General features: G+C 66.8%; 200 protein-coding genes, 2 tRNA genes and 1 pseudogene (2 of these 203 running past the window's edge). 99 read left to right on the forward strand and 104 right to left on the reverse strand.

The features are described from left to right. The 4 genes from RAH39_RS07705 to RAH39_RS07720 form a co-directional block, all read right to left on the reverse strand. A protein-coding gene (locus tag RAH39_RS07705; protein ID WP_306589503.1) for a phospholipid carrier-dependent glycosyltransferase crosses the window boundary here: on the reverse strand, nt 1-1,466 show its 5' portion. 199 nt of this gene lie to the left of the window's left edge; only the first 1,466 of its 1,665 coding nucleotides appear in the window; it begins with the start codon at nt 1,464-1,466; its stop codon lies off the left edge, out of view. A 110-nt stretch (nt 1,467-1,576) separates the two neighbouring features. Further along, complete coding sequence (locus tag RAH39_RS07710) at nt 1,577-2,629, reverse strand: bifunctional UDP-4-keto-pentose/UDP-xylose synthase (protein WP_306589504.1); 1,053 nt, start codon at nt 2,627-2,629, stop codon at nt 1,577-1,579. A 60-nt stretch (nt 2,630-2,689) separates the two neighbouring features. Beyond that, a complete protein-coding gene (locus tag RAH39_RS07715) occupies nt 2,690-3,592 on the reverse strand; it encodes a CorA family divalent cation transporter (RefSeq protein WP_306589505.1) in 903 nt (300 codons plus the stop codon). Next, on the reverse strand, nt 3,592-4,656 hold the full coding sequence (locus tag RAH39_RS07720) for a zinc-binding dehydrogenase (protein WP_306589506.1): 1,065 nt from the start codon (nt 4,654-4,656) through the stop codon (nt 3,592-3,594). The genes RAH39_RS07715 and RAH39_RS07720 overlap by 1 nt, the downstream gene beginning before the upstream one ends. 536 nt (nt 4,657-5,192) lie before the next feature. Here RAH39_RS07720 and RAH39_RS07725 point away from each other — a divergent pair. From RAH39_RS07725 to feoB, 6 genes are all read left to right on the forward strand, one after another. After that, nucleotides 5,193-6,719, forward strand: a complete 1,527-nt coding sequence (locus tag RAH39_RS07725) for a carbohydrate porin (protein WP_373467320.1) — start codon at nt 5,193-5,195, stop codon at nt 6,717-6,719. An 11-nt stretch (nt 6,720-6,730) separates the two neighbouring features. Next, nucleotides 6,731-7,921 carry an NHL repeat-containing protein gene (locus tag RAH39_RS07730; RefSeq protein ID WP_306589508.1) on the forward strand — a complete coding sequence of 397 codons (1,191 nt, stop codon included), beginning with the start codon at nt 6,731-6,733 and terminating at the stop codon, nt 7,919-7,921. A gap of 223 nt (nt 7,922-8,144) precedes the next feature. After that, the gene (locus tag RAH39_RS07735) at nt 8,145-9,290 is read left to right on the forward strand and encodes a Dyp-type peroxidase (RefSeq protein WP_306589509.1); all 1,146 of its coding nucleotides are present in this window, start codon (nt 8,145-8,147) and stop codon (nt 9,288-9,290) included. A 59-nt stretch (nt 9,291-9,349) separates the two neighbouring features. Further along, nucleotides 9,350-10,450, forward strand: coding sequence for a RidA family protein (locus RAH39_RS07740; protein ID WP_306589510.1), 1,101 nt, complete (start codon nt 9,350-9,352; stop codon nt 10,448-10,450). A gap of 163 nt (nt 10,451-10,613) precedes the next feature. Beyond that, the gene (locus RAH39_RS07745) at nt 10,614-11,666 is read left to right on the forward strand and encodes a 3-deoxy-7-phosphoheptulonate synthase (RefSeq protein ID WP_306589511.1); all 1,053 of its coding nucleotides are present in this window, start codon (nt 10,614-10,616) and stop codon (nt 11,664-11,666) included. 89 nt (nt 11,667-11,755) lie between these two features. Next, complete coding sequence (gene feoB / locus RAH39_RS07750; RefSeq protein ID WP_306589512.1) at nt 11,756-13,942, forward strand: ferrous iron transport protein B; 2,187 nt, start codon at nt 11,756-11,758, stop codon at nt 13,940-13,942. Between the two features lie 330 nt (nt 13,943-14,272). Here feoB and RAH39_RS07755 read toward each other — a convergent pair whose 3' ends face one another. From RAH39_RS07755 to RAH39_RS07770, 4 genes are read right to left on the reverse strand one after another with little or no spacing between them, the layout of a single operon-like run. Continuing rightward, on the reverse strand, nt 14,273-15,271 hold the full coding sequence (locus RAH39_RS07755) for an NAD(P)H-dependent glycerol-3-phosphate dehydrogenase (protein ID WP_306589513.1): 999 nt from the start codon (nt 15,269-15,271) through the stop codon (nt 14,273-14,275). Then, complete coding sequence (plsY, locus tag RAH39_RS07760) at nt 15,258-15,908, reverse strand: glycerol-3-phosphate 1-O-acyltransferase PlsY (protein WP_306589514.1); 651 nt, start codon at nt 15,906-15,908, stop codon at nt 15,258-15,260. Before plsY ends, RAH39_RS07755 begins: the two co-directional genes overlap by 14 nt. A gap of 12 nt (nt 15,909-15,920) precedes the next feature. Further along, complete coding sequence (locus tag RAH39_RS07765; protein WP_306589515.1) at nt 15,921-17,147, reverse strand: CinA family nicotinamide mononucleotide deamidase-related protein; 1,227 nt, start codon at nt 17,145-17,147, stop codon at nt 15,921-15,923. 40 nt (nt 17,148-17,187) lie between these two features. Continuing rightward, the gene (locus RAH39_RS07770) at nt 17,188-17,352 is read right to left on the reverse strand and encodes a hypothetical protein (protein WP_306589516.1); all 165 of its coding nucleotides are present in this window, start codon (nt 17,350-17,352) and stop codon (nt 17,188-17,190) included. A gap of 43 nt (nt 17,353-17,395) precedes the next feature. On the opposite strand from RAH39_RS07770, the gene RAH39_RS07775 reads away from it, so the two are divergent. Continuing rightward, entirely contained in the window at nt 17,396-17,692 is a 297-nt protein-coding gene (locus RAH39_RS07775; protein ID WP_306589517.1) for a hypothetical protein, read from the forward strand. Here the strand turns inward: RAH39_RS07775 and RAH39_RS07780 are convergent. Both RAH39_RS07780 and pyk read right to left on the reverse strand, forming a co-directional pair. After that, nucleotides 17,671-18,198, reverse strand: coding sequence for a DinB family protein (locus RAH39_RS07780; RefSeq protein WP_306589518.1), 528 nt, complete (start codon nt 18,196-18,198; stop codon nt 17,671-17,673). The genes RAH39_RS07775 and RAH39_RS07780 overlap by 22 nt on opposite strands. An 8-nt stretch (nt 18,199-18,206) precedes the next feature. Then, nucleotides 18,207-19,628 (reverse strand): pyruvate kinase, encoded by a 1,422-nt coding sequence (gene pyk, locus RAH39_RS07785; protein ID WP_306589519.1) that lies wholly within the window; start codon nt 19,626-19,628, stop codon nt 18,207-18,209. A gap of 140 nt (nt 19,629-19,768) precedes the next feature. Here pyk and RAH39_RS07790 point away from each other — a divergent pair, with 140 nt between their 5' ends. From RAH39_RS07790 to RAH39_RS07800, 3 genes are all read left to right on the forward strand, one after another. Further along, complete coding sequence (locus tag RAH39_RS07790) at nt 19,769-19,993, forward strand: helix-turn-helix domain-containing protein (protein ID WP_306589520.1); 225 nt, start codon at nt 19,769-19,771, stop codon at nt 19,991-19,993. Nucleotides 19,994-20,114: 121 nt separating this feature from the next. After that, nucleotides 20,115-21,119, forward strand: coding sequence for a type I glyceraldehyde-3-phosphate dehydrogenase (gene gap, locus RAH39_RS07795; protein WP_306589521.1), 1,005 nt, complete (start codon nt 20,115-20,117; stop codon nt 21,117-21,119). A gap of 3 nt (nt 21,120-21,122) precedes the next feature. Beyond that, complete coding sequence (locus RAH39_RS07800; RefSeq protein ID WP_306589522.1) at nt 21,123-22,133, forward strand: type I glyceraldehyde-3-phosphate dehydrogenase; 1,011 nt, start codon at nt 21,123-21,125, stop codon at nt 22,131-22,133. Here RAH39_RS07800 and RAH39_RS07805 read toward each other — a convergent pair. Continuing rightward, the gene (locus RAH39_RS07805; protein ID WP_306589523.1) at nt 22,130-23,362 is read right to left on the reverse strand and encodes a BaiN/RdsA family NAD(P)/FAD-dependent oxidoreductase; all 1,233 of its coding nucleotides are present in this window, start codon (nt 23,360-23,362) and stop codon (nt 22,130-22,132) included. The two genes, RAH39_RS07800 and RAH39_RS07805, sit on opposite strands and share 4 nt — an antisense overlap. Nucleotides 23,363-23,664: 302 nt before the next feature. Here RAH39_RS07805 and purE point away from each other — a divergent pair, with 302 nt between their 5' ends. From purE to RAH39_RS07825, 4 genes are all read left to right on the forward strand, one after another. Continuing rightward, nucleotides 23,665-24,156: a 5-(carboxyamino)imidazole ribonucleotide mutase gene (gene purE, locus RAH39_RS07810; protein ID WP_306589524.1), complete on the forward strand. Its 492-nt coding sequence runs from the start codon at nt 23,665-23,667 to the stop codon at nt 24,154-24,156. 29 nt (nt 24,157-24,185) lie between these two features. Continuing rightward, nucleotides 24,186-25,325 carry a lipoyl(octanoyl) transferase LipB gene (gene lipB, locus RAH39_RS07815; RefSeq protein WP_306589525.1) on the forward strand — a complete coding sequence of 380 codons (1,140 nt, stop codon included), beginning with the start codon at nt 24,186-24,188 and terminating at the stop codon, nt 25,323-25,325. Between the two features lie 28 nt (nt 25,326-25,353). Beyond that, entirely contained in the window at nt 25,354-26,493 is a 1,140-nt protein-coding gene (locus tag RAH39_RS07820; RefSeq protein WP_306589526.1) for an acyl-CoA dehydrogenase family protein, read from the forward strand. Nucleotides 26,494-26,638: 145 nt separating this feature from the next. Continuing rightward, nucleotides 26,639-28,177, forward strand: a complete 1,539-nt coding sequence (locus RAH39_RS07825) for a TolC family protein (RefSeq protein WP_306589527.1) — start codon at nt 26,639-26,641, stop codon at nt 28,175-28,177. Between the two features lie 50 nt (nt 28,178-28,227). Here the strand turns inward: RAH39_RS07825 and nadC are convergent, their stop codons facing one another. Next, nucleotides 28,228-29,079 (reverse strand): carboxylating nicotinate-nucleotide diphosphorylase, encoded by an 852-nt coding sequence (gene nadC / locus RAH39_RS07830; RefSeq protein WP_306589528.1) that lies wholly within the window; start codon nt 29,077-29,079, stop codon nt 28,228-28,230. Nucleotides 29,080-29,136: 57 nt separating this feature from the next. Here nadC and RAH39_RS07835 point away from each other — a divergent pair, with 57 nt between their 5' ends. Continuing rightward, nucleotides 29,137-29,913, forward strand: a complete 777-nt coding sequence (locus tag RAH39_RS07835; protein WP_306589529.1) for an enoyl-CoA hydratase-related protein — start codon at nt 29,137-29,139, stop codon at nt 29,911-29,913. A gap of 168 nt (nt 29,914-30,081) precedes the next feature. On the opposite strand, the gene RAH39_RS07840 is transcribed toward RAH39_RS07835, so the two are convergent. Both RAH39_RS07840 and RAH39_RS07845 read right to left on the reverse strand, forming a co-directional pair. After that, nucleotides 30,082-32,187, reverse strand: a complete 2,106-nt coding sequence (locus RAH39_RS07840) for a hypothetical protein (RefSeq protein ID WP_306589530.1) — start codon at nt 32,185-32,187, stop codon at nt 30,082-30,084. 20 nt (nt 32,188-32,207) lie between these two features. Further along, on the reverse strand, nt 32,208-33,947 hold the full coding sequence (locus RAH39_RS07845; RefSeq protein WP_306589531.1) for a SpoIVB peptidase S55 domain-containing protein: 1,740 nt from the start codon (nt 33,945-33,947) through the stop codon (nt 32,208-32,210). 192 nt (nt 33,948-34,139) lie between these two features. Between RAH39_RS07845 and RAH39_RS07850 the strand changes: the two genes are divergently transcribed. Both RAH39_RS07850 and RAH39_RS07855 read left to right on the forward strand, forming a co-directional pair. Further along, nucleotides 34,140-37,079, forward strand: coding sequence for a TonB-dependent receptor (locus tag RAH39_RS07850; protein ID WP_306589532.1), 2,940 nt, complete (start codon nt 34,140-34,142; stop codon nt 37,077-37,079). Nucleotides 37,080-37,140: 61 nt separating this feature from the next. Beyond that, on the forward strand, nt 37,141-37,911 hold the full coding sequence (locus tag RAH39_RS07855; RefSeq protein WP_306589533.1) for a TIGR00282 family metallophosphoesterase: 771 nt from the start codon (nt 37,141-37,143) through the stop codon (nt 37,909-37,911). 370 nt (nt 37,912-38,281) lie between these two features. On the opposite strand, the gene RAH39_RS07860 is transcribed toward RAH39_RS07855, so the two are convergent. Both RAH39_RS07860 and RAH39_RS07865 read right to left on the reverse strand, forming a co-directional pair. Continuing rightward, the gene (locus RAH39_RS07860) at nt 38,282-38,584 is read right to left on the reverse strand and encodes a hypothetical protein (protein WP_306589534.1); all 303 of its coding nucleotides are present in this window, start codon (nt 38,582-38,584) and stop codon (nt 38,282-38,284) included. A 101-nt stretch (nt 38,585-38,685) separates the two neighbouring features. Then, entirely contained in the window at nt 38,686-39,501 is an 816-nt protein-coding gene (locus RAH39_RS07865; protein ID WP_306589536.1) for a hypothetical protein, read from the reverse strand. 66 nt (nt 39,502-39,567) lie between these two features. Here RAH39_RS07865 and RAH39_RS07870 point away from each other — a divergent pair, with 66 nt between their 5' ends. Genes RAH39_RS07870 through RAH39_RS07885 form a run of 4 tightly spaced genes read left to right on the forward strand, consistent with a single transcriptional unit; the run spans nt 39,568 to nt 43,197 of the window. After that, nucleotides 39,568-40,254, forward strand: a complete 687-nt coding sequence (locus RAH39_RS07870; RefSeq protein ID WP_306589537.1) for an HAD family hydrolase — start codon at nt 39,568-39,570, stop codon at nt 40,252-40,254. A 52-nt stretch (nt 40,255-40,306) separates the two neighbouring features. Beyond that, the gene (locus tag RAH39_RS07875) at nt 40,307-41,170 is read left to right on the forward strand and encodes a 3-hydroxybutyryl-CoA dehydrogenase (protein ID WP_306589538.1); all 864 of its coding nucleotides are present in this window, start codon (nt 40,307-40,309) and stop codon (nt 41,168-41,170) included. Next, entirely contained in the window at nt 41,167-42,240 is a 1,074-nt protein-coding gene (locus RAH39_RS07880) for a DUF3187 family protein (RefSeq protein ID WP_306589539.1), read from the forward strand. Before RAH39_RS07875 ends, RAH39_RS07880 begins: the two co-directional genes overlap by 4 nt. Nucleotides 42,241-42,276: 36 nt before the next feature. Then, nucleotides 42,277-43,197, forward strand: a complete 921-nt coding sequence (locus tag RAH39_RS07885; RefSeq protein WP_306589540.1) for a class I fructose-bisphosphate aldolase — start codon at nt 42,277-42,279, stop codon at nt 43,195-43,197. Between the two features lie 132 nt (nt 43,198-43,329). Here RAH39_RS07885 and RAH39_RS07890 read toward each other — a convergent pair whose 3' ends face one another. The 4 genes from RAH39_RS07890 to RAH39_RS07905 form a co-directional block, all read right to left on the reverse strand. Beyond that, the gene (locus RAH39_RS07890) at nt 43,330-44,898 is read right to left on the reverse strand and encodes a peptide chain release factor 3 (RefSeq protein ID WP_306589541.1); all 1,569 of its coding nucleotides are present in this window, start codon (nt 44,896-44,898) and stop codon (nt 43,330-43,332) included. Nucleotides 44,899-44,968: 70 nt separating this feature from the next. Then, the gene (locus tag RAH39_RS07895; protein WP_306589542.1) at nt 44,969-45,400 is read right to left on the reverse strand and encodes a VOC family protein; all 432 of its coding nucleotides are present in this window, start codon (nt 45,398-45,400) and stop codon (nt 44,969-44,971) included. Between the two features lie 35 nt (nt 45,401-45,435). Beyond that, nucleotides 45,436-47,571 carry a S9 family peptidase gene (locus tag RAH39_RS07900; protein WP_306589543.1) on the reverse strand — a complete coding sequence of 712 codons (2,136 nt, stop codon included), beginning with the start codon at nt 47,569-47,571 and terminating at the stop codon, nt 45,436-45,438. A 116-nt stretch (nt 47,572-47,687) separates the two neighbouring features. Then, complete coding sequence (locus RAH39_RS07905) at nt 47,688-50,114, reverse strand: sodium-translocating pyrophosphatase (RefSeq protein ID WP_306589545.1); 2,427 nt, start codon at nt 50,112-50,114, stop codon at nt 47,688-47,690. Between the two features lie 402 nt (nt 50,115-50,516). Between RAH39_RS07905 and RAH39_RS07910 the strand changes: the two genes are divergently transcribed. From RAH39_RS07910 to RAH39_RS07920, 3 genes are read left to right on the forward strand one after another with little or no spacing between them, the layout of a single operon-like run. Next, on the forward strand, nt 50,517-51,212 hold the full coding sequence (locus RAH39_RS07910; RefSeq protein ID WP_306589546.1) for a succinate dehydrogenase cytochrome b subunit: 696 nt from the start codon (nt 50,517-50,519) through the stop codon (nt 51,210-51,212). 16 nt (nt 51,213-51,228) lie between these two features. Further along, nucleotides 51,229-53,148: a fumarate reductase/succinate dehydrogenase flavoprotein subunit gene (locus RAH39_RS07915; protein WP_306589547.1), complete on the forward strand. Its 1,920-nt coding sequence runs from the start codon at nt 51,229-51,231 to the stop codon at nt 53,146-53,148. 11 nt (nt 53,149-53,159) lie between these two features. Then, nucleotides 53,160-53,948, forward strand: coding sequence for a succinate dehydrogenase/fumarate reductase iron-sulfur subunit (locus RAH39_RS07920; RefSeq protein WP_306589548.1), 789 nt, complete (start codon nt 53,160-53,162; stop codon nt 53,946-53,948). 67 nt (nt 53,949-54,015) lie between these two features. Here the strand turns inward: RAH39_RS07920 and RAH39_RS07925 are convergent, their stop codons facing one another. After that, nucleotides 54,016-54,906, reverse strand: coding sequence for a LysR family transcriptional regulator (locus tag RAH39_RS07925; RefSeq protein ID WP_306589549.1), 891 nt, complete (start codon nt 54,904-54,906; stop codon nt 54,016-54,018). A 160-nt stretch (nt 54,907-55,066) separates the two neighbouring features. Here RAH39_RS07925 and RAH39_RS07930 point away from each other — a divergent pair, with 160 nt between their 5' ends. Continuing rightward, the gene (locus RAH39_RS07930; protein ID WP_306589550.1) at nt 55,067-56,275 is read left to right on the forward strand and encodes an MFS transporter; all 1,209 of its coding nucleotides are present in this window, start codon (nt 55,067-55,069) and stop codon (nt 56,273-56,275) included. A 310-nt stretch (nt 56,276-56,585) separates the two neighbouring features. Here the strand turns inward: RAH39_RS07930 and RAH39_RS07935 are convergent, their stop codons facing one another. Continuing rightward, a complete protein-coding gene (locus tag RAH39_RS07935) occupies nt 56,586-59,621 on the reverse strand; it encodes a hypothetical protein (RefSeq protein WP_306589551.1) in 3,036 nt (1,011 codons plus the stop codon). 285 nt (nt 59,622-59,906) lie between these two features. Here RAH39_RS07935 and RAH39_RS07940 point away from each other — a divergent pair, with 285 nt between their 5' ends. From RAH39_RS07940 to RAH39_RS07950, 3 genes are read left to right on the forward strand one after another with little or no spacing between them, the layout of a single operon-like run. After that, complete coding sequence (locus RAH39_RS07940) at nt 59,907-60,797, forward strand: UbiA-like polyprenyltransferase (protein ID WP_306589552.1); 891 nt, start codon at nt 59,907-59,909, stop codon at nt 60,795-60,797. Nucleotides 60,798-60,857: 60 nt separating this feature from the next. After that, the gene (locus RAH39_RS07945) at nt 60,858-61,829 is read left to right on the forward strand and encodes a M23 family metallopeptidase (protein WP_306589553.1); all 972 of its coding nucleotides are present in this window, start codon (nt 60,858-60,860) and stop codon (nt 61,827-61,829) included. 10 nt (nt 61,830-61,839) lie between these two features. Then, nucleotides 61,840-62,343 (forward strand): bactofilin family protein, encoded by a 504-nt coding sequence (locus tag RAH39_RS07950; protein WP_306589554.1) that lies wholly within the window; start codon nt 61,840-61,842, stop codon nt 62,341-62,343. Nucleotides 62,344-62,359: 16 nt separating this feature from the next. Here RAH39_RS07950 and ruvB read toward each other — a convergent pair whose 3' ends face one another. After that, the gene (gene ruvB / locus RAH39_RS07955) at nt 62,360-63,373 is read right to left on the reverse strand and encodes a Holliday junction branch migration DNA helicase RuvB (RefSeq protein ID WP_306589555.1); all 1,014 of its coding nucleotides are present in this window, start codon (nt 63,371-63,373) and stop codon (nt 62,360-62,362) included. A 115-nt stretch (nt 63,374-63,488) separates the two neighbouring features. Between ruvB and RAH39_RS07960 the strand changes: the two genes are divergently transcribed. Beyond that, entirely contained in the window at nt 63,489-65,006 is a 1,518-nt protein-coding gene (locus RAH39_RS07960) for a sensor histidine kinase (RefSeq protein ID WP_306589556.1), read from the forward strand. Continuing rightward, a complete protein-coding gene (gene ispF, locus RAH39_RS07965; protein WP_306589557.1) occupies nt 65,003-65,494 on the forward strand; it encodes a 2-C-methyl-D-erythritol 2,4-cyclodiphosphate synthase in 492 nt (163 codons plus the stop codon). Before RAH39_RS07960 ends, ispF begins: the two co-directional genes overlap by 4 nt. Nucleotides 65,495-65,655: 161 nt before the next feature. Here the strand turns inward: ispF and RAH39_RS07970 are convergent, their stop codons facing one another. Both RAH39_RS07970 and RAH39_RS07975 read right to left on the reverse strand, forming a co-directional pair. Continuing rightward, nucleotides 65,656-67,011 (reverse strand): CCA tRNA nucleotidyltransferase, encoded by a 1,356-nt coding sequence (locus tag RAH39_RS07970; protein WP_306589558.1) that lies wholly within the window; start codon nt 67,009-67,011, stop codon nt 65,656-65,658. Continuing rightward, nucleotides 67,011-67,493 (reverse strand): GNAT family N-acetyltransferase, encoded by a 483-nt coding sequence (locus tag RAH39_RS07975; protein WP_306589559.1) that lies wholly within the window; start codon nt 67,491-67,493, stop codon nt 67,011-67,013. The genes RAH39_RS07970 and RAH39_RS07975 overlap by 1 nt, the downstream gene beginning before the upstream one ends. 17 nt (nt 67,494-67,510) lie before the next feature. Here RAH39_RS07975 and RAH39_RS07980 point away from each other — a divergent pair, with 17 nt between their 5' ends. The 3 genes from RAH39_RS07980 (at nt 67,511) to RAH39_RS07990 (ending at nt 71,363) form a co-directional block, all read left to right on the forward strand. After that, entirely contained in the window at nt 67,511-68,449 is a 939-nt protein-coding gene (locus RAH39_RS07980; RefSeq protein ID WP_306589560.1) for a thiamine pyrophosphate-dependent dehydrogenase E1 component subunit alpha, read from the forward strand. Between the two features lie 72 nt (nt 68,450-68,521). After that, a complete protein-coding gene (locus RAH39_RS07985) occupies nt 68,522-70,120 on the forward strand; it encodes a methyl-accepting chemotaxis protein (protein ID WP_306589561.1) in 1,599 nt (532 codons plus the stop codon). Nucleotides 70,121-70,193: 73 nt separating this feature from the next. Continuing rightward, a complete protein-coding gene (locus tag RAH39_RS07990; protein ID WP_306589562.1) occupies nt 70,194-71,363 on the forward strand; it encodes an acetate/propionate family kinase in 1,170 nt (389 codons plus the stop codon). Nucleotides 71,364-71,426: 63 nt separating this feature from the next. Here the strand turns inward: RAH39_RS07990 and RAH39_RS07995 are convergent, their stop codons facing one another. Next, nucleotides 71,427-71,843 carry a hypothetical protein gene (locus RAH39_RS07995; RefSeq protein WP_306589563.1) on the reverse strand — a complete coding sequence of 139 codons (417 nt, stop codon included), beginning with the start codon at nt 71,841-71,843 and terminating at the stop codon, nt 71,427-71,429. Nucleotides 71,844-72,156: 313 nt separating this feature from the next. Between RAH39_RS07995 and RAH39_RS08000 the strand changes: the two genes are divergently transcribed. The 6 genes from RAH39_RS08000 to RAH39_RS08025 all read left to right on the forward strand — a co-directional run bounded on the left by RAH39_RS08000 (nt 72,157) and on the right by RAH39_RS08025 (nt 77,593). Further along, complete coding sequence (locus RAH39_RS08000) at nt 72,157-73,374, forward strand: efflux RND transporter periplasmic adaptor subunit (RefSeq protein ID WP_373467321.1); 1,218 nt, start codon at nt 72,157-72,159, stop codon at nt 73,372-73,374. Between the two features lie 88 nt (nt 73,375-73,462). After that, on the forward strand, nt 73,463-74,149 hold the full coding sequence (locus tag RAH39_RS08005) for an ABC transporter ATP-binding protein (RefSeq protein ID WP_306589565.1): 687 nt from the start codon (nt 73,463-73,465) through the stop codon (nt 74,147-74,149). Beyond that, nucleotides 74,150-75,400 (forward strand): ABC transporter permease, encoded by a 1,251-nt coding sequence (locus RAH39_RS08010; protein WP_306589566.1) that lies wholly within the window; start codon nt 74,150-74,152, stop codon nt 75,398-75,400. Next, nucleotides 75,393-76,706, forward strand: a complete 1,314-nt coding sequence (locus RAH39_RS08015) for an ABC transporter permease (protein ID WP_306589567.1) — start codon at nt 75,393-75,395, stop codon at nt 76,704-76,706. Before RAH39_RS08010 ends, RAH39_RS08015 begins: the two co-directional genes overlap by 8 nt. 10 nt (nt 76,707-76,716) lie before the next feature. After that, nucleotides 76,717-77,142 carry an alternative ribosome rescue aminoacyl-tRNA hydrolase ArfB gene (arfB, locus tag RAH39_RS08020; protein WP_306589568.1) on the forward strand — a complete coding sequence of 142 codons (426 nt, stop codon included), beginning with the start codon at nt 76,717-76,719 and terminating at the stop codon, nt 77,140-77,142. Nucleotides 77,143-77,167: 25 nt separating this feature from the next. After that, the gene (locus tag RAH39_RS08025) at nt 77,168-77,593 is read left to right on the forward strand and encodes a DUF6526 family protein (RefSeq protein ID WP_306589569.1); all 426 of its coding nucleotides are present in this window, start codon (nt 77,168-77,170) and stop codon (nt 77,591-77,593) included. Between the two features lie 115 nt (nt 77,594-77,708). Here the strand turns inward: RAH39_RS08025 and tnpA are convergent, their stop codons facing one another. Further along, complete coding sequence (gene tnpA, locus RAH39_RS08030) at nt 77,709-78,137, reverse strand: IS200/IS605 family transposase (RefSeq protein ID WP_306592105.1); 429 nt, start codon at nt 78,135-78,137, stop codon at nt 77,709-77,711. Between the two features lie 190 nt (nt 78,138-78,327). Between tnpA and RAH39_RS08035 the strand changes: the two genes are divergently transcribed. From RAH39_RS08035 to RAH39_RS08045, 3 genes are all read left to right on the forward strand, one after another. Further along, nucleotides 78,328-78,403: transfer RNA gene (locus RAH39_RS08035), tRNA-Thr, on the forward strand. Nucleotides 78,404-78,934: 531 nt separating this feature from the next. Continuing rightward, nucleotides 78,935-79,189, forward strand: a complete 255-nt coding sequence (locus tag RAH39_RS08040) for a helix-turn-helix transcriptional regulator (RefSeq protein ID WP_306589570.1) — start codon at nt 78,935-78,937, stop codon at nt 79,187-79,189. A gap of 357 nt (nt 79,190-79,546) precedes the next feature. Then, nucleotides 79,547-80,233: a protein rep gene (locus RAH39_RS08045; protein WP_306592112.1), complete on the forward strand. Its 687-nt coding sequence runs from the start codon at nt 79,547-79,549 to the stop codon at nt 80,231-80,233. Nucleotides 80,234-81,271: 1,038 nt separating this feature from the next. On the opposite strand, the gene RAH39_RS08050 is transcribed toward RAH39_RS08045, so the two are convergent. The 4 genes from RAH39_RS08050 to RAH39_RS08065 all read right to left on the reverse strand — a co-directional run bounded on the left by RAH39_RS08050 (nt 81,272) and on the right by RAH39_RS08065 (nt 85,057). Beyond that, nucleotides 81,272-81,694, reverse strand: a complete 423-nt coding sequence (locus tag RAH39_RS08050) for a response regulator (RefSeq protein ID WP_306589571.1) — start codon at nt 81,692-81,694, stop codon at nt 81,272-81,274. Then, nucleotides 81,675-82,667: a sensor histidine kinase gene (locus RAH39_RS08055; RefSeq protein ID WP_306589572.1), complete on the reverse strand. Its 993-nt coding sequence runs from the start codon at nt 82,665-82,667 to the stop codon at nt 81,675-81,677. The genes RAH39_RS08050 and RAH39_RS08055 overlap by 20 nt, the downstream gene beginning before the upstream one ends. A 9-nt stretch (nt 82,668-82,676) precedes the next feature. Continuing rightward, nucleotides 82,677-83,627: a restriction endonuclease gene (locus RAH39_RS08060; protein ID WP_306589573.1), complete on the reverse strand. Its 951-nt coding sequence runs from the start codon at nt 83,625-83,627 to the stop codon at nt 82,677-82,679. A gap of 239 nt (nt 83,628-83,866) precedes the next feature. After that, a complete protein-coding gene (locus RAH39_RS08065) occupies nt 83,867-85,057 on the reverse strand; it encodes a tyrosine-type recombinase/integrase (protein WP_306589574.1) in 1,191 nt (396 codons plus the stop codon). 452 nt (nt 85,058-85,509) lie between these two features. Between RAH39_RS08065 and RAH39_RS08070 the strand changes: the two genes are divergently transcribed. Continuing rightward, the gene (locus RAH39_RS08070) at nt 85,510-86,085 is read left to right on the forward strand and encodes a KwaA family protein (RefSeq protein WP_306589575.1); all 576 of its coding nucleotides are present in this window, start codon (nt 85,510-85,512) and stop codon (nt 86,083-86,085) included. 2 nt (nt 86,086-86,087) lie between these two features. Beyond that, nucleotides 86,088-86,999, forward strand: coding sequence for a Kiwa anti-phage protein KwaB-like domain-containing protein (locus RAH39_RS08075; protein WP_306589576.1), 912 nt, complete (start codon nt 86,088-86,090; stop codon nt 86,997-86,999). Nucleotides 87,000-87,085: 86 nt separating this feature from the next. Here RAH39_RS08075 and RAH39_RS08080 read toward each other — a convergent pair whose 3' ends face one another. Both RAH39_RS08080 and RAH39_RS08085 read right to left on the reverse strand, forming a co-directional pair. Then, entirely contained in the window at nt 87,086-89,227 is a 2,142-nt protein-coding gene (locus tag RAH39_RS08080) for a prolyl oligopeptidase family serine peptidase (RefSeq protein WP_306589577.1), read from the reverse strand. A 65-nt stretch (nt 89,228-89,292) separates the two neighbouring features. After that, nucleotides 89,293-91,401 carry a prolyl oligopeptidase family serine peptidase gene (locus RAH39_RS08085; protein WP_306589578.1) on the reverse strand — a complete coding sequence of 703 codons (2,109 nt, stop codon included), beginning with the start codon at nt 91,399-91,401 and terminating at the stop codon, nt 89,293-89,295. A 105-nt stretch (nt 91,402-91,506) separates the two neighbouring features. Here RAH39_RS08085 and RAH39_RS08090 point away from each other — a divergent pair, with 105 nt between their 5' ends. The 17 genes from RAH39_RS08090 (at nt 91,507) to hisG (ending at nt 107,616) form a co-directional block, all read left to right on the forward strand. Continuing rightward, nucleotides 91,507-92,838, forward strand: a complete 1,332-nt coding sequence (locus RAH39_RS08090; protein WP_306589579.1) for a PhoH family protein — start codon at nt 91,507-91,509, stop codon at nt 92,836-92,838. A 9-nt stretch (nt 92,839-92,847) separates the two neighbouring features. Then, entirely contained in the window at nt 92,848-93,399 is a 552-nt protein-coding gene (locus RAH39_RS08095) for a hypothetical protein (RefSeq protein ID WP_306589580.1), read from the forward strand. Between the two features lie 45 nt (nt 93,400-93,444). After that, on the forward strand, nt 93,445-94,644 hold the full coding sequence (gene tyrS, locus RAH39_RS08100) for a tyrosine--tRNA ligase (RefSeq protein ID WP_306589581.1): 1,200 nt from the start codon (nt 93,445-93,447) through the stop codon (nt 94,642-94,644). Beyond that, nucleotides 94,641-96,296, forward strand: a complete 1,656-nt coding sequence (locus tag RAH39_RS08105) for a DUF4388 domain-containing protein (protein ID WP_306589582.1) — start codon at nt 94,641-94,643, stop codon at nt 96,294-96,296. The genes tyrS and RAH39_RS08105 overlap by 4 nt, the downstream gene beginning before the upstream one ends. Before the next feature lie 142 nt (nt 96,297-96,438). Beyond that, nucleotides 96,439-96,765, forward strand: a complete 327-nt coding sequence (locus tag RAH39_RS08110; protein ID WP_306589583.1) for a hypothetical protein — start codon at nt 96,439-96,441, stop codon at nt 96,763-96,765. 136 nt (nt 96,766-96,901) lie between these two features. Next, entirely contained in the window at nt 96,902-97,741 is an 840-nt protein-coding gene (locus RAH39_RS08115; RefSeq protein WP_306589584.1) for a septal ring lytic transglycosylase RlpA family protein, read from the forward strand. Then, nucleotides 97,710-98,414, forward strand: a complete 705-nt coding sequence (locus RAH39_RS08120) for an IspD/TarI family cytidylyltransferase (RefSeq protein ID WP_306589585.1) — start codon at nt 97,710-97,712, stop codon at nt 98,412-98,414. Before RAH39_RS08115 ends, RAH39_RS08120 begins: the two co-directional genes overlap by 32 nt. Before the next feature lie 123 nt (nt 98,415-98,537). Next, the gene (lpxC, locus tag RAH39_RS08125; RefSeq protein WP_306589586.1) at nt 98,538-99,458 is read left to right on the forward strand and encodes a UDP-3-O-acyl-N-acetylglucosamine deacetylase; all 921 of its coding nucleotides are present in this window, start codon (nt 98,538-98,540) and stop codon (nt 99,456-99,458) included. A gap of 138 nt (nt 99,459-99,596) precedes the next feature. Then, entirely contained in the window at nt 99,597-100,874 is a 1,278-nt protein-coding gene (gene hisD / locus RAH39_RS08130) for a histidinol dehydrogenase (RefSeq protein WP_306592113.1), read from the forward strand. A gap of 75 nt (nt 100,875-100,949) precedes the next feature. Beyond that, the gene (locus RAH39_RS08135) at nt 100,950-102,713 is read left to right on the forward strand and encodes an aminotransferase class I/II-fold pyridoxal phosphate-dependent enzyme (RefSeq protein WP_306589587.1); all 1,764 of its coding nucleotides are present in this window, start codon (nt 100,950-100,952) and stop codon (nt 102,711-102,713) included. Continuing rightward, a complete protein-coding gene (gene hisB / locus RAH39_RS08140) occupies nt 102,710-103,294 on the forward strand; it encodes an imidazoleglycerol-phosphate dehydratase HisB (RefSeq protein WP_306589588.1) in 585 nt (194 codons plus the stop codon). Before RAH39_RS08135 ends, hisB begins: the two co-directional genes overlap by 4 nt. After that, the gene (gene hisH, locus RAH39_RS08145) at nt 103,291-103,926 is read left to right on the forward strand and encodes an imidazole glycerol phosphate synthase subunit HisH (RefSeq protein ID WP_306589589.1); all 636 of its coding nucleotides are present in this window, start codon (nt 103,291-103,293) and stop codon (nt 103,924-103,926) included. The genes hisB and hisH overlap by 4 nt, the downstream gene beginning before the upstream one ends. After that, nucleotides 103,917-104,630, forward strand: a complete 714-nt coding sequence (locus RAH39_RS08150) for a 1-(5-phosphoribosyl)-5-[(5-phosphoribosylamino)methylideneamino]imidazole-4-carboxamide isomerase (RefSeq protein ID WP_306589590.1) — start codon at nt 103,917-103,919, stop codon at nt 104,628-104,630. The genes hisH and RAH39_RS08150 overlap by 10 nt, the downstream gene beginning before the upstream one ends. Beyond that, on the forward strand, nt 104,630-105,382 hold the full coding sequence (gene hisF / locus RAH39_RS08155) for an imidazole glycerol phosphate synthase subunit HisF (protein WP_306589591.1): 753 nt from the start codon (nt 104,630-104,632) through the stop codon (nt 105,380-105,382). The genes RAH39_RS08150 and hisF overlap by 1 nt, the downstream gene beginning before the upstream one ends. Before the next feature lies 1 nt (nt 105,383). After that, on the forward strand, nt 105,384-106,007 hold the full coding sequence (gene hisIE / locus RAH39_RS08160; RefSeq protein ID WP_306589592.1) for a bifunctional phosphoribosyl-AMP cyclohydrolase/phosphoribosyl-ATP diphosphatase HisIE: 624 nt from the start codon (nt 105,384-105,386) through the stop codon (nt 106,005-106,007). Next, entirely contained in the window at nt 106,007-106,972 is a 966-nt protein-coding gene (locus RAH39_RS08165) for an ATP phosphoribosyltransferase regulatory subunit (protein ID WP_306589593.1), read from the forward strand. The genes hisIE and RAH39_RS08165 overlap by 1 nt, the downstream gene beginning before the upstream one ends. Then, complete coding sequence (gene hisG, locus RAH39_RS08170) at nt 106,969-107,616, forward strand: ATP phosphoribosyltransferase (protein WP_306589594.1); 648 nt, start codon at nt 106,969-106,971, stop codon at nt 107,614-107,616. The genes RAH39_RS08165 and hisG overlap by 4 nt, the downstream gene beginning before the upstream one ends. A 188-nt stretch (nt 107,617-107,804) precedes the next feature. Here hisG and RAH39_RS08175 read toward each other — a convergent pair whose 3' ends face one another. From RAH39_RS08175 to RAH39_RS08190, 4 genes are read right to left on the reverse strand one after another with little or no spacing between them, the layout of a single operon-like run. Continuing rightward, entirely contained in the window at nt 107,805-109,475 is a 1,671-nt protein-coding gene (locus tag RAH39_RS08175; RefSeq protein ID WP_306589595.1) for an N-acetylmuramoyl-L-alanine amidase family protein, read from the reverse strand. After that, the gene (locus RAH39_RS08180; RefSeq protein ID WP_306589596.1) at nt 109,463-110,011 is read right to left on the reverse strand and encodes a hypothetical protein; all 549 of its coding nucleotides are present in this window, start codon (nt 110,009-110,011) and stop codon (nt 109,463-109,465) included. Before RAH39_RS08180 ends, RAH39_RS08175 begins: the two co-directional genes overlap by 13 nt. 1 nt (nt 110,012) lies before the next feature. Next, nucleotides 110,013-110,624, reverse strand: coding sequence for a recombination-associated protein RdgC (rdgC, locus tag RAH39_RS08185; RefSeq protein WP_306589597.1), 612 nt, complete (start codon nt 110,622-110,624; stop codon nt 110,013-110,015). Next, a complete protein-coding gene (locus RAH39_RS08190; protein WP_306589598.1) occupies nt 110,621-111,532 on the reverse strand; it encodes a PP2C family protein-serine/threonine phosphatase in 912 nt (303 codons plus the stop codon). Before RAH39_RS08190 ends, rdgC begins: the two co-directional genes overlap by 4 nt. Before the next feature lie 89 nt (nt 111,533-111,621). On the opposite strand from RAH39_RS08190, the gene RAH39_RS08195 reads away from it, so the two are divergent. Together RAH39_RS08195 and RAH39_RS08200 are read left to right on the forward strand one after the other, a co-directional pair. Beyond that, nucleotides 111,622-112,644 (forward strand): NAD(P)-binding domain-containing protein, encoded by a 1,023-nt coding sequence (locus RAH39_RS08195; protein ID WP_306589599.1) that lies wholly within the window; start codon nt 111,622-111,624, stop codon nt 112,642-112,644. After that, a complete protein-coding gene (locus RAH39_RS08200; RefSeq protein ID WP_306589600.1) occupies nt 112,644-113,510 on the forward strand; it encodes a 3-hydroxyacyl-CoA dehydrogenase family protein in 867 nt (288 codons plus the stop codon). Before RAH39_RS08195 ends, RAH39_RS08200 begins: the two co-directional genes overlap by 1 nt. A 443-nt stretch (nt 113,511-113,953) precedes the next feature. Here RAH39_RS08200 and RAH39_RS14085 read toward each other — a convergent pair whose 3' ends face one another. From RAH39_RS14085 to RAH39_RS08235, 8 genes and pseudogenes are all read right to left on the reverse strand, one after another. Beyond that, on the reverse strand, nt 113,954-114,130 hold the full coding sequence (locus tag RAH39_RS14085) for a secretin GspD/PilQ domain-containing protein (protein ID WP_373467355.1): 177 nt from the start codon (nt 114,128-114,130) through the stop codon (nt 113,954-113,956). Beyond that, nucleotides 114,096-115,994, reverse strand: a pseudogene (pilQ, locus tag RAH39_RS08205) (type IV pilus secretin PilQ); the annotation flags it as partial. The pseudogene pilQ and the gene RAH39_RS14085, both read right to left, overlap by 35 nt. After that, nucleotides 115,991-116,446, reverse strand: a complete 456-nt coding sequence (locus RAH39_RS08210) for a hypothetical protein (protein WP_306589602.1) — start codon at nt 116,444-116,446, stop codon at nt 115,991-115,993. The gene RAH39_RS08210 and the pseudogene pilQ, both read right to left, overlap by 4 nt. 7 nt (nt 116,447-116,453) lie before the next feature. Then, nucleotides 116,454-117,071, reverse strand: a complete 618-nt coding sequence (locus RAH39_RS08215; protein WP_306589603.1) for a type IV pilus inner membrane component PilO — start codon at nt 117,069-117,071, stop codon at nt 116,454-116,456. An 8-nt stretch (nt 117,072-117,079) separates the two neighbouring features. After that, on the reverse strand, nt 117,080-117,679 hold the full coding sequence (locus RAH39_RS08220) for a PilN domain-containing protein (RefSeq protein ID WP_306589605.1): 600 nt from the start codon (nt 117,677-117,679) through the stop codon (nt 117,080-117,082). Continuing rightward, nucleotides 117,676-118,758: a type IV pilus assembly protein PilM gene (gene pilM / locus RAH39_RS08225; RefSeq protein WP_306589606.1), complete on the reverse strand. Its 1,083-nt coding sequence runs from the start codon at nt 118,756-118,758 to the stop codon at nt 117,676-117,678. The genes RAH39_RS08220 and pilM overlap by 4 nt, the downstream gene beginning before the upstream one ends. A gap of 80 nt (nt 118,759-118,838) precedes the next feature. Next, nucleotides 118,839-119,609: a Stp1/IreP family PP2C-type Ser/Thr phosphatase gene (locus RAH39_RS08230; protein ID WP_306589607.1), complete on the reverse strand. Its 771-nt coding sequence runs from the start codon at nt 119,607-119,609 to the stop codon at nt 118,839-118,841. Beyond that, nucleotides 119,606-120,313 (reverse strand): DnaJ domain-containing protein, encoded by a 708-nt coding sequence (locus RAH39_RS08235; RefSeq protein ID WP_306589608.1) that lies wholly within the window; start codon nt 120,311-120,313, stop codon nt 119,606-119,608. Before RAH39_RS08235 ends, RAH39_RS08230 begins: the two co-directional genes overlap by 4 nt. A 197-nt stretch (nt 120,314-120,510) precedes the next feature. Here RAH39_RS08235 and gatA point away from each other — a divergent pair, with 197 nt between their 5' ends. Together gatA and RAH39_RS08245 are read left to right on the forward strand one after the other, a co-directional pair. Next, on the forward strand, nt 120,511-121,968 hold the full coding sequence (gene gatA, locus RAH39_RS08240) for an Asp-tRNA(Asn)/Glu-tRNA(Gln) amidotransferase subunit GatA (RefSeq protein WP_306589609.1): 1,458 nt from the start codon (nt 120,511-120,513) through the stop codon (nt 121,966-121,968). Nucleotides 121,969-121,977: 9 nt separating this feature from the next. Beyond that, nucleotides 121,978-123,354: a dihydrolipoamide acetyltransferase family protein gene (locus RAH39_RS08245; RefSeq protein ID WP_306589610.1), complete on the forward strand. Its 1,377-nt coding sequence runs from the start codon at nt 121,978-121,980 to the stop codon at nt 123,352-123,354. Nucleotides 123,355-123,692: 338 nt separating this feature from the next. Here the strand turns inward: RAH39_RS08245 and RAH39_RS08250 are convergent, their stop codons facing one another. Then, nucleotides 123,693-125,057 carry a replicative DNA helicase gene (locus tag RAH39_RS08250; RefSeq protein WP_306589611.1) on the reverse strand — a complete coding sequence of 455 codons (1,365 nt, stop codon included), beginning with the start codon at nt 125,055-125,057 and terminating at the stop codon, nt 123,693-123,695. Between the two features lie 17 nt (nt 125,058-125,074). Further along, nucleotides 125,075-128,227 carry a CehA/McbA family metallohydrolase domain-containing protein gene (locus tag RAH39_RS08255; protein WP_306589612.1) on the reverse strand — a complete coding sequence of 1,051 codons (3,153 nt, stop codon included), beginning with the start codon at nt 128,225-128,227 and terminating at the stop codon, nt 125,075-125,077. A 140-nt stretch (nt 128,228-128,367) separates the two neighbouring features. Here RAH39_RS08255 and RAH39_RS08260 point away from each other — a divergent pair, with 140 nt between their 5' ends. Both RAH39_RS08260 and RAH39_RS08265 read left to right on the forward strand, forming a co-directional pair. Next, nucleotides 128,368-128,997 (forward strand): SanA/YdcF family protein, encoded by a 630-nt coding sequence (locus RAH39_RS08260; RefSeq protein ID WP_306589613.1) that lies wholly within the window; start codon nt 128,368-128,370, stop codon nt 128,995-128,997. Beyond that, nucleotides 128,994-130,148 carry a thiolase family protein gene (locus tag RAH39_RS08265; protein ID WP_306589614.1) on the forward strand — a complete coding sequence of 385 codons (1,155 nt, stop codon included), beginning with the start codon at nt 128,994-128,996 and terminating at the stop codon, nt 130,146-130,148. The genes RAH39_RS08260 and RAH39_RS08265 overlap by 4 nt, the downstream gene beginning before the upstream one ends. On the opposite strand, the gene RAH39_RS08270 is transcribed toward RAH39_RS08265, so the two are convergent. Then, nucleotides 130,145-132,775, reverse strand: coding sequence for an AMP-binding protein (locus tag RAH39_RS08270; RefSeq protein WP_306589615.1), 2,631 nt, complete (start codon nt 132,773-132,775; stop codon nt 130,145-130,147). The two genes, RAH39_RS08265 and RAH39_RS08270, sit on opposite strands and share 4 nt — an antisense overlap. Nucleotides 132,776-132,906: 131 nt before the next feature. On the opposite strand from RAH39_RS08270, the gene RAH39_RS08275 reads away from it, so the two are divergent. Together RAH39_RS08275 and RAH39_RS08280 are read left to right on the forward strand one after the other, a co-directional pair. After that, nucleotides 132,907-133,638: an ABC transporter ATP-binding protein gene (locus tag RAH39_RS08275; RefSeq protein ID WP_306589616.1), complete on the forward strand. Its 732-nt coding sequence runs from the start codon at nt 132,907-132,909 to the stop codon at nt 133,636-133,638. 31 nt (nt 133,639-133,669) lie between these two features. Beyond that, the gene (locus RAH39_RS08280; RefSeq protein ID WP_306589617.1) at nt 133,670-134,338 is read left to right on the forward strand and encodes a carbonic anhydrase; all 669 of its coding nucleotides are present in this window, start codon (nt 133,670-133,672) and stop codon (nt 134,336-134,338) included. Between the two features lie 49 nt (nt 134,339-134,387). On the opposite strand, the gene RAH39_RS08285 is transcribed toward RAH39_RS08280, so the two are convergent. From RAH39_RS08285 to RAH39_RS08295, 3 genes are all read right to left on the reverse strand, one after another. Continuing rightward, a complete protein-coding gene (locus RAH39_RS08285) occupies nt 134,388-134,756 on the reverse strand; it encodes a hypothetical protein (RefSeq protein WP_306589618.1) in 369 nt (122 codons plus the stop codon). 112 nt (nt 134,757-134,868) lie between these two features. Next, nucleotides 134,869-135,255 (reverse strand): hypothetical protein, encoded by a 387-nt coding sequence (locus RAH39_RS08290; RefSeq protein ID WP_306589619.1) that lies wholly within the window; start codon nt 135,253-135,255, stop codon nt 134,869-134,871. Next, nucleotides 135,252-135,809 carry an RNA polymerase sigma factor gene (locus RAH39_RS08295; RefSeq protein ID WP_306589620.1) on the reverse strand — a complete coding sequence of 186 codons (558 nt, stop codon included), beginning with the start codon at nt 135,807-135,809 and terminating at the stop codon, nt 135,252-135,254. The genes RAH39_RS08290 and RAH39_RS08295 overlap by 4 nt, the downstream gene beginning before the upstream one ends. Nucleotides 135,810-136,096: 287 nt before the next feature. Here RAH39_RS08295 and RAH39_RS08300 point away from each other — a divergent pair, with 287 nt between their 5' ends. The 4 genes from RAH39_RS08300 to RAH39_RS08315 all read left to right on the forward strand — a co-directional run bounded on the left by RAH39_RS08300 (nt 136,097) and on the right by RAH39_RS08315 (nt 141,305). After that, nucleotides 136,097-137,281 (forward strand): polysaccharide biosynthesis/export family protein, encoded by a 1,185-nt coding sequence (locus RAH39_RS08300; protein WP_306589621.1) that lies wholly within the window; start codon nt 136,097-136,099, stop codon nt 137,279-137,281. A gap of 37 nt (nt 137,282-137,318) precedes the next feature. After that, nucleotides 137,319-137,792: a low molecular weight protein-tyrosine-phosphatase gene (locus RAH39_RS08305; protein WP_306589622.1), complete on the forward strand. Its 474-nt coding sequence runs from the start codon at nt 137,319-137,321 to the stop codon at nt 137,790-137,792. Between the two features lie 65 nt (nt 137,793-137,857). Beyond that, on the forward strand, nt 137,858-140,080 hold the full coding sequence (locus RAH39_RS08310) for a polysaccharide biosynthesis tyrosine autokinase (protein ID WP_306589623.1): 2,223 nt from the start codon (nt 137,858-137,860) through the stop codon (nt 140,078-140,080). Nucleotides 140,081-140,090: 10 nt separating this feature from the next. Beyond that, entirely contained in the window at nt 140,091-141,305 is a 1,215-nt protein-coding gene (locus RAH39_RS08315) for a glycosyltransferase (protein ID WP_306589624.1), read from the forward strand. 121 nt (nt 141,306-141,426) lie between these two features. Here RAH39_RS08315 and RAH39_RS08320 read toward each other — a convergent pair whose 3' ends face one another. The 7 genes from RAH39_RS08320 to RAH39_RS08350 form a co-directional block, all read right to left on the reverse strand. Then, nucleotides 141,427-142,455: a hypothetical protein gene (locus tag RAH39_RS08320; protein ID WP_306589625.1), complete on the reverse strand. Its 1,029-nt coding sequence runs from the start codon at nt 142,453-142,455 to the stop codon at nt 141,427-141,429. A 16-nt stretch (nt 142,456-142,471) separates the two neighbouring features. After that, nucleotides 142,472-143,176, reverse strand: coding sequence for a CatB-related O-acetyltransferase (locus tag RAH39_RS08325; protein ID WP_306589626.1), 705 nt, complete (start codon nt 143,174-143,176; stop codon nt 142,472-142,474). 4 nt (nt 143,177-143,180) lie between these two features. Continuing rightward, nucleotides 143,181-144,335, reverse strand: a complete 1,155-nt coding sequence (locus tag RAH39_RS08330) for a glycosyltransferase family protein (protein ID WP_306589627.1) — start codon at nt 144,333-144,335, stop codon at nt 143,181-143,183. Between the two features lie 22 nt (nt 144,336-144,357). Beyond that, nucleotides 144,358-145,845: an O-antigen ligase family protein gene (locus RAH39_RS08335; RefSeq protein WP_306589628.1), complete on the reverse strand. Its 1,488-nt coding sequence runs from the start codon at nt 145,843-145,845 to the stop codon at nt 144,358-144,360. After that, on the reverse strand, nt 145,842-147,131 hold the full coding sequence (locus tag RAH39_RS08340; RefSeq protein ID WP_306589629.1) for a lipopolysaccharide biosynthesis protein: 1,290 nt from the start codon (nt 147,129-147,131) through the stop codon (nt 145,842-145,844). The genes RAH39_RS08335 and RAH39_RS08340 overlap by 4 nt, the downstream gene beginning before the upstream one ends. A gap of 35 nt (nt 147,132-147,166) precedes the next feature. After that, entirely contained in the window at nt 147,167-148,282 is a 1,116-nt protein-coding gene (locus RAH39_RS08345; protein ID WP_306589630.1) for a capsular polysaccharide biosynthesis protein CapF, read from the reverse strand. Between the two features lie 187 nt (nt 148,283-148,469). After that, on the reverse strand, nt 148,470-151,004 hold the full coding sequence (locus RAH39_RS08350) for a right-handed parallel beta-helix repeat-containing protein (protein ID WP_306589631.1): 2,535 nt from the start codon (nt 151,002-151,004) through the stop codon (nt 148,470-148,472). A 215-nt stretch (nt 151,005-151,219) separates the two neighbouring features. Between RAH39_RS08350 and RAH39_RS08355 the strand changes: the two genes are divergently transcribed. The 4 genes from RAH39_RS08355 to wecB all read left to right on the forward strand — a co-directional run bounded on the left by RAH39_RS08355 (nt 151,220) and on the right by wecB (nt 155,994). Then, nucleotides 151,220-152,515, forward strand: a complete 1,296-nt coding sequence (locus RAH39_RS08355) for a phenylacetate--CoA ligase family protein (protein WP_306589632.1) — start codon at nt 151,220-151,222, stop codon at nt 152,513-152,515. Between the two features lie 67 nt (nt 152,516-152,582). After that, nucleotides 152,583-153,836 (forward strand): glycosyltransferase family 4 protein, encoded by a 1,254-nt coding sequence (locus RAH39_RS08360; RefSeq protein WP_306589633.1) that lies wholly within the window; start codon nt 152,583-152,585, stop codon nt 153,834-153,836. After that, nucleotides 153,815-154,867 carry a polysaccharide biosynthesis protein gene (locus tag RAH39_RS08365; RefSeq protein WP_306589634.1) on the forward strand — a complete coding sequence of 351 codons (1,053 nt, stop codon included), beginning with the start codon at nt 153,815-153,817 and terminating at the stop codon, nt 154,865-154,867. Before RAH39_RS08360 ends, RAH39_RS08365 begins: the two co-directional genes overlap by 22 nt. Beyond that, complete coding sequence (wecB, locus tag RAH39_RS08370) at nt 154,864-155,994, forward strand: non-hydrolyzing UDP-N-acetylglucosamine 2-epimerase (protein ID WP_306589635.1); 1,131 nt, start codon at nt 154,864-154,866, stop codon at nt 155,992-155,994. Before RAH39_RS08365 ends, wecB begins: the two co-directional genes overlap by 4 nt. Nucleotides 155,995-156,093: 99 nt before the next feature. Here wecB and RAH39_RS08375 read toward each other — a convergent pair whose 3' ends face one another. Genes RAH39_RS08375 through RAH39_RS08390 form a run of 4 tightly spaced genes read right to left on the reverse strand, consistent with a single transcriptional unit; the run spans nt 156,094 to nt 160,896 of the window. Next, a complete protein-coding gene (locus RAH39_RS08375; protein ID WP_306589636.1) occupies nt 156,094-156,708 on the reverse strand; it encodes a sugar transferase in 615 nt (204 codons plus the stop codon). A gap of 2 nt (nt 156,709-156,710) precedes the next feature. Further along, nucleotides 156,711-157,925 carry a DegT/DnrJ/EryC1/StrS family aminotransferase gene (locus RAH39_RS08380; protein ID WP_306589637.1) on the reverse strand — a complete coding sequence of 405 codons (1,215 nt, stop codon included), beginning with the start codon at nt 157,923-157,925 and terminating at the stop codon, nt 156,711-156,713. After that, nucleotides 157,925-159,184: a glycosyltransferase family 4 protein gene (locus RAH39_RS08385; protein ID WP_306589638.1), complete on the reverse strand. Its 1,260-nt coding sequence runs from the start codon at nt 159,182-159,184 to the stop codon at nt 157,925-157,927. Before RAH39_RS08385 ends, RAH39_RS08380 begins: the two co-directional genes overlap by 1 nt. Beyond that, on the reverse strand, nt 159,181-160,896 hold the full coding sequence (locus RAH39_RS08390) for a GNAT family N-acetyltransferase (protein WP_306589639.1): 1,716 nt from the start codon (nt 160,894-160,896) through the stop codon (nt 159,181-159,183). Before RAH39_RS08390 ends, RAH39_RS08385 begins: the two co-directional genes overlap by 4 nt. Nucleotides 160,897-161,505: 609 nt before the next feature. On the opposite strand from RAH39_RS08390, the gene RAH39_RS08395 reads away from it, so the two are divergent. Genes RAH39_RS08395 through RAH39_RS08405 form a run of 3 tightly spaced genes read left to right on the forward strand, consistent with a single transcriptional unit; the run spans nt 161,506 to nt 164,440 of the window. Then, nucleotides 161,506-162,420: a proline dehydrogenase family protein gene (locus RAH39_RS08395; protein ID WP_306589640.1), complete on the forward strand. Its 915-nt coding sequence runs from the start codon at nt 161,506-161,508 to the stop codon at nt 162,418-162,420. Further along, nucleotides 162,417-163,397 carry a hypothetical protein gene (locus RAH39_RS08400; protein ID WP_306589641.1) on the forward strand — a complete coding sequence of 327 codons (981 nt, stop codon included), beginning with the start codon at nt 162,417-162,419 and terminating at the stop codon, nt 163,395-163,397. Before RAH39_RS08395 ends, RAH39_RS08400 begins: the two co-directional genes overlap by 4 nt. Further along, entirely contained in the window at nt 163,394-164,440 is a 1,047-nt protein-coding gene (locus tag RAH39_RS08405; protein ID WP_306589642.1) for a beta propeller repeat protein, read from the forward strand. The genes RAH39_RS08400 and RAH39_RS08405 overlap by 4 nt, the downstream gene beginning before the upstream one ends. A 67-nt stretch (nt 164,441-164,507) precedes the next feature. Here the strand turns inward: RAH39_RS08405 and RAH39_RS08410 are convergent, their stop codons facing one another. Beyond that, nucleotides 164,508-169,454, reverse strand: a complete 4,947-nt coding sequence (locus RAH39_RS08410) for a right-handed parallel beta-helix repeat-containing protein (RefSeq protein WP_306589643.1) — start codon at nt 169,452-169,454, stop codon at nt 164,508-164,510. A gap of 141 nt (nt 169,455-169,595) precedes the next feature. Between RAH39_RS08410 and RAH39_RS08415 the strand changes: the two genes are divergently transcribed. Further along, nucleotides 169,596-170,228 carry a PilZ domain-containing protein gene (locus RAH39_RS08415; RefSeq protein WP_306589644.1) on the forward strand — a complete coding sequence of 211 codons (633 nt, stop codon included), beginning with the start codon at nt 169,596-169,598 and terminating at the stop codon, nt 170,226-170,228. A gap of 59 nt (nt 170,229-170,287) precedes the next feature. Here the strand turns inward: RAH39_RS08415 and RAH39_RS08420 are convergent, their stop codons facing one another. The 6 genes from RAH39_RS08420 to RAH39_RS08445 all read right to left on the reverse strand — a co-directional run bounded on the left by RAH39_RS08420 (nt 170,288) and on the right by RAH39_RS08445 (nt 177,489). Further along, complete coding sequence (locus tag RAH39_RS08420; protein WP_306589645.1) at nt 170,288-172,297, reverse strand: polysaccharide biosynthesis protein; 2,010 nt, start codon at nt 172,295-172,297, stop codon at nt 170,288-170,290. A 192-nt stretch (nt 172,298-172,489) separates the two neighbouring features. After that, a complete protein-coding gene (locus RAH39_RS08425) occupies nt 172,490-173,563 on the reverse strand; it encodes a metallophosphoesterase (RefSeq protein WP_306589646.1) in 1,074 nt (357 codons plus the stop codon). Nucleotides 173,564-173,614: 51 nt separating this feature from the next. Beyond that, on the reverse strand, nt 173,615-174,547 hold the full coding sequence (gene era, locus RAH39_RS08430; RefSeq protein WP_306589647.1) for a GTPase Era: 933 nt from the start codon (nt 174,545-174,547) through the stop codon (nt 173,615-173,617). Further along, on the reverse strand, nt 174,540-175,325 hold the full coding sequence (gene lpxA, locus RAH39_RS08435; protein WP_306589648.1) for an acyl-ACP--UDP-N-acetylglucosamine O-acyltransferase: 786 nt from the start codon (nt 175,323-175,325) through the stop codon (nt 174,540-174,542). The genes era and lpxA overlap by 8 nt, the downstream gene beginning before the upstream one ends. Next, nucleotides 175,322-175,792 (reverse strand): 3-hydroxyacyl-ACP dehydratase FabZ, encoded by a 471-nt coding sequence (fabZ, locus tag RAH39_RS08440; protein WP_306589649.1) that lies wholly within the window; start codon nt 175,790-175,792, stop codon nt 175,322-175,324. The genes lpxA and fabZ overlap by 4 nt, the downstream gene beginning before the upstream one ends. A gap of 62 nt (nt 175,793-175,854) precedes the next feature. After that, nucleotides 175,855-177,489, reverse strand: a complete 1,635-nt coding sequence (locus RAH39_RS08445) for an HD domain-containing phosphohydrolase (protein WP_306589650.1) — start codon at nt 177,487-177,489, stop codon at nt 175,855-175,857. A 178-nt stretch (nt 177,490-177,667) separates the two neighbouring features. Here RAH39_RS08445 and RAH39_RS08450 point away from each other — a divergent pair, with 178 nt between their 5' ends. Genes RAH39_RS08450 through RAH39_RS08460 form a run of 3 tightly spaced genes read left to right on the forward strand, consistent with a single transcriptional unit; the run spans nt 177,668 to nt 179,570 of the window. Next, complete coding sequence (locus RAH39_RS08450) at nt 177,668-178,810, forward strand: class I SAM-dependent RNA methyltransferase (protein ID WP_306589651.1); 1,143 nt, start codon at nt 177,668-177,670, stop codon at nt 178,808-178,810. Then, nucleotides 178,807-179,178 carry an adenosylmethionine decarboxylase gene (speD, locus tag RAH39_RS08455; protein ID WP_306589652.1) on the forward strand — a complete coding sequence of 124 codons (372 nt, stop codon included), beginning with the start codon at nt 178,807-178,809 and terminating at the stop codon, nt 179,176-179,178. The genes RAH39_RS08450 and speD overlap by 4 nt, the downstream gene beginning before the upstream one ends. After that, entirely contained in the window at nt 179,175-179,570 is a 396-nt protein-coding gene (locus RAH39_RS08460; protein WP_306589653.1) for a YbaN family protein, read from the forward strand. Before speD ends, RAH39_RS08460 begins: the two co-directional genes overlap by 4 nt. On the opposite strand, the gene RAH39_RS08465 is transcribed toward RAH39_RS08460, so the two are convergent. From RAH39_RS08465 to RAH39_RS08490, 6 genes are all read right to left on the reverse strand, one after another. Next, the gene (locus tag RAH39_RS08465) at nt 179,551-180,063 is read right to left on the reverse strand and encodes a methylated-DNA--[protein]-cysteine S-methyltransferase (protein WP_306589654.1); all 513 of its coding nucleotides are present in this window, start codon (nt 180,061-180,063) and stop codon (nt 179,551-179,553) included. The genes RAH39_RS08460 and RAH39_RS08465 overlap by 20 nt on opposite strands. Next, the gene (locus RAH39_RS08470; protein WP_306589655.1) at nt 180,060-181,475 is read right to left on the reverse strand and encodes a DNA-3-methyladenine glycosylase 2; all 1,416 of its coding nucleotides are present in this window, start codon (nt 181,473-181,475) and stop codon (nt 180,060-180,062) included. Before RAH39_RS08470 ends, RAH39_RS08465 begins: the two co-directional genes overlap by 4 nt. A gap of 60 nt (nt 181,476-181,535) precedes the next feature. Beyond that, the gene (locus RAH39_RS08475) at nt 181,536-182,081 is read right to left on the reverse strand and encodes a metal-dependent hydrolase (RefSeq protein WP_306589656.1); all 546 of its coding nucleotides are present in this window, start codon (nt 182,079-182,081) and stop codon (nt 181,536-181,538) included. Between the two features lie 81 nt (nt 182,082-182,162). After that, nucleotides 182,163-183,281, reverse strand: coding sequence for a hypothetical protein (locus RAH39_RS08480; protein WP_306589657.1), 1,119 nt, complete (start codon nt 183,279-183,281; stop codon nt 182,163-182,165). A 51-nt stretch (nt 183,282-183,332) separates the two neighbouring features. Then, nucleotides 183,333-183,845, reverse strand: coding sequence for a methylated-DNA--[protein]-cysteine S-methyltransferase (locus RAH39_RS08485; RefSeq protein WP_306589658.1), 513 nt, complete (start codon nt 183,843-183,845; stop codon nt 183,333-183,335). A 61-nt stretch (nt 183,846-183,906) separates the two neighbouring features. Further along, nucleotides 183,907-184,407, reverse strand: coding sequence for a methylated-DNA--[protein]-cysteine S-methyltransferase (locus RAH39_RS08490; RefSeq protein WP_306589659.1), 501 nt, complete (start codon nt 184,405-184,407; stop codon nt 183,907-183,909). Here RAH39_RS08490 and RAH39_RS08495 point away from each other — a divergent pair. From RAH39_RS08495 to RAH39_RS08515, 5 genes are all read left to right on the forward strand, one after another. Beyond that, nucleotides 184,406-185,215, forward strand: coding sequence for a menaquinone biosynthetic enzyme MqnA/MqnD family protein (locus RAH39_RS08495; protein ID WP_306589660.1), 810 nt, complete (start codon nt 184,406-184,408; stop codon nt 185,213-185,215). The two genes, RAH39_RS08490 and RAH39_RS08495, sit on opposite strands and share 2 nt — an antisense overlap. Before the next feature lie 40 nt (nt 185,216-185,255). Beyond that, entirely contained in the window at nt 185,256-186,569 is a 1,314-nt protein-coding gene (gene pepQ / locus RAH39_RS08500) for a Xaa-Pro dipeptidase (RefSeq protein ID WP_306589661.1), read from the forward strand. Nucleotides 186,570-186,672: 103 nt separating this feature from the next. Then, nucleotides 186,673-186,996 (forward strand): hypothetical protein, encoded by a 324-nt coding sequence (locus RAH39_RS08505; RefSeq protein ID WP_306589662.1) that lies wholly within the window; start codon nt 186,673-186,675, stop codon nt 186,994-186,996. A 17-nt stretch (nt 186,997-187,013) separates the two neighbouring features. Next, the gene (locus RAH39_RS08510; RefSeq protein WP_306589663.1) at nt 187,014-187,673 is read left to right on the forward strand and encodes a hypothetical protein; all 660 of its coding nucleotides are present in this window, start codon (nt 187,014-187,016) and stop codon (nt 187,671-187,673) included. Further along, nucleotides 187,655-188,494 (forward strand): sensor histidine kinase, encoded by an 840-nt coding sequence (locus tag RAH39_RS08515; RefSeq protein WP_306589664.1) that lies wholly within the window; start codon nt 187,655-187,657, stop codon nt 188,492-188,494. Before RAH39_RS08510 ends, RAH39_RS08515 begins: the two co-directional genes overlap by 19 nt. Here the strand turns inward: RAH39_RS08515 and RAH39_RS08520 are convergent. Continuing rightward, nucleotides 188,491-190,080: a methyl-accepting chemotaxis protein gene (locus RAH39_RS08520; RefSeq protein ID WP_306589665.1), complete on the reverse strand. Its 1,590-nt coding sequence runs from the start codon at nt 190,078-190,080 to the stop codon at nt 188,491-188,493. The two genes, RAH39_RS08515 and RAH39_RS08520, sit on opposite strands and share 4 nt — an antisense overlap. A gap of 125 nt (nt 190,081-190,205) precedes the next feature. On the opposite strand from RAH39_RS08520, the gene RAH39_RS08525 reads away from it, so the two are divergent. Further along, nucleotides 190,206-192,392 (forward strand): S9 family peptidase, encoded by a 2,187-nt coding sequence (locus RAH39_RS08525; protein WP_306589666.1) that lies wholly within the window; start codon nt 190,206-190,208, stop codon nt 192,390-192,392. Here RAH39_RS08525 and RAH39_RS08530 read toward each other — a convergent pair whose 3' ends face one another. The 11 genes from RAH39_RS08530 to RAH39_RS08580 all read right to left on the reverse strand — a co-directional run bounded on the left by RAH39_RS08530 (nt 192,393) and on the right by RAH39_RS08580 (nt 202,660). Further along, the gene (locus RAH39_RS08530; RefSeq protein ID WP_306589667.1) at nt 192,393-193,649 is read right to left on the reverse strand and encodes an MFS transporter; all 1,257 of its coding nucleotides are present in this window, start codon (nt 193,647-193,649) and stop codon (nt 192,393-192,395) included. It lies immediately after the preceding gene. A gap of 115 nt (nt 193,650-193,764) precedes the next feature. Then, complete coding sequence (locus RAH39_RS08535; protein WP_306589668.1) at nt 193,765-194,184, reverse strand: CBS domain-containing protein; 420 nt, start codon at nt 194,182-194,184, stop codon at nt 193,765-193,767. A 9-nt stretch (nt 194,185-194,193) separates the two neighbouring features. Then, nucleotides 194,194-194,898, reverse strand: a complete 705-nt coding sequence (locus RAH39_RS08540) for an ABC transporter ATP-binding protein (protein WP_306589669.1) — start codon at nt 194,896-194,898, stop codon at nt 194,194-194,196. After that, the gene (locus tag RAH39_RS08545; RefSeq protein ID WP_306589670.1) at nt 194,891-195,610 is read right to left on the reverse strand and encodes an ABC transporter ATP-binding protein; all 720 of its coding nucleotides are present in this window, start codon (nt 195,608-195,610) and stop codon (nt 194,891-194,893) included. The genes RAH39_RS08540 and RAH39_RS08545 overlap by 8 nt, the downstream gene beginning before the upstream one ends. Beyond that, nucleotides 195,610-196,659: a branched-chain amino acid ABC transporter permease gene (locus RAH39_RS08550; protein WP_306589671.1), complete on the reverse strand. Its 1,050-nt coding sequence runs from the start codon at nt 196,657-196,659 to the stop codon at nt 195,610-195,612. Before RAH39_RS08550 ends, RAH39_RS08545 begins: the two co-directional genes overlap by 1 nt. A gap of 10 nt (nt 196,660-196,669) precedes the next feature. After that, complete coding sequence (locus RAH39_RS08555) at nt 196,670-197,539, reverse strand: branched-chain amino acid ABC transporter permease (RefSeq protein WP_306589673.1); 870 nt, start codon at nt 197,537-197,539, stop codon at nt 196,670-196,672. A gap of 106 nt (nt 197,540-197,645) precedes the next feature. Then, nucleotides 197,646-198,791, reverse strand: coding sequence for an ABC transporter substrate-binding protein (locus RAH39_RS08560; RefSeq protein ID WP_306589674.1), 1,146 nt, complete (start codon nt 198,789-198,791; stop codon nt 197,646-197,648). Between the two features lie 142 nt (nt 198,792-198,933). Then, entirely contained in the window at nt 198,934-200,205 is a 1,272-nt protein-coding gene (locus tag RAH39_RS08565) for a porin (protein ID WP_306589675.1), read from the reverse strand. 576 nt (nt 200,206-200,781) lie between these two features. Beyond that, entirely contained in the window at nt 200,782-201,030 is a 249-nt protein-coding gene (locus tag RAH39_RS08570; RefSeq protein ID WP_306589676.1) for a DUF1801 domain-containing protein, read from the reverse strand. A gap of 303 nt (nt 201,031-201,333) precedes the next feature. Further along, nucleotides 201,334-201,410: transfer RNA gene (locus tag RAH39_RS08575), tRNA-Arg, on the reverse strand. A 17-nt stretch (nt 201,411-201,427) separates the two neighbouring features. Next, nucleotides 201,428-202,660: an FAD-dependent oxidoreductase gene (locus RAH39_RS08580; protein WP_306589677.1), complete on the reverse strand. Its 1,233-nt coding sequence runs from the start codon at nt 202,658-202,660 to the stop codon at nt 201,428-201,430. A 41-nt stretch (nt 202,661-202,701) separates the two neighbouring features. On the opposite strand from RAH39_RS08580, the gene RAH39_RS08585 reads away from it, so the two are divergent. After that, entirely contained in the window at nt 202,702-203,922 is a 1,221-nt protein-coding gene (locus RAH39_RS08585) for an MFS transporter (protein WP_306589678.1), read from the forward strand. Nucleotides 203,923-203,925: 3 nt separating this feature from the next. Here the strand turns inward: RAH39_RS08585 and RAH39_RS08590 are convergent, their stop codons facing one another. The 4 genes from RAH39_RS08590 to RAH39_RS08605 are packed head-to-tail and all read right to left on the reverse strand — an operon-like array spanning nt 203,926 to nt 206,542. Beyond that, nucleotides 203,926-204,654, reverse strand: a complete 729-nt coding sequence (locus RAH39_RS08590; protein WP_306589679.1) for an SDR family NAD(P)-dependent oxidoreductase — start codon at nt 204,652-204,654, stop codon at nt 203,926-203,928. Beyond that, nucleotides 204,651-205,265, reverse strand: coding sequence for a DUF502 domain-containing protein (locus RAH39_RS08595; protein ID WP_306589680.1), 615 nt, complete (start codon nt 205,263-205,265; stop codon nt 204,651-204,653). Before RAH39_RS08595 ends, RAH39_RS08590 begins: the two co-directional genes overlap by 4 nt. Beyond that, nucleotides 205,262-205,909 carry a CDP-diacylglycerol--glycerol-3-phosphate 3-phosphatidyltransferase gene (gene pgsA / locus RAH39_RS08600; protein WP_306589681.1) on the reverse strand — a complete coding sequence of 216 codons (648 nt, stop codon included), beginning with the start codon at nt 205,907-205,909 and terminating at the stop codon, nt 205,262-205,264. The genes RAH39_RS08595 and pgsA overlap by 4 nt, the downstream gene beginning before the upstream one ends. Nucleotides 205,910-205,954: 45 nt before the next feature. Then, entirely contained in the window at nt 205,955-206,542 is a 588-nt protein-coding gene (locus RAH39_RS08605; protein ID WP_306589682.1) for a hypothetical protein, read from the reverse strand. 15 nt (nt 206,543-206,557) lie between these two features. Here RAH39_RS08605 and queG point away from each other — a divergent pair, with 15 nt between their 5' ends. Together queG and speA are read left to right on the forward strand one after the other, a co-directional pair. Next, nucleotides 206,558-207,502, forward strand: a complete 945-nt coding sequence (gene queG, locus RAH39_RS08610; protein ID WP_306589683.1) for a tRNA epoxyqueuosine(34) reductase QueG — start codon at nt 206,558-206,560, stop codon at nt 207,500-207,502. A gap of 92 nt (nt 207,503-207,594) precedes the next feature. Beyond that, nucleotides 207,595-209,484 (forward strand): biosynthetic arginine decarboxylase, encoded by a 1,890-nt coding sequence (gene speA / locus RAH39_RS08615; RefSeq protein ID WP_306589684.1) that lies wholly within the window; start codon nt 207,595-207,597, stop codon nt 209,482-209,484. Nucleotides 209,485-209,497: 13 nt separating this feature from the next. Here the strand turns inward: speA and RAH39_RS08620 are convergent, their stop codons facing one another. Beyond that, complete coding sequence (locus RAH39_RS08620) at nt 209,498-209,980, reverse strand: DinB family protein (RefSeq protein WP_306589685.1); 483 nt, start codon at nt 209,978-209,980, stop codon at nt 209,498-209,500. Between the two features lie 111 nt (nt 209,981-210,091). Between RAH39_RS08620 and RAH39_RS08625 the strand changes: the two genes are divergently transcribed. Both RAH39_RS08625 and RAH39_RS08630 read left to right on the forward strand, forming a co-directional pair. Beyond that, entirely contained in the window at nt 210,092-210,979 is an 888-nt protein-coding gene (locus RAH39_RS08625) for a 3-hydroxyacyl-CoA dehydrogenase family protein (protein ID WP_306589686.1), read from the forward strand. 12 nt (nt 210,980-210,991) lie between these two features. Then, on the forward strand, nt 210,992-211,342 hold the full coding sequence (locus RAH39_RS08630) for a hypothetical protein (RefSeq protein WP_306589687.1): 351 nt from the start codon (nt 210,992-210,994) through the stop codon (nt 211,340-211,342). On the opposite strand, the gene RAH39_RS08635 is transcribed toward RAH39_RS08630, so the two are convergent. The 3 genes from RAH39_RS08635 to purD form a co-directional block, all read right to left on the reverse strand. Next, nucleotides 211,343-212,026 (reverse strand): LytR/AlgR family response regulator transcription factor, encoded by a 684-nt coding sequence (locus RAH39_RS08635; RefSeq protein ID WP_306589688.1) that lies wholly within the window; start codon nt 212,024-212,026, stop codon nt 211,343-211,345. After that, a complete protein-coding gene (locus tag RAH39_RS08640) occupies nt 212,023-213,024 on the reverse strand; it encodes a sensor histidine kinase (RefSeq protein ID WP_306589689.1) in 1,002 nt (333 codons plus the stop codon). The genes RAH39_RS08635 and RAH39_RS08640 overlap by 4 nt, the downstream gene beginning before the upstream one ends. 90 nt (nt 213,025-213,114) lie before the next feature. After that, nucleotides 213,115-214,419: a phosphoribosylamine--glycine ligase gene (gene purD, locus RAH39_RS08645; protein WP_306589690.1), complete on the reverse strand. Its 1,305-nt coding sequence runs from the start codon at nt 214,417-214,419 to the stop codon at nt 213,115-213,117. A gap of 172 nt (nt 214,420-214,591) precedes the next feature. Between purD and RAH39_RS08650 the strand changes: the two genes are divergently transcribed. Beyond that, nucleotides 214,592-215,404, forward strand: coding sequence for an energy transducer TonB (locus tag RAH39_RS08650; RefSeq protein WP_306589691.1), 813 nt, complete (start codon nt 214,592-214,594; stop codon nt 215,402-215,404). 268 nt (nt 215,405-215,672) lie between these two features. Then, nucleotides 215,673-216,248: a hypothetical protein gene (locus tag RAH39_RS08655; RefSeq protein ID WP_306589692.1), complete on the forward strand. Its 576-nt coding sequence runs from the start codon at nt 215,673-215,675 to the stop codon at nt 216,246-216,248. Nucleotides 216,249-216,296: 48 nt separating this feature from the next. Here the strand turns inward: RAH39_RS08655 and RAH39_RS08660 are convergent, their stop codons facing one another. Both RAH39_RS08660 and RAH39_RS08665 read right to left on the reverse strand, forming a co-directional pair. Beyond that, entirely contained in the window at nt 216,297-217,049 is a 753-nt protein-coding gene (locus RAH39_RS08660; RefSeq protein WP_306589693.1) for a LytR/AlgR family response regulator transcription factor, read from the reverse strand. Beyond that, nucleotides 217,046-218,116 carry a sensor histidine kinase gene (locus RAH39_RS08665; RefSeq protein ID WP_306589694.1) on the reverse strand — a complete coding sequence of 357 codons (1,071 nt, stop codon included), beginning with the start codon at nt 218,114-218,116 and terminating at the stop codon, nt 217,046-217,048. Before RAH39_RS08665 ends, RAH39_RS08660 begins: the two co-directional genes overlap by 4 nt. Before the next feature lie 166 nt (nt 218,117-218,282). Here RAH39_RS08665 and tpx point away from each other — a divergent pair, with 166 nt between their 5' ends. Continuing rightward, nucleotides 218,283-218,828 (forward strand): thiol peroxidase, encoded by a 546-nt coding sequence (gene tpx / locus RAH39_RS08670; protein ID WP_306589695.1) that lies wholly within the window; start codon nt 218,283-218,285, stop codon nt 218,826-218,828. A gap of 74 nt (nt 218,829-218,902) precedes the next feature. Here tpx and RAH39_RS08675 read toward each other — a convergent pair whose 3' ends face one another. The 6 genes from RAH39_RS08675 to polA form a co-directional block, all read right to left on the reverse strand. Then, nucleotides 218,903-219,394: a 3-isopropylmalate dehydratase small subunit gene (locus tag RAH39_RS08675; protein WP_306589696.1), complete on the reverse strand. Its 492-nt coding sequence runs from the start codon at nt 219,392-219,394 to the stop codon at nt 218,903-218,905. 1 nt (nt 219,395) lies between these two features. Further along, on the reverse strand, nt 219,396-220,685 hold the full coding sequence (locus RAH39_RS08680; protein ID WP_306589697.1) for a 3-isopropylmalate dehydratase large subunit: 1,290 nt from the start codon (nt 220,683-220,685) through the stop codon (nt 219,396-219,398). 10 nt (nt 220,686-220,695) lie between these two features. Continuing rightward, on the reverse strand, nt 220,696-221,892 hold the full coding sequence (locus tag RAH39_RS08685; protein WP_306589699.1) for a CaiB/BaiF CoA transferase family protein: 1,197 nt from the start codon (nt 221,890-221,892) through the stop codon (nt 220,696-220,698). Between the two features lie 73 nt (nt 221,893-221,965). Next, nucleotides 221,966-222,895, reverse strand: coding sequence for a hydroxymethylglutaryl-CoA lyase (locus RAH39_RS08690; protein WP_306589700.1), 930 nt, complete (start codon nt 222,893-222,895; stop codon nt 221,966-221,968). A gap of 93 nt (nt 222,896-222,988) precedes the next feature. Then, nucleotides 222,989-224,107, reverse strand: coding sequence for an isocitrate/isopropylmalate dehydrogenase family protein (locus RAH39_RS08695; protein WP_306589701.1), 1,119 nt, complete (start codon nt 224,105-224,107; stop codon nt 222,989-222,991). 160 nt (nt 224,108-224,267) lie between these two features. Then, nucleotides 224,268-227,066, reverse strand: a complete 2,799-nt coding sequence (polA, locus tag RAH39_RS08700) for a DNA polymerase I (RefSeq protein ID WP_306589702.1) — start codon at nt 227,064-227,066, stop codon at nt 224,268-224,270. 196 nt (nt 227,067-227,262) lie between these two features. Between polA and RAH39_RS08705 the strand changes: the two genes are divergently transcribed. Beyond that, a complete protein-coding gene (locus RAH39_RS08705) occupies nt 227,263-227,715 on the forward strand; it encodes a cache domain-containing protein (protein WP_306589703.1) in 453 nt (150 codons plus the stop codon). A gap of 200 nt (nt 227,716-227,915) precedes the next feature. Here RAH39_RS08705 and RAH39_RS08710 read toward each other — a convergent pair whose 3' ends face one another. Beyond that, nucleotides 227,916-228,379, reverse strand: partial view of an SDR family NAD(P)-dependent oxidoreductase gene (locus RAH39_RS08710; RefSeq protein WP_306589704.1) — the 3' portion only. Its footprint extends 361 nt past the window's final position; the window shows 464 of its 825 coding nt (coding positions 362-825); its start codon lies off the right edge, out of view; it ends in the stop codon at nt 227,916-227,918.

Below are 228,379 nucleotides of genomic sequence, written 5' to 3' on the forward strand. Positions count from 1 at the left end.
AGGCGGTCCCGGCCGTAGGCCAGTTCCCCTGTGCCCGCCACCACCACGGTCCGCGTGCGGGCGTAGAAGGGGAGGCCCTGGAAATAGGTCCCGTAGCTGATCCACCGGGCCTGCGGCGGCGCCTGGCGCACGAGGGTTGCGACGGACTTGCCCGGTCCCGCGGCGGCCTGCGCCCCCACGACGAGGAGCCACAGCCCCGCTCCCAGCGCCGCCATCAGGCGCGGCCCCGTGAGGCCCTTGGGACGGTGCGCCCAGGCGCCGAGGCCGATGAACGCGGCGGCCAGCGCCAGCATCCAGCCGCTTCCCGCCAGGTCCTTGCGGAAGACGACGGCGGCCAGGAGGAAGACGCCTCCCAGCAGCGCCAGTTCCTTTCCGGTGCGGCGGAGCGCGCGCAGTTCTTCGCCGTCCCGCTCGAACACGCAGGCCAGGGCGGCCAGGGGCACGAGGACCGGAAGGATGTAGGGCGGCAGTTTGGAGCCCGACAGGCTGAAGAAGGCGAGGGGCCACAGGAAGGCGACCACGAGGATCCCCACCGTCCACCGGGCCACGTGATTCTGCCCCCGCGGGCCGCGTCCGCGGAGGAACGCCCAGGACCGCTGAAGCCCCACCACCGTCGCCGACAGCCACGGCAGCAGGCCCACGCCGAGGATTCCCACGAAGTAGAGCTTGTCCAGCAGCCAGTTGTTGGAGCCCTGCCGGGAATGCTCGTGGGTGAGGAAGCGGGTGAAGTGCTCGTGGATGAAGAAGAACTGCGCATGGCCGGGATTGGCGCGATCCACCAGCCAGAACCAGGGCACTGTCGCCACCAGGTAGAGCAGCCATCCCAGCGGATCGAAGGCCGTGCGGAGGACGGCCCGGCGCAGGCCGGCGTCCTTCCACGCGAAGGGAAGCGAGAAGACCAGGATTCCGCCCATGAGGATCACCTGGGCGAGGCCCTTGGTGAGCATGGCGCCCGCCAGGAAAGTGAAGGCCGCGAGGGTCCAGGCGAGCCCGTCCCGCCCTTCCCGGCGCTGGACCACCGCTTCCACGAAGGCGGCCAGGGCGGCCACCAGGAAGGCGCTGAACAGGGCGTCCAGGGTCAGGGTCTGGCCCACCAGGAAGGCGAGCAGCCCCGTGGCCGCCATGAAGGACGCCCACAGAGGCTGGCGCGCGCCCAGGCGCTTCGCCAGCCGCCAGGCGGCCCACAGGATGAGGGCGGACGCCAGGGCCAGCGGAAGCCGGGCGGCGGCGCCGTTCACCCCGAACAGCTTCATGCTGATGGCGGACAGCCAGTACTGGAGCGGCGGCTTCTCGAAGTAGAGCACCCCGTTGAGGCGGGGCGTCAGCCAGTCGCCGGTGGCGAGCATCTCCCGGGGGATCTCGGCGTACCGCCCCTCGTCAGGCTCCCACAGGGGCCGCACCAGCAGGGGCAGCAGGCCGAGGCAGAACCACAGGGCGAGGAGCGTGTACCGTTCGCGGCGCGTCATGGCTGGAATCCCACCCGATGGATCAAAAGAACAAATCCCACCACCGAGGCACCAAGAACTCTTTTGCTTTTCTTGGTGCCTCGGTGGTGATCGGTTGAAGTCTGGAAAACCTAGTTCTCGGTCTCGACGACCTTCTCCAGAGCCTTGTGCTCCTCGACGAAGAAGTCGATGGCCTTCTTGAGGGAATCCTTCATGGAGACCGTGGGCTGGAAGCCGAAGGTGCTCTGCATCCGCTTGATGCTGGGGGTGCGGCGGGCCACGTCCTGGTAGCCCTTCCCGTAGAACTCGCCGCTGCCGGTCTCGACGGTGCGGCCCTCAGGAATGCCCCGCTCCTTGCGGAAAGGATGCTCCTTCCAGATGTCGATCATCATCTCGGCGATCTCGCGGACGCTGTAGTCGTTGACGGGATTTCCGATGTTGAAGATCTGGCCGTCGGCCTTCCCGCCCTCGTTCCGCAGGATGGCCATCAGGCCGTCCATGGCGTCGCTCACGTCGCAGAAGCAGCGGTGGGCATGGCCGCCGTCCACCAGGTTCAGGGGCTCGCCGTTGAACAGGTTCCAGCTGAACTGGGTCACCAGGCGGCTGCTTCCCTCCTTGGCGGTGTTCAGGCTGTCGAGCTTGGGGCCCATCCAGTTGAAGGGGCGGAACAGGGTGAACTTCAGGCCCTGCTGGAACCCGTAGGCCCAGATCACGCGGTCGAGGAGCTGCTTGCTGGTGCTGTAGATCCAGCGGTTCATGGGGATGGGGCCGGTGACGAGGGGCGACTCGTGCTCGTCGAACTCCGCGTCGGGGCACATGCCGTAGACTTCCGAGGTGCTGGGGAAGACCACGCGCTTCTTGTACTTCACGCACTGGCGGATGACGCGGAGGTTCTCCTCGAAATCCAGCTCGAACACGCGCAGGGGATCGGTGACATAGACCTTGGGCGTGGCGATGGCGACCAGCGGGAGCACCACGTCGCACTTCTTGATGTGGTACTCAATCCATTCCTTGGAGATCGTCACGTCGCCCTCCACGAAGTGGAAGCGGGGATTGGCCAGGTGGTCGGAGACCTTGTGGGTGCCGAGATCGAGGCCGTAGACCTCCCAGTCGGTGTCCCGCATGATGCGGTCCACCAGATGGGACCCGATGAAGCCATTAACGCCCAGAATCAGGACTTTCACGGAAGCACCTCGCACAAACGAACCAGTCTACCCGTTCCGGAGGCTCGGGTCCCTTGAAGATTAACGAAGCCAGCCCTTCCGCCGGAACCAGATCCAGATCCCCAGCGCCGTGACGGCCATGAGCCCCATCACCAGGGGATAGCCGAAGCGGTGCTCCAGCTCGGGCATCCGCCGGAAATTCATCCCGTAGATCCCGGCGATGAAGGTCAGGGGCAGGAAGAAGGCGCTGAAGATCGTGAGCACGCGCATGACTTCGTTGGTGCGCTGGCTGGCGAGGTTGATCTCCAGGTTCATCAGGTGGGTGGCGCTCTCCAGCAGCTCGTCCGCCCAGGTGTGCAGCCGGTCGGCCTCCTCCACCACGTCCGCGAGAAGGCCGTGGTCGTCGCGGGCCTGCTCCTTCAGGTTGCCCAGGGCCGCGCGGGTGCGCCACAGCGTGCGCTTGACGACGGCGCAGCGGCGCTTGATGCCGTAGACCTGCTTGATGCCCAGGTGGGGCGCTTTCCGGCTGAACAGGGCCGTCTCGATCCGGTCCAGCTTCTCCTCGCTCTCCCGCATGGGTTCGTCGAAGGATTTCACCGCGGCGGCGCACAGGGCGAGGACCACCTGCTCGGGACGGAGAGGGGGGCCCCCCGCGGCGTGCCGGGCCGCCTCTGCGAAGAAGGGCTGCTCCCGCCGGTGGACGGTGATGAGGGCGCCTTCCATCAAGAGGAGCACCAGGCGCCGCGTCATGGCCTGGATGGTGTCGCCCCGCTTGGCCACTTCATCGTAGGCGCGGAGGATCAGGAGCTGCTGCCCCGGGAGGCGCTCGTACTTGGGCAGGTGGGGCTGGTTGAGCAGGTCGCGCACGGCGGCGGGATGAAGTCCGTAGCGCGCGGCGACTTCCGCCATCTCGGCGGCGGTGGGATCCACCAGATCCACCCAGGTGAAGGTCGAACCCTCGGGAAGGGGCAGGTTCCGCAGCATCAGGGCACCCGGCAGACCACCTTGCCGAAGCCCTGTCCGGCCTCGAGGTGGCATTGGGCCGCGGGATAGTCGGCCAGGTCGAACACGCGGTCCAGGACCGGCCGGAACGGCGGATTGGCGGGCCGCTGGGCCAGCAGGGAGATCAGGGTCCACAGGTGCTCGCGCCGCCCCATGTACGAGCCGCGGATCTGGATCTGCTTGGCGAACAGAGCGCGGAGGTCGAAGGAGGTCTCCCGACCCGTGGTGGCGCCGCAGGTGACGATGCGGCCGCCCCGCGCGCAGGCGGACAGGCTGGCGCCCCAGGTGGCGGCCCCGGTGTGCTCGAAGACCACGTCCACGCCCCGCTTGCCCGTGAGGTCGCGCACCTTCCCGGCCAGGGCTTTCATCTCCCCCCGCACCAGGACGTGTTCCGCCCCCAGTTCCCAGCAGCGGATCGCCTTGGCTTCGCTCCCCACCACGGCGATCGCGGTGCCCCCGAGCGCCTTCACCAACTGGAGGGCGGCGCTGCCGACGCCGCTGCCGCCGCCCCACACCAGCACGGTCTCGCCGGGGCGGAGCGCCGCCTTGGGGACGAGCATCTCCCAGGCGGTGAGGAAGACCAGGGGAAAGGCCGCCGCCTGCTCGAAGCTCCAGTTCCCGGGGATGGGCAGGAGGTTCGCCGCGGGCACCAACACGTGGGTCGCGGCGGTGCCGTCGCAGGCGTGGCCCAGGATGCCGTAGGAGGGGCACAGCATGTCGTCGCCGCGGAGGCAGGCCGGACACAGCCCGCAACTCAGGCCCGGCGCGATCATCGCGCTGCCGCCCAGTTCCACGCCCTGCGGGAGGCGCGTCCCCTGCCCCACCGCCTCCACGAAACCCGCACCGTCGCAGCCCGGCGTGAGGGGCAGAGGCAGCGCGAAGCCGGGAATCCCCTCCGTCGTCCACAGGTCGAGGCGGTTGAGGGCCATCGCTTTCACCGCGATCCGCGCCCACCCCGGTTCGGGATCGGCGGGGACGAAGGCCTCCCGCGTGGGCGTTCCGACGGCGCCGTGCTGGGTCACGCGGAAACGGAAGGCTTCGCTCACGGGGCTCCTCTCGGGAGGGGTCGGCGGGATAAGGGTGCGGGGCGTCCAGTGTAGGCCGCGCGAAAGCGAATGCGTGAACCCCGCCTGGAAGAACCCGCGAGCGCTCGGCGCCATCTCGGACATGGCGTTCCCGGATCAGGGGCAAGCGGAGGGACTCGGAAGGTATCGGAGCCTTCCAGGCGATCAGAGGTCCCGCGACGCTGAGGACGTGGATCGATCCCATGCCGCAAATGTGGTCGGGCCGGGCTTTCGCCTGATTTCAGAGGTCCTCCCGAAGCGCTTTCTTTCACCCCTCAATTGAGACTGAGTCGCCCTTGTGACACCAATCACAGGCTCCTACCCCCGAATAGTGAGGAAGATCATTCATGACCTTTTGGACGGTAAAGGTCGCCGGAAGTGGATGATGCGATTTCACCCCTCCGCCGCATCGCCTCGACCGTCCGTCACCCGCGCGCAGGACCCCATTCGAAGTGTTCCAGCCCGCCGCGGCCGGAACGATTTTCACGAGACAGTCGCCCTTCAATTTTGGAGAAATCATGGTGCTACCTCTGACAAAGCCGTTTCGGCGGAAGGGTCCCCTCGCCCTTCTCCCTCTTGGGGGAACCCGCGGTGCCGGCGTGAAAACGGCTGTCGCCACGCTTCTGCTGTGCGCGGGGGCGAGCCCGGTTTTCGCGGCGCCTCCTTCCATCTCCGTGCCCATCACCTCCCAGCCGGACGGCCAGAAGGATTCCTTTTCCTTCCTGAGCAACCTCGAGCGCAGCAACTTCTTCCTGGGGGACATGTTCGGCCTGCGCCCGACGCTCGGGACCTACGGCATGACCGTGGTCGTCCAGGAGACCAGTGAGGTGCTCGGGAACGTCAGCGGCGGGATGAAGAAAGGGGCGGCCTACGACGGCCTGACCCAGCTCATTCTCCAGATGGATACGCAGCGCGCCTTCGGCTACTACGGCGGCCTGTTCAACATGAGCGTGCTGAACCTCCACGGGACCAACTTCAGCGCCGAGAACCTGGGCTCGCTGCAGACGTCCAGCGGCATCGCGTCGAACCGGGCGACCCGCCTGTGGGAACTCTGGTACGAACAGAAGTTCCTGGAAGAGGACCGCCTCAGCGTCCGCGTGGGACAGCAGAGCGCCGACCAGGAATTCATCGTCAGCTCCAATGCCCTGTTCTTCGTCAACACGATGATGGGCTGGCCCGCGGTGCCCTCCTACGATCTGCCGGGCGGCGGACCCGCCTACCCGCTTTCGGCGCCGGCGATCCGCGCGCGCTACCGGTTCGGCAACGCGTGGAATCTCCTCGTGGGCGTCTTCAACGGCAGCCCCGCCAAGACCAACGAGGGCGACGCGCAGGAGGAGAACAACCACGGCACCAGTTTCCCGATGCACAACGGGACTTTGACGTTCATGGAACTGCAGTACGTCTATCCCTCCGTCGGAAGCCTGGTCTACCCCGGCGAGAAGGCGCCCCTGTCCCGGACCTACAAGCTGGGCGCCTGGTACAACTCCCAGCCCTTCGACCACCTCCGGTACGACCAGAACGGCCTCTCCCTGGCCAATCCCGCCAGCAACGGTACGCCCGCCACGGCGCACGGCAACCTGTCCATCTACGCCGTCGCGGACCAGATGCTGTGGCGCAACGACAACGATCCCAACAACACCATCAGCGCCTTCACCCGGATCATGGGAACCCCGAAGACGGATCGCAATCCCATCAGCTTCAGCATGAACGCGGGCCTCGTCTGCCGCGGGCCCATCAAGAACCGGGCGAACGACACCCTCGCCGTGGGAATGGGCTTCGTGCGCGTCAGCAGCCAGGCGGCGGGCCTCGACCGGGACACCGCCCAGTTCGCGCAGGCCGCGGGCGACGGCGGCTACTACCCCGTCCGCAGTTCCGAAACCTTCATCGAGGCCACCTACCAGTGCCAGGTGACGCCCTGGCTGCAGATCCAGCCCGACATCCAGTACGTCTGGAACCCCGGAGGCGGGATCGCCAATCCCAACGCGCCGACCCAGCGCATCGGCAATGAACTCGTGCTGGGCGTCCGCGCCAACATCCTTTTCTGAACGGAACGATCATGAGCACCTTTCTCGCGACCCTCCCCCCCGCATCCAACGTTCAAAAGCGTCGCCGCACCTTCGGAGCCCTCAGCCTGCTGGCGCTCCTGATGGCGACGGGAACCGTTTCCATGCGCGCCGCAGAATCCGGCTGCTTTCTTGAAACCGTCCGCAAGCGCCGCAACCTGACGTCCACGGTCCCCGACAACGGCGACGTGAACCCCTACGCGATCGTGGTGGCGCCCGTGGCCGCCGGGAAGATCGCCAAGGGCGACGTGCTGGTGTCCAACTTCAACAACGTCTCCAATCTCCAGGGGACGGGCACCACGATCGTCCAGTACAACCCCGCCTCCAAGGCCACTACCCTGTTCGCGAAAATCCCCCAGAAGCTCCCGGAATGCCCCGGCGGCGTGGGCCTGAGCACCGCCATGACCATGCTGAAGTCCGGCTGGGTCATCGTGGGAAGCACGCCGAGCACCGATGGAACCACGGGGACCCTCGGACAGGGCGGCCTGCTGGTGATCGATCCCAACGGCAAGACCGTCGCCGTGTGGACCGGTCCCGCCATCAACGGCCCCTGGGGCAACATGGCGGTGGTGGACAAGGGCGACTCCGCCACGCTGTTCATCAGCATGGCCGGCTTCGACGTGCCGAGCCCCAAAGTGCTCGATCCCAAGACCGGCTTCCCGGTGGTGATCCACAAGGCCACGGTCCTGCGCGTGGAAGTGGCCATTCCCGAGGGCCAGCCCCCCGTCCTGAAGAGCCAGACCGTGATCGCCGACGGGTTCGCCCAGCGGGCCGACCGCGGGAACTTCCTGTTGGGCCCCACCGGCCTGGGCTTGAGCGAGGACGGCACCCTGTACGTCACCAACGGCCTCGACAACGTCATCACCGCGATTCCCGAAGCTCTGACACGGACGACCAGCGCCGGCACCGGCCGGGTCGTCACCCAGGGCGGCCTGCTCAGCTGGCCTCTGGCCATGACCATCACCCCTTCGGGCCATCTTCTGGTCTGCAACGGAAAGGACGGCCGGGTCGTGGAAGTCGATCCCATCGCCGGCAAGCAGCTCTGCGCGCAGTGGCTCAACTCCAACCAGGCCCAGACCCCTCCGGGCAATGGGAACCTGTTCGGAATCGCCATGACGCCCAATGGGGAAGGCTTCTACTACGTCCAGGACGACACCAACACCTTGACGTATGCTGGCAAATGAGCGCGTTCAGGTGACGCGCCAGGGAGTCGATTCGATGAATTCAGCCAATACGAAGAAGGCTCAGCCACGACAGCGTCTATCGCTGCTCGTGGCTGGGTTGCTATTGCTTTCCGGTTCCATCCTGGGCGCGGGAAAGCCCACGAAGGCAGTACCCGCGAAGGTCTCGCCGAGCGCGCAACCAAATCAGGTGGAGCCTTTTTGGGGAGAGCACCAGGGCGGCATTTTGACCTGGCCCATCCAACACCAGAATTACTTCGCCGCTTTCGACCTCGCGACGACCAAGCGGGAAGACGTCATCAAGCTGCTGAAGGCCTGGACCGAGGCGGCCGCGCGAATGACCGCGGGCGAAACGGCCCAGCCGCTTGAGGGCGGATTGAAGCTGGCCGTGCCGCCTGCCACGCCCGTGGAAGTCTTCGACACGCCCGATTCGGGCATCATCGCAGCCGATACCGGCGAGACGATCGGAATGTCCCCCTCCCGCCTGACCATCACCTTCGGATTCGGCGCGACCCTGTTCACCAAGGACGGCAAGGACCGCTTCGGCCTCGCTTCGCAACGGCCCGAAGCCCTGGTCGACATGCCCAAGTTCATCGGCGACCAATTGGCGGAGAACCGCACGGGCGGCGACATTTCCGTCCAGGCCTGTGCCGAGGATCCGCAAGTCGCGTTCCACGCCGTGCGCCAGCTCGCCCGGATCGCCGAGGGCGTGGCCCACATCCGCTGGGTCCAAATCGGTTTCCGGCCCAACACGGGATCCCGTCACCTCTTCGGATTCTCGGTGGAAGGAATGGAAAATCCCTCCGTGGAAGATCCCAAGGTGATGGCCAAGGTGGTCTGGAGCGGCAACGAAGGGCCGGAATGGATGCGCGGGGGCAGCTACATCGTGGCCCGCCGCATGCGCTTCGCGCTCGAGCACTGGGACCAGATGCCCACGAAGTACCAGGAGAAGGCCGTCGGCGGCGGGAAATACCACGGCAGCCCCATGATGAACCCCCATCAATCCGCGGAGCCCTCTCCCGCGGCCCTGGAAGACGACGATCCGGCCGCGCATCCTCCCAGCCACCTCGACATCGTGGGACCCCATGCGGCCACGATGTTCCGGCGCTCCTACTCCTACAACGACGGCGTGAACTTCACCACCGAGCGCTGGCCGCCCTGGCGCCAGGGCCTGGAATACGACGCGGGCATGTTCTTCATCTGCTACCAGCGGGATCCCCGCACCGGGTTCATCAAGCTGTTCGACATGATCGCCAAGCAGGATTTCCGCCTGAACCAGTTCTGGACCCACGAAGGCAGCGGACTATTCGCCTGCCCGCCGGGGGTCGAAAAGGGCGGCTACATCGGACAGGGCCTTTTCGAGCCCAAGTAAACCGGGTCGCCGCTCCGGCGGATCTGATCAGCGTCAACGAAATTGAGGAGCAGCAGCCCATGACCAGCACGCAACAGCCCCTGAAGCCCACCGATGTGATCACCCTCGACCAAGGCGGATCGCGGAAACAGTTCATCAGCGCGCGACGCGAGGGGTCGGACGAGCTGGCCATCTTCGATGCCTTCAAGCCCGGGTCGTCCACCGTGGTCGCCCAGATGGCCTTCGGCGGACTCGGATTCCACGATGCGGCGTGCGCCCGCATGGGCGGCGTGGAATGGCCCATGTTCTGGCTGCAGGGCGATGTCTGCCCCGGGGTTCACGTGGCCGGCGTTCAGTCCTTCGCCATGGAGGGCCGTCCCGTCCGCCGCGTGATGCTTTCCAATCGCGTCGTCGGCAGTTTCTGGTCGGACGAGGACGCGGACTATTGCCTGTTGGCCGGGCTCCTGCCGGCGGATCCCACCGCCGACCGCAGCGCCCAGACCCTCAGCAGTTTCGAGCAGATGGAAGCCGGCCTGAAAGAAGTCGGCATGGACTTCTCCCATGTGGTGCGGACCTGGTTCTACCTCGATGAACTGCTGGACTGGTACGACGAATTCAACGTGGCGCGGACCGCGTTCTTCGAAGCCCGGGGCGTTTTCGACCGCCTCATTCCGGCCAGCACCGGGATCGGCGCCAGCAACCCCGCCGGCGCCGCGGTGGCCTCTGGAGCGCTGGCCATCCGGCCCCGCCATGACCGCGTCCACATCCAGGAAGTGGAATCCCCGCTGCAGAACCCGGCCACCGAGTACCGCAGCTCCTTCAGCCGCGCGGTGGAGATGGCCTTCCCCGACCGCCGGGTGCTGACCATTTCAGGTACGGCCAGCATCGCGCCCGACGGGAAAACGGTGCATCAGGATGACGTCGTCAAGCAGATCCAGCTCACGCTCGACGTGATCGAAGGCATCCTGAAATCCCGCGGAATGGACTGGCAGAACACGACCCGCGCTGTGGCCTACTTCCACGACATCGCCGAACTGCCCACCTTCGATGCCATCTGCCGCGAGCGGGGCATTCCGCCCCTTCCGGTCGCCCCCGCCCACGCCACGGTCTGCCGGGCCGATCTCCTGTTCGAGATGGAACTCGACGCGGTTCTCGCTGTGCCGGCTTCCGGGAAGGCCTGAGCTCTTTCCAACCCAGCGGCTCCTCAGCCGTTGATGTACCACCCCAACCATGGAGTACACGACCTGCCCTCGGCGCGGCCCGCGCGATATCACGACGTCCCCTCCGGACGGAATCTCCAGGCCGCTCCAAGTGCATCCCCCACTCCCCTCTTTCCTGGTCCCCGTGGATATCGTCGAAACTCGCGCCCTGCCCTCGCCCGCCCAATTGCTGGCGGAATTCCCGAGGACCGAAAGCCAGGCCGGGTTCGTGGCGCGCGCGCGACGCGAAATCCACCAGGTGCTTTTCGGGGGCGATAGCCGGTTCCTGCTGATCATCGGTCCCTGCTCCATCCACGACCTGGATGCGGGCAGGGACTATGCCCAGCGCCTGGCCAAGCTCGCAAAGGAGGTTTCGGACCGGATCCAGGTGGTGATGCGGGTTTATTTCGAGAAGCCGCGCACCACGGTGGGCTGGAAGGGCCTGATCATGGACCCGCATCTCGACGGTTCCAATGACATCGCTACCGGCCTGCGCCTGGCCCGCACCTTCCTGCAGGACGTCCTCGATCTGGGCCTTCCGACCGCCACCGAACTGCTCGACCCCATCACGCCCCAATACATCGCGGATCTCATCTGCTGGTCCGCCATCGGCGCCCGCACGGTGGAATCGCAGACCCACCGGCAGATGGCCTCCGGCCTCTCCATGCCCCTGGGCTTCAAGAACGGCACCGACGGCAGCATCGCCACGGCGATCAATGCCATCCGGGCGGCCGCACAGCCCCATACCTTCCTGGGCGTCGACCTCGCCGGCTGCGCCTCCGCCGTCGTCACCCGGGGGAACCCCGACTGCCACGTGGTCCTCCGCGGCAGCCGCAGCGGTCCCAACTACTCCCCCGCCCACGTCGCCCAGGCCGAGCAACTGCTCGCCCAGGCGGGATTGAACCCCTCGATTCTCGTCGACTGCTCGCACGGCAACTCCGCGAAGCAGCCCGAGCGGCAACTCGACGTGATGGAGGACCTGCTCACGCAGATCTCCGCGGGCAATACCTCCATCAGCGGCGCGATGATGGAAAGCAATCTGGGGGCCGGAAACCAGCCATTCCCCCAACCGTGGGACAAGCTCCGCTACGGGGTTTCCATCACCGACGCGTGCATCGACTGGCAGACAACGGCGGCGCTGATCCGGCGGGTCCATGCTGCGCTCGCCCCCCGGTTTGCGCAGGCGGCCGGCCAATAGCCCCCTTCGAAGCACCTGAACTCCGCAAATGGGAAGAGGTGGCCGCCCACCGCCGCTGTCCTGCATCTTCGTCGAACGGGAGAACTCACATGCCGACCGTGGCCCTTGCGGGCAATCCCAACTGCGGAAAGACGTCTCTCTTCAACGGGCTGACTGGCGCGCGCCACCACGTGGGCAACTGGCCGGGCGTCACGGTGGAAAAGCGCTCGGGCATGGTGGAGGTGGACGGGGTCTCCGTCGAGATCGTGGATCTCCCCGGAACCTACTCCCTGTCCGCCCAGAGCGAGGACGAGCGCATCGCCTCCTCCTTCCTGTCCCAGCCGGGCGTGGACGTCATCGTGAACGTCCTGGACGCCTCCAACCTCGAGCGGAACCTGTACCTCACCACCCAGCTCCTCGAGCTGCGGAAGCCCATGGTCTTCGCGCTGAACATGATGGACGACGCGGTGCGCCAGGGCCTCGAAGTGGACATGGAGGCCCTTTCCCGGCTCCTCGGCGGACGCGTGGTGGCGACCGTGGGCAACCGGAAGGAGGGCCTCGACGACCTGAAGGCGGCCATCCTCCAGGCCGCCCAGAACTCGGATCCCGCGCGGGATCCGACCCAGGGATCGCCGCGCGTGGCCTACGGCGACGACATCGAGGGCGAGGTCCGGAAGCTGGCGGAAGAGGTGCGCCGCGACGAGAAGCTCACCGAGCACCTCTCCGGCCGCTGGTGGGCCCTCCGCCTCCTCGAAGGGGCCCGCGACGCCGTCGAGCAGGCCGAGGCCAGCCACGCCGGCAAGGCCATCCGGCAGCAGGTGGAAGCCAGCCGCGCCTTCCTGGAGGGCCACCTCGGCGACGACTGCCCCACCCTGCTCGCGGAGCGCCGCTACGGGTTCGCCCGGGGCCTCGTCGCGGAAGTGGCCACGCGCCGCAACGCGAAGGCCGAGCGGGACCTCACCGACCGCCTGGATTCCGTCCTGACCAACCGCGTGCTGGGCATCCCGATCTTCCTGGTGATCATGGTGGCGGTCTACACCCTGACCTTCGTGATCGGAAAGTATCCCCAGGACGCCATCGGCGCCGGGATGGGCTGGCTGCACGACACCGCCGCGGCGCACCTGCCGCCGGGGGAACTCACCAGCCTGTTCGTGGACGGCGTCATCCCCGGCGTCGGCTCCGTGGTGGTGTTCCTGCCCTCGATCATGATCCTGATGGGCTGCGTCTCCTTTCTGGAGGACACGGGCTACATGGCGCGGGCCGCCTTCATCATGGACCGGCTGATGCACCTGATGGGCCTGCATGGGAAGAGCTTCATCCCCCTCGTGATGGGCATGGGCTGCAACACGCCCGCCATCCAGGCCACGCGCACCATCGAGGCCAAGAGCGACCGCTTCATCACCATCCTGGTCGCCCCGTTCGTCTCCTGCTCCGCCCGCCTGCCCGTCTACATCCTGCTGGCCGGGGCCTTCTTCAAGCCGTTCCAGGGCGCCCTCGCCGTGGTCGCCATGCACGTCCTCGGGTTCGTCGTGGCCATCGCCGCGGGCAAGTTCCTGCGCGTGAGTTTCTTCCGGGGCGAGAACACGCCCTTCGTGATGGAACTGCCTCCCTACCGCCTGCCCGTGCTGCGGACCACCGCCCTCCACATGTGGGAGAAGGGGTCGGTCTTCCTCCGCAAGGCCGGCACCGTGATCTTCGCGGGCGCCACGCTGGTGTGGTTCCTCAGCAACTATCCCGGCCTGGCCGACCGCGCCCTGACGGCCGAGCGGCAGACGCAGAAGGAGGCCATCCAGGCTCAGAAGCTCCCCGAAGCCGAAGAGAAGGAGAAGCTCGACGACCTCGATTTCGCCTACCGGGGCCGGATCATGAACTCCAGCCTGGCCGCCCGCTTCGGCAAGGTCCTCCAGCCGGTGTTCCGTCCCTTCCTCGATCCCGACCGCCGGCGGCCCGAGGCGTGGAAGGATGGCGTGGCCCTCACGGCCGGATTCGTCGCCAAGGAGATCGTGGTGGGCACCATGGCGGTGGTCCACCAGGCGAAGGCCGAAGCTCCGGAAGGCGCCGAAACGACGCCCCTCCAGCAGAGCCTCCGCGAGAATTCGGGGATGACGCCCCTGACGGCGCTCGCCTTCATGGTGTTCACGCTGATCTACACGCCCTGCCTGGGCACCGTGGGCATGATCCTGAAGGAGACCCGCAGTTGGGCCTGGACTGGGTTCTCCGTGGGCTACGGCATCGGCCTGGGCTGGACGCTCGCCTGGCTCACCGTGGTCGCCGGCCGCGCCCTGGGGTTCGCGTGAGCGTCCAGGGCTGGCTTGCCCTCCTGGTTGTCGCGGCCACCGCCGCCGGGCTCATCTGGCGTCTCCTTCCGCGATCCGGCGCGCCGGGCTGCGGGTGCGGCGGAGATTCCTGCGCTTCCGAGAAGAAGAAGCGCTGACTTCTTGAAGGATCACGACCCGCGCACCAGGAATGGGAGGCCCTGTTCCTGCTCCTTCTTGGTGCCCTTGGCGTCTTGGCGGTGATTCCTTTCCGCGCCGAAACGAAGGACGACCACTCCAAGTTGCCTGATCGGGCAGTTCTTGGTGTCTTCGTGCCTGGGTGGTGGATTTTATCTTTTCGAGGGGAAGCGCCTACTCCGACTTCAGCGACCGGGTCATCAGACGGTGGACGGCTTCTTCGGGGGGCTCGCCGTTCAGCAGGCGCTGGACCTCGGCGGCGATGGGCAGGTCGAGGCCGTGTTCCCCGGCCAATTCCAGGGCGGCCTCAGTGGTGAACATCCCCTCGATGACCTGGCCTCCGAGGGCGTCCCGGGCGGCTTCCACGGTATGGCCCTTCCCCACCAGTTCTCCGAAGGTCCGGTTGCGGCTCTGGGGACCCGTGGCGGTGAGCAGGAGGTCGCCCATCCCGGCGAGGCCCATCACGGTGGCCGGCTGGCCTCCCAAAACCTCCACCAGCCGCGCCATCTCGGCCAGCCCGCGGGTGATGAGGGCGGCCCGGGGGTTGTAGCCCAGCTTCAGCCCGTCCACCAGTCCCGCCGCGATGGCGAGCACGTTCTTGAGGGCGCCGCACAGCTCCGTCCCCACCACGTCGCGGCTGAGGTAGATCCGGAGCCTGTCGCAGGCCAGCTGCGCCTGCAGGGCCCGCGCCCGCTCGTCCGAAACCTCGGGCGGCAGCGCCATGGTGATGGCCGAGGGGACGCCCCGGCTCACTTCGTCCGCGAAGGTGGGGCCCGACAGGGCGCCCACGGGCACGTCCAGGACGCCGGTCAGGGCCTGGGAGAGCGTCTGGTGGCTGCCGCGGAGGATGCCCTTGCTGACGTGGATCACCAGTTCGGGCGTCTTCGGCGCCTGGGGGCGCAGCCCGCGCCAGGCCTCCGGCGTCACCTGGGTGGGCATGGCCGAGATCCACAGGGGCGCTTCGAAGGCCGCCGCGGGATCGTTTGAGGTCTCCAGCCCGTCGGGAAACACCACGTCCTTCAGCCGCAGGTGGCGCCGCGTGGCGGCCATCTGCGCCATTTCCTCCTCGAAGGGCCCCCACAGGGCCACCTTGGCGCCCGCCCGGGCCCAGGTGATGGCCAGGGCCGTGCCCCAGGCACCGGATCCGAAAACGCCGATGTCAGCCCTGGACATGGACATCCTCCTTGGCCGCGCCCCACAGCTTGGATTCCGTCCCCGCCTGGAGGCGCAGGATGTTCTCGCGGTGCTTCCAGATCACCAGGAGGGCCAGGGCCGCCCAGGGGAGGAGCGGCGACACGGCGGACGGGAGGGGATGTTCGCCCAGGCCCCGGAGGAGCTGGACGGGCACCATGGCCGCCGCGAGGATGCTCCCCAGGCTCACGTGCCGGGTCAGCCACAGGACGAAGACGAACATCCCCAGGGGCAGAAGGACCATCGCCGGATCCGCCGCCACGATCACGCCCAGGGCCGTGGCGACGCCCTTCCCCCCCTGGAACTTCAGCCACGGCGTGAAGACGTGGCCCAGGACCGCCGCCAGCGCGAACAGGGCCAGGGCGTCGGCGCCGAAGCCCACCTTCTTCGCCAGGAAGACCGGCAGGAATCCCTTCAGGACGTCGAGCAGAAGCGTGACGACGCCCAGGGCCTTCCCGCCCACGCGGCTGACGTTGGTGGCGCCGATGTTCCCGCTGCCGTGCGTCCGGACATCCCCCTTCCCGGCCAGCTTCACCAGCAGCAGGCCGAAGGGGATGCTGCCGCTCAGGAAGGCCGCGAGGCACCACAGGACCGGGGAAGACGGGAGCGTCAAGGGCATGGACGCAGTGTATCAGCCGTTCCGCAGGGCCCGGCGCAGCAGGTCCAGGGCCCATCCCACGCTGCGGAGCCGCACGTCGGCGCGGTCCCCGGGCACGTTGAAGTGCTGCGCCACGGTCCCTTCCGGACCCGCCAGCGCGATGAACACGCTGCCCACCGGCTCGCCGCTTTCGGCGGTGGGACCGGCGTTGCCCGTGAGCCCCAGCCCCCACGTGGCGCCCAGCTTGACGCGGATCCCTTCGGCCAGGGCGCGCGTGGTGGCCTCCGACACGGTGCCCTGGGCGGCGAGCGAAGCCGGTTCGAGCCCGGCCAAGGCGGCCTTGGCGGGGGAGGTGTAGACCGTCGCCCCTCCCGCAAACACCTCGCTCGCCCCCGGGATGGCGGTGATCCGCGCGGCGAGGAGGCCGCCGGTTACGCTCTCCGCCGCCGCCAGCGTCTCTCCCCGCGCCCTCAGGTCATCCAGAACCGCATCCTCCAGATCGCCTTCTCCTGCGCAGGCCAGATCCTCGCCGAGGACGGCTTCCAGGTCGGCCCTGGCCACGTCGAGGGCCGCCGCGTCGGGGCCGCGGACCAGCAGCTCTACCTGGGTGAGGCTGGCGAGGATGGTCCATTCCAGGTGGGCGTGGCGCTCGCGGACGGGGCGGATCCGCTCGTCCAGGGTGCTCTCGGGCACGCCCGCCACCACCAGCCGGAGGGTGTGGACGGGCCGCCCCGCGAGGGCGCGGAGCCGAGGTTCCACCTGGGTCTCCCACATCCGCTTCATCTCCCGGGGCACGCCGGGCAGCATGACGATGCGGACGCCCGGATGCCCCGAGGGGCCCTCCCACCACACGCCGGGCGCCGTGCCCACGGGGTTCGGCAGGGCCTCCGCCCCGACGGGAATCAGGGCCTGCTTGAAATTGGAGGCCGCCGGCACGCGCTTGCGCGCCGCGTAGAAGGCCAGCATGTCCTCCCGGCTGCGGGCGTCCTCCCGCAGCTCCGCGCCGAGGATCTGCGCGAAGCACTCCTTGGTGAAATCATCGAAAGTCGGGCCCAATCCCCCCGTGATGACGATGAGCTCGGACCGCGTCAGGGCCTCCCGGAAGAGTGCCTCCAGATCCTGCCGGTCATCGCCCACCGCGGTCTTGCGGTGGAAGCCCAGTCCCAGGGCGGCGAGCCGTTCTCCCAGCCACACGGAGTTGGTGTCCAGGCGGCGCGTGGTGAGCAGCTCGGTGCCGACGGCGATGCATTCGATGCGCATGACTGGAATGGAACCACGGGAGCGGCGGCCCTCCAAGGGCTCAGGAGTCCAGCCATTCCCGCGCGGCCCAGCGCCCCACCCACAGGCCGACCCCGCTGCCCACCATGCTGAGGACGACGCCGGTGGTGAAGCCCACCAGGGCGCCGAGGTACCAGCCCACCAGGCTGACAACGGTGGCGCCGACGAATCCCATGAGCTTTTCCATCGGGCGTCTCCAGGGGATGCTGGTGCCTCAACGAGGTGTGCCCATGATCATCCCCGATCTCGACGACCTGGTGCTGGAATCCGACGAGGAATCCGGCCTGCGGGAACTGGGCCGCAGGTTCCTGGCCCGGGGTCCCTGGACCACGGTGGCCTTCCTGGTGAAGACCAAGACGGATCCGGAGGGCGAGTGGGAAGGCCCCTTCCTGTGGCTGCACCGCTACCAGAAGGTGGCCCAGGGCTGGAAACTGGTCAGCCGCTTCCGCACCACGGAGACGGCCCAGTTGGCGGCGCTGGCGGACGCGATCGAGGGGTGGAAGGGCTACTTCAGCGACGGGAGGTAGCGTTCCCGCACCACGGCGAGGTGGTGGGCGGTGTGCCCGGCGCAGATGAAGGGAAAGCACCGCGCGATGATGGACCGGCCGTTGGTGGTGCCCTGGCGCTCCCACGCCCCGTCGGAGAGCCCCCGGAACAGGGTGAGGCTGGCGCTCCGCGCCGCCCACCAGTCCGCCAGGAGATCCGCCATGGAGCGATCGTCGGCCGCCGCCGCGGCGGCGTAGGCGTCCTCGTCGAAGCCCGGAAGCGGCGTGGTGTCGCCCCGCCCGATGCGCAGGCAGCGGTACGCGAAGATCCGCTCGGCGTCGGCGCAATGCTGGAGCAGGTCCTTCAGGCTCCATTTGCCTTCGGCGTAGCGGAACGCGCCTTGGACCTCCGTCAGGTTGCCGAAGAGCAGTGCGACTTCGCTCCCCTGGTCCTGGAGGCGCAGGAGCACGTCGCCCTCTCCGGCGGCGGCGATGTAGGGCGCGTAGGCTTCGGGGTACTCGCTGGGAGAGGGAAAGGTCAGGCCCATGGCGACTCCTAGAACGTCATCACTTTCATGGTGTTGGTGCTGCCCGTCTTCCACAGGGGGAGGCCCATGGTCATCACCACTCGGTCCAGCCCGCCCAGCTCGTGCTTGGCCACCAGCAGCTCCCGCACCACGGCCACCATCTCGTCCGTGTTGGTGAGGCGGGGGATGAGCAGGGACGTGACGCCGCGGAGCAGGCCCATCCGGCGGGCCGTGATCTCGTCCACCGTGGCGCCGAGAACCGGCGTCCGCCCGGCCAAGCGGCTCACCATCCGCGCCGTGCCGCCGCCCTCGGTGAAGGCCACGATCCACCGGGCGTTGATTTCGTCCGCGGTGCGGCACGCGGCGAAGGCCACGGAGATCTCCGTCCGAGCGAGCACCTTCTCCGCCAGTTCGTCGGGAAGGGTGGGCGTGCGCTGCTTGACGTTGGCGTCGGCCTCGGCGGCGATCCGGGCCAGCCACTGCACGGCCTCCACGGGATAGGCGCCGGTGGCGCTCTCCGCGCTGAGCATCACCGCGTCCGTCCCGTCCCAAATGGCGTTGGCCACGTCGCTGGCCTCGGCCCGGGTGGGCTGCGCGTGCTCGATCATGCTCTCCAGCATCTGGGTGGCGGTGATCACCGGCTTCAGCGCGCGCCGCGCCGCCTTGATGATCTGCTTCTGGAGCCCCGGGACGCGCTCCACGCCCAGTTCCACGCCCAGGTCGCCGCGGGCCACCATCACGCCCCAGGACACGTCGAGGATCTCGCCGAGGTGCGCCAGCGCGGTGGGGTGCTCGATCTTGGCGATGATGGGCTGGTTTCCGCCCAAGTGCTGGATGATGGCCTGGAGCTGCTGGATGTCGGAGGCCCGCCGCACGAAGCTCTGGGCGAACAGGTCCACGCCGTGCTCCACGCCCCAGCGGATGTCCGCGTGGTCCTTCTCCGTGAGGGGATCGGTGTTGATGTCCATCCCGATGGGGTGGACGCCCTTCCGCGCCTTGAGCAGCCCGCCCACGACGACCTCGGCCTGGAGCAGGTCGCCGCTGACCGCCAGGATCTTCACCGTCAGGGCGCCGTCGTCCAGGAGCCAGTGCTGGCCGGGCTCGGCACCCTCGAACAGCTCGGGATGCGGGAGGGGCGCGGCCCAGGCGGCATCGGCGGGCACCGGCCTTCCCGGCGCGTAGAAGCAGCCCGCGCTGCCCACGGGCAGGTCGATGGGCGCCTCCAGCAGACCCACGCGCCACTTGGGCCCCTGCAGATCGAGGAAGACCGGAATCGAGCGGCCCAGTTCATGGGCGATCTCGCGGACCTGGCGGAGGGCTTCGGCCCGGCTTCCGGGCTCCCCGTGGCTGGCGTTCAATCGCACCGCGTCGGCTTCGCGGAGGGATTCCCGCAGGCGATCCCCCTGCATGAGAGCCGGTCCCAACGTCATCACCAGTTTGGTCTTGCGCACGTTTTCCCCCGTCGCCTGCACAGGCATTCCACACACTTTTCCACAGTCTGCGCCTGCGTTTGGCCCTTGTCACGGGGCTTTCCATCACGTCTTCCCGGTGCTACCTTTTGGATCCCGATACGGCTGATGGAGATGGCGGAATGCGTGAGAAGCTGCGAGTCCTCGTAGCCGAGATGGTGCGTGGCGGCGTCCCCCTGGAGATGGCCCGCCGGGAGTTCGAGCGCCTCTACCTGGAGGAAGTGCTGACGGCCCATTCGGGCAACCACAGCGCGGCCGCGCGGGAGTTGGGCATCCACCGCAACACCCTCGCCAAGAAGCTGGAGGCGCCCCTCAGCCGCCTGCGCCAGGTGAGCCTGGCGAGCTGAGCTTTCGCCCTTCCGTTTCCGAGCCCGGCTCCGGCCGGGCTTTTCATTTCGTCAGGTCCTGGTCGCTTTTCCTTCGACAGGAGGGGATGGGACCGCTACAACAAGGGACTCGGAGGACGTCATGAAGAAGGTGGCCATCAACGGACTCGGACGCATCGGGAGGCTGGTCCTGCGCCACCTCATGAAGGTTCCCCACGTCCAGGTGGTGGCCGTGAACGACCTCACCGACGCCGCCACCCTGGCCCACCTGATGAAGTACGACTCCGTCCACGGGCGGGCGGATTTCCCCGTGGCCTCGGACGGGAACCACCTCGTGCTGGACGGCCGCCGCATCCGGGTCTACGCCGAGAAGGATCCCCAGCTCATTCCCTTCGGCGCCCTCGGCGCGCAGGTGGTGCTGGAATGCACGGGCAAGTTCGTCAAGCGCGCCCAGGCCGCCACCCACCTCCAGGGGAGCGTCAGCCACGTCCTGATCAGCGCCCCAGCGGGGGACGCGGACCGGACCGTGGTCATGGGCGTGAACGACACGGCCCTGGATCCCGAGAAGGACCGCGTGATCTCCAACGCCAGCTGCACCACCAACTGCCTAGCGCCGATCGTGAAGGTCCTCGACGACGCCTTCGGCCTCGATTACGGATTCATGACGACGGTCCACAGCTACACCAACGACCAGCGCATCCTCGACCTGCCGCACAAGGACCTGCGCCGCGCCCGGGCCGCCGCCGTGAGCATGATCCCCACCAGCACCGGCGCGGCCAAGGCCATCGGGCTGGTGATGCCCCACCTGAAGGGCCGCCTGGACGGGATCGCCGTGCGCGTCCCCACCCCCGACGTGAGCATCGTGGATCTCACCGCCACCCTCAAGGCGGACGCCTCGATGGAAGCCGTGCAGGAGGCCTTTTCCCGCGCCGCCGCTTCCGGCCCCCTGGCGCCGTACCTCGAAGTTCTCGACGCCGAACTGGTGAGCGCGGATCTGGTGGGCAATCCCGCCAGCGCCCTCTACGATCCCTTCCTCACGAAGGCCCTGGGGCCGCGCCTGGTCAAGGTCTTCGCCTGGTACGACAACGAGTTCGGCTACGCCGCGCGCCTGAAGGACCTCTGCATCCACGTCCTGGACCGCATCTAATCCATGACGGGCATCGCCCTCAACGGCCTCGGCCGCATCGGCCGGCTGGTGGTCCGCATGCTGGGCGCCGCCCGGCCCGGCCTGCTGTGCGCCGTCAACGACCCCGCGCCCCTGGACCAGATCCTCCACCTGCTGCGCCACGATTCCATCCACGGCATCAGCCCGCGCCCCATCGAGGGGTTCACCGAGGATGGCCGGGATTTCCTGCTGTTCGGCGACCGGCGCGTACCGTTGTTCCACGTGTCGAATCCTGCGGAAATTCCATTCCCCAACGCGGCACGGCTGGTAGTGGAGGCCAGCGGCCGGTTCACCCGGCGGGCGGACGCGGCCCAACACCTCAAGGGGCCGGTCTCCCACGTGGTGATCAGCGCGCCCAGTCCCGACGCGGACTTCACCGTCATCGCGCCCGTGAACGGGGCCGAGCTGGATCTGGACCGCCACCGCGTCATCTCCAACGCCAGCTGCACCGCCCACGCCACCGCGCCCATGCTGCGGATCCTCGACGACGCCTTCGGCATCGAACACACGGGCATGAGCACGGTCCACGTGGTCACCAACGATCAGCGGCTGCTGGATCTGCCCCACAAGGACCGCCGCCGGGCGCGCGCGGCCTTCCTGAGCATCATCCCCACCACGTCGAGCGCCTTCGGCGCCCTGCACCGGGCCATGCCGGCCCTTCCGCCGGACTTCGACGGCGTGGCGCTCCGCGTGCCCACCCTCAGCGTGAACCTGGTGGACCTGACCGCGACCCTCCGGCGGGACGCCGATCCCGCCGCGGTCCAAACCGCCTACGAGGCCGCCGCCGCGGGACGCTGGAAGGGCCTGGTGGGCTTGGCGGATCCCCACGCCGTGAGTTGCGACATCACCGGCCGAACGGAAAGCGTGTTGATGGACCTGGAGCTCACCCGGATGCTGGGCTCGCGCTTCGTGAAGGTGTTCGGCTGGCACGACAACGAGACGGGCTATGCCGCGCGGCTGGGCGACCTGGTGATGGATCTGGCCGGCAGGCTCTAGAACGATCCCGCCGCGTAGCCGGTGCTGAAGGCCGCCTGGAGGTTGTAGCCCCCCACGGGACCGTCCACGTCCAGCAGTTCGCCGCAGATCCGGAGGTTCTCCCATCCGCGGAGCGCCATGGTCCGGGGATCGACGGCGGCCAAGTCCACGCCGCCCGCGGCCACTTCCCCCCGGGCCAGGGGAACGGGCTGGGGCTCGCCCAAGGGCAGCGCCGTCGCGAGTCCCACCAGGGCCTTCCGCGCCGCTCGGGGCAGCTCCTTCAGGGCGAGGGAAGGGCTCACGTCCTCCTCCGCCAGCAGAGGTTCCACGACCCGCTCCGGCAGATGGCGCCCCAGCCACGTCGCCGCCTGGAGGCGGGGATTCGCGCGGGTCTCGGTGAGCAGCGCCGCGTCCACGGCTTCGGGCGGTTCCCGGAGCACGGCGTAGGACAGCCACGCAGCACCTTCCCGCCGGGCACGCTCCACGGCCTGGCTCAACTCCAGGGCCGCCGGGCCGCTGATCCCGGCCTTCGTGAAGAGCACGTCGCCGGCGAAGGCCCCGAGGCGCGCGCCTTGGGAGCCGGCCGTCAGCCGCAGTTCGCCGCCACGCACGGCTACGCCTTCCCAGGCCGGGCGGGGACGCTGGAGCGGGATGGGCGCCAGCGCAGGAAACCAGGGCTTCACGGGGGCGCCCAGCCCCTTCAGCCAGCCCAGGACCTCGCCCCGGGTCCCCGTCTCCGGATAGCTGGCGCCCCCGGTGGCAAGGATGAAAGTCTCGGCTTCGATCCGCTCCTCTCCCAACCACAGCCCTTCCAGGCGGGGGGCGCGACCCAGGAGTCCCGTCACGCGGGTGCTCGTCCGCACCGTCACGCCCGCCCGGCGGGCCAGGGTTTCGAATGCTTCCACCACCGCGGCGGCGCTTCCGGGTCGGTCCAGCGGAAATATCCGCCCGTTCTCCCGAACGTAGGTCTCCACGCCCTCCCGGCGCAACAGGTCCATCACGGCCGCGTTTCCGAAAGCGTGGACGGAAGGCCGGAGGAAGCGCGCCTGGTCCCGCGCGAAAGCCGCCAGAAGGGCCTTGGGCGGACCGTCGTGGGTGATGTTGCACTTTCCGCCCCCGCTGATCCGCAGCTTCACGCCCAGCCGACCGTTGGCCTCCAGCAGGAGCACCCGCCGCCCGAGGCTGGCCGCCCGCCACGCCGCCACGAGCCCCGCCGCGCCTCCGCCCACCACCACCACCACGTCCGCCATGGATCCATCATGGCCGAGGCGCAGATACACTGGGAGCTCGCGCGTGGAGGCAGCATGACGGGAGCGCCGCCCGCAGGCCTCATCATCTTCGCCGACTGCGCTGGCTCATACCCAGGGGCGATCAAGACCCAAGATTTTCTTTTCACCACCAAGACACCAAGGCACCAAGAAAAGCTCTACCTACTGGGAATGCGGTTCTTGGTGTCCTTGGCGTCTTGGTGGTGATCCTTATCTTTTGAATGCAAAGTGGTATCAGGCCTCGGATCCGAGGGTCGTTCGAACGCCATTGGGAGAGAAACGCTATGACGGGAGCACCGCTGGTCGGCCTCATCATGGGAAGCCGCTCCGACTGGGAAACCATGGAGCACGCGGCGGAGACCCTGCGGGAGCTGGGCGTGCCCTTCGACGCGGAGGTGGTGAGCGCCCACCGCACGCCGGACAAGCTGTTCAAGTACTGCGAGCGGGCCGAGGGGCGCGGGTTGCGCGTGATCATCGCCGGAGCCGGCGGCGCGGCCCACCTGCCGGGGATGGCCGCGGCCAAGACCGCCCTGCCCGTCCTGGGCGTGCCGGTCCAGAGCAAGGCCCTCAACGGAATGGATTCGCTGCTGTCCATCGTCCAGATGCCCGCGGGGATCCCCGTGGGCACCCTGGCGATCGGGAAGGCCGGTGCGATCAACGCCGCGCTGCTGGCCGCGGCCATCCTGGCGGGCGGCGACGAGGCGCTCCGCACGCGCCTCCGCGCCTACCGCGAGGCCCAGACCCAGAAGGTGCTGCTCAACGACCGGCTGCCGTGAAGATGCGCCGCCAGCGGTAGACTCGGAGCATGTCCGACATCGGCTTCTCCGTTCCCCGCCCCGCCCAGCTCCGCCGCTTCGGCCGCGTGTTCTACGCCGCCGGCCTGGGGATGCAGAAGACCCTGGCGGAGCATGTCAGCCAGGACGGAAATCCCGACCAGCTGGTGATCCTGGAGCACGACCCGGTGTTCACGCTGGGGCGCAACGCCACGCCAGCCGACATCCACGTGAGCGACGATTTCCTGGCCGCCCAGGGGGTGGGCGTCCACCGCACGGACCGCGGAGGCGAAGTCACCTACCACGGCCCCGGCCAGATCGTGGCCTACCCCATCTGCAACCTCCGCGGGGGGCGGGAGGACGTGGGGCGGCTGGTGCGGGGCCTGGAAGAGGCCATGATCCGCACGGCGGCGGACTTCGGCGTGACGGCCGACCGCCTCAAGGGCGCGCCCGGGATCTGGGTGGACACGCCGCGCGGGCCCGAGAAGCTGGGCGCCATCGGCCTCCACCTCAGCCGGTGGATCACCACCCACGGGATCGCGTTCAACGTGCGGCCCAACCTCGATCATTTCCGGTGGATCACCCCCTGCGGGTTCACCGACAAGGGCGTGTGCAGCCTGGCCTCCCTCCTGGGCGAGGACGCGCCCACCTGGACGGAAGCCGCCGACCGCCTCCAGGCTCACCTGCTGACCTACCTCGCGCTCGACCTCCAACCCACTCCCCCGGCGAGCCGCAGCGTGTCCGTCCTCACGTGGCGGCGCGGCCCAGAGGGGCCGGAGCTCCTGATGATGCTCCGCGTGCCCGAGCGCGGTCTCTGGTGGCAGAGCGTCACGGGGATGCTGGAGCCCGGCGAGACCGCCGAGGCGTCCGCCCACCGCGAGCTGCAGGAGGAGACGGGCCTGGCGGGCCGCCTGGAGCCGCTGGACCTGTCCCACAGCTTCTGGATCGATCCCGCTTTCGGCCGGTTCCCGGACGCGCATCTCCTGTTCAACACCGAGACCTGCTTCGCCGCGGAAACCGAGCCGGGCACCGCTGTCCGGCTGGAACCCGCAGAGCACAGCGAGTTCCGGTGGTGCGGCTTCGAGGAGGCCCGCGCGCTAATGCCCTGGGACGGCTCGAAAGCGGCGCTGAGGCTGCTGGAGGAGCGCCTTCGGGTTTCCTGCGGGGCTTGATAATCTGGACGACTCCCCCGGAGTGCCCATGTTTCCCGCCGTCACCGAGGATCAGTCCGCCATCCGCGCCGCCGCGCGCGAATTCGCCATGTCCGAGATCGATCCCGGCGCGGCGGCCCGGGACGCCAGCGGCGAATTTCCGGCCGCCATCGTCAAGCAGCTCGGCGAGATGGGCTTCCTAGGAATGACGGTGCCGGAGGCCTACGGGGGCGCGGGGGTCGATTTTCCCGGCTACATCCTCGCCCTGGAGCAGATCGCCTACGCGGACGCATCCGTGGCCGTGACCATGAGCGTCAACAACTCCGTGGCCTGCGGGCCCATCCTGGCCTTCGGCACGGAAGCCCAGAAGCGGAAATACCTGGCGCCCCTCGCCAGCGGCGCGGTCCTCGGCGGGTTCATGCTCACGGAGCCGGACGCGGGGTCGGACGCCTCGGCCCTCAAGACCCGCGCCACCCGCGTGGAGGGCGGCTGGCGGCTCAACGGCGCCAAGGCCTGGATCACCAACGGGGGCGTCGGGCGCTACTTCATCACCATGGCCCGCACCGATCCCGACCAGGGCAAGCGGGGGATCAGCGCGTTCATCCTGGACGCCGATCAGCCGGGCGTCGTGATGGGCCGCCCCGAGGACAAGATGGGGCTGCGCTCCAGCAAGACCGTGATGGTGGCGCTGGAGGACGCGTTCGTGCCGGAGGACGCGCTGCTTGGCCGGCCCGGCGACGGGCTCAAGGTCGCCTTCGGCGGGCTCGACGGGGGCCGCATCGGAATCGCCGCCCAGGCTCTGGGCATCGCCCAGCGGGCCCTGGACGAGAGCGTGGCCTACGCCAAGGCACGCCGGTCCTTCGGCCGGGTCCTGGGGGACCACCAGATGATCCAGACCTACCTCGCGGAGATGGAATCCCGCATCCAGGCCGCGCGCCTGCTCGTCTACCACGCCGCGGCGCTGAAGGAGGAAGGGCGCCCCTGCACCAAGGAGGCCGCCACCGCCAAGCTGTTCACCACGGAAAACGCGGTGTGGATCTGCGACCGCGCCGTCCAGATCCACGGGGGCTACGGCTATTCCCGCGAATACCTCGTCGAACGCCTCTACCGCGACGTGCGAGTCACCACCATCTACGAGGGCACCAGCGAGATCCAGCGCATGGTGATCGCCCGGGAACTGCTCAAGTAGACATTTTCAACATATGATGAAATCCCCTTGCCCTCATCATGCGAGGCCGGCATCCTGCTTAGCGGGGCCCATCTAAACCGGCCCCGGGGCCCGTCCGTAGGCAGCCTGTCCCCTGGCGGCTCTTTTCGACTCTCAAGGAGTGGTGATGACGCGTCTCCCCATTTTCCCGGCCCTGCTCGCGGCCGTCTCCCTGGTCGGCCAGGAGGCCCCGAAGCCCGCCGGTGCGCCGAGCGCCGCCGTTCCCACCAAGCTGACCCTCACCCTCCAGGGCGCCATCGAGACCTCGCTGAAGAACAACCTCCAGGTGGAGATCGCCACCCAGGCCCGCGATTTCACCCGCGCCGGGGTCCTGATTGAATCGGGCGTCTTCGACTGGAAGCTCAACAGCGGCCTGAGCGTCACCAAAGTCCGCGACGGCGAGCGCTATCAGAACCTCGACGGCAGCTACAGCCTCGTGGACGCGACGATCTTCAGCCGCGCCCTCACGGTGGGCACCACCAAGAACTTCGGATGGGGCGGCAACCTCAACCTGAGCTACGCCCCCAGCTACTCCTCTTCCCGGACGAACAACTTCACGTCCTCTAACCTTTCCAATCCCTATCCCTACGACGGCAGCTTCACCGCCACTTACACCCAGAGCCTTCTGAACGGCTTCGGCCGCGCCACCACCGAGAGCCTCCTCCTCGTGGCCCGCAAGAACGCCCAGGTGGCGGATCTGACCTTCCGGAAGTCGATCATCGACCTGGTGGCCAGCACCGAGTCCCTCTACTGGGATCTGGTCTTCGCGCAGCGGAACCTGGAGAACAAGCGGCAGGCCCTCGACCTCGCCCAGAAGCAGCTCAACGAGAATCAGATCCGCGTCCAGGTGGGCACGCTCGCGCCCATCGAAGTGACGTCGTCGGAAGCCTCGGTGGCCCAGCGCGAGCAGGACATCATCGCCGCCGACGCCCAGCTCCTGAACGCCCGGGACGCCCTGGTCCGCGCGCTCTATCCGTCCACGGAACGGCCCGCCACCATCGAGTTGGCGGACGCCCCCAGCGTCAAGCCCCTGGAGATGAACGAGGCCACGGCCGAGCAGCAGGCCCTGGCCAACCGCATCGAACTGAAGAGCGCCCACCTGGACGTGGAATCCAAGCAGGTCTTGGAGCGGGCGGCCAACAACCGCATCCTGCCCCAGCTGGACGCCTTCGCCTCCTACAACGGGAACGCCGCCCCCCAGACGCCGTCGGAGGGCCTGACCGCCGTCAACCGCGATCTCACCAAGGGCAACTACCCTGGCTACACCGTGGGCCTGCAGTTCTCCCTGCCCATCCAGAATCGCTCCGCCCGCGGCTACCAGGCCCAGGCCCGCGCCAATCGGCGATCCAGCGAGCTGAGCCTCCACGACCTCGAACTGGGCATCACCCTGGAAGTCCGCCAGGCCTTCCGCAACGTAGATGCCTCCGCCAAGGGGGTGTTCGCCGCCGAGAAGACGCGCATCTTCCGCGAGAAGGACCTCGAAGCCGAGCAGAAGAAGTTCGAGAACGGGATGAGCACCAACTTCCTCGTCCTCTCCAAGCAGAACGACCTGGACACCGCCAAGAGCAGCGAGCTCCAGGCGCAGATCACCTACGCCAAGGCCGTCACGTCCCTGGAAAAGGCCCTCGGCCATCTGCTGGAAGCCCGCCACCTCGAAGTGCGGTAAGGGATTCCCAATTCACGAAACGGGCCCGCAAGGGCCCGTTTCCATGTCCGTCAGTCCATCCGCAGGCTGAGGTCCGCCGCGGGCGCGCTGTGGGTGAGGGCGCCCACGCTGAGGAAATCCACGCCCGTCTCGGCCACCGCCCGCGCCCGGTCCAGGGTCAGGTTGCCGCTGGCCTCCAGGAAGAGTCGGCGCCCGCTGCGGTCGCGCCGCGCCACGGCCTCCCGCATCGTGTCGAGGTCCATGTGGTCCAGGAGGATGCCGTCGACTTCCGGCAGGGTCAGGCACACGTCGAACTGGTCCAGGCTCTCCACCTCCACCTCTATCTTCACCAGGATCGGCGCGGCGCAGCGGGCAGATTCCACGGCGGCCTGGATGCCTCCGGCCGCCGCGAGGTGGTTCTCCTTGAGAAGCACGCCGTCGCCCAGGGTCAGCCGGTGGTTCACGCCGCCGCCGCAGCGGACCGCGTACTTTTCCAGGAGCTTCAGCCCCGGGGTGGTCTTCCGGGTGTCGAGGATGCGGGCGCGGGTTCCCTCCACCGCGTCCGCGAACCGCCGCGTCAGGGTGGCCGTGCCGGAGAGGCGCTGGAGCAGGTTGAGCATCACCCGCTCCGCCAGCAGGATCCCGTGACTCGAGCCCTCGATCCGCATCACTTCGGCACCCTTGGACACCCGCTGTCCATCGGATGCTCCCAGCGTCACCACCAGCTCCGGATCCGCCAGAAGGAACACCTCGCGGGCAACGGGGAGGCCCGCCAGCACGAGATCGGCGGCCTTGGCCACCACGCGCGCCGACATCGGCCGGTCCGGCACTGCGGCGGTGGTCCAGTCCTGAGTGCCCCAGTCCTCCCGCAGGAAGGCGCGCAGCTGGTCTCGGTAGGTCTCGGGGTGCGGGGGATGGTGCATTAGAGGCTCCGCGCCCAGCGTACAATGATCCCCACACTTCCCAAACCAGGAGTCCCCATGCCCTTCGTTCTCGTCGAGAAAGCCGACCGCATCGCCTGGGTCACGCTCAACCGGCCCGAAAAGCTCAACGCCTTGAACAATGAAGTTCTGCATGAGCTGGAGCGGGTCTTCGCGGACCTGGAGCACGACGCCGAGGTGGGCGCCGTGGTGGTCACCGGCGCCGGCGAGAAGGCCTTCGTGGCGGGTGCCGACATTTCCGAACTGAGAAGCCTCGACACCGCCGGCGCGCGGGTCCAGGCCCTCCGCGGCCAGGCGGTGTTCCAGCGCATCGAATCCCTGCCCAAGCCCGTGATCGCCGCGGTGAACGGCTTCGCCCTGGGCGGCGGATGCGAACTGGCCCTCGCCTGCCACGTCCGCATCGCCAGCGAGAACGCCCGCTTCGGACTGCCGGAAGTGAGCCTGGGGATCATCCCCGGCTACGGTGGCACACAGCGGCTTCCCCGGCTCGTGGGCAAGGGCGTGGCTCTAGACCTCATCCTCAGCGGCGAAATGGCCTCCGCCCCCGACGCCCTGCGCATGGGGCTGGTCAGCCGGGTGGTGCCCCAGGCGGATCTCAAGGCCACGGCCGAAAAACTGGCGAAGACCATCCTCTCCCGCGGTCCCCTGGCGCTGCGCAGCGCTCTGGCTGCGGTGAACGAGGGCATCGAGATGCCCCAGGAACAGGGACTCCAGTACGAGGCCGCCCTTTTCGGCCTGTTGGCCGCGACCCAGGACATGCAGGAAGGCATGGGCGCGTTCCTGGAGAAGCGGCAGGCGCAGTTCAAGGGCCTGTAGCCAAGCTCTTGAACCCCGCGCGGTAGAGGTCTCCTACCGCTTTGCATTCAAAAGAGAAGGATCACCACCAAGGCACGAAGACACCAAGAAAAGCTCTGTCCACGGTGGACGCGGTTCGTGGCGCCTTGGTGATGAGAAGAAATCCTGGGTCTTGATCGCTTATGGGTCTCAGCGCTTGGCGGGCGCGCCGAGGCTCACTGCGGCGGTCTGCTCGTTCTGGTGCTGATCCATCACCTTGATGAGGATCCGGTCCCCGCGCATCGCGTCGCGCGGGACCACCACGTCGAACCGCTCCTCCTTCTGGTCGAACACCCGGTCCTCGGGCACGACCTGGAGCCAGTGCTCGCCGTCGGCGCTGACCGCGGCCTCCCGCAGGATCGACGTCTCGTCCCGGGCCACGAAGCGCAGGCGCACGCCTTCGCCTTCCGGCACCGCCGACAGCTCGGACAGGGCCGGCGGCGTGTGGTCGACGGTGAAGGGCGCCGTCCGCCAGACGCTGGTGAGCGCGGTGTTGAAGGGCACCGCGGGGGCGTCCGTGGCGGTCACTTCCAACCGATACCGGCCGTCGGGAACCGGCAGAGTATCGAAGCTGAAGAAGCGCTCCTTCCAGGCCTTTTCCAGCAGCAGCGGCGACCCCCGCTCGGGAATCAGCCGGATGGCGAACTGGAGCGCGTCGCCGTTGGGATCGTTGATCCGGAACACGAAGCTCTGGCCCGCGCGGCGGAAGCTGCGCTTTTCGGCACCCATGTAGCCGAGCACGGGAATGAGCTTCTGGGTCTCCAGGGGAATCCGCTCGATGCCAATGTCGTCCGGCGGCGCATTGCGGGTGATGATCAGGCCCGGCGGCATGATGTCCACGCCTTCCCACACGGGGGCGAGGTTGCGAGGCGCCCAGTGGAGGCTCACCGTCTCCACCACCGGCGACGCGCCGCCCCGCGTGCTGCTCAGGCGGAGGCGGAACTGGGCGAAACGGGAAGCGGGAAGCGCCGGGCGCTCGCCGCTGCGGAGGGGCGGCGTCCAGGGGCTCCAGGTCGCGTCGGGCGTCTCGGTGCTGCCCGTCCGGAACTGGAGCTCCACGCCGGTACCCGAGGGAAGATCGCTCTCCAGGTAGGCGCGGCCCCAATCCGCGAGGGGCGTGCCCTTCAGGATCCGCGATTCCAGGGTTCCTTCCGTGGCCTGGGCCTCGGACAGGAGATGGAGTTCGGCGGGATTGGAGCCCACCACCAGCAGGTCACCGCCGGATGGCAGGAAGGCCGTGGCCTGGGCCGTGCCCAGTTCCTGGACCGCGGCGAAGGGATCGGTATCGCGGGTCTTGCCGAGGGGCACGGAGAACAACCGCGAGCGGTTGCCGGTGCCCACCAGCAGCTGGCCCTTCCATGGCGCGAGGGCGTAGACCTGGCTCTGGGCGCTCTGCCACAACACTTCAGGCACGCGGTCGCGGTCCATGCGGATCACCGCGGAGCGGGTGGCGGTCGAAGTGTCCGCCTGGAGGTAGCCCTCCCGGCGCTCCAGTTGCCCCGTGCTGAACTTGGGGGTGAGGCCGTTGTCGGCGCCGATGTAGAGCTGCCCGTCCGCCACGGCGAGGGCGCGCACTTCCTCGAAGGGCGTGTCCATGAGCGTCTCCAGGCGGTCGCCCTGGCGGCTGTACCGCAGGACCAGGCCGCGGCCGTGGCTGCCCAGGTACCACCCGCCCTGCCCGTCCGACGTCAGGGCGGTGAACGCGGTCTCGTCGCCCAGTTCCGCCAGGCGGCGGCTGGAGCCCTCCCGGGCCTGGATCAGGACGGCGCCCTTTTCGCTGCCGCCGGCCACGATCACGGCGTCACCCTCGATTCCCAGCGCCCACACGATCCGCGCCTCGATGTCCGCGAAGGGCTTCACGTCGCCCGCCGGGTTCACCCGAAACAGCTTCCCTTCACCGGTGGGCGCCACGATGAGGTCCTGGCCCAGCCGGGCCATGGCGAACACGATTCCGCCCTTCACCTGCCCCAGGGGCCTCACCTGGCCACCGGCGTAGTGGAACAGCTTCCCTTCGGTGCCCGCGGACAGGAAGGCGCCGCCGGAACCATCGGATACGGCTGCCCAGATGACGCCCTCGGGTACCTGAGCCACGCGCCGGAGCCCCGGCGCCAGCCGAAGGCGGCCGTCGGCGCCGATGCGCACACCGCGGGCCTCCGAACCCAGCCAGTCATTGAAGGACGAGAACACCGCGGTGGGCTGCTCCGCCAAGGCGGACGCGCCCAGGACGGCGGAGAGCAGCAAAGTCAGGCAGCGCATAGAACCCCTTCCCGGACGCACTATTCGATCTCCACTTCCAATTGGCTGATGCCCCGGACTTCACGATCCAGGGGCAGCAGGGCGCGGCCCACGATCCGGCGCTGGAGCCGGTTGTCGCTGCTGGCCCCATCCGCGCCCACGAGACTCGCCACCGTGGGGGGAATCCCCTCGATCCGGCTCCCGCGAAGGCCCGCTCCCGGCTGCGCCTGGACGAGCAGAGCATAGGCGTGGTTGTTGCGCAGGGCACCGTTCAGGATCCTCACAACGTCGCCGAGGCTCGCCACCTCAATGGCCCGTTCGTCCGGATCCGCCGCCATGAGGCTGAAGCCGTCGCCCACCATCAGCACGGCCTTTCCCTTGGCGGCCGAGGAGGGCACCTGGATGTTGAAGGTGGCCGTCTCCCGCACGCCCTGGATGTTCTGGAGGGTCACCAGGACCGGCAGGACCTCGCCCCGCTTGGCCCGCGCCTTCAGCAGCCGCACGCCGGCGATCCCGGTGAGGTCGAGCCGCTCCTCCGCCTTGATGGTCAAGGAGACGCCCTCGAACACCGGCCGCTCGAAGGGATTGAGGCAGACCGCCTGGAGCATTCCGCCCACGTACTGGGCCATCCGGCTGGGATTGAGGTCGGCAATGACGCTTTCGATCTGGATGGTGGGGTGGCCGGCAAGCTTGATGTTTCCCTGCATGGACAGGCTCTGGAAGCCGAGCGCCCGCACGTGCGCGTCGAGGGTCTGCGCCACGGCGGTGGCGGCGAGGGCCGGGGTCGCCACGGGGTGATCCATCAGGTCGAAGCGGAAATTGAGGGTGCGCTTGCCGCCGAGGTTCAGCCCGATGCGGAGGGGAACCAGCCGCGCTTCGGCGCCCAGCAGGCCCGCCACTCCGGAACTGCGGTCCAGGCGAAGGGCGCCGACGGGCGCCACGGGCATCGCGAGTTTGAAGGAACTCTGATAGGTGGCCACGGTGCTCGCCACCGTCGCCGACCATAGGGGCAGGTCCACGGGGCCCAGGTTGAACAACTGGTGTCCGAACAGAAGGACCCGCTTGCCGGAGACGTAGGTGATCGTTCCCGCGGCGGCGAGATCGAGGTCTCCCTGCATCAGCGTGATGGCGACCATTCCGCCGGGCTCCAGGGGACTGGCCTCCTCCCGGCCTCCCGCCAGGACCGGGGCGGCCGCGAAGGTCACGGGCAACCCGGACCAGATCCGCTGCGCCTCGCTTCCGAGGGCACTGCCCGTGAGCGCCATGGGGAGCGCCTGGGGATCCGGTTCGCCCATCAGCGTCCGGAAATCCAGCATCTGGCCCACCAGGGCGGACTTCAGCACCTTCGGTGGCTCGAGCTTGGGAAGGATCAGGGGCGTCCGGCTGGCCGGAGCCTCGGGAATGTCCCGGAGCTGGTCCAGCATCTCGGCAATGGGTGTGATGCCGCCGATGGGTTCCTTTTCGAAGGCGATGCCGGTGCTGAGGGCGCCGATGAGCTTGCCGTCGATGTAGCACGGGCTGCCGCTCATCCCCGCCAGGATGCCGGTATCCGCCAAGGGCCCTCCCGAAGCCCGAACCATGATCCGGCTGCGCCCGGGGGCCGCGTTTTTCTGGATGCCCAGCACCTCGAACTCGAACCGGTCGATCCGCCCGCCCTGGAAGACAGTCCGGCCGTAGCCCTTCATGCCCGCGCGGATCTCGGCCACGCCCATGGTGGCGGGCCCTTGAGCGTAGAGAGAGGCCCCGAGGAGGAGGGCGGAGGCGGAGAGGGCCAGTTTCATCGAGCGTCTCAAGGAAAGAATGAAGCCTAACAGGCCGGTCCCGGCGAGCGGGACCATCCCGACCAAGCGCCTCCTGTGACCATCTGGTGCGTCAGGTGACATTTTCGTTCCTTGACCGTCTGGTCCCTTTAATACGAGGTGCTCCGAGGCTACCCTGGGAGCACGGAGGAATTTCTCATGCGTTCAAGGCACTTGAGCACTTCAACGTTGGCGGCCCTGCTCGTCGCGGCGGCCCCCCTCATGTCCCAGGGCGTCTCGGCTCAGCTGGGCGGCCGGGTTCTCGATACCAAGGGCGCTGGTCTGGCCGGTGCCACGGTGACCATCCGCAACACCGAGACGGGCCTGACTCGCACCACCCAGACCAACGCCGACGGCCGCTATCTGGCCACCCTGCTGCCCGTGGGGCCCTACAGCGTGACCGTCACCAAGGCCGGCTTCCAGACCGCCAGCAACGTCAAGGTGAACCTCAACCTGGGTGACGCCGCTCCCCTCACCATCAAGCTCGCCTCCGAGACCGGCGCCGTGGTCGAAGTGATCGCCGCCGCCTCCCAGGTCGACTCCGAGCGCGCCAGTGCCGCCGCCATCGTCTCCCCCGACAACCTGACCAATCTGCCCGTTCTCAACCGTAACTTCACCAACCTCGCCACCCTGGCCCCCCAGGTGGTCGTGGACAGCAGCCGCGGCAACCTCGCCATCGCCGGCCAGCGCGGCGTCAACACCTCCATCAACATCGACGGCGGGGACAATAACGAGCCCTTCTTCGGTGGCGCCACCGGTGCGGCCGAAGGCAAGACCCCCTTCACGATCTCCATCGAAGCCATCCGCGAGTACCAGGTGGTGACCGACGGCGCCAGCGCCGAATTCGGCCGCATGGGCGGCGGCTACGTGAACGCCATCACCAAGAACGGCACCAACGATTTCAGCGGCAGCGTCTTCTACTACCAGCGCCCCAAGGGCTGGGTGGAAGCCGGCCCGACCCTGCGCCAGCCCACCGGTTCGTTCACCACCAATCCCGTGGGTGACTTCCAGCAGGAGCAGTTCGGGTTCAGCATCGGCGGCCCCATCGTCAAGGACAAGCTGTTCTTCTTCGCGGCCTACGACGCCCAGCGCCGCAAGGACCCCATCAACATGGTGTGGGGCGGCAATAGCCCGGTGACCCTCGATCCCGTCGCCAACCCCAATGATGCGGTGCTCGTCTCCAAGCTCGGCTCCTACGCGCCCAAGTCGGATTCCGACGTGTACTTCCTCCGGTTCGACTGGAATCCCACCATCGACCACAACATCCAATTCCGCATCAACCACTCGGACTTCAAGGGCGCGACCGGCGCCAGCACCATGGCCGCCTACGAGAACCTGGCCACGGACAACGTGAAGACGGACTCCTATGTTCTCCAGTGGAACTGGGTGATCAGCGCGAACTGGATGAGTGAGTTCCGGGCGACCCAGACCAAGGACGACATGCCCCGGTCGACCTACTCGAACATCCCCGAAGTGAGCATTTCCAACGTCGGCTACTACGGCGCGTATCCCTTCGACCGCACCTACAATACCAAGCGCACCGAGTACCAGGAGAACGTCAGCTACGTCACGCCCACCTTCCAGCTGAAGGCCGGCCTCGACTACAACGCCATCGACGTCTCCGAGTTCTTCGCCGGCAACTGGCAGGGCGTCTACAGCTTCAGCAACCTGGCCAATTTCCGCGCCGGCAACTGGAGCTACTACCGCCAGAACTTCAGCCTCATGCCCGGCCAGAGCATCCAGCAGGCCGGCCTCTTCGACACCAGCTACAAGCAGATGGCCGCCTTCATCCAGACGAGCTGGCGCCTGACCGACACCTTCAAGCTCGACGTCGGCGTCCGCTGGGACCGCCAGGAGAACCCCGACTACCCGATCCTGGACATGAGTAACCGGCTGGCGACCTCCATGCCCGTGACGGCGAAGATTCCCAGCGACAGCCAGTACTCGCCGCGCCTCTCCTTCACCTGGACTCCCGGCTTCGACCAGGGCAAGACCGTCGTCCGCGGCAGCGTGGGTCGCTACGTCAGCACCACCCCCGCCGTGTTCTTCTATCAGGTCTATGCGGCCAACGGCGTCCGCACCGGCTCCAAGGACTTCCAGCCGACTGAAGCCGCCACCTACGGCATCCCCCGCGGCACGGCCTTCAATGCGGCGAATCCCCTGTGGCTCTCCAGCACCCCCACGGGCTTCTCCACGTTCAACATCTGGACCTTCGACAAGAACTTCAAGAACCCTTACACGGACCGCGTGAATCTGGGCGCCGAGCGCTCCTTCTTCAACGACCTAGTTCTGGGCCTGTCCGCCACCTACGCGAAGGGCAACCAGCTGGAGCGCACCGCCGACGTCAACCTCGGCACGCCCGTTCCGAACGCTTCTGGGCGCCTGATCTATCCCAGCACGATCAGCGCTGCGGGAGCCTACACGGCGGTTCGTCCCAACGCCGCCTACGGCACCATGGGCGTCTACTACTCCGACGCCACCAGCCTCTACCACGCCTACACGGCCAGCCTGAAGTACCACAAGGATGGCAGCGCCTTCGACGCCCAGCTGTTCTACACCTACGCCATCAACAAGGACAGTGACTCCAACGAGCGCAACTATTCTGGTGTCACCATCCAGGATCCCGCTTCCCTGGGCAACCAGTGGGGCTACGCCGACACGGACCGCCGCCAGGTGTTGACCGGCTACTTCAGCTTCCTGGACAAGAACGTGACCGGAATCCTGACGTCGGTCTCCGTCCGCTATCAGACCGGCACGCCCTACACGCTGACCTACACCGCCGACGTGAACGGCGACGGCAACAGCACCAACGACCGCTACTTCCAGAACGGCGTGGACACTGGCCGGAATACCCAGCGGATCGGTTCCACCCTGACCTTGGACCTCGGTCTCCGCCGGGACATTCCCCTCTCCAAGGGAACCAAGCTGACCCTGTCCGCGGACGTGTTCAATCTCCTCAACCGGCAGGACACCTACTTCTCCCGGCGCGTCTCCTACACCAGTCCTGTCACGCCCGCGACGGTGGACGCGAACTCTGCCAGCAACCTCCAGCCCCAGCAGAACTGGATCGGCTCGGCCCGTCAGGTCCAGGTCGGTGCCCGCTTCTCCTTCTAGTTCCACCCGCACCACGAAAGGGCGGCGCTCCGGCGCCGCCCTTTTCCTTTAGGCTGGAGGGATGAGGATCCTGGCGCTGGGCGACGTGGTGGGGGAGCCGGGACGGCGGCTGGTGGAGGCTTTCGTGCCCGAACTGCGGCGGGAGACCGGCGCGGATCTGGTGATGGTGAACGGGGAGAACGCGGCCCATGGTCACGGCATCACGGAGGGCATCGCCCGCGAATGGCTCGACCGCTGCGACGTGGACGTGATCACCACGGGCAATCACGCCTTCGACGTGAAAGGGATCGACGCCTACTTCCGGCAGGAGCCGCGGCTGATCCGCCCCGCCAACCATCCGGCGGATACGGCGGGAAGCGGGTGGATCAAGCTCCATACGCCCTCGGGAGCGGAGGTCCTGGTCGTCAACCTGATGGGCCGCGTCCACATGCCGCCCTGCGACTGTCCCTTCCGGTGCGTGGACGCCCTTCTTCAGAAGGAACGCGCCGACCTCGTCGTGGTGGACATGCATGCCGAGGCCACCAGTGAGGCCCAGGCCATGGGCCACCATCTGGACGGACGGGCCGCGGCGGTGTTGGGAACCCACACCCACGTCCCCACCCTCGACGCGAAGGTCCTCCCCGGCGGCACGGCGTACGTCACGGACATCGGAATGACGGGCCCCTACGGCGGCGTCATCGGAATGAAGAAGGAAGCCAGCCTCGGGCGCTTCCTGAAGGTCCAGCGTCCGCGGTACGAGGTCGCCGAGACCGACTTTCAGCTCCACGCCATCCTGGTCACCACCGAAGGCCGGAAGGCCACCGCCATCGAGCGGATCCTGCGCAGGCTTTGAGGGAAAGAAGAAAGCGGAGGCGCGCGGAAGGGCGGAGAAAAGCGGAGAAGGCTCTGCGGCTCAACCTCAAACAGCGCCTATTCTCCGCGGCTCGGCCTTCCTCAGCTTTTCCTTCTTGTGAATCCGCATTCCACCGCCATCAGCGGCTGCTACCAATAGGCGATCGAGACCCAAGATTTTCTTTTCACCACCAAGACACCAAGGCACCCAGAAAAGCTCTACCTACTGGGGATGCGGTTCTTGGTGCCCTTCGCATCTTGGTGATGATCCTTATATTTTGAATGCAAAGCGGTATGAAGCGCATTCTCGGCGCACAGGGCCCCGCTCCGCGCGGCATTCCGTCGCGTGCTCCGCGACCCGTCAGCCGCCTTCAGCGGCTGAAGCGCCTCAACATCCGCATGTTCCGGCGGTAGGCGATACCGCGGGTGAAGTTGATGGCGACTTGGCGGGGGAAGCGCGTGATGGAGCTGGCCAGGGTGATGAAGGTCCGGACGATCTGGGCCGGCTCGCGGCCCTGCCGGCTGGCGTTGTCGTAGTAGACCATCAGGGCCTGGCGCATGGTCGCCCGCGGAAGGTTGAAGAGGCCGTAGCTTTCGATCACATCGTGGTTGATGCGGCGGGTGCCGTCCTGTTCGGTGACGATGAGGTCTTCCGGGCGGATGTCCTGGCTCATGCGGCTCCTCGGATCTTGAGTGTATCGGCCAAGATACGGTGCGGCTGAAGGGGAAATGCCCGATTCTTCCTAACGCCATCCCAAGAAGGCCCCGCGAGGCCTCATCCGAGCCGGTCCCAGCCCGCGAGATAGGCGCCGAAGGCAGGATCGCCAATGGCCTTCTCCTGGGCCAGGGCGCGGATCTGGTGTTCCTCCGCCTCCATCTGCTGGGGCGTCAGGTGGCCGGATAGCGTCATCGCCCGCAACCACACGAGGAAGGTGGTGAGGGCGTCGAACTGGTTGTAGCGGACGATGCCCTGGACGTCGCCCGCCTTCCAGAGGTCGATCACGCTCTTGCCGTCGGTGCCCAGCTTTCCGGGAATGCCGCAGGCCGTGGCCAGCTCGTGAAGCGTGGAAGAGGCCTTCCCCCACGCTCCGGTGATCTCCCGCAGGTCCACGTGCTGGTTCCCGTAGCGGTCGAAGAAATCTCCCGCCGCCCACTTCTCCGCGCTGCGGCCCAGTCCGGGGATGGACAGCCGGTGGACCATGGCCCGCTGCACCAGGATCGGCAGGTCCGCGTCCCGGGAATTGAACCCCACGAGCTGGGGCTTCCGGTCCCCCAGGGCCAGGAGGAAGCGGCGCAGCAGCTCGTCCTCGGGCAGCGCCTCTCCCCCTTCCGGAAGGGCGAACAGCTTGTGGTGGACCTCGCCGTGCTTGACCGTGCGGATCACGGCGGCGATGGACACCACGCGGCACAGGATGGTCTTCAGGTAGGGCCGGGGCTCCGCCTCCGTCGCCCCACCGTACGCCCACATCCGCGCGAGGACCTCCTCGTCCGGCATGTCGGCGGGAAGGTCCAACACGCGCCGCCCCGTCGGGGGATCCGGCACCCACTCGGCATCGAAGGCGAAGAGATGGGGATGGGGCGGTCTCAGCATGGGCGGTCCCAGGATGGAGGAGAAGGCGATGCCCCATTGTAGGCTGGAGGTTTTCGCGGAAACCCCATGCTCCGGACCCTCGCCTTCGACGCCGACGACACGCTCTGGCACAACGAGACCCACTACGCGGAAGCCCAGGGGGCCTTCCGCGACCTGCTGCGGGCCTACCACGACGACGCGTGGATCGACGCCCGGCTCCACGACACGGAGATGCGGAACCTCCGCCGCTACGGGTATGGGATCAAGGGCTTCACCCTCTCCATGATCGAGACGGCCCTGGAGCTGACGGACCATCGCCTGGATGGCGCGGGCCTCCGGAAGGTGCTCGCGGTGGGCCAAGCCATGCTGGACAAGCCCGTGGAGCCTCTTCCCGGCGTGGTCGAAGTCCTGGAGGCCCTTCAGGCGGAGTTCACCCTGATGGTGGTCACCAAGGGCGACCTCTTCGATCAGGAGGCCAAGCTCGCGAAATCCGGGCTGGCTTCGCAATTCGAGCGGATCGAGATCCTGTCGGAGAAGGACGAGGCCGCCTACGCCGCCCTGCTGCGGCGGCACCGGCTCGCGCCCGGCGAGTTCACGATGGTGGGCAACTCCGTGAAGTCCGACATCCTGCCCGTCCTGGCCGTGGGCGCCCGGGCCATCCACATCCCCTACCACCTCACCTGGGCCCATGAGGTGGTGGCCCCTCCACCGGATTCGGCCTTTCCCGTCCTCGCGTCCATCCGCGAGCTGCCCGCCCTCCTGGCCGCCTGGTGACGAACCGAGGGGTCGGGAGGTTAAGCTGTGGGAACATTTGGAGGAATCCCGCATGAGCATCCAGACCATCGGCGTCATCGGCGCGGGTCAGATGGGCAACGGCATCGCCCACGTCTTCGCCCAGGCGGGCTTTTCGGTCCTGATGCAGGACGTGGCCGAGGTATTCGCGGCGAAGGGCCTGGCCACCATCGACAAGAACCTCCAGCGGGGCGTGGACAAGGGCAAGCTGACCGCCGAAGAGAAGGCCGCGGTGCTGGGCCGCGTCAAGCTGACCACCCGGCTGGAGGATCTCGCGGACTGCGACCTGGTGGTGGAAGCCGCCACGGAGAAGTGGGACGTCAAAAAGCAGGTGTTCGAGACCCTCGACAAGGTCTGCAAGCCGGGCACCATCCTCGCCAGCAACACCAGCAGCATCTCCATCACGAAGCTGGCCGCCATCACGAAGCGGCCCGAGGCCTTCATCGGGATGCACTTCATGAACCCCGTTCCGGTCATGCAGCTCATCGAGGTGATCCGGGGCCTGGCCACCAGCGAGGCCACCTTTGAAGCGGTGATGGACCTGTCGAAGCAGCTCGGCAAGACCCCCATCGCCTGCAACGATTTCCCAGGCTTCGTGAGCAACCGCGTCCTGCTCCCGATGATCAACGAGGCCATCTACGCGCTGTACGAGGGCGTCGCCACGGTGGAGAGCATCGACGGGATCATGAAGCTGGGGATGAATCACCCCATGGGCCCCCTCACCCTGGCGGACTTCATCGGGCTCGACACGTGCCTCTTCATCCTCAACGTCCTGCACGAGGGCCTGGGCGATCCGAAATACCGGCCGTGTCCCCTGTTGATCAAGTACGTGGATGCGGGCTGGCTGGGGAAGAAGAGCGGCCGGGGATTCTACGACTACGCTTCCCAGGCCCGATGAAGATCCGGACCCTGGCCCTCCTCCTCACCGTCGGGTCCGGCCTGATGGCGGAAGAGCCCCTGCATGAGATGGGCCCCTTCCCCACCCGGGAAATGTTCCCCATGTACCTCACGCCCATGGCCTATCAGCCCGCGGACCCCCTGCCCTTGGGCAAGGGCCACTGGCGATGGGGCCTCCATTGGGTGGAAGCGAACACGTTCCAGTTCTCCGATCTCTTCACCAAGGAATCCCCCCGGGATCCCACCGGCCGCATCGCGGTCACGCGGGGGACCTTCGCGTCCACGGTCGCGGCCTATCCGCAGATCCCCACGCTCTACTACTTCGATGAGGAGATTGCCCGGTTCGAGGTGGAGGGCCGCTACGGCCTGTGGGACCAGACGGACGTCTGGTTCCGGCTGCCGGTGCAGAACCACACGGGCGGCTTCCTGGATCCGCTGATCGAGAACTTCCACAAGCTGGGCTTCGAGCAGTACGGTCGGGACCGCGTTCTTCAGAACCAGGTGACCCTGGCCGTGGCCCGCAACGGGAAAGTCACCTTCTTCAGCGACGAGCGGATCCTCGGCAAGCCCCAGGATCCCGTGCTGGGGCTGACTCACCGCCTGCTCCAGACCGCCACCTGGACGCTGTCGGGGACCGCCAGCTTCAAGCTCCCGATCACGCACACCTACGATGCCTACCAGTCCGGCTGGGACCAGAGCTACGGCTTCACCGGCGCCTGGCGGAACGACGGGCGGCACGCTTTCTATTTCGGGGCTTCCTACCTCCGACGCCCCCACGGAAGCGAGGCCTACGACGAGATCGGCTACCGGGACGGCGTCGGCGCCCACGCAACCTGGGAGTACCGCCGGTGGCGGACCGTCCAGCCCTTCCTCCAGCTCTACTGGCAGAGCGGCTACCTCCAGCCCCAGCCCTACCAGGAATTCGACCGCTCCAGCCTCCAGCACGACGTGGGAATCCACTGGCACTGGACGCGCCGGACCACCCTGACCTTCCACTACATGAACAACATCACCCATCGCGGGAACACCGCGGACATGGCTCTGGGCGCGAGCCTCACGGCGCATTTCTAGGTAGAATGGCCGTTTGAATCCCTGCGAGGTGCTTCCATGGCCACGGCCAAAGTCCGCGAAATCCTCTCCTGGTACAGCTCCGAAAACCCCGGCGTGAAAGCCAACCTGGCGCGCCTCATGAACACGGGCCGCCTGGCCGGCACAGGCAAGTTCGTGATCCTGCCCGTGGACCAGGGCTTCGAGCACGGCCCCGCCCGCAGCTTCGCGCCCAACCCCGGCGGCTACGACCCCCGCTACCACGTCGAGCTGGCCATCGAATCCGGCTGCAACGCCTACGCGGCGCCCCTGGGATTCATCGAGCACGTGGCCTCGGACTACGCCGGCGACATCCCCCTCATCCTGAAGCTCAACAACAGCGACAGCCTCAGCAAGGGCCACGAGCCCTGCAGCGCCATCACCGGCAGCGTGGAGGATGCCCTCCGCCTGGGCTGCGCCGCCATCGGCTACACGATCTATCCCGGCAGCGGCGCCCGCAACGAGCAGTACGAGGCCCTGCGCGAGCTCATCCTCGAAGCCAAGGCCGTGGGCCTGCCCACCGTGCTGTGGGCCTATCCCCGCGGCGCCGGCCTCAGCAAGGACGGCGAGACCGCCGTGGATGTGGTGGCCTACGCCGCCCAGATCTCCGCCCAACTCGGCGCCCACATCATCAAGGTGAAGCCCCCCAAGAACCACCTGGAACAGGGCGAAGCGAAGAAGGTCTTCGAGAAGTACGGCATCCCCACCGAGACCCTGAAGGACCGCATCGCCCACGTCGTGCAGAGCGCCTTCAACGGCCGCCGGATCGTGATCTTCAGCGGCGGCGAAGCGAAGGGCACCGACGAGGTCCTGAAGGAGGTCGCCGAGATCGCCGCCGGCGGCGGGTTCGGCTCCATCATGGGCCGCAATGCCTTCCAGCGCCCCAAGGCCGAAGCCATCCAGCTCCTGCACGGCGTGATGGACGCCTTTGCCAAGGCGTAACCGCGAAGAGCAGAGAAACCGCGAAAAGCGCGAAGCCCTGCGGGCACGCGAAAAAGGAAACCGCCCAAATGGAGGGCGGTTTTCTTTTTTCCTTTTTCGGCCTTGTTCGCGTCTTTCGCGGTTCCTTGGTTTCTACTTGGGCGGATGCTCCAGGAAGGTCAATCCGGGGCTCTTCTCGGCGGTGGTGCGGCGCTGCCAGTCGTTCTCGAACAGGATGGCGGGATTCCCTTCGGTGTCCTCCACCAGTTCGCCCCAGAAGCGGCTGGGTTCGGGCCAGCCGCCCTCGATCCACCGGGCCATCTGGAAGCCGCGGGGTTCCAGGAGGACGGGGCAGGCGTACTCGTCCTTGAGGCGGTGCTGAAGCACCTCGAACTGCAGGCGGCCGATGGCGCCCAGGATCGGCAGGGGCGCGCCCCCCTTGGGCCAGAAGACCTGAACCACGCCCTCCTCGGCGATCTGGCCGAGCCCCTTCAAAAAGCCTTTCCGCGCGCCGGGGTCCGCCAGCCGCACGGAGGCGAACTGCTCCGGCGAGAACCGGGGGACGGCGTGGAACTCCACGGGGCCGGCGGCGCTCAGCACGTCGCCGATGCGGAAGAGGCCGGGGTTGATGAGCCCCAGGATGTCGCCGGGATAGGCCTCGTCCACGATCTGCCGCTCGCGGCCGAAGAACATGTGGGGATAGTTGAGCTTGATGGACTTCTTCTCGCGGACGTGGAGCGCGTCCATGCCGCGGTCGAATTTCCCGGACACGATGCGGGCGAAGGCCACCCGGTCGCGGTGCGCTTTGTTCATGTTGGCCTGGACCTTGAACACGAAGGCCGTGAAGGCCTGCTCGGGCGCCACCTCGCCGCCATTCATGAGCGGTCGCGGGCCCGGCGGAGGGGCGAGATCCAGGAACTCCTCCAGAAATTCCGCCACGCCGAAGTTGTTGACGGCGGATCCGAAGAACATCGGGGACTGCTCGCCGCGCAGGAAGGCCTCGCGATCGAAGGTGGGCAGCACGTGGTCCATCAGGTCCACATCGTCCTTGAGCTGCTGCAGTTCGGCGGGCGTGAGGAGCGCGGTGATCTCGGAATCGTCGAGACCGCCCTTCCCCGCCACCCGGGCTTTCCGGCCCGCCTTGGCCCGCTCGAAGACCTGGATCTGGCCCGTGGCCCGGACGTAGACGCCCTTGAAATCCGTGCCCGACCCGATGGGCCAGGTCATGGGGACGGCGTGGAGGCCGAACAGCTCCTCCACCTCGTCGATGAGTTCCACCGGCTCGCGGCCGGGGCGGTCCAGCTTGTTCACGAAGGTGAAGATGGGAAGGCGCCGTTCGCGGGCGACGCGGAACAGCTTCTTGGTCTGCTCTTCCACGCCCTTGGCGCAGTCCAGGAGCATCACCACGGCGTCGGCGGCAGTGAGCGCGCGGTAGGTGTCCTCGCTGAAGTCCTGGTGGCCCGGCGTGTCGAGCAGGTTGATGGCCCGGCCCTGGTACTCGAACTGCATGGCGGCCGACGTCACGCTGATCCCGCGCTCCTGCTCGATGCTCATCCAGTCCGAATGGGCCGCCGCCCCACCCTCCCGGGCTTTGACGGAGCCCGCGCGATCGATGGCGCCGCCGTACAGCAGCAGCTTCTCCGTCAGCGTGGTCTTGCCGGCGTCAGGGTGGGAGATGATGGCGAAGGTGCGTCGCCGCTGGATCTCTTCGGAAAGGGACATGAGCTTCCAGACATAGAAAGGCGCGGCCGGTCGCCGCGCCTCTCCATTGTCCCGGGTCCGGGCCCTGGACTCAACCCCGGGCGTTCAGGCGGCGCTGGATCTCGGCCTCGTCCACGTCCTCGATGTGGGTGGCGATCCACCAGTGGTTCCCCCAGGGATCCAGGACGCCCGCGTTGCGGTCGCCGTAGAACTGGTCGGAGGGTTCCATCAGGGAGGTGCCCCCCGCCGCCAGGGCGGCGGCGTAGACGGCGTCCGTATCGGGCACGTAGAGGTAGAAGCCCGCGGGCAGCGGTTTCCATGGATCCTGGGCCTGCGCCACCATCACCATGGAATCGCCGATCTTCACCTCCGCGTTGGCGACGCTCCCATCCGGACGGAGCGAGCAGCTGCGTTCTTCCGCCCCGAAGGCGGCGCGGAGGAACGCGAGCAGGCCGTGGCCATCGGCGACGGTGAGGTAGGGCGTGACGGTGTGATAGCCCGGGGGGACGGGGGAAACGGCCATGGTTGCCTCCTGATCGCCTGCGGCGTGGAGAAACCCTACTTGGAAATGCCCACCTGGGCCAGCATCCAGGCGAGCTCGAAAGCGCGGTCCTTCAGGGCGTCGTAGCGGCCCGAGGCGCCGCCGTGGCCGGCGGGATCCATCTTGATCTTCAACAGCAGCGGATTGGAATCCGTCTTGAGGCTGCGGAGCTTGGCGATGTATTTGGCGGGCTCCCAGTACATCACCTGGCTGTCGTTGAAACTGGTGGTGACGAGAATGGCCGGGTAGGCCTTCTTCGCCAGGTTGTCGTAGGGGCTGTAGGCGCGCATGTAGTCGAAGGCCGCCTTCTCGTTGGGATTCCCCCACTCCAGGTACTCGCCCACGGTCAGGGGCAGGCTGGCGTCCATCATGGTGTTCATCACGTCCACGAAGGGCACGGCGCTGTGCACAGCCTTGAACAGGTCCGGGCGCAGGTTGGTCACGGCGCCCATCAGCAGCCCGCCGGCGCTCCCGCCCTCGATGACGAGCCGCTCCTTGGCCGTCCACTTCTCCTTCACCAGGAATTCGGCGGAATCGATGAAGTCCGTGAACGTGTTCATCTTCTTCATCAGCATGCCGTCGTCGTGCCAGCCCTCGCCCAGTTCGTTGCCCCCGCGGATGTGCGCCAGGACGTAGACCACGCCCCGGTCCAGCAGGCTGAGGCGCGGGATGTTGAAGGTGGGGGACATGCCGAGGCCGTAGGAGCCGTAGGCGTAGAGATACACGGGGGCGCTGCCGTCGCGCTTGACGCCCTTCCGGTAGACCACGGACAGGGGCACCTTGACGCCGTCCCGCGCAGGCGCCCACAGGCGCTCCGTCACGTACTGGGACTTGTCGTAGCCGCCGAGGACTTCCGTCTGCTTCAGCAAGGTCTGCTTGCCGGTGGCCAGGTCGCAGTCGTAGACGCTGGAGGGCGTGACCATCGACTGGTAGGTGAACCGGAAGGTCGTGGACGTATATTCCGGCGTCCCCGCGGGGAAGGCGGAATACACGCTTTCGGGGAAGGTCACGTCCCGCCAGCCGCCCGTCTTCGCATCCTGGATCCGGAAGCGCGAGAGAGCCTGGCTCTTCTCGGCCACCACCACGAAATCGCGGAAGGTCTCGATGCCTTCGATGAGCACGTCGGGGCGGTGGGCGACGAAGGTCTTCCAGTGCTTGGGATCGGGCGTGGCCGCGGGAGCCGTGACCAGCCGGAAGTTCTTGGCGTCCCTGTTGGTGCGGATGTAGAAAGTGCCCTCGCGGTGCTCGAGGTCGTACTTGTGGCCCTTCTCCCGGGGCAGCAGAACGCGGAAGGCGTCCTTGGGCTGGGAGGCCAGCAGATAGCGCGTCTCCCAGGTATCGGTGGACTGGCTTTCCACCACGAGATACTTACGGTCCTTGGTGCGGCCCACGCCGATGCGGTAGAGCTCGTCCTTCTCCTGGAACACCAGTTCCGGCTTCCCCGCCTGGAGGTCGAGGCGCCACAGGCGATCCGATCGCTTGGTGACGTCGTCTTCGGTCACGAAGAAGATGTGGCGGCTGTCCGCGGCCCAGGTGCAGGACGTCACCCGCTCCGCCAGGGGAGCGCTGACGCGGCCCGTGGCCAGATCCTTGGTGAAGAGCTTGTACTGGCGGAAGCCGGTGGTGTCCGTGCTGAACAGCAGCGTGCGGTCGTCGTCGCTGACGACCAGATCACCCAGCCCCAGGAACTTCAGCCCCTTGGCCAGTTCGTTCTGGTCCAGCAGCACTTCCTCGGCGGCCCCGGGGTTGTAGGCTCCCCCTTCCCCGGCCTTGCGGCGGCATTGGATGGGGTACTGCTTCCCCTCTTCCGTGCGGGCGTAGTAGTAGTAGCCCCGCCGGCGCACGGGAACGCTCAGGTCCGTCTGCTTGATGCGGCCGAGCATCTCCTGGTAGAGCGCCTCCGAAAACGGCTTGAGGTCCGCCGTCATCGAGTCGGTGTAGGCGTTCTCGGCGTTGAGGTAGCCCACCACTTCGGGGTTCGCCTTGTCCCGGAGCCAGAACCAGGAATCGTTCACCTTTTCCCCGTGCCAGAAGGAAATGTAGTCGGCCTGCTTGGCCACGGGCGGAACCGGGGGCTGGGTCTGGGCGGGCAGAGCCGGGGCGACGCTCACAAGGGCCGCCAGGCCCGCGAGGCGGAAGGAACAGGGGAACATGGAAAGCTCCTGTACGACACGATGTCCACCGTACCACGAACGCGAAGGCCCCTCGGTTGAGGGGCCTTCGGATTAATTCTCTGTCAGGTTGCAGATGCAAGAACCGCGAAGGGCTCCTACTTCTGGCCCATCACGGGAATGCGCATCCCGTAGAACGAACGCCACACGAAGACCGTGGAGATCACGAAGAACACCAGGGCCGCGATGTGGGCGGTCATGGGATTCAGCTCGATGGCGAGCTCGACGGCGAGGAGGCCGAACAGGGTCGTGAACTTGATGACCGGGTTCATGGCCACGGAAGAGGTGTCCTTGAAGGGATCGCCCACGGTGTCGCCCACGACGCACGCGTCGTGAAGGGGCGTGCCCTTGGCCTTCAGCTCCGTCTCCACCAGCTTCTTGGCGTTGTCCCAGGCGCCGCCGGCGTTGGCCATGAAGATGGCCTGGTAGAGCCCGAAGACGGCGATGGAGATCAGGTAGCCGATGAAGAAGTAGTGGTTCACGCAGGCGAAGGCCAGCGTGGAGAAGAAGACCGCCAGGAAGATGTTGAACATGCCCTTCTGGGCGTACTGGGTGCAGATCTCCACGACCTTCTTGGAGTCCTCCACGGAGGCCTTGGTGGCGCCCGAATCCAGCTTGATGTTCTGCTTGATGAACTCCACCGCGCGGTAGGCGCCCGTGGCCACGGCCTGGCAGGCCGCGCCGGAGAACCAGAAGATCACCGCGCCGCCGGTCACCAGGCCCAGCAGGAAGAGCGGGTTGATGATGGAGAGGCCGCGGAAGACATTCTCCACGCCGAACTTGCCGTTGAGCACCTGGATGATCGAGAAGATCAGGGTGGTGGCGCCCACGACCGCGGTGCCGATCAGCACGGGCTTGGCCGTGGCCTTGAAGGTGTTGCCGGCGCCGTCGTTCTCCTCGAGGAACATCTTGGCTTCCTCGAAGTCGGGCTTGAAGCCGAAGTCCTTCTGGATCTCCTGCTCGATGCCGGGAATGGTCTCGATGGTGGAGAGCTCATAGACGGACTGGGCGTTGTCGGTCACGGGGCCGTAGGAGTCCACCGCGATGGTCACGGGGCCCATGCCCAGGAAGCCGAAGGCCACCAGGCCGAAAGCGAAGATCGCCGGGGCATCCATGAAGCCCGCCAGGCCGAACGTGGAGACGTAGTAGGCGCCGCCCATCAGGGCCACGATGGTCAGGCCCATCCAGTAGGCGGAGAAATAGCCCGCGACGATGCCCGAGATGATGTTGAGGGAGGCTCCGCCTTCCTTGGAGGCCGTCACCACCTCGCGGACGTGACCGGAGTTGGTGGACGTGAAGGCCTTCACCAGCTCGGGGATCAGGGCGCCGGCGAGGGTGCCGCAGGTGATGATCGTGGAGAGCTTGCACCACAGGTGGTCGGGCAGGTTGCCGATCAGCACCCAGGACAGGACGTAGGTCATCACGATGGAGACGATGGAGGTCAGCCACACCAGGGTGGTGAGGGGCACCTCGAAATCGAACTTGGAGGCGGCGCCGTACTTGGCCTTCGCCCACAGGCCGTTCAGCCAGTAGGAGCCGGCGGAGGTCACGATCATGCCCACGCGCATCACGAAGATCCACACCAGCAGGGACACCTGGATGGAGGGCTCCTTGACGGCGAGCAGGATGAAGGTGATGAGCGCGACGCCGGTGACGCCGTAGGTCTCGAAACCGTCGGCCGTGGGGCCCACGGAATCGCCCGCGTTGTCGCCCACGCAGTCGGCGATGACGCCGGGATTGCGGGCGTCGTCTTCCTTGATCTTGAAGACGATCTTCATCAGGTCGGAACCGATGTCGGCGATCTTGGTGAAGATGCCGCCGGCGATGCGGAGGGCGGCGGCGCCGAGGGACTCGCCGATGGCGAAGCCGATGAAGCACGGGCCGGCCGCGTCACCGGGAATGAACAGGAGGATGGCGAGCATCAGCACCAACTCGACCGAGATCAGCAGCATCCCGATGGACATGCCCGCCTTGAGGGGGATCTCCATGGTGGGGAAGGGCTTTCCGCCCAGGCTGGCGAAGGCGGTGCGGGAATTCGCGAAGGTATTGATGCGGATGCCGAACCACGCCACGGCGACGGAGCCGAGGATGCCGACGATCGAGAACAGCAGGATCACGATCACCTGTCCCCAGCCCATGGGCGTATGCGCCAGGAACCGGAAGTAGGCGACGATGATCACCGCGATGAAGGCCCACAGCAGGGAGATGAACTTGATCTGCGTCACGAGGTAGGTCTTGCAGGTCTCGTAGATCAGCTCGGAGATCTCGGCCATGGACTTGTGGACCGGGAGGTTCCGGATCTGGGAGTACTGCACCAGGCCGAAGGCGATCCCCAGGAAGCAGACGAAGAGCCCGATGGTCAGGAGGCTGTGGCCCGTCATGCCCAGGAACACGCCCTTGAGGGCCGGGATCTTCAGCTCCGCTTCGCCCGCGAAGGCCGCCGGACCCGTGAGCAAGGCGCCGAGGGCGAGAGCGCCCTTGGAGACGCGGGTGGACGCCAGGGCGCCGAGAAGGCGTTTCGTCATCGTGTTTCCTCCAGATGGATACAGGAAAGGGAGAACGGAAAGTCGGGGGAGATGAAACGAAGGGGTGGTCTGCACATCCCGGCAGTCCGCACCGAATCGGCGCGAGCCCCCTCCGGGGGCGACCCACCAAAGAGCATGTCTAGATCGTGTCCGAAGATAGCTGGGAACGGGCTTCCGCCGCAAGTGCGGAGGCCGCCGCCGCTCCCGTTCGACTGCGACGGCGTCTCGTTCCTGGCCCGATTTTCCGCGCTTCTCCGGGGCCGCGCAGACCGGCATTAGGGCTTGGGATTCGGAACGCCTCCGAGGATACTGGGGTCAGATATGGCCCCCATCTGAAAAGCGGACCCCACCGACCCCCCCGGGCGTCCGGATCCACCGTCCCGTCATCACAAGGAGTTCCCTATGTCCGTCGCTGAACACAGCATCGCGGGCGCCGAGGCGCGCGGCCGCGGCTTCATGGCTTCGTCCGTAGGCCGGAAGGTCGTCATGGCCGTCACCGGCGTCATCCTCTTCGGGTTCGCCACGGTCCACATGCTCGGCAACATGCAGGCCTACCTGGGATCGGAAGCCTTCAACGAGTACGCCAAGTTCCTCCACCACATGGTGCACGGCGCCGGCATCTGGATCTTCCGGGCCGTGCTGCTGACCGCCGCCATCCTCCACCTGTGGGCGGCCGCGAGCCTCACCAAGGCCAACATGGCGGCGCGGCCGGTGGGCTACCGCCTCCAGCAGACCTCGGCCTCCACCTGGGCGTCGCGCACCATGCGCTGGAGCGGCGTCATCCTGGCGGTGTTCATCGTCTACCACCTGCTGCACCTGACCTTCGGCAGCGTGCATCCCGCCTTCGATCCCGCCAATCCCCACCAGAACTTCGTGAAGGGTTTCCAGGTCCCCGCGGTCGCGGCCTTCTACATCGTGGCCCAGCTCTGCCTGGGCCTGCACATGTGGCATGGCGTGTGGAGCACCACCCAGTCCCTGGGCCTCGTGCATCCCCGCTACGACGCGCTGCGCCGCCACATCGCCACGGGCCTCACCCTCGTCGTCGTGGCCGGGAACATCTCTTTCCCCATCGCCGTCCTCACCGGCCTCATCCACTGATCCCAGGGAGCGTCCCATGGAACTCAATTCCCGAATCCCAGACGGCCCGATCGACAAGAAGTGGGACAAGCACCGCTTCGATCTGAAGCTCGTGAATCCGGCCAACAAGCGCAAGTACAAGGTCCTCGTGGTGGGCTCCGGCCTCGCGGGCGGGGCCGCCGCCGCCTCGCTGGCCGAGCTGGGCTACGAAGTGGAATGCTTCTGCTACCAGGACAGCCCGCGCCGCGCCCACTCCATCGCGGCCCAGGGCGGGATCAACGCCGCGAAGAACTACCGCAACGACGGCGACAGCGTCTACCGCCTGTTCTACGACACGGTGAAGGGCGGCGACTTCCGCGCCCGCGAGGCCAACGTCCACCGGCTGGCCCAGGTGAGCGTGGACATCATCGACCAGTGCGTGGCCCAGGGCGTGCCCTTCGCCCGCGAGTACGGCGGACTCCTCGACAACCGCTCCTTCGGCGGCGCCCAGGTGAGCCGCACGTTCTACGCCCGGGGCCAGACCGGCCAGCAGCTGCTGCTGGGCGCCTACCAGGCCCTTCAGCGCCAGGTCGGCCTCGGCACGGTGAAGATGCACGACCGCCACGAGATGCAGGAGCTGATCGTGGTGGACGGCGTGGCCAAGGGCATCGTCACCCGCGACATGGTGACGGGCGAGATCCGGTCCCACGTCGCCGACGCGGTCTGCATCGCCACCGGCGGCTACGGCAACACGATGTACCTCGCCACCTACGCGAAGGGCTGCAACGGGACGGCCCTCTGGCGCGCCTACAAGAAGGGCGCCGCCTTCGCCAATCCCTGCTTCACCCAGATCCACCCCACCTGCATCCCCGTCACGGGCGACCACCAGAGCAAGCTGACGCTCATGTCGGAGTCGCTCCGCAACGACGGCCGCATTTGGGTTCCGAAGCGGAAAGAGGACTGCGGGAAGCCCGCCTCCCAGATCGCCGAGGAGGACCGCGACTACTACCTGGAGCGGAAGTACCCCTCCTTCGGCAACCTGGCCCCCCGCGACATCGCCAGCCGCGCCGCCAAGCAGGTCTGCGACGACGGCCGCGGCGTCGGCCAGACGGGCCTGGGCGTCTACCTGGACTTCCAGGACGCCATCAACCGCCTGGGCGCCAAGAAGATCGAGGAGAAGTACGGCAACCTCTTCGAAATGTATGAGCGCATCACGGACGACGATCCCTACAAGACGCCCATGCGCATCTTCCCGGCCACGCACTACACCATGGGCGGGCTGTGGGTGGACTACAACCTGATGAGCACCATCCCCGGCCTGTTCGTGCTGGGCGAAGCCAACTTCTCCGACCACGGCGCCAACCGCCTGGGCGCTTCGGCGCTGATGCAGGGCCTGGCGGACGGCTACTTCGTGATCCCCTACACCATCGGCGGCTACCTCGCGGGCATCAAGCCCGGTTCCCGCATCAAGGCGGACGATCCCGCGGTCAAGGCTGCGGAGAAGGTCGCGGATGACCGGGTGAAGCAGCTCTTCGCCATCGGCGGGAAGGAGACCCCCACCCACTTCCACCGCGAACTGGGCAAGGTCATGTGGGAGTTCTGCGGCATGGCCCGCAACGAGGCCGGCCTCAAGAAGGCCCTCCAGCTCATTCCCCAGATCCGCGAGGAATTCTGGAAGAATCTGCGGATCCCCGGCAGCGGCGGCGAAGTGAACCAGTCCCTGGAACTGGCCGGCCGCGTGGCCGACTTCCTGGAGATCGGCGAACTGATGTGCCTCGACGCCCTGGAGCGCCGCGAGTCCTGCGGCGGCCACTTCCGCGAGGAATGGCAGACCGAGGACGGCGAGGCCCTCCGCGACGACGAGAACTTCTGCCACGTCGCCGCCTGGGAATACAAGGGTGAAGGCCAGGCTCCGGTGCGCCACACCGAGCAGCTCGCCTTCGAGAACGTCCACCTGGCGACCCGCAGCTACAAGTGAGGATCTGAGCCATGTCCAAGCACCTCAATCTCACCCTCCACGTGTGGCGCCAGAAGAACGCCAAGTGCGACGGCAAGTTCATCGAGTACCCCGCCGCCGACATCAGCCCCGACATGTCCTTCCTGGAAATGCTGGACGTCGTGAACGAAGGCCTCATCCGCAAGGGCGAGGAGCCCATCACCTTCGACCACGACTGCCGCGAAGGCATCTGCGGCACCTGCGGGATGGTCGTCAACGGCCGCCCCCACGGGCCCAAGGAGCGCACCACCACCTGCCAGCTGCACATGCGCAGCTTCAAGGACGGCGACAGCATCACCATCGAGCCCTGGCGCGCCGAGGCCTTCCCCGTGCTCAAGGACCTGATGGTGGACCGCGGCGCTTTCGACCGGATCATCGCCGCGGGCGGGTTCATCAGCGCCCCCACGGGGACGCCGCAGGATGCCAACGCCCTGCCCATCCCCAAGGAGAACGCCGACCTCGCCATGGATGCCGCCGCCTGCATCGGATGCGCCGCCTGCGTGGCCGCCTGCCCCAACGCCAGCGCCATGCTGTTCGTCTCCGCGAAGATCAGCCAGCTGGCGCTGCTGCCCCAGGGCCAGCCCGAACGCTACATCCGCGTCCGCGACATGGTCGCCCAGATGGACGCCGAGGAGTTCGGCACCTGCACCAACCACGGCGAGTGCGAAGCCGCCTGCCCCAAGGGCATCAAGATGGAGAACATCGCGCGCATGAACCGCGACTTCATCAAGGCCAGCCTCACCTACCGTCCCGCGACTGCGGGTGGCGGGGGCGTGGGCTAGACGCCTGCTCCTTCCCGAAGAAAACGCCCGGCAGCCGCCGGGCGTTTTCATGGCTGGACCGCTTCACTCACGGCTTTCCGTCCCCGATCGCGCCCGGAATGGCCTCCCGCATGGCCTCCACGAAGCGGCGCAGCCTCGCGGGGTAATAGCGGGCGTAGGGATAGACGAGGTGGACCGGCAGCGCGGGCGCCTGCCAGCTCGGCGCGAGGTGGATCAACCGCCCGTTTTCGAGATCCTCCGCCAGCATCCAAGCCGAAGCGACGCACGCCCCCAGCCCCATCACGGCGGCGCTGCGCAGGGCATAGAGGCTGTCGGTGCTCACCACCGGATGGATGGGGATCCGCGCGGTCTGGCCCGTGACGGCATGCGTGAGGGCCACTTCGTTGCGGTAGTAGGGGCGCAGGGCCAGCCAGGGGAGTAGGGCCAGCTCTTCGGCGCGCTCGGGGGCGGTTCCCGCCTTCAGCAGCGAAGGCGCGGCGACCGCGATGCGGGGCACTTCGGCCACCTTGATCGTCACCAGCGCCGGGTCGCGCACTTCCCCGACCTGGATGGCACAATCGACCCCCGCCGCGATGAAATCCTGGATGTCGTCGTGCAGCAGCCACTCGACCGTCACCCGGGGATGCCCGCGGAGGAAATCGGCCAGCAATCGGACGAGCAGCTCCTGGCCGAAGGCGTGGGGCACCACCACCCGCAGGATCCCTTCGGGCTGATCGTCGGTTCCCCGAAGCTCCGCCTCGAAGGAATCCCACCGGGCCAGCAGGTCCTTGGCGCGCTCGAAGCACCGCTCCCCGTCCACCGTGAGCCGCATGGCGTGCGTGGACCGCTGGAGCAACCGCAGTCCCAACGAGCACTCCAGCGCCTGTAGGCGGCGGCTGATCGTCGGCTGGGTGGTCCCCATCTGGGCCGCCGCCGCCGACAAGCTGCCGGCCTCCACGATCCGGACGAAGGTCTGCATCCGTTCCAGGCGATCCCCCGCGCCGGCTAACGGTGCGAAAGGGGATGAGGGGACATCATTCATGCAGTAAACGTATATCAAATGTGCGATGCGGGCCACTACCCTTCTGGTCCTCCGTCCCTAAAATCGCGATATGGCTTTCATTTTCGAGGAGCGCTCCATGACTTCCATTCTCAAACAACATGATAAGCCTTCAGAGGCTCTCCGCTCCTCGCTCATCCTCCTCCTCGCCGCCGGTGCCGGGTTAGCCGTCGCCTCCCTCTACTACAACCAGCCCATGCTGGGCGTCCTCGGCGCCGATCTGCACGCCTCGACCCGCAGCATCGGCCTGGTTCCCACTCTTACCCAGCTGGGCTACGCCCTGGGCATCCTGCTGCTGGCGCCGCTCGGGGATCGCTACGATCGGCGCCGCATCATCCTGGTGAAGTCGGCCTTCCTCGCGGCCGCGCTGCTGACGGCGGCTCTGGCGCCGTCCATCGGGATCATGCTCGCGGCGAGCCTCGCGATCGGACTGTCCGCCACCCTGGCGCAGGACATCGTGCCGGCCACCGCGACCCTGGCCCCCGAGGCTCAGCGGGGCAAGACGGTCGGCACGGTGATGACGGGGCTACTCCTCGGCATCCTCCTGTCGCGGGTCGTCAGCGGCTTCGTGGCCGAGCGGTTCGGCTGGCGGAGCATGTTCCTCGCGGCCGCCGCCAGCATCGGCCTCCTCGGCGTCGCCCAGTGGCGCGGCCTTCCGAGCCTGAAGCCCACCACCGACCTGCCCTACGGCGCGCTGCTCCGCTCCCTCACCGGCCTGTGGCGCCGCCACCGCACGCTGCGGAGCGCGGCTCTGGCGCAGGGATTCCTATCCATCGGGTTCAGCGCGTTCTGGTCCACCCTGGCCGTGATGCTCCACGGGGCGCCCTTCCACCTCGGCAGTTCCGTGGCCGGAGCCTTCGGGTTGGCGGGCGCGGCCGGCGCCCTGGGAGCCCCCTTGGCCGGCCACATCGCCGACCGCCAGGGCCCGGAGCGGGTCACCCGATTGGGCGCCGCCCTGGTCGCGCTCTCCTTCGCCGCCATGGGCCTGATGCCCCTGCTGACACCCCACGCCCGGCTGTGGCTCCTCGCCGCCAGCGCCATCGGGTTCGACCTCGGCGTCCAGGCCACCCTGATCGCGCACCAGACCATCATCTACAGCCTCGACCCCGGCGCCCGCAGCCGCCTGAACGCGGTCCTGTTCGTCGGGATGTTCATCGGCATGGCCATGGGATCAGCCCTCGGCAGCCTGCTGTTCGCCCAGTGGGGCTGGGGGGCGGTGACGGGATTGGCCACGGGCACGGCGCTGGTGGCGCTTCTCATCCGGATCGGCTCCGCGAAGAGACCGTGACCTCCAGAGCGGGAATCCCACCCTCCCCCGCGACATCGGGCTCGAATCGCTGGATCATGGTTTCCATGGACAGCCCGACGGACCAGGCTCAGGATGAGCCCACCCCCACCTCTCGACCCAACGTCATCAATACCAGTTCATGACCCAGATCGATCATAAACTCCAGACGTTCCCCACCAGTCGTTGCGCACCCGTGGATCGCTTCTTTTTCGGCTTCATCCGTACGCTAGAAATTCGGGGCTCTCCCCCTCGAATTCTGGTATACCAGGTACGCCAGTAGATTCGTAAAACCTATATCAAACTTGAATTGCTAGGGTTTTGCAGGGCTGTTCAAGTAAGAATAATCTCTACAATCATTAATCACAAACTGTCCTGGTGTAATTTGGTTATCGTTAAAAACTTTAGTAGGATCATCAGTAGCTAATTTGCTTGTAATCATCTTACCATTAATCACAAAAGTAGGAGCTCCCGCTTGAATTTGGGCTTTATTCTCTGGACTTGGATCCCAATAATAATTTGTTAATACTATCCCGCTCGGGAAAGTGGCAATAGGATCCCGATAAAAGTTAGGCATATAATTCGCACCATTCAATATTGAATAAGGGTTTGACCAAGCAGTAATTATAGATTTATCTAGATTTATTTTGTTGACCCCATTGTTAGCAGTGTGAATGAAGACACCACAAACTTTATTGTTGAGCATCGAGGAATTTGTTATATCGATGTTATAACCATCAGCAGCAGATTTGCCTTTAACCCCAACGGCTATTTCACAATCTTGAATTGTAACATTATTCATTTTCAGGTTCGTCGAATTAACGTAAACGCCATTACCACCTTCAGGGAAAGAGCTAGCAACTGAAACAGCATCTTTAAATACTCCTCCCTCAATATTTATATTCAAAACCTTGCCAGCATCCCCTTCAGCACAAACCCCCGCTTTGCCAGAGATAGGAGCAAGTGATTCATATAATAGCTCACCCCAACTGTTACAATATAAAAAATTGTACGTTCCATTAGAATTTATATTAGCATTAGTCCAATTATCGACAGCGTATGCTGCAAAACCTTTGGAGTTTGCATTTGAGAAGCAGTTTCTCAAAAAGATATTATCACAAGAAGACATGTATATAACTCCGCAAGAACCGGCTAATCTAGCAGTAATATTTTCTAAACATATATTTGATGACTCAGCGATAAAAATCGCATGTCCTCCACTAGATATTGCCCACTCAGCACGCTCGGAGCCATAAACGTTTGGCGCATTCACACTATCTACAAACCCCCAAAATTCACCTTTTGCCTCAATACGGATATTTTTTAATCTCACATTAGAACAATTATCTAATGCAAATGTGCTGTGATAGCAGGTGGGTTTTAATGCTTTATCCTGTACCGATGGATGAAGCCAAGTGGGCCAATTTGTAGAAGATCCTCCCTGTTTTGAAACTTGTCCTGAAATGGTGATATTATTTTTATTTCGCACTGCAATAGATCCAACATCTACATAGACTTTTTTAAGGGGGTCATAAACTAGGGCTGGTTCGACAAAATATTCTCCCGCAGGAATCACGATATTCCATCCGTCATTTATCACTCTATTGGCAAAATTTACAAATGTATTGTCTGATGATTTTGTTTTTACACCCCACCATTGCGGAATAACGCAAAAAGGAACTCCATCAATCTTAGGTAGGATATCTCCAGCATCGCCACCCACAGCAAAAACTGTTCTTAAATCTGCATAAATTGAATTATTTATTCTGAATGTATAATTATTAGCAAACTCAATACATCCTGATTCTTCAAATCGGAGAGAACTGCCAATTGGGATTCTTATATTTTTATCGCTTAATACGATTCTATCATAAACGATGATTTGGTTATTTTTTATACCTAATTTAATTTGTTCACCAGAGGCAAAATAACTTGTTACATCCCCCTTCAAATGAACCAAGTAGCTTCCCATTTCAATTCCGGTTAGGTTTTGATTTTTTGCAATATCTATAATATCATAACATTTAAAATTAGCATTAGAAACTACTATATTGTAATCAGAGGCAAAATCATATTGTAAATCATTTAAAATCATATATGTATCATTACCATCAAAGTTGATACCTTTAATTGATCCAAGATTTTCAAATTCTGAAGCCAAATTAATGGTATAGCCTACTTTAAAATCAGATCTTACGTCGCCTTGCAGGAATATCAAATAACTTCCGGATTCGTAATAATTCCCCGATGAAACGCGGGATGTGTCTTTATTTATTTCAAGAATATTATAATATTGCTGCGTTAGATCTGAAAACAGAAACCCATATGGAGGTATATAACTTAGAGTTAAATTATCCAAAACGACGAACGTTTTATCGTCAGCGAGCCCAACCCCTTTCACCAACCCTGCATTTTTAAAGCCTTTGGCAATTTTTATTTCAAGATTTTCCGAAAAACCATCTCGAACATCGCCTGACAGATAGATTAAGTAACTCCCTCTTTCATAGCTATTCCCAGACGAATTCCGAGTCAGATTCTCATTGATTCCCGCGATATTATAATATCTGTTTGTTGCAGAAGAATACAAATAATCATATCCCGGTTTGTAATTATATTTTAAACTATTTAAGACAACAAATGTATTTACACCTGCCAGTCCATAATTTTCAACTTTCCCTGAATTCTCGACATATGTTCCAAGATTTATGGTTGCTCCTATTGGATATCCTGACCTCACATCACCTGGAAGATAAATCAAGTAGCTACCAGTTTCACTATGATTGCCTGAAGAATCTCGTGTGGTGTTCGCATAAGCATCTATGATATTATTTTGTTGTTGTAATTTATCTGAAAACAAATAGTCGTACGGTGGTTCATAACTCAAATTTAAACTATTTAAAACAACGAATGTATTATTGCCAGCAAGGCCAACATTCTCCACCACTCCGGCATTTTTAAAGCCTTTGGCAATTTTTATTTCAAGATTCGCCGAGAAACTACTTCGAACATCTCCGGATAGATAGATTATATAACTACCGCTTTCATAAGTGTTTCCGGACGAATCTCGAGTCATATTTTCGCAAATTCCAGCGATATTATAATATCTATTTGTTGTAGAAGAGTACAAATAGTCGTAGCCTGATTTGTAATTATATTTTAAATTATTTAATATAATAAATGTGTTTACTCCTGCCAGTCCATAATTTTTAACATTTCCTGAATTTTCAAGTAACACATTAGTATTAGTACAGCCAATACCAGTACTGTTAATCATATCCTGGGCTCGTAAACAGAAGTTACACACCCAAACGAGTATCAATGCGCATAAACAGCGAGGGATCCATTTCATTACAACACTCCTAACGAAGCTACGTGCCCAAACACACGTTAAACTGGATTCTAGCATCTACATAGCAGGCCTAGTACAACCAGGGCAAGTGCATGATGCTAGCCCTCAACGCCAAGAGCGATCTCATCGCCTCTCTCAGATCATGCCTCATGCTAGGTCACGAGAAACCGCCCACGACTATGCGCTACATCGAAACACGCCCCAAGGGAGCCGCCGAGGCCCAGGCCAAGGTTGCAGAGGCAATGGGACTTGGTTCACCTCGTAGTTCACCCCATCTCGCAATAGGTGTGTAACTTGAAATATTTCAATCAATCAAAAGAGCTCCTAGACATGATCAAGTTCGAGCACACCGTCTTCGCCCTGCCCTTCGCGTTCCTGGCGGCGCTGGGGGCGGCGCAGGGGATTCCGCCGCTGCGGACGATCCTGTGGATCCTGGCGGCGATGGTGGGCGCTCGGACGGCGGCGATGACCTTCAACCGTCTGGTGGACGAGGACGTGGACGCGGACAATCCACGGACCGCGGGGCGGGCCTTGCCGGCGGGTCGGGTCTCCCGGGCGGGGGCCATGGTTCTGCTGGGGGCGGGAATCGTCCTGTTCGGCGTCGCGGCCGGAGCGCTGGGGCCCCTCACCTGGGCGCTGTCCCCGGTGGCGCTGGTGGTGATCCTGGGCTATTCGCTGTGCAAGCGCTTCACCAGCTGGGCGCACGTCGTCCTCGGCCTGTCCCTGGCGGGCGCCCCCCTCGGAGCCTGGATCGCCGTGGCGGGGCGGATCGAACCGCCGGCCCTCTGGCTGTCCGCGGGCGTCCTGGCCTGGACCGCGGGGTTCGACATCCTCTACGCCCTCCAGGACGAGACCTTCGACCGCGCCAAGGGGCTCCACTCCATCCCCGCCCGGCTGGGGACGGCCGGCGCCCTGGGACTGTCGCGGACCCTCCACCTTCTCGCCCTCGCCGCCTGGGCCGGTTTCAACCACCACATGGGCAGCCACTTTCTGGCCTGGGCGGGATGGGCGGCGGTCGGGGGCATGCTCGCCCGCGAGCAGTGGCTGGTGCGCGGAGGGGATCTCTCCCGGATCGACCAGGCTTTCTTCACCTTGAACAGCCTCGTTGGCCTCGTCTTTTTCTTGGGCCACGCCTTGGAATGGTGGCTTTCGCACTCGATGCTGGCGCCGATCTAGATCGTTCGTTGTAAGAAGGCGACTCGATCACGAACGCCTTCCCAGGTATGCTGGGTGTCCATGTCCAGTCCCCAGCCCGAACGTCGACGCGCCGTGCGCTCCAGCCGCCCCGATTCCGTGCGGTGGCTGACGGTCATGGTCGTCTTCAGCCACCGCACCTTCCGCTGGTCCCTCACCCGCCGGACGATGCTGTGGGTCCTGGGCTGCGTGGCGGGGTTCTCCGCGCTGGCCATGATCGGGTCCGGCTACGGGCTGTGGGCCACGAAAAAGATCATGAACTTCGGCCGTCTCCAGCGGGAAACGCAGGAGCAGCAGCAGCAGATCCGGTTGTCCCTCACCCAGGCCCAGGCCCTGGAAGCCGAGGTGGCCACCCTCCGCCAGCAGCACACGGAACTCCTGAAACTGCTGGACCCCAAGGCGCCCACCACGTCGCCCATCCCCGCCCCGCCGGACCAATCCAGCGCCGCGCCCATTCCGCCCGGCGCCCGGGAGCGCCTGTCCAAGCTGCGCCAGGATCTCGACTACACCGCCAAGCAGGCCGCCGTGGTGCGCGCCCGGATGGAACCCGTCCTCCGCGCCTGGAGCCATACCCCCTCGATTCCGCCCACCGCCGGCTACCTCAGCTCCGGATTCGGCGTCCGGGTGAGCCCCTTCTCCCGCGGGAACGAAGCCGGCGACGGCCTCCTCGGCTATCACTCGGGCCTCGACATCAGCAACGTCCTCGACACGCCCATCCAGGTCACGGCCGACGGGGAAGTGGTGGAAGCCGGATGGATGGACCGCTACGGCTGGGGCGTCCGGGTCCGGCATACCGACGAGGAAGAGACCCTCTACGCCCACCTCAACCGGGTGGACGTGAAAACCGGCCAGCAGGTGTCCCGGGGGGATATCCTGGGGACCATGGGACGCTCCGGCAACGCCACCGGCGTCCACCTCCACTACGAGGTCCGGCGGAACGGCAAGGCCGTCAATCCCCAGCCCTACCTCCGCCTCCAGCGCCAGTGGCTGAAGGCCCTCGGCAAGCCGTCCTGAAGGAGCGCCCATGGCCGTCTTCCGCAGCCGCAAACCCAAATCCCCCCCGGCTCCCGCGATCCATTCCCTGCTGGGGAAGGATGTCGTCCTGACCGGCGAGATCCACACCGGCGCCCGCAGCCTCCGCATCGAGGGCACCGTGGAAGGCACCATCCACTCCACCGGCGAGGTGTCCATCGCCCCCGGCGGCCTGGTGAAAGGCAACGTCTTCGCCAAACACCTGGTGGTGACCGGGCGGGCCGAAGGCATCATGAAGATCAGCGACTGCCTGGAGATCCACGGCACCGGCTTCGTCGAGGGGGATGTGGAGGTGGGGTCCCTGGTCGTGGACGAGGGCGGCACCCTGCAGGGAGTCTGCGTCCGCAGGGATCAGGTGCGGCCCGCGGAAGCTCCGGTTTCCGCTCCGGCCGTCGTGCCGGCGACCCCCGTGCACGCCCTGAACGGCGCCGCCAAGGGCGGGATTCTGCCCCTTCCGAAGGCCGGGGAACTCAAGAAGCTGGAAACGAAGTACTGAACCGGCGAGGGACGCGCTACCGGAACAGCGGCCCCGGATCCGGCTTCACGCCCAGGTAGATGTAGGCGGCTTCCGTCGCCTTGCGGCCTTGTGGCGTGCGGTCCAGAAATCCCACCTGCATGAGGTAGGGCTCCACCAGGTCCTCCAGGGCGCCTTCGTCCTCGCCCAAGGCGGCGGCCAGGGTGCGGAGTCCCACGGGCCCGCCGCGGTACTTGTGGCAGATCGCCTGGAGGTAGTCCCGGTCGAGGGCGTCCAGCCCCAGATCATCCACCTCGTGGAGATGGAGGCAGGCTTCGGCGGAGGCCGAAGTGATGGTGCCGTCGCCCTTCACCTCCGCGTAGTCCCGGCAGCGCCGGAGGAGGCGGTTGCAGATGCGCGGCGTGCCCCGGCTGCGGCGGGCGATGGCCTCGGCGCCTTCGGGCGCCAGGTGGATTCCCAGCAGGCTCGCGGATCGCGCCGCGATGATGGCGAGGTCGGCCCGGGTGTAGAACTCCAGGCGGTGCACCATCCCGAAGCGGTCGTGGAACGGTTTCGACAGCAGCCCCGCCCGGGTGGTCGCGCCCACGAGCGTGAACGGGCGGAGGTCCACCTTGAGCGTCTGGGCGCTGGGGCCCTGGCCGATCAGGATGTCCAGCTTCCGGTCCTCCATGGCGGAATAGAGCATCTCCTCGATGGGCGCCGACAGCCGGTGGATCTCGTCGATGAACAGGAACTCGCCGTCCTCCAGGTTGGTGAGGATGGCCGCCAGGTCGCCCTTCTTCTCCAGCGCGGGGGCCTGGATCACCTTGCACGGCGCGCCCATCTCGTTGGCCAGGACGTGGGCCAGGGTCGTCTTCCCCAAGCCCGGCGGTCCGAACAGCAGGAGGTGATCCAACACCTCGCCCCGCTTCTTCGCCGCCAGCAGCGCGATCTCCAAGCGGGCCTTCACCTTGGCCTGGCCGATATATTCCTGAAGGCGCAGCGGGCGGAGGGAATATTCGATCGGGTCCTCCGAAGGAGCGGAAGGATCGAGGTCGGGGTGCCGGTGCATGGATCTATTCCCTCACGGGACTTCCACTTGTGTCCAGCGAGGGGATGGATCATCTTGAATTCGCAGTCGGATTCCTCCAGCCCTCCTTCCCCCTGACGCCCGCCCGGGAGATGCCGTGGCCCAGCGCTACCAGCTCCTGATCCGAGACCGCCATGGATTCGAGCGCGCCGTTCCCCTCAGCCGGTCCTTGACCCTGGGCCGCCAGAGCCTCTGCGACGTGGTCCTCCCGGACGGGATGATCAGCCGCCACCACCTCCGGCTGGAGCTCCAGGGCGAGGTCTGGTGGGCGGAGGACCTGCAGAGCACCCACGGCACCCTCTACAAGGACCAGCGCCTGGGCCGTGTCGCCTGGGAGCCGGGCGTCCCCCTGTCCCTGGCGGACGGCGCCTACACGCTGACCCTGACGCGGCGGGACCGCACCATCTCCGAACTCCACCACCAGGCCATCCTTGAGACCGCCCAGCTCCTGGGCCACGAGGTGGATCTGGAGGACCTTCTGGAGAAGTCCCTGGACTGGCTGCTCGCCATCTCCGGGACGGACCGCGGGTTCATCATGCTGCTGGAAAACGGCGAACTGGCCCAGCGGGTCCAGCGCAACCTCGGGCCCGAGCTGGAAGGCCACATCCAGTTGTCGATGTCCAGCGTCCACAAGGTGTTTGAAACCGGCGACCCGATCTGGATCCTGAACGTGGCCGACGATCACGAGCTGTCCAGCCACCAGTCCATCCAGAAGCTCGAGCTGAAGACCATCCTCTGCCTGCCCCTGAAGCTCCAGGGCAAGCGGATCGGCGTGGTCTACCTGGACAGCCGCCGGCCGGTCACCGAGCCGCCGGACCGCGAGGCTTTCGAAGCCATCGTCTCCATCTGCGCCATCGCCCTGGAGCGCACCCGGCTGTCGGAAGAGAACCTGCGCAGCCACGTTCTCGCCACCGTGGGCCAGGTGGCCAGCTCCATCGTCCACGACTTCAAGAACGGGCTGTTCGTCCTGCGGGGCCACGCGGATCTGCTGGAACTCTCTACCGAGGACCCCAAGATCCGTCACCACAGCCGCAAGATCCTGGACTGCGTGGAGCGGCTGACCCTCCTCACCCAGGACGTCCTCGACTTCGCCAAGATCCGCGAGCCCAAGCGCGAGACCGTGGACCTGCGGGCCTTCCTGGAAGGAATCGTGGAACCGCTCGTCTCCCGGGCCCGGGAACTGGGGGTCACCCTCAAGGCCGAGGGCTCCCCCTGCTCCGTCAAGCTGGATCCCGCCCGGTTCACGCGGGTGATGGAAAACCTGCTCGCCAACGCCCTGGACGCGACCCGCGACATGAAGGGCGAGATCCTGGTGGCCTGGGGCACCGTGAACGGCGGCGTCCAGATCCGGGTGAAGGATCTGGGGCGCGGCATTCCCCGCCGGATGATCAAGCGGATCTTCGAGCCCTTCTTCAGCTACGGGAAGAAGAAGGGAACGGGGCTGGGGATGGCCACCGTCAAGAAGATCGTCGAAGAGCACGGCGGCACCTTGGAGTTCCTCAGCGAAGAGGGTGAGGGGACGGAGGTCATCATCGTCCTCCCCGAGTCGCCCCGCGGCGGGCGGGGCCCGGAAACCACGGGCGGGCGGCGGGTCTCCGAGGAGAAGCAGGCATGAGCGGCTTCCGGATCGGCCAGGGCTTCGACGTCCACCGCTTCGCCTCGCCCGAAGAGGGCCGCGCCCTGATCCTGATGGGCTGCGAGGTCCCCCACGACCGCGGGCTCGTCGGGCACAGCGACGCCGACGTGATGCTCCACGCCCTGATGGACGCCCTTCTGGGCGCGGCGGGCCTGGGCGACATCGGCCAGCACTTCCCCGACACCGATCCCGCCTACCGCGGCGCGGATTCGGCCCGGCTGCTGGAACGGGTCATGGCCGACCTCTCCGGCCGCGGCTGGCGGGTGGTGAACGCCGACGTGTGCCTCATCGGCGAGCGCCCCAAGGTGGGGCCCCACCGCCAGCGGATGCGGGAGCGCGTAGCGCCCCTGCTGGGAATCGACGCCGAGGCGCTCAACGTGAAGGCCACCACCACGGAGAAGCTGGGCTTCACCGGCCGGGGGGAGGGCCTCGCCGCGCAGGCGGTGGTTCTCATCGAGCGGGCCTGAGGCGGAGCCACACCACGCCGTCTCAAGAAAAAGAACACCACCAAGGCTCGAAGACACCAAGAAGAGCCTGTCTCTGTATCGTCCCGGACGCTGGAAGCCTTCGCGGCACAACGGACGAAGCACCTTCGTTTCTTGGTGTCTTGAGTGGTGAGCAGGATTTTTCAGCGGCCGGCCATCTCCAGCCGCTGCCGCGCCAAATCGGCCAGGGCCTCGGGGGTGTTGAGGGCTGGATCCTCGATCACCGCTTCCAGCAGCTGCCGCTGGAGGTCGCCCAGCCAGGGGCCGCCCTTCCGGTCCGCCAGTTTCATGAGGGCGGCGCCATCCAGGGCCAGCGCGCGGACGGACAGCGGGGGAGCCGCCGCTGCGAGGGCTTCCAGCCGTGCCAAGAGGCCGTCGTGCTCCCGCTCCCGGGCGTCCATCTCGATGCCCTTGGCCCGTTGATCCGCCAGGCGGAACGCCGCCCACCGGGCCAATTCCAGCCCGTCGTCCGCCAGCTTCCGGAGAAACCGCCGGCAGGCCGCGTCGCTCCAGGCTTCCGTGGGATGGGTGCCGTGATGGCGGATCAGGGCGAGGACGTCCTGCTGGAGGGCCTGGCTCGCCTTCAGGCGGGCGAGGACGGCGGCGGCCGCGTCGAGCGAACCCGCCTCGTGCCCGTAGAAATGCACCTCGCCCTCCGGCGCGGCGGTGCGGGCGCCAGGCTTCCCCGCGTCGTGGAGGAGCGCCGCCCAGCGCAGGCCGGGATCGGCGGGAACCTCCCGAACCGTCTCCAGCGTATGAGTCCACACGTCGAAGCGATGGTGCCGGTTCTGGCCGCAGCCCAGCATCGGCCGCAACTCGGGCATCCACAGGTCCAGCAGCCCCGTGCGGGCCAGCAGATCGAGCCCCGCCTGGGGCGCGGCGCCGCAGAGGAGCTTCGTCAATTCCGTGAAGACCCGCTCCACCGCCACCTTCCGCGCCACCTCCAGGCGCTGGGGGATGGCCGCCAGCGTGGCCGGTTCCACCTGGAAGCCCAGCTGGGCCGCGAAACGGCAGGCCCGGAGGGTGCGTAGGCCGTCCTCCGCGAAGCGCTGGAGGGGATCGCCCACGGCACGGAGCAGGCGCTTTTCCAGATCGGCACGGCCTCTGAAGGGGTCCACCAGCGGTCCGCCTTTCACGGGCAGTGCCATGGCGTTGATGGTGAAGTCCCGGCGGGACAGGTCCTCCTCCAGAGAAACGCCCAGCCGCACCGACTCGGGGCGCCGGCCATCCAGGTAGTCCCCGTCGCTCCGGAAGGTGGTGACTTCCACCGGCCGGTCCTCCAGCAGGATGGTGACCGTGCCGTGCTGCAGGCCCGTGGGAATGACGCGGAGACCCGCCGCTTTCGCGCGGGCCATCACCGTCTGCGGGAGCAGCTTCGTCGCCAGGTCCCAGTCCGCGTGGGGGCGGCCCAGCAGTTCGTCCCGCACGGCCCCGCCCACCACCGCCAGCTCCGCCTCCTCGCCCAGAGCGTCCGCCAGGCGGAGGAGGGGCGCCCACATCAGACGGTGGTCCGGGCCAGGCGATCCAGGGCTTCGCCTTCCACGCGGCAGGTGAGCCAGGAGCGCATGATCCTCGCGCCGTGGGCCTCGTAGAACTCGATGGCGGGCGTGTTCCAGTCCAGCACCTGCCACACGAAGCGGGTCCAGCCCTCCTGCACGGCCAGGGCCGCCAGGTGTTGGAGCAGCGCCTTCCCGATGCCCTTGCCCCGGAACGCGGGGCGGACGAAGAGATCCTCCAGGTAGATCCCGGGTTTGCCCTCCCAGGTGCTGAAATTCAGGAACCACAGCGCGAAACCGGCGGGCTGCCCGTCCCACTCCGCCATCGTCACCTTCACCAGCGGATGGTCGGAAAAAGCGTGGCGGAGGATGTCCGCTTCCGTGGCCACCGCGGCTTCCGGCTCCCGCTCGTACTCCGCCAGTTCGCGGATGTAATGCACGATGAGCGGGGCATCGGCGGGGGCGGCGGGACGCAGGTTCAGCATGCGTCTATGCTAACCCCATGGACCGCGAGACCGCCCTGCGCCTGCATGAGGCCATGCTGCTCACCCGCCTCGCCGAGGAGCGGCTGGTGAAGCTCTTCCGCCAGGGGAAGACCCTGGGCAGCGTGTACCGCAGCCTGGGGCAGGAGGCCACCGCCTGCGCCACCGCTCTGGCCCTCGGACCGGACGACGTGATCGCGCCGCTGATCCGCAACCTGGGTTCCATGCTGGTGCGGGGCGTCGCGCCGCGGGAGATCTTCCTCCAGTACCTGGGCCGCGCCACCAGCCCCACCGGGGGGCGGGAGCACAACAACCACTTCGGGGCCGTGGACCGCGGGATCATCGCGCCCACTTCGATGCTGGGCGCCCTGATTCCGGTGATGGCGGGCGTCGCCCTCAGCTTCCGGCAGAAAGGGGAACGCCGGGTGGCCATGACCTGGATCGGGGACGGCGGCAGTTCCACCGGCGCGTTCTACGAAGGCCTCAATTTCGCCGTGGTCCAGCGGCTGCCCCTCATCGTGGTGGGCGAGGCCAACGGATACGCCTTCTCCACCCCGCCCGACCGCCAGATGGCCGGCTCCCTCGCGCGCCGGTCCCAGGGCGCATTCACCCTCACCGTGGACGGGAACGACGCCGCGGCCGTCCATGCCGCCGCGGCCCAGGCCCGCCAGCACTGCCTCGCGGGAAAAGGCCCCGTGTTCCTCGTGTGCGAGACCTTCCGCATGAAGGGCCATGCCGAGCACGACGACCAGCGCTACGTGGATCCGGCGCTCCTCCGGGAATGGGCCGCCAAGGACCCCCTGCCCCGCTTCGAGGCGTGGCTGGCCCAGCGGGGTTGGACGCCGGAACCCGGCCTCGCCGCGCGGCTGGAGGCGGAGTTGCTCGCCGATGCGGAGGCGGCCCTGGAGGCGCCGTGGCCGAATCCGGATTCTCTGCTAAGCGGCGTTTTCTCAAGTTAAACCACCTGCGTGGCACCTTTCCCCGATTCAACCTGACCGCGGGTAGGCCGATGAAGGCCCAAGAGGTGGGGAATGGGTCTGGGCACGATCACTGGCAACTGGAAGATGCGCGAGAAGTTCAATTTGCTGCTCGCCATCCAGATCCTTGCCCTGAGCGCAGTGGGAGGCCTCGGCTGGTTCACGGTGGCCCGGCTCCAGCAGGGCCAGCGCCATGTGACCACCCAGCTCGCGAAGTCCTCCACCCTTTCCCGGGTCCTCAACGGGATGAACATCTTCCGGACGCTCCACACCAGCATGATCGGGGGCGCCGCCGATCCCGAGTATCTGGCCCAGCGGGAAGGCAGGATGAAGGAGTATTCGGACACCCTCACCAAGGATCTGGCCGCCCTCCAGGCCCTGCCCTGGTCGCCCTCGGAAAAGCCCCTGCTCGAGGAGGCCGTCCAGGCCTTCCACCGCTACGACGAAGGCTTCCCCGCCCTCCTCGCCCAGGCCCGGACGGACCGCTCCCCCAAGGCCATCGGCCGCCTGATGGAAGGCAATATCGATGTGATGCGCACGGCGCGCGACCGGATCCTGAAACTCCAGAAATCCGCGGAGACCGCCGCGGAAGGCGCCATCCAGGAGGACCTGCTCCACGCCGCGCAGGGCAAGATGTGGATCCTGGCCGTCAGCGGAGGAACCATCCTGTTCGGGGCGTTCATGAGCCGCACCATCGGACGGGAAGTGGGCCACAAGGCCCAGTCCATCGAAAAGGTGATGGACGCCGTGGCTCAGGGGGACCTGACCCACCTCCCCCAGGTGGGTGGCAAGGACGAGCTGGGGAAAGTCGCCGAGGAACTGGGGCAGGTGATCCGGGGCCTCCGCAGCGACATCCAGGCCATTTCCCAATCCGCCGAAGGCACCGCCTCCAGCGCCACCCAGTTGGCGGCCACCACCGAGGAGGTCAACCGCACCACGGAAGAACTGCGCCGCAGCGCGGAGCAGGAGCGGCTGGCCATGGAGCGGTCCTCCGCGGCGCTGGAGCAGATGAACGCCAACATCCATCAGGTCAAGCAGAGCGCCCACCGGGCCGAGGAACTGGCGGCCCGCTCCCAGGGCGCCGGCCGCGACGGGCTCGCCGCCGTCCAGGAGACGGGACGCGCCATGGAGGCCATCGAGGAGAGTTCCTCCAAGGTCAGCCGCATCACCACCGTCATCACCGACATCGCCCGCCAGACCAACCTTCTGTCGCTCAACGCCGCCATCGAGGCCGCCAAGGCCGGGAGCATGGGGAAGGGCTTCGCGGTGGTGGCCGAGGAAGTCCGAAAGCTGGCCGAACGCAGCGGCGCCGCGGCCAAGGAGATCACCGCCCTCATCCAGGAGAGCGGCGAGCGCGTCACCCACGGGACCGATGCCGTGAAGGAGGCCACCCGCAGCCTGGAGCGGATCGAGGGCCACGTCCGGGACAACGCGGAGCAGCTCAAGGAGATCGCCGCGGCCATGGAGCAGCAGGGCCGCGCCAGCGAAGAGGTGGTCCAGGCCATGGGATCCGCCACCCAGATGGTGGAACGGAACGCCTCCGCCGCCACCCAGCTGTCGGCCACGGTCCACGAGACCGCCCGCACCACCGAAGAGCTGGCGAACCTCGCCCAGCAGCTCCAGACGCTCACCCGCCGATTTCGGCTGTCTTGACGACCGGACCATCGACAAAGCGGCATTGGTCACGTGGTCAGACCGCTAGACTAGCTCTGTGATGGGGGACAACGTGTTCGTTCTGGTACTGAATGCCGGCTCGTCGAGCCTGAAGTTCAATCTCTTCGATATGACGAAGGAAACCTCCATCGCCGAGGGCATGGCGGAACGGATCGGACTGGCGGAAGCCAATCTGGCCTGCGTCATCGACGGCCAGAAGAAGAAGGAAGTCCTGGCCCTCCCCACCCACCGCGAAGCGCTGGAAGCCATCCTCGAGCGGCTCCACGCCGCCATCCTGCACGACACGCCGATCCACGCCGTGGGTCACCGCGTCGTCCACGGGGGCCCCAAGTACGGGGATTCGGTCCTGGTGACCGAGGAAGTGCTGCGCGACATCGAGTCCTTCGCGATGTACGCCCCGCTCCACAATCCCGCCAACGCCCTGGGCATCCGGGTGGCCATGGAGACCTTCGCCGAGGTGCCCCACGTCGCGGTCTTCGACACGGCCTTCCACCACAACATCCCCGATCACGCCCGCACCTACGGCATCCCCTACGAGCTGAGCCAGAAGTACGGCATCCGGCGCTACGGGTTCCACGGCACCAGCCACGCCTTCGTGGCGGCCCGCACGGCCATCCTGCTCTGCCGGCCCCTCCGCTCCCTCAAGGTGATCACCTGCCACATCGGCAACGGCACCAGCATCTGCGCCGTCAACGGCGGCCGCAGCGTGGACACCAGCATGGGCATGACGCCCCTCCAGGGCGTCATCATGGGCACCCGCTGCGGGACCATCGATCCCAGCGTGGTGGAAATGCTGATGGAATATGAGCACCTCGACTACGGCGCCATCACCGACCTGCTGAACAAGAAGTCCGGCCTGCTCGGGATCTCCGGCGTGTCCTCCGACTTCCGCGAGATCGAGACCGCCGCGGACAAGGGCAACGCCCGCGCCAAGCTGGCCCGCGACCTCCTGACCTACAACGTGCGCCAGTTCATCGGCTCCTACGCGACGGTCCTGGACGGCGTGGACGCCATCACCTTCACCGCCGGGATCGGCACCCACAGCACCTACGTCCGGGCCAAGGTCTGCAGCAAGCTGGGCTTCCTGGGCGTGAAGCTCGACGCCGAAGCCAACGAGCACGGCACCGGCGAGCGGATCATCAGCACCCCCGATTCCCGCGTCGTGGTCACCGTCGTTCCCACCAACGAGGAACTGATGATCGCCCGCGAGACCATCCGCTAGATTTCCGCCTTCCAAAAGAAACGGCCCCCATCGCGGGGGCCGTTCTTTTTTGCGAAGGAAGGACTACTGTCCCTGGCGCTCCAGGCGCTCGCCCTTGCGTTCGATGCGCTGCCCCTGGCGCTGGTTGCGCTCGCCGCGCCGCTCCTGCCGCTCCCCCTTGCGCTCCTGGGCCTCGCCCACCTTCTCGCGCCGCTCCCCGGCCCGCTCCAGAGCCTGGCCCTCCTTCACCTTTCCCTGAGCCTCCAGCTTCTCGCCGCGCTTCTGCATGCGGTCGCCCTGCCGCTCCTTCCGGTCGCCCCGGCGCTGGTTGCGCTCGCCGCGCCGCTCCTGGCGGTCGCCCTTGCGCTCGATCTGCTCGCCCTTCCGCTCCACCTGAGCGCCGGTGGGCGCGGGCTGGGGAACGGGGGCCTGGGCCATGAGGGAGGCGCCGATCAGACCGGCCGCCACGAAAAGGGCTGCGCGCTTCTGGCTATTGAACATGGTTGCTCCTAAGGCGGCGGCGCCGCGAAATGGGGGAATCGTCCCGGCGAACGTCATGCGCCCGCCGTGCCAACTGGCAACCCATTCGACCTGCAAGGTTAAGAAAAGGTTGAAGCGCGCAAATGAGGATTCTTGCCACAGCGGCGCGGCGGGATGCCCCAACCGTTCCCCGGCGCAGGGCGGGCACCTGCCGGCGCCCGCCGCCCCGTGGCCGAATCCTGGCAAAGGTCAACCTAAACGCCCGCAAACTCTGCTCCGTAGGCCTTTCATCATCCCGGCGAGTCCGGCGTCTTTCCCATCAAGGGGGATTTCCATGCAGAAGCGATGGGTCATCCTGTCCGTGGCCGGCGTGGCCCTGGCGGCGGGGATGTTCTTCACCTTGCGGGGCGGCGACGGCAAGGGCAAGAAGGCCGAAGCCAGCAGCCCCTTCCGCGTGGGCAAGGTGCAGGCCGAAGACCTCCAGGTGAGCGTCCGGGAAGTCGGCGTGGTGGATCCCCTCACCAAGGTGGACGTGAAGTCCACCGTGTCGGGCCGGATCGTGGGCCTCAAGGTCCGCGAAGGCGCCACCGTGCGGTCCGGCGAGATGCTCGCCGAGGTCGAGCCTGACGTGAATCAGGCCCAGACCCTGTCCGACGTGCAGGGCAGCGTCTCGCAGGCGCGGGTCAGCTTCAAGAACGCCGAGCGGGACTTCAACCAGCAGGCGGAGCTGTTCCGCGCGGGCCTCATCTCCGACCAGGCCTACCGCAGCGCCAAGACCCTGCGCGATCTGGCGGAAGAGGCCTACAAGAGCGCCCAGACCCGCTACCAGATCGTCGAGGACCGCGGGATTCCCATCAGCGGCAACGCCTCCACCCAGAAGGCCCGCATCACGTCGCCCATGGACGGCGTGATCATCAAGAAGGGCGTGGAGCTGGGCGACACCATCACCTCGGGCGTCAGCTCCTTCAATGCCGGCACCGTGGTGTTCACCGTCGCCGACCTCGCCTCCCTCATCGTGAAGGTCAATCTCAACGAGGTGGACATCGCCAAGGTGAAGGTGGGCCAGCCGGTGCGGATCACCCTCGACGCCTATCCCCAGCGGGCCTTCACCGGCAAGGTGCGGTTCGTGGCGCCCGCCGCGGATCTCGTCGAGAAGATCAAGGTCTTCAAAGTGGAAGTGGCCCTGGACGAGCTCACCGATTCCTTCCGCACGGGCATGAGCGCCAACGTGGAGATCCTCGGCGAGAAGCGCGAGAAGGCCGTGAGCATCCCCCTGGAGGCTCTCCAGCGCCGGGAGGGCCAGGCCGTGGTCTACCGCCTGAAGGAAGGGCTCCCGCCCCAGGACCTGGCCCGCGCGAAAGAAGGGCTCGCCGGCCGCGGGAAGTTCATTTGGCTGTCCGACCACTGGAAGGAGTTCTTCGAGGTGGTGCCGGTGAAGGCGGGAATCGCTACGTTGGAGCGCGTCGAGGTCCTGTCCGGCCTCAAGGCGGGCGACCAGGTCAGCCTGGAGGACCCCAGCAAGAAGAAGGTCGAGAAGGACGACGACAACTAGCGCTCCGCGGGGGGACCGCCTGCTCGGGATGTCCCCCGCCCTTCGATCGGCGTCCGCCTCTTCAGGACCCAGCGACCCCAGGTGCACCATGTCTAGCATCATCCAGACCCAGGATCTCACCAAGACCTACGGCGCCAACGGGACGGCGGTCCACGCCCTGCGCGGGATCGACTTCACGGTGGAGAAGGGCGAGTTCGTGGCCCTGATCGGCCCCTCGGGCTCGGGCAAGTCCACCCTCATGGCCATCCTCGGCTGCCTCGACCTGCCCACGACGGGAACCTACACCCTGGACGGCCGCCAGGTGCAGGACCTGTCCGGCGGCGAGCTGGCGCGGATCCGCAACGAAAAGGTGGGCTTCGTCTTCCAGAGCTACAACCTGCTCCCCAAGGCCAGCATCGCCCGCAATGTCGAGCTGCCCATGCTCTACGCCGGCGTGGGCCGCAAGGAGCGCCGCGAGCGGGCCCTGGCGCTGCTCGACAAGGTGGGCATCGCCGACAAAGCCGACAAGCTGCCGGGAACGCTCTCCGGCGGCCAGAAGCAGCGGGTCGCCGTGGCCCGGGCCCTGGCCAACGGCCCCGCCCTGTTGCTGGCGGACGAGCCCACCGGCGCCCTTGATTCGCGGACGGGCGCGGAGGTCCTCGATCTCTTCCGAGAGCTACACCGGCAGGGGAATACGCTGCTGCTGGTCACGCACGATCCCTCCATCGCCGCCCAGGCGGAGCGGCGCGTGGAGATCCGGGACGGCCTGATCGCCGCCGCCGAGGGAGCGGCCTAGATGACCACTTCCGGCGCGTTCCGCGAGCGGCTGTTCGGGGCCTGGGTCGAGATCCGCGAGAACCTCGGCCGGTCCGTGCTCCAGGCCCTGGGCGTCCTTCTGGGCGTGGCCTCGGTCCTGGGCGGATTCGCCATCTCCGACAGCCAGCGGAAGCGGGCGGACGAGATGTACGTGAAGATGGGCGGCCTCGACAAGCTGAACGTCCAGCCCAAGGCCGCCGTCCGCGACGGCCAGCCCACGGCCCTCCAGCAGGCGAACCTCGGCCTGCGCGACGAGGACGCCCACGGCGGCGAGGCCCTGAAGGCCGACGCCATCCAGGGCGTCAGCCGCCAGCGGAATGCCCGGGCGCGGGTCGTCTCCCCCTACGCGGACCAGGATCGGCAGATCACGGGGATCGGCGGCGATTTCATCCCCGCCAACGGCTATGAGGTGGCCCGCGGCCGCGGCTTCTCCAACGCCGAGATGGAGACCGGCGCGTCGGTGGTCATCCTGGGCACGGAGGCCGCGGGCGTGTTCTTCCCCAAGGGCGACGCCGTGGGCTCCGTCATCCGCATCGGCGACATTCCCGTCACGGTGATCGGCACCTTCCGGGAGCGCGTGTTCCGCTTCCGCGAGAACCAGCGCAACCAGTTCCGCTGGCGCAACCGGATCGTCGTCGTCCCCGCCAATCTCGTGCAGCGGCGCATGAACGGCGACGCCTACCGCCGCGTGGACCGCGTCACCTTCCGCATCCCCGATCTCCACGTGATGGGCGCCTTCGCCAAGGAGCTGTCGAACCTGGTCAAGGCGAACCACCGCCTGCAGGAGGACTTCCGCCTGGACGACGTGGCCGCCCGCGTCCGCCGCCGCGACAGCCAGGACAACGTGTACGACATCATCTTCATGCTGTCCGGGGTGCTCGCCCTCGTCGGCGGCGGAATCGTCAACGTGAACATCCAGATGGCGGGCCTCAAGGAGCGCGTCCGCGAGGTGGGCGTGAAGATGGCGATCGGCGCGCCGGGCCGCGAGATCTTCAAGGGATTCATGACCGAGGCCCTGCTGCTCACCGCCCTGGGCGGCGTGGCCGGCCTCGTCCTCGGCGTGGGCTTCTCCTGGATCATCACCAAGAGCATCGGCATCCCCCTGCACATGACCCCCGCCAGCTTCCTGTGGGCCTACGGCCTTGCAGGAGTGTTCGGGTTCCTGTTCGCGTTGTATCCCGCGTGGAAGGCCTCACGGCTGTCTCCGATGGAGGCCCTCCGCTATGAGTGACGAGACCCTCCCCCTCCGCGCCCCCGGCCCTTCCCTGCTTTCCGGCGAGGCGCCCGCGCCCCGCCCCAAAGCCCGCGGCTTCGGCCTGGGCATGCTGTGGGAAGTGGTCCGCACGGGGGTGGTGGAACTGTGGGCCCACAAGGTCCGCAGCATCCTCACCCTGACGCTGCTGATGCTCGGCGTGTTCGCCCTGGTGGTGATGACCTCCGTCCTGGACGGGATCATGGACAAGGTCAGCACCGGTTTCGCGGGAATGAGCTGGGACGGCACCGTCCGCGTCGCCCCCAAGAGCCCCGAGACCGGCGAGGAGCGCAACCGCTTCGCCATGAGCCCCGGACTGCGTCAGGAGGACGTGCCCCGCCTCACCGCGCCCCACCCCAAGGTGCTGGCCTTCCTCCCGCGCGCCCAGCGCACGTCCACCGTGCGCGTCGCGGGCGACACCGAGCGGATCTTCGTCACGGGGGTCCTCCCCGACTACGCCACGTGGATGAACCGCCCCATCGGCCTGGGCCGCGGCCTCACGGAGGACGACCAGCGGCGCCGCTCCACCGTGGCCGTGGTCGGCGCCACCCTCGCGGCCAAGCTGTTCGGCGGCTCCGATCCCGTGGGCCGCGACCTGGTGGTGGAGGGCGTGCCCTTCCGCATCGTGGGCGTCCAGGCGCCGGGCCAGATCTTCAACGAGGAGAACTACACCGACGCCAACGGGATCCTGATCCCGCTGGAGACCTACATGAACCGCATGGACCCGGCCCACAAGCTGGCCCAGGTGACGGTGAAGCTCCGCAGCGCCGAGGACATGGGCGAAGTCTCCGCCATGCTCCTCAGCCGCGTGCGCCAGGCCCACCACGGCATCGAGGACGCGGAGATCGTGGACCTGGATGCCGAGGCCGCCCGCGCCTACCAGAACTTCCTGGAGCAGATCCACGGCTGGCAGGTGGTGCTCCTCAGCCTCGCGGGCACGGTGCTGCTGGTGGGCGGGGTGGGCGTCCTGTCCGTGATGCTCATCAGCTTCAGCGACCGCCGCTTCGAGATCGGCCTCCGCAAGGCCCTGGGCGCCTCGGACCAGGAGATCTTCATCCAGTTCCTGCTGGAAGCCGTGGTCCTCGCGGCCATCGGCGCCCTGCTGGGCACCGTCTCCGGGGGGATCCTGTGCCAAGCGCTGTCCGCCAACTTCCCCTATGGGCTGGTGGTGAACCCCGTGGGCCTGGTCACCGCCTGGATCGTGGCCCTGGCCCTGGCCGTCGCGTTCGGCCTCTACCCCGCCTTCCGCGCCATGCGCCTCAGCCCCATGGAGGCGATGCGGTAGGATTCGGCCCATGGCCGATCCCATTTCCGTCACCGCCACCGTCCGCATCCCCGGCGACGCCATCCGCTTCAAGGCGGTGCGCGCGGGCGGCGCCGGCGGCCAGAACGTCAACAAGGTGTCCTCCAAGGTCGAGCTGCGGATCGACCTCGCCGCCATCGAGGGCCTGCCCGAGGATGCCCTGTTCCGCCTGCGGACGGCCCAGCGCAACCGGCTGGACGCCGACGGCCTGTGGATCGTCGTCAGCGACCGCACCCGCGACCAGCTCAAGAACCTGGAGGACGCCCGCGAGAAGGCCGCCGACGCCGTGCGCGCCGCCTTGGTGCGCCCCATCGCCCGGCGCGCCACCCGCCCCACCAAGGCGTCCAAGGAGCGGCGGCTGGATTCCAAGAAGCGCGCCTCCGACGTCAAGCGCCGCCGCAGCGGCCCCTTCGAGTAACGTGAATCCATCCCCCGGAGATTCCATGGCCCAGACCTACGCCACCCACAAGCGCCTCGACCCCTTCCACCACTTCTTCCTGGTGCCGGTGTTCCTGATCACCTTCATCGCCGCCGCCTGGCACGCCGTCCGCTACCCCAGCCTCCATTCCATCTGGATGGGCATCGCCGCCCTCGCCCTCCTAGGCCTCGCCGCCCAGGTGCGCCTCTACGCCCTCAAGGTCCAGGACCGCCTCATCCGCCTGGAGGAGATCCTCCGCCTCCAGCGCCTCCTCCCCGCCGACCTCCAGGCCCGCATCCCCGAGCTCACCGTCAAGCAGCTCGTCGCCCTCCGCTTCGCCTCCGACACCGAACTCCCCGACCGCACCCGCGAAGCCCTCGACCAGCACCTGGACAACCCCGCCATCAAACGGCGGATCCAGAGCTGGCGGGGGGATGAGTTCAGGATCTGAAGAGTAAATATCCCCCGGCAGAGCCGGGGGCTTTATCAAGTGAGCCGCTCAAAGCGGCTAAGAGGGGTCGCTAACGCGGCCCCATTTCATCGGTGCCACCTCATGGTGGCCACCCCTACCAAGGCAACATCTGCTCCAAGCGCTGGTCCTCCCTTTCTTGTCGACGGATGTATTCCCGCACTGTTGCTTCGTCGCGCCCCACGGTCGATACGAAATATCCTCGGGCCCAGAAATGCTGCCCAACAAAGTTCCGCTTCCTCTCTCCGTAGACTCGAGCCAGGTGAATGGCGCTCTTCCCCTTGATGAATCCGATCACCTGCGATACCGAATACTTCGGTGGAATTGAAATCAGCATATGGACATGGTCACCCATCAGGTGCCCCTCAATGATTCGGCTTTCCTTCTGCTCTGCCAGCTTCTTCAGGACTTCTCCAAGGTGCGGCCTCAACTTCTCGTAGATCGTCTTCCTCCGACACTTCGGCACAAAGACCACGTGGTACTTACACTCCCATCTGGAGTGGCTTAGACTTTCTTCTGAGTCCATCTCAGTTCTCCTCATGTGTGCTTGGCGGCTCACATGAAGATTTCTGCGGTGGACTCCTGTATATGTCAAACATCTACTGCCTCCCCGGCACAGCCGGGGGCTTTCCTATGAGTTGGTAAGCGCCGCGAGCCTCCAAGAGCGCCTCCAGGCTTGATTCCCGCTCTCGCTCACGGCACACTAGGAAGCGAGCGCCAACTTAGCTCAGCTGGTAGAGCAGCTGATTCGTAATCAGCAGGTCGCAGGTTCGAATCCTGTAGTTGGCTCCAACGATTGCAAGACTTGAAGCCGCCCACTGGGCGGCTTCTTCGTTCTAGCTACAGAAAAGCTACGGCCTCTTTCTGGCTGAGCACTCTGATTCTGTAAGGCCCACCGTCTGCCACAGAGGCTTCATGCCGTGGCTTTGAGCGGTCTGTGCGAGTTCCAAATCGCAGGGCGCATCTTGCCGCATCCTGCTCTATCAGAATGGACATACTGTATTCGGATTAGCCCGGATCCAGTGGTCTATACGCCTTGTATTTGCTGCAATAAGAAGCATTGACAGCCCTCTAGACTGCTCCGAATCTTCACACATCACCTGAAGCACTTTTCGAAGTGCTTCACCAAACAAAGGCCTCAAGGTCTTCGCTGCTGGTCAAGTCGCCAAACCAACCCAGCACCGAGCCCCAAGGCCCACACACCCTCGTTGCCTTGCGACAACGGGCTCGGCCATTGTGTGCCTTCAGCCCGGACCCCGCAAGAAGGGGCGTTCAATTTTGCGGACGGCGCCAACGGCCCCCGCAGACATCCGGAGGCCACACATGGCCCAGATCACCACAACCCCCATTGAGGGCGCTTCCCTGAAGTGCCCTTACCTCACCACCCAGCAGGCTGCGACCTTCATCGGTTGCAGCCGCCACACCCTTGAAGTGCTCCGAATCAAGGGTGGCGGTCCAGAGTTCATGAAGGTCGGGCCGCGCCGCGTGGTTTATCTTCAGCGCGACCTCGAAGCCTGGGTCGAAGCAGGGCGCAGGAAGAGCACGGCGGACGATACCGTCGCGCGGGCGCGTCGGTAGCAGGGAGAGGCGCGAGGATCCGCAGGGCCTGTCCCTGGGGTGATCCGGACGTAATCACCTATGAGCGCATTCAGAGCCCTCCCCGAGGGCCGCAGGGACGCCGTCTGCAAAGACGGCACGCCCTCGGCCCGCCCTGAGAAATCCAATCCTTCGCCGAATCGGCGTGGGGACAGCACGAACCAAAGCCGCCTCGGAGAGGCGGCCTTGAAAACACATGAACAAAGTTGCCCCTCAAGCTCTGCGCGGGTTTCAGGCCACGGCGCCCAAGCCCAGGCCGCACTTGTGACCTATCTGGTAGAGGAGGGGTTCATCGAAGTGGCTGGTGAAGTGGCCCGCTGTTGCTCCATGCCTCGGCCAATGAATTCCTGGGTGACGATCCACCAACGGGCGGATGGAAAGCGCCATGTTGGGGGCCTCGCACACTGTGGACGCATGGTGTGTCCCATCTGCGCGCCCTATCTCATGGCGAGCCGGATGGAGGTCCTAGAGCGTCGAGTGGCGCAGCTCAAGCAGAAGGAAGGTCTGCGCTGGTTCTTGTTCACGCCGACCATTCGGCATCGCAAAGGCGCGAAGTGGCGTCCGCTGGTAGAGGTCATGCGCTCCGTGTCTCGAAAGGTGATCCAGCGAAAACCATGGAGGGATGCTGTGGTCGGCTGGGTTCGTGTTCTGGAAACCACCTACGGGTGGGCTGGCCATCACCCACACGAGCATTACCTGCTCGTGATGAAGGCTTCCGAGGGGTGGGATGCGGAGGGCTTCTTCCAGTGGGTCCAGGAGACCTTCGAGCGTCTGATAAGAGAGGAAGGCCGGACTTGCGATTGGCCGCAGGGATGGTGGGATGAAGTCGAGAAGGGCAAGGAGATTCAGATGCTGCGCTACTTTGGTGAGGCCGAGAAGATGGGAACGAATGGTGGTGACGCGCTCCATGAGGTCATGGGCTCCACGACGAAACATCAACCGGTGTGGAGTCTTCCAGCGGCAGCCTTCGCGGAAGTTTGGGCCGACAGCAAGAACCTTCGATGGTCGGAGTTGGCGGCGTCATGAAGGACCAGGAAACCGAGAAGACAGATGAAGAGATCGAGGAAGAACGACAGACCACAGATCCCATCGTTGCCTGCGTGAATAGCTCTGTTTGGAAGTCCTGGAGCCCCAGAGAGCGTAGGGATCGCATGGTCGTGGCCAGAGACCCATCACTCCCTCTGGCGGGCTTCCTGAGGGCATGGAAAGCCTGGGGAGGGCTCGTGGGCACTCCTCCCGATTTATGGGGCAGGGAGGGGGGCAGGACTAAGCCACCGGAAGAGAGTGCAGATCCGGCCGTTGCCAGTCCGAGTTAGGCGAGACAAATCCAAGAACTTGCCGCCCTGGGTGGTAGCCTTGATGAGACCACCCGACCATGAAACACGGGAATGGTTTGGTAGGTAGGGTTGAAGGTAGGGTCTCAGGTAAGGTTCAAGAGCGGGGGGGGCGAGAGCCCCCCTTCGTCGTGCTGACGTGGGACGCGAGCGCCTTTGGCTCCATGGCCCATTGGTGTATTCAGCCGAGAATCGGCGAATACAGTATGTCCATTCCGTTAGAACAGGGCCTTGGAATCCGTGGCAGGCCGTTTTCCACCCCCTGCGAGGTTCGGTTTGGATCCCTCTCTTCTTTCGCAGGTCTTTCAGGTGCTCCCCTGAATGTCCTCTTCCTGCGTCCGTCCCGGCCTATCACCCCCTCAAATGGTGGGGGTGATGGGCCGGGCGCAAGACAGTCCTCTCGTTCCTTGGGTCAGGCGAAGATAGGGTGAGTCGTGCCTATTCACGGGCACCCTCGCTGCCAGGGGCATGCCGGAGGCTCTTTTGCTCCGGCGAGCCACTGGCGAGGGTGAACCGGTCACTCACTGGGGTTGATTCTAAGATCTTGGGGATTCGTTGTGGAGGCATGGGCGATTCCCATGAGTTGATGGCATGCCTTGTGGTCCTCAGATGTTCTTAATGAAATATATCCATCTTTATATTGAGTTGTGTTGAGTATCAATAGTGTTTGATTAGCGGTTGGATTAAATCCAAACTAGCACGGTAAAAATGACAGTAATTGACTCACACATTATAGTAGTTTGTTGATTTCATTTTTGAAATCAGAAGGACGTCCTTTCAGGACGTATTTACAATTCATTTTTTCAAGTTCTCTTCCGGCTCCTTCATCATCATGTACTGTATATGCCATGACCGCAGAGCCAGGATACCCGTGATCGCGGCAATATTGTGCAGCAGCAATCCCAGGGAATCTTTCTATGAGTGGGGTTCGGTCGATCATTTTGGGAGTAACGGCATCTAGTGGAGGTATATTCATGTCAATAATGACCAAATCAAATTTCTTTTCCCCCAAAATGGATATTGATTCTGGGAGTGTTTTTACTGTTGTTACGATAAGGTCTTTTGATTCAAGAAATTCATAGACCCACCCTAAATGCTCGGGTTCATCCTCTACGATTAAGACGTTCTTTGTTCTAACGGGTATCTTTTTCATATCGCCATTTCTCCGTGCTTTCTTTATCGATTGTATATTCTGGGAACCTGATTCTGAAAGTTACTTGTCTTAATTTGGTTGCGTAAATTGCTTCAATTTTTGCATTAAACGCTACTTTTAAAATGTTTTTACAAATATACAAGCCAATACCTGAACCACTTGATTTTATCTTTACAGCTTCTTTCCCTCTTGTCCCCCTCTTGAAGATGTTGGATATTTCTTCTTTGTTAAAACCAATTCCTGTATTTATAACATCAATGATTAGATTTCCTGTGGTTTTTTGAGGTTTAATTTCGATTGTGATTTCTGTATCTGGGTCACAGTATTTTAAGGCATTTTCTAGCAAATTCATGAATACTTGTTGCAGCAAGTCTTTATGACCTCGCACTTTGTACTGTGTCGTTGAGTCAGTAATGCTGATTCTCACCCCTCTTTTTTCAGCAGGCTCTTGAAAGAATTGTACTGCATGCATGGCTACGAGGGGGATTGTTGCGATTCCAAGTCGTGCACGTAAGGACTCTCTACCTGACTGAGTTGTGAGTTGGGAAAGGTATGCAAGATTGCGAACGAGCTCAATTGTCATAGCAAGCTGTGCACGAACAGTTTTTAATTTTTGCTGTCTCTTCTCTTCCTTGATGGTGCCATCAATTACATTGTCGATTGTTCCAATAACTGCATTAAGTGGAGCAATGATTTGATGTGTAAAATTGAGAATCAAGGGATTATCGATCTCCGTCTGACTCTCCTGAGAATCCTCGTCGTCTATATCGCTAGGGATTTCGGGGAGAGAAGGGGGAGGCGGGCTGATGGGAATCCCTTCTGCCGAGGGGAGAGGTGTCGTTACGGGCGGGAAATGGGGGATGGGTGGGTTTTCTGGTGTTATTTTTTCAGCTTTCTGCAATTTTATTGTTCCCGTGCTGGGCTTTTTAGGTGGAGGTAATGTGAAAATTGGTTGTTTTTTTGGGTTATTCATGGCGTACCTTCATTGTTGGCGCAAAATTATTTTAATTTGATTTATATCAGCAGTTATTTCAAGATTTGACCACAGGGAGATGATTCTGAACGCTTCCGTTACGGCGGATGCACTGAGGTCTATTGAAGGCTGAATATAGAATACAGTGTCTTCAGCTGTTTCAATGGTGGTTCTATCTGCTGGTAAGATTTTAATTGTATCGGATCTATTGAAATATCTAATGGAAGCCAATAGCGCTCTCAACCCATGACAATCCGCACCTGATAGGGAAACTAATGGGTCTACATTACACCAATCATATAAATCTTTATCGAGGCGAAATTTTTTCCAGTTGCCACAATCACCGAGTTTGGCCGACTCAGTCCGAACGGAAATCAATTCTGATAATGCGGCAGATAGTTCAATCGACATTAAAAAATTTGAGGAAATAGGGTCGATTGCTAACAATCCGTATAGACCTTGGACGACCTTTGTCAGAAATTGAGTTAAGGAGAATATGGAAGATTCTATAATTTTGTCATTAAATTCTAGTCCATACTTTATTAATAAAACGGATTCATGTGAGATTTTTCGTTCTAACTCGACAGAATCCCAGACCCTAACTATCGGCCTTCTCCTCGCTCTGTTCCAATTCGATATTTCTGTTTTGCAATTAGGGCTATAGCTGGTGGTAGTGCATAGAAGCAAATAATCTGCTCCATGATTGTCGGCATATGCGATTTTTCCGTATACAGTTGGCCAATCAATAGATTTTGAGTATCTTTTACATTCAACATACCATTTTTGCATTTCAATATTGCCGCTTAAGTCAATGGAAAGTGCTTGACCCTCAATGTCTCGTCCTCCATCAGCGCCAGGAGTTCTCCACACCGCATTCTGAAGGCCATTAAGGATCATTAAGTCATATATTAAATTTTCAAACTCGGTGGGAGTCAATTTCAGCAGTTTGCTTCGGACCACCGGGCACCTCGGCCATTAATGGCGAACGATATTTTGACTGATTTCATTTCGTACCAATGAAGATTGAACTCCAATTGGTTGTATCTGCATTGAGCACCTCTGGAAGGCTTACCACACCCTATCCAGGACACGTCCTTCTGAGAAGTCCTTACTCAAGAACGAACGTTTGGAATAGGCGCCATGGAGATTCACGGTCAGTAAATCAGAGGAGTGGGCCGCTCACCCACGCTCTAAATTTCTCATTCTCTTCCCTCTGGCTCTGACTTCAATGCAGTCTCCAGCGCCAAAGCGACCCTCTCACTGTTGCTTCGGTGCTGTGAGTTGGCCAAGTGGGCATACCTTTTGGTGGTGCTCGCTTGGCTATGGCCGAGAAGAGCCCCTATCATTTCAAGGCTCATGCCACCCTGAGCCGCATAGCTTGCGAAGGTGTGGCGAAGGTCGTGGATTCGTACGCCTAGGATCTTTGCTTTCTCACGGATGGCGTCCCAGGGTTTCTCTAGGTTCACTAGGTTAGTGCCTTCCTTGTCGCCTGCGATGACGTAGGGGTTATTGAGCATCTGAGGCAGAGTCTCCACCACTGCGACGGCAGGCTTGTTTAGGAAGACGGCCTTGGCACCGGTTTTGGAGTCCTTGAGGCGCAGAACCCCGCTCTCAAGGTCCACCTCGTCCCATTGCAAGCGCAGAATTTCGTTGAGTCTGGCGCCGGTGAACATGAGGAGGCGAATGGCGGCAATGGCGAAGAGGGACTGCTCCTTGGTCTTCTCCATGGTGGTGAGAACCTCTGCGAGGCGTCGAAGCTCGGCAGCTGAAAGAAATCGTTCTCTGGAGTGTTCCTTGAATTTCTGGATGTAGAAGCAGGGGTTCGAGGCCTGGGGGCGGTAGCCCCAGAGTTCGGCCATTTTGAGCATTTTCGACATGACGGCCAGTACGCGGTTGGCTTGGTAGGGCGTGGCGCGGATGCTGTGGTGAAGCTTCGCAATGTCGCCAGGCTCCAGATCCCGCACGAGGCGCTTGCCGAGTTCGGGAACGATGAAGCGGGCGATGGCTTCCCTGTACTGGCGCTGCGTGGTGGCCTTGGTTTTCGTCTCTACATGTTCCTCAAGGAATCGGTTGGCTAGTTCGTTCACAGTTGGCGCGTCGCGCTGCTCTGTGAGCTTCTTGTGCGGGTCTTCACCTTCGAGGATTTGGAGGCGGATCTTCTGCGCCTTCTTCCGGGCCTGGTCCACGGTTATGACGCCGTAGCGACCGAGCGTGATCCAGTGCTGCTCTGCGCGTTTCGTGTACTTGAACGCGAAAACCTTCGTGCCGGAGGTCCACACGCGGATGCCGAAGCCGGGCATGTCGCGATCCCACACGGTGTAGGCCTTCTCGCCGGGTTGAAGGCTGTCGACCAGTGTCTTGGTGAACCGTTCAGTTGGAGTCCGTGGCATGGTTCCCTCTTGCGTCGGGCGGTCGAGTAGCTATGCTGCTAGCTACTGACTGAGCTAGCAATTCGATGATAGCTCCGGGGATTCTCCAAGGCACGAATCTTTGACAAGTATAGAAAATAAATGACTTCAATTCTTAATCTGATTTGCCAACCCTACCCATCATGATAATTCGTAATCAGCAGGTCGCAGGTTCGAATCCTGTAGTTGGCTCCAATGGAACCCCCCGAAACCTAGTGTTGACGGGGGTTTTTTCTATGTCGAGATGGTTTGGAAAAGAGCCCACAAAAGCATGTAGAGATTGGCTTGAAGCTTTTTTTACCAAAATATGGATATTCGAGGGTACAAAAAATCTGGTAACGTAGAGCTATCTCTCGATCTTCTGGTCATGATTGAATGCTCTTCTCTAGAATGAACTTCCTGGGCTGTTTACTTGGGCCTGAATGGGGGGATGAATGCAATTCCGGATTCTTCCTGCAGGATTATTATTCTTGGGTTCATATTTTCCACTCTCAGTAATCCTCGCATTGCAAGATATAAAATTGTCAATTTGGGGCGGTCCCTTATGGAAGCAGTGTATCGCACATAAATATATGATCTTTGAACACCCCTATCTTTCCATTATTGGTATTTTGGGGACAGGGTTGTGCTTTTTTATTACTATATACCTACTTCAACACATTAGATATAAATACCCAATTACCGTAGTAGAAGCTAAATCAATCCCCAGTGAGTTAATTGGTTATAGTTTTCCTTATATTGTTTCGTTTATGGGAGTGGATTACGCATCTTTAGGGAAGATTGCGGGTCTTGCGGCATTCCTCTTCTGGCTATTCATTATTACTTACCGTGCCGGTCAAATCATCATGAACCCACTATTACTTGTATTTGGGTGGAATTTGTATGAAGCGAAGATTACCATTGGAAGTCAACAAAGGATTGTAAGAATATTATCAAATCAAAAATTAGTGCCAGGAAATTATCTAAGTGAGGAAATTCAACAAAATTATATTTGCAAGAAGGGTGAATAGACATGCCTAGTTTTAATGAGTGGAAAAATTTTAACTATACACAATCAACAGTGCAGTTGTGGGTATTTAAAAAAAGCTCAACTGATGCAAAATATAAGGGATGGCATGTCAGAACTGATGGAGGAATTGAAGTTATGTTTCGTAATGCAGTAATTAATCAATTATCCAAAATATCAGAGCATTTTGAATACACGCATATATCTCAAAACAATGAGTCCAGCTGTATGGAACACCCTCTGGAGGATTGTGAGGGTTTGATTGCATTACTTGATATTGTGGATCAGCCTGAAGGGGAACATGTAGCAGAAAATGTTAAACAACTCCGTGGATCGACGGGTTATTTGGTTAAATTTCAATTTAATGATGAAACCGTTTATGCAGTGAAGAAAACAGCGCCATCCTGGAGTCCTAAAATTAGAAAGTCATTAATTAATGCTTTATTTATTCAGGGCGAACTCTCAGTCGTGCCCAACGAGGAATTCACCTTCAGTTCATTTTTTGATTTTTTCTGTTTCAATGAAAATGTATATATTATTGGCAAGCGCTCATTTGAATCAACCATAGCAGAGAAAAGTGTATATAAAAAGAATTTTTCAGATTTAAGATTATCTCCTGAATTTATTAGTGTATTCAGCGAGATGACTTCGATCGTTGAATTTGTTGGTGAAAATGCAATGCATCTTCGCAGAATGGCCACTATTCAAAAGAAAGAAGTATACAGGAATCCCAATTTTTTAATCGAATTAAAAAGAGTGAGTGACATGAGAAATTGGGGTATTGAATTTGATGCAGAAGGCAGAATAGTACCAACTCTTAGTACTGCTAAAATCATCATACAAGTATTATTAGATCATCGTTTATTTAGCGAAATTACATCAAATTACTATGACGTTCCAGATGCAATCGTGGTGTAATCGAGAGCAAGACAGGTTCGGCGACGGTGAACGTGGAACAAAACGGCCCCCAAGCTGGGGGCCGTTTCCACTTCGAAAGAGACGGGCTACTTCCCAAACCCCTCCGGCAACTTAATCCCCAGATTCTTCACCAAAAACGCCCACTGGTCCGCCCTCTCGGCGATCTGCTTGGTGGTGGGTTTGCCGGCGCCGTGGCCGGCGTCGGTTTCGATGCGGGTGAGCACGGGGGCGGAACCGGCCTGGTCGGCCTGGAGGGTGGCGATGAACTTGTGGCTGTGGGCGGGGACGACGCGATCGTCGTGGTCGCCGGTGGTCACGAGGGTGGGCGGATACTTCACGCCGGGCTTGAGGGTGTGGAGGGGGCTGTAGGTCATCAGGTACTTGAAGCCCTCGGGATCATCGGAGCAGTCGTAGTCGCTCTTCCACATCCACCCGATGGTGAAGGTGTGGTACCGCAGCATGTCCATGACGCCGACGGCGGGCAGGGCCGCGCCGAAGAGATCCGGGCGCTGGGTCATGCAGGCGCCCACCAGCAGCCCGCCGTTGGATCCGCCGTGGATGGCGAGCCTGGGCGTGGCGGTGTACTTCTCGCGGATCAGCCACTCGGCGGCCGCGATGAAGTCGTCGAACACGTTCTGCTTGGTCCGCTGGCGGCCGGCCTCGTACCAGGCGCGGCCGTACTCGCTGCCGCCGCGCAGGCAGGCGTGGGCGTAGACGCCGCCCATCTCCATCCAGGCGAGGACCCCCGGGCTGAACCCCGGCGTCGCGGGCACGTTGAAGCCGCCGTAGCCGTAGAGCAGCGTGGGGTTCTGGCCGTCCAGCTTCAGGCCCTTGCGGTAGGCGAGGAACATCGGGATCTTCGTGCCGTCCTTGCTGGGGTAGAAGACCTCCTTCACCTCGAAGGCGGCGGGATCGAAGGCCACCTTGGACTGGCGGAAGACCTCGCTCTTGCCGGTGGCGAAATCGTAGCGGTAGAGGGTCGTGGGCCGGTTGTAGCTGGTGAATCCGTAGAAGGCTTCGGTGTCCTCGCGGCGGCCGCCGAAGCCGATCAACGAGCCGACGCCGGGAAGCGCGATCTCCCGCTCCAGCTTGCCCTTCAGGTCGTAGAGGCGGACGGTGGTGAGGGCGTCGATGCGCCAGGTGGCGACGAAACGATTGGCAACGAGGTTCACGCCCGCCAGCACGTCGCGGCCCGGTCCCTCGGGAATGAGGGTCTTCCAGTCCTTGGACTCGGGCTTGCCCACCTCGATGGCCACCAGCCGGCTACGGGGGGCGCCCTGGTCGGTGAGCACGTAGAAAGTGTTCCCGTCGTTGCCCACCACGCGGTAGCTGCCGTCGAACTTGTCCAGCCACGGCGCCACGGGGGCGGTGGGCTTGGTCAGGTCCTTCAGGAAGACGCGGTCGCGGCGGTCCGTGCCCTGGGACTGGTAGACCACGAGCCATTTGCCGTCGTCGGTCTCCAGGCCGCCGAAGCCCCAGTCCGGCTGGTCCGGCCGCTCGTAGAGGACGGTGTCCTTCTCCACGGGCGTGCCCAGCTTGTGGAAGAGCAGCTGCTGGTTCTTGAAGACGCCGGTGAGCGCGCTGCGGTCCTTGGGCAGGGGATAGCGGGTGTAGTAGAAGCCGCTGCCGTCCTTAGTCCAGTCGCTCACGCCGTTGCGGCCCAGGGGCAGCTCGTCGGGGAGGTCCTGGCCGGTCTCGATGTTCCGCACCTTCCAGATGTTGAGGTCGGCGCCGCCCTTCGACAGGGAGTAGGCCATCAGGCGGCCGTCGTCGGTGAACGTGGTGATGCCGAGGGAGACGGTGCCGTCCTTGCTGAGGGCGTTGGGATCCAGCAGCACCCGACCCGGCTGCTTCAAGTCGGTGGTGACGTACAAAACGCTCTGGTTCTGGAGGCCCGTGTTGTGGCTGTAGATGTAGTACTTCCCGCGCTTGGCGGGGGCGCCAAACTTCTCGTAGTCCCACAGCTTCGTCAGGCGGGCCTCAACGGCCTTCCGCTCGGGAATCTGGTCCAGGTAGGCGCGGGTGGTGCGGTTCTGGGCAGCCACCCAGGCGGCGGTTTCGGGCGAGCGGTCGTCCTCCAGCCAGCGGTAGGGGTCCGCGACCTTGGTGCCGTGGTAGTCGTCCACCACGTCGGCCTTGCGGGTGGCGGGATAGGTCAGGGGCGCCTGGGCCGACAGGACGGCGGCCAGTCCGGCCAGCGCCCAGGCGCGGGAAAGGAGTCGGGTCATGGGGCAACCTCCTGGAGCAGACGCCCAGGATACCTCGTGACACTAGGTTGAGAAAGTGGAGGCCGTCAGGGGAGCTTCATTCCGAGGTTCTTCACGAGGAAGGCGAACACGTCAGCCCGCTCCTCGATCTGCTTGGCGGTGGGCTTGCCTGCGCCGTGGCCCGCGTTGGTCTCGATGCGGGTGAGGACCGGCGCGGAGCCGCCCTGGCAGGCCTGGAGCGTCGCCGTGAACTTGTGGCTGTGGGCGGGGACCACGCGGTCGTCGTGGTCGCCCGTGGTCACGAGGGTCGGCGGGTATTTCACGCCGGGCTTGAGGGTATGGAGCGGGCTGTACTTCATCAGGCCCTGGAAGCCGGCCTTGGTGTCGGAAACGAGGTAGTCGCTCTTCCAGGCCCAGCCGATGGTGAACTTGTGGTACCGCAGCAGGTCCATGACGCCCACCTCGGGCACCGCGGCGCCGAAGAGGTCCGGCCGCTGGGTGAGGCAGGCGCCCACCAGCAGGCCGCCGTTGGAGCCGCCGTTGATGGCCAGCTTGGGCGTGGAGGTGTACTTGTTGGCGATCAGCCACTCCGCCGCCGCGATGAAGTCATCGAACACGTTCTGCTTATTTTCGAGGCGACCGGCGTCGTGCCAGGGCTTGCCGTATTCCCCGCCGCCACGCAGGTTCGGCATGGCGTAGATCCCGCCCATCTCCAGCCACACCACGCGGGACACGGAGAAGGCGGGCGTGAGGGACACGTCGAAGCCGCCGTAGCCGTAGAGCAGCGTGGGGTTCTGCCCGTCGCGCTTCAGGCCCTTCTTGTGGACCAGGAACATCGGGATTTTCGTCCCGTCCTTGCTGGGGTAGAACACCTGCTCCACCTCGTAGGCGGAAGGATCGAAATCCACCTGCGGCGTGCGGTGCATCACGCTCTGCCGGGTCTTGAGGTCCAGGCGGTAGATGGTGGCGGGGCGGGCGAAGGAGGTGAAGGCGTAGTAGGTGGTGGCGTCCTTGCGCCGGCCGTCGAAGCCGTCCACGGTTCCGAGCGTCGGCAGGGCCAAATCGCCCAGGAGCTTGCCGTCCACGGCGTGGAAGCTCACGGCGGAGTGGGCGTCCCGCATCCAGGTGGCGACGAAGGTGTCGCCCACCAAGCTGACGGCGGACAGTACGTCGCGGCCCTTCCCCTCCGGGATCAGCTCCCGCCAGGCCTGGCGCGTGCGGAAGGGTGCGGCCACCAGCCGGCTGCGCGGCGCGCCCTTGTCCGTGAGCAGGAAGAACACGTCGCCCTCGTTCCCCACCACCTGGTACTGGGCGTCGAAGGCGTCCAGGAAGGGCTCCACGGCAGCGCCGGGCTTGGTCAGGTCCTTGAGGAAGACCCGGTTCCTGCGTTCGGTGCCCTCGCTCTGGCTGATGATCAGCCACCGGCCGTCCTCGCTCACGTCGGCGCCGAAGCCCCAGTCGGGCTGATCCTTGCGCTCGTAGACCAGCTCGTCCTTCTCCTGCGGCGTGCCCACCTGATGGAAGTAGACCTTCTGGAACTTGTTCACGCCCGTGAGGGCGTCGCCTTCCTTCGGCGCGTCATAGCGGCTGTAGAAGAAGCCCTTCCCGTCCTTCGTCCACGCGGCGCCGCTGAACTTGGACCACCGGATCTCGTCGGCCAGATCCTGGCCCGTGGCCACGTCGCGCACCTTCCACGTCTGCCAGTCCGACCCGGCGCGGGAGATGGAATAGGCCATCAGGCGACCGTCGTCCGTCAGGCTGGTCCCGGACAGCGCCACGGTCCCATCCTTGCTCAGGGTATTGGGATCCAGCAGGACGCGCCCGGCCTTCGCGGGATCGTCGGTGACGAACAGAACGGCCTGGTTCTGGAGGCCGGTGTTGTGGGTGTAGAAGGTGTTGCCGCCCCGGGTGTAGGGCACGCCGTAGCGCTCGTAGTTCCACAGCTTCGTCATCCGCTCCCGCAGGCGGGCGCGCTCGGGGATCCCCTCCAGGTACGCGAAGGTCACGCGGTTCTGGGCCTCCACCCAGGCCTTGGTCTCGGGGCTGTTGTCGTCCTCCAGCCAGCGGTAGGGATCCGCCACCTTGGTCCCGAAGAAGTCCTCCACCACCTCGGCCTTGCGCGTGGAGGGATAGACCAGGGGGACGTGGGCGGCGAGGCCGGTGGTGACGACAAGAGCCATGGGCAGGATCCTCATGCGGTGCCTCCGAGCGGGGGCCATTCTGCCACCGCCGGGGGGCGCAATCCCAGCCGTGCAAGGGCGCGCGCTTGGTGGTAGGCTCCGGCCAGCCGCGGAGGTCTCTTGGTCCCCCCATCCAGCAAGAAAGTCTTCGTCCTGGATACGAACGTCCTCCTGCACGATCCCAACTCGATCCTTCACTTCCAAGAGCACGACGTGGTCCTGCCCATCGTGGTGATCGAGGAGGTGGACCACTTCAAGAAGGACCAGACGGAAGTGGGCCGGAACGCCCGCACCGTCTCCCGCCTCCTGGACCGGTTGCGGGCCAGCGGCACGCTCAGCACGGGGGTCCCCCTGGAGGGCGGGGGCTCGCTCAAGGTGGACGTGGCCTCCCACAACCTGGACTTTGGGATCCTGTCCGCGGACAAGCACAAGGCCGACAACCACATCCTGGCCTGCGCCCGGGAGCTGCTGCACAGCCGCAAGGAGCGGGTGGTCCTCGTCACCAAGGACACCAACCTCCGGATCAAGGCCGACGCCATCGGCGTCCAGGCGGAGGACTACACCACCGACCAGGTGGAGATGGACGAGCTGTACACGGGCCATACCTCCTGGGAGGTGGCGCCGGCGCAGGTGGATCAGCTCTACGACGCCGGCCTGGAGCCCGATCCCGCCCTGGCGCTGCAGCCCAACCAGTTCCTGACGCTGGTGGACCAGACCAACCCGAGCCACACGGCTTTGGGGCGGTTCATCGCGGGCGAGGGGCTGCTGCGCCCCCTCCGCCGGATGGAGAACTATCCCTGGGGGATCAAGCCCCGCAACCGGGAGCAGCAGTTCGCCATGGACCTGCTCCTGGATCCCACGGTCCAGGTGGTCACGCTCCTGGGCAAGGCGGGCACGGGCAAGACCCTGCTGGCCATCGCCGCGGGCCTCCAGCAGGTGGTGGACGACGAGGCCTACGACAAGATCCTCGTCAGCCGGCCCGTGATGCCCATGGGGCGCGACCTGGGCTACCTGCCGGGCGACGTGGGCGAGAAGCTGCGGCCCTACATGCAGCCCATCTACGACAACCTGGAATTCATCGTCGGGGCCAACACCGAGGCCCGCCGCCGCACGACCATGACCGCCGGGCAGCTGGAAGAGGCGGGCTACCTCGCCATCGAGCCCCTCACCTACATCCGCGGCCGCAGCATCCCCAAGCAGTACCTGGTGGTGGACGAGGCCCAGAACCTCACGCCCCATGAGGTGAAGACGATCCTCACCCGGGCGGGCGAGGGCACGAAGGTGATCTTCACCGGCGATCCCCACCAGATCGACAACCCCTACGTCGACGCCAGCACCAATGGGCTCAGCTTCCTCGCGGAGCACTTCAAGCACCTCGACGTCTCCGGCCACGTGACCCTGCAGAAGGGCGAGCGCAGCAAGCTGGCGGAACTGGCGAGCAACCTGCTGTAGGAGCCCTCCATGGCGGACGCATCCTGGGACAACGGCGGCCTCGGCGCTCCCCCCAAAGCGGGGATGCCCCTGTGGGGGAAGATCGCCCTGGGGTGCGGCATCGCCTTCGTCCTCGCCCTGGTCACCTGCGTCGGCGGGGTCGCCTACGTGGCGACGAAAGCCAAGAAAGACCCCGAGGGTTTCAAGCACCGAATGATGGGCTTCGCCCTGGACAAGGTGCGGCCCGACTGGGAGGACTTCCGCGCAGTGGTGGAGCAACTCCATACGCCGGAGGGGACCCGCGCCCTCTACGCCGCCAACCCCGCCCTGGCGAAGACCTGGCCCACGGAGGCGGAGTTCCTGAGCGCCGCCGCGGGCTGGCGCAAGGACCTCGTCCCCGCGCCGGAACTCACGCCGGACGTGATGGAACACCTGGGCCTCCGCATCAATTACGCCCGCGGCGGGAAGGTGGAAGTGGGGTGGAGCCCCAAGAACGGCCGGGCAATCTACGTCACTTTCGAGGGGGCCCGGAAGACGGGCCAGGCCACGCCGCGGCAGGTGGTGGCGCTGGACGTGCGCTGACCGATCCGGATTGAGGATCCGCGGGTTTTCCGCCAAGATTCAAGCATGATCGCAGCTTCCGGATCCATATCTGACGCCCTCGCCCTGCTCACGAAGGGCACCGTCACCTGCCACAAGGTGGATCAGCTCGAAGCGAAGCTGAAAGAGGGGCGCCCCCTCCGGATCAAGGCGGGATTCGACCCCACCGCGCCGGACCTCCACCTGGGCCACGGCGTCCTGATCCGCAAGATGGCCCAGTTCCAGAAGCTGGGCCACGAGGTGACCTTCCTCATCGGCGACTTCACCGGGCTCATCGGCGATCCCACGGGGAAGAAGGCCACCCGCCCGCCTCTCACGAAGGACGAGGTCCTGGCCAATGCGGAGACCTACAAGGCCCAGGTCTTCAAGATCCTCGATCCGGAGAAGACCAAAATCCGGTTCAACAGCGAGTGGTTCGGGAACCTGGCGGGCGAGGGCTGGATCCGCCTCGCCTCGCGGTTCACCGTGGCCCAGATGCTGGAGCGGAACGACTTCGCCAAGCGGATGGACGCCCGCGAGCCCATCGCCCTGCACGAACTGCTCTACCCCCTGGTCCAGGCCTACGATTCCGTGGCCCTCCAGGCGGACGTGGAACTGGGCGGCAACGACCAGCTGTTCAACCTGATGCAGGGCCGCACCCTCCAGGAGGCCTCCGGCCAGAAACCCCAGGTCGTCCTCACCGTGCCCCTGCTGGTGGGCCTCGACGGCGCCGAGAAGATGTCCAAGTCCCTGGGCAACTACATCGGGTTCCTGGAGGATCCGGATACCCAGTTCGGCAAGACCATGAGCATCAGCGACGCCCTCATGTGGGACTGGTACCTCCTCCTGACGGACAAGCTGCCCGCCGAGATCGAAGCCCTCAAGCAGGGCCATCCCATGGACGCCAAGAAGGCCCTGGCCCGGCAGATCGTGGCCGACTTCCACGGGCCCGAGGCGGGCCGGGAAGCGGAGGCCCGGTGGATCCAACGATTCTCGGAGCGCAGCCAGGATCAGGCGCCCGAGGTGGCGATTGCCGGAACCGAGGACGAGGTCCCCCTGACCCGCCTGCTGGTGGACCGGGGCCTCGCCGGCAGCCGCAAGGAAGCCGAGCGGCTGGTGGCCCAGGGGGCGGTGAGCCTCGACGGCCAGAAGGTGGCGGACCCGGCGCTGCGGATGCGCCTCCTCTCCGGCCAGTCCGTGCTGGTGAAAGTGGGCAAATTGAAGCTCGAACGATGGGTGGTCACATGAGCCTTCCGGCCCTCAAGGATCTGTTCGCCCGGCACCGGACGAAGGCCACGGGCCTGTGGCGCCTGGGCCAGGAGCCCCAGCGCACGGTCTTCCTGGAGGGCGGAGACATCGTGTTCGCCGCCAGCACGCACCCGCTGGACCGGCTGACCCACCTGCTGGTGGAGCGGGGGAAGCTCACCCAGGCCCAGCTCGACTACGCCATGGCCAACCTCAATCCGGCCATGTCCATCGGCAAGAACCTGATCGAGATGGGGTTCATCACCCAGCGCGACCTGCTGGACGTGGCCCGCTCCCAGGTGGAGCGGGTGGTGTGGGCCGGCATGGCCGAGACGGCCGACGCGCCCGCCTTCGAGGCCAAAGAGCTGGAATCCACCACCGTCCGGCTGCCCTTCGACACCCCGGCGGTGCTTCTGGGCGGCGTCCTGAATCTAAAGGACCGGGAGCGCCTCCTGGACGAGCTGGGTCCCCTCAACCAGGTGGTCGTCCTCGAAGGGCGGCGCCACCAGGAGCTGACCCTTCCCGCCGACCTGGTGCGGATCCCGGGCCTGCTGGACGGCAGCCGCACGCTGCTGGAGCTCAGCCGGGAATCCGGCGTGGAGCCCTTCCGCCTGGGCGCCTTCGTCCTGTTTCTGCGAGAGATGGGCTGGGCCCGCCTCCACGAGCTGCCCCCCCTGGACCGCAGGGCCCTGGAACTCGCCTTGGATCCCCCTCCCCAGGCCATCAGCCCGGCCCTGCCAGAGGCCCCGCCCACGCCCCCCGCGTCCCTCTTCGCGGAAATCCACGCCAGCCAGCACCCCACCACCAATCTGGAGCACCTGTCCGAGGCCCTGGATCGCCTGGGCCCCGAGGACGAGCTGGAGGATCCCTTCCCCCCCGAGGCGGGACTTCTCACCGGCCCCCTGTTCGGCGGGGCCGAGGAGTTTCCGTTGGCTCCGGCCCTCACCCCTCCCGTGGAACCGCCTCCCCCGGCGGAGCTTGCGGTCCCCATCCAGCACGAAGCCGAAGGCACCGCCGAAATCCCGGACGCGCCGGACCCGGAGCCTTCCCGCCCTTCCCGGTGGCCCTGGCTGCTGGTGGCCATCGCCTTGGTCGCCGTGGGTCTGGGGATGGGAGTCCGGTGGTATCGGCATCGGCCCGCCCATGAGCCCCTAGAGGCGATCCCCGCTCCCGTGCAGCCCCCCCAGGAAGAGCGAAAGGCGGAACCGGCCCCCACGGCAGCCGAGCCTCCTCCATCCACCCAGGCCCCTGCTCCAGTCCCTGCGCCAGCCGTCGAATCCAAGCCCGAGCCCCCCGCCCCGGCCTCCAACCAGGAGCGCCTCCAGGCCATCGTGGAGGGGAAGTGGAAGGCGGCCCTCGCCCAGGGGGCAGCGCACCGGGAACTGGTCCGGGGCAAGTGGTCCCTCCGCCTGGAGATCGCCTGCCAGGAGAGCACCGTCCAGCACGCCGTGGGCCTGCTGAAGAATCTGGATCCCGACGTGTTCCTCGTGCCCATCGCCATGCGGGACGGACGCACGTGCTACCAGCTGTTCTTCGGGGCGTACGGCTCCGAGGCCGCCGCCCGGGCCGCAGCCAAGCGGTTGCCCGCCCCCTTCCGGGCTGAGGGCAACCGTCCCAAGCCCTTCCGGGTGAACCAGATCCCCGACCGCCAGTAGGCCCTGCCCCTTTCGCCGCCTCTCACTCAATCAAGTCCGGCATAAGGCCGGCATGAAAATCAAGGCATGTTCGGGTTGCCACCCCCTTCCGTCCGCCCCATCGTGGGACCGGCCCGGAAGAGGGGCCCAGCCAGGAGACATCATGCCGAGGGGTGACAAGCGTTCCTACACGGATAAGCAGAAGCGGCAGGCGGAGCACATCGAAGAAGGCTACGAGGATCGGGGCGTCTCCACCGAAGAAGCGGAGCGGCGCGCCTGGGCCACGGTCAACAAGCAGACCGGCGGCGGCAAGAAGTCCGGATCCGGACGGGACCAAGCAGAGAACCATGCCTCCAGCCGGAAGGGGGGTCGTCTGGGCGGACGGGCCCAAACGACGACTTCCCGTAGCGCGACCGCCAAAAAGGGGTGGGAGACCCGGCGGAAGAACGCCCGCACGGAAGGCGGCTCTTCCAAACGCCCCAAAGCATAAAAGGCGCCCACGACATCTTTAAAAATAGGTATATATAGTCAATGTTATTTCCCATTCTTTACAAACCAGCTGCACCTCTGTATACTTCATATGTATATTGAGGATTATTGATTTCCTCTGATCTTTGTGGAGCCCGATGCTGTCTTCCCTTCCTACCAACTGGAGCAAGACCTGCGCGCTGTGGATCCACGAGATCCATGTCGCGTTCGATCCTCCAACGCCGGTGGAACCCGGGAAAGGCGGGCTGCTGAGGCTGATGCGCTGGAGCACGCCCCGCGTCGCCACCCTGGTGGCCCTCAGTTTCACCCTCCATTGCACCCGTCCCCCCGCGACCGCGCCGGACGCCGCCTCCCGTCCCATGGGGATCCAGGCCAGCGAGGGTCAGGTCTACATGGAGGAGGGCGTCGCCAGCTGGTACGGCGGCGAGGACGACGGGTTCGCGGGCCGGCCCACGGCCAGCGGCGAGGTCTTCGATCCCGAGCAGTACACCTGCGCCCACCGCACCCTGCCCCTGGGGAGCTTCGTGGAAGTGGAGAACCTCTCCAACCGGAAGCGGACTGTCCTTCGCGTGAACGACCGCGGCCCCTTCGTGAAGGGGCGGATGCTGGATCTCTCCAAGCGGGGGGCCGAGGACCTCGGCTTCGCAGGCCACGGCACAGCCCGCGTCCGTCTGCGGACGGTGGACGCCATGGGCGTGCCCACCACCTTGAACGCGGCGGCGGAGAAGGCCGATCCCTATGTGGTCCAGGTGGCCTCGCTGTCCGATCCCAAGAATGTCGAGACACTTACGCGCGAACTTGAAAACGCCTTCGGAACCGTCACCCTGCAGGCCGCGGCCACCCGCGAAGGAAAGCCGGTGAAGCGGGTGCGGGTCGGCAGCTATACCAGCCGCGAAGAGGCCGAGAAGGCGGCGGAAGAGATCGCCAAGCACCTCAAGGACCGCGGTGTCGAACCCTTCATCACCCGCCAGCGCTGATCCCCTGCGCCCCTTTCTCGTCATCCCGGGCGGAGGCCGGGGATTGCGCATGGGCGGGGGCGTTCCCAAGCAATTCCGGGACTGGGGCGGCCGGCCTTTGCTCCAGGCGACGGTGGAAGCCTTCCTCGCGCCGGGGATGCCGCCCCTCGCCGGGATCGCCCTCGCCGTGCCCGAGTCCCACTTCACCGACGTGAAGGCCTGGACCTTTTCCGTCCCCTGCTGGCCGGTCCTCGGCGGCGACACCCGCCAGCAGTCGGTGTGGGCGGCCCTGCGCGCCCTTCCGGACCAGCCCCTGGCCCCCGTGATGATCCACGACGCCGTCCGCCCCTTCCCTCCCACGGCCCCCCTCTGGGAGGCCCTGGACGAACTCAACCGCTTCGACGGCGTGCTCCTCGGAGAAGCCTCCACGGACACCCTCAAACGGGTGGACGATCAGGGCCGGGTCCTGGGCACCGAGCCCCGCGAGGCCTTTTTCCGGGCCCAGACCCCCCAGATCGCCCGCCTGGGCACCTGGCTCCGCGCCTTCGAGGCGGCCGAAGCGGCGGGATTCACAGGCACGGACGACGTGGCGCTGCTGGAACGGCTGGACTTGGCCGTCAAGCTGATCCCCAGCCCCAGCTCCAACCTCAAGCTCACCACCCCCGAGGACTGGGATCGGACCCGTCCGGGCTAGCGGTCACCACGGCGTGTGGTGGTCCCACCCACATTCTTTCCATTTTGAATATCAAACAAATATTGATATACAAGGGCTAATAAAACGGCATGGAAATGGCTTAAGCCTCTCTGAGGACGAACCATGCCCCGCAGCACCGCACCCCAGACCCTGAGCCGCGAGATCACCATCTCGGGCCACGGGCTGCACGGAAACCGCCCCTGCTCCGTGCGGCTGGTGCCGGTGGACGCGCCCACGGGCCTCGTTTTCGTCCATACCCTCACCGGGACCGAGATCCCGGCGAAGGCGGGGCTGGCGGGCGATCTGGTGCTGTCCACCACCCTTCTCAAGGACGGCGTGCGGCTCCAGACCATCGAGCACCTCCTGTCCGCGCTGTCGGGCCTGGAGGTCGAGCATCTCCGCATCGAGGTGGACGCCGAGGAACTCCCCATCCTGGACGGCAGCGCTGCGCCCTGGGCGGACGCCATCCTCGCCGCGGGCGTGAAGGCCCTTTCCGGCCGCCGCCGGTTCATGAAGATCATCCGTCCCGTGGAAGTGCGGAATGGGGATCGCTGGATCCGAGCGCTTCCCTACGCCGGCTTGCGGCTCCGGTACGTCATCGATTTCCCCGTGCCCGCCCTGGGCCGCCAGAGCCGCGAGCTCACCCTCACGCCCGAGAAATATCGCCGGGAACTGGGCGCCGCCCGCACCTTCTGCCTGGCCCACGAGATCGACGCCATGCGCGCTCGGGGCTTGGCCCTCGGCGGAAGCCTGGACAACGCCGTGGTCTTCGGCGCCGAGGGCCCCCTGAACGATTCCCTCCGCTACGAGGACGAGGCCGTCCGCCACAAGATGCTCGACCTGGTGGGCGATCTGGCGCTGCTCGGCGCGCCGCTGCTCGGCCTGGTGGAAGCCCACGCCGCGGGCCACGCCCTGCACGTGGCTTTGGTCCAGGCCATCCTGGGCGATCCCGGCTGCTGGGAGTGGACCGAGGAAGCCGAACCCGCCGCGGTGCGGTTCTTCTTCCAGCCCGCCGGCCTCCACGTCGCCGCCCAGACCGCCTGAGTCTGCATTTGCGGTTGCGCTGGGCCGGCGGAAGCTGGCAGGCTAGCTTTTTCGCCCCTTGAGGTGCCCCGGTGTTACTTCATCCCCATCAGTGACTTGTCCGGCCGGAGCCCAGCGCCCCGGGAAGTGACGGAGTGGGTGGCCGGGCTGGCGCGAAACGGGGAGACGGAAGCGGATACGCGCGCAGCCGTGGCCGCCATCCTGGCGGACGTGCGCCGCGAGGGATTGCCTGCGGTGCTCGCCTGGACGGAGCGGCTCGACGGCGTCCGGCTGGATCCGGCGACCCTCCGCATCCCGGAAGCTGCCTTGCAGGAAGCCCGCGTCGATCTGGACCGCCGGCGACCGGAGTTGATGGACGCCCTGCGGGAGATGATCGCCCGCATCCGCCGCTTCGCCGAAGGCCAGCGCACGTGCCTCCGCGATCTGGAGCTGGCTCTGCCGGAAGGCGGGACCGTGGGCGAGCGGTGGTGTCCCCTGCGGACGGCCGGCGTCTACATCCCCGGCGGCCGGGCCTTCTATCCCTCCACCCTCGCGATGACCGTGATTCCCGCGCAGGTGGCGGGCGTGGCGCGGATCGTGGGCGTCACGCCCCCCAAGCCCCAGTCCACCCTCCCCGGCGCCTGGGGCGTGGATCCTCTGGTGCTCGCCTGCGCGGCAGAATTGGGCCTTACGGAGCTGTATCCCTTCGGGGGCGCCCAGGCACTGGCGTGGCTGGCTTTCGGCGAACCCGCGGTGGATCTGGTCGCCGGACCGGGCAACCGGTTCGTGGCCGAAGCCAAGCGCCAGCTCATCGGGACCTGCGGAATCGACGCCCTGGCGGGCCCCACGGAATTGCTGGTGATCGCGGACGGCGGCGCCGATCCCGCCTGGCTCGCCGAAGACCTGCTGGCCCAGGCTGAGCACGATCCCGACGCCGCTGCCGTCCTGGTGAGCGCGGACAGGCCGCTCCTGGAGGCTGTCGGCCGGGAGTTGGAAGTCCGCGTGGCCGCTTCCCCCCGCCGGGCCGTCCTCGAGCAGAGCCTCGGCGCCCACGGACGGCTGGTCCGGGCGGACCGGGCCACGGCCATCGCCCTCGCGCAGGCCTGGGCGCCGGAGCACCTGGAGTTGTGCGTGGAGGATCCGGAAGCCTGGCTGCCCTTCCTCACGACCGCGGGCGCCGTGTTCATCGGGAACGCCAGCGCAGAGGCCTTCGGCGACTACGGCGCGGGGCCCAACCACGTCCTGCCCACGGACCGCAGCGCCCGGCACACCAGCCCACTGGGCGTGGCCACCTTCCTCAAGCGCCAGAGTCTCCTGCGCCTGGCCCCGGCGGACGCGGCGGCCATGGCCCCGTGGGTCCAGCGGCTGGCGGAGGCCGAGGGCCTGGTCCATCACGGGCGCAGCGCGGGGCTCCGCGCCGCCCACCACCATCCTTAGGAGCGCCTCTTCAGCGCTCCGCTTCGCTTCTTTCCCCGAAGCCTGGCTTTCTCCTACCTTCATTCCGAGTTGCCCATGCCCTTTCTCCGGCCCGACCTCGCCGACCTCCCCGCCTACCGCCGGCCGCCCGAAGCCGAGGAGGGCCGGCGGCTGCACATGAACGAGGCCGCGGAGGGCTGGCCGGAAGCCGCCCGGATGGCGCTCCTCGCGCGGCTGCGGGACCTGCCCTTCCACCGCTACCCCGAGCGCCAGGCCGAGCTGACCGAGCGCCTGCGGAAACGCCTGGGCGCCCCGGAAGGGGGGTTGCTGCTGGGGCCCTCCAGCGGCGCGCTGCTCGACCTGGTGGCCATGGCCGGCCTCCGTCCCGGCGATGAAGCGGCGGTGCCGGATCCGGGCTTCAGCCTCTATCCCCTGCTGGCCCGCCGCCACGGCGGACGGACGCGGCCGGTGCCCCAGGGCACGGGCTTCCCCCTCGCGCCCTGGTTCGAGGCCCTCGACTGCCGCCAGCTTTGGATCACGCTGCCCAACAATCCCACCGGCGCGTGGGTCACACCGGAGGACCTGGAGCCCCTTCTGGAAGCCGCCGCCGCGCGGCCCGAACCACCCCTGGTGGTGCTCGACGAGGCCTACGCGGAGTTCGCGCCCGCCACCCACCGGCTGGCGGTGGACCGCTACCCGAACGTCCTCCTGCTCCGCACCTTCAGCAAGGCCCTGGCCTCCGCCGCCTGGCGCCTCGGCTACTTCCTGGGCGACCCGGCCCTGATCGGCCGCCTCGCCACCCTCCAACTGCCGTATTCCCTTCCGGCCGCCAGCCTGGAAGCCCTGGACGTGGCCCTGGATTTCGCCGCTGATTTCGACGTCGCCGTGCGCGCCATCCCCGGGCGCCGCGACCGGCTGGCGGCCTCGCTGAAAGCCCATCGCGCCGCGCCCAGCGCCGCCAACTTCCTCCACATCGCGCCCGACCCGTCAGATCCGCTGGAGGCCGCCGGCCTGAAGGTGCGCCGCCTGCCCGGCTCGGACGCGGCCCGCGTCACCGTGGGCACGGAAGAGGAAACCGCCGCCACCGCCGCGGCCCTGGGAGGAACGCTCCCCGCCCCCCGTCCCTCCGCGCGGCGCCGGCTCCTGGTCCTGGACATCGACGGCGTCCTCATCGACGCGGACCGCAGCTTCATGGAGGCCGTGAGCCGGGCTCTGGGCGACCTGCGCCCCGCCCTGCCCTGGTCCGATGAGATCTTCCGCGCCTTCAAGCGCGTCGGCGGATTCAACAACGACTTCCGCCTGGCGGCGGGAGCCCTGGCCCTGGCGGAGGAATTCGGCGACGGGGACCTCCTGCCGGTCCTGGCGGAGGCCCAGGGACGGGGCTTCCCCCGCCTGGAAGCCCGCATGCGGGCGCTGGAGCCGCGGGCCCAGGCCGCCGTGCAGAAGCACTACGCCGACACGGTCCGCCTGGAGCGTCCCCTCGCCACCCGGGCCGAGCTGGAAATCACGGGCTGGGACCTGGCCGTCCTCACGGGCCGGCCACCGGAGGAACTGGAACTGGCCTGGCGGGTTCTGGATTTCCGCCTGCCCGCCGTGTGCGACGCCGCGCCCCACCTTCGGAAGCCGGAACCGGCAGGGCTCCTCCAGCTGGCGGACGCGTTCCGGGCGGAGGAGGTGCTCTTCGTTGGGGACACCGTGGACGACGCCGCCTGCCTCCGCGCCGCCGCGACCCTCCGGGCCGAGGTGGCCTGGCGCTTCGCGGCCGTGGGGCCCGACCGCGCCCGGTTCGCGGAGGCTGGGGATCTCCAATCCGCGACCCTGCGGGACCTTCTGCCGATGCTCAGCCAGGAGCTGCCATGAGAACCGCCTCCCTGCACCGCGCTACCGCCGAGACCGACGTGGCCCTCACGCTGCATCTGGACGGGGGCGAGGCCCGCATCGCCACCGGCCTCGGCTACTTCGACCACATGCTGATGCAGCTCGCCAAGCACGGCGGCTTCGGCCTGACGGTCGACGCGAAGGGCGACCTGCCCGTGGACAGCCACCACCTCGTGGAGGACGTGGGCCTGTGCCTGGGCGACGCCCTCAAGACGGCGCTGGGCGACCGCGCGGGGCTCGCCCGGTTCGCCCACGCCTACGTCCCCCTGGACGAGGCCCTCGCCCGGGTGGTGGTGGACCTGTCGGGCCGCCCCTGGTGCGAATTCCACGCGGACCTGCCGCCGGTGATCCTCGGCGATGGGTTCCAGGTGGAGATGGTCCGCGAATTCTTCGTGGCCCTAGCCATGCGCGGCGGCCTCGCCCTCCATGCGGATCTGCTGCGGGGCGTCAACACCCACCACAAGGTCGAGGCCCTGTTCAAGGCCCTGGCCCAAGCGCTCCGCCGGGCCACGCGCCTCGAAGGCGGCGGCGTGCCTTCCACGAAGGGGACCCTGTCCGCATGAGCACCGTCACCCTCATCGACTATGACGCCGGGAACCTGGCGTCCATGGAAGGCGCCCTGGAGCGGCTGAACCTGCCCTTCGTCCGCGCCGCCTCCCCCGACCAGGCCGCTCCCGAGGGGCCCATCATCCTGCCCGGCGTGGGCCACTTCGAGACCGCGCAGCGCTCCCTCCGGGATCGCGGCTGGTGGCGCCACCTGCCCGGCTTGGTGGCCGACGGGCGGCCCGTGCTGGGCATCTGCCTGGGCCTCCAACTGCTGGCGGAGGGCAGCGAAGAAGCGCCCCGGGCCTCGGGCCTGGGATTGATCCCCGGCATCGTCCGCCGGCTGGGTCCGGGCGTGAAGGTGCCCCACATGGGCTGGAGCCGCGTCCACCGCCGCTATCCCCATCCCGGCCTGCCCGATCCCGGGGGCGCGTGGCTCTATTTCGTCCACAGCTACGCCCTGGAGCCCACGGCGGAGACCGTCTACACCGCCGATCACGGACGCCCCTTCGCCGCCATCGAAGCCCGGGGGAACGTCCTGGGATTCCAGCCCCATCCCGAGAAGTCCGGCGCCGCAGGCCTGATGCTGCTCCAGGCGGCCCTGGCGTGGATGGGCGCGGTGGCTTCCCTTCCGGAGGCGCCGTGCAACTGATCCCCAGCCTCGATTTGATGCAGGGCCGGCTGGTGCGGCTCCGCCACGGCGATCCCGCCCAGGCCACGTTCTACGACCTCATCGCGGAGGACTGGGTGGCGCAGCTCGCCGCGGCGGGCGCCCGCCGCATCCACCTCGTGGATCTGGACGGCGCCTTCGGCAGGCCCCGCCAGGGGGCGTTCACCGAATTTCCCGCCCGCTTCCCCCATGTCCGCTTCCAGCTGGGCGGCGGCCTGCGGGGCCGCGCCGCCATCGAAGCCGTGCTGGACCTGGGCTTCGACGCGGTGGTGGGAACCCTGGCGGTGGAGCGGCCTTCCGCGCTCCGCGGCCTGCCCGCCGATCGCGTGATCGCGGCCCTCGACCTGAAGGGCGACCGGATCGTCACCCGCGGCTGGCAGACCCCCAGCGCCTGCGCCTCCACGGACGTATTCGAGGCCCTGCTGTCCCTGGGGTTCGACCGGGCGCTCGTCACGGACGTAAGCCGCGACGGGACCCTGGAAGGCCCCGGCCTCGACGCCGCGGCCCAGGTCGCCCGGGAGGGCTTCCGGGCGCAGGCGTCCGGCGGCCTCAAGAGCCTCGCCGACCTGGAGCCCCTGTCCCGCCTGGCGGGCGTGGTGGGCGCCATCAGCGGGAAGGCCCTGATGGAGGGGCACATCGCCCTGGACGATCCGGCCACCCGGACCGCCCTGGAAGGAGGGGCCTGATGCCCGCCAAGCGCGTGATCCCCTGCCTCGACGTGAAGGAGGGCCGGGTGGTGAAGGGGGTCCAGTTCCAGGGCCTCCGCGACCTCGGGCATCCGGTGGACCTCGCCCGCCGCTACGATGCGGAGGGCGCGGACGAGCTGGTCTTCCTGGACATCGCAGCGTCGCTGGAGAACCGGGGGACGCGGGAGGCCTGGGTCCGGGCCGTGGCGCGGGAACTCAGCATCCCCTTCACCGTGGGTGGCGGCGTGTCCAGCGTGGAGGACGCCCGGTCCCTGCTTCGGGCGGGCGCGGACAAGGTGGCCGTCAACACCGCAGCCGCCCTGCGTCCCTCGCTGGTTTCCGAACTGGCCGCCGCCTTCGGCCGCCAGTGCGTGGTGGCCGCCGTGGACGTGAGGCGCGATCCCGACCTGGGGTGGCGGGTCCACCTCAAGGGCGGGACGGAACCCACCGGCCGCGCGGCCCTGGACTGGCTGTGGGAACTCGCGGACCTCGGCGCCGGCGAGTTCCTGCTCACCTCCATGGACCGGGACGGCACCGGCGACGGCTTCGACCTGCCCCTGCTGGACCTGGCGTCCCAGATCCCCATTCCCCTCATCGCCTCCGGCGGCGCCGGCACGGCCGCCCATTTCGTGGAAGCCCTGGAACACGGTGCGGACGCGGTCCTCGCCGCCACCCTCTTCCACGAGAACCGCCTTCCCATTCCCCGCCTCAAGGCCCGCCTCGCCCAGCACGGGCTCACCGTACGGATCTGACATGAACCCCGAGACCCTCCGCTTCGGCCCCGACGGCCTCATTCCCGGCATCGTCCAGAGCCTCGCCGGCGAGGTCCGGATGCTGGCCTGGCTCAACCGCGAAGCCCTCCAGCGCACCCTCGACACCGGCTTCGTCACCTTCTGGAGCCGCTCCCGCCAGGCCCTCTGGGTGAAGGGCGCGACCAGCGGAAATCGGCTGCGCCTGCTCCAGATCCGACCCGACTGCGATCGCGACGCCCTGCTCATCCTGGCCGAACCCGAAGGACCGACCTGCCACCGCGGCACGGAGAGCTGCTTCGACGGCGAAGCGGCGCCCGCCACGCTGCCCTGGCTCGGCCGGCTGGAAGCGCTGCTGAAGGCGCGGAAGGCCGCGGCGGATCCCGCGGGCAGCTACACGCAGAAGCTCTTCGCTCAGGGCGTGGACCGCATCGCCAAGAAGGTGGTGGAGGAGGCCGGAGAAGTGGTGATCGCCGCGAAGAACGACGACCGCGAAGCGTTTCTCGGCGAGGCGGCGGACCTGCTGTTCCACCTGGAGCTGCTGCTGCTGGACCGCGGCGCGAGCCTGCTGGACGTGGTGGAGACCCTCCACCGCCGCCACGCGGATCGGGCCGGAGGAACGGCCTGATGCCCGTCCGCACGCCCCACTTCCCCGACCTCCTCTTCGGGGCCGCCGCCCGCCTCCGCCGCTGGGAGGCCGCCCTGATGGGCCTTCTTGAAGCCCACGGCTACCGGGAACTGCACCCTTCCCTCGTCCTGCGCGAGCCGGTTTCCGCGACCGCCCTGCGCTTCTTCGACGGCGACGAACTGGTGGCCCTCCGCTGGGATTTCACGGTGGCCCTGGCGGGCCTCCTCGCCCGGAGCTTCGCGGAGCCGCCCGCGCGGGTGTCCTATGCGGGCGCCGTCTTCCGCCGCCCCGTGCAGCCCTGGGAAGCGGCGGAGCGCTTCGAGGTGGGTTGCGAGCGCATCCAGCCCGAGGGCGAGGCGACCGCCGAAGGGGACGTGGAACTGGCGCGCCTGCTGATGGCCGTCCCGGCCGCCCTGGGCCTCAAAGGCGCGATTCTGCAGGTGGGCAACGCGGCCCTCGTTCGCCGCCCGCTCGAAGCGGAAGGCCTCGCAGGAGAAGCCGCGGAATCCGTGGTGGCGGCCCTCTCCCGCCGGGCTCCGCACCGCGTGCGCGAGGCCTTGGAAGGCCATCCTGCGGCTGGACGGCTCGCCGCCCACGCCGAAGCCCTCCTTTCTGGACCAGATGGACCGGACACGCTCGGGGCCCTGGGTGCCAGCCCCTATGCGGGCCTGCTCGAAGAGGAGCGCGAGCGCATGGCCCAGGCCCTCGACGCGCTCCTGCCCTTCGTTCCCCCGACCCTGGAGCTGCGGGTGGACCTCGCGGACGTGGCGGGCCTCGGGTTCTACACGGGCCCGACCCTTCGCCTGTGGGCTCCCGGCGCCCAACAGGAACTGGCCGCCGGCGGGCGCTACGACCGGCTCTTCCCAGATCTGGGCCGCCCCTGGCGGGCCGCGGGCTTCTGCGTGCGCCTGTCCCGCCTCCTCGACCTGGCCGAGACCCGGCCCGACCTCTTCGAGGCCCCATGAGTTCCGCGCCCTGCCTGCTCCTTGCCCTTCCGAAGGGCCGTCTCGGCGACGACATCGTGCCCCGGCTGGCGGGGACGCCCCTCGCCCTCGATCCCGCCGCCCTGCGTTCCCGCGCCCTCCAAATCCCCACCGCGACGCCCGGCGTGGAGGCGCTCCTGCTCAAGGGCGCGGATCTCCTGCGCTACGTGGCGGCGGGCGTCGCGTCCCTGGGCATCGTGGGCTCGGACACCCTGGATGAAGCGGATGTGGATCTGCTGGAGCTGGCGGATCTGGGCCTGGGCGCCTGCCGCCTGTCCCTCTGCGCGCCCGCCGGCGTCGGCCTCGCGCAGCTCCGCGCCCGGCCCCACCTCCGCCTGGCCACCAAATTTCTCCGCGTGACCGAAGCGTGGCTGGCGCGGGAGGGGCTCACCGCCGAGCTGGTGCCCCTCAGCAGCAGCATCGAGCTGGCGCCGCTCCTGGGCCTGGCCGACGCCATCGTGGACTTGGTACAGACCGGCGGCACGCTGAAGGCCCATGGTCTGGTGGAGACCGCGGTGCTGGGCCGCTCCTCCGCCCGCCTGGTGGCGGCCCGCGGCGCCTACCTCAGCGAGCCGGCCCGGATCCGCCCGCTGGCGGACATCCTCACCGCCGCCCTGGCGGGTTAGGATCTGTTTTCAAAATAGGGCGCGGCCACGCCCCACTTTGCATTCAAAAGATAAGGATCACCACCAAGCCGCGAAGGGCACCAAGAACCGCATCCGCCATGAGGAGAGCTTTCTTGGTGCCTTGGTGGTGAAAAGAAAACCTTGGGCCTTGATCGCCCATTGGTATCGCATCCACTTTGAAAACAGCCCTAGGTCCGGTAGTAGGCTCGGATGGCCTTCACCACGGCGGCGGCGTAGCGCTCGCGGAATTCGGGATCCCGCAGGTTCGCGGCGTCGTCCTCATTAGTGAGGTTGGCCACTTCCACCAGGACCTTGGTCGCCCCCGCGCTGTACCGGATGACGGCGGGGACCCACTTTCCCCGGCCCCGGTAGACGACGTTGCGGATGGGCCGGTTGGCGTGGACCGGGATGCGCTCCGCCTGCAGCACCTTCAGCAGGGTCTCGGAGAACTGGCGGCTGCGGGCCTCCCCCTGCAGCTTCTCGCGGCCGGTGAAGGCCACCTGCGCGGAGCGCTTGGCTTCCACCACGCGTCGGGCCGCGGGCGTTCCCAGGGAGAACGAGGCTGGCACCAGCGCTGCGCCCGGCACGTAGACCATCGAGCCCCGGGCGGAGGGATGCAGGCTGTCGGCGTGGAAGCTGACGAACAGGGTCTTCTGGGCGTCGCCCTTCGCCCGGCGGAACGCCACGAACAGGTCGTTGGCGAGCACCCAGCGGAGGTGGACGCTGACGGCCGAGGGGCTCTCGCCATCCACCGCGAAGGGCGGCGTGGTGAGGATCTCCGCGGCGCGGCTGGGGACGCGGATCTCGTCCCGCGCCTTGAAGCCCAAGCCCGGGTAGCGGATGGTGCTGCTCACCTGGGCCTCGGTCTCCAGTTCGAGGAGCCGCTGGACCCGCATGGCGATGTCGTACACGAAGTCGGATTCCCACAGGCCGTTGGCCCGGGCGCCGGGATCCACGCCCCCGTGGCCCGCGTCCAGGACAATGCGGACGCCCTTCAGCCGCGGCCCCGCCTCTACCCGCGCGGTCCGCCGCACCTCCGCCCGTACTTCGCGCTCCTCGGCCAACTCCGAGCTGCCCTCGGGCTGGAAGGGATCCGCCAGGAAGGCGATGGGGATCTTGATGAGCTGGCCCGGCTGGATCACCCGGACATCCCCGATCCCGCTCCGCTGGGCGATGCGCTCGGCCAGCTCGTTCACGCCCTTGGGATCCACCCGATCCGTGTAGCGGATGACGACACTGGAATAGAGCGCCTCGCCCTTGCGCAGGCGGTAGGCGGCGTAGCGCCCCTGGGCGTCGTCGCCGAAGGACAGCAACCCGCGGTAGGTCGCCACCCGGGCCTCGTCGTCCAGGTCGTCCTCGGGATGGGAGCGCCCCGGGGTCCGCCCCGTCCCGCCCAGACTGGCCGACAGGAGCGTCCGGGGGATGCGCCACACGTCGCCTTCCCGCAGCTTCTCCGGCAGGTCCGGGTTCTCGGCCATCAGCCGATCGTAGTTCTGCCCGTGCCCCGTGAAGAGCGCGGCCAGGGTCCACACCGATTCCACGTCGGGATGGCGGACCACGTGGCGCACCTCCTCCCCGCGCCACTGGTCCGCGGGAAAGAGCGCAGCCAGGGCCCATCGCTTGCCGTCGGGACTGAGGCCGTCGAAGGGAACCCATCCGCTGGGATCCGTTCCCTTCGCCAGGAACGCGCGCGGGAGGGCCTTCCCCTCCGCGCTGAGCCCCTTCTTGAACTGGAACCGCAGCAGGATGGGCCGACCCTCGGGCGTGACGGCGTGCGCCAGAATGGGCGCGGGCTCCTGCGCCGCCGGAGCGGCCAGGGCCGCCGGCAGGAGCAGGAGGCTCGCCTTCAGGCCTCCCACGGCGCCTCGCCGGTGGGGAGGGCTTCCCCGGCGCGGCCGGCGCGGACCCAGGCCCGCAGGGATTCCTGGAGGTCCTCCGCCTCCTCGGCGCGCATGCGGAGGAAGCGCTTCAGGCGGCGCTCCAGATGTCCCGCCCCCTCCTCCAGCAGGAAGAGCCGGTCGTGGAGGCGCTCGTGGGGCGCCTTCCCGGTGCTGGGCGGCAGCTTGAGCGTGCCCATGTCCAGGGTGGCGGCGTTCAGGACGCACACCCACTCCAGGTCGCCGGACAGGATGCGGAGCTTCATCTTGGCGGGCCGCATGCCGCGGGCGAGGGCCTCGAAGGCCTCGCGGCTCTCCGAAGGATTGCCTTTGCGGAGGCTGATCTCCTTCACCTCGCCGCGTTCGGACGTGAGCTGGATGGCGTCGTCCACGAAGCAGCCGGAGCCGTCCCCATCCTCGCCGCTGGCGCCGCCCTCGGTCATGCTGCGCATCCAGAGCCACAGCAGGAATTCCTCACCGAGGAAGCGTCCTTGTTCCATGAGTTCAAGAGGCTTCACCTCAGGCCTCCTCGAGTTCGAGATCCAGGGGATCCAATGCCATCAATGCTTCCACGGACAGGTCGTGGCACAGCCGTCCCGCCAGAACCAGCGGCGCCAGAGGATGGATCTCGCAGCCGAAGGACTTGATGAAGAGGCTGGTCAGCGCGCCCTGCGCCTTGCTGGAGGAAGCGGTCGTCCACAGGATGCCGCCCTTCAGGTCCCAGGCCACCTCCACCACCTTGGGCGTGGGCAGCACCTTCCGCAGCAGTTCCACCTTCACTTCGTCCGCCAGGGAGATGCGGGCTTCCTTGCCGATGAAGGCCAGATCCTTCTCCTTCTGGAGCGTCTGGAGGCGCAGGTCCACGTGCGCCTTGAGCAGCGCCGAAGGGACGCGGCGCGTGTCGATGCGGAGGGCGAACACGGCGAACCGCTCCTGCCCGACCCAATCGCCGTCCGGCGGGATGATCAGCGGGTTGCGCCAGTCGCACCACCCCATCCGCTCTTCCTCGGTGCCGTCCTGGAAGGGCCGGAACTGGTCCTGATCGAGCCCCGCCTGGAGGTCCGCCGGATCCGGGACCGGTCCCAGGACCAGGAAGCGTTTGAGGGACACGGTCCCCTGGAGCATGCTCATGAGGCGCCCCCTCCGAAAAATCCGCGCAGGCGATCCCAGCATCCGGCGGACGCGAGGCGCGGCCGGGGATGCTGGAGGTCGAGCGCTTCCCCATGCACGGGAAGGGGAAGGCTGGGGTCATCGAGGGCCACCACGACGCCGGTGACGTTGTCCCGGGCGCCCCGGGCGAGGGCATCCTCCAGGAGGCGCTCCAGCCCCTGGCGGGGCGTGGGCGCATCGCCCAGCACCTCGCGGATCCGCCCGTCCTCCACCTCGCCGTGGAGCCCGTCGGAGCAGCACAGCAGGCGGTCGCCCCGTCGGAGGGAGATCCGGGACAGGGCCACCTGCAGGGGACGCGGGGAGCCCAGGGCCTGGGTGATCATGTTCCGCTGGGGATGGGTGCGGGCCTCCTCGGCGGTGAGGGAGCCCTGGCTGATCAGGTCGTTCACCAGGGTCTGGTCCACGGTGATCTGGTGGAGGTGCCCCTGGCGGAGGAGGTAGGCCCGGGAATCGCCGATCTGCGCCACGTAGACCCGCCCGCCCCACAGCACCGCCGCCGTAAGAGTGGAGCCCATACCCCGGGCCGTGCGGTCGTCGTCCGAATACCGCAGGACGGCGTCGCTGGCCTCCTTCACCGCGGCTTCCAGGGCCCGCAGCAGGTCCGACTCGCCGCCGGGAGCCAGACCCCAGTGGCCGAACAGGTGCAGGGCCATGGCCGCCAGCCCTTCCCGGCTGGCCACTTCCCCCGCGGCGGCGCCGCCCATTCCGTCCGCCACGGCCACCAGGAGGCCCGCGTCCTTGGCGTTGAGGGATTGCGACGGCCCGTTGATGATGGGCTCCTCGCCGTCCAGCGCGCTCAGAAGGTAGGCGTCCTCGTTGTTCTTCCGGACTTTGCCCGGATGGGTGATGGCGGCGTAGTCGATGAGCATCTGCGAAGTGGGCCCTCACGGGCGCGGGGGATAACGGTGGCGCGCTGAAAGCCCTTTCTGCTCATCATAACGGGTGAAGGGGGGAATCGATGAGCGAAAGACCTGTCGACAAGGATCTCCTGGACTTGCTGATCGTGGGCGCCGGGCCCGCCGGAATCGCCACCGCCGTCGAAGCGCGGGAGGCGGGCATCGAGCGGATCCTGCTGCTCGAGAAAGGCCCCGGCCACAGCTTCTCCATCGAAAAGCTGTACACGCCGGGCAAGCGGGTGGACAAGGTCTACCTGGGCCAAGAGGTGGAATGCGAAGGGGCCGTGTGCATCGTGGACGGCACCCGGGAAACCGTGCTGGCGACCCTGGACGACTTCGTGCGGCAGTACGGCCTGGAGATCCGCAACAACACGGAAGTCACCCGAATCACGCCGCTGGAAGAAGGCGGATTCGAGGTGCAGGAAGGCCGGGGCACCTCGCTCTGGACGCGGACGGTGGTCATAGCCATCGGCGTCTACGGCCGCCCCAACCGACCCGACTACCCCATTCCCTCCACCCTGAAAGCCTTCGTCCGCTTCGATCTGACGGAGGACATTCCCGCCGGCGAAGGGGTGCTGGTGGTGGGCGGCGGGAACACCGCGCTGGAGTACGTGGCGTTCCTGTACGCGGACCATCCCGTCACCCTGGCCTACCGCGGCGCCGAGTTCGCCAAGGCCAATGAGGTGAACCGCCGCATTCTCCAGAACCTGGAAGAGGGCGGCCAGGCCACGGTCTGGCGCAATGCCGACATCGCCTCCCTGCGCGACGCGGGCGAGGCCCCGCGGATCGAAGCCACCTTCAAGGACGGCCGCGTGGCGCGATTCCACCACGCCGTCCTGGCCCTGGGCGGCGCCACGCCCGAGGGCTTCCTCCGCGAGGCGGGCGTGGAACTGGACGGCAAGAAGCCGCGCGTCGACCACCGCTTCCAGAGCGGCGTGCCCGGCTTGTACCTCGCCGGGGATCTGGTGGCCGGCGGGAAGGGCTCCATCGTGAAGGCCTTCAACACCGGCCGGACCGTGGTGTGGGAAGGGCTCTGCCAGGACCACCTGGAGTGCCGCATTCCCGGCGCCGGAGAAGCCCATTGATGGAAGTCCTGGCCATTCTGGGGCCCGGAGCCCTGGGCCGTTCCGCTGCACAGTGGGCCGCCGAATGCGGATTGGAGGTGCGCCTCCTGGGGCGGAACCTCGCCCACGCCCAGCGCGCTGTGGATGACCTGACCGGCGCCTGGGACCGGGCGGTCCATCGGGGGAGCCTGAGCAGCGATGAAGCCGAGCGGGCCAAGGGCAGGATCCGGGCTCACGCCTTCGATCGCGCCGCTCTGGAGGGCGTGTCCATCCTTCTGGAGGCGCTGCCGGAGGATCTCAGCCAGAAGGCCCCGGCCCTCGCGCAGGCGGTCCAATGGGGAGGAAAGGACCTTCTTCTGCTGTCCGGAACCTCCGCCCTGCCCATCTCCCGTCTCGCCGCCGCGGCGGGAATTTCCTGTGGGCTGCTGGGGTTCCACCTGTTCGTCCCCGTTCCCCAGATGGGCGTGGTGGAACTCGCCGTTCCGCCAGGCGCACCGGAAGCGAAGGTGGGCCAGGCGCGGGGGTTGGGCGAGGCGTTGCGCAAGCGGGTCGTCATCGTCGCCGATCAACCGGGCTTCGCCGCGGCCCGCATGGCGCTGGCCCAGGGACTGGAGGCCATCCGGCTCCTGGAATCCGGCACGGCCTCCGCCGCGGACCTGGATGCCCTGATGACCCTCGGCTACGGCCATCCCGTGGGTCCGTTGGAACTGTCCGACCGCGTGGGATTGGACCTGCGGTTGCGGATCGCCGAGAACATCTTCGAGGCGTCGGGCGATCCCGCCTTCGCGCCTCCCGTCCTGCTCCGCGAAAAGGTCGCCGCCGGGCACACGGGCCGCAAGGCCGGGCGAGGCTTCTTCGTATGGGATCCCCAGGGGAGACGGATGTGAATACAGCTACGCTCGTCGGCGCCGGACTGGCCGCACTGGTCGTGATCTACGTCGCATATCGGATCGGCAAGGTGCTGTTGCGGGTCTTCGTGGGCCTCGCCGCCCTGGCTCTGGTAAGCTGGGGGCTCTGGAAAGTCCTTCATTCCTGACGTCCCCAGCTTTTCGAGGAGCCAGCATGGCCGCCATCTCCTGCACCCACTGCGGCGCCGACCTGACCGCCCCCCAGAGCGTGCGCATCGCCGAGTACCAGTTCGGTCGCCTGGAGAAGGTCGCCGAGGATCCCGGCTTCAAGTACCACTTCGAGCAGGCGGACAACTTCACCATCCTGTGCAGCAGCTGCAAGCGCCTCGTCCGGACCCTCCCCATCCCCAAGTAGGTTCCGATCTCCATCAAAGAAAACGGCCCCGATTCCGGGGCCGTTTTCTTTGATCGGGGTCCGGCGCCTATTGGCGCAGGACCCGGGGCGTGATGAAGATCAGCAGCTCGGTGTTCTTCTCGGACTTGGTGTCCTTGCGGAACAGGAAGCCCAGGAGGGGGATCTTGGCCAGGAAGGGCACCCCCCACGGTCCCAATGGTGGAATTGGTGACATAGACTCCGCCCAGAACCGCCGTCCCGCCATCCCGCACGAGCATCTGGGTCTCCAGGGCCTTGCGCAGAATGGTGGGCGTGCCTTGCACGGTCCGGCTGAAGTCCGCCTCGGCCTTCTCCAGCTTGATGTCCATGATGATGGTCCCCTCGTTGGTGATCTGGGGAGTGACGTCGAGCTGAAGGTTAGCGTCCACGAAGGACACGGTGATGGCGCCGCCTTGCGCCCCGCCCTGCTGGGTGGGATAGGGAATCTTCTCGCCGCTGAGGATGGTGGCCTTCCGGTTGTTCTGGGTGACCACCTTCGGCGAGGAGACGATCTTCACGGTTCCGCTGGATTCCAGGGCCTGAAGCACCGCGTTGATGCTGAAGCGGTTGCTGAGGAAGGAGAGCCATACTTCCCCCGCGGGCGCCGACAGCGACGTCACGCCGTCGATTCCGGGCGCCCACGCCACAGCTGCGCTCTGCCCCGACACGGGCCGGTTGAAGCCCTGGGTGCCGTTCCAATAGGGGGACTGACCGCCCACCCACGGAGTGCTCGTGGTGGTGCTCCCGCTGCTGGTGAGGGAAACGGAGCCGTTGTTCGACTGGGGCCACTTCACGCCGAACTCGCGCTGCCAGTCCTTGTTGGCTTCCACCACGCGGGCCTCGATCTGGACCTGCTGGATCTGCACGTCCAGGGTCTGGATGAGGTCGTCGATCAGGGAGATGTTCCGCGGCAGGTCCGTGATGATCAGCGTGTTGGTGCGGTCGTCCAGGATGGCGGACCCGCGCTTGGTGAGCATGTCCTTGAGGATCTTCTGGACGTCGCTGACCTTGGCGTAGGAGAGCGGGCGGGTGATGGTCTGGAGTTCTCCGCCCAGGGCCTTGGTCTCCTCGAGCTTCTTCCGCTCCTCCTCTTCCTTCTGGAGCTTCTCCGTCTTGGCGACGCGGAGGACGCCGTTCTGGATCTCCTTCCCGAGTCCGGCGTTCTTCAGGACCACGTCCAGGACCTGGTCCCAGGGCGTGTCCGTGAACCGGAACCCGAAGGTCCCCTGGACGTCCGGGTCCATCACCAGGTTCAGCTTGCCGGTGTCGGCGAGGATCTGCAGGAAATCGCGAATGTCGGCGTTCGACAGGGCGATGGTGATCTTGGAACCCGTGTAGCGGGTCGCGGAATCTCCCAAAGTTCGGCCGACCGGTCGGGAAGAAACGCGGGGTTTGTCGACGTCGGGCACCTGGACGGCTTCCGGCGCGGCCGCGGGCAGGAGCGTGGAAGCGGCCAGCTGGGGAAGGAGCGGGAAGCTGCCTCCGACAGCGGGGATGGGCGCCAAAGACTTGGCGAGGGTGGGAGCGGCAACCGGAGCCTGATCGGTGGGAACCGCAACCGAGGCCAGAACCGCCTCCGCGGGAGCAGGCGCGGGAAGCGCGATGAGGGGCACGGACCGAACGCCCTCTTCGAGGCGGGCCTGGACGCGGCCTTCGCCGGGATTCAGGGTCAAGTGCACGCCATCGGCATCGGAGCCCACGGACACCTGGGTGCCAGGCGCCACTTCGAGCACGAGGCGGGTGATGGGGCGGGGCGTGGTCGCGAACTGGGCGAGGCGGGCCTTCCGGATCAGGGGATGGGCCAACTGGCGCAGCTCGTCCCGCTTGACGGCGGAACCCCGTTCGACGCCGGGCAGATCCACCACGACGCGCAGGGGGCCGGAGAGCACCTGGACGCCGGGCTGAACGGCCGCGCCGGGAATCCCCAGGAGGATCCGAGCGCCCGTCGCCGTCGGCTGGAGGGTGGCGGAGACGAGCGTGGCTTTGGCCGAGGCCATCTCCGCGGCTGGCGAAGCGTGAAGGGATCCCGGGTGGATCCCCGCCAGGACCACGCCCCCTGCGACCAGCAAGGAACTCAGGCGAGCATTCATCGTGTACCCTCCTCGCGTTTGAACGTCTTCGTGATGGTGCGGAATACGGAACGGTTGGTGGTGTTCAGTTCCCACTGGCGGAACGTCACCGACTTCTCCGTGATGGCGGTGATCTCCCCGTCCTTGAAACGGTGGCCCACCGGCAGCCAGCGGACGTTGCCCCGGCTATCGGAGACGATCGCGAAATTCTTCCCGTCCTTCCGGATCATCCCCTTCACCCCGATGTCGTCGATCAGGTCGAGGGCGTCCACGGGACGATTGTCCTGGGGAGCGGAGAAGGGATCGCGGAGCATGGAGGGCTTGTAGGGAGTCGTCTTGATCATCGCCACGTCCGGAACCTGGACGGAATCGGCGGCCTTGGGAGCGACATCGGCCGGCTTGGGAGCCGGCGGAGCCTGCGCGGCCAGAAAGGCGCAGGCCAGGAGGGAAAGGGAAACGCGTCGGCTGGTCATGGCTTCCTCAATCCTCCTTCACGCCGCCCTTGGGGGCGGGCGCCGGGGCCGGGGCGGGAGCCGGCTTCTTTTCAGACGGGGGAGGTTCGGGATTGTAGACGAAAGCGCTGATGTTGCACTTGAGGGTGGCGGGATAGACGCTGCGGTTGTCCGTCTTGCGGGTGAACTCGATGTTGGAGATGTTGATGATCTTGTCGTAGCCCGACACCAGCGACGCGAACTGCCCGAAGGAGTGGTAGCCCACGCGGAACTCGAATTCCACAGGCTTCTCGGTGTAGTAGACGTCCTTGCGCTCGGGCTTGAGGGCGAAGGCCACCTGGTCGATGCCGGCGTCGTCGGCGATCTTCTTGATGCGGTAGGGGATCTCGCCGTAGTCCGCATCGGAGGGCATGATCTTGATCAGCTCTTCGATCCGCTTGTCCTGCTTGGCCACTTCCTCGCGGAGCTTCTCGTAGTTGGCCTTCAGGAGCTTGCCCTTGTCCACTTCGGCCTGGAGGGTGTTCACGTCCGTCTGGACGGCCTCCAGCTCGGTCCGCTTCCCGCCCAGCAGGAAGTAGATCAGCCCCGCCAGGACGATGCCGGCCAGGGCGCCCACGCCGATCTGTTTCTGAAGCTGGGGATTCATGGCCTACCTCAGACGGCGTTCTGGAGTTCGAAGGAGATCGTGAAGTCGAAGGAACCGGAGGTCCCTCGCTTCGCCCCTGGGTAGTTGATCTTCTTGAACCAGCGGGTCCGGGACTGGAGATTCCCGTAGAAGGCGTTGATGGCCTCGAAGTTCCGGCCTTCGCCTTCGATGGTGATGGTGGCGCCCTTCTGGGAGATCTTCCGGAACCACACGTCGTCCGGCAGGCTGTTGGCCAGTTCCTCCAGGAAGTGCACCGGCAGCGACTGCTGGCGCTTCAGGGCGAGCATCACCTCTTCCTTCTTCTGGAGGGCCTCCTTCTTCTCACGGAAGCTCTTCTCCAGCGCGATGTAGGGCTCGTACTGCTTCTTGTCCCGCTCCAGGTCGGCCTTGCGCTTCTCCGCCCGCGTGTACTCGCTGTTCAGCCAGATGTAGTAGACGCCCCCCACGGCGGCGAACAGGAGTCCCACCACCACGCCGGCGATGGGCAGGCTGGAGCGGCTGCCGCCCTCGCCCGTATAGATCTGGACGGGCTCCGCGGTCCCCTTGTCCGAGCCCTTCTTGGCCCCGCTTTGGGCCAGCGCGTCACCCAGGAGGTTGATCTTGATCATCGGTCCCCCACTTGGCGCAAGGCGAGCCCCACGACGACGGCCGCGCCGCCGCCGATTTCCCGGACGGTGGCGGGATCTTCGGTCCGGCCGTCGATCTCGATGAGCTGGAAGGGATTGAATCGGTCCACGGGCACCCGCAAGCGGTCGCCCAGGACGTCGATCAGTCCGTGGATCATGGAGCCGCCGCCGCTGACCAGGACGCGATCCAGGCGGTCCACCTTGAAGCTGCTCTTGAAGAAGTCGAGGGTTCGGCTGAGTTCGTCGGCAAAGGCGTCCGAAGCCGCGTTGATGGAAGGCTGGACTTCCTCGGGCTCGCGGCCCTCGGCGCCCCGATTGCGCTTCAGGTGGTCGGCGGCCTCGCGGCTGACGCCCCAGTCCTCCATCAGCTTCTCGGTGTACCGCCCGCTGCCCCAGGCCATGTCGCGCCAGAAGACCGATTTCCCGCCCACCATCATGGTGAGGTTGGTGAAGGTGGCGCCCATGTTCACCAGGGCCACCACCTCTTCCCGACCCGCGCCGGAGGTATTGATCTCGTAGGCGTTCTGGACCGCGAACACGTCGACGTCCACCACTTTGGGAGTGCAGCCCGCCTGGGCCACGCAGCTGACGTAGGCCTCCAGCTTGTCCTTCCGGCAGGCCACCAGGACCACGTCCATGTTCCCGTCCGAGGCCCGCTCCTCAATGAGGTAGTAATCCAGGGCGTAGGAATCCAGGCCCTGGCCAGCCGGGAAGAAGCTCTCCGCCTCCCACCGGACCGATTCCGCCAATTCCGCCTGGCTCATCAGGGGGAAAGTCACTTTCTTGACCATCACCTGCTGCCCGGACACGGAAATGGCCACGTCCTTGGCCTTGATCTTCTGTTCCGCCAGCGCCTGGCGGATGGCCGAGGACACGGCGTTGCTGTCCATGATGTCGCCGTCCACGATGGCGTCGGAGGGAAGGAGCACCTGCCCCAGCTTCTGGAGGCGGTAGCGGATGTTGCTCCCCTTCCCCAACTGCTGCAGTTCGCAGACTTTCACCGAGCTGGACCCGATATCCAAACCGACAAGACTTTTGGTTTTGCTTCCGAAAAGACCCACCGGACGCCTCGCTTGGAGAATTTAATTATGTGAGAAGGGTACCGCCGGATTGAATTAGGTCAAGGTTAACTGCGCTTGCGTCATTTTTCGTCCTCGCTCCGGGCGACCAGGACAGCGGTGATGTTGTCTTCCCCCCCCTGTTCGCGCGCCATGGAAATCAACGAATCCACCGCGGATTGGACATCCTGCGTCCCTTCCACGATGTCCAGGATCTGGGGATCGCTGACCATCCCCGACAGACCATCGGAACAAAGCAAGAGTCGATCCGTTTTTCCCAGGTCGAGGTTCTGGATTTCAATGTCCAGCTCGCCGCCGTTGCCCAAGGCCTGGGTGATCACGTTGCGGAACGGATGGACCCGCGCTTCGGAGGGCGTCAGGATCCCGTTCGCCACCTGCTCCGCCACCCAGCTGTGGTCGCGGGTGATCTGGCGGATTCCCCCCGGGCCGAGGACGTAGGCCCGGCTGTCTCCCACGTGGGCCAAGGTCACGGTGGTGCCGTGGACCAGGCCGGCGACCACCGTCGAGCCCATGGTCTCGCGCTCCGGGTGCCGGCGGATGTCCTCTCCGATGGCCTGATCCGACAGGAGGAGCGCCGCCTTGAGGCGGTTCCCGTCGTAGGAGAGGGAGGGATCGTACTCCAGAGGCCAGGTACGGTCCTTCTCCAGGGTCTCGCCCACGAACCGGGCTACGGTCTCCACCACGATCCGGCTGGCCACTTCACCCGCCGCGTGACCGCCCAGCCCGTCCGCCACCACGAACAGGCCCAGGGCCTCGTCCACCAGGAAGCTGTCCTCGTTGTGCTTCCGCACGCACCCGACGTCGGTCTTGCCTGCGGCGCGGATTCCCATCATCGGCCCCTTCCCGTCAATCGGCTCCAGAGATCGTTCCACTGCTCCTTGAGGCTCGGCTGAGCCGGAACCGCCCCCTTGCCCTTCGGGCCGCGTCCCCGCTCCCCTTTAGGAACGGCGGCGCGGAACTTGGGGTGGTCCGGGGCGATCTCGCGGGCGGTCTGGAGGTGACCCTGGGCCCGGGCCTGCATTCCCAGCGACTGGAAGTGCGTGGCCAGGCGGAGGTGGCTGTCGACATCCCGAGGATCCAGCCGGACCGCGGCCTCCAGGGCCTTCACCACCGCCCGGAGGTCCTCGCCTTCCCGCTCCAGCACGGTGGCCAGAAGGGCGTGGTAGGGGGCCTTCGTGCCGTCCATGCGGATGGCGTAGTGGATGAGCGCCCGGGCCTGATCCAGCTGCCCTTCCTGAAAAGCGCTCCGGGCCATGGCGGCCCAGTCCTCGGGCGTCCGTTCCATGGGCGATTCGAAGGGCGCCGCCACGGTCCCCACCGGAGGCACGGCGGCCTTCTGCTGGAAACTCGCCCGCTTCGCCGGATCCTTCAGAAGACTGAACGCCTCGGCCAGTTCCCGGAACTTCGCTTCCGCCTCCGCCTTCTCGGCGCCCTGGTACCGGTCCGGATGCCACTGCTTGGCAAGCCGGTGGTAGGCCGCCTTGATGTCGTCAGGGGAGGCCTCCGGGGAGATGTCGAGGACTTCGAAAGGATTCATGAAGGTCTGCGGGGCGGAGGCGCGCGTGACGCATGCGAGTGGAGGAACAGGGCTTGAGTTGAGGATGGTAGCCTATTTCCGATCCGGGCGCAGGTCCAGGGCGATCGGGAGCTCCAGCGGGAAGGTCCTTCCCGGGACACGCGAGGGTGGAAGAGCCCCCCTCGGAATGGCAGAGTAGAAAGTCCCGGAGAGCGCGCATGGCGGTGGGCACAGCGATGGACGAGCGCAGGAACCTGGACGCCGGCACGCAGTCCTGCGAAGCGCTGGTGCGCGCGGCCTTCGACCGGATCCGCGCCCTGGACGGGGAACTTCACGCCGTGCTCGCGATGGACGAAGCCCGCAGCCTGGACCTGGCGCGCCAGGCGGACGCCCGGCTGCGGGCCGGAGAGCGGACGCCCGTCCTGGGACTTCCGGTGGTCCTCAAGGACAACTTCAACTGGAGCGGCCTGCCCGTGACCTGCGGCTCCCGCGTTCTGGACGGCTACGTCGCCCCCTACGACGCCACCGTGGTGAGCCGGCTGATCCAGGCCGGGGCCGTTCCCCTCGCCAAGGCCAACCTCGACGAGTTCGCCATGGGCTCCAGCGGGGAATACAGCGCCTTCGGCCCCGCCCGCAACCCGTGGGATCCCTCGCGGGTTCCGGGCGGAAGCAGCAGCGGGTCCGTGGTGTCCGTGGCCGCGGGCTACGCGTCCCTCGCCCTGGGAAGCGACACCGGCGGATCCGTGCGCCTTCCGGCCAGCTTCTGCGGCGTGACTGCCCTTCGGCCCACCTACGGCGTTCTGAGTCGCTACGGACTCACGGCCATGGCCTCCAGCCTGGACCAGCCCGGACCCATCGCCGCCACCGCCGAGGATCTCGCGCTCGCGTTCAGCGTGATGGTCGGGGCCGATCCCCGGGACAGCACCTCCGTCGACCTCCCCGGTTCCGAGCGGCTGGCGTCCCTGCGATCCGCGGACCTGCGGGGATTGCGGATCGGCCTTCCGCGGGAATATTTCGGAGAGGGCCTGGAGCCCGGCGTCCGAAGCTCACTCGAAGCGGCCCTCCGAGTGTTCGAGGAACAAGGTGCTCGCCTGGTGGAGGTCGACCTCCCCCACACGCGCTACGCCATCGACGCCTACTACCTGCTCTGCACCAGCGAGGTCTCGAGCAACCTCAGCCGGTTCGACGGCGTGCGGTATGGCCTGCGCGTTCCCGATGCGGGCGGCTTTCCCGGGATGGTCGCCGGGACCCGCGACCGAGGCTTCGGGCCCGAGGTCAAGCGCCGCATCCTCCTGGGGACATTCTGCCTCTCCAAGGGCTACTACGACGCCTTCTACGTGAAGGCCCTCAAGGCTCGGGCCCTGATCGCCGCCGACTTCGACCGGGCCTTCGCCGAAGTGGACGTCCTCGCGGGCCCCGTCAGCCCCGGCGTCGCGTTCCCCTTCGGCACCAAGACCGGGGACCCCCTGGCCATGTACCTCGCCGACGCCTTCACCGTCCCCACCGCCCTCGCGGGCGTGCCCTGCCTGTCCGTCCCCGCGGGCCTGTCCGAAGGCCTGCCCGTGGGCATCCAGCTGATCGGTCCGGCCCTGTCGGACGTCCGCCTGCTGGAAGTGGCCCACGCCTTCCAGTCCGCCACCGCCCACCATCTCGCAACCCCGACCCTGTCCGCATAGGAGCGAACCATGGCCTTTGACGTCGTCATGCCCCAGATGGGCGAGAGCATCGCGGAAGCCACCGTCCTGAAGTGGCACAAGAAGGCCGGCGATCCCGTCGCCAAGGACGAGACCCTGTACGAGATCAGCACCGACAAGGTGGATGCGGAAATCCCCGCCCCCGCGGCCGGCACGCTCCTGGAGATCCTGGTGGACGTGAACGCCACAGTTCCCGTGGGGACCGTGGTGGCGCGCATCGGCGATGCCTCCGAAAAAGCCGCCGGCGCCCCTGCTGGCGGTGCCACCGCAACTGCGGCACCCGCCCAGGCGAAGGAGCAACAGGCGGTCGCCGCCCCTTCCGCGCCCGCGCCCCAACCAGACGAGGACGACAACAGCCTCGAAGGCCGCCTCCGCACCAAGAGCAGCCCGCTCGTCCGCGAGATGGCCAAGCAGCACGGCGTCGATCTGGCGAAGGTCGAGGGCAGCGGCCAGTCCGGCCGGGTGACCAAGGAGGACCTGGAGGCCCACCTGGCGAAGGCTCCTGCCTCCCGTCCCGCGCAAGGGCAGCCCTCGAACCAGCCAACGCCTTCCGTGGCGCCCGCCCTCCCCGCGGTCCACGATCCCTCCGCGCCCACCATGGGCCTGACGCCCGCCATCTCCGTGGCGCCCGCCCCCGCCATGCCCGCCTTCGCTTCCGGCGAGCGGGTGGTGGTGGAGCCCATGAGCCGCATGCGGAAGATCATCGCGGACAACATGGTGGCCAGCCGCCGCACCTCGGCCCACGTCTACACGGTCTTCGAGATCGACATGACCCACGTGGCCCAGCTGCGCCACAAGCACAAGAAGGCCTTCGAGGCGCAGTTCGGCACCAAGCTCAGCTTCATGCCCTTCGTGATGATGGCCGCCTGCAAGGCGCTGCGCGCCTATCCCGTGGCCAACGCCTCCGTGGACGGCGACAACGTCGTCTACAAGCAGGACATCAACCTGGGAATCGCCGTCAGCCTGGACTGGGGCCTCATCGTTCCCGTGGTGAAGAACGCCGACATGATGAACCTCGGCGGCCTGGCGCGGAGCCTCAACGACCTGGCCGAACGCGCCCGCGGCAAGCAGCTCAAGCCGGATGAGATCAGCGGCGGCACCTTCACCATCACCAATCCCGGCGTCTACGGCGACACCTTCGGTCTGCCCATCATCAACCAGCCTCAGGTGGCCATCCAGGGCGTCGGCGCCATCGTGAAGCGCCCCGTGGTCGTCACCGGCCCCGACGGCACCGACTTCATCGCCATCCGCCAGATGATGTTCAGCAGCCTCGGCTTCGACCATCGGATCATCGACGGCGCCGTGGGGGATCTGTTCATGGCCTTCGTCAAAAAGGAGTTGGAGAACTCCACCTTCGGGCTGGAGTAGTCGCTGATCCTCCGCGGCTGAGCGCGCGCTCCGCTGGCGCGCACGCCGCTTCTGGCAGCCCCCGAACGCGGGCCCCACCGGGGCCCACTTCCATTCAGCCTTCGGCTTCACGGAGGGGGACCCCCCATCGACGGCGCCGTGGGCGATCTGTTCATGGCCTTCGTCAAAAAGGAGCTGGAGAACTCCACCTTCGGCCTGGAGTAGGCCTCTCCGCTTCCACGAAAAGGGCGGCTCCGGCCGCCCTTTTCATTCCAAAGAACCACCGCGAAAAACATCCAGAACCGGATAGCGCTTTTCTTGGCGCCCTTGGCGGTCAACCTTCGTCTTTTGGCACCGGATCAGTTCGTGTACCGCTCCAGCTCGCGGTACATCGCGTATTCCCCCTGGAAGTGCAGCGGGATGATCGCGGTGGGGCCGTTGCGGTGCTTGGCGACGATCAGTTCGGCGGAGTTGTCGGGCTCTTCGTTGGCGGAGGGGATCATCTTCCGGTGGATGAAGGCCACCATGTCCGCGTCCTGCTCGATGGCGCCGGAATCGCGCAGGTCGCTGAGCTGGGGCCGGCCGCCGGTGCGGTGCTCCACCTCGCGGTTCAGCTGGGACAGCACCACCACAGGGATCCCGAAGTCCTTCGCCATGAGCTTGAGTCCGCGGCTGATCTCGCCGATTCGGATGGCCTCGTTCTGCTTGGCGCCGCGGCTGCCTTCGGGACTGCTGAGCAGCTGAAGGTAGTCGATGATGACGAACTCCACTCGCCGGTTGCTCTGGCTGCCCTGCTTCACGACCATGTTCTGGATCTGGGGCACGGTGATCGACGCCTGATCGCAGATGAACAGCGGCATCTGAACGAGTTCGTCCCGCGTCTGGAGGACGTGCTCGATCCGGCCCGCGGCGCGCCCGGCCTGGAGATCCTTCATGTTGGTCTGGCTCTTGGCGGAGAGGAGGCGCATGAAGACCTCCTCGTGGCTCATTTCCAGGCTGAAGAAGGCGCCGCAGTGGCCCGAGCGCCCGTCCCGTTCCTGGGCCGCCCGCAGGATCCAGTTCAGCGCCAGGGCCGTCTTGCCGATGCCGGGACGGGCCGCCAGCACGATGAGGTTGCCCGGCTGGAAGCCCTGGGTCAGCTCGTCGAAGCGGCTGAAGCCCACGCGGACGCCCGGCGACAGCCGGCCTTCCAGCCGCTCGTGCAGCCGCTCCATGGCGTCGTCCGCCACGCTCTGGATGGACAGCAGCCCGCGGGCCTTGGCGTCGCCCTGGGCTAGGTGGAAGAGGCTCTGGGCTGTCTGGTCTACCAGGACTTCCGGAGATTCGTCCTCCTCAGCCGCCTGCCGCACCAATTGGGCGCCCAGGTGCACCAGCCGCCGGAGCTTCGCCTTGCGCCGGATGACGTCCGCCAGCACCTGGGGGCGCTCCACGTCCTCGCCCGCCAGCAACTCCACCAGCCCCGGATAGCCGCCCACCTTGTTCAGGCTGTCGTCCTGGTCGAGGGCGTCCTTCAGAGTGAGGGAGTTGACCTCCACCTGCGCTTCGATGAGCGTCCGGAGGGCCCGGAACACCGCGCGGTGGGCGGGGTGGACGAAGTCCTCCTCCGCCAGGGCGAACACCGCCTCGCTGGCCACGAAGCCCGCGCCCGGCGCGCAGCAGGTGGCCAGAAAGGACCGCTCCGCGTCGATATCCTCCGGAAGCCGCTCCGGAAGCCAATCCGCCATCGCCCGCTCCCCTGGATCTAGAGTCCCGGAGGAGTGTATCCCCCGCCGTTCACGTCCACAAAGACCGGGTTGGTCACGGCCACGGGGTAGATGCCCCGCATGATCCGGTTCCAGGGCGTTCCCGTCCGGTAGGCGCCCGTGGTGGACAGGGACACCCCGGCCTCGACCACGATCCAGGCGTCCTGACCGGCGGGCATCGCCACGCTAGCCAAGGTGGCCGTGCGGAGCCGGCCGTCCACGGTGGAGGCGGTGAAGCTGGCGAGAGGCACCACCTGGGCGACCCCGTTCACCACCACCCGGACCTCGTCCACCGGCACCCAATCCGGGGCGTAGAGCGAGATGGAGATGGAAACCGTCGCCGCGGGACCGGCCACCAGCCCGCCGGGATGGGTGCCATTGACGGTCACGTCGAGGAGGGGCCCCGTGGAGGCCACAGCCGCGCCACTGCGGAGGGCCTCCAGGACCGGCGTCAAGGTGTCCTGGGTAAGGGTCGCCGAGCCCAACCGAAGGTAGGTGCGGGCCAGACCCACGGGCGTATCGAAGCTGTATTTCGCGGCGGACAGGCCCAGCGCCTTGGTGAAGGCCCCCGGAGCCTGCTGCTTCAGGAGCGAGAACCAGTCGGCACGCACGGCCTTGAATTCGGCGAACCACGCCGTGGGATCCGCGGGATCGCAGCCCTCGGCGCGGAGGAGCTCCAGTGCATCGAAATCGCCATGACGCTTACCGAGGGACATAGCGCCCGTCTGGGTCCACCAAGCATTGGCACCCAATCCGAGGGCCACCGCAGGATTGAAGCCGCGCACCGTGAACAGCCCCTGGGGACCGCGGGGACGGTGGATCACCGTGTAGCCGCCCTCCGCTTGGGTGATGAAATCCGCCAGCGTCCAGCCCTTGGAGGGCCGCGCGCCGCCGTTGCGATCACCGGTGGGCGTGGGGATGAAGAGGGCGGTGGTGAACCCATCGGTCAGACTGGAACTGCGGGCGCCCACCACGAAGGGATCCAGTCCCACCGATTCCCGCTGGGCGTCGCTCAACCCCGTGTTCTCAATCTCCTGACGAAATTCCGTGCGCAAGACCGCCGGATCGGTCACCTGATCCTCTTCCGTGCGGCCCACGACCTGAATCCCATTGGCCAAAGCTGAACTGAGCAGCTCGCCAGGGTTGAGGCCTCCGGTCGTCGCCTGCGTGGGACTGGGCAGGTCGAAAGCGCTCCAGCCCGAAGGCAGCGGCGAATCCAGGGCTACGAACGCATGGCTGATGTCCGTCTGCCCGTCGAAGGACTTGATCGGCAGGACGTCCAGGTAGGACTGGGGTCCGCGGGTGCTGTAGGTCAGGTAATCCCCCGCCGGAAAGTAGGCGGTTGCTACACCGTAGGGGGAGGCGAAGGAGGTGCCGAACACTTCGTTCCCCGCGGTGTACTGGTAGATGGCGGAACTCGCGCCAAGGACCACCTTTCCCTTGTAGACGGGATCGTAGTAACTCGACATATGTCGGCTTCGCTGCATTCTCGGATCCGCAGTCGTGCCCAGCCCCACGAAGGTCAAGCGGCGGGGATTGAGACCGGCGAATTCCAGGGTGCCCGCCTGACGCACCGAGAAGACGTGGGCCAGCTGCTTCTGAGTGATCACGTTGCCGTTGGCGTCGAGCACTTCGCCCCGCTCGGGAGCCAGGCTCTCCGCAAGACTCCACGCCTGGTCTTTGGAGGGCGTGATGGCCGTCTGGAGGTAGAGACGATCCGTATTCAGGCTATTGGTACCCAGGTAGAGGGTGTAGCTCTGGGTGGCGTTGGAAGCGGTCACGCGGTACTGCTGCGTGCGGCCCGTGAATCGAGGATCGGCCACGGCGGGCAGAAGCACCGGCAGGGCTCCGCTGCTGGCGGCGATGTCGCTGGGCTCCCGCCACTCCACCCGCTCCAACGTCCAATGGGTAGGGTCCACGTCGATGGCCGGATCCACGGCCGCATTGGTGCCCGTGTAGCGCTCGAACCGGAACTCCGTCTGGAGCGGACCGCCGTGATAAGCCGTTCCGAAGGAATCGAAGGCCAGGACGCCCACTTCCCCGCTCTGGAAGCCGCTGCGGGCCTGGGTCATCTCGTTCTGCAGGAGGGTCGCCTGGCTGGGGTAGTAGGGATTCGCGACGGTACCCAACGTAGAGAGCACCGCATCGGCACCTCCCACCACATACAGCCGCCGACGGTACGCCAGGGAACCACCCGCCGGAAGATTCGCCGAGGCGGGGCTGCCCACCACCACCCGGGCCGGCACCAGGGGACGCAACTCGGTCAGGGGGTGGACGGGGTCCGATGCCACGAGGACCCGCTCCACATCCAAGGGAAGAATGCCCAGGGAGGAATGCGAATCCAGGCTGCTGCCGGAGGATTCGGTGCCCATCAGGGCCACCATGGGCGCCTGGACGCTGGTGGTCAGGGGCGCAGCGAAATCGGATCCGGGGATCTCCACGCCCCAACTGCTGAGGGGCGTGCCGTCGAAGGCCTGGACCGCGGGAACGAGTGGGCGGTACCCGCCGCCGTGCTGGGACAGGGCGTCAGCGATGTTGCGGAGCGGAAGGGCCGAACTGCCGGCATTGGCGAGGGTGGTCTCCACCGTGTAGAACGTCTCGCCCTTGTTGAGGGTGAGACGGTGGACGGCGGTCACGCCCGCCACCCGGCCCTGGGCATCCGTCGCCACGCCGAGCTTGGCCTTGGGATCCAAGAGGTAGCCGCGCATCTCCAGGCTCACGGAGTTCACGCCGGCGGTGGGGACATATTGATCGAAGACCAGCGGCAGGTCGGGGTCCTGGTTCGCCACGGGCCCCAGGCGCTCCAGCATGTCGGTGGGCGGGGAGACCCGCTTGTAGCTCTGGTCGAGGGAGATACTGCCGATGTCGAGGATGGCGCCGCCGGATGCCGCGCCGAACTGCCCTTCGCGATTTCCGAATGCGGCGCCGTCCACCGCGAGCTGGACCGAGTCGTTGCCGAGATAGAAGTCCCCCGCGCTGGAAGTGGCCTTCAGGCCGTAGATGCGGTCGCCGCCGACGGCGGGGATCTCCTCCACCGCGACGGAAGGTCTCGCGATTCCCGTGGCCCGGAAACAGCCGGATGCCAGAAGGAGGGCCAGCGGGCCCAGGACCAGCGGCGCGCGGCGGGAGATCCGCCGAGACAGAAGGACCATGGGGGCAAGGCTCATGTTCATCAAGGCGTCTCGTTCGGCGGGAGGTCCATGGGGCTGGGCGGACGAAAGGTCTATGCTAACTCACGATGCCGATCTCCGCCTTCCTTCATCGCTGCTGGGCGCACCGGCGGTCCTTGCTCGTGATTCCAGCACTGGCCCTCTTCGGAGACCTGCTGTGGACGCTGGGAAGGTTCCCCGCCATGCACCACCAGCAGATCCACCGGGCGGACGCCATCCCCGCCGTGAACGGGCCGGTGCTGGTGCTGGGAGCGGGCGTCTACGGCGACGGAGAGCCCACGTCGATCCTGGAGGGCCGGCTGCGCACCGCCCTGTCCCTCTATCGGGCCGGAAAAGTCCGGTGGTTTCTCGTCTCGGGCGACAACCGCCACGCCTCCTACAACGAACCCCAGGCCATGCGGCGGTGGCTGGTGAAGCAGGGCGTGCCTCCCAGGCGGATCGTCAGCGACTACGCGGGCCTGCGGACCTGGGACAGCCTGAAGCGCGCCCAGGCGGTGTTCGGCCAATCCCAGGTGGTGATCGTCACCTCGGATTTCCACCTGCCCCGCGCCCTCTACCTCGCCGACCACATCGGCCTCCGCGCCTGGGGCGTGCCGGCCCTCACCGACGATCGTCCGCCCCTGTCGCGGTTCCGCTTCTGGATGCGCGAGTACGTCGCGCGCCACCTGGCCCTGTGGGATGCGTGGTTCCCACCCAACGCCCGCCTGGGCCCGCGGGAACCCACCCCCGACGACTGGGAGCCGGCGCGGTGAAGGCCGGCGCCGTGAAGAATCGGGACGACCTGCTCGTCCTGGCCGCGGGCCGCCTGCCCCAGGGGCGGTACGGCGGGAGCTTGGCCGGCCTCGGGGCCGTCGCGCTGGGCCGCGCCGCCGTGGAAGAACTGCTCCGGGACGGCGCCCTGCCCCGGCCCGGAAGCGCCCTCTGGGGCATGGCCCGCAGCCACACCCAGGGCATGAACCCCGCGCGCACACTCGCGCTGGAAGCCGGCCTGCCACCGGAAACGACCGCCTTCACCGTCAACATGGCCTGCGGCTCCAGCCTCCAGGCCCTCATCGTCGCGTGCCAGCGGCTGCGGGACGGTGCGGAAGGGGCGATCCTCGCCGGAGGCAGCGAGGCCATGTCCGACACGCCCCACCTCGTGCCGGGGCTGCGCTGGGGCTTCCGCATAGGCCACCGCCAGGCGCCTGACGTCATGCACCAGGACGGACTGCTCTGCCCCGTCACCGGCCTGTTGATGGGCGAAACCGTCGAACGCCTGGCCGCCAAGCGGGGAATCGCGCGCACCGAGGCCGACGCCTGGGCGGCGGAGAGCCACCGCCGCGCCGCGGCCGCCGACTTCCGCGCGGAACACCTGCCCCATCCCCAGCTCGACCGGGACGAATGCATCCGGGAGGGCGTGAGGGAGGAGAGCCTCGCCGCCCTGCCGCCGGTCTTCGCTCCCGGGGGCCAGATCACGGCGGGAAACGCCTCCGCGCTGGCGGACGGCGCGGCCTGCCTGCTCGTGGCGCGGCGGGAACAGGCCGGCGACGCGCGGCCCCTGGCCCGGATCCTGGGCTGGGTCGAGGCCGGGGTGGATCCCCTCGACATGGGCGAGGCGCCCGTCCCCGCCGTCCGCCGCCTCCTGGCGGACCATGGGCTCAGAGTCGCGGACATCGACCTGTGGGAGCTGAACGAGGCTTTCTCCGCCCAGTTACTGGTCTGCCAGCGGCAGCTCACCCTGCCCCCGGAGCGGCTGAACGTCACAGGCGGCGGCGTGGCCCTGGGCCACCCCATCGGCGCCAGCGGCGCGCGGATCGCGGTCACCCTCATCCACCAGTTGAGGACCCGGGGCGGCGGACTGGGAGTTGCCACCCTGGGGATCGGGGGCGGGCTCGGACTGGCCGTCCTGTTCGAGGTGGTCTAGGCGGAAACATCCGCCAGCAGGGCCTTCAGGGCGCGATAGTCGGTCTTGCCGGTGCCGAGGGTGGGGATCTGATCGATCTGGCGGACGACGCGGATGTTGTGGAGGGAGGACAGGCCCGCGGCGCGGATGGCCGCGTTGGCTTCGTCCCGGGCGATGCCCGCCACGGAGAACAGGATCAGGTCGGGGTTCAGTTCCTCGGGCATGGCTTCCACCGCCAGCAGCGGCTCGGTCTCGTCCTCGCCCTGGAACTTCTGCGACAGGGCCTCCTCGATGGCCGGCAGGGACACCATCTCGCCCCCCAGCTTCACGAAGCGCTTCAGCCGGCCCGTGAACACCAGGACGCCCCGGTCCTGGCGCACCAGGTCGCCGGTGCGGTACCAGTCCTTGCCTTCGAAGGTCTCAAAGGGCGAATCCACGTCGGGATTGAGGTAGCCGGAGAACACGCTGGGGCCGCGCACGAGCAGCATCCCCGATTGGCCGGGTTCCGCCCGGCGACCGCTCTCCAGATCCACGATCGCCCACTCCACGGACAGCAGCGGCTTCCCGATGGTCCCGTTCCGGGGATCCTCCTCCCGGTTCACCGAGACGACCGGAGAGCATTCGGTGATCCCATAGCCTTCCAGGACGGCGGTGTTCGGCCAGCGGCGGGCCAGGGTGGCGTAGATCTGATCGGGGCACTTCTCGGCCCCCGACACGACGATCCTCAGGGATTCCAGGTGGCGATCCTCGGCGGTGCGGAGGATCCCGCCCAGGAAGGTGGGCGTGCCCACGAGCAGGGTGGCGTGGTAGGCCTCGATGATCCGGGCCAGCATCCGTCCTTCGGTGGGATTGGGGTGGTAGACCACCCGCAGCCCCACCAGCAGGGGCAGGATCGTGGTGGTGGTCAGGCCGAAAGCATGGAAGGGCGGCAGGCAGCCCATCACCCGCTCGTCCTGGCGGAAATTCAGGGCCTGGGCCGCGTCCCGGATGTTGGTGAGGATGTTCCCGTGGCTCAGGGGCACGGCCTTGGGATGGCTCTCGCTCCCGCTGGTGAACAGCACCGCCGCCGTGGCGGGGGGCCGGGCGGCCTGGAGGGAGGTCCAGTTGAAGCGCGCGCTGAAGGCGGCGGCCAGTTTCGTCCCCAGCCCGATCCGCTTGCCCGCTTCGTCCAGGAGGAACAGCCGCGGCTTCACGGCGGAGAGATCCACGCCCTGCGCATCCAGCCGGTTGATCAGGGTCGAGACCGTCACCACGTGCCGGACGTCCACCAGATCCAGCCCGTAAGCCATGCTGCGGGCGCCGGCGGTCCAGTTCACGAGCACCGGCGTCTTCCCGGCGAACAGGAGGGCCAGATAGATGATGCTGGCGCCGCCCGAGGCCGGGAGCATGAGGCCCACGTGGGTTCCCTCCAGGGCCTCGAAGATGGGCTTGAGGACCAGGACGGCGGTGAGGACGTCGCGGTAGGTCTTCACGCCGCCCACCTGATCCGCGAGGACCACCCGGCGGGGGTCGCGGCGCGCCTGCTTGAGGAAGACCTCGGGGATGGTCTCCCCGTCGGGCATCTCGATGGCCAGGTCCGTCCGGGAATGAAACCAGGCGGGTGGGACGGCTTTCAGTTCGCCCTGGCGAAGGGACACGGCGGCGCCGGTGGCCGCCAGCAGCAGGTCGCCCACCGTCTGCACCGCGGCGGGATCGCCGGGGGGATAGCCGTAGGCGCGCTGGATCCAGAACTCCAGCTCCCGGCGATCCAGGGCGTCCAGATGGAGATCCGCCACCAGCCGCTGCTCATCCTTGATCTCGCTCCGACCCGTCAGCGCCTGAAGGTGGCGCTTCACCGCCTCGCGCACTTGGGGGGGCACGGACCGGGGATTGCCCTCCACCCGGGGCCGGGGCGGTTCCGGCAAAGTGCGGGGCGCGCGGTCCTTCCCCCGGAGATAGGGGACGAAGGTCCGGGGCGTAGCGCCGGCATTCAACCGAACCTCCAGAGCCTGGTTGAGGACGGGACGACCGTCGGCCAAAGGCAGGCCGTGGAGTTCCTCGAAGACCAGCCGCACGTCGCGGCGGGGCATGAAGAACAGGCCGTTCGCCAGCAAATAGCCGAGTCCCTTCAGCAGTTCGGTCCCGACGGAGGGCCGCCGGCCGGAGGCGGCGCTGAAGCGGCTTCCCCACAACCCCTGCAGATGGATCACGACCACCCGGGCGCCGGGCGCCTGGCGGAGAAGGGCCTCCACGGTGCTGTTGTCCGACAGGTCCTCGGTCTTCTGCCGCGCCAGGCGTGCGCCCGGGAACAGGACGAGGTGGCCCCCCGAGGTCAGGTGGGTCGCCAGAGCGGCGATCTCCCGGTCCAGGATCTCCCGGGCGCGTTCGCCGTGCTGGGCGGGATCGGAGAGGGGCCGGCAACCCAGCAGCCGGGCCAGCCACCGGAGCGGGGCGGACGCGGCGTGGTCCCGCCCGGCCACCAGCACCGGCGCGAAGTGGCCGTGGAGTTCCGCCGCCAACAGGAAGGGATCCACCAGGGTGGGGTGGGCGGCCAGGAACAGGATGCCTGGCCCCCCCTGCGAGGGAAGGGCGTCCAAGCCTTCCACCTGGATGCGATACCGCAGCCGCAGCAGCGGCCGACCCAGGGCGCGGATCAGGGAAGCAATCATCGGGAATGAGGACCTGTAGCTCGAGACAAGGCGAACCCGTGATTGTAGCGGGATTCCCTTCGATGCCCTAAACCCCTTCCCGGACATCTGCGAAGATGGAGCAGGGCCCTGGCGGGCCGCCCGGAGATTCCATGACCGACGCCCCCCTGATCCGGCTCACCGACATCACCAAGATCTACCAGATGGGCGACATGGAAGTGCGGGCCCTGGACGGCGTTTCCCTGGAGATCCACCGCGGCGAGTACGTGGCCATCATGGGGCCTTCAGGTTCCGGCAAGTCCACGATGATGAACGTGATCGGCTGCCTGGACACGCCCACCACCGGCACCTACGAGCTGAACGGGAAGCTGGCGTCGGCCATGAGCGACGACGACCTGGCCCAGATCCGCAACGAGGAGATCGGGTTCGTCTTCCAGACCTTCAACCTCCTGGCCCGGACCACCTCCCTCCAGAACGTGGAACTGCCTCTCATCTACGCGGGCAAGACGCCCCACGAACGGCACCAGATGGCCCAGAAGGCGCTGGAGAGCGTGGGCCTCGGGTCCCGCAGCGACCACATGCCGAACCAACTGTCCGGCGGCCAGCGCCAGCGCGTGGCCATCGCCCGCGCCCTGGTGAACGACCCCTCCATCCTCCTGGCCGACGAGCCCACCGGCGCCCTGGATTCCAAGACCAGCATCGAGATCATGGCCCTGTTCGAGGACCTCTACCAGAAGGGCAACACCATCATCCTCGTCACCCACGAGGAGGACATCGCCCGCCACGCCCACCGGATCGTGAAGCTGAGGGACGGCAAGATCATCCACGACGAGCCCAACACCCCCATCACCTCCGAAGAGCACCTGGCCAACCTGACGTTCTGAGGTCGAGCCTGCCCTTGGGTAGACTGGTTCGATGCAGAGACTCGTCCAGGGCATCCACCAGTTCCAGACCCAGATCTTCAGCTCCCACAAGGACCTGTTCGAGCGCCTGGACCAGGACCAGACGCCCGAGACCCTGTTCATCACCTGCTCGGACTCCCGGATCAGCCCCAACCTGATCACCCAGACCCAGCCGGGGGAGCTGTTCATCCTGCGGAACGTGGGCAACCTCGTCCCGCCCTACGAGCAGATGGGCGGGATGGCAGCGGGCATCGAGTTCGCCGTGGCCAGCCTGCGGGTGAAGGACATCATCGTGTGCGGCCACTCCAACTGCGGCGCCATGAAGGCCCTGCTGGAGCCCGAGCAGTTGGGAGAGCTTCCTGCCACCAAGGCCTGGCTGGCCCACGCCCGCAAGACCGAGCGGATCATGTGGGAGAGCTACGGCCACCTCCACGGGAACGAACTGCTCCATGCCACGGTGGAAGAGAACGTCCTGGTGCAGTTGGAAAACCTGCGCAGCCACCCGGCCGTGGCCAAGGCCATGGCCAGCGGGATGCTCCACCTCCACGCCTGGGTCTACAAGATCGAGACCGGCGAGGTCTTCGCGTTCGATCCGGACCGCGGGCAGTACACCTCCGTCACCGGCACCGAGGGCTTCATCGCCCTGGACGCGGAGCACCGGGCCACGGACCTCTCGATCTGAACAGGAGGGCGCCGCCCGATCGGCGGCGCCCTCCTGTTGATTCATCTATTCAAGCCTGGGGAGCGCAGGCCGCCGCGTTCTGGGCCAGGGCCTCGGCGGTTCCGATCCCGAAGTGGACGTACAAATCCGGGGCTTCGGTCAGGGGCATCCAGTAGCCGCGGATGTAGCGGTCCCCCATCAGCTCTTCCTTGCACACGGTCTTGCCGGAATTGAGGGCCTGGTTCGCCTTGCAGTGCTGGCAGTGCTTCCCCTCGGCCAGGGGATTCAGCGTGTGGCACTTGATGCCCGTGGGGATCCCGATCTGGCGGGCTAGGTCGTTCGCTGCGAGGACGGTGCGGTCCCGGTGGACCAGCATGACGGGCTCCGGGAAGGGCCCCCACATCGTCTGGAAGGCTTCCAGGATTCTCGGTTCGGTCATCGGAAAGCTCCTGGGCGGGGCGCGGAGCAGGGGGGATCCGGTCGCGCGGGTTCGTCTCCAAGACGGGACGGGTCCGACGTTATTGCCGGCGCGAAAAAGGGTGTGCGGTCGATCACAGCCCCGGCTGGCCGCCCTTCTCTTCTCCCTCGGAAGTGCCCCGGAAGGAGGACTTGCCGGAGCCCTTCCACCAGGCGTCGTACTCCCGCCAGCTGTGGCCGGTCCCCCGGGATTCCCGGCCGTGGCCGTGATGGCTGCCACCGTGGGAGAAGCTCCCGACCAGCAGCCTCGTCAGGACGAGCAGCCCCACGGCCTGCCAGTAGGAGACCGCACGCGCGCCGACGATCTGCGGCATCAGGTGGTTCCACAGCTGCATCACGGCGAATCCGAAGATCAGCGCCAGGGCCGCGGCGAACGCGCCCCCGAAGACGACGTGGATGAGGATCAGGCGGGCGCGGCTGCGCGGGACGGGAGGCGTGGAAGGATCGGGGCCGAAGGTCATGGCAACTCCTGCGTTCGGGTTCGGTAGTCGGAAAGGAGGTCGCGGAGCCGGCCCGAGGCCCGGCTCTTGCGGGAGAGGAGGGTTCCGATGGGCTCGCCCCAGTCCTCGGCCAATTCGCGGAAACTGCGGCCGTCGATCTCGGTGGCGATCCAGATGGCCCGTTCGCGAGGCCCCAGCTGGTCGAGGGCTTCCGCCAGCCGCTCCCGCAACTGGGCCTGGTCGTAGCTCTGCTCGGGGGTGGGTCCGCGGTGCTCGGGGTCCAGGGGGCCCGTTTCCTCCGCGGAAAGGCGGGTGGGATGGTCGAGGGAGAGGGGGGGCGTTCCCCCGCGCCGGTGGTCGGTGACGCGGTTGGCGACGGAGCGGTAGAGGTAGGCCGTCAGGTTCTCGATCTCCCCGATGACGTCGGCCCGCCGCAGCAGGTTGTAGACGGCGTCGGACACGATGTCCTCGGCCTCCGCTCCGGAGAAGCCGGCGAGCTGGCGCCGCACGTAGCCGAGGAGGCGGGACTTCTCCCGCTCGAACACCTCGGCCAATCGCGCGGAGCCCTCCGTCATCCCTTTCCGGTCCTTTCTCCGCAGCCGCCCAAGCGAGGCGCCTCAGGGGAAATGACGCCGTCCCCCGGCTGTTATTGCGTGATCCACGTCATGGGCCGGAAGGGATCTCCCCCTTGCGGCTCCCTTCTCCGGACTGTACACCCCTGGCTCGCGGCGCCCAAAAACATACACTGGACACAACCCCACCAGACCCTGTTAAGCTCTTGATCAAACTTGGTAATTTACGACACCAAAATCTAACCATCTCGCGCAATTCCCTTCCCGTGCATCCTCTATGGAGGCCATTCATGCACCCTTCCCACTGTCCAACCCAGCCTCTCCCGCGATCGGGAGCAGCCCTCTCCCTCGGCAGCGGACGCCTCCGATTCGGCGCGGCCCTGTGCGGGCTTCTGCTGTTCGGCGCCTGCACGTCGCCGGGCATGAAGCTGAATGTGAAGCCGGGCAGTCGGGAGACGACCACCCAGGTGGACGGCCTCAGCGTCACCCTCCGCCCCCTCAGCGCGGAGGCCCTCAAGCCCCTGCGCGCGCGGACCGTGGATCCCACGGCGGCGGAGCTGCTGGTGGCCGCGGAGAAGCTCCCCCCCTACCGCCTGGGCCCCCAGGACGTCCTGCTGGTGACCGTGTGGGACCACCCCGAGATCACCCTTCCCCTGGGCCAGTACCGCCAGGATTCGGCGTCGGGAAGCGTGGTGGACGAGGACGGCCAGCTCTATTTCCCCTATGTGGGCAAGGTCAAGGTGGCGGGGATGACCGTCTCCCAGGTGCGGGACGCCCTCACCGCCAAGCTGTCCCGGACGCTGCAGAATCCCCAGATCGACGTCAAGGTGATTGCCTACCGCTCCCAGAAGATCTACGTGGGCGGCGAGGTGAAGAGCCCCGCCGTCTATACGGTCACCGACGTGCCGTTCACGCTGGCTGAAGCGGTCAATCGCGCGGGCGGGTTCCTTCCCACCGCCGACGACAGCCGGGTCGTCCTCACCCGCGGCGACCAGGTGTGGCGGTTGAACTTCCAGTCCCTGGTGGCCTCGGGCAACCGCATCGGCCAGATCCTGCTCAAGGACGGTGATTCGCTGCACGTCCCCCACGCGCTGGAGAACCCCGTCTACATGATGGGAGAGCTGGTCCGCCCCGGGAACCTGCCCCTGATCCACGGCAACCTGTCGCTGGCCCAGGCGATCACGGAGACCGGCGGGATCCTGGGAGCCAGCGCCGACGCCCGCTCCATCTACGTCATCCGGCAGACGGGCAGCCCCAACGGCGTGGACGTCTTCCACCTGGACGCCCGCAATCCCACCTCGATGGTCCTGGCCGACCGGTTCCCTCTGAACCCCCGCGACATCGTCTACGTCGACGCCGGAACCCTCGTCCGCTTCAACCGCGTGATGAGCCTTCTCCTCCCCACCGTGACCGCCGTGACCTCCACCGCGATCGCCACGGGAGAAGTCCGCTACCTCGTCCGGCGCGAGCGCTGACGGCCTCCTTCCCCTTCCCTTCCCTCGGACCCTCCGCTTGACCCCGACTCCGTCCATCGATTCCGTGCTCGTCCTCTGCGAGGGGAACCACTGCCGCGCTCCCATGGCCGAAGCCCTCCTCGGGGCGGCCGTGAAGCCGGCGGTGCGGGTGGAATCGGCGGGGCTGAAGGCCCTGGTGGACTGCCCTCCCGATCCCGAGGCCGAGCGCCTGATGAAGGAAGCCGGCTGCGACATCTCGGGCCACCGGGGGCGGCAGTTCACCGTGGAGATGGCCCATCGCGCGGACCTGATCCTCGTGATGGACGCGCTCCAGAAGGAATGGTGCACCGCCCTGGCTCCCGGCGCCCGAGGTCGGATCTTTCTCTTGGGACATTGGCTGTCCACACCTCCCCGCGACATCCTCGACCCGTTCGGCCAGGGTCCGTCGGTCTTCCGACAGGTCTTCGAGGACATCCATCAATCCGTGGCGGCCTGGGTGCCGCATCTCCTTTCCGAACGAAGGTCTGCATGACATCCTCGCTCCCCTCCGGGCTGCGGCCCGTTCCTCTCGGCTCCACGGGGGCCTTTTCCCGCTTGATGAGAACCGTCGACGAGGCCCGCGAAGTCGACCTCCGCGAATGGCTGCTCAACCTGTGGTCCGGACGCTACCTGATTCTAGGGAGCATCCTGGTCTTCCTCGCCCTGGGGGGCCTGTACATCTGGCGGAGCACGCCCATCTACCAGGCCGAGGCGCTGCTCCAGATCGAGCCGCCGAAGGTCCTGCGGGATTCGGACGCGGCCTTCGCCCGGATGGAAAACCTGTTCTCGGCACCCTCCGATGCCACCACCGAGATCGAGATCATCGGCAGCAACATGGTGCTCGGCCATACCGTGGAGGCCCTGAACCTCGACGTCGTGGCCAAGCCGGTGTTCTTCCCCGTCATCGGGGAGACCCTGGCCCGGGGCAAGGCCCACGCGCCCCGCATCGACGTGGCGGCTTTCGACGTCCCCGACAGCCTGCGGGGGCTGGAGTTCCACCTGATCGCCCTGCCCAACGGCACCTTCGAATGGAAGTCCCCGGAAGATCCGCCTTCCTACGTGAAGCCCGGCGTCGCCTATCCCCAGGACGCGGTTCTCGCCGTGGGCCGGCCCGGCGACGCCCTCAGCGCCACCTATGGGGGGGAGGCCCTCAAGCTCCAGGTGCGGGCTCTCGCCGGCCCCTCCGGCCAGAAATTCACCCTCGTCCGGCGTCCCCTGCTGAGCGCCATCACCGACATGCGGAACGATCTGGAGGCCGCGGAAAAGGGCGTCACCCAGACGAACAAGTCCACCAACCTCCTGGCCCTCGCCTTCCGCCACACCAACCCCTCCAGGGCCGCGGAGATCCTGAACGAGATCATGAAGCAGTACATCCGCCAGAACGATTCCCGCAAGGGCGAGGAAGTGGGCCGTACCCTGGCCCTTCTGCAGCAGCAGCTTCCGGAGGTGCACGCCCGGGTGGAGCAGGCCGAGACCCGCCTGAACCGCTTCCGGACCCAGACGGGCGCGGTGGACGTCCCGCGGGAAGCCGACCTCGCCCTCCAGCAGAGTTCGAGCCTCGCGAGCCAGATCACCGCCCTCAAGCAGAAGAAGGAGGAACTGCGGCGCACTTACCAGGAAGGTTCGGACGTGGTCGCGACCCTCAACGCCCAGATCGCCAAGCTGCAGAACGAATCCGCGGCGGTCAGCCAGAAGGTGCGGACCCTTCCCGCCACCCAGCAGGAACTGGTGCGCCTCTCCCGCGACGTCCAGGTCAACACGGAGCTGTACACGGCGCTGCTGAACAACATCCAGCAGCTCCAGGTCACCCGCACCGGCGAGGGGAACAACACCCGCGTGGTGGACTTCGCCATGGCGGGCCTCAAGCCCGTCAAGCCCAAGAAGGAGATGCTGCTGGCCGTCTTCTTCGTCCTGGGAACCTTCGTGGGCATCTCCCTCCTCCTCGGGAGGCGGGCCCTCCAGCGCGGGGTCGAGGACCACCGGATCATCGAGGCCAAGCTGGGCCTGCCGGTGTTCGTCACCATTCCCCACAGCAAGCCCCAGGAAGCCCAGGATCGCGCCATCGCCCAGGGCCAGCCGGGGAACCACCTCCTGGCTCTGCGGGAACCCGACGACGTGGCTACCGAAAGCCTTCGCAGCCTGCGGACGATGCTGAGCTTCACGATGGCCTCCACGGCCAGCCGCACGATCATGCTCACCGGGCCTTCTCCCAAGATCGGAAAATCCTTCATCACCAGCAATTTCTCAGCCGTCCTCGCCCAGGCGGGCGCCCGGGTGCTGGTGGTGGACGCGGACATGCGGCGCGGCAACCTGCACAAGTACTTCGGCCTCCAGGACCGCCTCGGCGGGCTGTCCGAAGTCATCGCGGGACTGGTGCCCTGGAAGTCCGCGGCCCATCCCACGGAGATCCCCGGGCTGCACGTGATGAGCACCGGCGAGCTGCCCAAGAATCCCTCCGAGCTGCTGATGTCCCCTGGCTTTTCCGCCTTCGTGGCGGAGGCCTCCACGGAGTACGACTACGTGGTGATCGACGCTCCGCCCGTCCTGCCCGTCACCGACGCCACGGTCATCGGGTCGAAGGTGGGGACCGTCCTGCTGGTGGCGAAGTTCGGCCAGCACAGCCTGGACGAGCTGCGCGCCTGCCAGAACCGCCTGGAAGCCAGCGGAATCCCCTTGAAGGGCTGCGTGTTCAACGACCTCCTGCCCCTGGGCCTCGGCCGCTACGAGGACAACTACCGCTACGCCTACCACTACAAGTACAGCCGGGCCGACAACGCGTAGGAAAGGATTCATGGAGATCCTCTACGTCTCGCGGCTCTGCTCGGAATCGCGCCTCGCCCGCCTCATGGCGGAACAGCCGGTCAAGCCCCCCCTCCAGGAGCAGAAATTCCACGGCCTCCTGGCGCGGGGGCTCGCCGCCTTCGCCACCGGCGTCACCGCCCTGTCCCTCCTTCCACCGCCGCCGGGAAAGGCCGGCCCCCGCACGGAGGCCGAGACGGAAGAAGGGATCGCGTACCACTACCTGGCGCTGCGGCCCGTGCCTTTTCTCTCCCACGCGCTGGTCTTCGCGTGGAGTTTCCTCTTCTGCTTCCGGTGGTGCCTGGCCCGCCACGATCGCCCCCGCTTCGTGGTGTGCGACATCCTGGACCTCTCCATCTCCGCGGGCGCCCGACTCGCGTCGAAACTGGCGGGCGTTCCCGCCGTGGCGATCGTCACCGACATTCCCGACATCCTGCACGACTACATCGGCGGGGCGTCCTCCCCCCTCGGCCGGGCGGTGGTGGGCGCCTACCGGAGCCTCTCGACGTTCCTGATGCACCGCTACGACGCCTACGTCCTTCTGACCGAAGCCATGGATCCTCTGGTCAATCCCCGGCGGAAGCCCCACCTGGTGATGGAGGGAATGGTCGATCCGGGCATGGAGCAGGTGGCCAACACCCTGGACGGCAAGTTCCCCGAGCGGGTCGTCCTCTACGCCGGCGCCCTCTACGCCAAGTACGGCGTGGGCGCGCTGCTGGACGCCTTCCTGCGCGTCCCCCTCGGGGACGTGCGCCTGTGGCTGTACGGGTCCGGCGAACTGGAAGGGCGGATCGGCGACTGCGCGGCCCGGGATCCGCGCATCAGGTACTGGGGGGTGCAGCCCAACCGCGAGGTGGTGGCCGCGGAGGTCCGCGCCACGCTGCTGGTCAATCCCCGTCCCTCCCGCGAAGCGTTCACGCGGTTCTCCTTCCCCTCCAAGAACATGGAGTACATGGCCTCGGGCACGCCGGTCCTGGCTACGCCCCTGCCCGGGATGCCGCCGGAATACCTGGATCACGTCTACACCTTCCAGGACGAGTCCGTCGCCGGAATGGCGGAGGCCCTGACCCGGCTGCTCAACCGGCCCCGGGAGGAACTCCATCGCCGCGGCCAGGGCGCCAAAGCCTTCGTTCTGGAGCGGAAGAGCAACGTCACCCAGGCGGGGCGGATCCACGCATTCCTGGAGGCGATGGCGCCGCCGGCCTGATTCCAAGGAGCGTCCAAAATCCCAGCCAAGACACCAAGGCCGCTAAGAACAAACCAGGCAGCGGACGGGGTTCTTCTTGGTGTCTTCGTGCCTTGGTGGTGATCCAGCTCTTTTCTCCGAATCAGCCGAGGTTCCACTGCTGGAAGTAGCGGTAGAGGGCCTCCGGCCAGTCGGGCAGCTCCTCCACGAGGATGTGGGGATGGGCGGGAATCCGGTAGCCGGACATGCCGAGGGGCGTGGAGATGAATGGCACGGCGGCCTTCAGCAGGTCGGCGACCTTCAGCTTGATCCCGCAGCCGTGGATGTCGGGGACGCAGAACAGGCCGTCGCCGTCGAATGGCAGGCCGTCGCCGGGAAACCGCCCGTGGCCGTGGATGCCCCGGTCCGGAGCGTCGTAGCTCTCGGAGCCCCGGCCAAACAAGTGGAATTCCGCCGCGGGCACCCGCGCTCGGAGAGCCGGCACGACCTGGCGGCAGGTCATCTCCAATCCCACCGCGGTGTGGGAAGCGCCTGCGCTGCCCAGGAAGACCAGCCGTGGAGCCGATGGAGGACGGATCACGGGGGAAGCCTCCAGATCCGGCGCCACCACCGGCCAGCACTCGCCGCGCATCAGCGGAAACAGGAGCTTCGCGAAGGCCAGTTCCTCTTCGGTGATGAGGATCAGTGTCGCCCGCTTGTCCCTGAGCACCTCTCCCTCCAGCGGGGAGTGAAGGCGCATGTTGACGTCGTGGCGGAAGCTGCTGGGGGGCCGCGTCAGCAGTTGCCGCGCCCGCGCCAGGCTGAAGAAGTTGTGGGACCGGACGCGGATCCGCGCCTGGGGGAAGAGGCGCCGGAGGGCGGGATAGAAGAAGATCTCGCCCGCGAAGATGTCGTCGAAACCCCCATCGATGCCCGCGAGGCAGGCTTTCATCGCCTCGACGGAGACTTCGTAGGGGGCCCTTCCCCGCAGGATGTTCCAGGCCTTTTCCCGCGCCGTGGGCATTCCCAAGGTCCGCACCGGCCCGGCCGCGGACGTCGGCGCATGGGTCCGGCACACCACGACGTCCTCGGGCCCCGGCGCGAGCCGCGCGGCATCGGCGGTGGCGGCGATGCTGTAGCCGTCGGACAGGCCCAGCTCGCAGGGGAAGATCAGCAGCCGCCGTGTCGCCATGTCGCCTCGCGGAAAGTCATTCGGGGACCCGGGTCAGGTGCGGCTCCAGGTCCTCCCGGCAGGAGGCGAGGAACCGCTCGATGTCCTGGAACAGGGGCGCGTGGATCCGCAGCCAGTCCTCGTCCCGGTCCCACCAGCGGAGTTTCAGAAGATGCTCGATGGTGGCGTCGTCGAACCGCTGGCCGATCTTGCGGGCGGGCACGCCGGCGTAGATCGCATAGGGCTCCACGTCGGACCGCACCAGGGAACCCGCCGCGAGGATGGCCCCGTCGCCCACCGTCACGCCTTCGAGCAGCTTCACGCCGTGGCTGATCAGGACGTCGTTGCCGATGACGACGCAGTACCGATCCTCCGGGTCCGCGAAGGCGTACTCGTCGAACAGCTGGGTCGGGGTGTAGGTGAAGCCCGCCTGCTTCTGCAGCGAATAGAAGGCCGGATGGGTGGACACGAACGCGGCGGTGGGGTGCCGCCCCAGGATGGTGGCGACCTCGGCGCTGATCGAGCAGTAGCGCCCGATGGATCCGGAGATCCGGCAGCGCTCCCCCAGATAGGATCCGTAGCCCAGCCGGCCATCGAAGGTGGTCCCGTCCAGGATCGTGTTTCCGCCTTCCAGCTCGCTGTGGAACCCGATGTGGCAGTGCTTCCCGATGCGGATGCCGCGCCGCCGCGCCAGGAGGGAGAACTTTCCCCACTTCACCAGCTTCTTGAGGACGCCCAGCATCGGATCACCCCTTTCCCACGAGCTTGGCCCGGACCCGCCGCGCCGCCGCGCGCAGGGAATAGCGGAGAAGGGCCTTGTAGGACACGTTCCGGACGTCGTACTTCACGACGGCGTCCTCCACGGGCGACGGAACCGCGGGCGCCGCTGTCTTCGTGTCGTACAGGCGGATCGCTCCGCCGGGCAGGCCGTGGAGGACGTTCGCCTCGTGCGGCCGGAAGGCGAAGTCGAAGGACCTCACCAGCCGATAAGGCGCGGCCTCCAGGGTCAGCCAGTAGCGCGCACCGCCGCGGTTCCCCTTGATTCCGTAGAGGTCCACGCAGAGGTCATCGGCGTCGATGTCCAAAGCGCGGGCGAGGGCCTTCGACTCGAAGAACGCGTCGTACACCGCCCGCGACTCGTCGAGCCGGGGAAACCGGTAAGTCCTCGCGCCCTCCTGCAGGGGGATCTGATAGCCGTTCTCCTGCCCAGCGTTGTGCTGGCCCTTGTCGCTGAAGTTGGTGGACAGCCCCGTGCGGGGATACACGAAGAAGCGCCCCGTCTCGATGCAGTAGCGGATGTGGTACTTCAGCCAGGAGTGCGCGGACCACTGCGTCACGTTGGGGGGAATCGCGGGATCCGGGCGGAAGTCGTCGGCGTGGCGGCCGTACCACGCGCGGAAAGGGGCCCATGTGTCCCGGGACCACACCTGCCCCCAGGAGCACGCGTACTGCATGAAGTGGGCGTCGCAGCCCTCGTCCAGGGGCAGGAAGGGGCGGTCGCAGGCCACGTTCCACAGGTGGGTGTAGAGGGCGATCCCGGCGATGCGGTCGTCGCCGCGGTAGAACTCCACCGCCTGCGCGGCGAACCGGTAGAGCTGGGGGGAGACGTACAGGTCGTCCTCCAGGACGACGAGGTGCTCGTACTCCTCCGTCAGATCACCGCAGGCCAGGATGTGCCGCTTGAGCCCCTGTCGCTCGGGAAAGGTGCGCACCCGCTTGTCGCCGTGCGGCCAGACGAAGTCCTCCGCCACGCGCTCCGTGGCCGCGTCTCCGGAGCGATCAAGGCTGATCACCAGCGGAACCCGCTGGCCGTCGAAGGCCACCCGGGTGAGGGAATCCAGCACCCGGGACAGGGAGTGGGGGCGATCGTAGCCGACGACGACGATGGCCAGATCCGTCATGGGGGAGGCGCTCCTCGGAAAGTCAGTGGATTCGGGCATCCGCGGGTTCCGTGCCGGCCCGGCTGGCGAAGAAGGCGTACCAGATCAGGGACCAGATCACGTTGAAGTACCAGCGGTTGGCGGTCATATGGTCGCCCAGCGAATTGATGAGCATCACCGTGGTCACTCCCGCGCCCGCCAGGGCGAGGGCGAACCGCGCGGGATCCCCGCCCGGCGGGCGGAAGGTGATGAAGGAGAGCAGCAGGCCGGAGGGATAGAACAGGTAGACGAGGCCGCACACCACGCCGAAGGCGATGGCGTAGGTCAGGTAGTCGTTGTGGGGGTAGATGCCCAGCGGCTCCACGTACAGCGCCCAGCCCACGCCGCTGGGATTCTCCATCAGGTAGTTGAAGGACTTCTTCCAGCGCCAGGCCCGATCGCCCGTGGAGGAGCCCGAGTGCCCCACCCGCAGCTCGTAGCGGTTGACCGCATACCGCTGCACGCCCTCCGGCAGGATGGTCCAGGTGGCGAGGGCCAAGCCGGCGCCGATGAACAGGAGGAGGAGGTAGCGCTTGATGGAGAAGTGCCGCTTCCCCAGGAACAGGATGAGTCCCAGGCCCGCGAGTCCCGCCAGGGTGCTGCCGACGCTTCCGGTCACCAGCAGGAAGTAGGCCGCCACCAACAGACAGGCCGTCGCCATCAGCCGCGTCATCCGCTGCACGGGAGAGATGGCCACTGCGAACGACGCGCAGATCAGGGCGGCGAGGATGATCCCCGACTGGGTCCGGATCATCTGGATGTCGATCTTCCCCAGGCGGAACGTGGAGACGTTCACCAGGTTCTCGCGCAGGGCGTTGGCGTCGAAGATGGGCCGCCCCAGGAACCGCGCCGCCAGGAACATCAGAAGCGTGGGCAGGATCAGGCCGTAGATCAGGCCCTTCAGCAGCAGGTCCGGATCCTGGCTGCGCCGCAGGCGGGAGAAGATCAGCGGGATGAGCAGGAACGGGCCCAGCAGGTAGTTCGTGATGGAGACGAACTGCGAGGACATGATCTCCATGGAGGCCCCGCCGGACCAGGTGATGAGGTAGGGCCGCGGCCGGGAGACGTCCGTCGTGTGGATGCTGGGAATGCTGAGGTCGGCCCACAGGGACGCGACGACGCTGACCACCATCGACAGCATCACGATGAAGAAGGCCATCTGCGCGAGCCGGGGCAATCCCCGCCACGCCTCGCTGCGCGCCAGCAGCCCGAAGACGCCTGCGGCGTAGAGGTTGAGCGCGATGGACGTGGTGGTGTTGGCGGGATTGGCCGCCAGGATGGCGACGAACACCACCCAGCTGAAGGGCTTGTTGAGCCAGAGGAAGGTTCCCGCCAGCCCCACGGCCAGGCCCAGGGCCGCCATCCGGTAGGGATCGCCCACCGCGAGGGCCACGGCGTTCACCCCCATCCCCAGGAGGAAGGGCAGCCAGAGGGAGGGCGCGGAAGCCTCCAATGTGGCGGGGGATTCGAGGGCGGCATTGAGGGAGTTCATGACACCTCGCGGCGGGTGAGGACGGCGATCTCCCCGTAGGCCACCAGCGTGCGCGCGGCCCGTCCGAGAAGGGAACCGAGCGCCACGGCCAGCATGCCGCCCACGGCGGGCTTGAGGAGGAGGGCGCTGAGGGGGAACACGATCAGGCCGACGATCACGCCCCGGCCGTAGAGCCAGGAGCGCCCCGTGGCGAACAGCGTGTTGAAGGGAAGCGCCGCGGCCTGGAGGACCGAGAACCACAGGCAGACCTTCATGAGGGGGATGCCCTCCACGTACTTGGGAATGGCCAGGGGGACCAGGAGCCCCACCAGCCAGGAGCAGACCGCCACCAGGACGGCCATTCCCGCGGTGAGTCCGGCGGTGACCAGCAGGGACCGGGCGTTGGCGCTCCGCACGCTGCCTTCCCGGGCGTAGGCCTCCACCACCCGCGGCGTCATCACCTGGTAGACCGACTGCGGAAGGACGTTCATCCCGTCGCGCATCACCGCGGCCACGGCGAACAGCCCCAGCCCCGTCGTGCCGCCCAGGTACAGCATCAGAGCGCTTTCCGTGGCCATCCAGATGGAGGTGTACAGGCTGCCCCACAGGCTGAAGGGCAGGCCCACGCGCACCACCTCGCCCAGGGCCTTCCGGTTGAACCGGAGCGGAATCCGCAGGGGCCGCATCCACTGGAACAGCGCCACGCCCACCGCCGCGGGCACCGCCATCCGGATGCACAGCCCGAAGAAGCCGAGGACGGGGATGATGAACACCAGGGCGAAGTTGACGACGGCCTGCACCAGCTGGACCTTCGCCAGGGTCACGAACTGGTGGATGGTGCGGTAGGTGGCGCTCAGGTAGCCGCCGTAGTAGATGCTCCAGCAGCACACGGCCTGGGACAGCCAGCCCGCCACGCCCCAGGCGTCCCCGCGCCCCAGGGAGACGAGGGCGCACACAAGGAAGGCCACCGACGCCGCGCTGGAGACCAGGGCGTTCCACGCGCCCGCGGCCGATGCCAGGGCCTCCACCTTCTCGGGCATGGCCTTCCCCATGTAGAAGGGGATCTGGCGCCACAGCCCGTCGAAGGTGCCCAGGTGGAGGCAGGTGAGATACATCAGGGGAATCGTGAAGACGCGGAAGCGGCCCGTCTCCGCGGGCCCCAGGAAGCGCGCCACCAACAGGCCCCCCACGGCGCCCAGGAGCGAGGAGGTGATGTTCCCCCCGAAGAGCGCGGCCACGGAGCCCAGCACCTCCCGGTGGCGGGAGATCCGCGCCCGCTGGACGTCGAGAAAGGTCTCAACGGCCACGGGCGGTCCGGGAAGCGGCAGAACGGCGCATCACGTCACACGGGCAAAGCATGGGTGTCGGGCCGTCCCGGATCGAAGGGCTCGCTGGCCCAGAAGAGGGTGACGAGGTCGGTGGCGCCGGTGTTGGTGATGCTGTGGGTGTAGCCCGGCGGGATGTCCACCACGCGGGGCTCGGCGCCGGACACGGGGTATTCGATCACCTCGCGGCCGTCCAGGGGACGGAAGCGGACCACCGCCTCGCCGCTCACCACCAGGAACTTCTCGGTCTTGGTGTGGTGCCAGTGGTGGCCCCGGGCGATCCCCGGATGGGTCACCGACACGAAGATCTGCCCCAGGGCCGGGCTGCGCAGCACCTCCGCCAGCCAGCCACGGGGATCCCGCCGGATCTCCAGCGAGTACGCGAACTGGTCCTCGGGAAGGTAGCTCAGGTACATCGAATACAGCCGGCGGGACAGGTCGTCCCCCACGTCCGGGGTCTCCCGCGTCCGGCGGGTTTCGGGGAAGCGGCTGATCCGCTCCGCCAGATCACCCAGCGTCACGGTGAACACCCGCGGCACGGTGGGCTCCCCATCCGGTCCCCGCTGGGGCGATCCGCGGAAGGCGGCGATGAATTCCGCCACCACGTCGTCCACGTGGACCAGGCTCACTTCCCGGGCGGGATCGTGGACTTCCAGCGGCAATCCGTGGGCCACGCGGTGGCAGAAGGTCGCCACCACCGAGTTGTAGGCGGGACGGGACCATTTCCCGAAGACGTTGGGCAGGCGAAAGACGAACACCGGCGCGCCGGTCTCCTGGCCGTAGGCACGGACCAGTTCCTCCGCCTGGCGCTTGCTCACGCCGTAGGGATTGTCGAGGGCCGCCTGGGTGGAGGAACTGATCAGCACCGGCACCGGACGGCCCGCGGCGCGAAGGGCCTCCAACAAGCGGCGCGTCACGTCCACGTTTCCTTCGATGAATTCCGCGGGATCCTGGGGCCGGTTGACGCCGGCGAGGTGGAACACGAAGTCCGCGCGGGCGGCCAGTTCCGGCAAGGTCTCCGGATCGTCCCCGCGGTCGAAGGAAAGGATCTCCAGGTCGGGCACGGCGGACAGCGTGGCGATCAGGTTGCGGCCGAGGAAGCCCTGGGCCCCTGTCACGACGACCGTTGCCATGTGCCTGCTCCTTGTCGAAGGTGAAGATGGATTCGGGGGCTGCGTCGATACTGGACCAGATGGAGGGTTCATCAAGCGCCGATCGGATCCGGACGCGCGGAGACGATTGGATCATGTCGCTGAGTGTAGCCAAGTATAACGTATTTTTCTGAAGCCGCACCAGTCTCTATCGGACTCTGCCGACAATTCACTTTCCCCATAGCAGGGCCGTGGCCGGACGGATTTCGCAGGCGCAGCGGCCCACCCGTTCGAGCGGAAGGGGCCGGAAGCCCAGCCGGAAAGCCGGGGAATCGGGAAGCAGCGCGAAGTCGTCGGCCGCCGGCCGGCGGAACCGGGGATCGGCCACGAGGGAGGCCGCGTCCTGGCCTCCCTGCCGCCACGTGCGGAAATCGACGCCTCCGCCCGAACCGAACGTCGGCGAGGCCCCCCGGGGCGGGAAGTAGAGATTCCGGTCCAGGCGGACCACGTCGCGGCCGAGGACATCGGCGGCCAGCGCCAGGGCCTCGGGATTGGAAAAGGCCAGGATGTTGGAGGTGATCTCCAGCCCCCTCGACTGTCCCTCGAAGTTGGCCACGGTGCCCTGGGAGACCCGTCCGTCCACGAAGACGTTGTTCACGACCCGGTTGTCGCGCCCACCCTGGAGCATGACCCCCCCGTTCCAGGCGCGGTACACGAGGTTGCCGCGCACCTCGTACCCGCTCGCGAAGGAATCCAGGTAGATTCCCCAGGCCAGAAAGTCCGGGCGGCCGAAGGTCGTGCCGTAGCCGACGGTATCGGCAACGACGTTGTATCGGATGGCGCTGCCGCTCCGGAAAGCGCGATCGTGCTGAGTGACTTCGATTCCGCCGGTGTCGGCGGTCTCCAGGTTGGTGTTCCGGATCCGGTTGAACTCGATGACGTTTTCCCGCCCCGGGTTCTTGAGGGAGATCCCGTAGCGGGACGCGTCGTGGATGGCGTTGCCCGAGACGAGGTTCTTCGACGCGCCTGCGCCCGCAAGCACGACCCCGCCCACATGGTGGTAGGCCTCCCCCAGGTGGTGGAGGTGGTTGCCCGAGATGGTGTTCCTGCCGCTCTCCCGCACCAGGACGCCGCCTCCGCCCGCGTGGGCCACATCGCAGCCCTGGACGGCGTTCCCGCCGCCCCGCGTCACGCACACGGCGTAGGTCCCGATATTCACAAAGCGGCAATCCTCCACCACGCAGGCCTCGGCATCCGTCAGTTGGACGGCACCCTCGTCGCCCATGCCGTAGCCGGCACTGGCGCCGGTCCGCGTCCAGTCCGTGTCGCGGAAGGTGAGGCCCGTGAAGCGCAGGTACCGTGCCGGAGCCAGGCGGCTCCCCTGGACCTGGATCAGCCGGGAGGTGCGCGGCGCGATGACCTCGCTGCGCGCGGAAAAGCCCGCCCGGGGAAGATACGCCACCGTGCCGGCCCCAGCGTCGAGGAACCATTCGCCGGGCGCGTCCAGTTCTTCCCGTACGTTCTCCACGTAGTAGCGGTCCCCGGGATTGAGGGCGGCGCGGGCTTCGGGCCCCCCGAGGAGGAGCCGTCGGCCCGCGGCGTCATAGCCGCGGAGCGACAGGATCTCGGAGAAGGCCCGGCAGTCCCCGGACGGAAAGATGCGCAGTTCGGCGTCCGGGGCCGTCAGCCAGCCGGGCCGCACATCCGAGGGCTCGCACTGGACGGCGTCCTTGGGTCCCTGCCCCGCCCCACTCACCTGAAGCCCCCGCGCCTCGCGGCGGCGGAAGTCCTTGGCGGAGAAAGTCACGAGACGCCCCTGGGACGGAGGCTGGAGAACGGTTCCATCCGGAACCCAGGCCGGATCGCCGGAGAGGGCCAGCACGTCGAGGACGAGCCCCCCACCCTGCCGGTTCTGCCAGCGGAGGGCCCGCTCTCCCGCACCCAGGCGGAGGACGGCCGCCCGCGCCCACCGGACGGGGCTCCAGCTGCCGGTATCCGCCAGATCCGCGAGCGGAATGGAAGGGCCGCCATCCACGGCGACGGCGGTCCGACCGTCCATGGACGCGAATCCGTACGGGGCGTTGCGGGCGCCGTAATGCAGCCACAGGACGTAGGTTCCGGCGGCGGGAACGTCCACGCGGTATTCCAGCCAATCGCCGGCGCCGTGGATCCCGCCCACGGTCACGCCGAAGGCCGGCGCATCGGATCCGCCCGCGTGCAGGAAACCCTTCCGAAAGGGATCCGCTGGATCCACGTTGGGATAGCGCGCCCGCACCTCGCGCCGGCCGTCCACGAACAGGGAACGGAAGGTCCAAGGGTCGGTCCCCGCGCTCCGCAGATCGAACAGGAGAGGGCTTCCCGAAGGAGCGGATGGGGGCGTCAAGCGCCTCCCCCCAACGAATTCCGGCCGCTCTCCGGGAAAGGCCTCGTAAACCACGGGGGCGGCTTCGGTTCCGGAATCGCGGGCATCGAAGCTGACCGGCGCGTCGAAGTAGTAGAGCCCGCCCCGGATCTGGACCGAGAGGCGCCTGGAGGACGATCCCGCCGCCTTGAGCGCGCGAACCGCGTCCCGCGCCCGCTCCAGGGTGGCGAAGGGACCGTCGCTGCCGTCGGGGCTGGGCGCCGCCAGCCGGCCCGACCAGGCATCCCGCCCTGCGGGGGACACGAAGAAAGTGCCCGCAGGAGGGGGCGGAACCCCGGCGGAATCCAGCGCACATCCGAGGAAGGCCACGCCCATCGCCCAGCGCCGGAACCCCGCAGACATGAGACTTCCTGTCCGGCCGGTCCTCATGTCGGTTCGCTCTCCAGGCACTTGAACATTCCGCTCGACAGGCAATACCATTGGCGTGTTTTTCACAATCATAGCACGTCTACCATTGACTTGAGCATCCTTCTTATAGAACCTGGTTCACACGATCACCCCACTCCGGTCCCTCCCGGAATCCCCTTTCGGCGGACCTTTTGATGAAGGACGGCGCGATGCTCGCAGCACGAATTCGGAACTGGGGCTTCTGGACGAGCGATCTCCTCCAAGGGGCGCCCGTACGGAAGCACTGCGAGGACATCGAAGCCCGGCTGGTCTCCGGAAATCCCTCCGGCGAACGGCTGGAGGCGCTGCTCCGCTACGCCGTGGAGCACGTCCCCCACTACGCCCCCTTCCGCGGCTTCGGGTCCCTGCAGGACTTCCCCGTGGTGGACAAGACCGTGATCAAGGCGGATTACGAGGCCTTCCATTCCGACGCCTTCGCCGGGGCCCACCTCCACCTCCTGCGCACCAGCGGGTCGACGGGAATCCCCTTCGCCGTCCTCCAGGACGAGGACAAGCGGCGGCGCGTGCTGGCGGAGATGATCTGCTTCGGGCGCCGCGCCCAGTACCACGTGGGCGACCGTTTCGTGTTCACCCGGGCCTGGAACGAGCACAACCGCAAGCGCTGGGACGTGGCCCTGCGCGAGAACGCGATCATGTTCGACGTCTCTTCCCTCGACGAGGCGCGGCTGGAATCCCTCCGCGCGCTCCTCCGAAGCGACACCGGGATCCGCTGCATCATGGGCTATCCCTCCACCTTCGAGCCCCTCATGCAGTACATGGAGCGGCGGGGCGACGACTTCGAAGCCGCCCATCTCCGGTCGATCATCACCATCTCCGAGCGGCTGTCCGACGCGACGCGGAAGGCCCTCCAGGAGCGCTTCAAGTGCATCGTCGTCTCCCGCTACTCCAACCAGGAGAACGGGATCCTCGCCCAGCAGTGCCCCGAGCGGGGCGAATTCCACCTGAACACCGCCAGCTACTTCTTCGAGTACCTCAAGCTGGAGGAGAACCTGCCCGCCGCGCCCGGAGAGCGCGCCCGGATGGTGGTCACCGACCTCTTCAACCGCGCCATGCCGCTGATCCGGTACGACACGGGCGACATCGTGGTGCGCCAGCCCTCCGCCGCCTGCGGCTGGGCCACGGACGCGCTCTCCAGTGTGGAGGGCCGGAGGATGGACTTCATCTACGACACCATGGACCGCCTGCTGTCCCCCGCCGCCGTATGCAACCACCTGTGGCCCTTCACCCGCCTGAAGCAGTACCAGTTCATCCAGGAGGCCAAGGGGCGCTACGAGATCGTGCTCAACGGCGCCGACGGGAATTACCGCGACGAGCAGTTCGTCGACCTGATGAGGAACGTCCTGGGCTCCGACGCCGACGTGCGCGTCACCCACGTGGACCGCATCCCTTCGCACGCTTCCGGCAAGTTCATGCAGATCGTCAGCCGCTACAGGCCTTCCGCATGACGGAAATGCCCTTCGCGCACCACCCGGCGGGACGCCAGCGGCGGCCGCCCCTTCCGGATGCCCGCCCATGAACATCCTCTACCTCACCCTCCGCTTCCCCCTGCCCACGCAGCCCGCCTCGCCTTCCGACCTGATGCAGCTCATGGAAGAGTTCTGCCGGCGGGGCCACCGGGTGGACGTGATCACCGTCGACGAGCGCAGGTACGGCCGTCCCACCCGGCTCGTGGAGGAAGGGCCCTTCCAGGTGCTCCGCGTCCGCACGGGGAACATCTACGACGTGGGCACCTACGAGAAGGGGCTGAGCATGGTGACCCTTCCCTGGCTATTCCGCCGCGCCATGGCCCAGTACCTGCCGGAGCGCCGCTACGACCTGGTGATCTACGCGGCACCGCCGGTCACCTTCTCCCGGGTCATCCGGGGGCTGCGGCGGGTCCAGCCCTGGGCGAAGACCTACCTGATGCTGAAGGACATCTTTCCCCAGAACGCCAAAGACCTCGGGATCATCCGGAATCCGCTGCTGTACGCCTTCTTCAAGCGGCAGGAACGCGAGCTCTACGCCGCGTCGGACGTGATCGGGTGCATGTCGCCCGCCAACGTCGCCTTCCTCCGCCAGCAGAGCCCGGAGATCGCCCCCGGCCGGCTGGAAGTGCTGCCCAATACCCGCACGCCGGGCCCTGACCGGGGCCTGGGGAGGCCGGGACCCCTGCGCCGCAAGCACGGGATTCCGGAGGACGCCGTCGTGGTCCTCTACGGCGGCAACCTGGGCGTCCCGCAGGGCCTGGATTTCCTTCTCCGCGTGTTCGAGGCCAACCGCGACCGCCCGGGCCTCCACTTCCTGCTGGTGGGCCGAGGGACCGAGCGCCGCCGGCTGGCGGACGCCGTCGCCGCCAAGGGCCTCGCCAACGTGACCCAGATCCCCCACCTGCCCCGGCCCGAATACGAGGCGCTGGCCCGCGAATGTGACATCGGGCTGGTCTGCCTGGACCCCCGGTTCACCATCCCCAACTTCCCGTCCCGGGTGCTGTCCTACTTCGAGATCCGGATGCCCGTCCTCGCCGCCCTGGATCACGCCACGGACTTCGGCCACATGCTGGACGACGCCCAGGCGGGGCTGTGGTCCCGCGCGGGCGACCTCGACCTCTTCCAAGCCCACCTGGACCGCCTCGCCGGCGATCCCGAACTGCGTGCGCGCATGGGCGCTGCGGGCCGGCGCTACCTGGAATCGCATTTTACTTCCGGCAAAGCATACGAAATCATCTCGAAACACATCCCCCATTCCCAATCCGAGCCGGAGGACTCTTGTCCAGCCATCTCGATCTGAAGAACGCCACGCTCCTGATCACGGGCGGCACGGGCTCGTTCGGAAATGTCGTGCTGCGAAAGTACCTCGCCACGGACATCGGCGAGATCCGGATCTTCAGCCGGGACGAGAAGAAGCAGGACGACATGCGGCACTTCTACAAGGACAACCGGATCAAGTACTACATCGGCGACATCCGCGATCCGGGAAGCGTGTCCTCCGCATTGCGCGGGGTGGACTACGTCTTCCATGCCGCGGCCCTGAAGCAGGTGCCCTCCTGCGAGTTCTACCCGATGGAGGCTGTGCGGACCAACGTCCTCGGGACCTCCAACCTGCTCCAGGCCGCGGTCCAGTCCGAAGTGAAGCGGGTCGTCTGCCTCAGCACGGACAAGGCCGTCTACCCCATCAACGCCATGGGAATCTCCAAAGCGATGATGGAAAAGGTGGCCCTCGCCGAATCGCGGAACATCAGCGCCAAGGGGCCCGTGATCTGCGTGACCCGCTACGGGAACGTGATGGCCTCGCGGGGCTCCGTCATCCCCCTCTTCCTCGATCAGATCCGCGCGGGCAAGCCCCTCACCGTGACGGATCCGGACATGACGCGGTTCCTGATGCACCTCGACACCGCCGTGGAGCTGGTGGAATTCGCCTTCTCCCACGGGCACCAAGGGGACACCTTCGTGCGGAAGGCCCCGGCCTCCACCATCGGGGACCTGGCCCTCGCCATCAAGGAGCTGCTCCAGTCCGACAGCGAGATCCAGGTGATCGGCACCCGCCACGGCGAGAAGCGCTACGAGAGCCTGCTTTCCCGCGAGGAGCGCGTCCGCGCGGAGGACCTGGACGACTACTTCCGCGTCCCCGCCGACTCCCGCGACCTCAACTATTCGAAGTACTTTTCCGTGGGCAACCTCGAAGTCTCCCAGAGCGAGGAGTACCACTCCCACAATGCCCAGCGACTCTCCGTTCCCGAGATCAAGGACCTGCTGCTGACCCTCGAATGCGTCCGCGAGGCCCTCGCGGAACGCGGGCTGCAGCCGGAGCCCGCGCGATGAAGAAACTGCGCGTGCTCACGGTGGTGGGAACCCGGCCGGAGATCATCCGGCTGTCCCGGGTCATCACCCGCCTGGAGGAGACGACGGACCACATCCTCGTCCACACCGGCCAGAACTACGACTACGAACTGAACCAAGTGTTCTTCGAGGATCTCGGCCTCCGCCGGCCGGACCACTTCCTGGAGGCCGCCGGCGCCAGGCTGGCGGAGACCATCGGGCACATCATCTCCCGCGTGGATCCCGTCCTGGAGGAGTGCCGCCCCGACGCCCTGCTGGTGCTGGGCGACACCAACAGCTGCCTGTCCGTGCTGCCCGCCAAGCGCCGCAAGATCCCCATCTTCCACATGGAGGCGGGAAACCGCTGCTTCGACCAGCGGGTGCCCGAGGAATCCAACCGCAAGGTGGTGGACCACCTCGCCGACATCAACCTACCCTACAGCTCCCACGCCCGGGAGAACCTCCTCCGCGAAGGCCTGCCCACGGATCGCATCATCAAGACGGGCAGTCCCATGTACGAGGTGCTCCACGACTACCGCGACGGCATCGAGGGATCGGACGTCCTCGCGCGGCTGGGACTGAAGCCCGAGGACTACTTCCTCGTCAGCTGCCATCGCGAGGAGAACGTCGATTCCGACGTCAATCTGCCGAAGTTCGTCGCGCTGCTCAACCACCTGGCCGAGACCCACGGGAAACGGGTGATCGTCTCCGCCCACCCCCGCACGCGGAAGCGGCTGGAGGCGACGGGCGCGGCCACGGCGGCGGGTGTGGAGCTGGCGAAGCCGTTCGGCTACTTCGATTACGTCAAGCTCCAGCAGAAGGCCCTGCTGGTGCTTTCCGACAGCGGCACCATCACGGAGGAATCCTCCATCCTGGATTTCCCCGCCATCAATATCCGGGAGGCCCACGAGCGACCCGAAGGCATGGAGGAAGGGGCCGTGATTCTCGCGGGAATGGAGATCGACCGCGTGGAGCAGGCCATCCAGGTCCTCCGCTCCGCCTCCATCCGCGCCGGCCGCCGGACCCGGATCGTCAAGGACTACGACGCGCCGCAGGTTTCCGAGACCGTGGTCCGCGCCATCCACAGCTACGTGGACTACGTGAACCGCGTCGTGTGGCGGAAAGCCTGAAGGCCCTCGACACCCCGGCTTTCATCCAGCGCCTTCTCATCATCCAGACACTCAGGTGTCTTGGTGGTGATCTTCATCTTTTGAACGCGAATGCGTCCCCTACGCGATCCCGCCGTGGATCCGCGCGGGGGGGAACAGCCGGAGCGTGGCGAGGATCACCAGGAAATCCGACGCCACGCTGGCGCGGGAAGCGTAGGCGAGGTTGATCCGGATCTTGTCGGGAAGGAGCACCCGGACGTAGGTCTCGTCGGGGTTTTCCGCCTCGGCCAGCAGCTCGCTCTCGCTGCGGTACTTGATGGAGGCCAGGTCCGTGATCCCCGGGCGCAGGCCCAGGATCGCCTGCTCGGCATCGCTGTAGAAAGCCACGTAGCGCGGGACTTCGGGCCTCGGTCCCACCAGGCTCATCTCGCCCACGAGGACGTTCAGCAGTTGAGGCAGCTCGTCGAGCTTGGTGTCCCGCAGCCAAGCGCCCACACGGGTGATCCGCGGGTCCCGCCCCACGGTGATGGCGCGGCCCTGGCGGTCGGCATCCACCACCATGGTGCGGAATTTCCAGATGCGGAACGGCTTTCCGCCCCGGCCCACGCGGACCTGGCGGAAGAAGATCGGCCCGCCGTCCTCCAGCTTCACCGCGCACGCCGCCACCAGCAGGAGGGGCCACAGGAGGGCCAACCCCAAGGCCGACCAGAAGACGTCGAAGACCCGCTTCGCCATGGTTACGCCAGGTTCGCCAGGACCAGGCGCCGGACGGCGTGGATGACGTCGTCCACATCCTCGTCCGTCAGCCCGGGATGGAGCGGCACGCTCAGCATCCGGGAATAGGCGTCGGCGGCCACGGGCAGGGCCTCGGGCAGGTACCCGTACTTATCGCGGTAGAAGGGGTGCATGTGGACCGGCAGGTAGTGGACCGAGGTGCCGATGTTGCGGGCCTTCAGCTCATCGATGAACGCGTTGCGGTCGATCCGCAGCAGCTCCGGGCGCAAACGCAGGACGTAGAGGTGCCAGCTGGATTCCGCCCAGGGCAGCTCCACGGGGAGCTGGAGGGCGGCCAAATCCGCGAAGCCCGCGGCGTAGCGGGCCACCACTTCCCGCCGCCGCCGCTGGAACGCTTCGAGGCGCTTCAGCTGCTGGAGGCCGATGGAGGCCTGCACGTCGGTCATGTTGTACTTGAAGCCGGGCAGGACGACCTCGTAGTACCACGAGCCCGACCGATCGAAGCGCTTCCACGCGTCGCGGTTCATCCCGTGGTGCCCGATGATGCGGCACTTCTCGACGAGGGCGGGATCGCCCGTGACGCAGCCCCCTTCGATGGTGGTGAGGTTCTTCGTGGCGTAGAAGCTGAACGCCGCCAGGTTCGCGCGGGACCCGACGAGCCGGCCCTTGTAGTGCGTGGGAATGGCGTGGGCTGCGTCCTCGAGGACGGCGAGGCCGTGCTCCTCGGCAAGGGCGTCCAGCTCGTCCATCGCCGCCGGGTGGCCCGCGTAGTGGACGGGAAGTAGCACCTTGGTGCGGGGCGTGATGGCGGCGCGGACGGCCTCCGGCGACAGGGTGAGCGAATCGGGGGAGACGTCCACCAGCACGGGCTTCGCGCCGACGTGCTCCACCACGTTGGCGGTGGCGCAGAACGTCATGGAGGGAACGATCACTTCATCGCCGGGTCCCACGCCCAGCGCCACCAGAGCCACGTGGAGCCCCGCGGTGCAGGAGTTGAGGGCCACCACGCCGGGAGCCTGGAGGTAGTCCTTCAGCGCCCCTTCGAAAGCGTGGGTCTTGGGGCCCGTGGTGACCCAGGGCGACTGGAGGGTGTCCATCACCTCCGCCCGCTCGGCGTCGCCGATGGTGGGCGGATTGTAGGCGAGAAAGTCGGTCCGCGCGGGACGATCCTCGGAGACGGAGGCCCGGGGAGAGTCGGGGACGGAAAGGGGATTCATCAGATGCCTCCGGCGGGTTGGGCGAGAAGGTGGTCGAAGGTCTGGAGGTAGTGCCGGATCGCGGACCGGCGGGAGAGGTGGGCCTCCACGTAGTCGCGGCCCTGGCGGCCCTCCTGCCGCACGCGCTCCGGCGCGTTGCGGTATTCGAGGATCACCTGCGCCAGGCGGGCGGGATCGCAGGGCGGAACGACCGCGCCCGAGCGGCTCTCCCGGATGGCGACGGCGAGGGGGCTGTCCTCCTCCACGCAGCCGACGACCGGGCGGCCCGCGGCGAGGTAGTTCCAGGTCTTGCTGGGGACGGCGATCCGGGCCGCGCCGGGCTTGAGGGGGATCACGCCGAGGTTGCAGGCGTTGTAGACGAAGGGCACCTGGTCCAGGGGCTGGAGGGGGAGGAACACGCAGTTCGAAAGGCCCCGCTCCTTCGCCAGCTCCTCCAGGGCGCGCTTCGCGTTCCCATCGCCGATGAACACGAACCGGATGTCCGGGATCTCCTTCAGGCACTCCGCCGCCAGGACCACGGATTCGAGGTTCTGCATCAGGCCGATGGTTCCCGCGTACTGGACCACGAACACGCCGCCGCGGCGGAAAGCCGTGCTGGCGGGGCTGTCCCCCGGCTGGATGTGATCGGTGTCCACCCAGTTGGGGATCGTGGCCACCTGCGTGCCCGGGACGGTCCGCTGGACGTAGTCCGAGAAGGCGGGGCTGATGGAAGCCACGAGGTCGGACACGCGGTAGGTGGCCTCCTCCGCCTTCCGCAGCCAGCGGTAGAGCCGGCCGTTTCCGGTGAGCAGCCCGGCCACCACCGCCGAATCGGGGAAGATGTCCTGGAGGTTGTAGACCAGCTTCGCGCCCTTCAGCCGGGCGAGCAGGGCCGCGGGCAGCCCCGCCAGGGGCGGCGTGGAGGCCACGAAGATCAGATCCACGTCCCGTACCGCGAGCCCCCGCAGCAGGAAGAAGGCCATGAACCAGAGGTATTCCCCGAACTTGTGGAACATGCCCAGGCGCCGGAGGAAGGGGTTCCAGGCCCGGTGGATCCGGCCCTTCAGCCGGGGATGGTCCGTCATCACCGGACGGGCCGCCAGGGCGGGTCCGTTGGTCAGGACGGTGACTTTCAGTCCCTCCTCCGCCAGCCCCTCCGCCAGGGCCTTCATCAGGTCGGTGGAAGCACTGGGGATCGGCGCGAAATAGGGCGTGATGATCAGGACGTGGCCGAGGCCCGCCGCCGTTTCAAAGCGCTCGCGGAGTGGGGGAGAGGTCATGCTCGGGTTCCGTGGGAAAAGGTTCCGGGAGAAGTGAATTCGCCCCCTCGATCGCTGGCCCACACCGGCTGCGAGAGGGCCAAGTGGGGCAACCGGACCCGGGCCCGGCGCTCCCTCCGCTGGATGCCCGGGGCCGTCGCCTCTTCGGAAGGAAGGGGCGGACGCAACTCCAGGCGGAGGTGGATGAGGCGGTCGGTGCTCTGGGCGGGAACTTCGACGAAACCCGCGCGCTCGTTGAGCTGGCGGGCGCGGTGATTCTTGCGGCGGACCCCCGTGGTGACGGCCGCCATCCCGCGCTCGCGACAGACGCGGATCGAGGCGTCCTTGAGGGCCTTCCCCACCCCCAGCCTCCGGTAGTCCTCATCCACGGCCGTGAAGGCGATCTGGGCCACTTTCTGTTCCTGGGCCTGCGGCTTGCTCCGGGCGAACATGCGCAGCGCCCGCCCGACGATCTCCCGGTGGAAAAGGGCACCGGGATGGCGCAGGCAGCCCCGGATGAGTTCGCGGCGGCAGGCCCGCATCATGGGCAGGTTGTAGGGCCGATCGGCCAGGGTGGTGAATCCGATGATCCGCTCCCCCTGCCGCGCCACCAGGACGCAGATGTCGGGGGAGGCCAGGAACCACCGGTACACGGCCTCGATGAACGCCTTCCCCAGGCGGACCGGGATGTGGTCGTGCCCGGTGAAGCACCTCACGTGGAGGTCCACCAGGGCGTTGAGGTCCAGGCGCGTGGCCGTGGTCACCTGGAAGCTCTTGGCGTCCGCCAGGAGCGCGGGCTCCGGCACCAACCGGCGGCGCTCGGGCTCAAGCCGCGGAGGCCACACCTGATCTTCCAGGGGCTTGAGGCCCTCGAGGTAGAAGCGCATCATCCCCTCCGCCTTGGCGAGGGAAGGATTGGAGGGATCGCGGTCGAGCAGCCTCTGCGTCCAGCGGTGGACGGCAGGCAGGGCGAAGGGCCGGATCAGGGGATTGAAGTCGACGCACTGGCGGACCAGCTTGGGCCGGAGCCCCATCCGGAACTTGAACTCGTCCACGTTCGAGGGCGCGTCCAGGGACTGCACGGTGTAGAAGATCCCTTCCACGCCTTCGCGCTGCAGCAGCTCCCGGCTCACCGCGTAGAACAGCGCGTTGTTCACGTGCTCCGCCAGGAAGCGCCGGTGGCTGAGGGCGAAGGGGACGGAGAAGACCGTGCCCTGCCGCACGCTCATGAGGGCCGCGGCCAGCTCACCGTTGGAGGTCGCCGCCCAGGCCTCGAACCCCGGCAGTCCCGACGCGGCCGCGCAGGTCCGCCGCCAATCCGCTTCGGTCATGCTGCGCACCCGCTCCTGGCGGGCCAAGGTGTCCTGCTGAAGGGCCCAGCCCTCCGTCGCCAGCCGCTCGAAGGAGATCCGCTCGATCCCGAAGCGGCCCAGGCCTGCGCGGATCCCATTGCGAGCCTGGGGTTTCAGGTGATCCAGCGAATAGGGCTCGTTCACCACGACGTGGTAGCTGGCCACTCCCCGCGGCGCGTCGAAGGGCGCGGAGTAGCGGAGGGCCAAGCCGCCGTGGCGGAGCATCAGCTCCCGGACTTCGGCTTCGCTGGGGGTGATGGTCCAGTGGTAGGGGAAGGCCTGGAACACGCCGGGAGCGGCGTTGTACCAGTGGCTGCTCTCCGTCCGCACCACCCGGTGGCCCCGGCGGCGCAGCCATTCTGCGAACAATTCCGTGTTCATGGGCACCCCGCGGCGGACGGGAAGGACTCGGCTCGATTCATGGGATCTCGGGCGTCGGCGGGTGGAGGGAATCGGCCCGGGGGAGATCCCCGGGGCCGGGTAGGTTGAGACAGAGATACCAAGACATGTTCATCCATTTTTTCCTCATGTAAACCTGGTTTGTCAACCTTCGCCAAAGATCCTTTCCGGATCCCATATGCTTCCGCCGCCTCCGCCGACCTCCCACCGGATGAATTTGCCTGGAGAGAAGAAGCATTTCGCTTTCCTCTGGCGAAGAGGACATTCCACGCTAACCTTGGATAAGAAAAAATACACATATACCCCTTCCCGAGCGTGTAAGATCACATCGACCCCCCAGTTTCCCTTGGATGGACTCCGGTGCCCCGGGCGATGGTCGCTTGCGGCGCTCTTCTCTTCTCACCGATGTCCTCAGCGCTTCGCGAGGCCGAGCATGCTGATTTGCGGCGTCCCACCGCGCCCCCCGCTTCCCTGCGGGGCGGGCGAGGGATGGGTGCTCGACGCAAGCGGAACCGGCGCGGCTTCTCTCCGCCTCGTCCCCGCGCTTCAAGCCCGCCGCCCGGGGATACCAGCCCCCTTCCTTGAGCTTCCATGATCCGCACCCTCGCCTCCGTCCTGGCTCGGCAGGCCTGGTTCCGCAAAGCCGTTCTGGGCACGCCCGTTCTGCGCGATCTCGCCGGGCGGTTCGTGGGTGGGGACGATCTTTCGGCGGGCCTGGCGGCGGTGCGCGGCCTCAATGCGCGGGGAATCCGGGGCTCCCTCAATTTCCACGGGATGCACGCGACGGACCCGGCCGAGGCAATCGCCGCGGCGGACGAGGCCCTGGACGCCCTGCACCGGATCCGCGCGGAAGGCCTCGATTCCCATGTCTCCGTGAAGCTCACCAAGCTCGGCCTCGACGTGGATCCGAACCTCTGCCTGGCGCAGCTCCGCCGCGTGCTCGACGGCGCCGCCGAGACGGGCGGATTCGTGCGGATCGACATGGAGGAAGCGGTCTACGTGGACCAGACGCTGGGAATCTTCGAAGCCATGCAGGACCACTACGGCGCCGGGACCGTGGGCCTGGTGATCCAGTCCTACCTGCGGGGCCGCGAAAGGGACCTCGACCGCCTGCTGGAACGGGGCGCCCGCGTCCGCCTCGTGAAGGGGGGCTACCGCGAATCCGCGGCGGCCGCTTTCCGGTCGGCGGCGGAGGTGGACGCGGCGTTCCGGCGGGACATCGAGCGGCTGCTGGCGCGGGGCGTCTTCCCCGCCATCGCCACCCACGACGCCGGAGCCGTCGCCTGGGCCCAGGAGCTCGCGGCCCAAATGGGAATGGAGAAGACGGCGTTCGAATTCCAGATGCTCTACGGCGTGAAGCCGGCCCTCCAGGACCGGCTGGTGGCGGAGGGCTACGCCGTCCGCTGCTATGTGCCCTACGGCGGCGACTGGGCCACGCACCTGGTGGGCTGCCTTCGCCGCCTGCCGGCGAGCGCGCTGGCCCACGCCCGGGGAGAGGCCGCGTGACGCCCGAGACCTTCGCCCAATGGCTGCGCCGGCTGGGGCACCGGGTGGTCCGCACCCCCAGCAGCTACTGGTACGACCTGGGTCCCCGGGTGTTCCAGGCCTTCCCCTACCACTGGGTGATCCGCCCCCAGGAGGACGAGCTGCTGGATCTCCTCCGGCGGGAGAGAGCCATTGGCCTGCGCTACTCCACGCCCCTGGACGCCGAGGAAGGCTCGTGCAGCTACCACATCGTCTACGACCGCCCGGAGTACGGACTCAAGAACGTGGATCCCTCCATCCGCGCCAAGGTCCGCCGCGGGCTGGAAGCCAGCCACGTCGGTCCCATCTCCATGGAGCGCTACGCCCGGGAGGGCTGGTCCATCGAGCAGGACACGCTCGCGCGGCAGCACCGCCACGCCCGCCGGGGCCAGAACCGCTGGGAACGGATGGTGGAGGCCGCCGCGGATCTGGAAGGATTCGAGGTCTGGGGGGCCGAAGTGGAGGGACGCCTCGCCGCGAGTCTGATGTTCGTGCGGATCGACGACTGCGTGGATCTCCTGTACCAGCAGTCCCTCCGCGACTACCTTCCCCTGCGCGTCAACAACGCCTTGATCTTCGACGCCACCAAGGAACTGGTGGCGCGGCCGGGCGTGCGGATGATCCACAACGGGGTCCACTCCCTGGACGCGCCGGACACCGTGGACCGGTTCAAGGTCCGGCTGGGCTACACGGTGAAGCCCGTCCGCCAAAGAGTGGTGTTCCATCCCCGCCTGGCCCGGTGGTTCGGGCCCCGGGCCTCGAATCTCCTGGAACGCCTGGCCGCGCTATATCCCGCCAACGAGTTCATCCGCAAGGCCGAGGGCCTGACCCGCTTCTACTGCAACGGAAAGCTCCCCGCCGGCCGCCAGCAGCTTCCCGGACTGCTGGAGTCGCTGGGGACGGGTTTCGCCGATTCGGACTGCCAATTCCCCTGGATCCTGCCCAAGGAAGCTCCATGACCGCCCCCAATCCAATGACCGTCCATGGCGAGACCCGGGGCCGAGCCCTGTTCATCGACCGACTAAACCGGCTGTATGTAGCCCGCAAATACCGCATTTTTCGCTCCGACGACGGCGGCGCCAACTGGACATTGGATTGTTGGGTGCCTGCTTCCGGGTGGGCCCCATTAACCCTGAGTTCCTCTCTTACCGCTCGCCTGTTCAGAGTGAATATCCAGGCTTTTCAAGTGCTTGATGATGGAACTCGCATAGCCGTCGCTCGAGATGGAATCTATCGAGCAGCCCCAGGAGAGTCCCGTATGACCCGGACCTGGTCCGTAGTTCGCGGAGCTCGTCCGATCGCCCTTTCGGCCCATGGCTCCCGATTATTATTCGGTGAATACGGTCGAATAGGGATGGAGCAATTAGCACTGCGCATCTACGTTTCCGAGGACGGTGGTTGCCATTTTGAACCCTTCTTTGAGTTTCCCAAGGGGGATATCCATCATGTCCACAATGTGGTCGTAGATCCTTATTCAGACCACTACTGGGTTCTGACTGGCGATTACGGAAGAACACCGGGGATCGCAGCTTTATCTAGAGATGGTCGCTGCCTGGATTGGGTGGATCGGGGCCATCAAATGGTCCGAGCAGTCAACGCCCTGCCCCGTCCTGATTGCCTGATCTATGGATCCGATACAGATCTGGAACCAAATTTTCTCATCCGATTGGACAAGAAGACAGGCCGTTGGGACCGCCTTCACCCGACGGAAGGAAGCGCGCTCTTTGCTGCTGACGCGGCGGGCATGGCACTTGTCTCTACCAGCTCAGAAGCGGTGACACGTGGAACGATCCCTTCCTGCAATCTCTATGGAAGTCGAGATGGTGAAAACTGGACTCGCCTTCTCTCTTTCACAAAAGACATCTGGTCCCCCATGCTTCATTTTGGCGTCGTCGTATTGCCTGCCGTTCAAGCCGCCAATATCTCGCGCTGGATGTTCAGTGGCCAAGCATTGGTCGACCATCATGACCGAGTCAGCGTGATGGGTTATCAACAGGGCTGACTTTCTGCCTTTATCACCGGAAGAGAAGAACCCAGCCGGCAAGATCGCACGTGAAAGGCCTCGCGTTCTATCGCTGGATCCCGATCTTGGAGACGTCGATTCCCGGGAAGCCGGGGATGCTGTACATCGGGCTGGAGGGCTGGAGGCGGAAGTCGAGGTTCGCCGGGTCGACGAACAGGGGGTCCGCCTGACTGAGGTTTGCGCCCACTTTGGTGAACCAGGTCAAGGGCGCGGCCAGGGACGTCGCAGAGTTGTGCTGGCGGTAGGCGTCTCCGGAACCGCCCTGCTGGAGGTTCCCGTAACAGGCCGAGCCCCCGGGCTCCAGCCAGCTGGTGCCCGCCAACAGGGACCAGGAGTTGGGAATGAGCGCCACGTGGGGATAGGCGGTCGCCCAGGCGCCCGACTGGTAGTTGAAGTGCTGGAGCTTGCCGAGCAGGTTCCAGGTGGAACCCGCGGTGTTGTTCACGAACTCGAAGCCCACGTTGCTGATGTCCACGCCGTACCAGTGGCCGCTGAAGACGTTGTATTGGGTCTCCACATTGCGCCCGCCGTTGTGCTGGATGGCGTAGAGGGGAGCGACCTTGTAGAGGATGTTCGCCTCGATCTTCACGCCGCTCCCGACGCCGTCGATGTAGATCCCGGAAAGGGCCGTCCCCAGCGGGCTGCCGCAGTTGCGGATCAGATTGTTCTGGATGAGGTTCCCCTGCGTGCCCCACTCGCGGCCGGTGGTGTAGATGACGCCCGCGTCGTTCGTCCACTGGGTGGCGTCGTAGATGAGGTTGTACCGGATGGTGTTTTCGTTCCCACTGTAGAGGATGGCCGCGTGCGGCGAATCGTGGATCTCGTTGTTCTGGACGGTGATCCCGATGGCGTCGTTGTTGTAGGTGTAGTCGGTGAACGACTGGATGTTGACGGCGGGCTGGTAGGTCCAGAACAGGCGCCCGAAGGCCTGGAACTCGGAGTTCTGCACCACGGTCCCGCTGCGGGTCAGGCTCATCCGGTCGCCTCCGGCCACCCACACGCCGCCCTTCCCCAGGTCGCGGAAGTCGCAGCCGTCCACGAGGTTGGAAGAACCGCTCAGCAGCATCCCGTAGCCGCCGGCGTTGCGGAACGTGCAGTTCTTGAAGGCCACGGAGGTGCAGCTGCTGCCGTAGACCAGGCGGTCCCGCGCGCCCTCGAAGGTGATCCCGTCCCACGTGATCTGCTGGCACCCCTGCATCTGCACGAGCGGCGTCTGGAGGGTGGAGATGAGGACTTCGGTCGGCGCCTGGTCCTTCACGGGACGCAGGTAGAGCTTGGCGTTCGTGCGATCGATGAAGTACTCGCCGGGGGCCGTCAGTTCTTCCAGCAGGTTATAGACGAAGAAGGGCTGACCCAGCCGCAGGCCATAGGTGGGGGACGACGCGAGAACCATCGCTCCCGTCGTGGGATCGAGGGAGGTGAGCGCGCTGTGGCTGCCCGACCAGCTGTAGTAGCCCAGGCCGTAGTACATCGCCTCGGCCGCGCGCCACCGGGTCATCCGCGAATCCGGGGCGGTGAGCTGGTTGGTGCCGTTGGTGCTGCGGATCAGGAGGAAGCCGGGCACCGGATTCGAGCCGTCCGCCGGAGCCAGGAACGCCGTGCCCGAAGCGCCGGACAGGGGCGCGAAGGCGCCCACGGGCCCCGCGAAGGTATCCCAGGTTCCCCAGGTGGCGGTGGAAGAGCCCGTGCCGCCCAGATCCTTGCGGTTGGAGATCCGCCAGTCTGCTCCCGCCGCGATGGCGGCGATGGACCAGAGATTGCCGCCCTTGGAGAGCTGGTAGTAGGGCCGGCCGAGGCTGTCCAGGCCCTTGTAAGCGTAGTCGCCGGTCACGTCGGGCGACAGGGTGCCCGTCACGCGGATGGTGGTCTCCGTCGCCAGGTTCACGGAAGAGGCTTCCACCGCCTTGGGATAGCGGGCCAGGGTGAGGGGCACGCCGTTGACGAAGACCTCCATCGCCTGATTCACCGTGCCGCCGGAATCCGAGCGGCTGGTGAGGTTACCCAGGTTCGAGGCGTAGGCGGACAGATCCACCACGTAGATCTTGGAGCGCGTGGAGGAATCCAGCCGGGACCAGTTGACGTCCGTCCCATCCACCGGCTTGACGTTGGCGACGTTCAGCGCGACACCGCCCACCAGCCGGGGCGTCTCGTTGGGATAGGCCTGGTAGACCACCGGATTGGCGGAGGAGCCCGAATCCGAGGACGTGAGGCTGAAAGTGGAGGTGCGGGGGTAGATGCCGCCGCGGAGCAGGACGCGGAGCGTTCCCGCACTGGCCCGGCTGGCGCTCTGGAGAAGGGCCTTGGCCCCTTCCAGGGTCGTGGGGGCGGTGACGGTGCCCGCGTTCCCCTGGACGCCGTTGGGCGCCACGATGATGCCCGAGGGGATGGCCGCCGCCTGGACCGTGACGACCGCCGACCCCTTCTTGGTGGCATCCGTCAGGCTGGTGGCCGTGATGGTGTGGGTGCCGGCCGCAGTCGGCGCCGTGTACACCACCGCCGTCCCGTTCACGGCGAGGGTGCCCACAGTGGCGCTGCCGTTGGTGATTCCATCGACCGCCCAGGCCACGCCCGCGCTCGACCCGCTGACCGTCGCCGCGAAGGACTGGGTGGCCCCGGAAGCCAGGGTGGACGTGGTGGGACTCAGTGCCACGGTCACCACCGGCGCCTGGACCGTGATGGTCGCGGAAGCGCTCTTCGTGCTATCGGCGGAACTGGTGGCCACCACCGTATGGGTGCCCGCCGCATTGGGCGCGGTATAGGTGGCCGTCGTCCCGCTCCCGGCGATGGTTCCCGTGGTGGTGTTCCCCCCGGCGACACCGTCCACGGTCCAGGTGACGCCTGCCGTGGAGCCGGAAACGGTGGCGGTGAAGGCGAGGGTCGCGCCCGCGGCCACGGAGGATGTGGTGGGGCTCAGCGTGACGCCCACCGGAGGGGCCTGGACCGTGATGGTCGCGGAGGCGCTCTTGGTCGCATCGGCCGAACTGGTGGCCACCAGCGCGTGGGTTCCCGCCGCCGTGGGGGCCGTATACGTCACGGTGTTGCCCGTCCCCGACACCGTGCCGGTGGTCGAGTTCCCCCCGGCGATACCGTCCACCTTCCAGGTGACGGCGGCGTTGGTGGCGTTGGACACCGTAGCGGTGAAAGAAGCCGTTCCCCCCGACGCGACCGTGGTGGCGGTGGGAGTGAGAGCCACACTCACCGGCGTGGGCGCCTGGACGGTGATGGTCGCGGAAGCGGATTTGGTCGTATCGGCGGTGCTGGTGGCCACGAGGACATGGGTCCCACCGGCCGCCGGAGCCGTATAGGTGACGGTGGCCCCTGTGCCGGAGACCGTGCCCGTCGTGGCGTTTCCACCGGCAACGCCATCCACGGTCCACGTGACGGTGGTCGTGGTCGCATTGGAGACGGTGGCCGTGAAGGAGGAAGTGCCCCCCGCGGCCAAGGTGGTGGCATTGGGATTCAAGGCGACGCTCACGGGCGTGGGAGCCTGCACCGTGATGGTGGCCGTGGCCGACTTGGTGGCATCCGCGGCGCTGGTGGCCTTCAAGGTGTGCGTTCCCGCGGCCGCCGGAGCCGTATAGGTCACCGTCGAGCCGGTCCCACTGATCGTGCCGGTGGTGGCGTTTCCGCCGGCTATACCGTCCACCGTCCACGCGACTCCGGCGGAAGATGCCCCCGTTACCGTCGCGGTGAAGGAGGCGGTGCTGCCCGCGAGAAGGCTGGCCGAAGCGGGATTGAGCGCGACTCCGACCGTGACCGGGACAGCCTGAACCGTGATGGCGGCGGAGGCCGACTTGGTGGCATCGGCCGTGCTCGTGGCGGTGAGCGTATGGGAGCCTGCCGTCCCCGGCGCGGTGTAGGTCACGGTGGCACCGGTGCCGGTCACCGTCCCCGTCGTCGTATTCCCGCCCACGACTCCATCCACGGCCCAGGTCACGGTCGTGGTGGAAGAGCCCGTCACGGCGGCCGTGAAGGAGGTGGTTCCTCCCGCAATCAGACTCGCCACGGTGGGGTTGAGGGTTACTCCCACCGTGGGCGCGGGGGCCTGAATGGTAAGGACGGCGGAGGCGGATTTAGTGGTGTCGGCGGCACTGGTGGCGGTCAGGGTGTGGGTGCCGGCGCTGGCGGGAGCGGTGTAGGTGACGGTCGTTCCGCTACCGCTCACGGTCCCAGCCGTGGCATTGCCTCCGCTGACGCCGTCCACCGCCCAGGTGACCGCGGTGTTGGAAGCATTCGCCACGGTGGCGGTGAAGGACGTGGTTCCCCCGGTCGTGAGGCTGGCGGAGGTGGGATTGAGGGCGACGCTAACGCTCGCCGCGGGCGCCTGGACGGTGATGGTGGACGTGGCCGACTTGGTCGGATCCGCCACGCTGGCGACCTTCAACGTATGGGTCCCTGCAGCGGTCGGCGCGGTGTAGATCACGGTGCTGCCCGTGCCGCTGATGGTGCCGGCAGTCGCATTGCCTCCAGCGACGCCATCCACACTCCACGTCACATCCGTATTCGACGTATTGGAAACCGTGACCGTGAACGACTGGTTCGCCCCCGTTTTGATGGTGGCGGCGGTGGGACTCACGCTCACGCTGGTCCGGTTTCGGAGGCGGACATTCACCGCCGATGTGGCCGACTTGTTCCCGTCCACGGCGCTGACCACTGTCAGGACATGGCTTCCCTCGGTTTCCGGGGCCGTGTAGGTCACGGTGGTGCCGCTTCCGCTGATGATGCCGACGGAGGCATTCCCGTTCGTGATCCCGTCCACTTTCCAGGTCACGGATGTGTCCGACGTCCCGCTGACGGTGGCGGTCAGGGACAGCGTGTCCCCGGCGTCAATTTCCGTGGCGCTGGGGGTCACACCCAGGGTGATGGTGCCCGGCGTGATCGGAGTGGCGGCGGCGGGGCTGCCTCCTCCTCCGCCGCTGCAGGCGATGAGCGAACAGAAGACCCCAATGGCGAGGAGGCCCAGCAGTCGGACTTGAATACTCCCAGCATGCATTTGGGAGACCCCTCAGCTACGGACAAAAACGTCTTCCGTCTACGTATCGGCGAAAAGGTGAGCGTTGCCAACCCAAGCCAACTTTATACCATTCCTTGCGAATCTCCACCGGCTACTTATCATGATGTCGAGGGAGTCATCATGGGCAAGACTGCGGACCATCGCACCTACCAACGCATCCCTTTCACCCAAAAGGTGAAGGTGGTGGCCCTGGGCCGCGTGGTGGCGTACTCCATGGCCATCAACATCGGCCTGGGGGGCGTGCTCCTCAGCGCGGCTCCGCTCGCAGTGGGCAGCCAGTGCCGTCTCACCATCCCGGTCCCGGACGGAGAGGGGATCAAGCGGATCCTCACCGAAGGCACCGTGGTACGCAGCGACGCGGGCGGAACGGCCGTCCAGTTCGCCAAGGCGCTCGAATCCGACAGCTTCGCCTACCTGTTCCGTGAGAGCTCCCGGATCTCCTTTGGCTCCATTCTTTCCGGCTACCAGGCCTACTTCCGCGTCAGCCGGAATCAGAACCTCGCGGATTGCGAAAGGCTTCTCGGGGTGAGCAAGCGCACCTTCCGCACCTCCTTCTACATCTCTTTCTTCTCCTGCATCTCCCTGGCGGTGCTTTCCGTATGGCTGCTGCGGAACAGCATCCCGGCCGCCCCCAATTGGGTGAAGGTGGTCTTCTCCTTCTGCTACGGCGCCGTGTGGCTCACCATCATCCAGCCGGCCGTCGACCTGACCGTTTTCCGCATTCTCCGCCACCGCCACCCCGCCACTTCCTGAATTTCACGAAGCCAAAAAGAAGCCCCGGAGCGATCCGGGGCTTCTTTTTTTGGTTCGCTTCAGCTGATCTTGGACTTGTTTTCGATCAGCCAGGGGGCGGTCGCGTCCTTGTGGGGAGGGTTTTTCCGGCGGCAGGGCTCCTCCGGGGACCGCAGATGGTTCAGCTGGCGGCGGTTCCAGGCGTAGCCGCCGTAGCGGGCGACACCGAGCAGCGAAGGCGTATAGGTGGGCACCATCCACTGGAGCAGGCGGACAATCTCCGGCTGGCGGTCCCGGAAGGGGAGGTTGACGGCCTTCCGAAAGCCCTCCAATCCCTCGAACAGCTTTTCCCGATCGATCCCCTGGGGGTTCGTCTCGAAGACCTTGGCGTGGAGCTTGGTGCTCGACCGCTCCTGGTCCAGGAACAGTTCTTCGTGCAGCTTCTCGCCGGGCCGGAGGCCCGTGAACTGGATGTCGATGTCGCGACCGGGAGTGAGCCCCGACAGCCGCGCCATGTCCGAGGCCAGGTCCGCAATCTTCACCGCCTCGCCCATATCCAACACGTACACCTTCCCCGTTTCGCCGAGGAGGCCGGCCTGCAGGACGAGCTGGCTCGCCTCTGGAATGGTCATGAAATACCGGGTCATGTCGGGGTGGGTGACCGTGAGGGGCCCGCCGCGTTCGATCTGCTCCTTGAACACCGGCACGACGCTTCCGCGGCTTCCCAGGACGTTCCCGAAGCGGACGCTGACGAACCGGGCGCCCGGCTTGGCCTTCTTGGAGGCCTCCAGGACGATGCACTCGGCGATCCGCTTGGAGGCCCCCAGGACGTTGGTCGGATTGACGGCCTTGTCCGTGGAGATGCTGACGAGGATGCGCGTGTTGAACTCCAGGGCCGCTTCCACCACGTTCATGGTCCCGAAGATGTTGTTGAGAACGGCCTCGGCGGGATGCGTCTCCAGGAAGGGGACGTGCTTGTGCGCGGCCGCGTGCATCACGATGTCGGGGCGGTACATCTGGAAGACTTCCCGGAGTCCGGCCCGCTTCCGGATATCCATCAGTTCCAGGGAATAAGCCTGATCCGGGAACAGCCGCTGGAATTCCCGCTGGATCATCCACAGGCTGTTCTCTCCCCGGCCCAGAAGGACGATGTGCTTAGGCTTGAAACTGGCGATCTGGCGGGCCAATTCGCTGCCGATGGATCCGCCGGCGCCCGTGATCAGCACCACGGACCCTTCCACCGCCTCCAGGAGGGCCGCGGTGTCGAGGTGGACGGGCTCCCGGCGCAGAACGTCCTCGATGGACACGTCGCGGATCACCGGTTTCCAGACCTGGGTTCCCAGGAGATTGAACAGTCCCGGCACCGTCTTGATGTGAACCCGGAGCGCCTGGAGGGAGGCGTTGAGCCGGCGGACCACATGGCCGGGGGCGCTCGGCAGGGCCAGGATGGCGTGGGTGACGTGATGCTTCCGGACCACTTCCTCCAGGCGGGAACTGCCGCCGAGGATGGGCAGGCCGTGGACCCGCTCGCCGTGGATGGCGGCGTCATCATCAATGAAGCCCACCACCTGCAGCCCCAGTTCCGGATGGCGGAGCAGTTCCTGAAGGACCAGGGCCCCGGCCTTCCCCGCCCCCACGATCAGGGCGCGGCTCCGGCGCTGGTCGGCCTTGTAGGCCCCGCCGTGGGTGTGGCGGTCCCGCCACCAGCGGCAGCCGATCCGCAGGGTCGCCCAGAACCCGCCGGTCAGGAGGCTCGCTCCTACGGCGATGTTGGAGACAGGCGGATACAGGCCGAAGGGACCCGTGAGAACCCGCAGGAGGAAGGCCAGCGCGACGAGGGTCAGCGTCGCCACGCCGAGCCGGAGGGCGTCCCGCAGATCGGTCATCCGATAGACGTGGCGGGTCAATTGATACAGGCCCCCCACGCTGAGGGAGATCAGCACCCAGATCCCCGCCCGCTTCAGATCCCAGCCGGAACCCGCCCACAGTCCCTCTGCGATCAGCCAGGCGGCGGCGGCCAGAAAGCCGTCCATGACCTGCTTTCCCGCCTGTCGCAGGAAGGGGTTTTCCAACTGAAGAAAGCGAGGCATGGCTATCGTTCTGGCTGGAGCTTCCATGGTCTTCCCATCTCCCGAAGGCTAGTCCAGGAAGTATAGGCGCCGGCACATGGGCATGTGTAAAATTCCTGCGTTTGAATCTAAAAAATCGTCTATGAAACGACTGAAATATCCCATTCTTCACGAATTTAACCCCATTGAAGACCCGTGGATCTGCGAGGGTTTTCAGCCGCGGCGAAGGGTGATGCGGACGATCTCGGGACGGCAGCGGAACCGGATGGGAAGCCCCGTGCAGCCCAGCCCCCGCGTGACGAAAAGGCGGTCGGCGCCCTTCTCGTACCGGCCCTGGACGTAGGGCGAACGCTCCAGCGCGGCGTTGTACAGGGGACTGAGGTTCACCTGCCCGCCGTGGGTATGCGCCGCCAGGGTCAGGCGGGCGCCCTCCTCTCTCAGCACCGGCCACTGCTCGGGGCCATGGCAGATCCCGATCCGGAAGCCCTCGGGCCAGGGCTTCCCCCGCCAGGTCGGAACGTAGGTGGCGCCTTCCTCTTTCGGATGCCCGCATCCCAGGAAGACCAGCCGCTGGCCGGCTCGCTCGATGGCCAGGCCCTCGTCGCGGAGGATGGTCCAGCCGCCCCGGCGGAGGCGCTCCGCCACGTCCCGCGCGCGGACGTACTGATCGTGGTTCCCCAGGACACCCACCCGCCCGTCGGGAGGATGCACGTCCGCGAAGGCCACCACCGTGCGGTCGGCTTCCTCGGGGACGAAGGTGACGAAATCCCCCGCTCCCACCACGAGATCCGCCGGGATGCGCGCCACGGCGCGCGCCCAGCGCCCCACCACCCGCGTTCCGGCGTAGGGGCCGGCGTGGATGTCCCCGAACAGGACGATGCGGTACCCGTCGAAGGCCGGCGGCAGGTCGGGGAAGGCCAGGGTCGCTTCCGTCACCACGGGCGGACCATAGGCTTCACCCAGGCCCCAGGCGGATCCCCCGAGCAGGATCCCCAGGCCCGCAAAGCGCACCCACCTGCCCCAGGGCAGCAGCCGGGCCAGGATCTCGACGCCCACGACCGGCGCCAGCAGCAGGTGGAAGGCGAGCCACGTGGCCACCGGCGACAGCGACCACACGCCCGCGGCGCCGAGGCTGCGGGGATCGTGGAGGTACCAGAAGCCCCATGCCGCATCGAGAAGAGCCGCGGCCCCGGCGGCGGGGATCCGCCAGCTGCGGGGAAGCAGCGCCCAGCCCCCCGCCTGGGCCCCGAGGCCCAGGATGAGGAGGACCAGGTGGCTCGACCTCATCCTTCCGCCGCGGAGCGCGAGATTCCGGGGAAGCGGAGACGAGGCACGGGCCTAGAGCTCCAGTCGGTCCAGGCGATCGGGCCGGTCCCGCCAGCCCTCGTCCACCTTCACGAACAGCTCCAGGCGGACGGGGCGATCCAGCACCTTCTTCAGCTCCCGCTGGGCGCTCTGGCGGATGTCCTTGATCATCTCCCCGCCGGAACCCAGCAGGATCTTGCGGTGGCCGTCGCGATCCACCAGGATCCGCGCGGCGATGAACACCCCCGTGGAATCCAGATCCTCGGGAAAGTTCTCCTGGCCCGTTTCGATCCAGCGCTCGATCAGGACGGCCACGCCGTGGGGGACTTCCTCCCGGGTCTTCCTCAGCACCTTCTCGCGGATGAACTCTGCGGCCAGGGAGCGCTCGGTCTGGTCCGTGAAGGCCTCTTCGCCGTAGGGCCAGCCCGGCTGGGCGGCATCCCGCTCCAGGAGCGCCCACAGCGGATCCAGGTTGACGCCCGTCTTGGCGCCCACGGGAACGATCTCCTGGAACGGCAGGAGGTCCTTGTAGAGGGCCACCTTCTCGAGGAGCCGTCCCTTGGAGAGGAGGTCGATCTTGTTCAGAAGCAGGTAGACCGGCCGCTCCAGCCGGCGCAGGCGCTTGGCCAGCGCGCGCTCGCCCGTGCCCAGGTGGCCATCCGCGTCCACCACCCACAGGAGGAGGTCCGCCTCTTCGAGGGCCTGCTCGACGTGGGCCATCATCCGCTCGTTGAGGGCGTGCTTCGGTAGGTGGACGCCCGGCGTGTCCAGGAAGGCCAACTGCACGTCGCCGCGGTCCACGACGCCGCGCACCCGTGTGCGGGTGGTCTGGGGGATCTGGCTGGTGGCCGCCAGCTTCTGGCCCAGAAGGGCGTTCAGCAGGGTGGATTTGCCGGCATTGGGAAGGCCGACGATGGCGATCGTCGCGTGGCGTCGATTCTGGTCCGAGGCGGGTTGATCACCCACGGTGAACGCCCCGCTTGGCCTCGCGGATGAACGTCAGCAGGTAGGCGACCTCGGGAATGTGCCCCACTTCCCGCTCGGTCTGGGCCATGGCCTCCTCCCGCAGCAGGCCGGAGAAGAACAAGAGGCGATGAGCCCTCTTCAGGCCCTCGACCACTTCCGCGGAAAAACCCTTCCGCTGGAGGCCGATGGTGTTCACGCCGTAGCTCTTGGTATCCCGAGCGCCCGCCGTCTTCATGAACGGCAGCACGTCCTGGGTGGCGACGGTGAACCCGCCCATGAAGGCGTGGTTCCCCACGCGGCAGAACTGGTGGACGGCGGAGAAGGCGCCAATGTTGCAGCCGTCGCCGACTTCCACGTGCCCAGCCAGGGTCGCCGCGTTGGCGAAGATGTTCTTGCTCCCCACGTGGCAGTCGTGGGCGACGTGCGAACCGGTCATCAGGAAGTTGTCGTCCCCGACGGTGGTGAGCCCGCCCCCGCCCTCGGTGCCGCGGTGGAAGGTGCAGCCCTCGCGGACCACGTTCCGGCTGCCCACCACTAGGCGGGTGGGCGCGCCCTTGAACTTCAGGTCCTGGGGACCCATGCCCAGGGTGGCGTGGGGATAGATGTCGTTGTCCTCGCCCAGCTCGGTGTGGGGGCCGATCACGACGTGGCTGCGGAGCAGGGTGCGGGCGCCGATGACGGCGTTGCCCTCGATGAGGCAGAAGGGCCCCACGACCACGCCCTCGCCCAGCCGGGCCTCCGGGCTCACCACGCTGCTCGGATGGATCTGAGCGCTCATTTTCCTTCCCCTTCCGCCAGGTCCATCAGCATGGACATGAATTCGGCTTCGGCCACCTTCTGGCCTTCCACGAAGGCCTCGCCGCGCATTTTGCAGATCCGGCCCTTGAGCTGGACCACCTTGACTTCCATCACCAGCTGATCGCCTGGGAGCACCGGCTTCCGGAACTTCGCGCCGTCGATCCCCATGAAGTAGATCACCTTCCGGGCCCGATCCTCGACCTGCTGGAGGAGGAGGCAGCCGCCGGTCTGAGCCATGGCCTCCAGGATGTACACCCCGGGAAACACCGGTCGGCTGGGGAAGTGCCCCTGGAAGATCTCCTCGTTGTAGCTGACGTTCTTCAGGCCCCGGATCCACTGGCCGGGCTCGTAGTCGAGGATCCGGTCCACCAGCAGGATGGGATAGCGGTGGGGCAGCAGGTCCATGATCCCCTGCAGATCGATGGTGCGAGGTGCGTGTTCGGACATGGCCACTCCAATCCCCTAGCCTACCGTCTCCCGCCCCCGCCCTCCAGCCTTCCCGCCCCGGCTCAGGCCTGCCGGACGGTCCGCTCGAACACCCGCGCGGCGATGAACAGGTCCAGAAGCCCGGGGTCCAGGGCGCCGCCCTTCGCCTCCTCCTCCAGGATGGCGAGGCTGCGCTCCGGCGACAGGGCCCCCTTGTACGGCCGGTCCTGGGCCGTGAGCGCGTCGTACACGTCGGCGATGGCCATGGCCCGGCTCTGCACGGGAATCTCCGGCTCGGTCAGCCGGCGCGGGTATCCCCCCCCGCTCAGCCGCTCGTGGTGCGCGTAGGCGATGGCCGGAATGCCCGCCAGGTCGCGCGTCCAGGGGATCCGCTGCAGGAAGCGGAAGGTGTGGGTGACGTGGCTTTCGATCTCCAGCCGCTCCGTCTCCGACAGGCTCCCCTTGCGGATGCTGAGGGTGGCCAGTTCCGCCGTTCCCGCCACGGGCCGCTGTTCGCCGCTCCAATGGGTGAAGGTCAGATCGCCCAGCAGCCCCAGCCCCTCGGCCACTTCCTGGGGGAGGACCGTGGGCTCGTTGCTCTGGCGGACTAGGTGCATCAGCCGCTCCGTCTCGGTCTGGCGGTCCTGCGCGGCCCGCTCCCACAGGTCGAATCCGCCGCCCCCCTTCCACGCCGCGGCCAGCGTCTGGAGGGCCTCCTCCAGTTCGCGCTGGCGCAGCCGCTGAAGGATCAGCTCCAGCTGGGCGGGCTCCAGCTTCTTTGCCTTCACCAGGACCTGCTCCCGGACGCCCACCTTCCCGAAGTCGTGCAGGAGGCTCGCATAGCGCAGCTCCCGCAGTTGGCGGGGCGTGAAGACCAGGCCGCCGTAGGCGCCGTTGGGCGTGGCGTTGACCGCCTCCGCCAGGCCGACGCTGAGGTCCGCCACCCGCCCCGAATGGCCGCTGGTGACCGGATCCCGGGCCTCGATGGCCGTCACCGACGCCGCCACGAAGCCCTCGAACAGCCGCTCGATCTCCTCCCGCAGCTGGGCGTTCTTCACCGCCACCGCCGCCTGCCCCGCCAGGCTCTGGGCCAGGTTTCGGTCGCCGTCGGAGAAAGCCCCCGCCCGACCGTCCTCCTCCTGGCGGTTGAGGAGCTGGAGCACGCCGAGCACCTCGCCTTCCGTGTCCTGCATGGGCACCACTAGCGCCGAAACCGTGTGATAGCCCGCCTGGCGGTCGAAACTGTCGTTGAAGCGGTAGGGCGCCTCCTCCGGAATTCGGTAGACGTCCGGCAGGTTGAGCGATTCCCGCGTGAGGGCCGCGAATCCGGCCAGGGTCTCCCGCGAAACCGGCAACAGGACGCGGTGGAAGGGGAGGCTGAGCCGCGCGTTCTGGGTGTGGGCGAACAGGAGCTTCCCGTCCGTCCCCTCGCCCGTCATCAGGTAGATGGAACCCGCCTCGGCCTTCAGCAGGCCCCGCGCCTGGGTGAGGATCAGGTCCAGCAGCCGGTCGAGGTTCTGTTCCGAGGCGAGGGCGCGGCCGACTTCATGCAGCCGCTCCATGTTGCGGCGATCCTGGAGCCGCTCCCAGCCGGCCTGGAGCAGCGCCGCGGCCGCCTCCGCGCCGGGCCAGGACGCGCACTCGGCGAAAGTGCCGCCCCGCGCGCCCAGCGCCACGTCCGCCGGCCCCTCGTCCACGAAGACCAGCGCGTGGCGCATCTCTCCGGCGGCGCAGTCCAGGAGGATGCTACGGTGCTGTGGGGGGACGGCCACCGTGAATCGCAAGGCGGAATCAAGCTCCAAGAAGATGAGGCTGCCTTCAGCTTATCGGAATTCCCCTGCCCCGGCTGAGACCTGGCGCGGCGCTGTGGAGCGCCTGGCCTGGGGCGGAAAGGGCGTGGCGCACGCCTCCGATGGCCGATTGCTGCTCCTGGAGGCTCCGCTCGCCCTTTTTCCCGGCGAAGTGGTGGAGGCCACGGTCCGCTGGAAGCCGCGCCACGGCGAGGGCCGCGTGGAGCGATGGATCAGCCGCGATCCCCGCCGGGCGCCTGCCGAGTGCCCCGTCGCCGGGACCTGCGGGGGATGCGAGCTGTGGGAGGCCGGACGCCACGCGCCCGATCTGAAGCGCCAGATGGTGGCCGATCTCCTCCGCCGCCAGCTGGGCGAAGAGGTCGCCTGGGAATGGCGCCCGGCCCCCGACGAAGCCCGCCGCCACCGCATCCAGCTCCACTGGGACGGTTCGGCGCTGGGGTACTTCCGGCGGCACAGCCACGCCCTCGTCCCCGTGTCGGCCTGCCCCATCGCCGCGCAGCCCCTGTCCGACGCCATTCCCCGCCTGCTGGAAGCCATGGCCGGCCGCGTCCTCCCTTCCCGCCCGGGCCGCTGGGAACTCTCCACCGGCACGCCGGCCGGCGACGTGCTCGCCACGGACGAGCGGAACCGCACCTGGCGGCTGGAGCCCGACGGGTGGCACCGCAGTACGGAGCCCTTGGCCCACCGGCTCGGAGATCTCACCCTGCGCCATGAGCCGGGGGCCTTCTTCCAGGTGAGCCCGCCCTGGGCGGCCGAGGCCTTCCGCAGCCTGCTGGAGACGTGGGACCTGCGGGGCCGGACCCTCTACGACCTCTACGGCGGCGTGGGCCTCTTTTCAGCGCTGCTGGGGAGGCGTTTCGACCACCGCGTCCTGGTGGAATCCGGCGAAGCCGCCGTGACTTGGGCCCAGCGGAATCTGGAGGCGCTGGACCTTCCCTCGGAATGCCACGTGGGCGACGTGGCGGAATGGCTTCCCGAAGGCCTGGGAGAACCCGGCGACACGATTCTGCTGGATCCGCCCCGCACCGGCCTGGACGCGGCCCTCGTCGATCGGCTGTGCGGGGCGGGCGCCGGAACCCTGGTCCTGGTGGGCTGCGACGGCGCCGCGTTCTGCCGGGATCTCAAGCGCCTCGCCGCCAACTGGACGCTGGACAAGCTGGCGATCCTCGACCTCTTCCCCCTCACCAGCCACGTGGAAGGCGTCGCCCTTCTCCGGAAGCGCCCGTGAGCCCTTCCGGGACGGCCCTGGGCCGGCACCTGCTGGTGGAATTCACGGGCTGCGATCCCGCGGCCCTCGCGGACCTGGAGCGGATCACAGCCGCCATGCTCGCCGCCGCCCGGGCCTCCGGCGCCACCATCGTCACCCACAGCTTCCACCACTTCAGTCCCCACGGCGTCAGCGGCGCCGTGATCATCGCCGAGAGCCACCTCGCCATCCACACGTGGCCGGAGCACGGCTTCGCCGCGGTGGACTACTTCTCCTGCGGCGCCGTCGACGCGGAAGCCGCGGTGGCCGTCCTGAAGGCCGCCCTCAGTGCCGCCGCCACGGAAGTCCTGAGCCTCACGCGGGGTCCGCTGGGCCGGCTCGACGGATGAAACCGCGCGGCCCTTCCCGGCCCTGGCTGCGCCCCCTCTTCCTGGTCGGAGGGCTGCTCTGCGTGGGGCTGGCCGTCCTGGGCCTCTTCCTCCCGCTCGTGCCCGCCACGCCGTTCCTGCTGCTGGCCGCCGCCTGCTTTGCGCGATCTTCCGAGCGCCTCCATCAGTGGATGCTCCAGCACCGCCGGTTCGGCCCCCTGCTCCAGGACTGGGAAGCGCACCGCGCCATCCGGCCAGCCGCGAAGCGGGCTGCCACCGCGGCCATCCTGGCAAGCGCCGCGCTGACCTACGGCTTCGCCCGTCCGCCCCGCGCCGCTCAAATCGCGGTGGGGCTGAGCCTCGCCGGCGTCCTCGTCTTCATCTGGACCCGCCCTAGCGGACCCAGCCGGTGAGGGCCCCTTCGAGCGCCAGCAGGCGCTCCTTCATCGCGAGGCCGCCCGCGTAGCCCGTCAAAGTACCGTTGGCGCCGATGACCCGGTGGCAAGGCACCAGGATGGAGATCGGATTGGCGCCGTTGGCCCGACCCACGGCGCGGCTGAGGTTGGGATCGCCCAATTCCGTCGCCAGCCGCCCGTAGCTGCGGGTCTCCCCGAAAGGAATCCGCTGGAGGGCGGCCCACACGCGCTGTTCGAAGGGGCTCCCGTGGAGCCGGAAGGGGACGTCGAAATCATTCCTGGCACCGGCGGCGTAGGCGTCCAACTGCTTCTGGAGCCTCGCCACCACGGCGGGCGCAGGCGAGACGGCCGGCTCCAGCCGGGCCAGTTTCGCCAGAAGGGGTTCCCGGAACTCGTGGTCCGCGAAGCCCAGGTAGATGACGGCGCCCGCCCCGTCGAAGGCGGCCTGGATGGGGCCGAGGGCCGTGTCGAGACGTTGGATGCCCTTCATGCAGGGACTCCTTTCAGGCTGGACCACAGGTGGAAGGTGGCGAGGCTGCGGTGGGGCGCGAAGGCCGCCATCAGGCGGAGGGTCTCCTCCGGGCCGGGCCGGGCGTCGAGGTGGAACCACCGCTGGAGAGCCAGCGTGAGCCCGGCGTCGCCCACCGGCACGCAATCCCGGAATCCCAGGCCGCGCATCAGGACGTACTGGGCAGTCCAGGGACCACAGCCCCGCAACGCGAGCAGCCGCTTCGCCGCCGCGGTGGCCGTGGGAAAGGCCTCCAGGTCCAACCGGCCGGCGGCCGCTTCCGTCGCCGCATGGAGGAGGTACTCCGCCTTGCGGGCCGACAGCCGCAGGGCGCGGAGATCCGCCGGTTCCAAGGCCGCGACGGCCGCGGCGTCCGGATGCGCCACCAGCCCCTTCGCCGCGGGCAGGCCCGCCCGGCGGATCAGGTCCCGCCGCAGGGCGTAGGCGAAGGCGAGGTTCACCTGCTGGCCCAGAATGGCCCACACCAGGGCCTCGAAAGGATCCGCCGTGAGCAGCACGCGCAGCCCCGGCCGCGGGACGCTCCATTCCGGATGGGCGGTCTCGAAAGCCGCAGGGTCGTCCTGCCAGCCCAGCAGGCGGAGGGCGATGCGATGGGCCCGGGCCATGGCCGCAGGCCCCGAAGCGCCCGCCAGCGACACCTCGACGTCGGATTCGCCGAAGGCGAGGCGGAGGGTGGCGGGCGCGCCCCCCATGAGGAAGGCCTTCCACAATCGGCGCCCCTCCACCCGTTCGGAGACGCTGGCTGCGTCCCGGCCGTGGAAGCGGAGCACGTCGTCCACGCGAAGGCCGGACGGCTGGGAAAGCACGAAGCGGTCCGACCCCAGCATGGCGCGGTAGGCCCCGGGGCTCAGGCCGGTCTGCTTCCGAAAGGCGCCGTGAAACCCGGAAGCGCTTTCATAGCCCGAATCGAAAGCCAGGTCCGCCAGATCACTGCGGCCTTCCACGAGCCGGGCGCAGCCAGCCTGGATGCGGATCCGCTGGAGGAAGGCGGCGGGTTGGGCGTGGAGGTGGATCCGGAACAGCTCCTTCAACTTGGTGACCCCCACGCCGGCGGCCTCCGCCAGGGCATCCACGTCGGAAAATGCCGCGGGATCGGCCGTGACGCGGCTGAGGGCAGCTTCGAGCCGGGTCAGGCCCGCATCCTCGCCCCGGTAGAAGGCGTCGGGCCGGCACCGCTTGCAGGGACGGAGACCCGCCGCCTGGGCCGCGGCTTCATCCGAGAAGAACCGGACGTTGCGCTGGAGCGGTTTCCGGGCCGGACAGGAGGGCAGGCAGTAGATCCCGGTGGTGAGCACGCCCACGACCACCTGCCCGTCGAAGGAGGCGTCCTTCGCCAGGATCCGTTCGTAGAGGTGCTCCTCCGACCAGCGCATGCCTTCATGCTAGGGAGGCGGCGGGCGCCTGTCCTCCGATGGTCGTCGCCGGAATCCCCGCTACGCCTCGGGACGCTCCCGCCACATGCGGACCCGCCGCAGCGCCCAGGGGACGCCGAAGGCCAGGAGGGCGGGAATCCCGATCCACACGGCCTCGGTACTCAGCGAGAACAGCAGCCAGTCCAGCAATTTGCCCGAGAGGGGAATGGGCGATACGAAGAGCGGCTGCCAGGCGCAGACGTAGCGGGCTTCGGAAAAGGGCAGGAACATCGCCACGCCGGTGCCGCCGAACGTGCAGGCGTCCAGCAGGCTGTGCGAGAAGGCCGCGGTCGTCATGCATCCCCAATGCCGACCGCTGCGGAGCTGGGATCGGAAACCGACCAGCATCGCGGCGGCGGCGAGCATGGCGGCGGCGACCAGGGAATGGCTCAGGCCCCGGTGGGCGAGGTGGCTTTCCGCCAGGGGCGTGAAGCGGGTGAACCAGTCCAGATCCGGCGCCACCGCGCAGGCCGTCACCAGGAGCCACATCCGCCGGGGGGGCTTCCCCTGCGTGAAGGCCGCGCTGACGGCCAGGCCGGCGAGGGTGTGGCCGAAGATCGAAGGCATAGACGAGTCCCGAAAAGCGAAGCGGCGCGCCGTCCGGACGAGAAGCGGACCGCCCTTCCATCATATCCGCCGCGGATCCGGTCATTCCACGACGGCGAATACCACCTTGTCGTTCTTGAACCGCGAGGGCGCCAGCAGCTCCACCGTCACGGTCTGCCGATCGGGGCCGAAGGACAGCCGGTAGTGCTCGTCCGGAAGGTAGGAGCCGGGAACCACGTTCACCTTGCTGATCCGCTTCAGGCCCAGTTCCGCCGCTTCGATCTGAATGGTGTGGCCGGTGCGGAGGTCCAGGTGGCGCGTGAAAACCCGGTCGCGCCAGTTCCGGCCCGAGCGGTCCTTGTCGAAGAAGGGCGTCTCGATTACGCCCTCCTTTTCCAGGACCGACCGGACGCCCACGGCGTAGTGCAGGGCGTTCAGCTTGGCCAGCTGCCGGGCGTTGGCGGCCTCCAGTTCGCCGCGGTTCTGGAGCAGTCCCGCCCGCTCCTGGCGGATGGCGGTCATCTCCTCCTCGATGCGCTTCTTCTGGTCCGCCAGGGCGGCCAGTTCCTTCTGGAGACGGGCGCCCCGGCCGACCTCCTTGTCCCGTTGGGATTCGATCTGGTCGACGTCCCCGCGGCCCAGGTCCTGGGGCGTGAAGGGCGCGGTTCCCTGGGCGACCCAGCTGGCGTAGGCGCCGTGAAGGTAGAAGTGGTAGACCTCGAATCCGGGCGCGAGCTTGGCGGAGATGGGGACGCGGCTGAGCAGCCGCCGGGCCTCCTCCATCGAACAGCCCCGGCCCTGAAGGAAACGCATGGCCATGCCGTAGTGGCTGTCGTTCCGCTGGACCACCTCCGGCTCGGGCAGGCCGGTTTGAAGGCCCGCCAGCCGATCGCGGAGGCCGCGGAGTTCCTGGTCCTTCTCCAGGGTTTCCCGGATGAGGGCGCGGCGGGAATTGTCCTTTTCGCTCCGGACCCGGGCCTCCAGCGCCCGCTTCTGGTCGTCCGACAGGAGAAGCAGCGACGCATCGGGCCGCGCCTGCCGGACGCCGAGGGTGGCGAAGCGCCGGAGCTGATCGCTCCAGGCCTGCCGCAACTGGCGCGAAGCCTCATCGGCCTGAGCCGCCCGCTCCGTCAGCTCGCGGATCTGGGGATCCTCCCGACGGCAGGCGAGCCCCGCCACGACCACGGCGGACGCCAGGAGCCATCGACCGCGCACACCCATTCCCCCTCCCGCCTGGAGCCTTCTTCCCACCATATCAAGGCAGCGGAGCGCTCAGAGCCATTCCAGGGGCAACGCGGGCTGGGGCGGGGCTTTGGGCAGCACGCCCTCCAGCCTGAGCAGGTATTCCTTCATGTCGAGCCCTCCGCCGTAGCCCACCAGCGAACCGTCCGACCCGATCACGCGGTGGCAGGGAATGAGGATGATCAGGGGATTGGCCCCGTTGGCGCGCGCGGCGGCGCGGATGCACTTCTCGTCGCCCAGCCGGCGGGCCAGTTCCAGGTAGGAGATCGCCTGGCCGTAGGGAATCTTCTGCAGCTCCTTCCACACCCGGCGCTGGAAGTCCGTGCCCTCGGCCAGCATGGGGATGTTGAAATCCCGCAGGTTTCCCGAGAAATAGGCGTCCATCTGGCGCTTCAGATAGGGGAGGCTCTTCGGCACGGGCCCAGCCGGAACCGCGGGCGGGCGACCGTGGAGACGGATCAACTGCACCAGGCGCCCGTCCTCGTCGAAGGCCGCGCCCAGGTCTCCCAGGGGCGTGGCGAGCGGGTGGAAGGAACCGGGCATGGTTGAAGGATGCCAGAAGCGCGGTTTTTTGTTGATGCCGCACGGAAGCGGCGGCGCCTTCTCAGAGCCCCCGCCACCCCAGGCCCGACTCCAGGTCCCTCAGGGCCCGCGGCAGCGGACCCTCGCCGGGCAGGATCACGCGATGAGAGGGGATCAGCAGGACGATGGGATTCGCCGCGCAGGCCATGACGACCAGATCCTCATCCACCTGGAGGGACGCGGCGATCTCCGCCGGCTTCTGCGCGCGGCCATAGGGAATGGCGTGCACCACCTCCCAGATCCGCTGTTCGAGCGAGGAACCCTCCGGATCGAGGGGAACGGTGAACGTCCGGAGCGTGCCGGCCAGGTAGGCCTCCAGTTGGCGATCCAGAAAGCGCTTGGCCTCCCGCTGCTCCTTCGGCGGCAAGGGCGACGTCTTGCGGGGATCCAGCGCTTCCACCGCCAGCTCCCGCAGCCGGCCCCGCCCGTCGAAGGCCGCCCGCATGGGGCCCATGGGAGTGGTGAGCTCGTAGTGCCACAGGACCATGAAGGGATGATGGCAGGCCCGGTAGACTCGTGCCATGGCCACCGAACCTTTCCGCCTGTCCATCATCGACTACTTGAACGCGGCGCCCCTGAATCACGGATTCAAGCACGGCCTGGGCTGGGAACACTTCCACCTGAAGTTCCACTTCCCCTCCACCTGCGCCGACCAATTGCGGTCCGGAGAGGTGGACGCGGGCATCGTCAGTTCCGTGGAATACCTCCGGATTCCGGATCTCCTTATCGTCCCCGGCCTCTGCATCGCCTCCCCCAAGCGCGTCAGGAGCGTGGTGATCCTTTCCAAGGTGCCGCCGGAGCAGATCCGCACCCTGGCGCTGGACACGTCCAGCCGGACGAGCGTCGTCCTGGCCCAAATCCTCCTCCGGGAGCGCTACGGCGTGAGCCCTGCCGTGACGGACATGGGGCCGGATTTGCCCGCCATGCTGGAGGCGAACGACGCGGCCCTGATGATCGGCGACGCCGCCATGCGGGCGCCGCGCCAGGGGCTATTCGTCCTGGACCTGGCGGAGGAGTGGCACGCCTGGACGGGCCTGCCCTTCGTGTTCGCCCTGTGGCTGGTCCGGAAGGACGCCCCGGAACTCCCCCTTCCCGGCGGCGTGGCCTCCTTCTTCCACCGGAGCTACGAAATCGGAGTGTCGCAGCTGCCGGCCATCATCGAGGAGGCCCGCAGCACCATCGGCTGGACCAAGATCGAGCTCCACGAGTACCTCACCGAAAACATCAGCTACACCCTGGGCGAAGCCGAACGTAAAAGCCTCGCCCTCTTCTTCGAGAAGGCCGTGCGCCACGGATTCGCCCCCGAGGAGAAACCGCTCCGGTTCCTCTGAACGCCGCCCCTCCACGCACCGCCGCTCCTTTGGGGATTTCATGACCGACCTAGCCGCCCTCTTTCACGCCCATCTCGCGGAACGCCAGCGCACCGCGGAGGAGGCCCTCGCCGCCACCGGCTTCGACGCCCTGGTGATCTCCAGCGGCCAGGCCCACACCTACTTCGCCGACGATCAGGACGCGCCCTTCCACGCCACGCCCCATTTCATCCACTGGTGTCCGATGGCCGGACCGCATCATGTGCTGCTCGTGCGCCCCGGCCACCGGCCCCGCCTGATCCGCTATGCGCCGGAGGATTTCTGGTACGAACAGGCGCCCCTGGGGTCCCCGTTCTGGGCCTCCGAATTCGACCTGGAGGAAGCGGGGACGGTCGATGAGGTCTGGGCCCGGCTGGGAAGCGTGACTCGCGCGGCCTACATCGGGAGCGAGACGGACCGGGCCGCCACCGCGCGGCTGGAAGCGAACCCCGCGGAGCTCACCGCCCGCCTGGATTGGCACCGCACGAACAAGTCGGAGTACGAGGTCCGGTGCATCGAAGAGGCCACCGTCCTAGCTGCCCGTGGACACCTGGCCGCCAAGGCCGCCTTCCTGGCCGGGGCCACTGAACTGGAGATCCATCACGCCTACGTCCAGGCCGCCGGCGTAGCGGACCAGGACCTGCCCTACGGGAACATCGTGGCGCTCAACGAAAAGGGCGCCATCCTCCACTACGAGGGCAAGCGGAAGGACCTGCGGAACGGTTCCGTCCTGCTCATCGACGCGGGCGCCCAGGTGCGGGGCTACGCCGCCGACATCACCCGCACCGTCGCCGCTCCCCACTGCGATCCCCGCTTCGCCGGTCTCGTCGAGGGCATGGATCGCCTCGAACTTCAGCTCTGCAATGCCGTCAAAGCGGAGATGCCCTACGGCGACCTCCATCACCAGGGACACCTCGCCATCGCGGGCCTTCTTCACGATCACCACATCCTCAAGGCTGGCGCCGAAGAGGCCGTAGAGAAGGGTCTCAGCCGCCCATTCTTTCCCCATGGTTTGGGACACCATCTCGGTATCCAGGTCCACGATGTGGCGGGCAAGCAGGGCGCTCCCGATGGGACCCCCCAGCCGCCGCCGGCCCAGCACCCCACCCTGCGGACCACGCGCACCATCGAAGCAGGCCAGGTCTTTACGGTCGAACCCGGACTCTACTTCATCCCCATGCTCCTGCGCCCCTTCCGAACCAACGAGCACAAGGATCTCTTCAACTGGACGCTCATTGACGAGCTCACCCCCTGCGGCGGAATCCGCATTGAGGACAATCTGCTGGTGACCGCCGAGGGCCACCGCAACCTCACCCGCCCCCACCTGCCCAACTGATCTCACCCCACGGGGAGCGCGCCCCCGGTAGCGCCTCAACCGGGCCCTCATCCGGATCGGCTTCCCACCTTCTTCCACCACGATCTCCATCCAGGAGTCCACCGTGTCCACCCAAGCTTTCGATTCCGCCCGTGACCACCGCATCACCCGCGAAGAAGCGTCCGAACTCGTCAAGGCCTTCCAGAGCAAGGCCAAGACCGACGAGCACCGCGCCTCCGCCTTCAACCGCAGCGCCTTCGAACAGCTCCTCGCCCAGCCCAACGCCGCCGGCATCCGCATCTACCGCGCCGCGCACAAGGACGGGTCTCCCACGATGGTGATGGTGGCGGTGGATCAGGCTGGGCAGGACCTCGTGGGTGGAGAGGCGATTTTCATTCAGAACGGCACTGATTGCCCGCCCTTCTGTGCGGCCAAGAACTGGATCTAGGTTTTGAGCATATGGGGATGAGCCATTCCCAAATCCTGCGTTGGGGTTGGGGCATCCAAATGGTTTCCCCCCTCATTCCCGTCCTGGCTGCCACGATGCATTGGCAGTCGGGACGGTATGTGTCATTTTCCTGGATGCGGCGTTTGACGGCTTTCGTCGTCTTTCAGCTCGTCGTCAACTGGACCATGCTCGGCATGGCCATTAATTTAAAACCAAATTATTGGGTGGCGGACCTAGTTCATCTCCCCGAGGCTTTCCTTCCGCTATGGGTTCTTGCAGGGCTCGCTTTGAGATTCCCGATGAAGGTTCCGTTGACGCTCGGCGGAGCAGCCATTGTTCTGAGTACCGCTTGGGATGCAAGCCATGTCGGATTGAAAGCTAAGTGGCCTCTGGCAGCGATCGTTTCATGCTTCGCGCTCTTGATGCTATGTGTCGGCAGTTTCATAGCCCTTCTTCTCAAGGAAGAGACGCCGCGTGACAATCATCCGGCTTATTGGCTTTTAGGAACGTGGGCATTGGACTATGGAATCATGTTGATGTTCTATCCCATGCAGACGTTTTTCCTCCAACACCTCTCTCGGGAATGGATTCTTGTCCCGTGGATGCTTAGATTCACAATCGGTCTTCTTCTCAACATCACCCTTGCCAAGACGTTCCTGTGCCGGAAAACCAGTTAGTCCTCAGCTACATCTTTGGGGTCTTGGCCTTATTAGCCCTAGGTGGCCTTGCGATCGTCGCTGTTTTTCACGCCAAGAATCGCATCATCCGTGAATCACAGAAGGCTCTGGAAGCGGAACAGCGGTTGCGCCGAGCGCAGGAAGCCTTCACGGACAACGCCCATCACGAGTTGCGGACGCCGGTACAGATTCTGGCCGGGAACTTGATGATGCTGAGCGATCTGGATCCGACGCCCGATCAGGCTTCGATTCTGGGGCAGGCGCGTCGGACCACGGCGCAGCTCGGGCATCTGGTTCAGGGGTTGCTGGATCTGTCGAGCCTGGGCCATGGCACCCTCACCTTCCAGCCAGGGTTGACCGACCTGAACGCCCATCTCTCGGGATTGCGCGGGCGCTGCGATGCGAACGCACAAACGAAGGGCCTGCGCTTCCATGCCGACCTGGTTCCTCTGCCGCGCCCGGTGATCTGCGATCCCGCCCGACTGTGCCAGGCCCTGGAAGCCCTGCTGGAAAACGCGCTGGGTTTCACCACCGAAGGAGCCGTGACCTTCCGCATGGCGGCGCGGCCGGAAGGCCGGGCCTGGCACCTCCGCTTCGAGATCGAGGATCAGGGACCGGGCTTGCCCCCGGATTGGGAGCGGCTGCTCCACCCCTTCGAGCAGGAGGAGCGCGGCCTTCGTCGCCGTCGCGGCGGATTGGGCATCGGCTTGCCGCTGGCGACCGGGATCATCGAACTGCTGGGTGGTCGGATGGGATTCCAGCCACTGGCGCTCGGCACCCTGGCCTGGGTGGAGATTCAACTCGAAGAGGGCGAGTTCTAGAGCTTGAAGCTCCCCGCCAGGCTCCTCAGTCCTTCCGCGACCTGAGCCAGGTCCTCGGAGGTCCGCGCGATCTCCTTCACGGTAGCGGCGAGTTCGTGGGTGGCGGTGGCGTTCTGGGCCAGGCTCTGGCTGGTCTGATCCATCATCCGCGTCACCTCGGCGCTGGTGCCGGCCTGGCCCTGCGCGAAGGTCCCGATCTGCGAGACGCGGCTGGCCACTTCCTGGATGCGCTCCCGGATGGCCTGGAGGCTCTGCATGGTGCCCTGGACGCTGGTGACACCGCCGGCGACCGCTTCCTGGGCCCGCTGGATCAGCTCCTCGATTTCCTTGGCGGAGGTGCGGCTGCGCTCGGCCAGCTTGCGGACCTCCTCCGCGACCACCGCGAAGCCCTTGCCCATGGAGCCGGCCTTGGCGGCCTCGATGGCGGCGTTGAGGCTGAGCAGGTTCGTCTGGCGGGCGATCTCCTGGATCACGCGCACGGCCTGGACGATCTGGGCGGTGGCGCCCTGGATCTCGCCCATCCCATGCACGGCGGCCTCGCCGGCTTCGGCGCTGCGGACGGTCTCCGCCACCGCGGCGGCGCCTTCCCGGCCGCCGGCTTCGCTGTGGCTGGCCACCAGGCCGGATTCTTCGGACAGTTCCGCCATGGCCCGGGCCACGCGCTCGCCGGCCAGTTTCAACTCCTCGCTGACGTGGGCGATCTCATCCACCGCGCGGGTCATCTCGTCGGAACTGGCGGCCAGTTCCGTGCTGCCGGAGGCCACGCGGCTGGCGAAGCCCGAAATCTCGACCACGCGGCTCCTCAACCCGGCGTTGTAGGCGTTGAAGGCCTTGGCGGCCTCGCCGATCTCGTCCGAAGCATCGATCCGGATCTCCCGGGTGAGGTCGCTGTTGTGCAGGCCGTCCACCAGCTCATGCAGCGGCCGGGACATCCGCCGCGCCAGCTTCCGCACGGCGAAGAACAGGATCGCCGACAGGACCAGCAGCCCGCCAAGGATGGACCACGTATAGAGCCGGACCTGCGCCTGCAGGTCGTCGATGTAGACGCCCGTGCCGATGTTCCAGCCCCAGGGCTCGAAGAGTTTCACGTAGTTCAGCTTGGGGAACGCGCCGTCCACGCCGGGCTTGCCGAACCACAGCTGCATGTAGCCGCCGCCGGGCTCTCGGCCCAGCTTCTGCAACTCCACGTAGATCCGCGTTCCCTGCTTGTCCGTGAAGTCGTTGACCAGCTTGCCTTCCATCTCGGGACGGATGGGGACGGTGACGATCCGGGGTTCCTGGTTGAAGACGTAGAAGTAGTTGCCGGCCCCGTACCGGATGGCCTTGATCTGGGCCACGGCCCGACGCTGGGCCTCCTCGCGAGGGATGGCGCCGGAGGCCGCCTCGGCCTCGTGGGCCGCCAGGATCCCCACGGCGGTCTCCGTCAGGCTGCGGATCTCGGTCTTGCGGGCATCCAGAAAGCCCCGCTCGACGGCGGGCACCAGCAGCAGCCACGACATGAGGAAGACGATCAACAGCGGACCGAGCCCCACCAGCAGGATCTTCCCCGCCAGCGACTGCGGCTTCATCCGATCCACGAACGACATCGTTGCACCCCAACTTTCGGGGACCGGCCCCGTTCCATCATCGGTGGACCTCCGGCCGTCCTCAAATCCTGGGGCCGCGCCGCACCTCGTTTTACGATATACCTGGTTACTTTGCTGGAGCGTTCATGTCCGCCCGCCATTTCCTGACCGGCCTCGTCCTCGCGTCCTCCCTGGCGGGCCAGGCGCCGAGTCCCGCGCCGAAGCAGACGCCGGCCCGACTCACCCTGGAAGCCGTCGCCCATCCCACCCGAAAAGTGGATTTCGCGGGGGCGCCGGCCACCCGTCTGGACTGGCTGTCGGACGGAGCCTTGGTGGAGACCCGGCGGAAGAGAGATCAACTGGCCCTCTTCCGGATCGATCCCGCGACCTGGGAAGCGACCCCTCTGCTGGAAGCGGATCGTCTCCAGGCGGCCCTGATCGCCGCGGGAGCGACGGAAGCGACCGCGAAAGCCGCGCTGGGACGGGGCACCTTCACCTGGAGCGGCGATCGCAGCGCCTTCCTGCTGGACGTCGCGGGGGACCTCTACGTGGTGAACGTGAAGGCGGCTTCGGCCCGACGGCTGGCCGGAGGAAAACCGGACGAACCGGCGTTCAGTCCCGACGGCCACCAGGTGGCCTACCTCCGCGGGAACGACCTCTACCGCGTGGACGTGGCGACGGCGCGGGAAACCCGCCTCACCACCGGCGGCAGCGAGACGGTGTTCAACGGCCGCCTCGACTGGGTCTACCAGGAGGAGGTCTACGGGCGCGGCACCTTCCGCGCTTTCTGGTGGGCCCCGGATTCCAAGCGCCTCGCCTTCCTCAGTCTGGATGAAACCAAGGTCCCCGTGTTCACCCTGATGGACGACCGGTTCCAGCCCCAGCAGGCCCGGAAGGCCCGCTATCCCAAAGCCGGGGACCCCAACCCCATCGCCCGTCTCGGCGTGGTGGATCTCGAAGGGCGCGCCACGTGGATGGACGAGCCCTATCCGGGACAGGAGACGCTCATCGTCCAGGTGGGCTGGGATCCGGAAGGCCGTCTGATCGCGGCCCACCAGGACCGCGTTCAGAGCTGGCTGGACCTCCGCCGCTACGAACAGAAAGCCTCCCGGCTGATGCTCCGGGAGAAGGCGGCGGGCTGGCAGGAGCGCCTCCCCCTGCCCCGGTTCCTGCCCGACGGCGGGTTCCTGTGGGAATCCAGCCGCACCGGCCGCCACCACATCTACCGCTACGGAAAGGACGGCGCCCTCGTCGGCGCCGTGACGGCCGGAGAGTGGGACGTGCGGCGGATTCACGGCACGAACCCCAAAGGAACGCACGTCTACTTCGAAGCCACGGAGCGGAGCGCTGTCGGGCTGGACGCCTACCGCGCGGGAACCGACGGGAAAGGCCTCGTCCGGCTGACGGAACGGCCCGGCACCCACCGCGCGCGGTTCAATCCCGACTTCACGGCCTTCCTCGACACCTGGAGCGAGGCGCTGACGCCGCCCCAGCAGGCCCTGCACGATGCCGCCGGCAAGCGGCTCCGCCTCATCGACGCCAATCCCGGGGACGCGATCCGAGCCCTGGATCTAGGGAAGGTGAGCTTCCAGCAGGTGAAGACCCGGGACGGATTCCCCATGGAGACCGTGCTGGTTCTTCCGCCCCACCTGGATCCGGCCAAGAAGTATCCCGTGGTCCAGTACATCTACGGCGGACCCAACGCGCCCCTGGTGCGGGACGCCTGGACCCGCGACATGCCCTGGTTCCAGTTCCTCGCCCAGCAGGGCATCGCCACGTGGATCTGCGACAACCGCAGCGCGTCGGGAAAGGGCCCCTCCAGCTCCCAGGGCGTCCATCGCAACCTGGGCCCCCAAGAGCTCCAGGACCAGTTGGACGGCCTCGCGTGGCTCAAGGCGCAGGGGTGGGCGGACATGGACCGCGTCTGCCTGGAGGGCTGGAGCTACGGCGGGTTCATGGTCACCTATGCCCTCACCCACAGTCGGGCATGGAAGCTGGGGATCGCCGGGGCGCCCGTCGTGGATTGGAGCCTCTACGACAGCATCTACACCGAGCGGTACATGGGACTCCCGTCGGACAACAAGGCCGGCTACGAAGCGAGTTCCGTGCTGAAGAGCGTGGAGAACTTCTCGGGAAAGCTGCTCCTGCTGCACGGGACGCTGGATGACAACGTGCATCCCCAGAACACCGTCATGTTCCTCGACGCCCTGCAGAAGGCGGGCCATGTCGCGCCCCTGATCCTGCTGCCCGGTTCCGACCACAGCCCCCGCGCCCCCCAGCACGCGTGGGCGCGCTACCAGGCCATGTGGGAATTCCTGTCGAAGAACCTCTGATCAGGCCCGGCGGGGCACCACGAAGCGGTCGTACAGCAGCATCAGCGCCGTGGAGGCCAGTCCCACGGAGGCCAGGGCGAACCACATCATGCCGGGCCGGTGGGACTGGCGCATGAAGTGCTCGACCAGGAACCCGCTGAGGTAGCCCGCCACCAGGGCGCCGATGGCCACGGGCAGGAACGCGAAGCCCATGTACGTCCCCACCTGGTCCGTGGGGGCGAGATCGGCCACGTATTCGTAGAAGCGGGGCGCCTGCATGGCCTCGCCCACGGCGAAGATCACGATCCCCGCGATGGTGCCGCCCAGGGTGGGCACGGCGCCCACGAAACACCAACCCAGGCTCGCCATGGCGAAGCCCGAAGACATGGCCAAGATCGGGCGCACCTTCTTCATGAGGGCTGTGACCGGCACCGTCAGCAGGATGATGGCGCAGGAGTCCACGGTCTCGATCAGCTCGAAGCGCGAGAAGTGCAGGACGTCCCGGACGTAGAACGGCAGTCCGTAGAAGATCTGCCAGAACATGATCCAGAACCCCGAGAAGATCACCAGGAAGCCCATGAACCGGAGGTTCCGGAAGACCATGCCCATGTCCCGCACCACCTGGCCCAGGGTCCGCGTCGAACCTTCCGCCGCGCCGCCGGGTTCCGGAAAGAAGAGGAAGGTGCCCAGCAGGTTCAGGACCGAGGTCAGCGCCGACATGATGAGCACGTACTCGATGCCGAACCCTTCCCGTACCTGGAGGCCCAGCACCGGCCCCATGGCTCCGCCGAGGTTCACCAGGGTGTAGTAGATGGAGTAGCCCAGGGATTTGGTTTCCGGCGTCGTCGTCCGCGCCACGGTCCCCACCACGCAGGGCTTGATGAGCGAGCCCCCCACCGCCGTCAGCAGCAGGGCGCCCACGATGTAGGGCGTGAGTCCGATGGAGGCCACGAAGGCCTGGCCCTGGGGCAGGCCCGCCAGCCCAATGGCGAAGTAGCCCACGCTGAAGATGGAGAAGCAGGCGATCAGGCTGCGGCGGAAGCCGTAGCGGTCCACCAGGGGGCCGGCCAGGGTCGGCAGGAAGAAAACCGCGAACCCGTAGAGGCCGACGAGGGCGCTCCCCAGCCGGCCCAGCCCCACCTTTTCCACCAGGTAGACGGCCAGGATCGCCTTGGAGCCGTAAAAGGCCAGGCGCTCGAACAGCTCCAGGGTATTGGCCACCCAGAAGGCGCGGGCGAAGCCTGAGCGCAGGGCCTGGGGCCGATCGGTCGCGGACAAGGTTCCTCCTGGGACGCTCGTCGATCTTCCCGGGGTTCCGCGACCCCGGTCAACCGGCGCCTCCGGCGCGGGAGCGGGCCGGAGATCCGGTCCGCTCTCCCATGCAGGCAATGGTTCACTTGGCCTTGGCGAATTCCACGACGGCCCTCAGCATGTCGCCGACGGACATGATGCCCACCAGGGTCCCCGCGCCGTCCACGACGCACAGTCCGTAGAGCTTGTGGTCGAGGATGGCCTGGGCCGCGGTGGCGAGATCCACGTCCGGGGTGACCGTGCGCGGGCGCGGATTCATCACGTCCTTCACGGGCGTCTTCGACAGGAGGTAGTGGACTTCCCAGGTATCCAGGGAGGTAGCCTTCCCCGGTGTGTAGTCCTTGATCATCCGCTCGGTGATCAGGCCCGTGAACTTGCCGCCGGCCATCACCGGAAGGCGGCGGATGCCCTTCTCCTTCATCAGGTGGATGGCTTCGATGATCGAGGCATCCTGATCGATGGTGATGGGGTTTTTCGTCATCCACTTTTCGACGGTGGTCATCGGATCTCCTCACATGCCCAGGAAGGCTTTCTTGATGTGGTCGTTGTCGAGCAGTTCCTCGCCCTTGCCCGACAGCACCACCCGACCCGTCTCCATGACGTAGGCGCGGTGGGCGATGCGGAGGGACTGGTAGACGTTCTGCTCCACGAGAAGGATGGTAACTCCCTGCCTGTTGATGCCGGTGATGATGTCGAAGATGTTCTTCACGAGCAGAGGCGACAGCCCCAAAGAAGGCTCATCCAGCAGCAGGAGCTTGGGGTTGGCCATGAGGCCGCGGGCGATGGCCAGCATCTGCTGCTCGCCGCCGGACATGGTGCCACCCAGCTGTTTCTCCCGCTCCTTGAGGCGCGGAAACAGCTCGAACACCCAGTCGATGTTCTTCTGCCGGTCGCCCCGGGTGCCCTTGACGTAGGACCCCATCCGGAGATTCTCCATCACGGTCATTTCCGGAAAGATCCGGCGCCCCTCCGGCACCTGGACCAGCCCCCGCTCCACCACGTCGTGGGGCGGGACCTTGACCAGGTTCTCCCCGCAGAACGTGATGGACCCCGACGCCGGCGCCACCAGGCGCGAGATGTTCTTGAGGGTGGTGGATTTCCCGGCGCCGTTGGCGCCCACCACGGTGACGATCTCACCCTCGTGGACCTCCAGATCCACGTCCCACAAGACCTTGAGATCGCCGTACGAGAAGTTCAGCTTTTCGATCTTAAGCATGGCTCTCACCCAGGTACGCGCTGATCACTTCGGGGTTGCTGACGACGTCCTGGGGGGAACCCTCCGTGAGTTTCTCGCCCGACGTCAGGACCACGACGCGGTCGGAGATGCGCATGATGGCCTTCATGTCGTGCTCGATGACCATCTGCGTCAGGCCCCGCTGCTTGATGTCGAGAATGAGCTGGATGATCTCCTCGCTTTCGGCGGGGTTGAGCCCGCCCATCACCTCGTCCAGCAGCACCAGCTTGGGCTGCGTGGCGAGGGCGCGGGCCACCTCGAGCTTCTTCCGCTCGCCGATGGGCAGGCCGCCGGCCAGAAAGGCCGCCCGGTGCTCCATCCGCACCACCTTGAGCTGCTCCATGGCCATCTCGCGGGCGGTCTTGAGGGAGGAGGTGCGGGCCAGCGCCCCCACCATCACGTTGTCCACCACGGAGAGCTTGGCCAGGGGCCGCACCTTCTGCCAGGTCCGAACCATCCCCAGCATGCACACCTTGTCGGGCTGGAGCCCGTTCATCCGCCGGCCGTCGAACAGGATCTCGCCCTTGGAGGGCGGGTAGTAGCCGGTGATGCAGTTGAACAGCGTGGTCTTGCCCGCGCCGTTCGGCCCGATCAGGCCGGTGATGGTGCCCTCTTCCACGGCGAAGGAGACGTTGGAATTCGCCGCCAGCCCCCCGAAGAACTTGCTGACGTTCTTGATCTCCAGAATGGCCATCAGACCGCCTCCCGCTGCCGGCGCGCGGCCAGCTTCCGGACGAAGCCCATGAGTCCCTCCGGCATGAACAGGATCACCAGCACCACGAGGATGCCGTAGAGCAGGACGTGGGCGTGGGCCAGGTTCTCCTTGAGGAACAGCCCCGCCTTCGAATCGGCGGCCACGATCCCCACCTTCACGAGGAGATCCGTGAGCATGTTGCTTCGCAGAGCCTCGGAAAGTGGCACCAGCACGAGGGCTCCGAGCACCGGTCCCCACAGTGTGCCCATCCCGCCGATGATGCAGATCAGCATGATCTGGACGGAGACATCGAGGCCCAGGACCGTGGGAGGATCCACGAACCCCACGTAGATCCCGTAGAAGCTGCCCGCCAGGGACGTCAGCACCGCCGAGATCACGAGTCCGATGTTCTTGTACCGCGCGATCGGGATGCCCAGGGAGTGGGCCGCGTCCTGGTCCTCCCGGATGGCCTGGAAGTAGTAGCCCAGCTTGGAGCGCTCCACCCACGCCGTGACGGCGATGGTGAGCAGGGCCAGGAAGAGCCCGATGTAGTAGAAGGGCACCTTGGTGAGGAATTCCGTCACCACGCGCTCGCCGATCTTGAAGGCGGGGATTTCGGTGGCGAGAATCCCTTCCGCGCCGTTGGTGAGGGTCGTGAGGTTGATGGCGGACAGCCGCATGATTTCGGCCACGGCGATGGACGCCAGGACGAAGTAGGGGCCGCGCAGGCGGAAGCAGATGCTGCCGATCGCCAGGGCCACCACGACCACGGCCGCCACTCCCGCCCACACGCCCACCCAGGGGACGATCTGCTTGGAGTGCATCAGCATCATGGTGGTGTAGGCGCCCACGCCGAAATAGGCGGCGTGGCCCACGGAATGCTGGCCGGTGTAGCCCCCCAGGATGTTCCAGCTCTGCCCCTGGGACACGCTGAGGAACAGCAGGATCATCATGTGGAGCGCGTAGGGGCTTTCCACGTACCGCGGAATGGCCAGGAGCACGGCTAGGACGGCGAGGCCGAAGGCGGCCTTGAGAATGGTCTTGGTCATGTCGTCCTCCTCAGGTCCGCGACTTGCCCATCAGGCCCGAAGGCTTGAAGAGGAGTACCAGCAGGAAGAGCACGAAGACCACCACGTCCTTCCACCCGGAGGAGATGTAGACCGCGCTCATGGATTCGGTGATGCCGATCAGGATGCCGCCGAGCGTGGCGCCCACAACGCTGCCCATGCCCCCGAGGACGGTGATGACGAAGGCCTTCAGCGTGAAGACCCCGCCCACCTGGGGAAAGATGTAGTAGGTCGGGGAGATGAGCGCGCCCGCCGTTCCCGCGAGGGCGGCTCCCAGGCCGAAGGCGATGATGGACATGCGCTTCACGTTGATGCCCATGAGCTGGGCGGCTTCGCGATCCTGGGCCGTGGCGCGGATGGCTTGGCCCGTGTCCGTCTTCAGCAGGAACCAGTAGAGGGCCGCCGTGATGGCCGCGGTGATCAGGAACGAGATGAGGAGGGGCGTGGAAACCGAGACGCCGCCTCCCACGGGGATGGTGGCCGAGGAATAGGAGGTGGTGAGGATTTTGTAGTCGGACGTGAAGATCAGCATCATCGAGTTGCTCATCACGAGCCCCAGGCCGATGGTCAGGAGGATCTGGTTCTGGGCCACGGCGTTCAGCACGCGGTTGATGAACACCTTCTGGAGGACGCCCCCGAACAGGAACATCAGCGGGAAGCTGATGAGCACCGACACGAAGGGGTCGATCCCCAGGAGCGTGAACAGCAGGTAGGTGACGTACATCCCCACCATCAGGATGTCGCCGTGGGCGAAGTTGATGACCCGCATCACGCCGAAGATGAGCGTGAGGCCGATGCCGATGAGCGCGTACACCCCGCCGATCAGGATGCCGCTGATGAGGGATTGGAGGAAGACAGCCATGGGTTCGCGAGACTCCGGAGGGAAAGTCCCAGTCCGGCTTCACCGGACTGGGACGCAGGAACCCGGGGATGTGCGCGCAACGCGGAACCCCCGGCCGGATTCGGCCTCACTTCCACCTGGGGAAGGGATAGACCGCCTTCTTGGTGGCGAACTGGGACGGCAGCACCGTCTCGTAGTTCCCGCCGAGGATCTGCTGCACCAGCATCTGGTGGTTGTTCTGGTTGGTGAACCCGTCGTAGTCCGCGAATTTCACCTCGCCCATGACGCCGTTCCACTTGCCGGCCTTGAGGGCGTCGCGGGTCTTGGCGCGGTCCCCGCCGGCGTGCTTGGCGGTCTCGGCCATCACGATCATCGAAGCGTAGGCGCAGGCGGCGTGGTAGGTGGCTTCCTTCCCGAACCGGGCCTTGTAGCGGGCGCCGAATTCCTTGGCGCCGGGCCAGTTCACGTCCTCCGTCCACTGCGTGCAGGAGATGACGTTCTCCGAGATGGCCCGCTCCTTGGCGAATTCGGCGGTGGTGAAGCCCGCGCCCGCGCCCAGGAACGCCTGGGGCTGGAGGCCCACTTCCTTGGATTGCCGCATCAGCAGGATCGCATCCGCCACGTAGGAGACCATGAACACGAGGTCGGGGTTCTTGGACTTCACCTTGGCCAGGGTCGAGCGGTAGTCGGCGGAACCCTTGGGATAGGGCTCGTCCGCCACCACCTGGATCCCCTTCTTGGCGACGTAGTCCTTGGCCGTCTTCGACGTGGAGGTGCCGAAGTCGGTGTTCTCGTAGATGAAGGCGATGCTCCTGGGCTTCCCGAGGGCCGTGGCGGCATCGATGAGGCTGGAGGCGTACTGATCCGCCGGCGCGTTCATCCGGAAGACGTTCTTGAGCCCCTGGCGGGTGATCTCCTCCTTCGCCGCCGCGGGGATCAGGAGGGGCACGCGGTACTTCTCCGCCAGCTTGGCCACGGCGTTGGAGCAGGCCGACGTGTAGGGCCCCACCACGCCCACCACGTTGTCCCGGGTCGCCAGCTTCTCCATGGCGCTCATGGATATCTGCGGCTTGCCCGTGTCGTCCTCCCACACCAACTGGAGCTGGATGCCCTTCTTCCTGAGATCCTCCTCCGCCAGCTTGATGCCGTTGGTGATGTTCTCCCCGATGGGGGCCTCCGGGCCGCTCATGGAATTGATGACGCCGATCTTCTGTGCCAGGAGGCACGGAGACAGCGCCATGGCGGCGCCCAAGGCCAAGAGGTGCTTGCGCATGGCAGCTCCTGCTCAAAAGTGTTGTTGTTGGAAAGTTGAGAAGAGTCTACACCCCCGAAGGTTAAAAAAAGCACGGAACTCGCGGGAGGACCCGGGAGTTCCGTGCTGTGCGACTGGACAAGGATCAGCTAAGCGATCCGGCTCAGTAGGAGAACATGAGGGAGGCGACGAGGGTGTTGCCACCCTGCTCGCCGGTCTGGCCGGCGCGGGGAGCCAGGAAGTTCTTGCTGCGGATGATGTAGTCGAGCTTCACCTTGCCCGCGGACTGCTTGGTGGGGATGAAGACGTAGTTGTAGCCCACGGTGACTTCCGTGTACTTGGGGCTGAAGTCGCCGGTCGCCGTCTTGTAGGGGTTGGCAACGGTGTACCAGTCGTCGCCGGAGTTGTAGTTCAGCACGTCGTAGCGGCCGGTGATCCAGTGGTTGCCCATCTTGTAGGCGCCGTCCACCGCGTAGCCCGCGAACTTCTGGTCCAGGTGCTCGCGCAGGGGAGCCGCGGCGGCGGTGAACACGGTGGGGTAGCGGCGGCCCAGGAGGCCCGTGGCGTACTCCGCGCTCATCTGCCACGCGGCGCTGTTGAAGGCGTAGTAGGCGCCCATCATGGTCGTCTTGTCTTTGTTGTCCCGGATCTGGCTGGCGTTGGGCGCACCGACGGCCCAGCTGGCGGGGACGGTGGCGGACACGAAGGTGGAGTCCTTCAGGTTCGTCACGCCCTCGCGGTAGTAGACGCCCGCCTTGTGGCGAGACAGGAAGTTGCTGTCGAAACGGAAGGTCCAGTCCTTCTGGGCATTGCCGGCGCCGGCCACCGTGTTCTCGTTGTTCTTGCCGCCGCTGCCGTCATCCGTGGTGCCGTTGGACACGGCCACGTTGATCTTGCCCTGGAAGGCCTTCGCATCGCCGTAGGTGTAGCTGGCCCACACGCCGCGGTCGCGGGAATCGGCGAAGCGACGGTTGATCTGGTTGCGGTCCCAGAAGAGGATTTCGCGGGCGGCGACCAGGGTGGCTTCGTAGCCGGTCGGCATCTTGAACTGGCCGGCCTTGACGTTGAATCCGTTGCCGGGAGCCCAGGTCACGACCAGATCCTGGAGGACATTGTTGGGGGCGCCGGGCGCCGCCGCGTTGTTGTTGTTGGGATCGAACATCACGTTCCAGCTGAACGTGTCGGTGATGGTGCCGCTCATGTAGATTTCGGCGCGCTTCACAGCGAAGTTGTTCTCCTGGAAGCGGGAGTCCAGGGCGTAGTATTTCGAGGCCCCGGCGGAGGCGGTCGTGTTGAGCCGCAGGTTGTTGTCCATCATCTGGGTGGCCCAGAACTCGAGGAGAACCCCATCCATCTTGATGGTGGGGGTCTGGGCCTGAGCCGCGGCCCCGGCAGCTAGCAGCGCAGCGATGCCGGCAAGGCGGAAGATCTTCATGGGGGACTCCTATGGAGGGTTGGGGGGACTGGGCAGAGGGCGAGCAATGATCCGAGGAGCGGTCAGACCATCTGATGTCTCAGACATCAGGCTCCCGGATGTGGAGGTGATCAAACGGTTCTCAAGCTAAACGGCGCCGTTCCCGCCGTCCATCAAAAATAGACCAAAGGTTCCCCCCCTTGTGATGAAGCGCACAAAGCTGTGGCGACTTCCTTGTAATGAGAGGGTTACGCAGGAGTTACGCGCTCCGGAACCCCCATGGTTGCTTGATCTGGATCATGACAACACTTTCCCGAACCGGCTCCCTGGAAAGGCGCCAAAGACCTCTTCGGTGCCCCTCTCCGACGCCTCCGTCTCAGAGGCCCTCCTCCCTTTCGGAGAAGAGCTGATGGATGAGGAGTCAGCCGACAGGCTGGGCCGATGAGAACCGTCGCGCGGAACGGAAGGGCCTGCGGAAGCCGGCAATCGCCTTCACACATACCTGATCCAACTCCGTACCAGCGCCCGGAGAGAAGCGCGTGCGTCGAGAAGGGACTCCATCCCTTCAAACACCATCCCGGCTCGACCCTTCGCCACTCAAGTGAGGAGATTCGCTGGGTCCTCGATTTCAGAACGCTCGGGGAGCCCAGCCTGAACCTTGGCTCCAAAGTGAAGCATGATGCCCATGCCGTCCTTGGCTCGAAGGTTCAGCGTGGCGAAATGGTTCCCCGTGCGAAAAGGGGGCGCATTCCACTTGATCCCTTCCGAAATGGCCGGATCGGCCCCGAGGATGATCCGACGAATCCCTTCGATCCCGGGCTTGAAGGGATGTTTAAGCGTCGACATGAAGGCATCCACGGCCCTTATCGAATCCGGCGGAAGAATGGGACTGCTGGGTTTGGGTTTCCTGGAGGACACGGCGCTCCCCCTGAAACGACCCAACGAACGGGAGCGCCGGAGCAGGCCGGTTGTCCGATGGGCAAAGGAACGTCAGAGCATAAATTGGCGAGCACTCGCACCATCGGCACGCACCACTCACCTCCTCGATCGATCCCGATCCGGCGAATGGATGGAAGACATCTCCGGCCGGACAGTCCTCCCACCTCGCGAGCCATCAACAAGAAGCCCCTGCAATGGCAGGGGCTTAGGTGGTGGTCCCGGAGCGACTCGAACGCCCGACCCTCAGATTCGTAGTCTGATGCTCTATCCAGCTGAGCTACGGGACCGCACTGAAGAGATGATTCTACCGGATCTCCGGCGACTGTCCATCCCAAAGGCGCAGGGGCGCGGTGGTGGAGGCGGCGCAGGGCCTTCCGGTGAGGGCCGTGGCGAGGCGATCCATGAGGAGGCGGGCGGTGGTGAGCTTGCCGCCCAGCACGAGCGTGAGATTGGCGAGCCGGGGATGCCGCTCCAGCAGGGCCTCGCGGCTGAGGTGGGTTGTGGCGCCCCGGGCGACGACGAGGGGCCGCACGCCGGATTCCTCGTCGCGGACGGGCAGCGTCCGCCAGGGAATGGCCGGAAGGGCGGTTTCCAGAGCCCCGAACAGCTCCTCCCGTTCCGCGTCGATCACCGGGACCCAGCCATCCTCCACCTCTCGTTCCGTGGTGCCCACCTGCAGCCTTCCGTCCCGGGGAATGACGAACAGGATCCGCCCCTTGGGCCGCCGGATGGCCCAGGGATGGACGCAGCCGGGAATCGGATCGAACCACAGGTGAATCCCGGAGGACAGGCGCAACCGCCGGTCCGTGTCACCGAACCAGCCGCGGAGGGCGTCGTCGGTCCAGGGGCCGAGCGCGAAGACCCACTGCCGGGCCGCCAACCAGCGGAGCGTTCCGTCGCGGCGGTCCCGCACGTGCACGGCGACCAGTCCCCCTGCCCCTTCCTCGAAGCTTTCGGGCTCGTGGAAATCCAGGCGCAGCGCCTCGCTGGAGGCCGCCAGATCTTTCGTCAGGTCCCGGTCCCAGGTCAGGAGATCCGCGTAGGCCGTGGCGCCCCGGAAAGGCCCCTGGGGAGTACGCGGATCGGCTGCGAAGGCATCCGCCGGCACGCCGCCCAGCGCCAGTTCCGGAGGCCAGCCGGGGCGGTCGGCCCCCCACCGGTCGTAGAGCCCGATTCCCACGCGGTGGGCCATCCCTTCCAGCCGGGAACGGTGCGGCATCCAGAAGGCGTCCCACCGGCAGCGCCGGGGCGCGATGCGGGCCCAGACGGCCCGTTCCGCCAGCCCTTCGCGCATCTGGCGGACATCGCCCGTGAGCAGGTAGCGGATGCCGCCGTGCAGGAGCTGGCTGGACCACTGGCTGGTGCCGCCGCCGATGTCGCCCTTGTCCACCAGCGCACAGGAGATGTCGCGAAGGGTCAGTTCCCGCGCCAGGGCGGCGCCGTGGATCCCTGCGCCCAGGATCCCGACCTCCACGTCCAGCGAGGCGGGGAGGCCGCAGGCGCCTGCGGGCGGGGCGGGCCATACGGAAGGGGACATGGGATCAGTGTGGCGCCCCCGCGTGATTCAATGAAGCCACCATGAGCCCGTCGCGCCTGAAGACCGTCCTGAACCTCACCGTCCTGGTGGCCGCCCTGGGCTATTTCGTGGACATGTTCGACCTGCTGCTGTTCCCCATCGTCCGCCAGCCCAGCCTCACGGCCCTCGGCGTCCCAGCGGCGCTCCAGATCGAAGTGGGCGCCCGGCTCCTCAACTGGCAGATGGCGGGAATGCTCCTGGGCGGAATCTTCTGGGGCGTTCTTGGCGACCGGAAGGGCCGCTTGTCCACCCTGTTCGGGAGCATCGCCCTCTATTCCGCGGCCAACCTGGCCAATGCCTTCGTCCATTCGGTTCCCGCCTACGCCTTCTGGCGCTTCCTCGCGGGACTGGGGTTGGCGGGCGAGCTGGGGGCCGCCGTCACCATGGTGGCGGAGATCCTGCCGAAGGACCTGCGGGGCTACGGCACCGCCATCGTCGCCGCCGTGGGGATCTTCGGCGCGGTCACCGCCAAGCTGGTGGGCGACTTCTTCCCCTGGCGGATCACCTACGCCATCGGCGGCGCCCTCGGGGTGGCGCTGCTCTTCCTGCGCGTGGGGCTGCGCGAGAGCTTCATGTTCTCCCAGGCCCACGGCGCCACCGTCGCGCGCGGCGATTTCCTCAGCCTCTTCACCGACCGAAACCGCCTGGGGCGCTACGCGCGCTGCATCCTGATCGGCCTGCCCACGTGGTACGTGGTGGGAATCCTCATCACCTTCTCGCCGGAATTCGCGCCGATCCTGGGGGTGCGCGGCCCCGTGAGCGCGGGGACCGCCGTCGCCTTCTGCTATTCCGGCATCACCCTGGGCAGCGTCCTCAGCGGCTTCCTCAGCCAGGCCTGGGGCACCCGCAAGAAGGTGGTCGGCTGGTCCATCGCGGCGGCCCTCGCCGGCGTGGGCGTCTATCTCGCCGCCCGGGGCCTCACGGCGGACGTTTTCTATGTCCTGGCGGGCTACCTGGGCGTGGCGACCGGCTACTGGGCCGTGTTCGTCACCGTCGCCGCCGAGCAGTTCGGCACCAACCTGCGGGCCACCGTCGCCACCACCGTGCCCAATTTCGTGCGGGGCGCGGTGCCCCTCATCACCGGCAGCTTCCTGCTGCTCCGGCCTTCCCTCGGACTGGTGGGTTCCGCGGCGGCGGTGGGCTCCGCCTGCTTCGCCCTCGCCTTCGGCGCCCTGTGGGGCCTGCCGGAGACCCACGGGCGGGACCTGGATTTCATGGAATGACGGTCAGTAGACCGCGTCGGCGCCGCCGTCGATGGGAATGACGGTTCCCGTCGTCCAGCCGCTGTCGGGACCCAGCAGATGCGCCGCCAGGGCCGCCACTTCCGCCTCCCCACCCATCCGCTGGAGGGGATTCACCGCGGAGAGCTTCGCCAGATCCCCTTCCGGATCGGGACCGGCGGCGAGCCGCGCCTCCACCATCGCCGTGCGGACCGGGCCCGGAGCCATGGCGTTGCAGCGGATGCCGCGCGGCGCCCATTCCAGCGCCAGCACCTTCGCCAGCATGTGGACGCCGGCCTTGGCCACGCTGTAGGCGGCGCTGTCGGGAATGGCGCGGATGCCGATGTTGGAGCCCACCAGGACGACGCTGGCGCCCTCCTTGAGCTTGGGATCCAGGTGGTGGGCCATCAGCCAGGGCCCCCGGAGGTTGGCGGCGATCATCGCGTCGAAGGCCGCGGCGGAGGTGGAAGCCACGGAGCCCGTGAGCAGCGCGCCGGCGTTCAGGAACATCCCGTCCAGCTCCGGACAGTCCCTGGCGAAGGCGGCCACTGCGGCGTCGTCGGCGTGGTCGAGAACCACATGGAGCGCGTCCGGGAGCGTCTCGCGCAGGGCCTCCGGTCGGCGGCCCGCGAGGATCAGCTCCGCGCCCCGATCCCGGATCAGCCGGGCCGCGGCTCGGCCGATCCCGCTGCCGGCGCCGGTGATCAGGATCCGCCGGCCCTGGAGCCCGTTCACGGCTCGGCCTTCCCGGTGGGCGCGATCACCCCGCCGCTCACGGCCCAGGTGAGCGCCTGGTCGGCGCTCAGGTCCACCGGCCGGACCTTCGCGGCCTCGACCATCACCACGTAGCCGGAGGTGGGATTGGGGGCGGTGGGAACGTACACCGCGACCATGGTCTCTCCGCCGGGAACCGCCCAGGAGCAGTCGTGGCGCGCCACGAAGCCCAAGGTGAAGGAGCCGGGATGGGGCCATTCGACGAGAACGACCTCCTTGAAGCTCCCTCCGCGCCCCGACTGGATGGCGCCCAGCAGTTGGCGGGTGGACCCGTAGATGGTCTTCACCACGGGGACGTAGCGCATCAGCTCGTCCAGCCACCGCACCAGCTGGCGGCCCACGAAGTTCCCCACCAACGCGCCCACGAGCAGCAGCAGCAGAAGGGTCGCCAGGCCCGAGAAGAGGCCCAGGGCCCACAGCGGCGGATCGGACATCTGCGTCCCGTGCGCCAGCCAGGTCAGCGGCACCCGGAAGATGCCCACCAGCGTGGTGAAGATGGCCTTCAGGATCCAGACCGTCACCACCAAGGGAAGGAGGGTGAACAGGCCTGCAATGAGGTACTTGCGGATCATTCGTCGCCCTTCCCGCCGGTCAGGCGGCCATTCTCGGTCATGATGCGCGGGCCCACCACCTTCCAGAACCCGTGGAAGTACGAGATCGCGCTCCAGATGGCGAGGATCACCGCGCCCCACAGCAGGAGGATGCCCATCCCCCAGAAGAAGGTGTAGGGCCGGTTGAGCTGGATGAAGAAGTGGAAGATGTCCTTGCGGGTCCACTCGTAGAGCCAGTAGTCGAGCCGGGGGCCGAGGATGAGGCAGGAGATGGCCGCCACCTGGAAGCCCATCTTCCACTTGCCGACCCGGCCAGCGGGGATGGTGAGCCCCTCCTCGCTGGCGATCCCGCGGAGGCCCGTGACCACGAATTCCCGCGCGATGATGATGAAGGTCATCCACGCGGGCGCGAGGTTCAGTTCCACCAGCGACATCAGCGCGCCGGTGACCAGCAGCTTGTCCGCCAGCGGATCCAGCAGCTTGCCCAGAGTGGTCACCTGCTTCCAGCGGCGGGCCAGGTAGCCGTCCAGCCAATCCGTGATGGAGGCCGCCCAGAAGACCAGAACGCCGATGACCTCGTGGTTCGTCACCTTGGTCATGAGCACCACGACCAGGACGGGGACCATGAGGATCCGCGCGAGCGACAGGAAATTGGGCAGGTTCATGGCGGACGGTCGGCTCCGCTTCCAGCCTACCGCCATTCGCGGCGTTTACAGGACGGTCACCCCGCCACGGGCCAGCAGCTTCTGCCAAGCGGCGTCCGGCATCAGGTCGAACGCTTCACCGTCCGCGCCGGTGTGGGCCAGGCTGGCCACGGACACGCGGACGGGGATGCCCCGGGCCTGAACCGCCTCCAGGGCCGCGACGGCGACGGCATCCTCCAGGAGCTCCACCGCCTGATGGGCGAGGCACACCCAGGGCGTCCCGGCCTCCAGGTGCGTCAGGGTCTCCAGCAGGAGGCGGCGGCCCAGGGCCCGGTCGCCGGGCGCGAAGGCGCTGCGGAGGAGGAGCACGGGCCGGGGACCGGCGGAGGGCGCGACCGGGGGCGCGGATACGGAAGCGACGGGAGCGGGAGGACGCTCCGCGGCCGCCACCCGCAGTTCCCACTGGGCGCCACGCTGGATGAGTCGGGCCGCCCGCCCCTGTTTCTCCAGGAAGCCCGCCACGTTGAGGCGCAGCATGTCGTCCTCGCCGAGGACGCTCAGGGCCTCGCCCGGATGCTCGGCCAGCAGCGAACGCAGCTCCAGCAGGGCCTGGAAGACCGTGACATCGCGGAGTTCGAGGGTGAGGATATCCATGGGAGGGGCCTTCGCGTGCCAGTTGAACACCCGGATCCGCTGGCGTTCAAGGCCTGGCTGCGCTCGGAGGCGCTTTCTTCGGGGTTCGCCCTGGCGGGATTCGCCCCCTGCGACCCCTTCGCCACCGAGGCGGATCGGCTCCAGACCTGGTTCCGCGACGGCGGAGGCGCCCTCCTCCCTTACCTCGATCCCGGGACGCTCCTGGATCCGCGGGCGCTGTGGCCCCAGGCCCGCACGGCCCTGGTGGGCTTCTTCCCCTACGCCCGGCCCGAGGCCGTGCCCGGCGCCGCCCCCGGCAGCCTGAAGCTGAGCCGCTACCTGTGGGGCCCCGACTACCACGCCGTCCTGAAGCCCCGGCTCGCCCGGCTCATGGAGGCGGCCCAGGCCCGCTGGCCGGGACTGGAAGGCCGGGTCTGCGTGGACACGGCGCCCCTTCTGGAGCGCCAGCTTGCCGCGCGGGCGGGCCTGGGCTGGCAGGGGAAGCACACCCTCCTCATCGCCGGAAAGGACGGCTCCTGGGGCTTCCTGGGCGCGCTGCTGCTGTCGGTGGACCTGCCACCGGACGAGCCCTTCACCGCCGAGCACTGCGGGTCCTGCACCGCCTGCCTGGACGCCTGTCCCTCGGAAGCTCTGGCGCCCTTCCGCCTGGATCCGGCCCGCTGCCTGACCACCTACACCATTGAGACCGAAGCCGAGCCGCCCGCCCCGGTCGCCCGGGCCCTGGCCGCCAGCCGCTGGGCCGCCGGGTGCGACGCCTGCCAGGAGGCCTGTCCCTGGAACCGGGCGCCGCTTTGGGGAGAGCCGGGCCTGTGGGGCGGCCCGAGCCCGCTCCACACCCGCGCCGCGGCGGATCTTCCGCGCGGCGCGGCCCAATGGCGTAAGCTCACCCGGAGGACCGCCCTGAGGCGCGTTCGGGACCGCCACTGGCGCGCCACGCTGGCCCGTATTCTGGGTTCGTGATTTTTCATTGGAACTGCTGGGCTTTTTTCCATATAAACGAACTTCCGGCCAAAGGTGGCCGCCCCGGTTTTGAGGAGGCCCCTCGGATGCCCATGAAGCACTGGACGGTCCAGGACGCCGCGACCCTGTACGGCGTGAAGGAGTGGGGCAACGGCTACTTCGGCATCAACGCCAAGGGCCACCTCGAAATCACCCCCACCCAGGAAGCGTCCCTGAGCTGCGACGTCTACGAGATCGTCCAGCATCTGAAGAAGAAGGGCATCCGCACTCCCTTGAACCTGCGTTTTCCCCAGGTGCTCGCCGATCGCGTGGTGGAGGTCAACGAGGCCTTCCGCCGGGCCATCATCGAATTCGGATACGAGGGCGGCTACCAGGGCGTCTACCCGGTGAAGACCAACCAGATCAAGGAAGTGGTCGAGGAGATCGTCCGCGCCGGCAACAAGTATCACTACGGGCTGGAGGCCGGCTCCAAGCCCGAGCTGATGATCGCCCTCAGCCTGGACCTGCATCCGGAAGCTCTCGTCCTGTGCAACGGCTACAAGGACGAGGCCTTCATCCGGATGGCCCTCTTGGCCCGCAAGGCGGGGCGCAAGGTCGTCATCACCGTGGAGAAGATGACCGAGCTGCCGCTCATCCTGAAGGTGGCCAAGGAACTCAAGGTGGATCCCCTCATCGGGCTGCGGGCCAAGCTCAACGCCCAGGGCTCGGGCAAGTGGGAGACCAGCGCGGGCGACCACGCCAAGTTCGGCCTCACCACGCGCGAGATCCTGGAAGCCATCGAGGTCCTGGAGAAGCGCGACCTGCTGGACAGCATCATCGAGCTGCACTTCCACATCGGCAGCCAGATCACCGACATCCGCAAGATCAAGTCGGCCATGAAGGAGGCCACGCGCATCTACGCCAAGCTCCGCAAGATGGGCGTGCCCATCCGGTACCTCAACGTGGGCGGCGGCCTGGGCGTGGACTACGACGGCAGCAAGACCACCTTCAGCAGCTCCATGAACTACACCATCAGCGAGTACGCCGCGGACGTGGTCTACACCACCAAGGACATCTGCACCCAGGAGCAGGTGCCCATGCCGGACCTGCTGAGCGAGTCCGGCCGCGCCATCGTCGCCTACCACGAGGTCGTGGTGGTGGACATCATCGGGCTGATCGACACCACCCACACCAAGTACAAGGTCGAGCTGACGGGACGAGAGCCCCAGATCCTCAAGGAGCTGGCCTACACCCGCGACAACATCTCCGTGAAGAATTTCGCCGAGATGTACCACGACGCCATCACCCAGAAGGACGAGCTGCTCACCCTGTTCAACCTGGGCTACCTCAGCCTGGAGGACCGCAGCAAGGGCGAGACCCTCTTCTGGGAAGTGTGCCGCAAGCTGTCGCGCATCCTCAGCAGCAAGAGCCTGAAGTACGTCCCCGAGGAGTTCCAGGACCTGAACAAGAGCCTGGCGGACAAGCTCATCGCCAACTTCAGCCTGTTCCAGTCCATGCCGGACCACTGGGCCATCGAGCAGCTGTTCCCCGTCATGCCCATCCACCGCCTCAAGGAGAAGCCGGGACTGTCCGCCACCCTGTGCGACATCACCTGCGACAGCGACGGGAAGATGGAGAAGTTCATCGATCTGAAGGACGTGCGTGACGAGATCCCGCTGCACGAGCCCCGCGGCGGCGAGGCGTACTACGTGGCCTTCTTCCTCACCGGGGCCTACCAGGACATCCTGGGCATGCGGCACAACCTCTTCGGCGCCCCCAACGAGGCGCACATCATGGTCCACGAGGACGACACCTTCAAGGTCCAGCACATCGTGAAGGGCGACACGGTGGACCACGTCCTCCGCAGCGTCCACTACGATCCCGATGTCCTGATCCAGGGGCCCCAGACCAAGCGGAAAGCCACTGCCAAGGGCGATGCCGCCGAAGCCCTGCGCGCCCTGCTCACCGAGGAGCGCCAGCTCCACACGTACCTGGAAATCTAGTCGGCGGCCCGCTTCAAGGCGCCCACCGCGGCCCGGAGCGCCCCTTCCACAGCCAGATGATGTAGTCCACGTTCCTCGGCGTTCCGCCGAGGGCCTTGATGCGGGACATGTTCTGCCCCCGGTGATGCTGGCCGTGGAGGCAGACCTGGGTCAACGCCTCCGAGACCGGCACCCGGCAGGGAGGATCGGGGAACCAGGGCACCTGGACGATCCGGTCCAGACCCGCGGGATCCAGGGTGGAGAGGAACGCATCCCACGCGCCGTGGGCGGCGATGCAGCGGGCCTTCACGGCGTCGAAATCGGCGGCGGAATCCCCCTGGGGAAGGTTGAACTCGCCCTTCACCACCCCCAGGAAGGCCTCCTGCACGTCCAGCATGTGACCCACCCGGGCCCGCAGTTCGGGATCCTGCCGGAGTTCCGCCTTGCTCCACGCGTGGAAGAACATCGCGTCGGCCCAGGCCTGATGGGCGAAGAGATCCTTCAGCAAACCGAGCATGGACACCTCCGGGATGCGGCGTCCCTGAACCTACCGGAGGTTGTCCCTCCCTTCCAGCCCGGACCATTGGAGAATGGACGCGCCATCGCCATTCCAACCCGGGGGACTCACATGGACATCCAGCGCATCGGCGTCGTCGGCTGCGGACTCATGGGCGCGGGCATCGCCCAGTGCGCGGCGGAGGCGGGCTACGCCGTCCACGTGAAGGAAGCCGACGAAACCCTCCTCGCCAAGGGCCTGGCGCGCATCCGGAGCGCCTGGGAGCGCGGCGTCGCAAAGGGGAAGCTCACGGAACAGCAGAAGGCCGGCTTCGACACCCGCCTCCACGGAACCACCGCCTTCGCCGCCCTGGCGGACTGCGATCTGGTGGTGGAAGCGGTGCCCGAGCGGCTGGACCTGAAGCTCCGCGCCTTCGCCGAACTGGATGCGGTGTTGGCTCCGACTGCCCTGCTGTGCACCAACACCTCCAGCCTTTCCGTGGCCCAACTCGGTCCCGCGCTGGCCCCCGCCCGCGTGCCCCGGCTGGCCGGGCTCCACTTCTTCAACCCCGTTCCCGCCATGCCTCTGGTGGAAATCGTCCGCACCCTCGCCACGGACGAGCCCACCCTGGCCGCCCTCCGCGCCTTCGTCGGCAGGCTGGGCAAGACCGCCGTCCTGGCGCCCGACGCGCCGGGATTCGTCGTCAACCGCCTCCTGGTGCCCTACCTCCTGGACGCCATGCGCTGTGCCGAGCAGCGCCTCGCCACCACGGAGGACATCGATACCGGCATGAAGCTGGGCTGCGGCCACCCCATGGGGCCGTTGCACCTCAGCGACTTCATCGGGCTCGACACCATGCAAAGCGTCGCGGAAGTCCTGTTCGAGGCCTTCGGCGAGCCGCGGTTCAAGGCTCCTTCCCTCCTCCGCCAGCTCGTGGCGGCGGGCCGCCTGGGCCGCAAATCAGGGGCCGGCTTCTACGGGTGGGAAGGCGACAAGCGCCTGGAAGCCCTTCCGCTGTAGGCGGGCCGATCCGTGCTGGACGTCCTGTTCCTCCCCGCGGCCGCGCTCCTGGGGCTGGCCCTCCTCGCCGCCCGGCGCGGGGATTTCCGGCTCCACGGCCAATTGGCCGCCCTGGCGGCGACCGTGGTGTTCCTGCGCGTCTCGCTCTATGCCCGCGACCTCACGGCCCTCCACCGGGCGCTGTGGCTGGCCCTGCTGGCCGCGGCCACGGGGACGCTCGCCCTCGGCAGCCTGGCCCTGGCCTGGCGGGAAGCCCGCAGTCCTCGCGCCTGGGCGCCACGGACCCACCGCGCCGCCGGAGCTCTCACCCTCGCCCTTGCCGCCGTCACCATCATTCTCTGGCTGCTTCGCGACCGGCGCTGATCAGAGCCCCAACACCCGCCTCACCTCTTCCATCCGCCGGCGGCTGATGGAAAGTCGGCCACCGCCCAGGATCAACTCGTCTTCCGCCGTGAGCTCCCGCACCGCCTCCAGCCGCACCAGCGCGTTGCGGTGGACGCGCAGAAACCCGTGGTCGGAGAGGCGCTCCTCCCAGTGGAGCAGCGTGCCGTCGACGGGCAGCCGCCCCTCCGCCGTCCACGCCATACAATCCCCCAGATCCGCCACCAGCGCGTCCACCTCCTCGGGCCGCAAGAGGCGCGTCGTCCCCTTTTTCCGCACGGGCAGGCGGAGCCACTCCTTCTGGAGCGGTTCGTCCTTGGGCCGGATGCGCGAGAGCGCCTGGGCCACCGCGATCCGCGAGATCGGCTTCAGGAGGTAGTGCACGGCGCCGCCCGCGAAGGCTTCGATCGCGTGCTGGGGATAGGCCGTCACGAAGACCAGCCCGGGGCGCGGCTCAGGCAGCAGGTGCATCAGCTCCGTGCCCTTGATCCCCGGCATTTCGATGTCGAGGAACACCGCGTCCGGCCGATGCTCCGCGATGGCGGCCAAACCCACCCGCCCGTTTTCCGCCGCCCCCACCACCGCCACGCCGGGAAGCTCCGACAGCAGCTCCACCAGATGCTCCCGGGCGAGAGGCTCATCCTCGACGACCACGACGCGGATCATGCCTGCCTCCACCGAATGCCCACCCGGTGCCTCCCCTCCACCCTGTCCAATACCAGGTCCTCAGGTTTCTCAAGCCGCTGGCGCAGAGTCTCCAGCGCGGTGCCCGTGCCCTTCTGGGGACTGACTCCGGTGCCGGGATCCTCTACCCAGATCCAGAGCACGCCCTCTCTGCGCTCGGCACCGATGCGCACCTCCCCGCCCTGCTCCAAGGGCGCCACACCGTGTTTCACCGCATTCTCCACCAGCACCTGCAGGGACAGGGGCGGGATCTGCGCGGTCTCCAGGGATTCGGGGATATCGATGACGACCCGGAGCCGGTCCCCCAGCCGCGCCTGCTCAATGCCCAGGTAGGCTTCGACAAACTCCAGTTCCTGCTTGAGGGGAAGCGTGGGCTCATCCGCCACGGCAATGACCTGGCGGAAGAGCTGGGCGAGGCGCTCGGTGGTGGCCTGCGCCCCTCGGGGATCCTGCTCGATCTGCGCGTGGAGCGTATTCAGCGTGTTGAAGATGAAGTGCGGTGCCAGCTTGGCGCGCAGGGCTTGTTCCCGGGCAGCCAGCAGATCGAAATTCGCGCGCTGGGAGGCCAGTGCCTGCTCCATGACGAAGACCATGCATCCGAAGATCAGCAGGGGCAGGAGAAGAGGATGCCAGGCCAGATCCGTAAAGGGACGGATCGTCATCACGAAGGCGAGGCAGACCAGAACCATCGGCAGAGCGCCCTTCCAGCCGGCGATGAGTCCCTTGGAGCGCTTCTGCTCAATCCGCATCCGCTCGGATTCAACCGCAAGGGCGGCCAGCCACCAGACGAGAAAGGTGCCGGCCAGGATGCCCAGGGCAGCGGGAACCGACCACCAGGCATCGGCGTTCAGGACGGACAGGAGGGGCCGTTGCAACAGGCAGAAGGTGAGCCCGACACGATACAACCACCAGAAACCGCTGCCTCGTCGCTGCCGTTGTAACTGATCCCGCTCGCACATCAGGCTGGATGGCATGGCCATGGCCCCTCCCTGGTCTTGCCCAAGCCTGAGGGGTTCCAGCCCCAGAAATCGGGCAACCCGGTGGGCGGATCAACGCCCAACATGAACGGCTTACCAGGCGTCCTGAACGGTCTTCCCCGCCTGAGCGTGCGCCAGGGCCTTCAGTCCGATGTCCCGGCGGAGCTGCATGCCGGGCCACTGGACGTGGGGCAGCGCGGCTTCCAAGGCTGCACGGGCTGCGGCGAGGTCCGGGGCGGAGGCGGCGAGGTTCAGCACGCGGCCTCCATTCGTCACCCACTGTCCATCCTGCTTTCGGGTGCCGGCGTGGATCACGGTGGCGGCGGGGGTTTCGATGGAAATGGGCACGCCCTTCTTGGCGCCTTCCGGATAGTCCTCCGCCGCCAGCACCATGGCGATGGCGGTGTGGGGCTTCAGCTTCACGTCGCGGGAAGCCAGCCGGCCTTCGGCGACTTCCAAGAGGAGCCCAGCCAGATCCTCGTCCAGGAGCTGCATCAGGACCTGGGTCTCCGGATCTCCGAAGCGGACGTTGTATTCCAGCAGCTTGGGGCCGGAGGCCGTCCACATGACACCCAGGAACAACACGCCCCGGGCCGTCAGCCCGTCCCGGCGAAGCCCCTGGACCGTCGGTTCCACCAGTTCGACGTGCATCCGCGCCACATCTTCCGGCCTGAGGAAGGGAATGGGCCCGAAGGCGCCCATCCCGCCGGTGTTGGGTCCGCGGTCCCCTTCGAAGATCCGCTTGTGGTCCTGGCAGGCGGGCAGCAGGGCGCAGGTCCCGCGATCGGCGTCCGCATTCACCAGGACGTGCAGGGACAACTCCATCCCCACCAGCGGCTCCTCGAACACCACCGTGCGGCTGGCGTCGCCGAACTGGCCCGCCATGAACGCCCGGAAGGTCTCCAGGGCCTCCGCTTCATTCTGGGCCAGCACCACGCCTTTTCCCGCGGCCAGCCCATCCGCCTTGAGGACGATGGGATAGCCGTAGGACCACCTGTGAATCAGGGCTTCGCCCTCTTCCAGATCCGCGACGGTGTGGCTGGCGGCACAGGGGATGCCGTGGCGCACCATGAAATCCTTGGCGAAGGCCTTGCTCCCTTCCAGGCGGGCCGTGGCCGCGTCGTGGCCGAAGACCGGGATGCCCAACGCCCGGACGGCATCCGCCACGCCCCCCACCAGCGGCAACTCGGGCCCGGCCACCACCAGGTCCGGCCGGTGGGCAGTGCACCAGGCCGCAACCGAAGCGGGATCCTCCAGATCGAGGGAAACGCAGGTGCCCAATTCCGCGAGAGCGTCGCTCCCCGGCGCCGACACCAGGTCCACGGGGGTGGAAGCGGCCTTCAGCTTGAGGGCCAGCGCGTGTTCCCGGCCGCCCGAACCGAGGAGCAGGATCTTCATACCGCCTCCAATCCTCCAGTATTCCGGAAAGAGCGTCGGCGATGAAGCGCGACCGCCCAGGGATGCCACATCTCCGGACGGGATACCTGTCCGCACAGAAAGGCGGGTTGACAGAGGACCGTGTGCTCCCTAATCTGATTTATTGAGACTTAGTCTCATGATTGGATTGACCATGTCCCATTCGGTTCCCTCTTCCTTTCCCGTTCCCGTGCGCCGTTCGACTCCGGAATCCGCCTCTTCTTCCCAGGCTGCGACCTCCCTGGAGGACTTGGTCTATGTGCCCTCCCTGCTCGGCCCCAATGCCCCTCTGCGGCGGGGCAATCGGGGCTGGGCCATGGGGTTGAGCCTGGCGATCTACGGCATCCTGGGCACCGGCGTGGTGATCATCGGCGCGCAATCGGCGGAGCTGGTGGCCACCCCGAGGATCGTCAGCGTGGACCTGATCGAGGAGATCCCCCTCCTGGCTCCGCCGCCTCCCCCTCCGCCGGCTCCCGTGACCCAGTCGTCCGGGCCGGTCCGCACGGCCGAGACCACGGAGTCCCAGCCCATCGTCCCCGAGGTCCCCACGGAGATTCCTGTGCCCTCCACCCCCGTGGCCTCGTTTGGAGGCTCCGGCGTCACCGGCGGCGTGCCGGGGGGGGTGGCCGGCGGCGTCGCGGGAGGAGCCGTGGGCGGCGTGGTGGGTGGCACCGTCGGGGGGATCGTCCCTCCCAAGTTCGACGCGGCCTATCTCCAGAACCCGGCCCCCGACTATCCCTCCCTGTCCCGCCGCCTGCGGGAGGAGGGACGGGTGGTTCTCCGCGTCCTCGTGAAGGAGGACGGTTCCCCCGAGCGCATCGAACTGAAGCAGACCAGCGGGCACAACCGCCTGGACCAGGCCGCTCTGGACGCCGTCCGCCGCTGGCGCTTCACGCCGGCCCGGCGGGGATCCGACCAGCTGGCCGCCTGGGTGCTCGTTCCCCTCAGCTTCTCCCTGGAAGCCTAGGCTTCCTTTCTTTCCCCTTCGAGGCCGCCCGCGAGGGCGGCTTTCTTTTATCTCCCCGTACGGAATCAACGCCGGCTTTCGCCAACCTCCGGTCCGCCCCGCGTGGGGGTGGCTTCGCCCCATTCGAGGCCGGCTCGCCCCTCACCCATGGCACAGGAGAGGCGGCCTCCGCATCTTGGGCGGCATCCACTCCGCCCGCCGCACCGCAGCTCCGGGCTTCCCTTCACCCGCGCCGGCTCCGCTCCGGCCGCCCTTTTCCGGAGGCACCATGAACCGCATCTCGACAACCCTCGCCGTGGCCGCGGTGGCCCTCGCCGGGCTGGCGCTCCAGGCCGAGGACTTCCAGTCCCTGATGAAGACCACCCAGGCCACCTGGCCGGAGAAGCGGCACATCGGCGTGGTCTGCGACTTCAACGCCAGCCGCGAACAGGTGATGGACCTGGCCCGGGCGGCGGGCGAAGGCGCCCTGATCACCGTGGCCGACACCCGCCGGGTGGAGCACGCCACCTCCGCCGCGCACGTGATCGCCAACCGCCACGCCGACTACGTGGTGCTGCTCCCCGGCGACCGGATGTTCCGGGACGGTTCGTTCGGCGCCACCGTGGCCATCAACGGACTGGCCGCCCGCGGCGTGCCCGCCCTCGGCACCACCTCCACGGCCCTCAAGCAGGGCGCGGCGTTCAGCATCGGCGACGGGACGAACGGAGAACTGCTGGTCGCGGACCGCCTCATCGGGACCGTGGACGTGATCCTCCCCAACCGCGCCACCCTCAGCCAGAAAGCCGCCCTGGTCCTGCGCCAGGAGGGAATGGCCACCATCGCCGTGCACGCCGCCGCGGAATGACGCGCGCGAATCCCCCGAAGGGCCCGGTTCCACCGGGCCCTTCGGCGTTCACAGCCATTCGCCGAACTGCTCGCGGAAGGTGCGGCTCAGGGTCAGCCGGGTGCCGTCGCGCATGATCACGAGGTAGTCGCCGCCGGTCCAGGGCTGGAATTCCTTGATGCAATCCAGGTTCACGATGGCGGAGCGGTGGATGCGGCGGAACTGGGCGGGATCGAGCCGCGCCAGCAGGCCCGACAGCGTCTGGCGGAGGAGGTGCGACGTGCCCTCCACGTGCAGCCGGACGTAGTTGTCCTCCGCCTCGATCCACTGGAGCGCCGCGGTCTTCACCAGGAAGTGGCGGTCCCCCTGCTTCACCAGCAGGCGGTCCACCCAGGGGCGCTCCCGCCGGAGGCCCGCCATCAGCGCCTCCAGGTCAGGACGCTGGGGGGCGGCCCGCTCCCCGCACCAGCGCCGGGCCCGCTCCAGGGCCTGATGAAAGCGCTCCGGCGAGAAGGGCTTGAGGAGGTAGTCGAGGGCGTGGACCTCGAAGGCCCGCAGGGCGTGCTGATCGTAGGCCGTGACGAACAGCGTGGGCGGCATCCGGTCGGGGCCCACCGCCTCCACCACGCCGAAGCCGTCCAGCTCCGGCATCTGGATGTCCAGGAAGACCAGATCCGGCGCCAGCTCCTCGATGGCCCTGACGGCATCCAGGCCGTGGGCGCATTCGCCCGCGATCTCGACGTCGGGCGTCGCCCGCAGCAGGTAGCGGATCCGCTGCCGGGCCAGGGCCTCGTCGTCCACGAGCAGGGCGCGCAGGGTCATCCCGCCTCCAGGCCAGCGTCGTCCAGCGGAAGGCGCAGGGTCACGAGGGTCCCGCGGCTGGGCGCCCCCAGCAGATCGATGTGGTGGCGCCCCTTGTACAGCAGCCCCAGCCGCGCCCGGACATTGCCCAGGCCCACGCCTTCCCGACCGGCCTTGAAGCCCTCGCCGTCATCCTGGACCTCGATCACCAGGCTGCCGGCCGCCCGGGAGGCGCGGATCCGCAGCGTCCCGCCTCGCTGGCGGTCGGACAGGCCGTGCTTGAGGGCGTTCTCCACCAGCGGCTGGAGGATGAAGCTGGGCACCCGCAAATCCAGCAGCTCCGGCGGGATGTCCAGCGCCACCTGGAGCCGCTCCTGGAAGCGCACCTGTTCGATCGCCAGGTAGGCCTGGATGAAGGCCAGTTCCTTGCGGAGCGGCACGAACTGGTCCGGCGGCGCGTCCAACGTCATCCGGAGGAAATCGCCCAGGCGGCTGATCATGCCGTCGGCGCCGTCGGGATTCGCGTGGACCAGGGCCGAGATCGAATTGAGGGTGTTGAACAGGAAGTGGGGCTGAAGCTGCATCCGCAATGCGAGGTTCTGGGCCTCGGCGAAGCGGGCCTCGAGCTGGGCGGCTTCTACTTCGCGGGCCTTGTACTTCCGGTAGATCCGCAGCCCGTGGAACGCGGCCACCACGGCCCACATGAACAGCAGGTTCGTGTGGAAATAGGCTCGGTAGAACTGCGGCAGCCCCTTGCGGACCATCGCCAGGTCCCAGAGCCGGCCACCGCTGCCCTGCTCCATTCCCACGGAGAGGAGGTAGGCCACGAACAGTCCCAAAGCCGCCGCCGCGACGCTGGCCGCGAGGTGCAGCCCCCAGATTTTCCACTGCGATCGCGACAAGGCCTCGAGGGGATGGCGATCCGCGAGCCGGATCAGGAAGAGCCCCAGCAGGCCCCAGACCCCGTTCTGGAGGAGGTTCACGCCCAGCGTCCGCAGCCACGGCGCGGACGGATACATGGCCAGGTCCCAGGTGGCCATGTACAGCCCCATGAGCGCCCAGAGGCCCCAGTACCACCGCCATTTCATGCCCGCGGAATCCATGGTCAAAGCCTAGAAGGACCGCGTTCCGCCCGCCAGCGGCCAGGGGCGAGCCGAGGGATTCGGGGGGCGGCCGCCGGCCCTTCGAAAAACCGTCCGAATCCGCTTCCGGCGGGAGCCCGGGACCGGTAGCATGAGGCCGCCGGAGGCTCCCATGGCGACGATCACCCTGAACGGCCAGCCCATCCGCACCAGCGGCGAACTCCCCACCGTCGGATTCGCCACCCCCGACTTCACGCTGACGCGGACGGATCTCCAGGACCTCACCAACGTCTCGCTGGAGGGCAAGCGTGTCCTCCTGAGCATCTTCCCCAGCCTCGACACGGCCCTGTGCGCCCACAGCATGCGGACCTTCGACGCCCTCACCAAGGACCTCGTGGATACGGTCCTGCTGTGCGTCTCCATGGACCTGCCCTTCGCGCAGGATCTCTTCTGCGGGAGCGAGCGCCTGGAGCGCGCGATTCCCGTCTCCGCCTTCCGCCACCCGAACTTCGGAAAGGCGTTCGGCATCACCCTGCAGGAAGGTCCCCTGCGGGGCCTGCTCGCCCGCGCCGTGGTGGCCCTGGACGAGAACGGCACCGTCGTCCACACCCAGCTCGTGCCCGAGCTGACGGACGAGCCCGACTACGACCTCGCCATCCACGCCATCCGGAACCACCACCATCCCTGCCCCGAAGACGCCTTCGACAGTTCCGAGTAGAAGCGGCTCTCTCGACAGAAGAAGCCCCGAGGGATCTCCCCGAGGCTTCCTTTTTTGGGACCGCGAGCGCGGGTTCAGCCTCGCGCCATCAGCCGGGCGCGGGTGTAGGGGATGAGGCCGCCGGCGTCCATGATGCCCTTGCGGGCGGCGGGGAGCTTCACCTGGGCGTAGGCCTTTCCGGTGGTGCGGTTGACCACCTGGTCCGCTCCGATGTCGAGATCGTCGCCTTCGGAGGCTTCGAGGTCGGGGCAGATCACCACCTGAAGGCCCAGGTTGATGCTGTTCTGGAGGAAGATGCGCGAGATGCTCTTGGCGACCACGGCGACCTCGTAGCCCTTCAGCGTGGAGCAGGCCTGCTCGCGGCTGGACCCGCACCCGAAGTTCTCGCCGCCCACGATGATCGATCCGGCCGGAAAGACCTTCGCCTTGAGCTGGGCGTTGAACTCCGTGCGGTCGAAAAAGGCGAACTGGGGCGTCTCCGTGGGAAGCACCGTCGCCATGAAGCGGCCCGGATAGATGTCGTCGGTGCTGATGTCGTTCCCGAGCGCGAGGATGACCTTGGCCATGTCAGGCTCCCTTCCGAGGATCGGTAATGGCGCCGGTGAGGGCGGAGGCCGCGGCCACCGAGGGGCTGCAGAGATAGACCTCGCCCGTGGGGTTGCCCATCCGGCCCTTGAAGTTGCGGTTGGTGGTGCTGAGCGCGACCTCGTGGTCCCCCAGGGCGCCCTCGTGGACGCCGAGGCAGGGGCCGCAGCCGGAATTCATCACCACCGCGCCGGCCGCCATCAGGTCGCGGACGTAGCCCTTGTCCAGGGCCTGGGCGAAGATCTTGCTCGACGCCGGGAACACCAGCATCCGCGTGCCCTGCGCCACCTTCTTCCCGCGCAGGATGGCCGCGGCGTCCGCCAGGTCGTCCAGGCGGCCGTTGGTGCAGCTCCCGATGACGATCTGCTGCACCTTGGTCCCTGCCACCTGATCCACCGGCTTCACGTTGTCCACCATGTGGGGGCACGCGATCTGCGGCACCAGCGCGGAGACGTCGATGTGCACGGTCTGGACGTAGGTGGCCTCGGGATCCGCCGACACGCAGGGGATGCCCTCGGTGACGCCCGCTTCGTCCCGCAGGTAGCGCACGGTCTCGGCGTCGCCGGGCACGATCCCGGAGGTGGCGCCCGCCTCCACGCTCATGTTGCAGATGGCGATGCGCCCGCTGGTGCTCATCTTCCGGATGGTCTCGCCGTGGAATTCCAGGACCTTGAAGTTGGCGCCCTGGGCCGTCAGCTTCCCGATGAGGTGGAGGATCAGGTCCTTGGGGCCGACGAAGGGCGGGAACTCGCCCGTCACCACCACCTTGATGGTGGCCGGAACCTCGATGTTGACCGCGTAGCCCAGGCTCCAGGCGGAGGCCATCTCCGTGGCGCCCACGCCGAAGCTGAAGGCCCCCAGCGCCCCGTGGCTGGTGGTGTGGGAGTCCGTCCCCACCACCACGTAGCCCGGGCGGACGTAGCCGTACTCCGGCAGGATCTGGTGGCAGATGCCGCCCACGTCGCCGCGGATGTCGTGGAACTTCGTGATGCCGTGCTCGGCGACGAACCCGCGGATCTTCTTCTGGTTGGTGGCGGTCTTGGGGGATTCGGCCGGCACGCGGTGGTCGAAGATGATGGCGACCCGGGAGGGATCCCACACCTTGGGCGCGAGGCCGGTCCCCTGGAAGACCTCGTGGAACTGGTTGATCACCAGCGCCGCGTTCTCGTGGGACATGGCGAGGTCCACCTTGGGCTCCACCACGTCCCCCGCCTTCACGGAGGGAAGGCCCGCCGCGCGGGCCAGGATCTTCTCGACGACTGTCATGCCCATCACGGCCTCCTCAGATGACGCCCTTGGATTTCAGATCGGCCAGGTCGGCCTCGCCCAGGCCCAGCCCGCCGTAGATCTCGGCGTTGTGCTCGCCCAGGAGCGGTGGCGGGGCATCCACGGACCCCGGCGTCTTCTCGAACAGGGGCGTCAGGCCGAAGACCTCGACCTCGCCCACACCCCGCACGTCCACCTTGCGCAGGACCTCGCGGTGACGGATCTGCGGCTGGCGAAGCGCCGCTTCCAAACTCAGGATCTCTCCGCTGGGCACGTCCTTCGCATTCAGCGCCTGCACCCAGAAGGCGGTGGGCTTCAGGGTGAGCCGGACCTCCAGGAGGGGCGTCAGCGCCTGGCGGTTCTTCTTGCGGGTGTCCCGTTCCTGGAAGCGCGGATCGGCCTTCAGCTCGGGCACCTCCAGCACGTCGCAGACGGACTCCCACTGCTCCTGCTTGTTGGCCGCGATGTTGATGTGCCCATCCAGCGTCTTGAACGTGCCGCTGGGAGCCGCGGTGAAGTTGTCGTTGCCCATCAGCGCCGGCTGCTCGCCGCCGATCAGGAGGTTGGCCGCCACCCAGCCCATGAGGGGCATGATGCTGTCCAGCAGGGCCACGTCGATGGACTGGCCCTGTCCCGTCCGCTCGCGGTGGAAGAGGGCCGCCATCACCGCGAAGGCCGCGTTCAGGCCGCCCACGGTGTCGCACACGGGAAAGCCTGTGCGGAGCGGATTGAGGCGCTCGTCGCCGTTGACGGCCATCTCGCCGGACAGCCCCTGGATGATCTGGTCGTAGGCCGGCTTCAGCGCATCGGGGCCGGTCTGCCCGAACCCCGAAATGGCGCAGTAGATCAACCGCGGATTCAGTTCTGCCAGCGACCGGTAGCCGATCCCCAGGCGCTCCATGACGCCGGGGCGGAAGTTCTCCACCACCACGTCCGCGTCCTTCACCAGCTTGCGGAACAGCGCCTTGCCCTCCGCCGACTTGGTGTTCAGGGTGATGGATTTCTTGTTGCAGTTCTGGGCCAGGAAGCTGGTGCCCATCAGCTTCTTGTTCAGGTCCGGCAGAATGCCCAGCTTGCGGGCCAGGTCGCCGTCCTTGGGATTCTCAACCTTGATCACCTCCGCCCCGAGCAGCGCCATGTGGAGCGTGGTGAACGGCCCGGACAGGACGTTGGTGAGGTCCAGGACCTTGATGCCTTCGAGAATCTTCACCATCGACCTACCTCAAGAGCGAGTGGAGCCACGGATGAACACGGAGGGACGCAGACGAGGAAGAAGGCATCCGGGTTCATCTGTGTCCATCCGTGGCTAATTCTGTTTTTGCCGACTGAATGGGCCCCGTCTTGTGCACGCAGCCCGGAAGGTCGCGGCCGAAATGGGCGGACACGTCCTTGGCCACGCCGATGAGCGCCTCAAGGTCGATGTCCATGCGCCGCCCCGTGCGCTGGAGGCCGTGGACCAGGTCCTCCGTGGCGACGTTGCCCGCCGCCACCTTCGTGAAGGGACAGCCGCCCAGGCCGCCGAAGCTGGTCTCGATGGCGGTGGCGCCCGCGTCCATGGCGGCGTAGACGCTGGCCATGCCGAGGCCGTAGGTATTGTGGATGTGGGCCGTGACTTCCGCGGCGGGATCCAGTTCCAGGACGCGCCGCACGCAGCGCCGGACCTGGTCGGGATGGGAGTGGCCCGCGGTGTCGGCGAGGCTGATGGCGGTCAGGCCCGCCTCCAGGTAGGCCGCAACGATGCCCAGTACGCGCTCCTCGGCGATGGATCCCTCGAACCCGCAGCCGAAGGCGCTCTGGACGCTGACCTGGACGCGGCGGCCGGCCCGCTTGGCCTCCAGGGCCGACGCGACGATGCGCCGCAGGGCGTCCTCCGTGCCCATGCCCGTGTTCTTGCGGCTGTGGGTCTCCGAAGCCGAAACGCCCATGCAGATCAACGGCACGCCCACCTCCAGGGCCCGCTCCAACCCCTTCTCGTTGAGGACGAGGCCCGACAGGACGGCGCGGTGCGCTTCCTTGCCGAGGATGCGGAACAGGTCGTCGGTGTCCGCCATCTGGGGCACCTTGTCGCCCCGGACGAAGGAGCCGACCTGGACGATGTCCACCCCCGAATCCGCCGCCCGGCGGATCCAGTCGAGCTTGACCGCCGTGGGCACTACCGCGGCTTCGACCTGGAGGCCATCGCGGGGGCCAACTTCGTGGATGAGGATCGGGTTCATGGAAGGACCTTTTTTGTTAACCGCAGATGGCGCAGATGACTCAGATAAAAGATCGTTTCATCTGCGAAATCTGCGTCATCTGCGGTTCCGAACTCAAAGCTTCCGGGCGATGGCCTCGCCCATCTCCAGAGTCGACGCGCTGCCGCCCATGTCGTAGGTACGGACCTTTCCTTCGGCGATGACGGCGGCCACGGCCTTCTCCAGACGCGTGCCCTTCTCGCTCTCGCCCAGCCAGTCCAGCATCATCTTGGCGGCGAGGATCGTGGCGATGGGATTCACCTTGTACTGGCCGGCGTACTTCGGCGCGCTGCCGTGGCTGGGCTCGAAGACCGCCAGCTTCTCGCCGATGTTGCCGGAGCAGCCGAAGCCCAGGCCGCCCACCATCTGGGCCGCGAGGTCGCTGATGATGTCGCCGAAGAGGTTCGTGGCCACCATCACGCCGTAGTTCTTGGGGTTCTTCAGCATCCACATGGTGATGGCGTCCACGTTGGCGTCGTCCATCTGGATGCCGGGGTATTCCTTGGCGATGCGCTTGCCCGTCTCCAGGAACATGCCCTCGGTGGCCCGCACCACGTTGGCCTTGTGGATGACCGTGACCTTGGGATAGCCGAACTTCTTCGCGTACTCGAAGGCGGCGCGGATGATCCGGTCGCAGCCTTTCATGGTGTTCACCTTGCAGGTGATGGCGAACTGGTCGCCGGGCAGGTCCGCGAAGTGGCCGAAGGGCTTGCTCAGCGCCTTGAGGCTCTGCTTCAGCTCGTCCGGCACGGGACTGAACTCCACGCCGGCGTAGAGATCCTCGGTGTTCTCGCGGAACACCACCATGTCCACGCCATCCTGGTAGTTCAGCGGGTTGCCCACGTACGCCTTGCAGGGGCGAAGGCAGGTATAGAGGTCGAACATCTGGCGCATGCGGACGATGGGGCTGCGGTAGACGAGGCCCTTGCCCTTCAGCTCCGGCACCAGCTCGGCTTCGGCGTCCTTCACCGGCTTCGAGGTGATGGCGCCGAACATGGCGGCATGGCTCTTCTTCAGCAGGTCGATGGTGCGCTGGGGGAAGGATTCCCCCTCCTTGCACCAGAATTCCCACCCGATGTCGCCGTGGGTGTACTTGGCGTCGAACTTCAGGGCGTCGAGGCAGATTCTCGCCGCTTCCATGACTTCTACGCCCACGCCGTCGCCGGGCAGCCACGCGATGTCGAACTGGCTCATGATCGGGCTCCTTCGAGAAGAGGCAGGTGCAGCGGCGCGGCCACGCGCCGGATGCGCCCAATCATGACCTCCCCGTTAACTTCGAGCCCGGGCTGCGGTCACAAAACCCGCCGAATCCACCCGTTTCCGCTCTGACGACCTACAGATCGTCAAGAACGCCCTACTTGCAGGCCAGCCAGCTCGCCCCCTGGCGAACCTCCGCCGCCAGCTTCACGCCCAGGGGACCGAGGTCGTCTGCGCCTTCCATGGCCTCCTTGAGGACGGCCGAGGCACGCTCCACCTCCTCCGGCGGGGCTTCCACCAGGAGTTCGTCGTGGACCTGGAGCAGCAGCCGTGCGCGGAGCCCCTCCTCCTTCAATGCCCGATGGAGGCGCACCATGGCGCGGCGCATCAGGTCGGCGGCGGTTCCCTGGACGATGGTGTTCACCGCTTCGCGCAGCCCCTGGGCCTGGAACTGCTTGTTGGGGCTCTCCAGTTCGGCGATGCGCCGGATGCGGCCCCAGTGGGTGCGCACCAATCCCTCGGCCAGCGCCCGCTCCTTGGCGCCGTCGATCCACGCGGCCACCTGGGGCATCCGCTCGAAATAGCGCTCGATGAAGGCCTTCGCCTCCTTCTGGGTGATGCCCAGGTTGGCCGCCAAGGCGAAGGCGCCCTGGCCGTAGAGCAGTCCGAAATTCACCGCCTTGGCCTTGCTGCGGTCGTCGGCCGTCACTTCGCCCATGGGCTTGCCCATGACCTCCGACGAAGTCCGCCGGTGGATGTCCTCCCCCGCCTCGAAGGCCCCGAGCAGCACGGGATCCTGGGCCAGGGCCGCCACCACGCGCAGCTCGATCTGGCTGTAGTCCGCGTCCAGGAGCACCCAGCCCGGCTCTGGAACGAAGGCCCCGCGGATGGCGCGGCCCTCCTCGGTGCGGATGGGGATGTTCTGGAGGTTGGGATCGCTGGAGGCGAGGCGGCCGGAGGCCACCGCCGCCTGATGGAGGCGCGTATGCACCCGCCCCGTCAGTGGATTCACCATCTGCGGCAGGGCCTCCACGTAGGTGCCCAGCAGCTTGGTCATCTGGCGGTGGCGCAGCAGGTCGCGGGCGATCTCGGCGCCCTGGTTCTCCGCCAATTCCTGCAGGACATCCTCGTCCGTGCTGGGCGCCTTGGTCTTCCCCGTGTATTTCACGGGCGTGTAGCCCAGCTTCCCGAAGAGCACCGCGCCGAGCTGGGTCGGGCTGTTGAGGTTGAAGGGGCCCCCCGCCAGTTCGATCACCCGGACCTGGGCCCGCTCGCGCTCGGCGCGCATGCGCGTCGCAAGTTCGGACAGGACGCCCAGATCCAGCCGCACGCCATGGGCCTCGAGGGCCGCCAGCACTTCCACGAGGGGCAGGTCCACCTCCTCGTAGAGACGCTTCAACCGATCTTCTCCCAGTTGCCCGCGCAGCTTGTCGCAGAGCTGAAGCGCCAGGTCCGCGTCCTCCGCCGCGTACTGGACGGCCCGCTCGAACTCGGCCTCGTCGAACCGCTTCTGGCCCTTCCCTTTCCCCACCAACTCCTCGAAGGCGATGGGCTTCACGTCCAGGTGGCGCACCGACAGGTCGTCCAGGTTGTGGCGCACGCCGCTGTCCAGCAGGAAGCTCAGCACCATGCTGTCGTCCGCGACGCCGGCCACGGGCAGACCGTGGCGGGTCAGGACCTGAAGGTCGTACTTGAGGTTCTGGCCGCACTTGAGGATGGCCGGATCGGCGAGGAGGGGAGCCAGGATCCGCCGGGCCTCCGCGAAGGGCGCGTTGCGGGGATCCAGGTGGGGCGCCAGTTCCCGGAAGAACGCTTCCGGATCGCCCTTCAGATCCAGCAGCGATTCCGGCAGCCCCGATTCCGGAAGAAGGCCCGGAAGGGCGCCCTCGGTGTCCGCGGCGGCGGGCTTCAGGTGGGCCAGAGGGATGTAGAGCCCCTCATTCGGCTTCCAGGCGAGGCTGACGCCCACCAGATGGCCCCGCGCCGAGTCCAGGTTGGTGGTCTCGGTGTCGAGGCCGAAGCGGCCCGCGGCGCGGCAGGCGGCCACGGCGGCTTCCAGATCCGGGAGGGTGGCCGCCGCGCGGTAGGCCCGGACGCTGCCGGCCTGTTGCGCGCTCCGCGTGAACTCCTTGGTCAGGGTCTGGAAGCCCAAATCCTTGAACGCCTCTCGCGCCCGGGCCTCGTCCACGCCGGGATAGGCGAGGTCGGCGGGATGCAGGGGCAGCTGGAGGTCGGTCACCACCGTGACCAAGCGCCGGGTCAGGTCCAGCCAGGGCGCCGCCGCTTCGAGCCCTTCCCGCTGGCGGGGCTTGAGCCCCTCCTTGGCCGCGAGGATTCCCGCGAGGCTGCCGTAGGTATCCAACAGGGCGCAGGCCCCCTTTTCCCCGATGCCCGGCACGCCCTTGACGTTGTCGGAGGCGTCGCCCACCAGGCTGAGGAAGTCCACCACCTGCTCCGGCCACACGCCCAGCCGCGTCTTGACGCCCTCCCGGTCGTGCCAGATCTCGCCGTCCTTGGTGTTCAGCACCTGGATCTTCAGGTCGTCGTCCACCAGCTGGAGGAGGTCCTTGTCGGGGCTGACGATGGCCGTGGGCAGGCCCGCCGCGGCGGCCTCCCGGGCCAGGGTGCCCATCACGTCGTCCGCCTCGTACCCCTGCAGCTCCACGATGGGAATGGACAGCGCCTCCACCAGCCGCCGGATCATCGGCACCTGGGGGCGCAGGTCCTCGGGCATCTCCGAGCGGTTGGCCTTGTACTCCGGATAGAGCTCGTGGCGGAAGGTCGGGCCGGACACGTCGAACACGCACGCGAGGTGCGTGGGCCGGTGCTTTTCCAGCAGCTGGAGCACCAGCCGGGAAAAGGTGTAGGCCGCCCCGTTCTTCAACCGCGGATTGGCGTAGTAGGCCCGAAAGATGAAGGCGAATGTATCGATGAGATAGAGGCGATCCTCAGCCACGGACCACCTCGCAGCTCAACGGCGAAGTCTCGCGCATCCGCAGAGCGGATACCGAGAAGATGAAGGCGAAGGTGTCGATGAGATAGAGGCGGTCTTCGGACATGGTTCCAGTCTGGCAGGCCGGCGGGATTCATGGCCGGGTCGCCGGCTGACGATGCCTACGCGTACACTCAATGTCATGGCTGGGAGGTTTCAGGTGAAGGTCCGGCACGTCTTGCTCCCGGCCCTCGTGTGCCTGGGAGCGCCCCTGGGCGCCCAGGACCAGCGGGCCGAGGCCATGGGCTTGGTGAAAGCCGCGGTGGCCTTCGCGCGGCAATACGGCAAGGACGCGCTGCGCGCGGAGACGAACCAGGGAACGGGCCGCTTCCATTCCCGGAGCGGCGACGATCTCTACATCTTCGTCTACGACCTCGGCGGCGTTTGCCAGGCCATCGGGTTCCAGAGCCAACTGGTCGGCGTGAACCGGCTGGGGCTGCGCGATCCCGACGGGAAGTACATCGTGAAGGAGATGATCGAAGTGGCCCGAAGCCGCGGCAGCGGTTGGGTGAACTACAAGTACCCCCACCCTCGCACGGGAAAGGTGCTGAACAAGGTCTCCTACGTGGAGTTCTTCGACGGCTGGGTGGTGGGCTGCGGCGCCTATTCCTGACACCAACTGAGCGATCCAGAAGATGGAGCACGAAGAGGGGCTATCGGCGTGGGCGAAGCCATTGAATCCCGGCCCCCCGGCTTCAAGAAAAGCCATACCGAAAGAAGAAGCCAGGTGCTTACAAGGCAGACACCCGGAGCTTTCTTGGTGTCTTCGTGCCTTGGTGGTGATCCTCATCTTTTGAATGCCAGCGGCAGGGATCATCCCAGGCCGTAGAGGCGCCGCAGCAGCCATTCCCAGACTCCCGCCGGAACCAGGGCCTTCACTCGTCCCACCCAGGCGGCATCCCTTCCGATCCCCACCCGCCGCGGCGGACGAGTCGCGTCCAGCGCGCGAAGGATCTGGCGGGCGCAGGCCCCGGCCTCCATCGCGAACCGGTCGCCCTGGTCCTTGCGGAGGGCCAGATAGCGGCCGAGCACGGCCTCGTAGCGCGTGCCCCGGGCCCGCTCCGGCAGGTTTCCCCACACCTTCGCCAGGGTCTCGCGGAATTCGGTCCGGATGGCTCCCGGCTCCACCAGAACCACCGCCACCTCGCGGCCCACTTCCATGCGGAGCGTTTCCGCCAGGGCCACCACCGCGTGCTTGGAGGCGTTGTACGGCCCGGCCAGGGGGATCGACAGCCGCCCCAACATGGAAGCCACCTGCAGAATCCGGGCGCCCTGCT

It is taken from the genome of Geothrix sp. 21YS21S-4, assembly GCF_030845995.1.
GTDB lineage: Bacteria > Acidobacteriota > Holophagae > Holophagales > Holophagaceae > Geothrix.

Bases quoted from the DNA above. Each gene is read 5' to 3' on its own strand.
- RAH39_RS08425 (WP_306589646.1), bottom strand. From the start codon at position 173,563: ATGAGGTCGAGCCACCTGGTCCTCCTCATCCTGGGCCTCGGGGCCCAG.
- RAH39_RS08320 (WP_306589625.1), bottom strand. From the start codon at position 142,455: ATGGCGACACGGCGGCTGCTGATCTTCCCCTGCGAGCTGGGCCTGTCC.
- RAH39_RS08275 (WP_306589616.1), top strand. From the start codon at position 132,907: ATGACCGACGCCCCCCTGATCCGGCTCACCGACATCACCAAGATCTAC.
- RAH39_RS07740 (WP_306589510.1), top strand. From the start codon at position 9,350: ATGACCAGCACGCAACAGCCCCTGAAGCCCACCGATGTGATCACCCTC.
- RAH39_RS07895 (WP_306589542.1), bottom strand. From the start codon at position 45,400: ATGGCCGTTTCCCCCGTCCCCCCGGGCTATCACACCGTCACGCCCTAC.
- RAH39_RS08250 (WP_306589611.1), bottom strand. From the start codon at position 125,057: ATGGCGGATTGGCTTCCGGAGCGGCTTCCGGAGGATATCGACGCGGAG.
- RAH39_RS08080 (WP_306589577.1), bottom strand. From the start codon at position 89,227: ATGACCCGACTCCTTTCCCGCGCCTGGGCGCTGGCCGGACTGGCCGCC.
- tpx (WP_306589695.1), top strand. From the start codon at position 218,283: ATGGCGACGATCACCCTGAACGGCCAGCCCATCCGCACCAGCGGCGAA.
- RAH39_RS07975 (WP_306589559.1), bottom strand. From the start codon at position 67,493: ATGCTGAACCTGCGTCCCGCCGCCCCCGCCGATGCCCCGCTCATCGTG.
- RAH39_RS08070 (WP_306589575.1), top strand. From the start codon at position 85,510: ATGCAATTCCGGATTCTTCCTGCAGGATTATTATTCTTGGGTTCATAT.
- RAH39_RS08025 (WP_306589569.1), top strand. From the start codon at position 77,168: ATGGCCCAGACCTACGCCACCCACAAGCGCCTCGACCCCTTCCACCAC.
- RAH39_RS08300 (WP_306589621.1), top strand. From the start codon at position 136,097: ATGCACCCTTCCCACTGTCCAACCCAGCCTCTCCCGCGATCGGGAGCA.
- RAH39_RS08195 (WP_306589599.1), top strand. From the start codon at position 111,622: ATGAGCGAAAGACCTGTCGACAAGGATCTCCTGGACTTGCTGATCGTG.
- RAH39_RS08480 (WP_306589657.1), bottom strand. From the start codon at position 183,281: ATGGGTGTGCGCGGTCGATGGCTCCTGGCGTCCGCCGTGGTCGTGGCG.
- RAH39_RS08695 (WP_306589701.1), bottom strand. From the start codon at position 224,107: ATGAGCCAGTTCGACATCGCGTGGCTGCCCGGCGACGGCGTGGGCGTA.
- RAH39_RS08345 (WP_306589630.1), bottom strand. From the start codon at position 148,282: ATGGCAACGGTCGTCGTGACAGGGGCCCAGGGCTTCCTCGGCCGCAAC.
- RAH39_RS07925 (WP_306589549.1), bottom strand. From the start codon at position 54,906: ATGCAGACCTTCGTCCGGATCGTGGAGGCCGGCAGCTTGTCGGCGGCG.
- RAH39_RS07880 (WP_306589539.1), top strand. From the start codon at position 41,167: ATGAAGATCCGGACCCTGGCCCTCCTCCTCACCGTCGGGTCCGGCCTG.
- RAH39_RS08595 (WP_306589680.1), bottom strand. From the start codon at position 205,265: ATGATCCGCAAGTACCTCATTGCAGGCCTGTTCACCCTCCTTCCCTTG.
- lipB (WP_306589525.1), top strand. From the start codon at position 24,186: ATGTCCGACATCGGCTTCTCCGTTCCCCGCCCCGCCCAGCTCCGCCGC.
- RAH39_RS08285 (WP_306589618.1), bottom strand. From the start codon at position 134,756: ATGACCGAACCGAGAATCCTGGAAGCCTTCCAGACGATGTGGGGGCCC.
- RAH39_RS08405 (WP_306589642.1), top strand. From the start codon at position 163,394: ATGACCGCCCCCAATCCAATGACCGTCCATGGCGAGACCCGGGGCCGA.
- RAH39_RS07935 (WP_306589551.1), bottom strand. From the start codon at position 59,621: ATGAAATGGATCCCTCGCTGTTTATGCGCATTGATACTCGTTTGGGTG.
- RAH39_RS07905 (WP_306589545.1), bottom strand. From the start codon at position 50,114: ATGACGAAACGCCTTCTCGGCGCCCTGGCGTCCACCCGCGTCTCCAAG.
- hisG (WP_306589594.1), top strand. From the start codon at position 106,969: ATGAGTTCCGCGCCCTGCCTGCTCCTTGCCCTTCCGAAGGGCCGTCTC.
- RAH39_RS07835 (WP_306589529.1), top strand. From the start codon at position 29,137: ATGCCCTTCGTTCTCGTCGAGAAAGCCGACCGCATCGCCTGGGTCACG.
- RAH39_RS08235 (WP_306589608.1), bottom strand. From the start codon at position 120,313: ATGAATCCTTTCGAAGTCCTCGACATCTCCCCGGAGGCCTCCCCTGAC.
- RAH39_RS08650 (WP_306589691.1), top strand. From the start codon at position 214,592: ATGTCCCATTCGGTTCCCTCTTCCTTTCCCGTTCCCGTGCGCCGTTCG.
- RAH39_RS08665 (WP_306589694.1), bottom strand. From the start codon at position 218,116: ATGAAATGGCGGTGGTACTGGGGCCTCTGGGCGCTCATGGGGCTGTAC.
- RAH39_RS08270 (WP_306589615.1), bottom strand. From the start codon at position 132,775: ATGATTGCTTCCCTGATCCGCGCCCTGGGTCGGCCGCTGCTGCGGCTG.
- RAH39_RS08220 (WP_306589605.1), bottom strand. From the start codon at position 117,679: ATGATCAAGATCAACCTCCTGGGTGACGCGCTGGCCCAAAGCGGGGCC.
- RAH39_RS08460 (WP_306589653.1), top strand. From the start codon at position 179,175: ATGAAACCGCGCGGCCCTTCCCGGCCCTGGCTGCGCCCCCTCTTCCTG.
- RAH39_RS08010 (WP_306589566.1), top strand. From the start codon at position 74,150: ATGACCACTTCCGGCGCGTTCCGCGAGCGGCTGTTCGGGGCCTGGGTC.
- RAH39_RS08525 (WP_306589666.1), top strand. From the start codon at position 190,206: ATGTCCGCCCGCCATTTCCTGACCGGCCTCGTCCTCGCGTCCTCCCTG.
- RAH39_RS07890 (WP_306589541.1), bottom strand. From the start codon at position 44,898: ATGTCCCTTTCCGAAGAGATCCAGCGGCGACGCACCTTCGCCATCATC.
- RAH39_RS08465 (WP_306589654.1), bottom strand. From the start codon at position 180,063: ATGAAGGGCATCCAACGTCTCGACACGGCCCTCGGCCCCATCCAGGCC.
- RAH39_RS07790 (WP_306589520.1), top strand. From the start codon at position 19,769: ATGCGTGAGAAGCTGCGAGTCCTCGTAGCCGAGATGGTGCGTGGCGGC.
- RAH39_RS08210 (WP_306589602.1), bottom strand. From the start codon at position 116,446: ATGACCAGCCGACGCGTTTCCCTTTCCCTCCTGGCCTGCGCCTTTCTG.
- RAH39_RS07985 (WP_306589561.1), top strand. From the start codon at position 68,522: ATGGGTCTGGGCACGATCACTGGCAACTGGAAGATGCGCGAGAAGTTC.
- tnpA (WP_306592105.1), bottom strand. From the start codon at position 78,137: ATGGACTCAGAAGAAAGTCTAAGCCACTCCAGATGGGAGTGTAAGTAC.
- RAH39_RS07995 (WP_306589563.1), bottom strand. From the start codon at position 71,843: ATGTTCAATAGCCAGAAGCGCGCAGCCCTTTTCGTGGCGGCCGGTCTG.
- ispF (WP_306589557.1), top strand. From the start codon at position 65,003: ATGAGCGGCTTCCGGATCGGCCAGGGCTTCGACGTCCACCGCTTCGCC.
- ruvB (WP_306589555.1), bottom strand. From the start codon at position 63,373: ATGCACCGGCACCCCGACCTCGATCCTTCCGCTCCTTCGGAGGACCCG.
- purE (WP_306589524.1), top strand. From the start codon at position 23,665: ATGACGGGAGCACCGCTGGTCGGCCTCATCATGGGAAGCCGCTCCGAC.
- RAH39_RS08335 (WP_306589628.1), bottom strand. From the start codon at position 145,845: ATGAACTCCCTCAATGCCGCCCTCGAATCCCCCGCCACATTGGAGGCT.
- fabZ (WP_306589649.1), bottom strand. From the start codon at position 175,792: ATGTCCGAACACGCACCTCGCACCATCGATCTGCAGGGGATCATGGAC.
- RAH39_RS08560 (WP_306589674.1), bottom strand. From the start codon at position 198,791: ATGCGCAAGCACCTCTTGGCCTTGGGCGCCGCCATGGCGCTGTCTCCG.
- RAH39_RS08085 (WP_306589578.1), bottom strand. From the start codon at position 91,401: ATGAGGATCCTGCCCATGGCTCTTGTCGTCACCACCGGCCTCGCCGCC.
- RAH39_RS08095 (WP_306589580.1), top strand. From the start codon at position 92,848: ATGGCGGACGCATCCTGGGACAACGGCGGCCTCGGCGCTCCCCCCAAA.
- RAH39_RS08280 (WP_306589617.1), top strand. From the start codon at position 133,670: ATGCAGAGACTCGTCCAGGGCATCCACCAGTTCCAGACCCAGATCTTC.
- RAH39_RS08635 (WP_306589688.1), bottom strand. From the start codon at position 212,026: ATGATCCGCGTCGTGGTCGTCGAGGATGAGCCTCTCGCCCGGGAGCAT.
- RAH39_RS07755 (WP_306589513.1), bottom strand. From the start codon at position 15,271: ATGTCCAGGGCTGACATCGGCGTTTTCGGATCCGGTGCCTGGGGCACG.
- RAH39_RS07770 (WP_306589516.1), bottom strand. From the start codon at position 17,352: ATGGAAAAGCTCATGGGATTCGTCGGCGCCACCGTTGTCAGCCTGGTG.
- RAH39_RS08475 (WP_306589656.1), bottom strand. From the start codon at position 182,081: ATGCCTTCGATCTTCGGCCACACCCTCGCCGGCCTGGCCGTCAGCGCG.
- RAH39_RS08470 (WP_306589655.1), bottom strand. From the start codon at position 181,475: ATGCGCTGGTCGGAGGAGCACCTCTACGAACGGATCCTGGCGAAGGAC.
- RAH39_RS08255 (WP_306589612.1), bottom strand. From the start codon at position 128,227: ATGGTCCTTCTGTCTCGGCGGATCTCCCGCCGCGCGCCGCTGGTCCTG.
- RAH39_RS07900 (WP_306589543.1), bottom strand. From the start codon at position 47,571: ATGTTCCCCTGTTCCTTCCGCCTCGCGGGCCTGGCGGCCCTTGTGAGC.
- RAH39_RS08675 (WP_306589696.1), bottom strand. From the start codon at position 219,394: ATGGCCAAGGTCATCCTCGCGCTCGGGAACGACATCAGCACCGACGAC.
- RAH39_RS08550 (WP_306589671.1), bottom strand. From the start codon at position 196,659: ATGACCAAGACCATTCTCAAGGCCGCCTTCGGCCTCGCCGTCCTAGCC.
- purD (WP_306589690.1), bottom strand. From the start codon at position 214,419: ATGAAGATCCTGCTCCTCGGTTCGGGCGGCCGGGAACACGCGCTGGCC.
- RAH39_RS08535 (WP_306589668.1), bottom strand. From the start codon at position 194,184: ATGACCACCGTCGAAAAGTGGATGACGAAAAACCCCATCACCATCGAT.
- gatA (WP_306589609.1), top strand. From the start codon at position 120,511: ATGGCGGTGGGCACAGCGATGGACGAGCGCAGGAACCTGGACGCCGGC.
- RAH39_RS08495 (WP_306589660.1), top strand. From the start codon at position 184,406: ATGGCCACCGAACCTTTCCGCCTGTCCATCATCGACTACTTGAACGCG.
- RAH39_RS07915 (WP_306589547.1), top strand. From the start codon at position 51,229: ATGGAACTCAATTCCCGAATCCCAGACGGCCCGATCGACAAGAAGTGG.
- RAH39_RS08420 (WP_306589645.1), bottom strand. From the start codon at position 172,297: ATGCCTCGCTTTCTTCAGTTGGAAAACCCCTTCCTGCGACAGGCGGGA.
- RAH39_RS07820 (WP_306589526.1), top strand. From the start codon at position 25,354: ATGTTTCCCGCCGTCACCGAGGATCAGTCCGCCATCCGCGCCGCCGCG.
- RAH39_RS07855 (WP_306589533.1), top strand. From the start codon at position 37,141: ATGAGGATCCTGGCGCTGGGCGACGTGGTGGGGGAGCCGGGACGGCGG.
- tyrS (WP_306589581.1), top strand. From the start codon at position 93,445: ATGATCGCAGCTTCCGGATCCATATCTGACGCCCTCGCCCTGCTCACG.
- RAH39_RS07945 (WP_306589553.1), top strand. From the start codon at position 60,858: ATGTCCAGTCCCCAGCCCGAACGTCGACGCGCCGTGCGCTCCAGCCGC.
- RAH39_RS08230 (WP_306589607.1), bottom strand. From the start codon at position 119,609: ATGATGGGAATCCGCGCCGCAGGCAAGACCGACGTCGGGTGCGTGCGG.
- RAH39_RS08065 (WP_306589574.1), bottom strand. From the start codon at position 85,057: ATGCCACGGACTCCAACTGAACGGTTCACCAAGACACTGGTCGACAGC.
- RAH39_RS08685 (WP_306589699.1), bottom strand. From the start codon at position 221,892: ATGGTGAAGATTCTCGAAGGCATCAAGGTCCTGGACCTCACCAACGTC.
- plsY (WP_306589514.1), bottom strand. From the start codon at position 15,908: ATGCCCTTGACGCTCCCGTCTTCCCCGGTCCTGTGGTGCCTCGCGGCC.
- RAH39_RS07800 (WP_306589522.1), top strand. From the start codon at position 21,123: ATGACGGGCATCGCCCTCAACGGCCTCGGCCGCATCGGCCGGCTGGTG.
- RAH39_RS08545 (WP_306589670.1), bottom strand. From the start codon at position 195,610: ATGGCCATTCTGGAGATCAAGAACGTCAGCAAGTTCTTCGGGGGGCTG.
- RAH39_RS08640 (WP_306589689.1), bottom strand. From the start codon at position 213,024: ATGGCCATGCCATCCAGCCTGATGTGCGAGCGGGATCAGTTACAACGG.
- arfB (WP_306589568.1), top strand. From the start codon at position 76,717: ATGGCCGATCCCATTTCCGTCACCGCCACCGTCCGCATCCCCGGCGAC.
- hisH (WP_306589589.1), top strand. From the start codon at position 103,291: ATGAGCACCGTCACCCTCATCGACTATGACGCCGGGAACCTGGCGTCC.
- RAH39_RS07875 (WP_306589538.1), top strand. From the start codon at position 40,307: ATGAGCATCCAGACCATCGGCGTCATCGGCGCGGGTCAGATGGGCAAC.
- RAH39_RS08520 (WP_306589665.1), bottom strand. From the start codon at position 190,080: ATGTCGTTCGTGGATCGGATGAAGCCGCAGTCGCTGGCGGGGAAGATC.
- RAH39_RS07715 (WP_306589505.1), bottom strand. From the start codon at position 3,592: ATGCTGCGGAACCTGCCCCTTCCCGAGGGTTCGACCTTCACCTGGGTG.
- RAH39_RS07970 (WP_306589558.1), bottom strand. From the start codon at position 67,011: ATGTGGGCGCCCCTCCTCCGCCTGGCGGACGCTCTGGGCGAGGAGGCG.
- RAH39_RS08490 (WP_306589659.1), bottom strand. From the start codon at position 184,407: ATGGCACGAGTCTACCGGGCCTGCCATCATCCCTTCATGGTCCTGTGG.
- RAH39_RS08000 (WP_373467321.1), top strand. From the start codon at position 72,157: ATGCAGAAGCGATGGGTCATCCTGTCCGTGGCCGGCGTGGCCCTGGCG.
- RAH39_RS08040 (WP_306589570.1), top strand. From the start codon at position 78,935: ATGGCCCAGATCACCACAACCCCCATTGAGGGCGCTTCCCTGAAGTGC.
- RAH39_RS08580 (WP_306589677.1), bottom strand. From the start codon at position 202,660: ATGTCCCCTTCCGTATGGCCCGCCCCGCCCGCAGGCGCCTGCGGCCTC.
- RAH39_RS07950 (WP_306589554.1), top strand. From the start codon at position 61,840: ATGGCCGTCTTCCGCAGCCGCAAACCCAAATCCCCCCCGGCTCCCGCG.
- RAH39_RS08045 (WP_306592112.1), top strand. From the start codon at position 79,547: ATGAATTCCTGGGTGACGATCCACCAACGGGCGGATGGAAAGCGCCAT.
- RAH39_RS08245 (WP_306589610.1), top strand. From the start codon at position 121,978: ATGGCCTTTGACGTCGTCATGCCCCAGATGGGCGAGAGCATCGCGGAA.
- RAH39_RS07765 (WP_306589515.1), bottom strand. From the start codon at position 17,147: ATGCGCATCGAATGCATCGCCGTCGGCACCGAGCTGCTCACCACGCGC.
- speA (WP_306589684.1), top strand. From the start codon at position 207,595: ATGAAGCACTGGACGGTCCAGGACGCCGCGACCCTGTACGGCGTGAAG.
- nadC (WP_306589528.1), bottom strand. From the start codon at position 29,079: ATGCACCATCCCCCGCACCCCGAGACCTACCGAGACCAGCTGCGCGCC.
- RAH39_RS08390 (WP_306589639.1), bottom strand. From the start codon at position 160,896: ATGAACACGGAATTGTTCGCAGAATGGCTGCGCCGCCGGGGCCACCGG.
- RAH39_RS07845 (WP_306589531.1), bottom strand. From the start codon at position 33,947: ATGAAACTGGCCCTCTCCGCCTCCGCCCTCCTCCTCGGGGCCTCTCTC.
- RAH39_RS07805 (WP_306589523.1), bottom strand. From the start codon at position 23,362: ATGGCGGACGTGGTGGTGGTGGTGGGCGGAGGCGCGGCGGGGCTCGTG.
- RAH39_RS08105 (WP_306589582.1), top strand. From the start codon at position 94,641: ATGAGCCTTCCGGCCCTCAAGGATCTGTTCGCCCGGCACCGGACGAAG.
- RAH39_RS14085 (WP_373467355.1), bottom strand. From the start codon at position 114,130: ATGGCGGGACGGCGGTTCTGGGCGGAGTCTATGTCACCAATTCCACCA.
- hisF (WP_306589591.1), top strand. From the start codon at position 104,630: ATGCCCGCCAAGCGCGTGATCCCCTGCCTCGACGTGAAGGAGGGCCGG.
- RAH39_RS08355 (WP_306589632.1), top strand. From the start codon at position 151,220: ATGCTCGCAGCACGAATTCGGAACTGGGGCTTCTGGACGAGCGATCTC.
- pgsA (WP_306589681.1), bottom strand. From the start codon at position 205,909: ATGAACCTGCCCAATTTCCTGTCGCTCGCGCGGATCCTCATGGTCCCC.
- RAH39_RS08570 (WP_306589676.1), bottom strand. From the start codon at position 201,030: ATGTCGACGCTTAAACATCCCTTCAAGCCCGGGATCGAAGGGATTCGT.
- RAH39_RS07825 (WP_306589527.1), top strand. From the start codon at position 26,639: ATGACGCGTCTCCCCATTTTCCCGGCCCTGCTCGCGGCCGTCTCCCTG.
- RAH39_RS08680 (WP_306589697.1), bottom strand. From the start codon at position 220,685: ATGGGCATGACAGTCGTCGAGAAGATCCTGGCCCGCGCGGCGGGCCTT.
- RAH39_RS08605 (WP_306589682.1), bottom strand. From the start codon at position 206,542: ATGGATATCCTCACCCTCGAACTCCGCGATGTCACGGTCTTCCAGGCC.
- RAH39_RS07775 (WP_306589517.1), top strand. From the start codon at position 17,396: ATGATCATCCCCGATCTCGACGACCTGGTGCTGGAATCCGACGAGGAA.
- RAH39_RS08330 (WP_306589627.1), bottom strand. From the start codon at position 144,335: ATGACGGATCTGGCCATCGTCGTCGTCGGCTACGATCGCCCCCACTCC.
- RAH39_RS07865 (WP_306589536.1), bottom strand. From the start codon at position 39,501: ATGCTGAGACCGCCCCATCCCCATCTCTTCGCCTTCGATGCCGAGTGG.
- feoB (WP_306589512.1), top strand. From the start codon at position 11,756: ATGCCGACCGTGGCCCTTGCGGGCAATCCCAACTGCGGAAAGACGTCT.
- RAH39_RS07930 (WP_306589550.1), top strand. From the start codon at position 55,067: ATGACTTCCATTCTCAAACAACATGATAAGCCTTCAGAGGCTCTCCGC.
- RAH39_RS08655 (WP_306589692.1), top strand. From the start codon at position 215,673: ATGAACCGCATCTCGACAACCCTCGCCGTGGCCGCGGTGGCCCTCGCC.
- RAH39_RS08395 (WP_306589640.1), top strand. From the start codon at position 161,506: ATGATCCGCACCCTCGCCTCCGTCCTGGCTCGGCAGGCCTGGTTCCGC.
- RAH39_RS08050 (WP_306589571.1), bottom strand. From the start codon at position 81,694: ATGAAAAAGATACCCGTTAGAACAAAGAACGTCTTAATCGTAGAGGAT.
- RAH39_RS08360 (WP_306589633.1), top strand. From the start codon at position 152,583: ATGAACATCCTCTACCTCACCCTCCGCTTCCCCCTGCCCACGCAGCCC.
- lpxA (WP_306589648.1), bottom strand. From the start codon at position 175,325: ATGAGCGCTCAGATCCATCCGAGCAGCGTGGTGAGCCCGGAGGCCCGG.
- RAH39_RS07870 (WP_306589537.1), top strand. From the start codon at position 39,568: ATGCTCCGGACCCTCGCCTTCGACGCCGACGACACGCTCTGGCACAAC.
- RAH39_RS07725 (WP_373467320.1), top strand. From the start codon at position 5,193: ATGGTGCTACCTCTGACAAAGCCGTTTCGGCGGAAGGGTCCCCTCGCC.
- RAH39_RS08350 (WP_306589631.1), bottom strand. From the start codon at position 151,004: ATGTCTGCGGGGTTCCGGCGCTGGGCGATGGGCGTGGCCTTCCTCGGA.
- RAH39_RS08005 (WP_306589565.1), top strand. From the start codon at position 73,463: ATGTCTAGCATCATCCAGACCCAGGATCTCACCAAGACCTACGGCGCC.
- RAH39_RS08115 (WP_306589584.1), top strand. From the start codon at position 96,902: ATGCTGTCTTCCCTTCCTACCAACTGGAGCAAGACCTGCGCGCTGTGG.
- RAH39_RS07840 (WP_306589530.1), bottom strand. From the start codon at position 32,187: ATGCGCTGCCTGACTTTGCTGCTCTCCGCCGTCCTGGGCGCGTCCGCC.
- pepQ (WP_306589661.1), top strand. From the start codon at position 185,256: ATGACCGACCTAGCCGCCCTCTTTCACGCCCATCTCGCGGAACGCCAG.
- RAH39_RS08385 (WP_306589638.1), bottom strand. From the start codon at position 159,184: ATGACCTCTCCCCCACTCCGCGAGCGCTTTGAAACGGCGGCGGGCCTC.
- RAH39_RS08075 (WP_306589576.1), top strand. From the start codon at position 86,088: ATGCCTAGTTTTAATGAGTGGAAAAATTTTAACTATACACAATCAACA.
- RAH39_RS07860 (WP_306589534.1), bottom strand. From the start codon at position 38,584: ATGAGCCAGGACATCCGCCCGGAAGACCTCATCGTCACCGAACAGGAC.
- RAH39_RS08565 (WP_306589675.1), bottom strand. From the start codon at position 200,205: ATGAAGATCTTCCGCCTTGCCGGCATCGCTGCGCTGCTAGCTGCCGGG.
- RAH39_RS07885 (WP_306589540.1), top strand. From the start codon at position 42,277: ATGGCCACGGCCAAAGTCCGCGAAATCCTCTCCTGGTACAGCTCCGAA.
- RAH39_RS07910 (WP_306589546.1), top strand. From the start codon at position 50,517: ATGTCCGTCGCTGAACACAGCATCGCGGGCGCCGAGGCGCGCGGCCGC.
- RAH39_RS08585 (WP_306589678.1), top strand. From the start codon at position 202,702: ATGAGCCCGTCGCGCCTGAAGACCGTCCTGAACCTCACCGTCCTGGTG.
- RAH39_RS08510 (WP_306589663.1), top strand. From the start codon at position 187,014: ATGAGCCATTCCCAAATCCTGCGTTGGGGTTGGGGCATCCAAATGGTT.
- hisIE (WP_306589592.1), top strand. From the start codon at position 105,384: ATGAACCCCGAGACCCTCCGCTTCGGCCCCGACGGCCTCATTCCCGGC.
- hisB (WP_306589588.1), top strand. From the start codon at position 102,710: ATGAGAACCGCCTCCCTGCACCGCGCTACCGCCGAGACCGACGTGGCC.
- RAH39_RS08620 (WP_306589685.1), bottom strand. From the start codon at position 209,980: ATGCTCGGTTTGCTGAAGGATCTCTTCGCCCATCAGGCCTGGGCCGAC.
- RAH39_RS08540 (WP_306589669.1), bottom strand. From the start codon at position 194,898: ATGCTTAAGATCGAAAAGCTGAACTTCTCGTACGGCGATCTCAAGGTC.
- RAH39_RS08375 (WP_306589636.1), bottom strand. From the start codon at position 156,708: ATGGCGAAGCGGGTCTTCGACGTCTTCTGGTCGGCCTTGGGGTTGGCC.
- RAH39_RS08315 (WP_306589624.1), top strand. From the start codon at position 140,091: ATGGAGATCCTCTACGTCTCGCGGCTCTGCTCGGAATCGCGCCTCGCC.
- RAH39_RS08190 (WP_306589598.1), bottom strand. From the start codon at position 111,532: ATGCTCATCGACTACGCCGCCATCACCCATCCGGGCAAAGTCCGGAAG.
- RAH39_RS08380 (WP_306589637.1), bottom strand. From the start codon at position 157,925: ATGAATCCCCTTTCCGTCCCCGACTCTCCCCGGGCCTCCGTCTCCGAG.
- RAH39_RS07730 (WP_306589508.1), top strand. From the start codon at position 6,731: ATGAGCACCTTTCTCGCGACCCTCCCCCCCGCATCCAACGTTCAAAAG.
- RAH39_RS08555 (WP_306589673.1), bottom strand. From the start codon at position 197,539: ATGGCTGTCTTCCTCCAATCCCTCATCAGCGGCATCCTGATCGGCGGG.
- RAH39_RS08015 (WP_306589567.1), top strand. From the start codon at position 75,393: ATGAGTGACGAGACCCTCCCCCTCCGCGCCCCCGGCCCTTCCCTGCTT.
- RAH39_RS08165 (WP_306589593.1), top strand. From the start codon at position 106,007: ATGCCCGTCCGCACGCCCCACTTCCCCGACCTCCTCTTCGGGGCCGCC.
- gap (WP_306589521.1), top strand. From the start codon at position 20,115: ATGAAGAAGGTGGCCATCAACGGACTCGGACGCATCGGGAGGCTGGTC.
- RAH39_RS08295 (WP_306589620.1), bottom strand. From the start codon at position 135,809: ATGACGGAGGGCTCCGCGCGATTGGCCGAGGTGTTCGAGCGGGAGAAG.
- RAH39_RS08215 (WP_306589603.1), bottom strand. From the start codon at position 117,071: ATGAATCCCCAGCTTCAGAAACAGATCGGCGTGGGCGCCCTGGCCGGC.
- RAH39_RS08485 (WP_306589658.1), bottom strand. From the start codon at position 183,845: ATGCCCGGTTCCTTCCACCCGCTCGCCACGCCCCTGGGAGACCTGGGC.
- RAH39_RS08325 (WP_306589626.1), bottom strand. From the start codon at position 143,176: ATGCTGGGCGTCCTCAAGAAGCTGGTGAAGTGGGGAAAGTTCTCCCTC.
- RAH39_RS07980 (WP_306589560.1), top strand. From the start codon at position 67,511: ATGGACCGCGAGACCGCCCTGCGCCTGCATGAGGCCATGCTGCTCACC.
- RAH39_RS08310 (WP_306589623.1), top strand. From the start codon at position 137,858: ATGAGAACCGTCGACGAGGCCCGCGAAGTCGACCTCCGCGAATGGCTG.
- RAH39_RS08415 (WP_306589644.1), top strand. From the start codon at position 169,596: ATGGGCAAGACTGCGGACCATCGCACCTACCAACGCATCCCTTTCACC.
- rdgC (WP_306589597.1), bottom strand. From the start codon at position 110,624: ATGAGCATGCTCCAGGGGACCGTGTCCCTCAAACGCTTCCTGGTCCTG.
- wecB (WP_306589635.1), top strand. From the start codon at position 154,864: ATGAAGAAACTGCGCGTGCTCACGGTGGTGGGAACCCGGCCGGAGATC.
- RAH39_RS08625 (WP_306589686.1), top strand. From the start codon at position 210,092: ATGGACATCCAGCGCATCGGCGTCGTCGGCTGCGGACTCATGGGCGCG.
- RAH39_RS07780 (WP_306589518.1), bottom strand. From the start codon at position 18,198: ATGGGCCTGACCTTTCCCTCTCCCAGCGAGTACCCCGAAGCCTACGCG.
- lpxC (WP_306589586.1), top strand. From the start codon at position 98,538: ATGCCCCGCAGCACCGCACCCCAGACCCTGAGCCGCGAGATCACCATC.
- RAH39_RS08135 (WP_306589587.1), top strand. From the start codon at position 100,950: ATGCCCTTTCTCCGGCCCGACCTCGCCGACCTCCCCGCCTACCGCCGG.
- RAH39_RS07920 (WP_306589548.1), top strand. From the start codon at position 53,160: ATGTCCAAGCACCTCAATCTCACCCTCCACGTGTGGCGCCAGAAGAAC.
- RAH39_RS08445 (WP_306589650.1), bottom strand. From the start codon at position 177,489: ATGCGCCACGCGCTGGTCTTCGTGGACGAGGGGCCGGCGGACGTGGCG.
- RAH39_RS08410 (WP_306589643.1), bottom strand. From the start codon at position 169,454: ATGCATGCTGGGAGTATTCAAGTCCGACTGCTGGGCCTCCTCGCCATT.
- RAH39_RS08290 (WP_306589619.1), bottom strand. From the start codon at position 135,255: ATGACCTTCGGCCCCGATCCTTCCACGCCTCCCGTCCCGCGCAGCCGC.
- RAH39_RS08110 (WP_306589583.1), top strand. From the start codon at position 96,439: ATGCCGAGGGGTGACAAGCGTTCCTACACGGATAAGCAGAAGCGGCAG.
- RAH39_RS08055 (WP_306589572.1), bottom strand. From the start codon at position 82,667: ATGAATAACCCAAAAAAACAACCAATTTTCACATTACCTCCACCTAAA.
- RAH39_RS08690 (WP_306589700.1), bottom strand. From the start codon at position 222,895: ATGAACCCGATCCTCATCCACGAAGTTGGCCCCCGCGATGGCCTCCAG.
- RAH39_RS08660 (WP_306589693.1), bottom strand. From the start codon at position 217,049: ATGACCCTGCGCGCCCTGCTCGTGGACGACGAGGCCCTGGCCCGGCAG.
- RAH39_RS08200 (WP_306589600.1), top strand. From the start codon at position 112,644: ATGGAAGTCCTGGCCATTCTGGGGCCCGGAGCCCTGGGCCGTTCCGCT.